The sequence below is a fragment of the Butyrivibrio sp. AE2032 genome (assembly GCF_000702965.1).
The window spans coordinates 1,258,529-1,489,214 of the sequence record NZ_JNLF01000005.1 but is presented as its reverse complement, the minus strand read 5'-3'; the positions used below and the strand labels follow the sequence as shown (position 1 = coordinate 1,489,214).

Annotated in this window: 193 protein-coding genes, 16 tRNA genes and 2 riboswitches (2 of these 211 cut by a window edge); of the genes, 126 read left to right on the top strand and 83 right to left on the bottom strand. The window is 46.9% G+C overall.

Annotated features, from left to right (window positions below):
• Nucleotides 1-652, top strand: partial view of an alpha/beta fold hydrolase gene (locus tag BO18_RS24250; RefSeq protein ID WP_034450256.1) — the 3' portion only. Its footprint begins 110 nt before the window's first position; only the last 652 of its 762 coding nucleotides appear in the window; the start codon falls outside the window, past its left edge; the stop codon is at nucleotides 650-652.
• A 78-nt stretch (nucleotides 653-730) separates the two neighbouring features.
• Nucleotides 731-1,099, top strand: a complete 369-nt coding sequence (locus tag BO18_RS24245) for a metal-dependent transcriptional regulator (RefSeq protein WP_034450255.1) — start codon at nucleotides 731-733, stop codon at nucleotides 1,097-1,099.
• Nucleotides 1,100-1,193: 94 nt separating this feature from the next.
• On the opposite strand, the gene eno is transcribed toward BO18_RS24245, so the two are convergent.
• Nucleotides 1,194-2,495 carry a phosphopyruvate hydratase gene (gene eno / locus BO18_RS24240; protein ID WP_034450254.1) on the bottom strand — a complete coding sequence of 434 codons (1,302 nt, stop codon included), beginning with the start codon at nucleotides 2,493-2,495 and terminating at the stop codon, nucleotides 1,194-1,196.
• A 236-nt stretch (nucleotides 2,496-2,731) separates the two neighbouring features.
• On the opposite strand from eno, the gene BO18_RS24235 reads away from it, so the two are divergent.
• From BO18_RS24235 to BO18_RS24200, 8 genes are all read left to right on the top strand, one after another.
• The gene (locus BO18_RS24235) at nucleotides 2,732-3,274 is read left to right on the top strand and encodes a DUF3793 family protein (RefSeq protein ID WP_051689119.1); all 543 of its coding nucleotides are present in this window, start codon (nucleotides 2,732-2,734) and stop codon (nucleotides 3,272-3,274) included.
• A 32-nt stretch (nucleotides 3,275-3,306) separates the two neighbouring features.
• Nucleotides 3,307-3,729, top strand: a complete 423-nt coding sequence (locus tag BO18_RS24230; protein ID WP_034450252.1) for a flavodoxin — start codon at nucleotides 3,307-3,309, stop codon at nucleotides 3,727-3,729.
• Between the two features lie 261 nt (nucleotides 3,730-3,990).
• A complete protein-coding gene (locus BO18_RS24225) occupies nucleotides 3,991-5,772 on the top strand; it encodes an ABC transporter ATP-binding protein (RefSeq protein WP_034450251.1) in 1,782 nt (593 codons plus the stop codon).
• Nucleotides 5,765-7,501 (top strand): ABC transporter ATP-binding protein, encoded by a 1,737-nt coding sequence (locus BO18_RS24220; RefSeq protein WP_034450250.1) that lies wholly within the window; start codon nucleotides 5,765-5,767, stop codon nucleotides 7,499-7,501. Before BO18_RS24225 ends, BO18_RS24220 begins: the two co-directional genes overlap by 8 nt.
• Nucleotides 7,502-7,516: 15 nt before the next feature.
• Nucleotides 7,517-8,119 carry an MptD family putative ECF transporter S component gene (locus tag BO18_RS24215; RefSeq protein WP_034450249.1) on the top strand — a complete coding sequence of 201 codons (603 nt, stop codon included), beginning with the start codon at nucleotides 7,517-7,519 and terminating at the stop codon, nucleotides 8,117-8,119.
• Entirely contained in the window at nucleotides 8,119-8,814 is a 696-nt protein-coding gene (locus tag BO18_RS24210) for an energy-coupling factor transporter transmembrane component T (protein WP_066738437.1), read from the top strand. The genes BO18_RS24215 and BO18_RS24210 overlap by 1 nt, the downstream gene beginning before the upstream one ends.
• Nucleotides 8,811-10,331 (top strand): ABC transporter ATP-binding protein, encoded by a 1,521-nt coding sequence (locus BO18_RS24205; protein ID WP_034450247.1) that lies wholly within the window; start codon nucleotides 8,811-8,813, stop codon nucleotides 10,329-10,331. Before BO18_RS24210 ends, BO18_RS24205 begins: the two co-directional genes overlap by 4 nt.
• Before the next feature lie 2 nt (nucleotides 10,332-10,333).
• Nucleotides 10,334-11,116, top strand: coding sequence for a ZIP family metal transporter (locus BO18_RS24200; protein WP_034450246.1), 783 nt, complete (start codon nucleotides 10,334-10,336; stop codon nucleotides 11,114-11,116).
• Between the two features lie 178 nt (nucleotides 11,117-11,294).
• On the opposite strand, the gene BO18_RS33460 is transcribed toward BO18_RS24200, so the two are convergent.
• Nucleotides 11,295-11,765 (bottom strand): hypothetical protein, encoded by a 471-nt coding sequence (locus BO18_RS33460; protein ID WP_051689118.1) that lies wholly within the window; start codon nucleotides 11,763-11,765, stop codon nucleotides 11,295-11,297.
• 387 nt (nucleotides 11,766-12,152) lie between these two features.
• Between BO18_RS33460 and BO18_RS24185 the strand changes: the two genes are divergently transcribed.
• Both BO18_RS24185 and BO18_RS24180 read left to right on the top strand, forming a co-directional pair.
• Entirely contained in the window at nucleotides 12,153-13,067 is a 915-nt protein-coding gene (locus BO18_RS24185) for an alpha/beta hydrolase (RefSeq protein ID WP_034450243.1), read from the top strand.
• A gap of 108 nt (nucleotides 13,068-13,175) precedes the next feature.
• Nucleotides 13,176-13,568: a hypothetical protein gene (locus BO18_RS24180; RefSeq protein ID WP_034450242.1), complete on the top strand. Its 393-nt coding sequence runs from the start codon at nucleotides 13,176-13,178 to the stop codon at nucleotides 13,566-13,568.
• A 689-nt stretch (nucleotides 13,569-14,257) separates the two neighbouring features.
• On the opposite strand, the gene BO18_RS24175 is transcribed toward BO18_RS24180, so the two are convergent.
• From BO18_RS24175 to BO18_RS24160, 4 genes are all read right to left on the bottom strand, one after another.
• Nucleotides 14,258-14,464, bottom strand: coding sequence for a hypothetical protein (locus BO18_RS24175; protein WP_034450241.1), 207 nt, complete (start codon nucleotides 14,462-14,464; stop codon nucleotides 14,258-14,260).
• Nucleotides 14,465-14,629: 165 nt separating this feature from the next.
• Complete coding sequence (locus tag BO18_RS24170) at nucleotides 14,630-15,163, bottom strand: hypothetical protein (RefSeq protein ID WP_034450240.1); 534 nt, start codon at nucleotides 15,161-15,163, stop codon at nucleotides 14,630-14,632.
• The gene (locus BO18_RS24165) at nucleotides 15,160-16,314 is read right to left on the bottom strand and encodes a DUF6765 family protein (RefSeq protein ID WP_034450239.1); all 1,155 of its coding nucleotides are present in this window, start codon (nucleotides 16,312-16,314) and stop codon (nucleotides 15,160-15,162) included. The genes BO18_RS24170 and BO18_RS24165 overlap by 4 nt, the downstream gene beginning before the upstream one ends.
• A 1-nt stretch (nucleotide 16,315) precedes the next feature.
• A complete protein-coding gene (locus BO18_RS24160; RefSeq protein WP_034450238.1) occupies nucleotides 16,316-16,906 on the bottom strand; it encodes a hypothetical protein in 591 nt (196 codons plus the stop codon).
• 224 nt (nucleotides 16,907-17,130) lie between these two features.
• On the opposite strand from BO18_RS24160, the gene BO18_RS24155 reads away from it, so the two are divergent.
• The 5 genes from BO18_RS24155 to BO18_RS24135 all read left to right on the top strand — a co-directional run bounded on the left by BO18_RS24155 (nucleotide 17,131) and on the right by BO18_RS24135 (nucleotide 22,865).
• On the top strand, nucleotides 17,131-18,831 hold the full coding sequence (locus BO18_RS24155; protein WP_034450237.1) for a dicarboxylate/amino acid:cation symporter: 1,701 nt from the start codon (nucleotides 17,131-17,133) through the stop codon (nucleotides 18,829-18,831).
• 210 nt (nucleotides 18,832-19,041) lie between these two features.
• Entirely contained in the window at nucleotides 19,042-20,136 is a 1,095-nt protein-coding gene (locus tag BO18_RS24150; RefSeq protein ID WP_034450236.1) for a hypothetical protein, read from the top strand.
• 89 nt (nucleotides 20,137-20,225) lie between these two features.
• Nucleotides 20,226-21,719, top strand: a complete 1,494-nt coding sequence (locus BO18_RS36540; protein ID WP_034450235.1) for a Y-family DNA polymerase — start codon at nucleotides 20,226-20,228, stop codon at nucleotides 21,717-21,719.
• Nucleotides 21,716-22,123, top strand: a complete 408-nt coding sequence (locus tag BO18_RS24140; protein ID WP_034450234.1) for a hypothetical protein — start codon at nucleotides 21,716-21,718, stop codon at nucleotides 22,121-22,123. Before BO18_RS36540 ends, BO18_RS24140 begins: the two co-directional genes overlap by 4 nt.
• Nucleotides 22,124-22,415: 292 nt before the next feature.
• Entirely contained in the window at nucleotides 22,416-22,865 is a 450-nt protein-coding gene (locus BO18_RS24135; RefSeq protein ID WP_034450233.1) for an Hsp20/alpha crystallin family protein, read from the top strand.
• Nucleotides 22,866-22,980: 115 nt separating this feature from the next.
• Here the strand turns inward: BO18_RS24135 and BO18_RS24130 are convergent, their stop codons facing one another.
• The 4 genes from BO18_RS24130 to BO18_RS24115 form a co-directional block, all read right to left on the bottom strand.
• A complete protein-coding gene (locus tag BO18_RS24130) occupies nucleotides 22,981-23,775 on the bottom strand; it encodes an AlkZ-related protein (RefSeq protein ID WP_330379628.1) in 795 nt (264 codons plus the stop codon).
• A gap of 124 nt (nucleotides 23,776-23,899) precedes the next feature.
• Nucleotides 23,900-24,508, bottom strand: coding sequence for a hypothetical protein (locus BO18_RS24125; protein WP_185752567.1), 609 nt, complete (start codon nucleotides 24,506-24,508; stop codon nucleotides 23,900-23,902).
• Between the two features lie 418 nt (nucleotides 24,509-24,926).
• The gene (locus tag BO18_RS24120; protein WP_051689117.1) at nucleotides 24,927-26,255 is read right to left on the bottom strand and encodes an RNA-guided endonuclease InsQ/TnpB family protein; all 1,329 of its coding nucleotides are present in this window, start codon (nucleotides 26,253-26,255) and stop codon (nucleotides 24,927-24,929) included.
• Between the two features lie 18 nt (nucleotides 26,256-26,273).
• A complete protein-coding gene (locus tag BO18_RS24115) occupies nucleotides 26,274-27,149 on the bottom strand; it encodes an IS1595 family transposase (RefSeq protein WP_051689116.1) in 876 nt (291 codons plus the stop codon).
• Between the two features lie 285 nt (nucleotides 27,150-27,434).
• Between BO18_RS24115 and BO18_RS24110 the strand changes: the two genes are divergently transcribed.
• The 4 genes from BO18_RS24110 (at nucleotide 27,435) to BO18_RS24095 (ending at nucleotide 34,220) form a co-directional block, all read left to right on the top strand.
• Nucleotides 27,435-27,716 carry a DUF503 domain-containing protein gene (locus tag BO18_RS24110; RefSeq protein ID WP_034450231.1) on the top strand — a complete coding sequence of 94 codons (282 nt, stop codon included), beginning with the start codon at nucleotides 27,435-27,437 and terminating at the stop codon, nucleotides 27,714-27,716.
• Between the two features lie 490 nt (nucleotides 27,717-28,206).
• Nucleotides 28,207-31,785, top strand: coding sequence for a helicase-related protein (locus tag BO18_RS24105; RefSeq protein WP_081861234.1), 3,579 nt, complete (start codon nucleotides 28,207-28,209; stop codon nucleotides 31,783-31,785).
• Complete coding sequence (locus BO18_RS24100) at nucleotides 31,778-32,896, top strand: ATP-binding protein (RefSeq protein WP_051689115.1); 1,119 nt, start codon at nucleotides 31,778-31,780, stop codon at nucleotides 32,894-32,896. Before BO18_RS24105 ends, BO18_RS24100 begins: the two co-directional genes overlap by 8 nt.
• Nucleotides 32,880-34,220, top strand: a complete 1,341-nt coding sequence (locus BO18_RS24095; protein ID WP_034450230.1) for a vWA domain-containing protein — start codon at nucleotides 32,880-32,882, stop codon at nucleotides 34,218-34,220. Before BO18_RS24100 ends, BO18_RS24095 begins: the two co-directional genes overlap by 17 nt.
• A 56-nt stretch (nucleotides 34,221-34,276) precedes the next feature.
• Here BO18_RS24095 and BO18_RS24090 read toward each other — a convergent pair whose 3' ends face one another.
• Nucleotides 34,277-35,335, bottom strand: a complete 1,059-nt coding sequence (locus BO18_RS24090; protein ID WP_034450229.1) for an ATP-binding protein — start codon at nucleotides 35,333-35,335, stop codon at nucleotides 34,277-34,279.
• A 313-nt stretch (nucleotides 35,336-35,648) separates the two neighbouring features.
• Between BO18_RS24090 and BO18_RS36045 the strand changes: the two genes are divergently transcribed.
• The 10 genes from BO18_RS36045 (at nucleotide 35,649) to BO18_RS24050 (ending at nucleotide 43,940) form a co-directional block, all read left to right on the top strand.
• The gene (locus tag BO18_RS36045) at nucleotides 35,649-35,783 is read left to right on the top strand and encodes a hypothetical protein (RefSeq protein ID WP_255350988.1); all 135 of its coding nucleotides are present in this window, start codon (nucleotides 35,649-35,651) and stop codon (nucleotides 35,781-35,783) included.
• Nucleotides 35,780-36,169, top strand: a complete 390-nt coding sequence (locus BO18_RS24085) for a type II toxin-antitoxin system death-on-curing family toxin (RefSeq protein ID WP_034450228.1) — start codon at nucleotides 35,780-35,782, stop codon at nucleotides 36,167-36,169. Before BO18_RS36045 ends, BO18_RS24085 begins: the two co-directional genes overlap by 4 nt.
• Before the next feature lie 251 nt (nucleotides 36,170-36,420).
• Nucleotides 36,421-37,539: an RNA-splicing ligase RtcB gene (locus BO18_RS24080; protein WP_051689114.1), complete on the top strand. Its 1,119-nt coding sequence runs from the start codon at nucleotides 36,421-36,423 to the stop codon at nucleotides 37,537-37,539.
• A gap of 2 nt (nucleotides 37,540-37,541) precedes the next feature.
• On the top strand, nucleotides 37,542-38,138 hold the full coding sequence (gene prfH, locus BO18_RS24075; RefSeq protein ID WP_034450226.1) for a peptide chain release factor H: 597 nt from the start codon (nucleotides 37,542-37,544) through the stop codon (nucleotides 38,136-38,138).
• Nucleotides 38,139-38,883: 745 nt separating this feature from the next.
• The gene (locus BO18_RS24070) at nucleotides 38,884-39,942 is read left to right on the top strand and encodes an AAA family ATPase (protein WP_051689113.1); all 1,059 of its coding nucleotides are present in this window, start codon (nucleotides 38,884-38,886) and stop codon (nucleotides 39,940-39,942) included.
• 60 nt (nucleotides 39,943-40,002) lie between these two features.
• Nucleotides 40,003-40,161, top strand: a complete 159-nt coding sequence (locus BO18_RS35080) for a hypothetical protein (protein WP_185752566.1) — start codon at nucleotides 40,003-40,005, stop codon at nucleotides 40,159-40,161.
• A 30-nt stretch (nucleotides 40,162-40,191) separates the two neighbouring features.
• Complete coding sequence (locus BO18_RS24065; RefSeq protein ID WP_034450225.1) at nucleotides 40,192-40,677, top strand: SLOG family protein; 486 nt, start codon at nucleotides 40,192-40,194, stop codon at nucleotides 40,675-40,677.
• Between the two features lie 126 nt (nucleotides 40,678-40,803).
• Nucleotides 40,804-43,044, top strand: coding sequence for a WYL domain-containing protein (locus BO18_RS24060; RefSeq protein WP_034450224.1), 2,241 nt, complete (start codon nucleotides 40,804-40,806; stop codon nucleotides 43,042-43,044).
• 15 nt (nucleotides 43,045-43,059) lie between these two features.
• The gene (locus BO18_RS24055) at nucleotides 43,060-43,386 is read left to right on the top strand and encodes a hypothetical protein (protein ID WP_034450223.1); all 327 of its coding nucleotides are present in this window, start codon (nucleotides 43,060-43,062) and stop codon (nucleotides 43,384-43,386) included.
• A 14-nt stretch (nucleotides 43,387-43,400) separates the two neighbouring features.
• On the top strand, nucleotides 43,401-43,940 hold the full coding sequence (locus BO18_RS24050) for a hypothetical protein (RefSeq protein WP_034450222.1): 540 nt from the start codon (nucleotides 43,401-43,403) through the stop codon (nucleotides 43,938-43,940).
• 88 nt (nucleotides 43,941-44,028) lie between these two features.
• On the opposite strand, the gene BO18_RS24045 is transcribed toward BO18_RS24050, so the two are convergent.
• Complete coding sequence (locus tag BO18_RS24045; RefSeq protein WP_034450221.1) at nucleotides 44,029-44,475, bottom strand: NADAR family protein; 447 nt, start codon at nucleotides 44,473-44,475, stop codon at nucleotides 44,029-44,031.
• Between the two features lie 170 nt (nucleotides 44,476-44,645).
• Between BO18_RS24045 and BO18_RS24040 the strand changes: the two genes are divergently transcribed.
• On the top strand, nucleotides 44,646-47,129 hold the full coding sequence (locus BO18_RS24040) for a tetratricopeptide repeat protein (RefSeq protein ID WP_034450220.1): 2,484 nt from the start codon (nucleotides 44,646-44,648) through the stop codon (nucleotides 47,127-47,129).
• A 656-nt stretch (nucleotides 47,130-47,785) separates the two neighbouring features.
• On the opposite strand, the gene BO18_RS24035 is transcribed toward BO18_RS24040, so the two are convergent.
• Nucleotides 47,786-48,814, bottom strand: a complete 1,029-nt coding sequence (locus BO18_RS24035; RefSeq protein WP_034450219.1) for a helix-turn-helix transcriptional regulator — start codon at nucleotides 48,812-48,814, stop codon at nucleotides 47,786-47,788.
• A gap of 662 nt (nucleotides 48,815-49,476) precedes the next feature.
• On the opposite strand from BO18_RS24035, the gene BO18_RS24030 reads away from it, so the two are divergent.
• Entirely contained in the window at nucleotides 49,477-51,060 is a 1,584-nt protein-coding gene (locus tag BO18_RS24030; RefSeq protein WP_034450218.1) for a replicative DNA helicase, read from the top strand.
• Nucleotides 51,061-51,076: 16 nt separating this feature from the next.
• On the opposite strand, the gene BO18_RS24025 is transcribed toward BO18_RS24030, so the two are convergent.
• The 5 genes from BO18_RS24025 to BO18_RS24005 all read right to left on the bottom strand — a co-directional run bounded on the left by BO18_RS24025 (nucleotide 51,077) and on the right by BO18_RS24005 (nucleotide 55,519).
• Nucleotides 51,077-52,072: a DUF2262 domain-containing protein gene (locus BO18_RS24025; protein ID WP_034450217.1), complete on the bottom strand. Its 996-nt coding sequence runs from the start codon at nucleotides 52,070-52,072 to the stop codon at nucleotides 51,077-51,079.
• A 111-nt stretch (nucleotides 52,073-52,183) separates the two neighbouring features.
• Nucleotides 52,184-53,098 (bottom strand): tetratricopeptide repeat protein, encoded by a 915-nt coding sequence (locus BO18_RS33455; protein ID WP_051689112.1) that lies wholly within the window; start codon nucleotides 53,096-53,098, stop codon nucleotides 52,184-52,186.
• A 5-nt stretch (nucleotides 53,099-53,103) separates the two neighbouring features.
• Nucleotides 53,104-53,976: an ADP-ribosylglycohydrolase family protein gene (locus BO18_RS24015; RefSeq protein WP_066738434.1), complete on the bottom strand. Its 873-nt coding sequence runs from the start codon at nucleotides 53,974-53,976 to the stop codon at nucleotides 53,104-53,106.
• Nucleotides 53,977-53,989: 13 nt separating this feature from the next.
• Nucleotides 53,990-54,577 (bottom strand): hypothetical protein, encoded by a 588-nt coding sequence (locus tag BO18_RS24010; protein ID WP_034450215.1) that lies wholly within the window; start codon nucleotides 54,575-54,577, stop codon nucleotides 53,990-53,992.
• A 78-nt stretch (nucleotides 54,578-54,655) separates the two neighbouring features.
• Nucleotides 54,656-54,740, bottom strand: a riboswitch (SAM riboswitch).
• A 65-nt stretch (nucleotides 54,741-54,805) separates the two neighbouring features.
• Nucleotides 54,806-55,519 carry a hypothetical protein gene (locus BO18_RS24005; protein ID WP_034450214.1) on the bottom strand — a complete coding sequence of 238 codons (714 nt, stop codon included), beginning with the start codon at nucleotides 55,517-55,519 and terminating at the stop codon, nucleotides 54,806-54,808.
• 88 nt (nucleotides 55,520-55,607) lie between these two features.
• A riboswitch (SAM riboswitch) is annotated at nucleotides 55,608-55,693 on the bottom strand.
• Nucleotides 55,694-56,029: 336 nt separating this feature from the next.
• Here BO18_RS24005 and BO18_RS36040 point away from each other — a divergent pair.
• Nucleotides 56,030-56,164: a hypothetical protein gene (locus BO18_RS36040; protein ID WP_255350987.1), complete on the top strand. Its 135-nt coding sequence runs from the start codon at nucleotides 56,030-56,032 to the stop codon at nucleotides 56,162-56,164.
• A 210-nt stretch (nucleotides 56,165-56,374) separates the two neighbouring features.
• Nucleotides 56,375-57,088 (top strand): Imm51 family immunity protein, encoded by a 714-nt coding sequence (locus BO18_RS24000; protein WP_034450213.1) that lies wholly within the window; start codon nucleotides 56,375-56,377, stop codon nucleotides 57,086-57,088.
• Nucleotides 57,089-57,110: 22 nt separating this feature from the next.
• Here the strand turns inward: BO18_RS24000 and BO18_RS23995 are convergent, their stop codons facing one another.
• Nucleotides 57,111-57,809, bottom strand: coding sequence for a metallophosphoesterase (locus tag BO18_RS23995; protein WP_034450211.1), 699 nt, complete (start codon nucleotides 57,807-57,809; stop codon nucleotides 57,111-57,113).
• Between the two features lie 171 nt (nucleotides 57,810-57,980).
• Between BO18_RS23995 and BO18_RS23990 the strand changes: the two genes are divergently transcribed.
• The 4 genes from BO18_RS23990 (at nucleotide 57,981) to BO18_RS23975 (ending at nucleotide 62,189) form a co-directional block, all read left to right on the top strand.
• A complete protein-coding gene (locus BO18_RS23990) occupies nucleotides 57,981-59,537 on the top strand; it encodes a hypothetical protein (protein WP_034450210.1) in 1,557 nt (518 codons plus the stop codon).
• 30 nt (nucleotides 59,538-59,567) lie between these two features.
• Nucleotides 59,568-60,128 carry a sce7726 family protein gene (locus tag BO18_RS23985; protein ID WP_034450209.1) on the top strand — a complete coding sequence of 187 codons (561 nt, stop codon included), beginning with the start codon at nucleotides 59,568-59,570 and terminating at the stop codon, nucleotides 60,126-60,128.
• Between the two features lie 204 nt (nucleotides 60,129-60,332).
• Nucleotides 60,333-61,313 (top strand): hypothetical protein, encoded by a 981-nt coding sequence (locus BO18_RS23980; RefSeq protein ID WP_034450207.1) that lies wholly within the window; start codon nucleotides 60,333-60,335, stop codon nucleotides 61,311-61,313.
• Nucleotides 61,314-61,751: 438 nt separating this feature from the next.
• Nucleotides 61,752-62,189, top strand: coding sequence for an SHOCT domain-containing protein (locus BO18_RS23975; RefSeq protein ID WP_034450206.1), 438 nt, complete (start codon nucleotides 61,752-61,754; stop codon nucleotides 62,187-62,189).
• Between the two features lie 310 nt (nucleotides 62,190-62,499).
• Here the strand turns inward: BO18_RS23975 and BO18_RS23970 are convergent, their stop codons facing one another.
• The gene (locus BO18_RS23970; RefSeq protein ID WP_034447655.1) at nucleotides 62,500-63,633 is read right to left on the bottom strand and encodes an IS110 family transposase; all 1,134 of its coding nucleotides are present in this window, start codon (nucleotides 63,631-63,633) and stop codon (nucleotides 62,500-62,502) included.
• 316 nt (nucleotides 63,634-63,949) lie between these two features.
• Between BO18_RS23970 and BO18_RS23965 the strand changes: the two genes are divergently transcribed.
• Both BO18_RS23965 and BO18_RS33450 read left to right on the top strand, forming a co-directional pair.
• A complete protein-coding gene (locus tag BO18_RS23965; RefSeq protein ID WP_185752565.1) occupies nucleotides 63,950-64,423 on the top strand; it encodes a DUF6040 family protein in 474 nt (157 codons plus the stop codon).
• 157 nt (nucleotides 64,424-64,580) lie between these two features.
• Nucleotides 64,581-65,999: a hypothetical protein gene (locus BO18_RS33450; RefSeq protein ID WP_051689111.1), complete on the top strand. Its 1,419-nt coding sequence runs from the start codon at nucleotides 64,581-64,583 to the stop codon at nucleotides 65,997-65,999.
• A 1,147-nt stretch (nucleotides 66,000-67,146) separates the two neighbouring features.
• On the opposite strand, the gene BO18_RS23955 is transcribed toward BO18_RS33450, so the two are convergent.
• Nucleotides 67,147-67,398 (bottom strand): hypothetical protein, encoded by a 252-nt coding sequence (locus BO18_RS23955; RefSeq protein ID WP_034450203.1) that lies wholly within the window; start codon nucleotides 67,396-67,398, stop codon nucleotides 67,147-67,149.
• Nucleotides 67,399-67,549: 151 nt separating this feature from the next.
• Between BO18_RS23955 and BO18_RS23950 the strand changes: the two genes are divergently transcribed.
• Nucleotides 67,550-68,071, top strand: coding sequence for a hypothetical protein (locus tag BO18_RS23950; protein WP_034450199.1), 522 nt, complete (start codon nucleotides 67,550-67,552; stop codon nucleotides 68,069-68,071).
• 61 nt (nucleotides 68,072-68,132) lie between these two features.
• Here BO18_RS23950 and BO18_RS23945 read toward each other — a convergent pair whose 3' ends face one another.
• Together BO18_RS23945 and BO18_RS23940 are read right to left on the bottom strand one after the other, a co-directional pair.
• On the bottom strand, nucleotides 68,133-68,423 hold the full coding sequence (locus BO18_RS23945) for a hypothetical protein (protein ID WP_034450197.1): 291 nt from the start codon (nucleotides 68,421-68,423) through the stop codon (nucleotides 68,133-68,135).
• Nucleotides 68,424-68,503: 80 nt separating this feature from the next.
• On the bottom strand, nucleotides 68,504-69,265 hold the full coding sequence (locus tag BO18_RS23940) for a DUF7663 domain-containing protein (protein ID WP_034450196.1): 762 nt from the start codon (nucleotides 69,263-69,265) through the stop codon (nucleotides 68,504-68,506).
• A gap of 156 nt (nucleotides 69,266-69,421) precedes the next feature.
• Between BO18_RS23940 and BO18_RS23935 the strand changes: the two genes are divergently transcribed.
• The 9 genes from BO18_RS23935 to BO18_RS23895 all read left to right on the top strand — a co-directional run bounded on the left by BO18_RS23935 (nucleotide 69,422) and on the right by BO18_RS23895 (nucleotide 79,750).
• Nucleotides 69,422-69,877, top strand: a complete 456-nt coding sequence (locus BO18_RS23935; RefSeq protein ID WP_034450194.1) for a DIP1984 family protein — start codon at nucleotides 69,422-69,424, stop codon at nucleotides 69,875-69,877.
• A 256-nt stretch (nucleotides 69,878-70,133) separates the two neighbouring features.
• Complete coding sequence (locus tag BO18_RS23930; protein WP_034450192.1) at nucleotides 70,134-70,844, top strand: hypothetical protein; 711 nt, start codon at nucleotides 70,134-70,136, stop codon at nucleotides 70,842-70,844.
• A gap of 64 nt (nucleotides 70,845-70,908) precedes the next feature.
• A complete protein-coding gene (locus BO18_RS23925; RefSeq protein WP_034450190.1) occupies nucleotides 70,909-71,304 on the top strand; it encodes a hypothetical protein in 396 nt (131 codons plus the stop codon).
• A gap of 1 nt (nucleotide 71,305) precedes the next feature.
• Nucleotides 71,306-71,731: a DUF3232 domain-containing protein gene (locus tag BO18_RS23920; RefSeq protein ID WP_034450188.1), complete on the top strand. Its 426-nt coding sequence runs from the start codon at nucleotides 71,306-71,308 to the stop codon at nucleotides 71,729-71,731.
• 171 nt (nucleotides 71,732-71,902) lie between these two features.
• Nucleotides 71,903-73,360, top strand: coding sequence for a hypothetical protein (locus BO18_RS23915; RefSeq protein WP_034450186.1), 1,458 nt, complete (start codon nucleotides 71,903-71,905; stop codon nucleotides 73,358-73,360).
• Nucleotides 73,361-73,400: 40 nt separating this feature from the next.
• Entirely contained in the window at nucleotides 73,401-74,852 is a 1,452-nt protein-coding gene (locus tag BO18_RS23910) for a hypothetical protein (protein WP_034450183.1), read from the top strand.
• 66 nt (nucleotides 74,853-74,918) lie between these two features.
• On the top strand, nucleotides 74,919-76,379 hold the full coding sequence (locus tag BO18_RS23905; RefSeq protein ID WP_034450181.1) for a hypothetical protein: 1,461 nt from the start codon (nucleotides 74,919-74,921) through the stop codon (nucleotides 76,377-76,379).
• Between the two features lie 88 nt (nucleotides 76,380-76,467).
• On the top strand, nucleotides 76,468-77,925 hold the full coding sequence (locus tag BO18_RS23900; RefSeq protein WP_034450178.1) for a hypothetical protein: 1,458 nt from the start codon (nucleotides 76,468-76,470) through the stop codon (nucleotides 77,923-77,925).
• A 73-nt stretch (nucleotides 77,926-77,998) separates the two neighbouring features.
• Complete coding sequence (locus tag BO18_RS23895) at nucleotides 77,999-79,750, top strand: hypothetical protein (RefSeq protein WP_034450175.1); 1,752 nt, start codon at nucleotides 77,999-78,001, stop codon at nucleotides 79,748-79,750.
• 25 nt (nucleotides 79,751-79,775) lie between these two features.
• Here BO18_RS23895 and BO18_RS23890 read toward each other — a convergent pair whose 3' ends face one another.
• The gene (locus BO18_RS23890; protein WP_034450173.1) at nucleotides 79,776-80,570 is read right to left on the bottom strand and encodes a hypothetical protein; all 795 of its coding nucleotides are present in this window, start codon (nucleotides 80,568-80,570) and stop codon (nucleotides 79,776-79,778) included.
• 139 nt (nucleotides 80,571-80,709) lie between these two features.
• On the opposite strand from BO18_RS23890, the gene BO18_RS23885 reads away from it, so the two are divergent.
• The 6 genes from BO18_RS23885 to BO18_RS23860 all read left to right on the top strand — a co-directional run bounded on the left by BO18_RS23885 (nucleotide 80,710) and on the right by BO18_RS23860 (nucleotide 92,364).
• Nucleotides 80,710-82,086: an AAA family ATPase gene (locus tag BO18_RS23885; RefSeq protein ID WP_034450169.1), complete on the top strand. Its 1,377-nt coding sequence runs from the start codon at nucleotides 80,710-80,712 to the stop codon at nucleotides 82,084-82,086.
• 278 nt (nucleotides 82,087-82,364) lie between these two features.
• Nucleotides 82,365-84,407 carry a leucine-rich repeat protein gene (locus BO18_RS33445; protein ID WP_051689110.1) on the top strand — a complete coding sequence of 681 codons (2,043 nt, stop codon included), beginning with the start codon at nucleotides 82,365-82,367 and terminating at the stop codon, nucleotides 84,405-84,407.
• Between the two features lie 49 nt (nucleotides 84,408-84,456).
• Entirely contained in the window at nucleotides 84,457-85,680 is a 1,224-nt protein-coding gene (locus tag BO18_RS23875) for a hypothetical protein (RefSeq protein WP_034450166.1), read from the top strand.
• Nucleotides 85,667-87,586 carry a hypothetical protein gene (locus BO18_RS23870; protein ID WP_034450163.1) on the top strand — a complete coding sequence of 640 codons (1,920 nt, stop codon included), beginning with the start codon at nucleotides 85,667-85,669 and terminating at the stop codon, nucleotides 87,584-87,586. Before BO18_RS23875 ends, BO18_RS23870 begins: the two co-directional genes overlap by 14 nt.
• On the top strand, nucleotides 87,571-90,438 hold the full coding sequence (locus tag BO18_RS23865) for an SNF2-related protein (protein WP_034450162.1): 2,868 nt from the start codon (nucleotides 87,571-87,573) through the stop codon (nucleotides 90,436-90,438). Before BO18_RS23870 ends, BO18_RS23865 begins: the two co-directional genes overlap by 16 nt.
• A gap of 51 nt (nucleotides 90,439-90,489) precedes the next feature.
• Nucleotides 90,490-92,364 carry a hypothetical protein gene (locus BO18_RS23860; RefSeq protein WP_034450159.1) on the top strand — a complete coding sequence of 625 codons (1,875 nt, stop codon included), beginning with the start codon at nucleotides 90,490-90,492 and terminating at the stop codon, nucleotides 92,362-92,364.
• Between the two features lie 200 nt (nucleotides 92,365-92,564).
• On the opposite strand, the gene BO18_RS23855 is transcribed toward BO18_RS23860, so the two are convergent.
• Complete coding sequence (locus tag BO18_RS23855; RefSeq protein ID WP_034450157.1) at nucleotides 92,565-93,386, bottom strand: MspI family type II restriction endonuclease; 822 nt, start codon at nucleotides 93,384-93,386, stop codon at nucleotides 92,565-92,567.
• Between the two features lie 276 nt (nucleotides 93,387-93,662).
• Between BO18_RS23855 and BO18_RS23850 the strand changes: the two genes are divergently transcribed.
• The 9 genes from BO18_RS23850 to BO18_RS23810 all read left to right on the top strand — a co-directional run bounded on the left by BO18_RS23850 (nucleotide 93,663) and on the right by BO18_RS23810 (nucleotide 104,889).
• Nucleotides 93,663-94,103, top strand: a complete 441-nt coding sequence (locus tag BO18_RS23850) for a very short patch repair endonuclease (protein WP_034450154.1) — start codon at nucleotides 93,663-93,665, stop codon at nucleotides 94,101-94,103.
• A 65-nt stretch (nucleotides 94,104-94,168) separates the two neighbouring features.
• Nucleotides 94,169-94,348 (top strand): type II toxin -antitoxin system TacA 1-like antitoxin, encoded by a 180-nt coding sequence (locus BO18_RS23845; protein ID WP_034450151.1) that lies wholly within the window; start codon nucleotides 94,169-94,171, stop codon nucleotides 94,346-94,348.
• Nucleotides 94,341-95,753, top strand: a complete 1,413-nt coding sequence (locus tag BO18_RS23840; protein ID WP_081861230.1) for a DNA cytosine methyltransferase — start codon at nucleotides 94,341-94,343, stop codon at nucleotides 95,751-95,753. The genes BO18_RS23845 and BO18_RS23840 overlap by 8 nt, the downstream gene beginning before the upstream one ends.
• A 12-nt stretch (nucleotides 95,754-95,765) precedes the next feature.
• Nucleotides 95,766-96,935, top strand: a complete 1,170-nt coding sequence (locus BO18_RS23835; protein WP_034450148.1) for an MspI family type II restriction endonuclease — start codon at nucleotides 95,766-95,768, stop codon at nucleotides 96,933-96,935.
• Nucleotides 96,936-97,036: 101 nt separating this feature from the next.
• Complete coding sequence (locus tag BO18_RS23830; protein ID WP_034450147.1) at nucleotides 97,037-98,512, top strand: ATP-binding protein; 1,476 nt, start codon at nucleotides 97,037-97,039, stop codon at nucleotides 98,510-98,512.
• The gene (locus tag BO18_RS23825) at nucleotides 98,502-101,294 is read left to right on the top strand and encodes a Z1 domain-containing protein (protein ID WP_051689109.1); all 2,793 of its coding nucleotides are present in this window, start codon (nucleotides 98,502-98,504) and stop codon (nucleotides 101,292-101,294) included. Before BO18_RS23830 ends, BO18_RS23825 begins: the two co-directional genes overlap by 11 nt.
• Nucleotides 101,291-102,208 carry a PD-(D/E)XK motif protein gene (locus BO18_RS23820; RefSeq protein ID WP_034450144.1) on the top strand — a complete coding sequence of 306 codons (918 nt, stop codon included), beginning with the start codon at nucleotides 101,291-101,293 and terminating at the stop codon, nucleotides 102,206-102,208. Before BO18_RS23825 ends, BO18_RS23820 begins: the two co-directional genes overlap by 4 nt.
• Nucleotides 102,205-104,307, top strand: coding sequence for an AIPR family protein (locus BO18_RS23815; protein ID WP_034450142.1), 2,103 nt, complete (start codon nucleotides 102,205-102,207; stop codon nucleotides 104,305-104,307). Before BO18_RS23820 ends, BO18_RS23815 begins: the two co-directional genes overlap by 4 nt.
• A 75-nt stretch (nucleotides 104,308-104,382) precedes the next feature.
• A complete protein-coding gene (locus BO18_RS23810; protein WP_034450138.1) occupies nucleotides 104,383-104,889 on the top strand; it encodes a hypothetical protein in 507 nt (168 codons plus the stop codon).
• A gap of 48 nt (nucleotides 104,890-104,937) precedes the next feature.
• Here BO18_RS23810 and BO18_RS23805 read toward each other — a convergent pair whose 3' ends face one another.
• From BO18_RS23805 to BO18_RS23780, 7 genes are all read right to left on the bottom strand, one after another.
• Entirely contained in the window at nucleotides 104,938-108,285 is a 3,348-nt protein-coding gene (locus BO18_RS23805; protein ID WP_034450136.1) for a UvrD-helicase domain-containing protein, read from the bottom strand.
• Between the two features lie 2 nt (nucleotides 108,286-108,287).
• Complete coding sequence (locus tag BO18_RS23800; RefSeq protein WP_034450134.1) at nucleotides 108,288-110,888, bottom strand: PD-(D/E)XK nuclease family protein; 2,601 nt, start codon at nucleotides 110,886-110,888, stop codon at nucleotides 108,288-108,290.
• Between the two features lie 108 nt (nucleotides 110,889-110,996).
• Entirely contained in the window at nucleotides 110,997-111,671 is a 675-nt protein-coding gene (locus BO18_RS23795; RefSeq protein WP_034450131.1) for a 3'-5' exonuclease, read from the bottom strand.
• Nucleotides 111,672-111,689: 18 nt separating this feature from the next.
• On the bottom strand, nucleotides 111,690-111,854 hold the full coding sequence (locus BO18_RS36535; protein WP_081861229.1) for a hypothetical protein: 165 nt from the start codon (nucleotides 111,852-111,854) through the stop codon (nucleotides 111,690-111,692).
• Nucleotides 111,855-113,720 (bottom strand): DUF262 domain-containing protein, encoded by a 1,866-nt coding sequence (locus BO18_RS23790; RefSeq protein ID WP_034450126.1) that lies wholly within the window; start codon nucleotides 113,718-113,720, stop codon nucleotides 111,855-111,857.
• 225 nt (nucleotides 113,721-113,945) lie between these two features.
• Nucleotides 113,946-114,335 (bottom strand): ribosomal maturation YjgA family protein, encoded by a 390-nt coding sequence (locus tag BO18_RS23785; protein WP_051689108.1) that lies wholly within the window; start codon nucleotides 114,333-114,335, stop codon nucleotides 113,946-113,948.
• Nucleotides 114,336-114,361: 26 nt separating this feature from the next.
• On the bottom strand, nucleotides 114,362-114,766 hold the full coding sequence (locus tag BO18_RS23780) for a PQQ-binding-like beta-propeller repeat protein (RefSeq protein WP_034450123.1): 405 nt from the start codon (nucleotides 114,764-114,766) through the stop codon (nucleotides 114,362-114,364).
• Nucleotides 114,767-114,868: 102 nt separating this feature from the next.
• Here BO18_RS23780 and BO18_RS23775 point away from each other — a divergent pair, with 102 nt between their 5' ends.
• On the top strand, nucleotides 114,869-115,792 hold the full coding sequence (locus BO18_RS23775) for a hypothetical protein (RefSeq protein WP_034450120.1): 924 nt from the start codon (nucleotides 114,869-114,871) through the stop codon (nucleotides 115,790-115,792).
• A gap of 38 nt (nucleotides 115,793-115,830) precedes the next feature.
• Here BO18_RS23775 and BO18_RS23770 read toward each other — a convergent pair whose 3' ends face one another.
• The 4 genes from BO18_RS23770 to BO18_RS23755 form a co-directional block, all read right to left on the bottom strand.
• Entirely contained in the window at nucleotides 115,831-116,490 is a 660-nt protein-coding gene (locus tag BO18_RS23770; protein WP_051689107.1) for a hypothetical protein, read from the bottom strand.
• 107 nt (nucleotides 116,491-116,597) lie between these two features.
• On the bottom strand, nucleotides 116,598-117,251 hold the full coding sequence (locus BO18_RS23765; protein ID WP_051689106.1) for a hypothetical protein: 654 nt from the start codon (nucleotides 117,249-117,251) through the stop codon (nucleotides 116,598-116,600).
• Nucleotides 117,252-117,298: 47 nt separating this feature from the next.
• Complete coding sequence (locus BO18_RS33440; protein ID WP_051689105.1) at nucleotides 117,299-118,558, bottom strand: YbhB/YbcL family Raf kinase inhibitor-like protein; 1,260 nt, start codon at nucleotides 118,556-118,558, stop codon at nucleotides 117,299-117,301.
• A gap of 103 nt (nucleotides 118,559-118,661) precedes the next feature.
• The gene (locus BO18_RS23755) at nucleotides 118,662-119,567 is read right to left on the bottom strand and encodes a helix-turn-helix transcriptional regulator (protein WP_034450117.1); all 906 of its coding nucleotides are present in this window, start codon (nucleotides 119,565-119,567) and stop codon (nucleotides 118,662-118,664) included.
• Between the two features lie 526 nt (nucleotides 119,568-120,093).
• On the opposite strand from BO18_RS23755, the gene BO18_RS23750 reads away from it, so the two are divergent.
• The 16 genes from BO18_RS23750 (at nucleotide 120,094) to BO18_RS23685 (ending at nucleotide 122,467) form a co-directional block, all read left to right on the top strand.
• Nucleotides 120,094-120,167 (top strand) — tRNA-Asn (locus tag BO18_RS23750).
• Nucleotides 120,168-120,253: 86 nt separating this feature from the next.
• Nucleotides 120,254-120,329 (top strand) — tRNA-Phe (locus tag BO18_RS23745).
• Between the two features lie 405 nt (nucleotides 120,330-120,734).
• Nucleotides 120,735-120,810 (top strand) — tRNA-Arg (locus BO18_RS23740).
• A gap of 354 nt (nucleotides 120,811-121,164) precedes the next feature.
• Nucleotides 121,165-121,242, top strand: a tRNA-Leu gene (locus BO18_RS35075).
• 3 nt (nucleotides 121,243-121,245) lie between these two features.
• A tRNA-Leu gene (locus BO18_RS23735) sits at nucleotides 121,246-121,325 on the top strand.
• 3 nt (nucleotides 121,326-121,328) lie between these two features.
• A tRNA-Leu gene (locus tag BO18_RS23730) sits at nucleotides 121,329-121,405 on the top strand.
• A gap of 4 nt (nucleotides 121,406-121,409) precedes the next feature.
• Nucleotides 121,410-121,485: transfer RNA gene (locus tag BO18_RS23725), tRNA-Arg, on the top strand.
• A gap of 3 nt (nucleotides 121,486-121,488) precedes the next feature.
• Nucleotides 121,489-121,565 (top strand) — tRNA-Leu (locus tag BO18_RS23720).
• A 173-nt stretch (nucleotides 121,566-121,738) separates the two neighbouring features.
• Nucleotides 121,739-121,812 (top strand) — tRNA-Ile (locus tag BO18_RS23715).
• A gap of 74 nt (nucleotides 121,813-121,886) precedes the next feature.
• Nucleotides 121,887-121,961, top strand: a tRNA-Ile gene (locus tag BO18_RS23710).
• Nucleotides 121,962-121,964: 3 nt separating this feature from the next.
• Nucleotides 121,965-122,040, top strand: a tRNA-Cys gene (locus BO18_RS35070).
• A 5-nt stretch (nucleotides 122,041-122,045) separates the two neighbouring features.
• Nucleotides 122,046-122,120 (top strand) — tRNA-Arg (locus BO18_RS23705).
• Between the two features lie 6 nt (nucleotides 122,121-122,126).
• Nucleotides 122,127-122,200, top strand: a tRNA-Gln gene (locus BO18_RS23700).
• A gap of 4 nt (nucleotides 122,201-122,204) precedes the next feature.
• Nucleotides 122,205-122,293: transfer RNA gene (locus BO18_RS23695), tRNA-Ser, on the top strand.
• Between the two features lie 3 nt (nucleotides 122,294-122,296).
• Nucleotides 122,297-122,370 (top strand) — tRNA-Gln (locus BO18_RS23690).
• Nucleotides 122,371-122,373: 3 nt separating this feature from the next.
• Nucleotides 122,374-122,467, top strand: a tRNA-Ser gene (locus BO18_RS23685).
• Nucleotides 122,468-122,880: 413 nt separating this feature from the next.
• Here the strand turns inward: BO18_RS23685 and BO18_RS23680 are convergent.
• Both BO18_RS23680 and BO18_RS35065 read right to left on the bottom strand, forming a co-directional pair.
• The gene (locus BO18_RS23680) at nucleotides 122,881-123,468 is read right to left on the bottom strand and encodes a Fic/DOC family protein (RefSeq protein WP_034450115.1); all 588 of its coding nucleotides are present in this window, start codon (nucleotides 123,466-123,468) and stop codon (nucleotides 122,881-122,883) included.
• The gene (locus BO18_RS35065) at nucleotides 123,468-123,632 is read right to left on the bottom strand and encodes an antitoxin VbhA family protein (RefSeq protein ID WP_185752564.1); all 165 of its coding nucleotides are present in this window, start codon (nucleotides 123,630-123,632) and stop codon (nucleotides 123,468-123,470) included. Before BO18_RS35065 ends, BO18_RS23680 begins: the two co-directional genes overlap by 1 nt.
• 443 nt (nucleotides 123,633-124,075) lie before the next feature.
• On the opposite strand from BO18_RS35065, the gene BO18_RS23675 reads away from it, so the two are divergent.
• Nucleotides 124,076-125,383: an ATP-binding protein gene (locus BO18_RS23675; protein ID WP_034450112.1), complete on the top strand. Its 1,308-nt coding sequence runs from the start codon at nucleotides 124,076-124,078 to the stop codon at nucleotides 125,381-125,383.
• A 125-nt stretch (nucleotides 125,384-125,508) separates the two neighbouring features.
• On the opposite strand, the gene BO18_RS33435 is transcribed toward BO18_RS23675, so the two are convergent.
• The 3 genes from BO18_RS33435 to BO18_RS23660 all read right to left on the bottom strand — a co-directional run bounded on the left by BO18_RS33435 (nucleotide 125,509) and on the right by BO18_RS23660 (nucleotide 128,329).
• Nucleotides 125,509-126,618, bottom strand: a complete 1,110-nt coding sequence (locus BO18_RS33435; protein ID WP_051689104.1) for a DUF6273 domain-containing protein — start codon at nucleotides 126,616-126,618, stop codon at nucleotides 125,509-125,511.
• Between the two features lie 111 nt (nucleotides 126,619-126,729).
• Nucleotides 126,730-126,972 (bottom strand): hypothetical protein, encoded by a 243-nt coding sequence (locus BO18_RS23665; protein ID WP_034450110.1) that lies wholly within the window; start codon nucleotides 126,970-126,972, stop codon nucleotides 126,730-126,732.
• A 211-nt stretch (nucleotides 126,973-127,183) separates the two neighbouring features.
• A complete protein-coding gene (locus BO18_RS23660) occupies nucleotides 127,184-128,329 on the bottom strand; it encodes a zinc ribbon domain-containing protein (RefSeq protein ID WP_034450107.1) in 1,146 nt (381 codons plus the stop codon).
• A 136-nt stretch (nucleotides 128,330-128,465) separates the two neighbouring features.
• Between BO18_RS23660 and BO18_RS23655 the strand changes: the two genes are divergently transcribed.
• From BO18_RS23655 to BO18_RS23640, 4 genes are all read left to right on the top strand, one after another.
• Nucleotides 128,466-129,140, top strand: a complete 675-nt coding sequence (locus tag BO18_RS23655; RefSeq protein WP_034450105.1) for a response regulator transcription factor — start codon at nucleotides 128,466-128,468, stop codon at nucleotides 129,138-129,140.
• Entirely contained in the window at nucleotides 129,118-130,569 is a 1,452-nt protein-coding gene (locus BO18_RS23650) for a sensor histidine kinase (RefSeq protein ID WP_051689103.1), read from the top strand. Before BO18_RS23655 ends, BO18_RS23650 begins: the two co-directional genes overlap by 23 nt.
• A gap of 96 nt (nucleotides 130,570-130,665) precedes the next feature.
• Nucleotides 130,666-131,778 carry a serine hydrolase domain-containing protein gene (locus tag BO18_RS23645; RefSeq protein ID WP_185752563.1) on the top strand — a complete coding sequence of 371 codons (1,113 nt, stop codon included), beginning with the start codon at nucleotides 130,666-130,668 and terminating at the stop codon, nucleotides 131,776-131,778.
• A 71-nt stretch (nucleotides 131,779-131,849) separates the two neighbouring features.
• Entirely contained in the window at nucleotides 131,850-132,653 is an 804-nt protein-coding gene (locus BO18_RS23640) for a DUF6273 domain-containing protein (RefSeq protein ID WP_034450101.1), read from the top strand.
• Nucleotides 132,654-133,071: 418 nt separating this feature from the next.
• Here the strand turns inward: BO18_RS23640 and BO18_RS23630 are convergent, their stop codons facing one another.
• Together BO18_RS23630 and BO18_RS23625 are read right to left on the bottom strand one after the other, a co-directional pair.
• Nucleotides 133,072-134,715 carry a sensor histidine kinase gene (locus tag BO18_RS23630; RefSeq protein WP_034450097.1) on the bottom strand — a complete coding sequence of 548 codons (1,644 nt, stop codon included), beginning with the start codon at nucleotides 134,713-134,715 and terminating at the stop codon, nucleotides 133,072-133,074.
• Between the two features lie 23 nt (nucleotides 134,716-134,738).
• On the bottom strand, nucleotides 134,739-135,407 hold the full coding sequence (locus BO18_RS23625) for a response regulator transcription factor (RefSeq protein ID WP_034450095.1): 669 nt from the start codon (nucleotides 135,405-135,407) through the stop codon (nucleotides 134,739-134,741).
• 293 nt (nucleotides 135,408-135,700) lie between these two features.
• On the opposite strand from BO18_RS23625, the gene BO18_RS35060 reads away from it, so the two are divergent.
• Complete coding sequence (locus BO18_RS35060) at nucleotides 135,701-135,862, top strand: hypothetical protein (RefSeq protein ID WP_185752562.1); 162 nt, start codon at nucleotides 135,701-135,703, stop codon at nucleotides 135,860-135,862.
• A gap of 265 nt (nucleotides 135,863-136,127) precedes the next feature.
• Here the strand turns inward: BO18_RS35060 and BO18_RS23620 are convergent, their stop codons facing one another.
• Nucleotides 136,128-136,877 (bottom strand): hypothetical protein, encoded by a 750-nt coding sequence (locus BO18_RS23620; RefSeq protein ID WP_034450094.1) that lies wholly within the window; start codon nucleotides 136,875-136,877, stop codon nucleotides 136,128-136,130.
• Between the two features lie 128 nt (nucleotides 136,878-137,005).
• Between BO18_RS23620 and BO18_RS23615 the strand changes: the two genes are divergently transcribed.
• The 10 genes from BO18_RS23615 to BO18_RS23575 all read left to right on the top strand — a co-directional run bounded on the left by BO18_RS23615 (nucleotide 137,006) and on the right by BO18_RS23575 (nucleotide 153,477).
• Nucleotides 137,006-138,358: a hypothetical protein gene (locus BO18_RS23615; RefSeq protein WP_034450093.1), complete on the top strand. Its 1,353-nt coding sequence runs from the start codon at nucleotides 137,006-137,008 to the stop codon at nucleotides 138,356-138,358.
• A 957-nt stretch (nucleotides 138,359-139,315) separates the two neighbouring features.
• Nucleotides 139,316-140,923: a hypothetical protein gene (locus BO18_RS23610; RefSeq protein ID WP_034450091.1), complete on the top strand. Its 1,608-nt coding sequence runs from the start codon at nucleotides 139,316-139,318 to the stop codon at nucleotides 140,921-140,923.
• 11 nt (nucleotides 140,924-140,934) lie between these two features.
• Nucleotides 140,935-142,554, top strand: coding sequence for a hypothetical protein (locus BO18_RS23605; protein ID WP_034450089.1), 1,620 nt, complete (start codon nucleotides 140,935-140,937; stop codon nucleotides 142,552-142,554).
• Between the two features lie 1,002 nt (nucleotides 142,555-143,556).
• Nucleotides 143,557-145,176: a hypothetical protein gene (locus BO18_RS23600; protein WP_034450088.1), complete on the top strand. Its 1,620-nt coding sequence runs from the start codon at nucleotides 143,557-143,559 to the stop codon at nucleotides 145,174-145,176.
• Nucleotides 145,177-145,200: 24 nt separating this feature from the next.
• A complete protein-coding gene (locus BO18_RS35055) occupies nucleotides 145,201-145,356 on the top strand; it encodes a hypothetical protein (RefSeq protein ID WP_185752561.1) in 156 nt (51 codons plus the stop codon).
• The gene (locus BO18_RS23595; RefSeq protein ID WP_034450086.1) at nucleotides 145,353-146,984 is read left to right on the top strand and encodes a hypothetical protein; all 1,632 of its coding nucleotides are present in this window, start codon (nucleotides 145,353-145,355) and stop codon (nucleotides 146,982-146,984) included. The genes BO18_RS35055 and BO18_RS23595 overlap by 4 nt, the downstream gene beginning before the upstream one ends.
• A 722-nt stretch (nucleotides 146,985-147,706) precedes the next feature.
• Entirely contained in the window at nucleotides 147,707-149,296 is a 1,590-nt protein-coding gene (locus tag BO18_RS23590) for a hypothetical protein (protein WP_034450084.1), read from the top strand.
• Nucleotides 149,297-149,581: 285 nt separating this feature from the next.
• Nucleotides 149,582-151,177, top strand: coding sequence for a hypothetical protein (locus BO18_RS23585; RefSeq protein WP_034450081.1), 1,596 nt, complete (start codon nucleotides 149,582-149,584; stop codon nucleotides 151,175-151,177).
• Nucleotides 151,178-151,769: 592 nt separating this feature from the next.
• The gene (locus BO18_RS23580) at nucleotides 151,770-152,594 is read left to right on the top strand and encodes a sugar phosphate isomerase/epimerase family protein (RefSeq protein WP_034450080.1); all 825 of its coding nucleotides are present in this window, start codon (nucleotides 151,770-151,772) and stop codon (nucleotides 152,592-152,594) included.
• Complete coding sequence (locus tag BO18_RS23575; RefSeq protein ID WP_034450077.1) at nucleotides 152,581-153,477, top strand: alpha-hydroxy-acid oxidizing protein; 897 nt, start codon at nucleotides 152,581-152,583, stop codon at nucleotides 153,475-153,477. The genes BO18_RS23580 and BO18_RS23575 overlap by 14 nt, the downstream gene beginning before the upstream one ends.
• Nucleotides 153,478-153,695: 218 nt before the next feature.
• On the opposite strand, the gene BO18_RS23570 is transcribed toward BO18_RS23575, so the two are convergent.
• The 5 genes from BO18_RS23570 to BO18_RS23550 form a co-directional block, all read right to left on the bottom strand.
• Nucleotides 153,696-154,109, bottom strand: coding sequence for a GNAT family N-acetyltransferase (locus BO18_RS23570; protein WP_051689102.1), 414 nt, complete (start codon nucleotides 154,107-154,109; stop codon nucleotides 153,696-153,698).
• Between the two features lie 263 nt (nucleotides 154,110-154,372).
• Nucleotides 154,373-155,107 (bottom strand): ABC transporter permease, encoded by a 735-nt coding sequence (locus tag BO18_RS23565; RefSeq protein WP_034450074.1) that lies wholly within the window; start codon nucleotides 155,105-155,107, stop codon nucleotides 154,373-154,375.
• Between the two features lie 2 nt (nucleotides 155,108-155,109).
• Nucleotides 155,110-156,015: an ABC transporter ATP-binding protein gene (locus BO18_RS23560; RefSeq protein ID WP_034450072.1), complete on the bottom strand. Its 906-nt coding sequence runs from the start codon at nucleotides 156,013-156,015 to the stop codon at nucleotides 155,110-155,112.
• 153 nt (nucleotides 156,016-156,168) lie between these two features.
• The gene (locus BO18_RS23555) at nucleotides 156,169-157,383 is read right to left on the bottom strand and encodes an RNA-splicing ligase RtcB (protein ID WP_034450071.1); all 1,215 of its coding nucleotides are present in this window, start codon (nucleotides 157,381-157,383) and stop codon (nucleotides 156,169-156,171) included.
• A gap of 66 nt (nucleotides 157,384-157,449) precedes the next feature.
• A complete protein-coding gene (locus tag BO18_RS23550) occupies nucleotides 157,450-158,925 on the bottom strand; it encodes a DUF2828 family protein (RefSeq protein WP_034450069.1) in 1,476 nt (491 codons plus the stop codon).
• Between the two features lie 398 nt (nucleotides 158,926-159,323).
• Between BO18_RS23550 and BO18_RS23545 the strand changes: the two genes are divergently transcribed.
• Both BO18_RS23545 and BO18_RS23540 read left to right on the top strand, forming a co-directional pair.
• Nucleotides 159,324-160,304, top strand: coding sequence for a WYL domain-containing protein (locus tag BO18_RS23545; protein WP_034451670.1), 981 nt, complete (start codon nucleotides 159,324-159,326; stop codon nucleotides 160,302-160,304).
• A 171-nt stretch (nucleotides 160,305-160,475) separates the two neighbouring features.
• A complete protein-coding gene (locus tag BO18_RS23540; protein ID WP_034450068.1) occupies nucleotides 160,476-161,171 on the top strand; it encodes a hypothetical protein in 696 nt (231 codons plus the stop codon).
• Nucleotides 161,172-161,394: 223 nt separating this feature from the next.
• Here the strand turns inward: BO18_RS23540 and BO18_RS23535 are convergent, their stop codons facing one another.
• The 3 genes from BO18_RS23535 to BO18_RS23525 form a co-directional block, all read right to left on the bottom strand.
• Nucleotides 161,395-161,601: a hypothetical protein gene (locus BO18_RS23535; protein WP_034450065.1), complete on the bottom strand. Its 207-nt coding sequence runs from the start codon at nucleotides 161,599-161,601 to the stop codon at nucleotides 161,395-161,397.
• A gap of 429 nt (nucleotides 161,602-162,030) precedes the next feature.
• A complete protein-coding gene (locus BO18_RS23530) occupies nucleotides 162,031-162,762 on the bottom strand; it encodes a CPBP family intramembrane glutamic endopeptidase (RefSeq protein WP_034450063.1) in 732 nt (243 codons plus the stop codon).
• A gap of 17 nt (nucleotides 162,763-162,779) precedes the next feature.
• Entirely contained in the window at nucleotides 162,780-163,340 is a 561-nt protein-coding gene (locus tag BO18_RS23525; RefSeq protein WP_034450061.1) for an NAD(P)H-dependent oxidoreductase, read from the bottom strand.
• A gap of 117 nt (nucleotides 163,341-163,457) precedes the next feature.
• Here BO18_RS23525 and BO18_RS23520 point away from each other — a divergent pair, with 117 nt between their 5' ends.
• Nucleotides 163,458-164,357 (top strand): hypothetical protein, encoded by a 900-nt coding sequence (locus BO18_RS23520; protein WP_034450059.1) that lies wholly within the window; start codon nucleotides 163,458-163,460, stop codon nucleotides 164,355-164,357.
• A 64-nt stretch (nucleotides 164,358-164,421) separates the two neighbouring features.
• Nucleotides 164,422-166,086, top strand: coding sequence for a hypothetical protein (locus BO18_RS23515; protein ID WP_034450058.1), 1,665 nt, complete (start codon nucleotides 164,422-164,424; stop codon nucleotides 166,084-166,086).
• 98 nt (nucleotides 166,087-166,184) lie between these two features.
• On the opposite strand, the gene BO18_RS23510 is transcribed toward BO18_RS23515, so the two are convergent.
• A complete protein-coding gene (locus tag BO18_RS23510) occupies nucleotides 166,185-167,330 on the bottom strand; it encodes a GGDEF domain-containing protein (RefSeq protein WP_034450057.1) in 1,146 nt (381 codons plus the stop codon).
• A 597-nt stretch (nucleotides 167,331-167,927) separates the two neighbouring features.
• Here BO18_RS23510 and BO18_RS35050 point away from each other — a divergent pair.
• Nucleotides 167,928-168,107 carry a hypothetical protein gene (locus tag BO18_RS35050; protein ID WP_185752560.1) on the top strand — a complete coding sequence of 60 codons (180 nt, stop codon included), beginning with the start codon at nucleotides 167,928-167,930 and terminating at the stop codon, nucleotides 168,105-168,107.
• A gap of 266 nt (nucleotides 168,108-168,373) precedes the next feature.
• Here the strand turns inward: BO18_RS35050 and BO18_RS23505 are convergent, their stop codons facing one another.
• Nucleotides 168,374-168,712 (bottom strand): hypothetical protein, encoded by a 339-nt coding sequence (locus BO18_RS23505; RefSeq protein WP_034450056.1) that lies wholly within the window; start codon nucleotides 168,710-168,712, stop codon nucleotides 168,374-168,376.
• A 166-nt stretch (nucleotides 168,713-168,878) separates the two neighbouring features.
• Here BO18_RS23505 and BO18_RS23500 point away from each other — a divergent pair, with 166 nt between their 5' ends.
• Nucleotides 168,879-169,877, top strand: a complete 999-nt coding sequence (locus BO18_RS23500; protein ID WP_034450055.1) for a DUF4003 family protein — start codon at nucleotides 168,879-168,881, stop codon at nucleotides 169,875-169,877.
• Nucleotides 169,878-169,943: 66 nt separating this feature from the next.
• On the opposite strand, the gene BO18_RS23495 is transcribed toward BO18_RS23500, so the two are convergent.
• The gene (locus tag BO18_RS23495; RefSeq protein ID WP_051689100.1) at nucleotides 169,944-172,334 is read right to left on the bottom strand and encodes an HD-GYP domain-containing protein; all 2,391 of its coding nucleotides are present in this window, start codon (nucleotides 172,332-172,334) and stop codon (nucleotides 169,944-169,946) included.
• A 345-nt stretch (nucleotides 172,335-172,679) separates the two neighbouring features.
• A complete protein-coding gene (locus BO18_RS23490; RefSeq protein ID WP_034450054.1) occupies nucleotides 172,680-174,071 on the bottom strand; it encodes a family 16 glycosylhydrolase in 1,392 nt (463 codons plus the stop codon).
• Between the two features lie 197 nt (nucleotides 174,072-174,268).
• Between BO18_RS23490 and BO18_RS23485 the strand changes: the two genes are divergently transcribed.
• The gene (locus tag BO18_RS23485; RefSeq protein ID WP_034450053.1) at nucleotides 174,269-175,024 is read left to right on the top strand and encodes an AraC family transcriptional regulator; all 756 of its coding nucleotides are present in this window, start codon (nucleotides 174,269-174,271) and stop codon (nucleotides 175,022-175,024) included.
• Nucleotides 175,025-175,077: 53 nt separating this feature from the next.
• On the opposite strand, the gene BO18_RS23480 is transcribed toward BO18_RS23485, so the two are convergent.
• The 3 genes from BO18_RS23480 to BO18_RS23470 all read right to left on the bottom strand — a co-directional run bounded on the left by BO18_RS23480 (nucleotide 175,078) and on the right by BO18_RS23470 (nucleotide 176,912).
• Nucleotides 175,078-175,575, bottom strand: coding sequence for a GNAT family N-acetyltransferase (locus BO18_RS23480; protein WP_034450052.1), 498 nt, complete (start codon nucleotides 175,573-175,575; stop codon nucleotides 175,078-175,080).
• 206 nt (nucleotides 175,576-175,781) lie between these two features.
• Nucleotides 175,782-176,438 carry a CatA-like O-acetyltransferase, family 3 gene (locus BO18_RS23475; RefSeq protein WP_034450051.1) on the bottom strand — a complete coding sequence of 219 codons (657 nt, stop codon included), beginning with the start codon at nucleotides 176,436-176,438 and terminating at the stop codon, nucleotides 175,782-175,784.
• Between the two features lie 6 nt (nucleotides 176,439-176,444).
• The gene (locus BO18_RS23470) at nucleotides 176,445-176,912 is read right to left on the bottom strand and encodes a GNAT family N-acetyltransferase (RefSeq protein WP_034450050.1); all 468 of its coding nucleotides are present in this window, start codon (nucleotides 176,910-176,912) and stop codon (nucleotides 176,445-176,447) included.
• Between the two features lie 95 nt (nucleotides 176,913-177,007).
• Between BO18_RS23470 and BO18_RS23465 the strand changes: the two genes are divergently transcribed.
• Entirely contained in the window at nucleotides 177,008-177,970 is a 963-nt protein-coding gene (locus BO18_RS23465) for a DUF308 domain-containing protein (RefSeq protein ID WP_034450049.1), read from the top strand.
• 56 nt (nucleotides 177,971-178,026) lie between these two features.
• Nucleotides 178,027-179,022, top strand: coding sequence for a hypothetical protein (locus tag BO18_RS23460; protein WP_034450048.1), 996 nt, complete (start codon nucleotides 178,027-178,029; stop codon nucleotides 179,020-179,022).
• A 4-nt stretch (nucleotides 179,023-179,026) separates the two neighbouring features.
• Here BO18_RS23460 and BO18_RS23455 read toward each other — a convergent pair whose 3' ends face one another.
• From BO18_RS23455 to BO18_RS23425, 7 genes are all read right to left on the bottom strand, one after another.
• A complete protein-coding gene (locus BO18_RS23455) occupies nucleotides 179,027-179,482 on the bottom strand; it encodes a GNAT family N-acetyltransferase (protein ID WP_034450047.1) in 456 nt (151 codons plus the stop codon).
• Nucleotides 179,479-180,273, bottom strand: a complete 795-nt coding sequence (locus BO18_RS23450) for a class I SAM-dependent methyltransferase (protein WP_034450046.1) — start codon at nucleotides 180,271-180,273, stop codon at nucleotides 179,479-179,481. Before BO18_RS23450 ends, BO18_RS23455 begins: the two co-directional genes overlap by 4 nt.
• 4 nt (nucleotides 180,274-180,277) lie before the next feature.
• Nucleotides 180,278-181,255: an alpha/beta hydrolase gene (locus BO18_RS23445; RefSeq protein WP_034450045.1), complete on the bottom strand. Its 978-nt coding sequence runs from the start codon at nucleotides 181,253-181,255 to the stop codon at nucleotides 180,278-180,280.
• Nucleotides 181,256-181,387: 132 nt separating this feature from the next.
• Complete coding sequence (locus BO18_RS33430) at nucleotides 181,388-183,520, bottom strand: HD domain-containing phosphohydrolase (protein WP_051689099.1); 2,133 nt, start codon at nucleotides 183,518-183,520, stop codon at nucleotides 181,388-181,390.
• A 122-nt stretch (nucleotides 183,521-183,642) separates the two neighbouring features.
• A complete protein-coding gene (locus BO18_RS23435; protein ID WP_034450044.1) occupies nucleotides 183,643-184,182 on the bottom strand; it encodes a putative ABC transporter permease in 540 nt (179 codons plus the stop codon).
• A gap of 31 nt (nucleotides 184,183-184,213) precedes the next feature.
• Complete coding sequence (locus tag BO18_RS23430; protein ID WP_034450043.1) at nucleotides 184,214-184,738, bottom strand: putative ABC transporter permease; 525 nt, start codon at nucleotides 184,736-184,738, stop codon at nucleotides 184,214-184,216.
• Nucleotides 184,739-184,771: 33 nt separating this feature from the next.
• Nucleotides 184,772-186,310, bottom strand: coding sequence for a sodium-dependent transporter (locus tag BO18_RS23425; protein WP_051689098.1), 1,539 nt, complete (start codon nucleotides 186,308-186,310; stop codon nucleotides 184,772-184,774).
• Between the two features lie 143 nt (nucleotides 186,311-186,453).
• Here BO18_RS23425 and BO18_RS23420 point away from each other — a divergent pair, with 143 nt between their 5' ends.
• Nucleotides 186,454-187,446 (top strand): hypothetical protein, encoded by a 993-nt coding sequence (locus tag BO18_RS23420; RefSeq protein WP_034450042.1) that lies wholly within the window; start codon nucleotides 186,454-186,456, stop codon nucleotides 187,444-187,446.
• Nucleotides 187,447-187,604: 158 nt separating this feature from the next.
• Here BO18_RS23420 and BO18_RS23415 read toward each other — a convergent pair whose 3' ends face one another.
• Genes BO18_RS23415 through BO18_RS23405 form a run of 3 tightly spaced genes read right to left on the bottom strand, consistent with a single transcriptional unit; the run spans nucleotide 187,605 to nucleotide 189,223 of the window.
• On the bottom strand, nucleotides 187,605-187,934 hold the full coding sequence (locus BO18_RS23415; protein WP_034450041.1) for a hypothetical protein: 330 nt from the start codon (nucleotides 187,932-187,934) through the stop codon (nucleotides 187,605-187,607).
• A 12-nt stretch (nucleotides 187,935-187,946) separates the two neighbouring features.
• The gene (locus BO18_RS23410; RefSeq protein ID WP_051689097.1) at nucleotides 187,947-188,492 is read right to left on the bottom strand and encodes a hypothetical protein; all 546 of its coding nucleotides are present in this window, start codon (nucleotides 188,490-188,492) and stop codon (nucleotides 187,947-187,949) included.
• Nucleotides 188,489-189,223, bottom strand: coding sequence for a DUF4417 domain-containing protein (locus BO18_RS23405; RefSeq protein ID WP_051689096.1), 735 nt, complete (start codon nucleotides 189,221-189,223; stop codon nucleotides 188,489-188,491). The genes BO18_RS23410 and BO18_RS23405 overlap by 4 nt, the downstream gene beginning before the upstream one ends.
• Nucleotides 189,224-189,442: 219 nt before the next feature.
• Here BO18_RS23405 and BO18_RS23400 point away from each other — a divergent pair, with 219 nt between their 5' ends.
• The gene (locus BO18_RS23400) at nucleotides 189,443-190,738 is read left to right on the top strand and encodes a hypothetical protein (protein ID WP_034450040.1); all 1,296 of its coding nucleotides are present in this window, start codon (nucleotides 189,443-189,445) and stop codon (nucleotides 190,736-190,738) included.
• Nucleotides 190,739-190,835: 97 nt separating this feature from the next.
• Here the strand turns inward: BO18_RS23400 and BO18_RS33425 are convergent, their stop codons facing one another.
• The 6 genes from BO18_RS33425 to BO18_RS23365 form a co-directional block, all read right to left on the bottom strand.
• A complete protein-coding gene (locus BO18_RS33425; RefSeq protein ID WP_051689095.1) occupies nucleotides 190,836-193,052 on the bottom strand; it encodes a CAP domain-containing protein in 2,217 nt (738 codons plus the stop codon).
• An 86-nt stretch (nucleotides 193,053-193,138) separates the two neighbouring features.
• Nucleotides 193,139-196,102 carry a CAP domain-containing protein gene (locus tag BO18_RS33420; RefSeq protein ID WP_051689094.1) on the bottom strand — a complete coding sequence of 988 codons (2,964 nt, stop codon included), beginning with the start codon at nucleotides 196,100-196,102 and terminating at the stop codon, nucleotides 193,139-193,141.
• Between the two features lie 319 nt (nucleotides 196,103-196,421).
• Nucleotides 196,422-198,110 (bottom strand): hypothetical protein, encoded by a 1,689-nt coding sequence (locus tag BO18_RS23380; protein ID WP_034450039.1) that lies wholly within the window; start codon nucleotides 198,108-198,110, stop codon nucleotides 196,422-196,424.
• Between the two features lie 115 nt (nucleotides 198,111-198,225).
• Nucleotides 198,226-199,263, bottom strand: a complete 1,038-nt coding sequence (locus BO18_RS23375) for an ABC transporter permease (protein ID WP_034450038.1) — start codon at nucleotides 199,261-199,263, stop codon at nucleotides 198,226-198,228.
• Nucleotides 199,260-200,348: an ABC transporter permease gene (locus BO18_RS23370; protein WP_034450037.1), complete on the bottom strand. Its 1,089-nt coding sequence runs from the start codon at nucleotides 200,346-200,348 to the stop codon at nucleotides 199,260-199,262. The genes BO18_RS23375 and BO18_RS23370 overlap by 4 nt, the downstream gene beginning before the upstream one ends.
• Nucleotides 200,341-200,982, bottom strand: coding sequence for an ATP-binding cassette domain-containing protein (locus tag BO18_RS23365; RefSeq protein ID WP_051689093.1), 642 nt, complete (start codon nucleotides 200,980-200,982; stop codon nucleotides 200,341-200,343). The genes BO18_RS23370 and BO18_RS23365 overlap by 8 nt, the downstream gene beginning before the upstream one ends.
• Before the next feature lie 133 nt (nucleotides 200,983-201,115).
• Between BO18_RS23365 and BO18_RS23360 the strand changes: the two genes are divergently transcribed.
• On the top strand, nucleotides 201,116-201,715 hold the full coding sequence (locus tag BO18_RS23360; protein ID WP_034450036.1) for a cytidylate kinase-like family protein: 600 nt from the start codon (nucleotides 201,116-201,118) through the stop codon (nucleotides 201,713-201,715).
• Between the two features lie 15 nt (nucleotides 201,716-201,730).
• Here the strand turns inward: BO18_RS23360 and BO18_RS23355 are convergent, their stop codons facing one another.
• Both BO18_RS23355 and BO18_RS23350 read right to left on the bottom strand, forming a co-directional pair.
• Nucleotides 201,731-203,548: a bifunctional diguanylate cyclase/phosphodiesterase gene (locus BO18_RS23355; RefSeq protein ID WP_034450035.1), complete on the bottom strand. Its 1,818-nt coding sequence runs from the start codon at nucleotides 203,546-203,548 to the stop codon at nucleotides 201,731-201,733.
• A gap of 91 nt (nucleotides 203,549-203,639) precedes the next feature.
• Nucleotides 203,640-204,329 carry a tRNA threonylcarbamoyladenosine dehydratase gene (locus BO18_RS23350; protein WP_034450034.1) on the bottom strand — a complete coding sequence of 230 codons (690 nt, stop codon included), beginning with the start codon at nucleotides 204,327-204,329 and terminating at the stop codon, nucleotides 203,640-203,642.
• Nucleotides 204,330-204,483: 154 nt separating this feature from the next.
• Here BO18_RS23350 and BO18_RS23345 point away from each other — a divergent pair, with 154 nt between their 5' ends.
• From BO18_RS23345 to BO18_RS23335, 3 genes are all read left to right on the top strand, one after another.
• Entirely contained in the window at nucleotides 204,484-205,164 is a 681-nt protein-coding gene (locus BO18_RS23345) for an RNA polymerase sigma factor (protein ID WP_081861222.1), read from the top strand.
• Nucleotides 205,157-206,080 carry a hypothetical protein gene (locus BO18_RS23340; protein ID WP_185752559.1) on the top strand — a complete coding sequence of 308 codons (924 nt, stop codon included), beginning with the start codon at nucleotides 205,157-205,159 and terminating at the stop codon, nucleotides 206,078-206,080. Before BO18_RS23345 ends, BO18_RS23340 begins: the two co-directional genes overlap by 8 nt.
• 225 nt (nucleotides 206,081-206,305) lie before the next feature.
• Nucleotides 206,306-207,196: a zinc ribbon domain-containing protein gene (locus BO18_RS23335; RefSeq protein ID WP_034450032.1), complete on the top strand. Its 891-nt coding sequence runs from the start codon at nucleotides 206,306-206,308 to the stop codon at nucleotides 207,194-207,196.
• Between the two features lie 1,041 nt (nucleotides 207,197-208,237).
• Here the strand turns inward: BO18_RS23335 and BO18_RS23330 are convergent.
• The gene (locus BO18_RS23330; RefSeq protein ID WP_034450031.1) at nucleotides 208,238-210,301 is read right to left on the bottom strand and encodes a C-type lectin domain-containing protein; all 2,064 of its coding nucleotides are present in this window, start codon (nucleotides 210,299-210,301) and stop codon (nucleotides 208,238-208,240) included.
• A gap of 220 nt (nucleotides 210,302-210,521) precedes the next feature.
• On the opposite strand from BO18_RS23330, the gene BO18_RS23325 reads away from it, so the two are divergent.
• The 7 genes from BO18_RS23325 to BO18_RS23300 all read left to right on the top strand — a co-directional run bounded on the left by BO18_RS23325 (nucleotide 210,522) and on the right by BO18_RS23300 (nucleotide 218,552).
• Nucleotides 210,522-211,328: a hypothetical protein gene (locus BO18_RS23325; protein ID WP_034450030.1), complete on the top strand. Its 807-nt coding sequence runs from the start codon at nucleotides 210,522-210,524 to the stop codon at nucleotides 211,326-211,328.
• Nucleotides 211,329-211,369: 41 nt separating this feature from the next.
• Entirely contained in the window at nucleotides 211,370-212,752 is a 1,383-nt protein-coding gene (locus tag BO18_RS23320; protein ID WP_034450029.1) for an SPFH domain-containing protein, read from the top strand.
• 79 nt (nucleotides 212,753-212,831) lie between these two features.
• A complete protein-coding gene (locus BO18_RS36035; RefSeq protein ID WP_255350983.1) occupies nucleotides 212,832-212,966 on the top strand; it encodes a hypothetical protein in 135 nt (44 codons plus the stop codon).
• A 181-nt stretch (nucleotides 212,967-213,147) separates the two neighbouring features.
• Nucleotides 213,148-214,455 carry a serpin family protein gene (locus BO18_RS23315; RefSeq protein WP_034450028.1) on the top strand — a complete coding sequence of 436 codons (1,308 nt, stop codon included), beginning with the start codon at nucleotides 213,148-213,150 and terminating at the stop codon, nucleotides 214,453-214,455.
• Between the two features lie 96 nt (nucleotides 214,456-214,551).
• Nucleotides 214,552-215,862 carry a serpin family protein gene (locus tag BO18_RS23310; protein ID WP_034450027.1) on the top strand — a complete coding sequence of 437 codons (1,311 nt, stop codon included), beginning with the start codon at nucleotides 214,552-214,554 and terminating at the stop codon, nucleotides 215,860-215,862.
• Between the two features lie 153 nt (nucleotides 215,863-216,015).
• Nucleotides 216,016-216,690 carry a hypothetical protein gene (locus tag BO18_RS23305; protein ID WP_051689092.1) on the top strand — a complete coding sequence of 225 codons (675 nt, stop codon included), beginning with the start codon at nucleotides 216,016-216,018 and terminating at the stop codon, nucleotides 216,688-216,690.
• Nucleotides 216,691-216,821: 131 nt separating this feature from the next.
• Entirely contained in the window at nucleotides 216,822-218,552 is a 1,731-nt protein-coding gene (locus BO18_RS23300; RefSeq protein WP_051689091.1) for an ABC transporter substrate-binding protein, read from the top strand.
• Nucleotides 218,553-219,063: 511 nt separating this feature from the next.
• On the opposite strand, the gene BO18_RS23295 is transcribed toward BO18_RS23300, so the two are convergent.
• The 4 genes from BO18_RS23295 to BO18_RS23280 form a co-directional block, all read right to left on the bottom strand.
• Nucleotides 219,064-220,455, bottom strand: a complete 1,392-nt coding sequence (locus BO18_RS23295) for an NAD(P)(+) transhydrogenase (Re/Si-specific) subunit beta (protein WP_034450026.1) — start codon at nucleotides 220,453-220,455, stop codon at nucleotides 219,064-219,066.
• Nucleotides 220,452-220,766, bottom strand: a complete 315-nt coding sequence (locus BO18_RS23290) for an NAD(P) transhydrogenase subunit alpha (protein ID WP_034450025.1) — start codon at nucleotides 220,764-220,766, stop codon at nucleotides 220,452-220,454. The genes BO18_RS23295 and BO18_RS23290 overlap by 4 nt, the downstream gene beginning before the upstream one ends.
• Nucleotides 220,767-220,769: 3 nt before the next feature.
• The gene (locus BO18_RS23285) at nucleotides 220,770-221,897 is read right to left on the bottom strand and encodes an NAD(P) transhydrogenase subunit alpha (protein WP_034450024.1); all 1,128 of its coding nucleotides are present in this window, start codon (nucleotides 221,895-221,897) and stop codon (nucleotides 220,770-220,772) included.
• A gap of 157 nt (nucleotides 221,898-222,054) precedes the next feature.
• The gene (locus tag BO18_RS23280; RefSeq protein ID WP_034450023.1) at nucleotides 222,055-223,563 is read right to left on the bottom strand and encodes a hypothetical protein; all 1,509 of its coding nucleotides are present in this window, start codon (nucleotides 223,561-223,563) and stop codon (nucleotides 222,055-222,057) included.
• 269 nt (nucleotides 223,564-223,832) lie between these two features.
• Here BO18_RS23280 and BO18_RS23275 point away from each other — a divergent pair, with 269 nt between their 5' ends.
• Genes BO18_RS23275 through BO18_RS23265 form a run of 3 tightly spaced genes read left to right on the top strand, consistent with a single transcriptional unit; the run spans nucleotide 223,833 to nucleotide 228,111 of the window.
• Nucleotides 223,833-224,720, top strand: a complete 888-nt coding sequence (locus BO18_RS23275; RefSeq protein WP_185752558.1) for a hypothetical protein — start codon at nucleotides 223,833-223,835, stop codon at nucleotides 224,718-224,720.
• Nucleotides 224,717-226,285, top strand: a complete 1,569-nt coding sequence (locus BO18_RS23270) for an ArnT family glycosyltransferase (RefSeq protein ID WP_034450021.1) — start codon at nucleotides 224,717-224,719, stop codon at nucleotides 226,283-226,285. The genes BO18_RS23275 and BO18_RS23270 overlap by 4 nt, the downstream gene beginning before the upstream one ends.
• Nucleotides 226,282-228,111 carry a phospholipid carrier-dependent glycosyltransferase gene (locus tag BO18_RS23265; RefSeq protein WP_081861220.1) on the top strand — a complete coding sequence of 610 codons (1,830 nt, stop codon included), beginning with the start codon at nucleotides 226,282-226,284 and terminating at the stop codon, nucleotides 228,109-228,111. The genes BO18_RS23270 and BO18_RS23265 overlap by 4 nt, the downstream gene beginning before the upstream one ends.
• A gap of 2 nt (nucleotides 228,112-228,113) precedes the next feature.
• Here BO18_RS23265 and BO18_RS23260 read toward each other — a convergent pair whose 3' ends face one another.
• Nucleotides 228,114-228,746 carry a hypothetical protein gene (locus BO18_RS23260; RefSeq protein WP_034450018.1) on the bottom strand — a complete coding sequence of 211 codons (633 nt, stop codon included), beginning with the start codon at nucleotides 228,744-228,746 and terminating at the stop codon, nucleotides 228,114-228,116.
• A gap of 153 nt (nucleotides 228,747-228,899) precedes the next feature.
• Here BO18_RS23260 and BO18_RS23255 point away from each other — a divergent pair, with 153 nt between their 5' ends.
• Both BO18_RS23255 and BO18_RS23250 read left to right on the top strand, forming a co-directional pair.
• Complete coding sequence (locus BO18_RS23255; RefSeq protein WP_034450016.1) at nucleotides 228,900-230,375, top strand: SseB family protein; 1,476 nt, start codon at nucleotides 228,900-228,902, stop codon at nucleotides 230,373-230,375.
• Between the two features lie 164 nt (nucleotides 230,376-230,539).
• On the top strand, nucleotides 230,540-230,686 hold the 5' end (the start) of the coding sequence (locus BO18_RS23250) for an ABC transporter ATP-binding protein/permease (RefSeq protein WP_034450015.1). Its footprint extends 3,345 nt past the window's final position; the window shows 147 of its 3,492 coding nt (coding positions 1-147); it begins with the start codon at nucleotides 230,540-230,542; its stop codon lies off the right edge, out of view.

Below are 230,686 nucleotides of genomic sequence, written 5' to 3'. Positions count from 1 at the left end.
GAAATATCATCTCATCTGCGTGAATTACGACGGATTTGACGGCGCTGATTCAGTATTCCCTGACATGATCACCGTGACCGGAAAGATCGAGAAATACATTCAGGAAAACCACGGCAGCAGGATCGACGGAGCGCTCGGTTCATCATTGGGGAGCAGTTTTGTGGGTCAGCTCATCATGCGTGAAAATATCCATATGGACCATGGCATTTTCGGAAGTCCTGATCTCGATCAGAGCGGCGTGGTGTCAGCAAAACTCAAGTCTGCACTGGTAACTCCTCTACTTACGGGATTTACAAAGAACGAGAAGAAAAAACAAAAGGCCAAAAAGAAGTTTGTCGAACTTTTCGAGATGGACGAACAAACGGCAGAGATGTTTCTTGAATCATTTACGAGATTCAGTACGGAGTCGATCAAGAACGAGTTTTATACTGACCTGATCACCTGTCTTAAAGAAGACATTCATGTCGAAGGGACGACGGCTCATTTTATCTATGCAAAGAAAATGGGTGAGAAGTATAAGAAGCGTTATCTCAAATATTTCCGCGATCCCGACATAAGGGAATTTGACATGCAGCATGAGCAGTGGCTGTTCGGCGGTCCCAAGTATTCCGATCCTGTACTCAAGGCTGTCGATGAATTCATGGGCATCTGATACCTGTCTTAAGGATAATTTCGCCTTCGTCGGATTAGTATGGTAAAATCGTTCTAATCATTTGAGGAGGTTTTCGCTATGCAGGAATCAGGTGAAATGTATCTTGAGACTATTCTCGTACTTTCCAAGAAGGGGGCACCCGTCCGTTCTTTGGATGTTGCAAAGCATCTGAATGTTTCCAAGCCGAGCGTAAGCCGTGCAATGGGAATCCTTAAGAACGGTGAGTATATCGTTATCGATGAGCAGGGATATATCACACTTACTGCAGAAGGCTTGAAGATCGCAAAGAAGATCTATGAGAGACACGTTGTCATCAGCGAACTTCTGATGGAACTGGGTGTCGACATGAAGACTGCAGAAGAAGACGCATGCCGCATCGAACATGTAATTAGTGACAAGACTTTCAAGGCCTTAAAGAAACACAGGAAAGAGTACGGCGGAAAGTAACCGCATTTCATTTTAAGTATTGACCATTAAAGAACCCGGCCCTCAACGTGAAAAGAGCCGGGTTCTTCATCTATAAAGTCGCGTGTAAGGAGGATTACTTCTTGATGTGGAATGCTTTCATCTGAGGATAGACTGCTGCATCCCCGAGCTGTTCTTCAATGCGGAGGAGCTGATTATACTTGGCAACTCTCTCGCTTCTTGAAGGAGCACCCGTCTTGATCTGGCATGTGTTAAGTGCAACTGCAAGATCTGCGATGGTAGTATCTGCGGTCTCGCCCGAACGGTGGGAAGAGATGGCCGTATATCCTGCAGCGTGAGCCATCTTGATGGCTTCGAGAGTCTCGGATACAGAGCCGATCTGATTGAGCTTGATGAGGATGGAGTTGCCTGCACCGAGCTCGATGCCCTTTGCAAGTCTCTCAGTGTTGGTTACGAAGAGATCGTCACCTACGAGCTGGACTTTATTGCCGATCTTTGCTGTCATCTTCTGCCAGCCTTCCCAGTCTTCCTCGTCAAGACCGTCTTCGATGGAGATGATGGGGTACTTATCGACAAGGGATTCCCAGTGAGCGATGAGCTCGTCTGATGTGAATTCCTTACCTGACTTGGGCTGCTTGTAGAAGCCCTTGCCCTTCTCGCTCTTCCACTCGGAGGATGCCGCATCCATGGCGATCATGAAATCCTTGCCGGGCTCATAGCCTGCTGCCTTGATGGCTTCGAGGATCTTCTCGATGGCTTCCTCGTCGCTCTTGAGGCTGTTGGGAGCAAAGCCGCCCTCGTCGCCTACTGCGGTAACGTCGCCCATTTCCTTGAGGAGTTTCTTTAATGAATGGAATACCTCGGCACACCATCTGAGGCCTTCCTTGAAAGAAGGAGCGCCTACGGGCATGATCATGAATTCCTGTGTGTCGACTGCGCTGTCAGCATGAGCACCGCCGTTTAAGATATTCATCATGGGGACGGGGAGTCTGTTTGCGTTTGCGCCGCCTAAGAATCTGTAGAGCGGGATGTCGAGTGCCTTTGCGGCTGCTCTTGCGGTGGCGATGGATACTGCGAGGATAGCATTTGCACCGAGATTTGACTTATCCTTTGTGCCGTCTGCCTCGATCATTGCCTTGTCTACTGCGTATGTATCGAAAGCGTCCATACCGATGATTGCGTCAGCGATCGTCGTATTAATATTTTCTACTGCTTTTGTAACGCCTTTGCCGAGATATCTGGACTTGTCTCCGTCACGGAGTTCCAGGGCTTCGAATTCGCCTGTGGAGGCGCCGCTCGGTGCGCAGCCAGTCGCAACTGTGCCGTCAATGAGCGTTACTTCCGCTTCAACGGTAGGATTTCCTCTGGAGTCGAGGATCTCTCTTCCGATTACATTTTCGATGATGAGTTCTGTCATATTATTTTTTCCTTTCGGGCATATCATATCCCGCCGGACATGAATGAATAGGAGATTGATCCGGCGGGTCCATGATTTATTCGCGGTTAGCCACCACTAACCGCAGAAACTATAACACACGCTTGAGCCGGTTGTCAATCAAATGAATAACCCTATGAAAAACAGGCTTTTTGAGCGATTGACAATGAGCCTGTATCATGTTACAGTTAGCAACGGCTAACCGAAAGGAGACGAAAATGTCAGAAGACCAGATCGTAAGATTTTGCGCACCTACCTTGGCCGGCATAAAGACCGGAAGTCTGTTTACTCTGCATTTTTCGTCTGACGATTACAGACAGGACATAACTGCTTTTAACAGGTCCATGCGTAAAAAAGGCATCCGCATTATTCCTCTGAAGGTCTGTGACACTCATGCTCTGATCTACCTCTACAGACCCGAAATGCTCGACAGGGATCTTAAGGACCCGAAAGCAGTCAGTATCCTCAAAAGGTTCGGTTATCCCGTCAGTAACTCTGACAAGTGTGTCGTTGATCTCGTGAGGAGGCTCAATACATCTCCTGCATTTCCTCACGAGATCGGACTCTTTCTGGGATACCCGCCTACGGATGTCGACGGCTTCATCAACAATCCGAATGAGGGGTATTGTGCTGTCGGTTACTGGAAAGTCTATTCGGATGCCGATAATGCGAGGCGGAAATTCATCAGGTACAGGAAGTGCACAGAAGAATACAGCCGCATGCTGGAAGAGGGCAGAACGCTCGAGCAACTCGTTGTCTGAGCGCTGTTAATAAAATGTTGTGAGGTTTTTATATGAGTAAAGTAGCTGTTGTATATTGGAGCGGTACGGGAAACACTGAATCTATGGCAAAGGCCGTAGAGGAGGGCATCAAGTCCGCAGGTGCGGAAGCAGTATTGCTGACTTCCGCTGAATTCGACGCAGCAAAGGTCGCTGAATTCGATGCCATCGCATTCGGATGTCCGGCAATGGGTGCCGAGGTTCTCGAGGAATCGGAATTCGATCCCATGTTCACTTCTGTCGAGTCATCCCTTAAGGATAAGAAGATCGCGCTCTTCGGCTCATATGGCTGGGGTGACGGTCAGTGGATGAGAGACTGGGAAGGCAGATGCAAGGCAGCAGGTGCCGTTCTGGCAACGGGATCCGTTATGGCTAATAACGAGCCTGACGACAGCGCTGTTGCAGAATGCAAAGCACTCGGAGCAGCTTTGGTATAAGAAAACATAATCATTATGTCATAAAACTCCTTTTAGCATCGGAGCTGTCTCTGTATAGGGGCAGCTCCGTTACTGTTTCGAAAAACAAGGATTGACAACAACTGTTTATGATGATAATGTTAGCGACGGCTAACCAAATTAAATAGAACTCATTCATAACCCCACATCATGTGGGGTATAAAAATAAATTGATAGTTAGCCAATGCTAACCGATTGTGCAGACATGATCTGCAGTTCAAAACGATCAACGGGGGTGAATATATGAAGAAAAGGGGTGTACTTTCCTGGGTCCTGGAATTCGCGGGACGCAAGAAAAGTTACTATGGCGGAAGCGTCACTCTGGCAATAGTCGGAGTCGCGGCATCTTTTGTGCCGTATCTGATAATAGCGGACATTGTCGGAAATCTCCTGAACGGGAACAGCGATGCAGGCTACTATCTGAAGCAGATCGTAATAATAGCTGTTGTGTGGGTAATAAGGATATTGATGCACAATCTGTCGACCACGCTGTCGCACGTTGCGACGTTTACCGTATTGGGAACAATCAGGGAGGACTTGTGTGCAAAGCTCTCTAAGATCCCTTTGGGCTCTGTACTTGACGACAACAGCGGAAGTTATAAGAACATTATCGTCGAGCGTGTTGATTCAACAGAAACGACGCTCGCGCACATTATTCCGGAATTCACCGCGAATATCCTGCTTCCGATAGTAATGTTTATATATATGCTTACTCTGGACTGGCGCGTAGGTCTCGCAAATCTCATATCAGTAGTCGTAGGTATCACCTGTGCGGCTGTCATGATGGTTAAGAGCCAGGGCGAGTTCGAATATACGGTGCAGAAGACAAAGTATCTCAACGATACTGCGGTCGAATACATAAACGGGATCGAAGTAATCAAAGCCTTCGGAAAGACCGGCAGTTCATACGAGAAATTCGTTAATGCCGCGAGGGAAGGCGCTGACTGCTTCATCAGATGGATGAGAAAATGCATCTGGTGGCAGTCGGGAACCATGTGCTTCACACCCGCCACCTTCCTTGGCGTTCTTCCCGTCGGACTGCTCCTGGTAAAGAACGGAAGTCTTTCTCCGGAGAGATTCATCACATGCATCATACTCTCTGCGGGACTCATCGCACCTCTCATCACCGCATTCTCATACAGCGATGATATTTCGAAGATGAAAACGATCTTCGGCGAGGTAACGGAGATCCTTGAGAGAAAGGAAATGATAAGACCTTCGGAAGTCACCGAAGAACCCGTGGGTTCTGATATTGTGCTCAAAGATGTTCACTTCACATATAAAGACAAGGAAGTTCTCCACGGTATCAATATGGAGATAAAGCAGGGCGAGGTAACTGCGATGGTCGGCCCTTCAGGCACGGGCAAGAGTACGGTCGCAAGACTCATCGATTCGCTCTGGGATGTCGATTCGGGAACGATCACATATGGCGGTGTCGATATAACAAAACTTCCGCTCGATTACTACATGCAGAAGATCGCATATGTCGCACAGGATAACTATCTTTTCGACATGTCCGTAAAAGAAAACATCAGACTCGGAAAACCGGGTGCGACCGATGAAGAAGTCATAGGCGCCGCAATGGCTACGGGATGTCATGAATTCATCCTAGGACTTGAAAACGGTTACGATACTGAGGTCGGTGGAGCGGGCGGACACCTGTCCGGGGGCGAGCGTCAGAGGATATGCATCGCAAGGGCAATGCTCAAGGATGCGCCGGTGATCATAATGGATGAGGCCACGGCTTATACGGATCCGGAGAACGAGGCGCTCGTTCAGGAGAGTGTCGCAAAGCTCGTGCAGGGCAGGACACTTATCGTGATAGCGCACAGGCTTTCGACCATAAAAGACGCAGACAAGATCTATGTAATAAACGACGGCAATGTCGAAGCAGTCGGCACGCACAATGAACTCCTTTCGGACTGCAGTCTCTACAGGAAGATGTGGGAAGCGCACAGCATGGTAAAGGATGAAGCGGAAGATAAGACTGCTTCCGTTTTCGGGAAGGAGAACGCATATGCTTAAGATGCTTAAGAAATTCTTTGATTTCTGCTCGAAAAAGAACAGGGACAAATTCTATCTTTCAGTCTTTCTTGGCGTGCTGGATGCGTTGTTCGGCGCGCTCAAGATCCCGGCTGCTTTCTTTGCCATCACAGCGATCCTGAGTGATAGGATCGAAGCAAAAGATTTCATTCTCGTGATCGGATTTATGCTCGCAAGCACGGTCGGAAAGATGGTCGTAAACCGTTTCTCCCAGATGAAACAGTGCGAGGCAGGTTACGATACTTGCTGCCTTAAGCGTATTGAGATCGGTGAGCATTTAAGATATCTGCCCATGGGCTATTTCAACGATACGAGCCTGGGTCACATCACCTCTGTCACGACCAACACTCTTGAACAGATGAGCGACATCGCCGTAAGAGCTATCATGATGGTCCTTCAGGGAAGCATTACTACAAGTGTAATTGCAGTCGGAATGTTCGTATTTGACTGGAGGATCGGAGTGATATCCCTTATCTGCATCGGCATCTTCCTGATGGTCAATACAGTTACCAACAAAAGGATCGCAGTGGTCGCTGATGAGAAGATACAGGCGGACCGGGAGATGGTGGGCGTCATCCTGGAATTCATTCAGGGTATCGCGGAGATAAGAAATTACAATATCTTCTCGCAGAACTCCTCAAAGGTCGCGAGAAGTGTCGAGAGGAAAAAGAATGCAGACATCACTGCCGAGACCACGGCAATTCCCGCAGTAGGGTTTCAGATGATGATCTGCAAGCTCTCGGGCGTTGTGATCGCAGGCGCTTCTCTTTATTTCTACTTCACGGGAACGATGGAACTTAATTACCTTATCACGATGCTCATGGCTTCGTTCATGATATTTGAGGCACTGGATTCCGCAGGCATCTACACGGCACTCCTGAAGATCATCGGAAGAGGCGTCGACCTTGTAAACGAGATCCTTGCCATTGAGCAGATGGATATTAACGGAGAAGACATCAGACCTGCGAACAGGGACATCCATCTTGAGCATGTAAGCTTCGCATATGAGAACAGAAAGATCATAGATAATGTGACACTCGATATCAGAGAGAAGACGACGACCGCGATCGTCGGTCCTTCGGGCGGCGGCAAGACGACCATCACTTCACTCATCGCAAGGTTCTGGGATGTGGATGAAGGAGAGGTCACGCTTGGCGGAAGAAACGTAAAGGATTACAGCTTTGATTCCCTGATGGAGAACTTCAGTTTTGTGTTCCAGAGAGTCTATCTTTTCGAAGACACCATCGCCAACAACATAAAGTTCGGAAGTCCGGAAGCTTCAATGGATGAGGTTATCGCCGCAGCGAAAAAAGCACGCTGCCACGACTTCATCATGTCACTGCCTGACGGATATGAGACGGTCGTTGCCGAAGGCGGCGCAACGCTCTCAGGCGGTGAGAAGCAGAGGATAGCGATAGCGAGGGCGATCATGAAAGATGCACCGATAATCATTCTCGATGAGGCTACCGCAAATGTTGATCCGGAGAATGAGAAAGAGTTAACCGAAGCCATCGGAAACCTTACCAGGGAAAAGACGATCATCATGATCGCGCACCGTTTAAAGACGGTAAGAAATGCCGATCAGATCGTTGTCATCGACAAGGGCAGGATCGTTCAGCAGGGTAAACACGATGAGCTAATGAGACAGGACGGCATATACAGGAATTTCGTTTCCGGAAGGAAACAGGCCGTAAGCTGGAAGATCGCATAAAAGGAGAATGGAAATATGAGTACGGAAACAGGTTCAAACAAGTTAAAAGCAAAAGACTTCATCACGGTCGGCATCTTCACAGCGATCATATTCGTCGTCGAATTCGCATGCGGAATGCTCGGTTATATCCATCCGTTCATCGTCGCATCATATGTCATTATGATCCCGCTGGTCGGAGCGATCCCCATGATGCTCTTTTACACGAAGGTCCAGAAGTTCGGCATGATCACCATCATGTCGGTACTAATCGCCATCATCATGTTCGTAACGGGAATGGGCTTCCTGGGCGCACCTCTCATCATCGGTGCGGGCGTTGTCGCAGATCTCATCGCAAAGTCAGGAAAATACAAGAGCTTCAAGAAGACAATGTTCAGTTACGGCGTTTTCTGCCTCTGGATCTGCGCAAATTATTTCCCGGTCGTCGTAACAGCGGACTCATACCGCCAGGATCTTATCGACGGCGGATATTCGATGGAATACTGCAATAATCTCTTCCTTGCGATCAACTACAAGACCATAGGTGTCCTGCTCGTCCTCTGCTTCGTATTCGGACTGATCGGAGCCGTGATCGGCAAGGCTGTCGTCAAGAAGCATTTCGAGAAGGCCGGCATAGTCTGATGAAGCTCGATCCGCGGACAAAGCTCTACATGATACTGATCGTCTCGGCGGTCGTCATGATGAGCGCGACGACACCGTTCCTTTGGGGCGTCAGGATCGTAATGACGTTGATACCCATAATCCTTCTGGTCATAGAGAAAAGATACACGAGCGCACTCGGATTCATCTTTCTCTACACGGCGGCGCTAGTGCTGACTTTCGCTTTCCTGTCGGAAGATTCCACGGGCATATTCAAGTCACTTCTGACCGGATACAGCGGTATAGTCGTCCAGTTCATGCCGTGTTTCATCACTGCCTGGTATGTGGTAAGGACCACGAAGATCGACGAGTTCATGTCGGCGATGCAGCGGATGCATCTGCCTGACGGAATCACGATATCCCTGGCCGTTGTCATGAGATTCTTTCCGACGATAAAAGAAGAATACTCGTCGATAAGCGACGCCATGAGGATGCGCGGCATCTCCTTTGGCGGAGGAAACGCTGCGAAGATGATCGAATACCGCATGATCCCGCTCCTGTTCTCGTGCGTGAACATCGGCGATGAACTTTCTGCCGCCGCCATTACCAGAGGACTCGGAGGAAATGTAAAGAGGACCAGTGTGGAGAAACTGAAACTCCGCGTGTGGGACTGGCTTTTGATAACCGCATTCACGGCGGTTGCCGTTGTTTTCGTTGTATTCAAGTACTTCTTATGAATGAGATCATCATCGACATTGAGCATGTGAACTTTAAATACAAGGGTTCTTCCGAAGGGCTCCTGAACGATGCGTCCCTTAAGGTCGAAAAAGGGGAGACGCTGCTCCTCACGGGCGCTTCGGGCTCCGGCAAGACCACGCTGATAAGGCTCATCAACGGCCTCATCCCGCACTACTATCAGGGTGACCTGAATGGCAGCGTCACCGTTGCCGGACGCGATATCGGCAAGACTGAGCTCTATGAACTCGCGGGTGTTGTAGGCACCGTTTTCCAGAATCCGAGAAGCCAGTTCTTTTCTGTCGATACTGACGGTGAGATCGTTTTCGGACCGGAGAACATAGGACTTGACCCCAAGACCATCCTGGAACGCAAGCAGATGGTAGTTGACGAGATGAATATCGGAAAGCTTCTGGGAAGAAGTCTTTTCGAGCTCTCGGGAGGCGAGAAACAGAGCATAGCGTGCGCGTCCGTGTCGGCCCTTTTGCCTGAGATAATACTTTTGGACGAACCCTCGTCCAATCTCGACCAGGGCGCCATCGTCAAGCTTCACGATCAGATCGTGCAGTGGAAGAATCAGGGAAAGACGATCGTCATATCCGAGCACAGGCTCTGGTACCTCAAAGACATCGTCGACCGTGTCATCTACATGGATTCGGGAAAGATCGCCCACGAGTGGAGAGGCTCTGAGTTTTCCTCTTTTGACAGCAGGACGGTCAGTGAGCTGAAGCTGAGGCCCCTTGTTGTTTCCGATATCCTGTCCCCTTCGTGCGACGGTGACTGCGGAATGGAAGATTGTGCGGACGGTTGTGACAGGGTCGATGCACTTCCCGAATCGGAAGACGGCATTGTCCTGAAGGATTTCTTTTTCGCATATCACAGGACCCCGTATCTTTTCTGGAAGAAGAGCTTTTCCGAAAACGATCCTAACCTGAGCCTCAACATTCCGCGCCTTGTACTTCCTAAGGGAGCCGTTATCGGCGTAATAGGGAAGAACGGCACAGGCAAATCCACGTTCCTGAAGTGCGTTTGCGGCCTTGAAAAGGAGTGCAAAGGTACGATCGAGGCAGACGGGAAGACCTATAAAGGCAAAGAGCGCCTGAAATTCAGCTATATGGTCATGCAGGATGTGAACCACCAGCTGTTCACCGACAGCGTCGAGTCGGAAGTCATGCTGTCCATGAAAGAAGAGGATAAGGACCGCTGCAGCCGGATCCTGGAAGATCTCGGCATCCTTGAGTTCAGGGAAAAGCATCCGATGGCCTTGTCCGGCGGACAGAAACAGAGGGTGGCCATAGCTTCGGCGATTGCTGCCGATGCAAAGCTCATGCTTTTCGACGAGCCGACGTCCGGACTTGATTTCTCGCACATGGAAAAGGTCGGCGGGCTCTTGAAAACCCTTTCCCGGTCGGGTAATACTGTACTTGTGGCAACTCATGATCCCGAACTCATCGATCTTTGCTGTGACTATGTATTGTGCATCGAAAACGGCAAACTCGGCTATCTTAAGAGGGTTTAACAATGTTAAAGACAGTAATTACGGGTCTTCTGATACCCTTTATCGGCACTGCGGCAGGTTCCGCGTGCGTATTCTTCCTCAAGAACGATCTGAAGGACGGGATCAAACGCGCCCTGACAGGATTTGCAGCCGGCGTCATGGTCGCGGCATCCATCTGGAGCCTCATCGTTCCCGCCATCGAGCAGTCCTCGGACAAGGGTCGCTTTGCGTTTCTTCCCGCGTTTATCGGATTCTGGCTCGGCATCCTGTTCCTGCTCTTACTGGACCACATCATCCCGCACCTTCATGCCGGGATCAACCAGACAGAGGGTCCGAAAAGCAAACTGACACGCACCGTAATGCTCGTTCTGGCGGTAACGCTCCATAACATACCTGAGGGAATGGCTGTCGGCGTTGTCTATGCGGGCCTCATGAACGGCTCGGCAAACATAACCGCGGGCGCGGCGCTGGCCCTTGCGCTCGGAATCGCCATCCAGAATTTCCCCGAAGGCGCGATAATCTCGATGCCGCTGTTTTCGGAGGGCAAGAGCAAGCCGAAATCCTTTGTCCTGGGCGTCCTGTCAGGCGCCGTCGAACCGGTTTTCGGAGGACTCACGGTGCTCATTGCCGGTCTCGTGGTTCCCGCGATGCCTTATCTTCTCTCATTTGCGGCGGGCGCGATGCTCTATGTCGTCGTCGAGGAACTGATACCCGAGATGAGCCAGGGTAAGCATTCCAATATCGGCGTCGTCTCATTTGCAATCGGCTTCAGCCTCATGATGGCGCTCGACGTGGCGTTGGGGTGACCGCTTTTTGCATCCGGCTATTTGTTTTCCGCTATTTGAATTCCGCGCGGCTGGAAAACACAGAACACGCGTAAATACCAAAAGGCTGCCTCTTTGTTTTCGAGACAGCCTTCCGGAAGATATGGGGAACAGTTAATGGGGGATAATGTGTTATTTAAGGGTTAACATCCGTGTCTTATCAGATCTCGGGTGCCAGTTCGAATCTTGCGGCGTACTTTTCCAGCTGTGCCTGTGTGGCGTTTTCGGCGAAGAGGCAGAAGTTAACGGAATCGTTTGCGGTGCGTACGAACATCAGGCCGCTGTCTGACTCATAGATGATGCCGCCGGAGATTTCCTTCTTGTTTGCTGATCCCTGTGCTGCCTTGAGGTAATCGTCATATGCTTCCTGCTCGAGAACCATGCCGATCGCGACTGCTTCGGTGTTTTCTTCAACTTCCTTGTCGTAGAGGTAGATGGCGCCTCTGGTGAATTCAACGGAATAGCCGTCTGAGAGATCTACTGTTGCTACTGAGACTGTTTCGTCCTGATGGAGATAAGCTGTTGCTGTCGATTTGGTTGTTTCCTTCTTTGCACATCCTGCGAAGCATGCGATTGTGATTATTGCTGTTACGATTGCTGTTGCTGTAGCTGTTGCGATTGTCTTCTTCATTTTTTTGCCCTCCTGAATTGGCGTGTTGTTTTGTTTGATGGCTCAATTATGGCAATCGCAAGGGGCACCAACAATCAGTAATCACGGGGCTTTCTGACGCTTAAGCAACACTCCGGGCAGGGTGTGTTGCTTAAACTGAAAAAAGTTTTGGATTTGAAGCTGATGTTGTGCTTTGCGGCAGGCTTTCCCGTTCGGAGTTGTTGACCTGAGCCATAAAAAGAAGCAAACTGAATGGCAGATGCGGACGACGCATTGTCCGAAAAACTGATGCGGATGACGCATTGTCCGAAAAACTGATGAGCCCATCACGCTCATTGCTCGAAAAACCGATGCGTTCCACCGTGCGCATCCGCAAAGATCCTGAGGACAGGTTACCGGTACAAAGCTTTGAACAAAAACTCGAAATTCAAGATCGCCATTACAACCGTCCTTGCGGCGGCTCTTCTTGCCTCGTGCAGCGACATGCGGAAAACACCGGCGGGCTACCGTGCCAAGATAGAGACTGAAACGACTGTCGAGACCACCATAGAAGAAGAGATAAAGGAAGAATTCCCTCAATTCAAGTATAAGGTATATAAGCCTCAGGTCAGCGAGGCTGAAGGCAGGACCCGCCCCGTGACGTTCTACCGCGACGGAAACCCGTTCTACGGCAAGATCACGGTCCCGGAAGGCGAGGGACCTTTCAAGACCATAATCATTTCGAGCGGCCTGTACGCAAGGCTCGGAAGGTATTCGGGAAAGGCAAGCGATTACAGCGACATGGGTTATGCCGTGATCGAGTTTGAGTGCCAGAACGGCGCGCCGCCGCCGTCCTACGACGATCCCGAGTGGCTCGGCGACTTCATCTACGAGCAGGTCTTAGACCTCTACGCCGTCATGGATTCGATGAGATTCTTCCCCGAAGTCGACCTCTCGAACATCTATCTCTACGGGCACAGCATGGGCGGCCTGGTCACGTCTTTCGCAGGAACAATGCGTCAGGACGAGGTAAAGGGCCTGATCCTGGTCGATCCGAGCTTTTACGCCGCCCAGTTCATGGATTTCGAGTACGAACAGACCATCACGACGGAGATCTATCCCCTGATAACCAAGTGCAACATCCCGGTGGTCATCATCACGGGCACGGCCGGGAGCTTCGGCGAGGACCCGCACTGCTTCGACGAGGCGGTGGAAGCTTTTCCCGACTGTGAGGTCGTCGTGATCGAGGGCGCGAACCACAGGATGGACGGCGATGCCAGCTACAAGGTGGTCTCGCGCTCGGTCAGCGTCATGAAGAAGTGGGATGAAAGAGCCGGAAACTGAGGTATAATGTCATTCGTCTGTCAGCCGGCCGGGGTTATATGGGCATTCGCCGCCGGCTGAGGATTGCCAAGACCGGGTTGTAAAATCATTCAAAGAGGGGATTTACGGATGTTTAAGAGAGTCACTTCATTTATTGCGATACTGATGCTGGGCCTTTTCGTGCTCGCAGGATGCGGCAAGGGCATTGAAGGAACATGGGTCCTGACCAAGGAGATCGATGCTGCCGGTGTGAGCATGTCCGGGGATGAACTGAGCGATGTCGGCGTTGCCGAACAGTATGAGATCACCGGCAACAGTGTTGTTTATACGCTGAATACCACTTACGCGAAACAGCCGATCGTCATAGAGCTCGAGCTTAAAGACCTGGGCGGCGGCCAATATGAGTTCAACCTGCCGAGCGGCGGGTATACTTTCGCGACAGTCACGGTCAAGGGCAACACCATGACCTATGAGGTCGGTGAAGACAGCGACAAGATGACGATGGTGTTCAAGAGGAAGTAGTACCCCGGCCATACATGGCGAAATTATCCCAAACCGTGAAATATTGGTTCCGCGGGATAATTTTCGAAGGTGGAATTATCCCAAAAGTTCAAAAATCCTTCATTTGGGATAATTTCCGGCCCGTTTTTTATCCCAAACTGCAAGAAAATCTCATCTTGGGATAATTTCAATCTCAAAATTTATCCCAAAGTCTCGAAAAATGGCTCAGCGGGATAATTCCGCGCTCTATTTTTATCCCAAAGTCTCGAAAAACTTCCCTATGGGATAATTTCAGCTCTGAGATATTTTTGGGGAAAAGTATTCAAAAACGATACCTTCTGAAGAGCCGAGATATCGTTTTCGGGAAAAAATCTTCATTTACGATATCTTCTGAAGAGCCGAGATATCGTTTTCGGGAAAAAATCTTCATTTACGATATCTTCTGAAGAGCCGAGATATCGTTTTCGGGGAAATAATCTTCATTTACGATACCTTCCGAAGAGCCAAGATATCGTTTTTGGGGAAAAATCTTCATTTACGATATCTTGCGAAAAACAAAGGTATCGAAATCGGGGCAAATCCCTCAATTCCGATACCTCGCCCTTTTAGACGCACCTTTCTGTAGTGAACCCCCGAAGTCTGTCCAACTTCAGGGGTTCACTCCTTTCGGTGGTGCTTACGACTTACAACTCGCTTAATACTCCCAAACCTCAGTTCTCAGCCTTATTGTTTCTGCTCTTGATTATCATATCAACCATTGTGATCACACCTGCAAGTCCTGTGCAGCCCAGACCGATCTGAAGCGGGAGGTTGGAATCGACGTTGCCGAACATTGAGATCAGTATGGATGTAATAGCTGTGATGCCGAGTACTGCGAGTACGATGATCTTGATGATGTTTGATGTTGTGTTTTTCATTTTGAGTTTCTCCTCTCGGGTTTTGTTATGGCCTGATGATAGCCTTGCGGGAGGGTGGGTTAAAGGACACGGACTGTCTCAAAAGCCCTGTTTTCGGGCATGGGACATGGTGTGTCCCATCGAAAAACGGTTATTCTTAAGTTGAAATCGACCGGAAAAAGAGCCTTACTGCACGTACACGATCGCTGTCCGCTTGAACGACGTGATGATCTTCAGGACGGACTGGTAGATGACACCGATACAGTATATGTAGACCGGGATGCCGACATTCTTGATGAACACGAGGCACAGAACGACCTGCGCGAAATTTCCGATGCCCTGGGCGAGGTCGATCTTCCAGCCGGGATTCTTGTCGCGCTTGTTTCCGAACGCGCGGACGAAGTTCAGACCCGCGGCGACCAGGTGTCCGGCCACGACGTATATGATCACGATCGTCTGCGCCTGGTCGTAGAGCACGGTCGCGAAAACGCCCATGTCGAGCATCAGGAGCCCTATCAGCATTATCCTCTTGCCGCCGATCATGTGCTGCGCGTGCGTCAGGTAATAGATGAGGTATTTCAGGCCGTAGTAGGTGAGGTCAAGGCCGACGCCAATGGCGAGGATGATGAAGGCGATCTCGGGCACCATCATCAGGAACAGCGCGCCCTGGATCGCGAAAATCGCATATATTATGTTCCACACGCGTCTCGATTTGCTCATGTCTTCAGCCTCCGGCTTTCCTTGACGAGCTTCATGTAGTCGCGTATGCCCCTGAATCCGTGCTTGTCGTAGTCTATCGAGACTCCGGCGAGAATATTGCCGGAGCTGTATATCTTGTTGGTGATCATGCTCTTCTGAGCCATAGCCGCCACGATGAACTTGCCGAGGAATGACCTGTCGCGCATGTCGGGCGGCATTATCTTGTACTCACCGGTAAATGCGTTCACGTCAAAATCAGGGATCTTTTTCCCGGACAGCTCCTCGCCGAAGGCCTTCCAGTCTTCGGAGGAGTCTTCTTTTCGCGCGGTCAGGATGGACATTATCCTGTCCTTATAGGGCTCAGCGGTCTCCTCGTCGTATATTCCGGTCTCGAAAACCTCTTCCCAGCCTCTCAGGTATTTCATCGCGTAGATCATCTGGCAGAAGGCGTGGTAGTAGTCGGAGGGGTTGTCCTTCAGGCACTCCCTGTAGTTGTCCCAGGCGGGCAGGTACTTGTAGCGCATGAAGCTGTAGTCGGGCAGATGCCCGGCGTGGCCGTGCCCCAGGTTCAGGATGTTCTTTTCGCTTAGGTTGAAGACCGTGCTGTTGAACTGTCCGTTCTCAATGTCGTCGGCAGCGCCCGGGCTGTGCTTGAACGATATCTTCCGGACCGAGCCGTCCGGCATTATCTCGAAAAAGTTGTCGTCGGTGTTGTTTATTACCAGCGAAGGCGTCCCGGCGAAATTCCTGTGCGCCCAGGTGTCCGCCAGAACATGCATCGCGATCCCAACCGCCTGCAGGCTCCTGTCTTTCGCGAGCTCGACGGTTTCCTTGACCAGCGTGCCGTTCGGGCCGCATATAAGCCTGTACTTGTTTCTGTAGTCCCTTGTCGCGCGCGGTGTTTTCGCGTACAGATCCTTCGGCAGGAAGTGGAACGATGCCCAGATCCTCGTGATGTCCTGCAGGCTTACGATGTCCGACCTCATGTCGACGAGCTCTGCCTGTGTCTGCGAAGTGGCGGCATGGACCGTCGCGGAAATGGACTTGAGGAACGTTTTCGTGCAGCAGTCGACCATCTGGTCGCTGTAGCACACCGCGAGCGCCTCCTCGTGTGTGTAGCCTGCCAGATAAGCCGCGCAGTATGTCGCATAGTAGTGAAAATCCGCCTGCAAGCTACTTTCTCCCTTCCTTCATCCTGCGCCTGTATCTTCTGACGCTTATTCCCGCCAGGAGCACTTCGACTGATACGAACAGCGAAGAAAGCTCCATGAGGAGACCTATGTAGTTGTCTATGAAATCCCCTTCAGCGCTCTCAATGCTCTGAAGGACGAAAAATACCGATACCAGCGAGCCCATTATCAGGAGCACATTAAATATCAGATATGCTTTGCTGACCTTAACGCCCCGCCCGTCGCGGCACGCTCTGAGTCCCACGAAAAGCCTTATCAGCACATCGACCGCCATTATGATGACGAGAATTACCATCGAGATCAATATAATGAACGGACCGTACTCTTTTTCAAGATCTTCCGGGAAGATCTTTATGTTCAGCAGCAACTGCATGAGCAGCTTGATGATGCTCCAGAACGCGAACATTATGACGCCGATCCCCAGTATGACCAGGGTATTCGAATCACGCCTGAACTTTATGGATTCAGGATCGTTCTGCAGGATGTCCGTGCCGGCCGGCGCGGGTGATGTTGTGCCGGTGGCATCGACTGAGGCTGCCGGCCCTGCTTTCTTAATGTTCTCTGCATTTTCCACTTTTTCGTGTGTTCTCCACGTTCCGTCCGTTTTCCGTGCCCGCGTCTTCCGCGCGCAGGCTCCTTTCGGTGACAGGTATCCTGTAAATTATACTTCATTGTCGCGAAAGGTGGGCGGGAGGAGTCCGCTGCGGCCCACCCCACCCGACGGATTGAGTCATTCGGCAAATAAAAGCTATAATAAGGCTATAAAAACCAGCGCCGCGGCGCCTAAAGAGGAACGTCATGTCGAAAAAACATTTCATGGACATCAAGAAGAGCTTCGATACCAAAGACCCGAAGGCGGTCTCTCAGTGCACGCAGTTCGTTGAGGAGTGCCTGAAAGCGCTCGGCACCGACAGGAAGCTTGCCATGAAGTGCGTGCTCCTGAGCGAAGAGATGGCGGTGCAGATGATTCTCCACGCCCCGGAAGAGGGAACGTCCCTGGCCGTCCGCGTAAAGAAATCCATCGGCGACGCGGTGATCCGGATAACGTGCGAGGGTGAGTCTTTCGATCCTTTCGCAAACAGCGCGGCAATTCAGGGTGGTTCTGCCAAAGGTGCCGAAAAACAGGGCGCTACCGCCGACACCGACACCGAATCAAGATACGCCATAAGCTCCATCATCATGAAGTCATTGGGCGAGCTGTTCAAGTTCTCGCACAAGGACGGCGTGAACCGTGCGCGCATTGCGACGGGGCAGGAGGGGAAGGCCATGATCATGAGGACCGTGATCGCCCTTCTTGCGGGACTGGCAGCCGGCCTCATATTGAAGTTCCTCGTGCCGGCGGATGTTGCGTCGGGCATTTCGGAATATGCGCTGACGCCCGTGAGAACGATGTTCATGAATGCGCTGAAGATCGTCATCGCGCCAGTCGTTTTCTTCTCGATAGTCACGTGCATCTCGCAGTTCAGGGACCTCTCGGAGCTCGGCAGGATCGGCTCCAAGGTCATGGGTATGTACATCACGACGACGGTTATAGCGGTGCTCCTGGCGTCGGGACTTTCTTTCGCGATATCGCCCGGAAAGTTCGGCCAGTTCATAGGGTTTGCGGCAGAGAAAGACACGATCGCAGAGGCGGACACGTCGATCCTCAACACGATAGTAAACATCGTTCCGTCGAACATCGTGCAGCCTTTCCTTGAGGCTGACACGCTGCAGCTGATATTCCTTGCGGTGCTGACCGGCATTGCCGTTGCGGTGCTGGGCAAATATTCAAAGATGCTGCAGGAGCTTTTCGAGGCTTTGAACTCGCTGTTCCTTACGATCACCACCATGATCACGCGCTTCATTCCGGTGGCGGTCTTCTGCTCAATCGCGCTCATAATCCTTAACACCGACATCAATTCGCTCAAGTCGATACTCGGCATGGCGGGCACATTCTATCTGGGCATCTTCTGCATGCTCGTCTCATACGGCCTGCTCATCCTGATCTTCGGCAGGCTCAATCCGCTGACGTTCTACAGGAAGCAGAAGGAAGGCATGCTTACCAGCATGGCGCTCTCATCGAGCTCTGCCGCGATGCCGACGAACCTCAGGATATGCACGGAAAAGCTCGGAATCTCGCCGAAGGTCTGCAATTTCTCGATCCCTTTGGGCGCGACGGTCAACATGGACGGCTCTTGCATCTTCCTTACGATCGGCACGCTCTTCCTCGCGAAAGGCTACGGGATCAACGTCACGCTCCCGATGCTGCTGTCGCTCCTTCTTACGATCGTGCTGCTCTCGCTCGGCGCTCCGGGCGTTCCCGGTGTCGGCATCGTTTGTCTGGGCATTGCGCTGCAGTCAATCGGTGTACCGATCGAGGCGGTCGGCATTCTCATCGGCATATATCCGTTTTTCGACATGTTCACGACGATGTCCAACACGACAGGTGACGTCGCCGCCGCCCTGATCGTCGCAAGGAACGAAGGGCTCGTCGATCTGGACGTGTATAAGAAGAAGTGAGTTTTTGCCGTTCCCGAAAACCTGATCCGCCGCCATTACGAAAACACGCCCCCTTTTTCACTCCGATTTAAACGGGAAAACCGTCAGAGTTTGTCCCCTGTTTCATTTCGGGCGCGCGTGCTAATCTAAAAATCAGACGGGGATCCGTCAGGCCGCAGCGGCCGCGGGCAGGGGATATAACACGGGATTAAAGCACGGCATACACGTTATATGAAAAAGCGCATACTCTTGATCGTTATCTTATTTGGCATCTGGCTCATTGCCGCAGGAGTGAGCTTTCTGCTGTTCTATGACACGGACTATACCGGATTTAATTACAATCCCGAGTACCGTCATGCGTATATCGATTACCTGTCTATCCGGAATTCCGGTGGTTTATCCGGACATGCGGACGATCTTTTGGAAGTGTACAAGGAAGGCGATAAGTTTTATCTCGTGAGCACCCGTGACGGCAGCGAAAAGCACGAGCTGACCAAGACCGAATACCTCCTCTGCACGGCTTTTGTTTTCGAGTTTCTCGAAGATGATCCCGGTGTTAACGGGAGCGATCTGATCTACCAGACGATCACCTTCCGGCAGGAAGGCGGGGAGGAAGTGACGCTCCCGAAGAAAAGCTACAGCCACATTCCCGGCATGATCAAGTTTTTCGAGCGCATCAAGACGACGCCGGATTACGAGATGACGATGGCCGACGAGATGGCCATAAGGATCGGCGAATACTGCGACTACAATAATCATCCGGACATCCAGTTCATCAGCTGCAAACTTACGGGAGGCGGCCATTTTGATTATTACCTTGAACAGTTCTACGGTCAGGGCACAGGCTTGGACAAGAACGACTTCATGATCGAATGCAAGAATGATATCGAGAACAACGCGAGCAGGATCGCTTCCGTGAGTCCGGACGGCATGATGACCGATAAGTTCAAAGAAGCATTCAAGCCTTACAAGAAGATCCAGGTTGGCTCGCAGACGATGTACTACCGAGTCCAGTCGACCGAAAACGTCCTCCTGATCTCGCTTGTCGATCTCGAAAACAACACCTACTACTGCACCTATTCCGATTTCAAGTTCGGTAATCCCGACAGCAAGCGCTACCATGACAGCGATAACGAGTACAGGCGCGACGGCGACAAGCAGACCCGCATTTACGATATCCTCGGCATCATGACGGGCAAGGACCTCACAAGGAACAAGCTGTGGATCGCGCTGACTGTTGAGACGGCCGCGTGTGCCGCCGCAGTCGTCGTGGTGCTCGTCAGGACGAGAAAGAAGAAGGATGTTTCTAATGTACAAGAAACATAACAGCACTCCCATAGCCAACGATTGTCCCCATAACTGACCCCATATTCTGATAGACTTTAGTCATCAGTTATTACAGGGGCGGGCTCGAAATGGACAAAGTCTACGTTGCGATCGATCTCAAATCATTCTACGCGAGCGTGGAATGCGTCGAACGCCGCCTTGATCCGCTCACCGCAAATCTCGTCGTGGCCGACCCGACACGCACGGACAAGACCATCTGCCTGGCCGTTTCGCCTGCGCTGAAGAGTTATGGTATACCCGGCAGGGCGAGGCTTTTCGAAGTGAACCAGAAAGTCGAGCAGGTGAACAACGACCGCCGCTTCAAGGCGCCGGGCAGGAAGCTCACGGGAAAGAGCTATTGGGATTTCGAGCTTAAAAGACACCCCGAACTTGCAGTCGATTTCATCATCGCGCCGCCGCAGATGGCCAAGTACATGCAGGTCAGCGCGAGGATATACGGCACGTACCTGAAGTATGTCGCGCCGGAAGATATCTTCGCTTACTCGGTCGACGAGGTCTTCATCGACGCGACGGATTACCTTGATCTCTATCACACAAACGCGCACGATTTCGCGAGGATGCTGATAAAGGATGTGTTGCACACCACTGGCATCACGGCGACGGCGGGGATCGGGCCGAACATGTTTCTTTGCAAGATCGCGATGGACATCGTCGCGAAACACATACCCGCCGACAGGGACGGCGTCAGGGTTGCCGAACTAACCGAAGAAAAGTATAAAGAAGAACTTTGGGCGCACACACCGATCACCGATTTCTGGCGCGTCGGCAGAGGTACAGCGGCGAGGATCGAGAAGATCGGTCTTTACACGATGGGCGACATTGCAAGGTGCTCGCTGAGCAGACAGGGCATCGGCCAGCTCTATAAGCTCCTGGGCAAGAATGCCGAGCTCCTGATAGATCACGCGTGGGGCTTAGAGCCGACGACGATCGCCGATGTCAAGGAATACAAGCCCGACAACAACAGCATTTCGACGGGCCAGGTCCTGAAGGAGCCGACCGATTATGAGACAACGAGGCTCATCGTCTGGGAGATGGCAGATGTCCTGTCGCTCGATCTTGTCGAAAAAGGCGTCGTCACTGACCAGCTTGTCCTTACTATAGGGTACGACAGGGAGAGCCTTGCGAGCGGCCGCTACGACGGCGAGACAGTGTACGATTACTACGGCAGGGAAGTTCCCAAGCACGCGCACGGCACGATCAATCTCGACAGGCACACTTCATCGACGAAGCTCATCACTGAAGCTGCCATGAAGATCTTTGACGCCATCGCGGATCCCGACCTTCTGAGCAGACGCATCGGCATCGCGGCATGTAACGTCATAAGCGAAGAGGATGTTCCGCAGCGCGGAAAGTGCGAACAGATGAGCATATTCGATCTTGAGAGCAGCGGTGAAGACCAGGCTGCCGAAGATGAGAAGCTTGCGAAAGAAAGGGCTCTCCAGCAGGCGATGCTCGAGATAAAGCACAAGTACGGCAAGAACGCTGTCGTCAAAGCAAAGAACCTGAGCAAGGGCGGCACGGCGATCGAAAGGAACGACCAGATAGGCGGGCACAAGGCATGAGGAACTACGATGACATAAAACATCTTTCGAGGCCTCAGTATCCGGACCTTCCGCCCATGTCGATCCACGACAGAGCGGCACAGTTCTCGCCGTTTGCTGCGCTCGTCGGATACGGTGATGCGGTCGAGGAAACGGAGCGCCTCACCGACAGCAGAAGAGAGATGCTCGAAGACGAGATCGCCGAACTGAACAGACAGCTCGCGGTGCTTTCGGACAGGCTTCCGGAGCGTCCGAAGATACGCGTCACGTATTTCATTCCCGATGCGAAAAAAGACGGCGGCAGATATGCTTCAAAGGTCGGCAACGCCAGGACGATCGATCAGTACAACAACGCGATAGTTTTTACAGACGGAGAGACAGTCGCGGTGAAGGATATGTACAGCGTGGTGTTTATCGGCGGGTAAGGCCCGCGCTTTTTTGGACAGCGTGCAGCACGGAAGCCAGCATGGAAAAATCCATCAATAAAATGGCGCCAACGAGTTGAGCGCCCCCATCATTCTAGTCCCGTTTTGAAAGACCGGCGGCTTAAAAACTGCACAAATCGGAGGTCTGTTTTTGTTCGATTTTAGATTAGCACTCTCGCCTTGACAGTGCTAACCAAGGGACTATAATGCAGTTGGAACAAAGGAACGAAGATCGATAGATCAGACCTCCGCTCTAATGCTCGGATAACAACGATCAAAGGAGATGATTATTATGTTGATGTCCGGATTATTTGGAGAGGATTTGTTCGACGAGTTTTGGGGCTTACCTACACAGCGTGAACTTGCCAATATCGACAAGCACCTCTATGGAAAGAACGCAAGAAACCTCATGAAGACCGATGTCCACGAGACCGATACTGATTATGAGATGGATGTTGATCTTCCTGGCTTCAAGAAAGACCAGATCAACGTCAAGCTTGAAGACGGCTACATGACCATCAGCGCGACCAAGGATCACGACACCGAGAAGAAAGACCACCACGGCAAGATCATCCGTCAGGAAAGATATGCCGGCAGCATGCAGAGGAGCTTCTATGTCGGCGAAGGCGTTAAGTCCGAAGACGTGAAAGCAAAGTTCGAAGACGGCGTTCTTAAGCTTGCCATACCGAAGAAGGAACTCAAGGAATTGCCCGGCGGCAGCAACATTGCCATCGAGGGCTGATGCATTCAGCTGATGCACCTGTAGGAACAATTACATAAGCACCAGAGGAGTTGCTTTGAAAGTGACGCGATCACTTCGGGCGGCTCCTCTTTTTGTAAGCATAAAAACTAATCTCTCAGATAACTTTCCTGATCTCTTTTTCATCCGCGTCGAAATGCTTCTGCACCTGCTTGACGATCTTTTTGTAAGACTCTTCCGGCGCCTCTTTGTATCTGCCAGTCACGAACTTGTATCCCCACATGTATTCGGGCGGCGTCATTACCGCGACGGCCCAGCCGTATTCGACGCCCTTTTTGTTTTTGCGCGGGCGGAAATCTTTCGCGACGAGATACGACTGCATCTGAAGTTTTGTAAGCACGCCCTCGAAATTCTTTTCGCCGCCTTTGCCGAATCCGCCCTTGTCTTTCATCTCGTGTGTGAAGAGTTCGGAAGCGCATCCGAGCGCATCGAGCTGTGATACTTTAACGTCCCACATGTCGACTTCCAAAGGCACGAAAAGATCCATCAGAAGCTTCTCTCGGTAGCCTGCTTTTCCGTCTTCGTAGAGCGCGTCGAAATCGTATCCGTCGCGGCGGTGATTTGCAAAATACGGGAACCATTTTTTGGAGACGAAGCCTGCACGGTTTCCGTAGAATTTTCCGTAAGCGACTTTCCCGGTGCGTGCGAGCACAGCGCGCCATTCCCACGGATCGACATTTGCATCACCACACCACCAGCGTGAAGGGTCGGTCATGTTCTCGACTGAAAATCCGGGTATGCCGTTTTCAAACAGCGGCAGAAAACCTATCTTCTCGATCACGCCGAGAAGCTCGTCAGCACTGTGGATGCAGCCTTCGTCATCCCAGTCGATACCGCCCATATACCACTGTCCGTTTATCACTTCCATGGCATTTATAGTAACACTAGTCACCGGTTAATTGCACAAGGTAAACAAGTGCAAAAACAGATCAGGATTTCAGTTCTCCATACATAAGCAAAGGGGTCATCATCTTGCGATGACAACCCCTTTTGTGTTTGTCTTTTTTACTGTCTTATCAGAACAGATCTACAGACTTACCGTCAGTATCGAAGATCTTCTTCTCAGCAACAACAACATAAACGTCGCCGCCGAGCTTAGCAGCCTTCTTCTCGATAGCCTTGATGTCAACCTTCTTGCCGTCGATCTCGAAAATGATCTTGCCAAGCTTCTTAACAGGAGCCTTCTTTGCAGCAGCCTTCTTAGCAGGTGCTTTCTTTGCAGCGGGCTTCTTTGCAGCAGCTGCCTTCTTAGCAGGAGCCTTAGCAGCCTTAGCGGGAGCAGCCTTCTTTGCAGGAGCTTTCTTTGCAGCGGGCTTCTTTGCAGCAGCTGCCTTCTTAGCAGGAGCCTTTGCAGCCTTAGCGGGAGCGGCCTTCTTTGCAGGTGCAGCCTTCTTAGCAGCAGGTGCCTTCTTAGCGGCAGGTGCCTTCTTAGCAGCGGGAGCAGCCTTCTTTGCAGCGGGCTTCTTAGCTGCGGGTGCCTTCTTAGCAGCCGGTTTCTTAGCAGCTGTAGCCTTCTTTGCAGCAGGCTTCTTAGCAGCTGTCTTCTTGGGAGCTGCTGCTTTTGTAACGGCCTTAACTGCGTCGTTAACTGCTGCAGCTACATCGATCTTCTTCTCATCTGCCATAAATTATTCCTCCGTGAATTTTAGTTGTGCATTGAGAGTTTTCTAAGTTACATATTTCGATTGTACAAATCTTCTTTTTTTCAGTCAATAAAATAAAGCATAATAAATGATTTGTTTAAACAGAATTCACGTTATTTACAAAGCAGCGGAAAATAATGCGTTTGCGGGTTTATAATCTTCACAATGACATGCGTGTTTTTTGAGTATGTGCGACAAACTGGAAATAAACCGGATATTACCGGCGCAATTATCGATTCGATAGAACAGTCCGGGAAATTTTTTATACTGAATAATCCTGTTGAGATAAACGAAGCGTGGCTATTTACCAGCTTGTGACTGATATTTATAAATCTCCGAAATGAATAGAATCATATTGGCTCTTTAACGGCACTAGCCTTATGCCTCTACCTGATATAATTCAGGCTGCTTTTATCTTGATTATCTGTTCTCCTGTCTTGATGGGAATTGCTCTTGTGTCACCCAGCTTCATCATCTGATATGCCGCATTTATGTCTGCGTTAATGAAGATCCCGCTGTTGCTCTTAAATAATCCTCGTTCTATCCTTCGTGTCTTGTCATAGTAAGTTCTGGTTGGCTTTTCTCCGTCAAGATAACTCGTTCCGCTTGTGTAACTCTCGCGTACGGTTTTTACCTCTATGCCTTCAAGTCTTGCTTTGTACACGATCATGTCCGTAAGTGTCTTATACGGTATGGATACAAAGTTCTGGTTTGTTATGTTTCCCATGTGTACTTTCTGTTTCCATCCGTGATTGGATCCTACCACTATGAGTCCGACACCTGACGAGACGGCCAGGTTAACTATCTTCCTGCTGGCCTTGTGCATGTAGTCTTTTACCTTGCGGTTCCTTTTTGACGTAAGTTTATTCAGCCTTTTGGTCCTGTTCTTTCCGTTATATACTTTTGCCTCCTTCTGCATATGCGCTCTTGCCTTGTTGTAGTACTGGTTTATCGATTTCAGCGGTTTCCCGTTGATTATCACGGGCCTGTCTTCGGAATCCCACGCGGCTGCTATGAGATTGTTTACTCCCAGGTCTATTCCCATGACCTTTGTCCCTCTTGCAGTCTTTTCCTCTTTCTCATACATCAGACTGATAAGGACAGAATCCTTGAACGTCTTTATCCTTATCTGTCTGACTGAACTGTGTCTTGCACGGATGTGTATGCCACTGAGGAATTTAGGCATGGTTACATTACCATTCTCATCCACTTTGAAGTTCTGGCTGGTTATCACAAGAGAACCTCTTCCTGTCTTCGGATCCAGATATCCCGGCACATGTGGATGTTCTTTGAACTTCTTCGGATATTTCCCATATTCTGCTGTCGCCCTGTAGAACGACTTCCACTCTCTGCATTTCTCCTGTATGCATATCTGACTGCATGTCGCATATGGAACGTCCTTATATACTTCCGTTCCTTTCAGATACCAGCTGAGAAAATATGCATCGGCTATATATCCGTTATCGGAATCGATATAGCGTAATCTCTTATTCTCAGAGCGTGATGCGTTGTATTCCGTGATGCCGCTGTTTATCACTCTGATGAGTTCATCTTCCCACTCTTCAAGTGCTTTACCGTTCACGATCTTCTTATGTATGCGGTAACACTGCTTTATCAGGTAGTTGACGCTGTTGGAAAGGTTCTTCACTTTATAGCAGTAACCGTCTATCTCGTGAAGAAGCTTCTTATTGTTATGTCTTTTAATCCTGTGTTCTTCCGAGAGTATCATGTTACATGCCCCTTATCTCTATGTGACGAATGAAAGCGGCGGTCTTGCCGATATATCGCTGTTATGTACTGTCAGCCTTCTGCTCATTATCTGTACGAACATCAGGCTTATGTTTTCCGTCTTGCTTCTTTTGGTGTTTGCTATCAGGTTATTCCAGATGATGTAATGCTCCAGATGTTTGGTCGATACTCCGTGAAACCTGTCGATAAAGCTTTTTAATGAACTGTGGTATGCATTGATGCGTTGGATACCAAGTTTAACCGGTTTTGCGAACGCGATCCCTTCAACATCAACGGAACAGGGGACACACACCTTTTCTGATGACAGACCTTTCCTGTGTATGTCATTTCCTCTCTTATGTGCTTTCCTTGGCATTATGAACTGTCTGCTATTTTTATGGTTACCCTTGTAGGAAACGTTAAAGAATGTCTCATCGGCTTCAACTGTTCCGTCAAGACATACTCTGTCAGTTACTTCCTGCAGAGCATCCAGTATCTTATGCCGCCAGTAAAATGCTGTTGTTACCGATATGGAACATTCTTCAGCAGTTTCCTTAAGCGTCTTTTTATCCGACATACACTTCAGATACTGAGCCCAAACACGCAAATTCTTTCTAGTACCAGAAGTAACGGAGCAGGAACTCGGTATAAATGACTTCTTGCAATCACGGCAGAGGAAACGCTGAATACCGTCTTTACGCTTTCCGTTTTTAACAACATGAGAACCTTCACAATAGATGCATGTATTACCATCGGCAATACGTGTCTCGATAAGGAAGTCCTGGAGGTTATCCTCGTGTACATTTACAGTATTGGAAAGAGTCGTATAGAACACGATACGGTCAGTGAAGGACAATTTCTTATATGCAGCAAAGACTTCTTTCAACTCTGACATCGTACGGGCTCCCTTCAAAAACAAACAAACGTTCTATACATATAATAGAACCAGAACGAATGTTTGTCAACTGCGAAATTGAAAATAGCCAAGATGGTTACTGGGACACAGATGGTTCCGGTGCTTACAGGCAAGACGCTATAATCACCGTTAAGCGTGGCCAGATACTTATTATTGAAGAAGGCACTTTAAGTAAGTCTCAGGATGTAGTTAATTGAAAACCCATATGATATTCTAATGGGCACACTATAAAATCCTTTGCGTAGAAAACGCGAAAAAAGAATCATGAACATAGCAGTAGTCACATTCAGACTTCACGCACCATGGGTGCACAGTCTCAAAGAAAAAAGGATGATCGTCAAAAGTCTCATCGCAAAGCTGCAGAACAAATTTCACGTATCCGCGGCAGAGACAGACGAGCAGGATACTCATCAGATAATAGTCGTCAGTGCGGCCGCGATAGTTCCGCACAACGCGATGGCCGACAGTCTCATGGATGAGATCGCGGCATTCGTGGAAGCAAATTGCGAAGCCGTTATCCTGGATGAGATAAGAGAAGTCAGGTAATTCTTCCGGCAAAAAATATTCGCATTTAGCAGCGGGACGTTGAGGGTTTAAGATCGTCAACACCCGCCGTTACATTCACATGCGCATATTTTGGTACACGAGTTTTTCTATACTGAACCTGTGAGTTCAAAATCCCGGTCAAAACAGCGGCGCTAACCGGGGTTTTAGCCTGCTTTTTGAAGATCTTGAAGCAAACCCCGGTCAAAACCACGGCTATAGCCGGTGTTTTAGCCGTACTTTTCAGAACTTTGTTCCGGAACACCCCGGCTCTCAAAAATTTACGAAATACAAAAACGTCACATAAAGACAGATAAAGACAGATAAAGACATCCGCTTCAATATGCGGCCAAAATCACATCGCGAAAACGGGATATTGTCCCCATAACGGGAAACTGTCCCAAAAAGCGAACTTGACCGGATGTACAATCCGTGAAACAGAAGCAGAAAGAATCAGTATCTTCCGTGATGTGATGACATCAGAGGTGACATCGTGGGCAATTCGAAGAAAGACATTACAGGACAGTTATCGATAGCGGATCTTCTCGCCTCCAAAGACACAGGCGGGATAGGCAGGAATTTTTCTCCCGACCAGATACAGGAGCTGATCAATACGCTCAGCGCCGCCAAGCAGACTGCAAAGCAGCGCGAGCGTAATGAAAGGCTTAAGCGTGAGCGTGAAGAGCGCGCGAGGCTCAAGAGGGAACGCGAGCAAAAAGAAAAAGAAGAACGCGAGGCGCGCGAGCGGAAGGAAAGGGAAGAGCAGGAGCGCAAAGAGAAGCATATCGAGGAAGTAACATGCATGGATCTCCCGCTCGACTGGGAGAATGCATTCATAGGCGACGAGAGGACAAAGGGTGTTCATGTCGACAGCATCCCCGATGCGCTCATAATGAGTCTTACAACGCTCGGAAAGGTCGACATCGAATATATCTCGTCCATTACCGGTGTCGACTACAAGACGGTAATCTGCGCGCTTAAAGGCGCGATATATCAGAACCCGGAAACGTGGGGAGAATGTTTCTTCAAAGGATGGGAGACGGCAGAGGAATATCTGTCCGGAAATCTCATGCGCAAATGGAGGATCGCTTCCGAAGCAAACGAAGAATACAAAGGTTACTTTGCCGACAATCTTGTGGCAATAGAGAAGGTCCTGCCGCCGGCCGTGGCGACGAAGGACATATACATCACGCTCGGTTCCCCGTGGGTGCCGACGGATGTCATTGACGACTTCATCGAGCATCTCTTCGGTGAGCCGCGCCATTACCGCTATCTCACTGATGAGAAGAGGAACAGCTTAAGGACCTGTCACGATGAGATCACCGGCACATGGGAGATCCCCGACAAGAACAGATACTGGCACAGCGTCGCCGTGTCATCGACTTTCGGCACCAACCGCCTTGAGGCGCTCCAGATACTTGAGAACACTCTCAACATGAAGTCCGTGAAGGTCACGGACGAGATGAAGAGTCTGGTAAACAAATCCGGCGTCAGGAGAGTCATAAACAGGAAGGAAACGGTTGCCGCGCTCGAGAAGCAGAAGCAGCTGATAAAGGCATTCCAGGACTGGGTCTGGAAAGATCCGGCGCGCAAGGAGAGGCTCGAGGCGATATTCGAAAGCCGCTTCAGCTGCGTAAGGCGCAGGATGTTTGACGGGTCGTTTCTGACGTTCCCGACGATGTCGAAGGACGTGACGCTATTCCCTTATCAGAAGAACGCGGTGGCGAGGATAATCTTCACGCCGAATACGCTCCTGGCACACGACGTCGGTGCGGGAAAGACTTATGTCATGATCGCCGCCGGACAGGAATTGAGACGCATGGGCCTGTCGAAAAAGAATATGTACGTTGTTCCCAACAACATCGTCGGGCAGTGGAGGAGCATCTTCTATCTCATGTATCCGGATGCGAATCTCCTCTGTATCGAGCCGAGAATGTTCAAGCCGAACAAGCGCGAGGAGATACTTAAGAGAGTGCGGGATGAGGATTTCGACGGCATCATCATCGCGTACAGCTGTTTCGAGCAGATCCCTCTGTCGAAAAAATACTACCTGGATGACCTTAAACGCCAGCAGCGCGAAGTCGCAAAGACCGTGAGTACAAAAGGCAAGGCCACGTCCAAACTGACGAAGAAGGCGGAGAAACTTGCCGAAGCCATACGCGAGCTGAACAACGCATGGGAAGACATGTACGACACCGTTTATTTCGACGAGCTCGGCATCACGAGGCTCTTCGTCGATGAGGCTCACAACTTCAAGAACGTGCCGATCGAGACAAAGGCGACCAACGTTCTGGGCATCTCCGGCGCGAGCTCGAAAAAGTGCAAGGACATGCTCGACAAGGTCCACCTGGTTCAGCGCGAAAACGACGGCAAGGGCGTGGTCCTTGCCACGGGAACGCCCATTACGAATTCGATAACCGACGCTTTCGTAATGCAGATGTATCTGCAGAGCGGCGAGCTCGGACTTCTGGATCTTCAGAGTTTCGACAGCTGGATCGGCATGTTCGCCGAGCGCGTCACCGAATTCGAGATCGACGTCGATACGAGTTCGTACAGACTTGCCACCAGATTTTCAAAATTCCACAACCTCCCGGAGCTCACAGCGATGCTCTCGTCGATCGCGGATTTCCATTCCGTCGACGATCCTTCGGGCATTCCTGTGCACGAAGGATACAACGATGCGCTCATCGGAAAGACACCGGAATTCGCCGATTATCTCAAGCAGATCTCTGACAGGGCGGACCAGGTCAGAAGGGGCACTGTGAGCCGCAGGGATGACAACATGCTCAAGATCACGACAGACGGCAGGAAGGCTGCTCTGGACATGAGGCTCGTGGCACCCAGATCAGCATTCACGCATCAGTCAAAGGTCGCAAGGTGCGCCGAGAACATCGCCGACATCTACGTCAAGACATTTAACGACAGGAGCACGCAGCTTGTGTTCTGCGATACGTCGACGCCCGGTAAAGGCTTCAATATGTATAAGGAACTCAAGTCACGGCTGATGTTCTTCAACATACCCGAAGACCAGATCGCGTTCATCCACGATGCCGACACCGAAGCAAAGAGAAATGCTCTTTTCAGGAAGATGCGTGCGGGTGAGATAAGGGTCCTCATAGGTTCCACGTTCAAGCTCGGTCTGGGTGTCAACATACAGGACAAACTCATTGCACTGCATCACCTTGATGTGCCGTGGAGACCCGCCGACATGGTTCAGCGCGAAGGCCGCATACTGAGACAGGGCAACACGAATAAGAAGGTCTTCATCTTCCGCTACATAACGGAAGGAAGTTTCGATGCTTATTCCTGGCAGCTTTTGGAAACCAAGCAGAGGTTCATCTCGAGCCTGCTTTCGGGTTCCCTTACCGAGAGGAGCGGCGCCGATGTTGACGATACGGTACTTGACTATGCCGAAGTAAAAGCGCTCGCCGTAGGAAACCCGCTGGTCAAGGAACGCGTCGAGGCGGCCAACGAACTGATGCGTTTCATGGTGCTCCAGCATAAGCTCACCGAGTCGCGCATGCAGATGGAAAAGGAACTTTTGGAGCTCCCCGCAAAGATGGACCGCCAGAAGGAACTGATCGATTTGTGCGGTAAAGATGCAGAATACGCTGCGGAATGGAGGGAAGCCCATCCGGCCGTCACCGAGAACAAGCTCAAGAAGGAAGAGGCGGAAAAGCGTAAGGCTCTGAGGGAAGAGATCAGCAACGCCGTAAGAAATAACATCCTTCAGACTTCGGAAAATCCCGTTACGGTCTACCGCGGATTCGCGATCGTCCTGCCGACTAACATGACCGCAGCCAGGCCTTATGTCTGGCTCGTCAGGAGAGGCAGGTATTCCGTTGAATTGGGCGATGCCGACATCGGCAATCTCATAAGGATAGACAATGCCCTTGATACCCTCTCAGACCGCCTGGAGACGCTTAAGAAAGGCCTGGCGGATCTGGAGAAGAGGGAGGAGGACATCCGTGCCGAGCTCGCGAAAGAGGACGGCTTCACGGACGAGATCGAGTTCTACAGGAAGAAGGTCAACGACCTTGATGCGCAGTTGGGAGTGAAGAAAAATGGGTGACGTGAAGTTAACTAACGTACCGTCCATGACGGTCGGAAAACTTATAGATGTGCTGGGCGATTCATACTGCTCGGTCTTAGGCAACGGGCTGCCCGTAAGGACGATGCCTTCGGTGATGCTCTGGGGTCCTCCGGGCGTCGGTAAATCACAGGCCGTCCGCCAGATCGCTTCGAAGATCGAAAACAAGACGGGAAGAAAAGTAAACGTTACCGACGTCAGGCTCCTTCTTTTTAACCCGATAGATCTGCGCGGCATTCCGACAGCCAACGCTGAGAAAACGCTTGCAGTTTGGCTCAGGCCACAGATATTCCAGATGGACGATTCTTCTGATGTGGTGAACATCCTCTTTCTCGACGAGATATCCGCAGCGCCGCAGTCGGTGCAGGCAGCGGCATACCAGATAACGCTGGACAGGACGGTCGGCGAGCACCGCCTTCCCGACAACTGCATCGTAATAGCTGCGGGCAACAGAACGACCGACAAGTCCGTCGCATACAAGATGCCGAAGGCATTAGCAAACCGTCTTCTGCACATAGATGTAGAGGGCAGTTTTGAATCCTGGAAGGAATGGGCGGTAAGGACGGGGATCAATCCGAAGGTGACCGGTTTCCTGTCGTTTAAGAGAAATTACCTCATGGGTTTTGACGCGGGATCCGACGACCTTGCTTTCGCCACGCCGCGTTCGTGGGAGATGGTGAGCAACCTGCTTAACGGCATAGACAGCGACATAAACAAAATGTATCCGCTGATAGCGGGCTTGGTCGGAACGGGTGTCGCAGTCGAATTCAGAACGTGGGACAAGGTCTATAAGGACCTTCCCGGCATCGAAGACATCTTCAAAGGTAAGATGCCCCAAGTGCCTAAGAGTACTGACGCACTTTATGCGCTGACGTCTTCCATGACTGCATACGCAAGGGAGCATAAGGAAGACCTTACAGCCATAGGGAACTCCATAAGATATTCGGAGGCCATGCCGCCGGATTTCGGCATCGTCCTGCTCAAGGATTACATGTACATAGCGCCTGACTACAGGGAGAAGCTGATGCTCGTTCCCGAATTCGTCAAGTGGATGCAGACCAAAGGAAAGTTCTTGAATGGATCTGTCAGATGAGAAAAAGCGCGGATACGTAAAGCGCATACTGCTGTCCAGGATGAGGATACTGTGCAACAATGGCTTTTACGGGCTGTTGCTGATGCACATGGATTTCGCGCTGGATGCGGAATGTAAGACCGCCGCAACGGACGGAAGAAAGATATATTTCGGTCCGTCTTTTCTCGATGACTTAAGCGATGAGGAACTCGATTTCATTATGATGCACGAAGTGATGCACTGCGCCCTGCAGCACTGCCTGCGCACGGGCGACCGTGATCACGAAGCATTCAACATCGCATGCGACATCGTGGTCAACTCTAACATCCTCCGTTCGAACAACGGCAATCTCGGATCGATCACGCTTAAAAAGTACGGCGAGTCGATGCACCTGACGCCGGCAGGTGATGAAGGATGGAACCACACCGCTGAAGAAGTGTATGCCATGCTGCCTTCAGGCGGAGGCAGAAAAGGCTTGAGCGGTTCAGGCGTGGGCGGGAAGTCAGGCTCACCAGGTTCCGGAAATAAAGGTGGTCAGGGCAACGGAAAAGGCGGACCTGGCAGAGGCGGCAAGAGGTCAACGGGCACCGGAACAGGAAGCGGAATTGGCACCGGTTACGGCAGCGGAAACTGGGACGATCACGGACGCTGGAAAACTGCAGAAGAGAGCGGTGATGAGACACTCAGGGATGAGTGGTCAAAGCGTCTGATCGACGCAGCCGAAGCGATCTCCATAAGAGATCCGTCGAAGACGCGCGGCATGCTTCCGCTCTGTGCAGAACGCCTTCTGAAAGAGCTCAAAAAGCCCCAGACAGACTGGCGCACGATACTGAACGATTTCATCCAGGAGGAGATAACCGACTATTCGTTTACGCCTCCCGACAGACGTTTCGATGACAGTCCGTTCTTCCTTCCCGATTACAACGAAAAGGACGATCTAGTCAAAGACATACTGTTCATGATCGATACTTCGGGAAGCATGTCGGATAACGCGATCACCGCCGCTTATTCTGAGATAAAAGGTGCGATCGACCAGTTCAACGGCAAGCTGAAAGGCTGGCTCGGATTTTTCGATGCGAAGGTGGTCGAGCCCAAACCCTTCGAGAGCGAAGAAGAGTTCAGGGTGATAAGGCCCAAAGGCGGCGGAGGTACCAGGTTCGACATAATATTCAGCTATGTTGCGGAGCACATGGAAACGTTGCCCGCGAGCATAATAATAATGACTGACGGATATGCCCCTTTCCCGAAAGAAAAGGCGTCTATGGGGATCCCCGTTCTGTGGCTCCTTGTGACAGATGATGTCGAACCGCCGTGGGGAAAGGTTACGAGGATAAAGGTGGACTGATGGCTTAAGTGATGTTTGATCGGGAACGGAGTTAAGTTTTCACGGCTTCCGGCGAATTAATCCAACACTTTCTTCGCGATATACTCTTTGATGTACGGCAGAGCAAATTCAACTCTGCCATATGAACCATTTGATGAAAAAACTCCACACTTCTCGAGTGTATCACTGTATGTTGAGAACTCATTCGAGCTCATGTCGAGTTTTTCCCGTATGGACTTTACAGTTGCATTTGAAGGCGCCTTGGAAGCAAACCATGCAACACGTTGTTCGTTAGCTGATAATTCCTCCCATATCTTGTCGTAAGAACACTCGCCGAGAGTAAGTCTGTATTCGGTTAAGATTTCGTTTGTTACTTTTGCTTTTCCACTCTCAAAGACTATAAATCCTAAGATTTGAAATGCATAGGAATATCCTTTGGTGTGATTAGCCATTTGTGTTGCATCTTTGTCGCTCAGATTGAAGACTTCCATATATTTCTGTGATATTCGTTCACTATTTAATGGGCCGAGCATGACTTTTGGTGCTCTCTTCAAGAATGTCTGTGACCTGTTGTTCTGCAATGCCCTTATATTCTTGTAAAGACCTGTCATGAGCAGAAAAACAGGGTATTTTTCGCGAATGCAGTGTTGAAAAAAGGAAGTGAATTCACGGACATTTTTTGAGTTAAATACTTCATCTATGGTTATCAGGAGTTTTAGTCCTTTATCTCGCAACTGTTCCAACATATTATCCAGATCTGTATAAACGCTTGAATACTTATCATCGATCTCAGAAGATGTTCCGATAGATGCGATTTTCAGATCTATATTCAGATCGATCTTTAATTTGCTGAAGCGCTTTTTGCTTTTTTGGTACAAGCCTGAAGCAAGGACATTCAACATGTCGCTTTCCGGAGAGATATCTATATGTATCCATTTATCACTTTTTGTCAGTTCTTCGGTTACTGCGCTCATAAGAACAGTCTTTCCGTTTCCTCTTGCCCCCATGATCATGAAGATATGCGTCGTCGGAGAAGTTGCCGAAAACGTATTGATTATCCTGTTCATCTCATCATAACGCGGTATGAAGAGGTTTGGTGTGCCACCGAAATCTAGGCTGAAAGGATTTTCAGACATAAGTTCCCTCCCAAAATATATTACACATTTCAAACTGTCTTATAACTTATTACACTTTCAAAATCATCTTATAACTTATTACATGTTTGGAATTATCTTATAACTTATTACACTTTGTTTCAAGTTTTTCACTGCGTTTTTTAAAATGAAATATGAATTATTTAAGTTGGAGGGAGTGGTGTATCTTAGCATTTTGACTGATGGCTCATTTTTATCCCATGCCCAGTCTCATAATGACCTTAACAGAATTGCCGGTGTGGTAAGATTAAGCAAAATATCACACGTATCATTTTGCGGAAGGTGAGTGAATGCGATGTCTGAAAATGTTGAAAACACAAATGGATCTGCACAGGAGCAGTACAAGACTTTAAACGACAACGACGTTCTTGATGTCACCGTAAAGATGATGGACAGATTTGATGAAGCATTCAAGGAGCTCGCGAAATGATCACTCTCACAAAAGAACAGGTGCTGCTCCTGCATAAAAGCATCTACGAGCGTTACGGCGGTTCATACGGAGTCCGCGAAGACGGCCTTTTGGATTCTGCTCTTGAAGCGCCTTTCCAGACCTTTGGAGGAGAAGATCTTTATCCGGCCGATCTGGAAAAGATCGTCCGTTTTGCTTACGGTCTTATCGGCAATCATCCTTTTCACGACGGAAACAAGCGTATCGGGGCACTTGCTCTTTTAACACTTTTGGAACTGAACGGTTATTCCATAAATGCAACAAACAAAGAGTTTTCAGATATCATCTATGACGTTGCGTCCGGAAGCGAAGGCAAAGACTATGAAGATCTTCTTGCCTGGGTGAGAGAACATACAGGTCAGAATTAATATCGTGAAATAATCAGGTGTTGCATTTTCAAAATCACACGCGTATAATCACCGCTAACATCAAACGGGAGGAGGTCCTGGCAATGCGAAGAACAACTGAATCAAACAACTTACCGATCAACAGCGGGCGTGCAGGATCTGCTGCTGTAGCTTAATTTTCTGATTAATCTATTCCATGCGTGATCCATAACCATGCACCTCATTGAGGTCTGTTTTGCATGCCCTTTTTTCAAAAAAGAAAGGAAACAATTATGGACACTATTATCGGAAACTACGCTGAGGCGGCAGTCTATGCTTCAGGCATGGATGACTACGCCAAAGCACAGATCAAAATGATCTGCGACAACGACATATCACTCGGTTCAAAAGTAAGGATAATGCCGGACTGTCATCCGGGAAAGGTGGGCCCCATCGGCCTCACCATGACCGTCACCAATAAGGTCATCCCGCAGCTCATGGGTATCGACATAGGATGCGGAATGCTGGTCGCGAAGATCAATGTGAGGAACATCGATTTTCGAAAACTCGACAAGGTGATAAGAGAGAATGTTCCTGCGGGATTCGGTGTGCGCAAAGCGCCTCACAACAGGGCTGACATCAGCGCGATATCCGGCCTTAGATGTTTTCGCGCGGTCAATGCGGACAAGGCTTTGAAGAGCTTAGGAACATTGGGCGGCGGGAATCATTTCATCGAAGTCGACAAAGGTGAGGACGGGTATTACATCATCATCCACACAGGCAGCCGTCACTTAGGCGTCGATGTTGCCGACTACTACACAGAGCATGCCAGAAGAAGACTTGTCAACATGGGAAGGGATGTTCCGTATGAGACAGCTTATGTGGAAGGACCGCTTATGGACGACTATCTTTACGATGTAAAGATAACGACCGCATACGCGTCTCTTAACAGGGAGATAATCCTTCACGAGATCCTCAAGGGAATGAAGTGGAAAGACGAAGTGCGTTATGAATCGATCCATAACTACATCGCTACGCTTCCCGACGGCACTGACATTCTTCGAAAAGGAGCCGCATCGGCACTTGCAGGCGAACCCGTGATAATCCCTATAAACATGCGTGACGGAGTGATACTCGGAACGGGTAAAGGAAATCCTGACTGGAATTATTCCGCACCGCACGGATCGGGCCGCAAGATCAAGAGAACGGAAGTACAAAACAGTTATACCGTATCTGCTTTCAAGAAAGACATGCAGGGCATCTACAGCACTTCGATCAGTGCGGAAACACTGGATGAAGCACCCGTGGCATACCGCGGGATAGACGAGATCATGTCGGTCATAGAGGATACGGTCGAAGTAAAGGAAGTTGTAAAGCCCGTATACAACTTCAAGGCAGGAAAAGAGAGGTAATAATGTTAATTCAGTTAAGTTCGGGACAGGGCCCGGTTGAGTGCTCTGTCGGAGTGGAGAAGCTTTGCAAAGCCCTCCTCAAAGAGTTTGATGGTTCACGCATCGTTTCCGTAAACGCAGACTATTCAGGCACGGGATACAAGTCTGCCGTTATGGAATTCGATGGTGATGTATCTTCGCTTGAAGGGACGGTCTTATGGGTCTGGAAGAGCACCATAAGACCGGGCCATCAGCGCAAGAACTGGTATATCGATGTGCACGTGATAAAGGAAGCCGAAGAAGTCGGCGCACTTGATCCCGATGATTGTGAGATAACCACGATGCACTGCGGCGGCAAAGGCGGCCAGCATGTGAACAAGGTGGAGACAGGCGTAAGGATCACGCATAAGCCGACAGGCATAACCGTCACATGCACGGAAGAAAGAAGCCAGGTTCAGAATAAGCAAAAAGCAATGAAACGTCTGGCGGGTATTCTTGCTGCGAAGCAGGAAAACAATAATGCAGATGCATTGAATAATGCGTGGCAGAAACACAATGAGATCGTTAGAGGAAATCCGGTGCGCAAGTACGAAGGGGAGAAGTTCAAGAGGGTAAAATAAAAACCTCACCCGGGACTGCCTTCCCGGAGTGAGGCAAAAACAATCTCTTCGGAAGCAACCGTCTCTGCAGACCGCGCTTTCTTAAAAGGATTGTAGCATCGATTTTTTTGATGTCAATGAAAGCGTTGCAGCAGCCTGCTGATCGGTGCCCTTGCCCTGTTGCTTAAGTTATTTGCGTTTCTGGATACCAGGTATAAGCGCAAATAAAAAACCTCACCCAAGATGGCAGTCTGAGTGAGGTAAACAATTAGTTTTACACTCGGAAGCAACCGTCTCTGCAGACCGTGCTTTCTTAAGGAGATTGTAGCATCGCTTGTATTTGCCGTCAATTAAAACGTCGTAAAGGATGGAAGTATCGTAAATAGATATTTTTCTTCAAAAACGATATCTTTACTTTCTGACAAATATCGTTATTGAAGATTTTTATTAGAAAACGATACTTTCACTTTCTGAATGATATCGTTATTGAAGTATTTTCTCCAAAAAACGATATCTTGGCTTTCCAAAAGATATCGTTATTAAAGATTTTTCTTCAAAAACGATATCTTACTAATTTACAGGTATCGAAATAAACAACGCAAACCATATTCCGATACCTTCACTGAATCCGCATCAATCCGTACTCCACAAAAACAAAACAACAAAAACCAGCCATGCGACATTTTTGCACCATGTCGCTTTCTATAATCGAATCAGGTATAGAGCGGATGGAAAAATCAATAACAAAAATCTGGAGGTATTTACCATGAGAGAATTGGATAAGGTGATCGGATACGAGAACATCAAGAACGAGCTTTACAGGATCATTGACATCATCAGGAACCCCGAAAAATATAAGGTTTTGGGAGTGAAGATCCCTAAGGGAATAATGTTCGAAGGAAAGCCCGGCATCGGAAAGACGCTGATGGCGAAATCATTCATCGAAGAGAGCGGACGCAAGGCGTTCATCATCAGGAAGGACCGTCCTGACGGAGCGTTCGTGGATCACATCCGCGAGACTTTTGCGGAGGCTGCTGAAGAGGCGCCGTCAATAATCCTTCTTGACGATATAGACAAGTTCGCCAACGAGGACGACATGCATTGTGATGCCGAGGAATATGTTACCGTGCAGACATGCATCGATGAATATAAGGATAACGATGTATTCATTGTCGCAACCTGCAACGACTACAGGAGCATGCCGCGTTCACTGGTCAGAAGGGGAAGGTTTGATAAGACTTTCCATATGGATTTCCCGAAGAACGGAGATGCCAAGCTGATCATAGAGTTCTATCTGAAGGATAAGACAGTATCTGATGATATCGATGTTGACGAGATCGTCAGATACAGCGAGGGGCACTCCTGCGCCGATCTTGAGACCGTTGTAAACGAAGCCGGTATCATTGCGGGATATGAGAATAAGGAACGTATCTCACAGGACGATCTGAGAAAAGCGTGCCTGCGGAATTTCTGGGGGATCAAAAAGGATTATTCCAAAGACTGTCCTGCCGGACTGGCGAGAAGAAAGGCTGTGCATGAGGCGGGCCACGCGGTCATCATCGAACACTTCTATCCCGGTGAAGTCAGCTTCATCACGATTGAGCGTGTACACGATGCTCTGGTGTTGAGAAAGCGCGATGAGCGGCATTTCGAGACCTTCAGAGATCACGAGATCGGGATACTGATCGATCTTGCCGGAAAGGCCGCAACGGAGCTGACCCTCGGCGAAATCGACATGGGAACGAATTCCGACCTGCGTGCTGCTTATGACGCAACAGCCTGGCTGCTTGACGGTTTGGCCGCGTACGATTTCCAGTCGTGGTGACACGGCGAGGAAACGGCCGAGCGCGTTTTCGATCACCTGGATGACGTCAAAGGCGCCGAAGTGGCACGTTACTACATGAAGACAAAGCAGATCCTCATGCAGGACCGCGCATTCCTCGAGGCACTGGCTGATGTGGTTGCTGATAAGAAAACCGTTACCTATAAAGACATCGCACCGATCCGTGAAAAGTTTATCGCGGATCAGAAAAACGCGGCGTGAATACACATTCGCATAAAAGGAAATTTATAAATGGATATCGATAATAAACACGCGTGTTCCTTCACGGGACACAGACCGGAAAGGCTCGAAATGAGTCAGGAGAAAGCAATCTCCTGGCTCGAAGAGCAGATAAGGAAAGCGGTGGACGACGGCTATACGGACTTCATTTCAGGCATGCAGAGAGGCGTTGACATCTGGGCTGCCGAGATAGTCTTAAAGCTTAAGCAAGAGGGAAAGAAGATCCACCTTATTTCCGCCTGTGCCTGGAACGGCATGGAAAAGGACTGGGAACCTGACTGGAAGAAAAGATACACAAGGATCCTGATGGGTTCCGACAAGATCGTTTACGTGAGCAAGAAGCCAGGCAGAGCCGCATTCTTTGAACGGAATCACTGGATGGTCGACAACTCTTCAAGGCTTATCGGTGTTTATACCGGTGCGCCAGGCGGAACAAAAGAAACCGTCTGGTACGCAAAGCAGCACGGCCTTGAAGTTATCACCATCAGTAATCGTTAATAACAGTAAAGAACAATAAACGGCACAAATCAGAGATGCGACAAAACTGTCCCATCCCAGAGCTTGTGCCGTGCTATAATCAGATCAGGAAAAAGGGATAACAATAAAGAAACAAGGAGGTTTCCCATGTGTGAGCATAACAAATACCTGCAGCCTGTATACGACATCATCCGCAGATACGCGAGCGAGGAGAAGCCTATCTGCGCTACGGAGATCCGCAAAAGGCTCCTTCAGGTCATCGATGACGATGAATGCGAGCGGAGGACGGTCGAGCGCGCCCTGGACAAGCTGAGGACCAGCTTCGGAAAAAATGAGAACGGCGAGTGGATCAATGACGATATCAAGCTTCATTTTGACACCATAAACAGGAAGTCTTCGCCGATCTATAAGAACTATTGGCTCGAGATAACTTCCAAAGATGAACTCAGTGATGAGGAGCTGATGTATCTCATCGACGCCGTGCAGTATTCCAGGCATATAAGCAATGAAGTTGCCGATACTCTCATCAGAAAGCTTAAGATCATCAGCAACGCGTCGGTCGAAAGGAAGTTCGGCAATTTCAGAACGGCCGGATCTGATTTTCCTACCGTAAATGCCGATTTCTTCAATAATATCGGCAAGATCAACGAGGCGATCACCAATAAGAAGCTGATAACATTCGTCGAGTGTGAATACGGCGTAGACAAAAAACTGCACCCCAAGAACGGCGGAAGCCTGACGGTTGATCCTGCCTGCATCGTTGTTGCCAACGGCAATTACTATCTGTTGTGCACCAAGCCTTCTTCTGCAGCGATGAAGAGCTACCGCATAGATAAGATGAAGAACGTAAATGTATCTGATGAGGATTCACCTGACGACGGACAGGAGAGAAAAGCGATAAAGAATCCGGGTGATTACATATTCGAGCACCGCAATATGAATAACGGCGCGGTTGTTGAAGTCAAGCTGCTTGCAGATGAGAATATACTGGACGACATCATCGATACATTTGGGACCGGTATCAGGATCCTTCCGAACGAGAATGGCGGCGGCCGTTTGGTAATCTGCATCAAGAGCGGAGAACGTGACATCATCGACTGGGCCATACAGTACGGCGGTTCTGCGGAGATAGTATCTCCTGTGTATCTGCGTAATGAGATAGTTAGAAGGATCAATGGACTGTACGATGCATATTCTGACAGCAGTTCGGCAGAGATACAGTATCTGGATGCGATCCGGAATGCGGAAGAAGGCAGAAGCTTATATCTGATCGATATCGACCTGAACAGATTTGATACGTACAGGAACATGACTGATGTTTACTGTATCAATATGCAGCGCAATCACATAACGGACTTCTCGTTCCTTGAAGATTTCAGGAGACTCAGAGACCTTCACATCGCTCATAATTTCATCAGTAATCCTGAGGTGTTATCCGGACTTCACAGCCTGAATACTTTGGAATTGGATAATACGGGCATAACAGACCTGGGTTTTCTAACGGGATTAAGCAATCTGAAGACGCTGGCTCTTCACGAATACACACTCGAAGATGTTGAAGCAATCTATTCGCTGCCTAATCTGAAGGTTCTTGTAGTCAACAGGATGACCGCCGAGCTGATCGATAAGAAGAAGATCAAAAGGATTTACGGCAAAGATTTCAAGTACATGGTAGAAGACTCTTCGAGAACGTGGAGAGTACTTGGCATAAGAGAAGAACTGCCACAGGAACAGCGCATGGATTTTGAGGAGATCGGCAGGTCCTTGTCAGGATATTCAACATTCATGGTTACGGACCGCGCCTTTAAAGAACTTCTGTGTGAAAACATTTATACAGGTGGCCGGCTTTCAGGCGGAAGGCGCGAAAAGATATTCCGTATTACCGAAGGCTCGGGAAGCAACAGCGAGAAAGTCGAACTGTATAAGAACGTTGATCAGTTTGCGGATGAAGAGTATACATGGTACGTAACATATAAGGGCGAACAGCCGGTTTCTGTTTCGGATGTTGATATCAAGTCGGTCTGCCAGATCTCGATTTTCAAGAAAGAACGCGGTCTGAAGCTGGTCGTTACTGCTTCGAAGGCAAGGTTTTTTTCCAAGGACCGTTCCGAATCACGAGAAGCGATGAGGGAAGAATTAGATTCCAGGATCGTGCACATCAGATACCTGATGGACAATAAGATCGGCTGGGCAGAATTGAGCGGCCGGCTTGAGAGCCAGTTCAGAAATGCCTGCTCCATTGACGATGTCGTCAGCCCCAATGAGCTTCTTGACAAGAAGGTGTACAGGATGCTCGAGATCGACAATGACGATTACCACTTCTTCCGCCAGGATGAAGACGGTCTGCACACGGTCAGAAAGATCGTATACGGACACATAGCGGATTAAGAAAAGGAGACTTCCATGGGCGGCGTGTTCTGGATAGTTGAAGATGAGCTGAAGGCCTTTGTCTTTGAAGAAAGTGCGGAGTATGGCGTTGCCAGATCAGGCAAGACCTTTAACCACAGACTCCTTTGGGAACATGTGCGCCCTCCAAAGTGTAGCAGGGATTTTGACTACTATCCGCGCGGAAGGGTCCAGTTCAACGGCAAAGGCAGACCGGTCATCTACATGAGCCCTCATATCGATGAGAAGTATATAGCGCAGATAATGGAAGCTTTTGATCTGTCGGAGGAACCCGTAGTCCACTACGACGGAAGCGACCACTATAAATGTTATCTTGACAGATAAGCCGGATACTCGAAATGAAACACCGCAGGATAAAGAAGTACGCCATCCATATACTCGCCATCCAGGCGATCAAACCCGATCTGTTCGACATTCCGCTGAGCAGATGCGCGATCATCGCCTGCACCGAAAGGGAGAACAGCAATCTCGATCTGTTCCCCGATGCGCAGAAATGCGTCATGCCGTTTGCCGATGTCGAGGTCCCGGATGCCTATATGGCGATCAACGGAGCGCATGCCAGGGCAATAATAAGATTCCTGGACCGGCTGCCTGATGAAGTTACCGATCTTTATATCTGCTGCTCGAAAGGCAGTTCGAGATCACCCGCCGTTGCCGCAGCCGTCCTCAGGATGTCCGGCAGGAGCGACAGAGACGTATGGGACAATCCGTTCTACGTTCCCAACAGTCTCGTCTATCAGACGGTCTGCCGCGAGTTCGGCCTTTTCGCTCCTGACTGGTGCGTAAGATGCCTTGTGGAACGCAACAGGCAGTGCTATCTGGAATCCGTCGAAAAAGGCAGCACCGGCAAATACGAACGCTGGCAGATATTGGAATAACTGCCACACTAAGAGAAAAATAATCATTATAAAAAACCGGATGTTCCATATTTGGGGCATCCGGTAATTTTTTGAGCCGATGTTATCTTTACAGCTCGCTTCTTATCTCCATCAGTATCGTCCCGAGCCTGTTCTGAGCCGTTTTGTTTGAGCATCCGTTACACATACATTTTCCCCAGAGGTTGTCGTGATGCTTATTTCCCTCTATGAGCGTTGCGTCGCCCGTGGCCTTCAGCTTCTCCCTCAATTCGGGTACGGAGAACTTGGCGGTAAGGACTCTTTTCATGATGCCGCAGCTGATCTCATTCCAGTTTGCGGGAAGGTTCGGCTCCTTTTTCCCCATGCGCTTCGCAACGACCGGATTTGTTACGGCCGCATATATGACCTTTCTTTCTTCGGTCGAGCACTTCTGCGCCTGGAATGCAGCCTCGGCGCTGTGATATGTCAGTCCCTCAAACTCGAAATCGCACGCGTAGAAGTTTGAAAGGAAACGGTTTTCTCCCTTGAACTCATTAATTACAGATACCTCATCCATGCTGTTACCTCCTTATTTCCAAAAATGTTATTAAACCTGCCTGTATGTTAACGGGCGACATGGGACAAAAAATGACCATGCCCGCAAAGTACAGCTTCCCTAGAAAAATCGAAAAATGGAACTATACTGATAAGTAATAAAGCAAAACAAATTTTGGCAAGGATTTCAATATGTCTGACGTATTTTCTTATAAAACCCGCGGCAATTCCAGTGCCGATAATAAACCCAGAGTCTGTTTTACCTGCCATCCCGATGATCTTGACAGATATCTGGAAGAAGTCTGCAAAGACATCCTTGATCTGAGCGACTGTGCCATCTTTTATACAGAGGATATGAATGCTCCAATAGATGACAAGAATACGCTTGTTACTCTCGAGCGTATGAGTCTGTTTGTTATCCCCGTTACGTATAAACTTCTTACTAAACCAAACAGAGCGAAAGATTTTGATCTAAACTTCGCAAAGGAAAGGCACATACCCGTACTTCCCTTATTGATGGAATCCGGGATCTATGAGTTCTACAAGAAGCCAGAAAACTTCGGCGATATGCAGTATCTGAAACCTTACGGTGATGATGCGACTAAGATCGACTATAAGGATAAACTCAGGAACTATCTTGAGTCTGTTTTGATCAGCGATGAATTAATCCAAAGGATAAGGAAAGCCTTCGATGCATACATTTTCCTGAGTTACAGAAAGACTGACAGGATATATGCAAATGAACTGATGAAGCTTATTCACAGGAATCCGGAATTTGAAGATATTGCCATCTGGTTCGATGAGTTCCTGACACCCGGAGAAAGCTTCAGGGAAAACATTGAGAAGATATTAAGCGACAGCAAGTTGTTTACACTCCTCGTAACGCCGAGACTTTTGGAGCGCCAGGAGGACGGCTCTCCCAATTTCATTATGAGAGAGGAGTATCCCGCAGCAAAGCAATTAGGCAAGCCCATCCTTCCTGCAGAGATGGAAAAGACAGATGAGGAAGCTCTTAAAAGAGATTATGAAGGTATACCTGCTTGTTCAGATACAAGCGATGAAGAAGCTTTCAAAAAGCGTTTGATTGATACGCTGATGGGAATAGCAGTATCAGGGAACAATAATGATCCGGAACACAACTATCTTATCGGTCTGGCATACCTCAAGGGAATCGATGTGGAAGTTGATACTGATAGAGGTGTGGCGTTGATCACACGTGCTGCCGAATCCGGTTTGCCTGAAGCGGTCGAAAAATTGTATTTGATGTATAAAGACGGAGACCATATAAAGTCTGACGGTGAGAGATCTTTATATTGGGCTAACAGGCTTTATGAGATAAATCTTGAAAAGCATGGTGAAGAACACCAGGAAACACTCCGTGCGCTGAACAATCTGGCGGTCGCACATTATAACCTTAAGAACTATGAGAAAGCTGCCGAACTGCATGAGAAGTGCTATGAGGCCAGCAGGAAAGTTCTTGGCGAGATGTCGGCGACAACGCTCAGTTCACTGAACAATCTTGCACTTGATCTTGATACGCTCGGTGATCACAAAAAAGCCATTGAACTATTGAACGATTGTTATGAGATCAGATCTCAGATCCTGGGCGAAACTCATCCGGATACACTTAATGCGCTTTATAATCTGGCACTTGCCTACAGTTCATCGAGTGCCGATTATGGAAGAGCAACTATTATGTTTTTAAAATGCTTTGTCGAAATGCAAAAAACATTGGGCGATGAACACCCCAGTACTCTCCGTGCCATGAACAATCTGGCGCACTCTTTTTATCTGGAGCAAGATTTCACAAAGTCAGCCGGACTGCATAAGGCGTGCTATAAGTTAAGATGCAAAGTCTTTGGTAACGACCACCCGGAAACGCTTATTTCAATATTGAATCTGGGTAAGGTCTATTATTCTCTCAGAGAATTTAAAAAGGCTCTTGAATACCGTGAAATGGGCTATGAGATCATGTGCAGGGATCTGACCGGGGAACACCCTGATACACTCCGTTCTCTGAATGATCTTGCGATGACATATTATCAACTTGGTGACTATAAAAAGGCTCTGGAATTACATGGGAAATGCTATGAGACCAGATGCAGAGTATTGGGAAAAGAGCACCTTGAAACTTTAGGGTCAATGCAAAATATTGCACTTGTCTACGGTTCACTCGGAGATTATGGTAAAGCTTCTGAATTATATGAGAAGTGCTATGAGCTCATGCGTAATGATCCGGGCGATGATGCTCCTGAAACATTAAATTTGTTAAACAGTATGGCTGTTAACTATTACAGGCTCGGAAACATAGATAAGGCTATAGAACTCAGCGAAAAGTGCTATCAGACCAGACTTAGGATTTTGGGTGAAAACCACATGGATACGATTGATTCACTTAACAATATGGCTGTTTTCTACTATGCAATCGGAGACTATAAGAAAGCCGTTGAAGCGAATAGCAAGTGCTATGTGATCAAGTGCCGCATTCTACCGATATACTATGAAAGCACACTCGGTTCTCTATATCGATTGGCAAAGTCTTACAAAGCGTTGGGAGATAACAAAAAAGCACTTAATTTGGCAAAAGATTGCTACCAAAGAAGCCTTGAAGCCTTTGGTGAAGATCACCAGATCACAAAGCAGGCTTATGAGTTGATAAAAGAGTTGCAAGGTTAAGAAAACTGTCCCATTAATCGAAGGACGAGGTTCTCTTATAAGGCTAAAATATTATTGGCACGGTCTGCTTAATGGGCGGTTGCCTTCCGAGTATTTATTCACATCTTGGATTTCCAAGAGAGTACTAAAGAAAGGAGGGCTGTGGAAGTGACAGACTATGAGATTTTGTCTCTGGTGATAACAATGATCGGCTTGCTGGTCGGCGTCATCTCGCTGTTACTAAAACTATTTGCGTACCTCGATTCTAGGTATAAACGTAAATAAAAACCTCACCCAAAGACTGGCTCTCTGAGGGTGAGGATTCATTTCCCAATACTCGGAAGCAACCGTCTTTGCAGACCGTGCTTTCCTGATGTAATTGTAGCATCGTGTTTATTGTCAGTCAATGGAACGAAGAACTCCAGGTGTTTTTTAAATTTGCCAAACATATGCTTTTACAACATAAAGTAAAAGAAACAGATTGAGTTTTTTATTCCCGGTATAAACGCAAATAAATAACCTCACCCAGGGCCACCTTCCAAAAGTGAGGTTTTAAAACAATCATTTTCGGAAGCAACCGTCTTTACAGGCCGTGCTTTCCTGTTGCGATTTTAGCATCGTGTTTATTGTCAGTCAATGAACTACGCAACACTGATAAAAGAAATATACGATACTAGTTATCCGTAAATCTTCTTCACTTTCTTCGCCCAGTCTTTCATCTCATCGACCATCCTCTGCGGTTCCAATATGACCACGTCGGGAGAGTAGGCTTTGGCGAACTGGAGCATCGCGCCTTCCGTTACCAAAGCGGAGACTGTAACGTAGTCTTTCGTCTCTTCTTCAAACCTGACGTCTTTGCCGAAGATGTCTATTATGTCAGTTACCATTCTCGGAACAATCATGAACCTGACACGGGTATCGCCGGTCGAATACATGTTGATGTGAGTCTTCATGTAGTCGGCAAGGTTGAATCTTTCACCGTTGGAATCCTTGAGTTTCGAAAAAGGTTTGCGCTTCTTGTCTAGGATCTTTATATCCGTGATGCGGTCTATCCTGTAATTGGAGATCTCATCGTAGTCGTCGTAATTGCAGATCAGATAGTACTTGCCGTCTTTGGCTGCCATCTGATACGGGTTGATTATGTAATCCAAAGGTTTGCCGTCTTTGCCGAGCTTGGGGTGCGGCTTTTTGTCGGTCCCGTAATTGACGTAATGGAAGGTCACCTGTTTTTCGTCTGAGATGGCCTCATCAAGGATCTCTATCGTATAGAAGATCTGCTTGTTGTTGATCTCGTTGTCGGGAATCGTCTTGATGTGTTTTACATGTGATTTGAAATGCTCGCTCGAAAGGCTTTCGAGTTTTTCAATAAGCTCCAGGCAGCGCTTGTAGGGAAGATGGTTCGAGAAGAGAAGACCGTCTATGAGAAGTCTGAGTTCGGATTCCGTGAATTCCCTTGCGAGGTAAAAGTCAGTCCATACGGTGGTGCCGTTGCTGCGCGGTGTTTCGGTATATGAGACGGGGATGCCCATATCAACAAGATATTCGATGTTGCGGCGGACGGTCTTGCGGTCGAGAGGCGGATCAAACTCCTGGTTTAGGATATCCAGGATCTCTTTCTGGTCCATGGTATGATTCTCATCCGTGTGCGTGCGGAGGATCTCAAGTATCATCGAGGGGATCATCTTCTTGGGTTGTCTTGTTTCCATGACCGTGACCTTCTTTCTGGCTTAATATCCATATTGTAAGTCTTAAAGATGTCGATGGTGTGAAATTGGTACATGCCACCGGGTAAATTTTGTGTTAATTCCGATAGAATCAGCGGGCTTTAAAAATGTAATATTGATCAGCAATTCTGTCCCATTAATTGAAGGACAACTATCTCTTGCAAGGCTAAAATAGTATTGGCACGATCTGCTTAATGGGCGGTTGCCTTCCGAGTATTTATTCACATCTTGGATTTCCAAGAGAGTACTAAAGAAAGGAGGGCTGTGGAAGTGACAGACTATGAGATTTTATCTCTGGTGATAACTTTGATCGGCTTGCTGATTGGCGTTGTCTCGCTGTTACTTAAACTATTTGCGTACCTGGATTCCAGGTATAAGCGCAAATGAAAACCTCACCCAAGATGGCAGTCTGAGTGAGGTAAAGTAATTGTATTTTACTTGGAAGCAACCGTCTTTGCAGACCGTGCTTTCTTGATGTAATTGTAGCATCGTGTTTATTGTCAGTCAATGAATCACTGCGGCGTGAAAATAACGAAAAAGAACACGGCTTCGCACACAGATTAAGACACGAGCCGATGGCACTAAAAGGGTGCATACACCAGAGTAAACTTGTGCTAACGACAAAAAGGAATTGGGGCATATTTATGGATAACCTCATAGATCAGTATGATGACAGAAACAACGATATCGAAGTCGAGATGGCGTTGCTCTCTTTGTGCATGCGGAAGAGCAGTACCATCCTTGATGCTATTGCGAACAAGATAACGTCGGAAGATTTCTCCGACAGGCGCAACCAGCTGATATTTGGCGTCATCATGGACATGTTTTTTGAGAACGTGCAGATAGACAGGTTTACCGTCTTTTCAGAGCTGGAGACGAGAGGTCTTGCCGACAATGTCGGAGGGCTCAGATACATCTACCGCATAGGTGATATGACGGCCGTGCAGTCAGCCGCAGGCGATTACATCGCGGCGATCAAGGAGAGGAGCAGCAGGGTAAGGATCCTGAGGGTTTTGGAACGCGTCCGGAAAGAACTCGGCAACGGCAGGAGCCGTTCTGATGAGGTCGTGGATTTCGCGATAACCGAAATGTCACGCCTCAAAGGCTCTGAGGAGAGCAGAGGACTTAAGACCATGTCGGACGTTTTGAAGACTACAACTGCCAACCTCATTGCCGGGCTCAAGGATGATGAGGCGGCGGGCAAGGTAAAACTCGGTTTCCCGAAGCTCGATACTATGCTGGGCGGTCTGAGACCGGGCTCTCTAAACGTCCTTGCGGCGCGCCCCGGCGTGGGCAAATCCGCGCTTGCGATGAACATGGCGATGAACGTCGCCGCAAACGGGAAGACCGTGGTCATATTTTCACTTGAGATGAGCGATGACGACATCGGTCAGCGACTTCTGTCATCCGCCATGACAAAGCCCGTGAGCGAGATCGTAAATTCACGCCGCCTGACTGACGAAGACAAGAAACAGATAGACCAGGCGGTTACAAAGCTCGTGGATTATCCAATCCTCCTTGATGACACAGCGGTAATAAATCCCGTTACAATGAAGACGAAGATACAGCAGCTGGTAACGGCAGGCGATCCGCCCGGACTCGTCATCGTCGACTATCTTCAGCTCGTTAAACTGCAGGGTGCCGGATCGAGGAACAGGGCAGAGGAAGTAGCGGATATCTCCAGAAGCCTGAAGCTCCTGGCAAAGGAATTCAAGATACCCGTTATCGCGCTCTCGCAGCTCAACAGAAAAGCTGAGGAGAGGGGTACGCCCCAGATGTCGGATCTCAGGGAATCGGGCGCCATCGAACAGGATGCCGACACCATCATGTTCATCGAGCGTCCGGATGTGAAAGAGGACAACGGAAATAAGCAGGGAACAGAAGAAGAGACATCCATGAACGGGATGAGTTCCAGGGATGTTGCCGAAGCGCAGCCCGCATATATCATTCTGGCAAAGAACCGTCATGGCGGGATAGGCAAGGACACCGTATGGTGGATCCCGAGCAAGACCATGTTCTACGAGTACACGGGAAGGGATCCTATCGAGCCGGGAAGCACGTATAAAAAGACCGTGTCAGGCGATGCCGCCGCACAGGACTATGACTTCGATAAACATGAGGACGAACCGCAGCCTCCCATGACCGAGGAGGATGAGATGCAGCAGGAAGAGGATAAGTTTATGGCTGACCTGAACGAAGGTTATCCGGAAGGATTCCTAGAAGACTAGACGTTGAATCAGAAGATCATTCGTCTCCGCCGTCAGAGTCATCATCTTCATCGTCGTCAGGATATCCGTCTCCTAATGTATCCCAAAAGCCATCGATGTCGTCATACTCGTCGGTTACGTCCTCGAGCAGGACCTCTTCGTATCCGCCTTTGATCGTTCCGCTCGCGGTGAACCTGAAAATGGATTCGGCCAGTTCGATCTCATAAGAGATCTCAAAGCCGCCCTTGCCGTCCACGACGATTATCGCGGCGGGAAGTTCTTTGACGAATGCTTCTGCCGTGAGACCCTTTTCGCCGGACTCTTCGATCAGTTCATCGATGTCTTCTTTGAGCTCCTCCAAAAAAGCGCTCCTGGCTTCTTTATCGTATTTCTTCGAATCCGCAAGTATTTTCTCGAGAGCGTCAAAGGCCGCATCCTCGCCTGATCTGTCGCGTAAGACCTCAACGAACACCTCGACTTCGTCATCGTTAAAGACCGTTTCTCCCTCGAAGATACCGATGTCATCGGAAAATGCCAGCTCATCGCCGTTACTGAGTTCGCGGTATTCCGTATCATCCTCATCATCTTCGCCTTCTTCAGTTTCCGATTCGAAGGTAAGTTGGGTAAAGCCGTCCCTGATCGTTCCCGTCAGTATGTATGCCTTGCCGGAAACCTTGTTGTGCATGGGCTCGAAATGCGCTCTTATGCAGGCTTCGTTCGGCCTGAACAAAGACACATCGGTAAGGAAAACAATTACTATACGTTCGAGCTGCAGTTCAAACGCTTTGATGTCATCGGTGAAAAGACCGAGGCTGTCTGACAGCGCTTCCTGCATTGCGTCGTTCCAGCTCTCCTGATCCTCATACAGAGTCTTGAAAGCGTACTGCAGCGCGCCCACGCTGTTGCTGCTCTCAGGCGGCGCATACATGGCGAACTCAACCTTCTCGCCGCACCAGTCAAATTCGGCATGGAAGCATCCGGCTTCCTCATCAAAAGGCAATTTTGCCCCGTTGCAAAGTTCTAAGTCTGACATAACCGTTACCCCCGTCTTTCCGAGATCTTTGTCATTTCTCATAATAAAATTACGGGGGAGGGAATACAACAGCAGATTTCGGCTAATATGGGCGAAAGGTCCTGGCTGCATTCAGCTTACCTGATACTCAATAAGTTCTCCGAACAGCGCCGTTACAGGCCTTCCGCCTATCTTTGCCTTCTCGAAAAAGTCACTGATGCTTCTGTACCACCTGTTGTTGAACCTTATCACCATCTTGCCGTCTTCTGCTATGCACTCGACTGTGCAGGGGATTCCCCTGTATAAAAACTTCAGACAGCATTCCTTCTCCGACAGCCAGAACAGGTCGTAAAGGTCGGTCAGCCCGTCAGTTGAAGGGGAGAGGCGGTGCATCATAAGAACGACTTTCTCCATCTCTTCGATGTTGCCCCACCAGGACGGGTTCGACCTTAAATATTCGGCAAACCCGGTGCGTGCCTCACCCAGCAGATGCAGCGCCTCGGTGATGTTGCCTTCGGATTCCAAGATCCCCGCCATCCTGTAGTTCAGTGCAGGCCACGGAAGAAACTCGGGCGGTATCAGGCTGAACAGGTCCTCAGGGTGCGAACACTCCTCGTAAAGCCTCTCAATTATCTCCACATACTTTTCCTCGTCCTTCTCAACGAAATACCCGAAGCGGTACATGTCGGCTATCTTATATTCGCAGCCGATCCTTAAGTGATCGTCGCAGGACTCTGCGCCCATGCTGAAGTAACGGAAGGCCTTCTCATAATCGACCGTACCTGTCTGGCCGTAGTACCAGAGATACCCCAGGCTTTCATACGAAGGGCGGTAGCCGTATTCCGCAGCCATCTCCAGATACTTCTGGTACAGCCTGAAATCCTTCTCCTCTGCGTAGAACCACGCCAGGTTATGCATGTCGTTCGGATTGTGGTACTCGTCGATCAGGAACCTGAGCGCCTCCACGAACATGAACTTGTCGTCCTCCGTGTGGCTCTCGGAAAGGTAGTAATCCGTGATCAAACCTCTTGCTTCAGTCTCGTTCATGGTGATCACTCATCATCCTTTTTAGGCTCTCCCCAGATCGGGCAGTCAAAACCCGAACCCCAGTATCTGTCCGGATAGACGCCGCCGTTGAACTTCATGAATCTCAAGACGACGTCGACCATCTCCTGCGGCATGTAGTGATAAGCGTCTATGTCTATTCCGTGCGGGATCCCCCATTTTGCCTCGGCTATGGCACCGGCAATCGCGCACAAAGTATCAGTGTCTCCGCCGATGTACATGACGTTCCTTAACGTGCTCTCATAGCTGTCAGCTTCAAGGAAGCACTCGAATGCCTCAGGCATCGTGTGCATACAGTCTTCGACGTGCTGGTAGTTGGGACGGATATCGTCCAATGTCCTGGACAGGTCGTAACCGAATTCCTTAACGATATAGTCGCGGATCTCATCCAAAGACGCGCCTTTCCTTGCCATGAAGATGGCGGATGCCGTGGACTCTGCTCCCTTTATTCCTTCAGGGTGATTGTGCGTTACCTCGGCCGTCCATCTCGCGACCTCTCTGGTGCGCTCTATGGTGTCGTACAGCCAGCCTGCTGCGGACACTCTCATGCCCGAACCGTTACCCAGGCTTCCGTACGGCTCTGGGTCATCTGAAAGTACCCAGTATATGAAATTCGCGCCGTATCCTGCGTGGGGGTACTTCTGGCCCCACTTCTTCATGGAACGGATAATGTGCTTCTTGACGGTCTTCTCGTCAGCGTCCCTGCCTGCGTCCATAAGCGCCTCGGCAACCGCGACTGTCATTACAGAATCGTCCGTAAAGTCGCTCTCGGAAGTGAACAGCTTAAAATCCCTGCTCTTGTTTCCTCTGTCAAACTCAAATCTGCTTCCAACTATATCTCCTATGATTGCTCCTAACATTGCCGTTACCTCCTTATGCTGCGTGATCTGTTTCGTGACTGCCGGCTGTTTCCTGCGCACCGCTGCCGGCAGACTTCCTTTTCTGATACTTCTGCGTTATGGAACCCATGACGCCGTTCCTGCCCTGCGGAATGGAAGCCTTGAACTTAAGAAGCTTCTCAATGTCCGACTCGTGCCAGCATCTTGTCCTGTGCGCGCCCTTCCTGAAAAAGTCGGGAAGAAGCTTTGCCAGCTCATGCTCCGGGTTCTCTTTCTTGAATCGGTACCAGGAAGATACGGTCGGAACGCTCGAACCGATCCTTACGGCAAGCTCTGCGACCGTCAGTATCTTTTCCGGCGCGGGCTCTGTTCCGGCCTCACCACTAGGCTCACCACCAGCCTCGCCGCCGGCCTCCTCAGCGGAAGCCCCGTCTGCCTTCTCGGCCGCCCTGCGCGCCATATCCTCGCGGATAAGCTTCTTAATGTAGGTAGCCTTGCCGGTGTCCTCCATCTCCTCGAAGAACCCGATAATGTCGGCGTCGTACTTCTTGCTAAGGCGTACGTTCACCTGTGTCGTGTTTGCCTTCTGGTACCTTGTAATGTACTTTACGTCTCCTGCCATGTTATATGACCTCCTTTAAATTATTGATCTCGTCTTTGTTTGATTAAACGACGGGACCTTGAAGAGGTGTATTCTTATGTCCCATCGTTCAAGCATTAGCACCTTGCTTTTGCAGGTTGCTGTACGGTCACCGGGCTTGTCCCTCGCGTACTCTTAATGGTTGTTTCTTGTTATGGCTTCAGTATAACGACTGCGTCATTCCTGTTGGTCGCATGCCGGGCGACATTTTCAGCTTGCTCCCAAGTATGTCTTTCTTATGTAGTCCTTGAATTCTTCAATGTCCGTGAAGCAGGTGAATCCGAACTCTTCTGCTTTCTTAATGCTCTCTTCATCCGGGTTCCAGGCCAGGATGCACAATGGTTTTGTGAATCCTTTCTGAAGTCCGAAAACTCCGAACGGCCAGGAGATGTCCAAAGAACAGACGTAGCGTCCCTTATTGTCTTCAACGCAGTAGTGACGCTGCCCTTCTTCCATGCCGTTATGCCTCATCCAGTCCTTCAGCCCGTCCATGGCATCCTCGAAAGCTTCGCTTCTTTTAAACTCTTCGCTGTCTTCGTCGAACCATTCGTTGGGAAGGTCAAGATCATCTTCTGTTGTTTCCGCGAAGCTGCCGTCTTCTTCAGCGTTATCTTCATCGCTGCCGCCTTCGGTCAATACAGGCAGGATCTCGAAAGAAAAGCCTGACCTGATCTCCAGCGGGTAGTCGATAAGGATCTTCTGATCGTCGTTATCTTCCTCGCCCCAGTCGAAAAACTTCATAAGGTCGGCCAAGGCGGTATCCTCGTTCATGTACTGGAATATGCCGGTATCATATGAAGCCTTAATCCTGTTGTACTGCTTCTTATCAAGCCTGGCGCTCATAACGCCCAGGTTATGTGTGGTGTTTTCCCCTGTGAATCTGATGTTGATCGCTGCTGCTACGCTTACTGTTCTCTTTCCCATTTTTGTTACCTCCGTATTCAATACTTGATCCCGTCTGCTTGAATGACGGGATCAGTACACACACAAAAGGAGGTAGGAAAAACCAATGGTCCCATCATTCAAGCTTTAGCACCTTGCTCCAGGCAGGTTGCTGTACGGTCAACGGGCTTGTCCCTCGCGTACTCTTTATGGTGCTTTAAGTATAGCATGCCTGCTGCGGATTTCAAGGAAAAACAGTCCTATTAAAAGGACATACAAGGGTTGAAAAACGACTGTTGAGGTGCTAATAAAATAATAAAATTGAAGGTGGTTTATAAGGTGCCAAAAATACGATTTGGATGTATCGATATACGCAACTTTTCATTTGTAAACCATTTTAGTTTACAAATGAAATATAGCACCGCAACCTGGGATATTCAACAAGATGTTTTGCTTACTCCGGGTTTGTTATAAAGTGATAGATGCGACAATTTCCGACCATCTGTCTTTTTATCATATAGGCAGATACAGATGATAAGGAGGAGATCCGTCATGAAGAAGAATACCAATAACGTAAGAAACACAGCAGGCAGACCTGCCATGAGCGCATCTCAGAAAAGAGGCTATGCTGCCGCCGGGTACTTTGCCAAGAAGTATGCAAAGGCAATGAAGGTGCTGGCCAGATAACTGGACTCCTAACGAAAACGAGAAATGTTTTGGCGCGGTTTCTAACGAAAACAAGAAATGTTTTAAGGCGATTTCTAACGAAAATCGAAAATGTTTCACTAAACGTTCCGAAAATAGAATAAAATGAAGTTGTGACGGATCATTCTTTTCTTATGGTTTACAATTCCATAATTCCGTAAACATAAGAAATACAAGCTGTGAGGGCCACTTATGGAAAACTATTCTTATTCCTATATCGGTAAAGACTGCATCTCGGTAAATCTTGATCTTACTGATGTAACGATCAGGTCTATCTGCGAGCGCATAATTGAGAGTGTTGGCGTTTATTACGAAGAAGATTTTCTGCATGTGTCCGTTTGGCAGGCATTTCTGAACAGTTATCTCAGAATAAATGCTCCCGAGATATATGAAGTGTTGAAAGTTGTTCCAGCTTCCGAGTGTTCTGAAATGTATTGCGCTTACATAGAAGGTGTCAGTGAAGAAACAAAAGCATTGGCGGAGAAACTGGGTCGGATTCTTGATGATCTCGTCAATGATGAAGAAAAGGCAATTACATTCCTGGAGCAGAATGCCGATGATATCGACTGGGACCGGTGTGCCACTGTAAGATATGCAAAGTTAGAGGCGGTTGCTCCATACAGTATCTGTGACTATGTCTTGTATGGCCTTTACCTTGGGGATCCCAAGAAGTTTGGCATCCGTATGAGCGGAGATTTTCCTACGGGGCCGAGAAGAACCGGTGATAATTCCGGGTATTCCATCGAATTGAATTATAACAACCAGGGTGTTGAGCATCCTCTTATGTTTACGATTACTTCGACTGGTCCTGCAACTGTTTATGTACAGGGAGGCATACCGGGAAAGAAATATATTGAATCGGATATGGATGCCGACAGTGCGATCAAATTATTTCTGTCAATCTGACCCGTAAACTGCCCGAACCAATTCAGCCTGTAAACTCCTTCATGTCATCCAGTCTGAGGAGAACCGGCTGTCTGCCGAACCCCGCACCCACGTCGATGTCGATCCAGGTTTCGGTCTTTATTATCCTGCCGTCATATTCATCACCGTAAGCTATCGTAGGCGTGTGACCTAATATGGTCATGACGTCTTTATAGTAAACAGTCGTAAGGTCTGGCCTTGTCCACACCAGTTCGTCACAGGTATATTCGCTGAACTTCTTATCGGGCGCGAAATTCCCGAGCCCTGAATGCACGAGCAGGAAAACACGTCCGCCGGCACTTACAGCCTCGTATAAAGGACAGTCGCGGAGATAGTCCAGTATATCCTGCTGTGTATCCTTATCAAGCTTATTCATGGCCTTAAGAGTAACGTCGCCGCCGTCGAGCCGGTAGCGCGTGAGTATATCGATCTTCTCATCTGTCCAGGTGTTTATGCTGCTCTCGGTTATCTCGTCGAAAGCGAAAGAACATGCGAGCAGCATCGCCTCATGGTTGCCCAGGATGAGCTGGACATTGAGCCGGTACATGAGCCATTCCAGGATCCCGACTCCGCCGTCGCCGTTGCGGTCGACGACATCGCCAAGTATATAAAGGAAGTCTTTGTTACCGAAACCCGCCTTGTCCAGCAGATCAAGGAGCTTGTCGAGCGGATATCCGTGAAGGTCAGAGATTACATAGATCATAGAGGTCTTCTTTTCATAGAGAGTTTACTGTTGAGAGTTTTCCTAAAAGTTATATTAGCACATGCAAAAATTTCCGCATGATCCTCCCAAGCATATATTAGGCCGCGGGATGAGCGCATTTTGGCACATCGTCCTTTTTATAATGAAAACGGAAGAAGGGAGGGTAGTTTTATGATCACTTATGTTAGCGGTTCCATGATCAGATACTCGCAGTTTCCGGATGGATTCTGGAAGGATATCGAAAAGCTCATGACTGACGGTGATGAGATACTCCTCGGCAATTCGGACTTCGATCACCGCGTATACGGACGCTGCAGGAATAAGCAGTATAAGAATGTAAACGTGATGCGGGACGTTCCGAAAAGAAAGAGGAGCATACCGCTGTCGACGGTTGAGAGGATGTTGCCCGCAGCTTCGGACATGGTCAGGAAGTGCGACCGCATGATCGCCGTTTGGGACGGCGAGAGTCAGGAAGCATTTGTTAATGTCCTCATGCTCCTTGCTTTACATAAGAAATGCAGAATGTACTTTCTTCCGTCAGGCAAATGTATTGAGATAACTTCCGTTGATGATCTCGCCCCCTATGTGGCTGAACGTCAGGGGTGGACTGATAAAGACATGGAAGAGGTGCTCAAGGTATGCGGATTTGAGGAGCAGATGATCTCATATATGCTCAAAGATTCAGGCCTGGATGAGAAATTGCTGACGGAGATCATCGGCAGGGCACCCATATCCATAACGAAAAAGCGGGAACTGATGGAGAACCTCCAAAAGAAGAACAATCTCAATCATGAAGTGTTCTGCAAGGTCGCGGGGCTTATAAAAGACGGTGCGGATCTGAGTCTTGTGAAACAGGAGATCCTGGAAACGTACGGCAGGTTCGGCGCTTGCTTAAGTGACTGCCTCTCGGAAATACACCTGGCGGAGGAAGGCCTGAAATACTGCACATACTATCTCTTTAGTGAGTGGTATGACACGGATGTGTTTATTGAGAAATCGTATCCGGTAGGAATGTTCGATTCCGTCAAAAAGGCGATGGAATACATAAAGCGCAACGAAAAGTATGAACGCGAAGATATCCCTGAGGATGAGATCCTGTATGAGGACTGGTACAGGCTCGAATGCTGGTATTGCGATGCCTTCGGAACGGAATATGAGCAGAAGTACAACTACTATATCTTCAAAGACGAGATCTGCTGGTTTCAAAGTCTCCAGGCAGAAAAACATGAGTATGGCCTTGTGAGCTACACCCCTGCTAACAATGATTTCCTGGGAGATCTGTCTGACTTGGATTTCCCGACACCATTCAAGTGCGGCGATATAGTCAGGATCGATTGCAGGCCGTTCGGGCCGCCGCTTAATGCACTGGTCGTTGAGGGAGTAAAGCAGCACGACTGCTGTTTCCCTACGGTGCTGTTCAGGTATCCGGAGACGGACAGATGGGATATAACGGGACTGAAGCATAAGGGATTATACAAAGATGCCGAATTGACGGTCTACTATCCGCCGTTGTCGCCTTTGTTCAGGCTCAGACTGTCTGCTCCTGATGAACTGACCGAAGAAGATGAGGTCCTGGTAAAGATCAGCAAAGAACTGGCCGGAGATGAGAAAAAAGGCGCTGCCCTGTGGAATGAATTTTACCGCGGGAGCAGCGGGGGAGTGAGTAAGGAAGAAGTGTTGAAAGCGTGGGAGTCGGTAAAGCTGAAAGGGGAAGAGAATCCTGAATGAGATTGCCCGGTAGGATGATCTTCAGACATTATGAAAAGACTTCTTGATAAGGACATAAGAGAACCTCTCTTCACGTATTTTGATCTGAAACTGGGAAAGGTGCGCTTCTTCGAAGAGAAGGATATCGGCAGATCGCGTGCCGATATCATGATGGTAACCGATGACGCGATAACCGGGCTGGAGATCAAGAGCGATGCGGATTCGTTTACGCGCCTGAAAAGGCAGATCAAAGACTACGACAGGTATTTCGACTATAACTATGTCGTCATCGGCAAGAGTCATCTGAAGCATGTTGAAGAGCACATTCCGGGATACTGGGGTGTCATATCGTGTTTCGAAAAAGACGGCGGGATCTGTTTTGATGAGGTCAGGACCGCGACCAGGAATCCAAAGCGCAAGATCGATTTCAAGCTGAGCCTGCTTTGGTATCGTGAGCTTGCAGCCATCAGGGATGAATATCTTAAGTACAAATATTCAAGACTCAGCAAAGCGGGTCTGCGGTCGAAGCTGATCGAAAATATCGATGAGGACAAACTGGATCTTCTCATTTCAAGAGAATTGTTTAACCGCGATTACACGATATTTCAGTGATGGAAGAGATCCAGTTGGAGTAGATGTTCTCGAGAGCATCAATGGATATTTAAATGTGTGCCAAAATCTCTCACGCCAGGAGACTGATCCGTGTGAGATTTTGGCAAAAACACACAGAAATGCCAAATTCTCTCACGCTGAGAGGACATTTCGTGTGAGAATCCGGCACATATTCTTTTAGGCAGCTATATGAGAGGTGAATAGATGAAAACAACAATTAATGATAACGATACGGAAATCATCCTGAAGGGCAGTCAGGATGAAGTGATACGAAAAATGCTTGATAACAGACTTTTTTGTCTGATCAAGATGCCAGCCAAGAAACCTAAGCAGATGATCAGTGAATGTTCGTCCAGTGTCTTTGTCGGCAAAATGAACAGCGGCATGGACAGGACATTCGCCATTAGAAATGCCGGTTCAAAAACCATATACGGTGACTGCGAATACTATCTGTCAATTTACTATCAGAGAGGAACAGATGACAAGAGTAAAGGGTATTTTGAGCACAGATTGGAATATAGGAAACCACATTGTATCTCCATTACTTATCCTTCACTGGATGAACTGATGACTTTCCTTAACGGAAAGGAACTGGTCCTGATCACGAACTGGATGAATTACGGAAATATGGAGGCCTATAAAGTTGAAGATTTTCTGAAAAATCTTTTGTTTATATGGAAAGAGTGTGGATCGAAATATATACGCAAGGATGAGTTCTGTGACGTTAGGGTCTTCCTTACACGAGTTGAAGATGAGAGTTCCTATCCTGAGTATGGGCTCTATTGTGAGGATATCCGCAAGTTTGATATAAGGAATCGGATCGTTGGTCAGTTTTCCAAGAAGAGCAAAGAATTCTTCGGTAAAGAAAAATATTATTCTGCCGAGTTCGAGACGCAGACAGATGATGTTCAGGCGGCTTACTTTTTGACAAGATTTCACAGCAATAGACGTTGGGATGCTGATCCGGTCAACATAGTAAATGTTAGGATCTCTGCATTTATCCTGCCCGGAACAATATCTCCGAAGAAAGCTAAGAAGCTTCCGTTGAAAAAGAAAACCATAAACGAAGTGAGCGGTGCTGAATACATGATCGAATCGATCCACTGTAACTCGGATATCTTTCCTGACTTTGATGAGTTTAAGGAATATGTTGCCAACTATCTGGCTTATTTTGCTTGTGACTAAAGGAACTCGAATAATCGCAAAACGCTGGAAACGCCTGTAAATAGGGCGTTTTACTTTTTAAAGCCACCAAAAAGCCACTAAACTTTGAACTCACACATTATTATGGGCTGATGCTCATTTGTGTTATCAGATCCGAAGCGATGTCTGAAAAATGATATCAGGAGCTTTTTACTACGATGTTATAATATGGGAGACAGAGGGAAATCCTTTGTCGAAAATATTTAAAAATCATTATTTAACCATTCATACAAATATGTAGATTGTAAATGCATCATACTTGTCATTATTATCTTAGAATAGCTTGAATTGTCCGAATAATCGACTTTGGAATACTTCTGGTCCTACCTTGGCAAAACATAAAAATCGTATAGAATAATAGCAAGAGTTACGTATGGTAGTTTCTCGCAGTAATACAAAGCTTTTAGGGAGGTACAGGTCGTGGACAAGTCTTTTGTTGGTAATGGAAAAACGATTGTTTTTAAAGAAGCTGAGAATACGATTTATATTGGCAGATCTGGTGCGATGGGGGCAATTGATCATTCTCCAGAATCAACAATCCCGCTGCATACGTTACAAACAATTGTGTATAGAAGAGGCTCTATCTTTGCAAATGGTATTATTCAGTTTGGTACACTTGGCGGACAAAGTGATATCAATACCGTATTCTTCTTCCCCGGAAAGAACGATGAGGCATTAGAGTTTAAGAATTATGTTGAAAAGAAATTGCGCGAATATCAAGAGCGCCCACAAGGCCAATCAGTTGTTCAGCAAATATCTCAGGCAGATGAACTCAAGAAGTTCAAAGAACTCTTGGATGCTGGCGTAATAACGCAAGAAGAATTCGAAAAAAAGAAGCAGCAAATCTTGGAGTCCTAAATAGACATCAATTGTTGGCAATTTCACGAATATAATTAACTGTTATGAAATGACCTTCGTCAAGTAGTATTATTTCTTCATATCAATACCTTTCATCTAACAACATTTGGAAAGAGCCAATATAACAGTCTCCGACAAGTAGCCACTCTGTTATTCGTGGATTGGTTACCGACAGGCTAATGGTTTCGTCGAGAGCCTTGCTATCTAAGATCGTGGATCACCTGATCAGGTGCGCACATAGTTCGTCCGCAACTGGCTCAACCGTCATGTGTTTTTGGCTCCTTCCAAATATCGTCAGCTATGTTTCTCATTAAGCTACCCTTTCTTCAATGTTATCTGTCATCATTCCCCAAACAAAACAGGCAAGTTCTCTTGCTATGGCTGCTATCGCGACATTTTTCTTCTTTCCATGCCGTATCAACCTATAGTACTTACTGCGCATTCGGTTGTTTGCCCTATCTGCGTACGATATAACTTGAACACTGTTTCCTTGTTGGCGTTTTTTCAAGTCCTTTGATTTGTACCCGATATTACCTTTACATATTCCCCAAGCAGCTTCTACAAGAAGCCTTCGCAGATTACTGTTCCCTGCCTTGGTGATCCCAAGTCGATTTATCTTATCGGAGCTTGAATGTTCACCTGGTGCCAGACCAAGATATGCTGCATAAGCATTACCCTTTGCAAATCTTTTGAAATCTCCAGTCTCAACTATCAGAGATAATGCGACATGTGTTTTAACACCAATAAAACAACCGAGTTTCTTTACCTTATCCGCATACTTTTCCTGTGCAGCTATTTCCTCGATGCGAGTGTCGTATTTTTCTATCTTGTCAGTCAATTCAAAATATGTGGCCATATACTCATCAAGAGTTTCCTGATATAAAGGTGGCAGTTTTATTGCTGATAGCCAGTCCAAATGCATCTGAGTCCATTTACCTTGAGGATAGTAGTATCCGTGACGAAGACAGAATGCGTTTATCTGTTGCTTGATTTTTTTCAGGGCAAGTTTATGGTCATCACGCATTCGCAGGTATTCCTTCACGGAATCGTCATCTTCTGTAGGAATATACACAGGATGGTATCCGCCATACGATAGGCATTGTGCAATCATTAATGCATCTCGTTTATCTGTTTTAGTCCTCTTTCCTTGTTGGGTAAGCATCGTAGTAGGGGCCAAGATTACGCATTTGACACCTGCGGAAGTAAGCTGATTGTACAAGGTATATCCCAAGCATCCCGCTTCGTATCCGCATTCAATGTCATAGGTATCGTAAGGATCAAGTTTCTGTTTCACTTTCTCTATAAACATCAATATGTTCTTATAATCCGGTGCGACCTGAATTTTGGCATAGATCCTATCGTCAGCTCCGAATACAGGTTCCATTGCGCATAAGGTGTAATTTGTGCTGTGGACATCCATTCCTATCTTTAGTATTCTGTTCATAGTGACCTCCTTTGTATGTGGTAAATCCCATAGCTTTAGCATCAACTTTAAGCATATAGGTAAATCCACGATGCTACAAACGTGAGGTCATTTCATATTATCTAAGAAGCCTGCGAAAATGACTCGCAGGCTTCAATAATTTCAGGTTATTTTATAGAGGAAGATCATCAATGCACATGTAATAGACACCGAGCCGCTTGATCCGATCCTTTACATCATGCTTGATGCGAGTCACCTCATAAGGCTTCCTTTTTAGCCTAGCCAGGAGAAGCGCCAGTGTGCCGCCCCAAATAACAGTAATATTATTTTCCATCAGGTGGAATTCACGATAATCCTGTTTTACGGCGTTATCGTAACAACGTTGCAGGTTATCGCCACTCCTAAGTTAATGGAAGGTGCCATACAGTTCATCGCATACTGGTTTCAGGCTCTTGTTAATTTTGATGCGAGTGTGATCGGCTTTAGCCACAAGGTTGCTAATATCAGCAGCCTTATTCCGAACCCTACAGCATCCGGTATCGTTTTTTGGGCGCTGCTGATACTCATATCTGTTATAGTGATCGGAATCGTATATCTGACGATTTATAGCGTCATTATCCTCTATGTGAGATATCTGGAGACGAACCAGTTTGACAGATACACTGTGATAGCCGCTATAACGGCCCTGGCGTTCACCATATTCCTTGCGAATGTGATAAAGAGTATTGCACCTATAAATCTCTTCGCGATTCAAATAGACCTGTTCCTGGCTTATTCAGGGATACGGGCTTTGGTTGCTCGAAATAAATAATGATTATACTGATTTTGTATTTCTTTGGTGGTACACGCTCTGGGGCTTATTGTTTGAATGATACTTTTTAGAAACAGAGATAAAAATATCAGCTTCATTTGATATAATAAACAGGTGTTCTTTGGTTAATAAAATCGTTTTATTTTTGGAGATTACAATGAACCACGTTCAAGCATTTATAGTTAATATGGACATTCCACATGATTTGGATGAGCTTGCATGCAATATATTCATATCAGATTCGATAACAAATTCAATTAATGATATTCGTTCAACAAGTGATTACTATTTGGAAGATGAGAATGATGAAGATAGTTTAGCTGTATATATTATTGGAACAAGCAAACTGGAACAATATTCTGCTCCCAGACATGCTATGGTTGGAGATATATGCTTTTTTATGTGTCAAAGAACAGCCATGCAAACTTACACACGTTTGAGAAAGCAAGTATATGATTTGTGTGAAACAAACTTAAGCTACAGGGAATTCTGTGAGTGGTTTACAGATAAAACAGCATTCTATCCAAAGGAAGGAAAGAAAGAGTTATATCGGCTTTTCATTAGAGAGGAAAACACGTGGGCAGGACTTGAGACAGATGACTACATAATTGTTGAAAGCATGCCAAACGAAGCATTTCATAAAGTCAAAAACGTATATTGTAATGAGCGTGAACTAGGATTCGATCAAACTCATTTTCTTGAGGCATTTCATCTTGTTAAGAGTGGAAACTACAGGTATTTGCGGTTTAAACACAAATTGGCTGGAACCATCATATTTCATTTGCTTAATGTTTATAAAACAATTAATCAGTATTCCGGAAAAATATATGCCGTAGGAGTCGTAAGTACCCCGCCGGAGAATTTTGACTATCATAACACTGAAAGATGGCGATATGGTATCGTAACAGATTTTGAAAAATGCTTTTTACTTGATAATCCTATAGATCTATCAGAATTCAAGGATACCATAAGCTTTAGTCAGAGGGGTTCATTCACAAATGTTCTTGGACCAGCTTTTGAAAATCTAAAAACTATAATTGCAAGTAAAAATGAGGTTCCTGATTACTTTCTGGAAAGTGTTGCGGTACCGATACCCTTGAGTAAAATAGATGATTCTAATTGGCTTGAGGTAACAAATAAGCATAGAAGAGGATTCATTCTTGAGGATCAGTTCAGGGTATTTTATGTAAATAGACTGCTTCCGTTGCTTGGTGATATAAAAAAATACTATATGGAATGCCATTGCTATCACCCATCAAGTCATTTTACTCGCGTAGATAATGTTATTAAGTTTTGTGGAAAATACCTACCTGTAGAAGTTAAGCTGAGCATAGCAATAGAGAAAGATATTCTAGGACAATGTAGTTCTTATTGTGGTTGTACTAGAATTGAAATTGGTGATAAAGCTATTAACGTTAAGGATGCTTGGCAATATGTATTGGTGATCGATCGGGAAGCTGCATACATATATAGTCACAGTTCTAACACTCTAAAAAAGTTGATAGATTTAGATGATATTAGTATTGAACAGGATATAATCAGATTAAGAGAACAGATTAAGTTAGAGTTAATTTGATATAGAAGAGCAAGGCAACTCGCCACTTGGTTTGTGGGTGTGCGTGTTTAGCGGGATTCTCGAATGTCAATAATATTGCCTTATAGAGTAGTTTTGGAACTCTATCTACTAGATTATTCAGTAAGGATTCATGTATTTGACCTACATATAGGTATTAATGTTTGTTACTAGTTTTATATAATTGAGGATAATAGTCGTTGCTTAAAGGTTGCTAAAACCGTTGCAAAAACTCAAAGTGTCCCATTATCCTTTATTTACCTAAAACAAAATAACCTCGCATCTATATTAACGATTAAAGTATTAGTTGACTGATACTCCAGAAATAGTGCATCAGTCAACTGTCATCGAACTCTTCACGAGGATTTATCTTGACCGACGGATAATGTTTCTTTTGATGTTTCATCCACTGTTTTCTGCACTTATAGCTTGTTTTCCAGCATCTGTCCGTATGTCTCTCGTAAAAATATTCATAGCAATGTATACATCCCCAACCATGTAGACTGACCACTTCTTTGAATACAGGATCTTTGAACGGCCGATATTCTTCTTCCTGAATGGAGTTCAAAACCCGGGTGCGTCTGTTATATGGCGGTATTGGTTTCCTGCAACGATACACACCACAGTATGGCACGGGATCATACCTGTAACGATGTGTGATCCCGCAAAAAGTTTGAAGTTTCATGCATTGTAGTCCTCCTTGAATTAAACTAACTACTGCATGTCCAAATACCTCCTAAAATGTATATTGTTTGCCTCAGAATAAATTTAACAAAAAGGATGCGGCAAATCAGCCGCATCGTTTTTCAGAGAATTGGTTGGAATCCTTAGTCTTAATGATTTCTCTCAGATATAAGAATTCCGTTAAGTTACAAGACACATTTCTGTTTTTGTTAGGCCGTTATTACATATATTGCTGTTTGTGTCTTTATTACTTTCGGATCTGATTCTGCCATTGACGCTCTCCCAGACTGAGCTACACACCCGGAAACGGTCCTAATGCTCCGGTGCGGGTGGGTTTTAACCACCGTCCTTCATATGACGCTAACGGATCAGAACTTGTATGAGATGCCCTCTGGAAACTGCTCGAGCATCTCTTGGTTGTAATAATATCAGGTAACATGAGTACATTTATGTACATCTGACTGTGCTAATCTTCTTTATTCACATCAATCTCACCGATAATACTGCCTTCTTCGCGCATCCTGTCCATGTTACCGCTGTCAAAAGTGCGGGCGTCATCACAAATGACGATCTTGCCGACACCAATCTTCATGAAAATATCCCAAAGGCTGTCATCCGGTTTAATATCAAGCCCGTCAGTATCAACTCCGGATTCTGCAAGGCACTTCTTGAATTCATCGGTTTTTTCGTTCTTCGTTTCATTGTTTTCATTATCCATAAGATTCACCTCATTTGCTTTAACTAAACCGTGTGCTCTTTCTATACTTACCCAACCTTATTTTAGGTTGAGCGATGCCCGCATTTTGTCCCATCATTCCAACTACAATGAAGCTGGAAGAAGACCGGTATTTTCCCAAAGGAGATAACTTATGAAACAGTTGATCAGACCTGATATTGATTACACCAGATGTAATGCCTATTCAGCCACGGGATACATGTATGCTGCCATAAGCGTAAATAACAGACCGGTATTTGCCACCATTCATGAAGGTGAAACCAACCAGGAAACTCCTGATGACATGAAGGGTGGTATTATCGTTTTCCCTCAGGAATCGAATTGCATGCTGTTGTCCGCGGACAAATTAACGGATTGGATCAGGCAGAGATTCCCGGCATCTTCTGACAATAATTCCGGTTTGTCTGATGCAGATAAAGATGCTCAGGAACAAACCTCGGCAGGTTGGGCTGTCGGCAAGTTCTTCAAAGGCCGTTATACCGGTATAGAAGGGACAGTATATTCCGAAGACAGTTTATCCTTGGAAATTACAGGTGTCTCTGATGACGAATTGGTAAAGACAGGTGAAGAATTATGCAGAGCGTTTGATCAGGCACCTGTACTGATCAAAACCTATCCTGAACGGAACCGGATCTTTGTTGTCAGTGCAGACTGAGACTTACAAAAACGGGGCATTGAAGAATACCCCGTTATCTGTTCAGTACAAAGCAAATAAATTACGATATCCTTCCGTTCTCCGAATCATCACCGCTGTAAGCCCTGAATCTCTCAAGCTCCGTTCTGTACAAAAGAAGCTGTGCGGCTTCTTCCCCCGTAATGTATCCCATCCTCTCGGCGGCCTTAACAGAAAGGAGCTTGGTCTCATTGTCGGTGTCCCTGTCTGTCAGGATCAAAGCGAGCTTTGCGACCTTGACGATCACGGGATCTTCGATGTAATCCTCATCAGGCTTTCTTGCCGCAGGGATCCTTGTTAATTCTGCTCTTGCCGTGGTGCACCTCCTTTTCATCCTGAATGTGTTATTGTTTTCACCTCAATGATACAAGGAGTGATGCGGCAGAAATGACGCATGCCGACCTCAAGCTACAATCATGTAAGTCTGTACCAGATGACCGGATGGTCCTTTGTCCACTGCTCTCCGTCAATTGAATATATCTCTTCGAAATGCGGTGCCGGTTTATCCGAATGCGTTTCGGATAAATGCTTCCAACCGTAATCCATCCCTATGAGATACCTCGTGCCGAATTCCTTATATTTCTGAAGTATCCAATAAGCCGGATAGTGACCGCCGCCGAAACCTCCGTAAGCCACGATCACCTGGTATTCGGTCCTGATCTTGTTGGGGATGAGAAACTCCTCGGCAAAGAATTCATTAAGTGCCGCCACATATAAAATGGACGTCTCATATACGTTTACTACATCATTTATGCGGGATCTGACTTCAACATTCATCAGCAGCGATGAATTGTAATCCGAAGCTTTCTCAAAAGCGGCATATTCGTGGTCGAAAGGAAGATCCAGATCACGGAGCCTCTCGAAATGCTTCACTACGATCTCCGTCGAACTGTTCTTATACGCAATGCTTATCAGACGGGAATCCGGTTCGCAGAAATCGTTCCTGATCTGATAGTAGGCATCGCCTAAACAATCGGTATCACCAAAACTGTCAAACATTCCGCAAAGGTCCGTGAAGATGAAAAGATCCGGGAATTCCTGACCGTCATCCGTGGGCACAATGTTTTTCCTGTAATACCATTCCGAAATAAACAGCAGCGGCCTGAAATCTTTCCCTGCCGAAGGATACCAGCATATGTGCTTATACTCTCTGACTGCTTCCAATGTCGTTCTCATGATCGCGTCCTCCTTTGGTATTCTTTACGGTCATATTAGCGGGGGCGATGGGACAAAATGCGGCCATAAAATACGTCCGTCTCACATGCGCTAAATCTGGTGCATCCCCGGGTATAGACTCATGTTGTGAACGAAAAACATAAGGGAGGATTGCATATGAAATTGGCATTGGCATTATCAGAAAGAGCGGATCTTCAGGAAAGGATAGGCGATCTGGCGGCAAGACTAAACAAAAACGCAAAAGTTCAGGAAGGCGAAACGCCGACCGAAGATCCTTACGTTTTAATTAAGGAGTTGGATAGTTGTTATGCCCGTCTTGAAGTGCTTATCGCAAAGATCAATCACACAAATAATGTAACGATGTGTGGTGATGTTTCTATGGTCGATCTCTTGGCAAAAAGGGAATGTCTTTTGGGGAAAATCCAGAAGATGAAAAGTTTTCTCTTAAAGTCGAGCGATCTCATTGACCGTTATTATACGAAGTCTGAAGTCAGGATCTATAGTACTGTTCCGGTTGCGGAGATGCAGGAGAGATTGGATGTTCTCTGCAAGGAATACAGGACATTGGACGATAAGATCCAGGAGAAGAATTGGACAACGGAATTGATTTGAATATGTTGGTAGTTAGTCCGGGGTGAACAAGATCTCTTAGCGGATGAGAATGATCCGCTCGTACTGTATGGGCAGTGTTGAGTAGCAGAGGCTAAGGCTTTAGAGAGTCTTTGAGATGGCGAGAAAAAGGGTTCGAGTCCCTACGACAAATCAAGCTGTACGCAACACCTGTTTATCCACTATGATTTATGATTTACCACCAATTGTTAACCGACTGACGAGGGCGGGTTAGGGGAAATATTCAGGAGATAATAAAGTGACCAAATATGCATATCACTTAAGGCAGGACGGGATGTATTTCCCGGTAACTGCACACATTTACTGCAGTGGGGACGGAACCCTTATGGGAGAGGCAGAAGCCGCCGAGTTTATTATTGACTCAAATTCTTCCGGTGAGCATCTTGCAAAACAGGTGCTTGATACCTGGATGGGCGTCAAGGTCAGTAAGTTATGTCCCATGGCTCCTGATAATCTGGAAGTCAGCACATTCATTGTTCCTGCAATCAGCAACAGTCATAATCTTATGGAATACAGGCTCACTGATGAAGAAATGCTGGCGATCCATGAGAAATGTAACAACTACCATACCATGGGTGAGCTTAGAGCATATTTGTGTAATGTGGATATCGGTGCTTTACAGACCAACATCATGACCTTGCTTGATCAGGATTTTTGCCGGGTCCGTTACGGCGGCATCTACGACAGTCATGGTGAGCCTGAGTTATGGATCCGAATCAGTTCCGTCGGGGTTTCTTGGAATGATACGATCCGCTCGTTTGTAAATAAGTACAAGCAAATTCAGAAAGTTGAAAGAATCACCATATGCAGGGATCGGAAAGCTCCTGAAGATCCTAAAGGTAATTATGTCTGTACAGATGAAGGGTTAAAAGTCTATAAGGCAGACGACGGAATGTTGTATCTGCATATGCCTATCGGTGAGTACCTGTCCATGAACAACGACAAATAAGATGCGTTCTAAAACAAATTAGATTTATCGCTATGTTTATTCTTATCTTGCATGAGGCAGAAATATGAAAGTAAGTGTTACTGAAATCAAAAGATTTGAATCCGACATAAAGTTTGTTGATATAGATGTCATTTCCGAAGAAGAGAGATTGTTATCAACATGCCATTATCAAATAAAAGCCAGATATTACATCAGAGGAACTAAAGATAACATCAGTAAGATCAGACGCGAACGTTTTTATGTTGGTGCAGTCCTGACGTTATCCTGTTCGGATCTTCCTGTCGGGACTGAATTCAATGTTCCGTGGCACGGAGGCGTATCTTCCTGGTGTGTCTTAGAAAGAGATAAGGCTGTTGGTTTGATTAGTTTTGATTCCAGCGAGTACACAGAGGACGAAGTAAAACTGAAAAATATGCTTCGTGAATGGGCTGAAAAACACGGAATCAAGTTTGGAGACTAATATGGATATAATTGCCCGTTTAACAGAACTCTTTGAAACTCTGGATAAGTCAGACCTTCCAAATAAGGCAGAGCTTAAAGCCGAGGTTAAATGCTGCATCGATGCGATGATGCATTACTTCTCTGTCGTTTCAAACGAGCAGCTTCATTACCTTGAAAACCCAAAGGATAATCTCAATATGACTTCCATGATGGTCCTGGAAAAGCAGAGGAGCGAAGCCCATGACGCTGCCATCAATGCCTGCAGCAAGATAAATGAAATCTGCAGTGAAGTGAACACAGAAGTCATCTGTGACTTTGATACCAACGACAGAAGGAAAGTGGCGGAATTCTGCGGTATAGTCACTGGCGCACTGTTCTTCTCAAACATCAACAGCATGGTCATGTTTGGTAGATGGCTTCAATTCACTGAAAAAATAAAACCTTAAACAATGAAAAAATTTTTATAGCACCTGCAGCCCCCGCCGTCAACGGACGACGGGCCTGGCCTTACGATCCGGTTCCTCCCTTGATTGTTAATACAAAATTTGCTTTATCATAGTGAAATCTCATTTTTCTTTTACTAAAATCTTATTATCTATATATATGGAGGAAAGAAAATGGGATTTAAGAAGATCATGGCTGCCGCGCTGACTGCAGGATTGATGCTGTCATTTGTACCGGCGGTTTCCATGGCGGATACGACGGGATGGAAAAAAGAAGGTAATTGCTGGAAATACTATACATACGAAGACGGTTATGTATCCAATGCATGGAAGAAGATCGACGGCACATGGTATTACTTCGGACGTTATGGAATCATGGTCGCGGGAGTAAAGAACTATCAGATCGATAACAAGTACTACGATTTCAAGTCCAACGGCGAATGCCTGACTCTTTATGGAAAGAGCAGGCTCGAGCCGGGCTGGAACAAAGTAATAACCTCAGGTGTCGGATACAATTCAAAGACTCAGGAGGCGGCTTATTCATATAGCTGGGTCTATGCCGAAGAGAACGGTGACCTGTGCAGGGGCTGGCGTACCATCGGAGGTAGCAAGTATTACTTCAATAATTACGATGGCGTTATGTATTCCTGCGACACCGGTGGAAGATGGATAGACGGCCATACTTACTGGTTCAAGGAAAGCGGCGAGATGGTTACCGGATGGTACTATGGCGGCGGATATTGGCGCTATGCCGGATCGGACGGGGTAATGTACGAGTATAAGTGGCTGAATGAGGGCGGCAAATCCTATTACTTCGACTGGGCCGGCAGGATGCTCTGCAATGTCTCCAATTACTGCATCAATGAGAAATACTATTCATTTGATTCCAGCGGCAACTGCATTAATCCTGAAGGTTCCGAAAAGCCGTTCACCAAAGGCTGGGTTAAGGAGAACTCTGATGCCGATCAATATTCATGGTATTACATCGGTGAAGACGGTTTGCCCTGCAAAGGCTGGCAGAAGATCGACGGGAAATGGTATTACTTCTCGGCCGATGGGGATATGTATACGGGAAAAAAGAAGATCAACGGTGACTGGTATTGCTTCAGGGAAACCGGTGAGATGGTTACCGGATGGTATAGGTATCAGAAAGGCAATTATGAATACTGGGTCTATGCCGGATTGAACGGGAAGCTGTATTGCAGCAAGTGGCTCAACAGCGGCGGAAAATGGTATTACTTTGATGTGCAGGGGATAATGCTCGAAGATGCAAAGAATTTCAAGATAAACGGCATCTATTACGACTTCGATGCGAGCGGAGCCTGCAAGAATCCTGACGCCAAGGAAAAGAAGATCACCGGCTGGTTCGAAACAGACGTGGAATTCGGAGACCCGGCCGGATATTACGGAAAAGCCGAGTGGTACGGTTTCTGGTATTACTACGACCAGGACGGAAACATGTATACCGACAGGTGGCTCAACAGCGGCGGTAAATGGTATTACTTCAAATCTGACGGCCGTATGGTCAATTACGACGATTACTATATCAAGTCCGAAGGCAAGGTCTATGACTTCGCTTCCAACGGCGTCTGCCGGAATCCGTATAACGGAAGGCCGTTGGCAAAGGGCTGAGCATAAAAAGAGACAAATATTTATTAGGGAGGAAATATTTATGGGCATCAAGAAGATCCTGGCAGCAACAGTTACCGCAGGAATGTTATTGTCATTTACTCCTGCCGTCTCGATGGCGGATTCGACGGGATGGAAAAAAGAAGGTAATTATTGGAAGTACTATTCCTATGAAGACGGATATGTGACCAATAAATGGAAGCAGATCGACGGCAAGTGGTATTACTTCGGACGTCAGAGCATAATGATATCCGGAGTCGAAAACTATGTTTTAGACGGAAAGTATTACGATTTTGCTTCCAGCGGTGAATGCCTGAACCCTGAGGGCAAGTCTTCCCTGAAACCCGGATGGAACAAGGTCTGTACTTTGGACTATTTCAGTGAATTAGTCAAAGACTACTACACTTTTGACTGGGTCTACTACGATAAGAACGGCAACTACTATACGGGATGGCACTTTATCGGAGGCAGTTGGTACTATTTCTTTACATATATTGGAAAGATGGCCAGCTGCAAAGCCGGTGACTATCCTGAAGAGATCGATTCTGAATACTATTGGTTTAAGGAAAGCGGTGAGATGGTCACCGGATGGTACTACGACGGCCAATACTGGCACTATGCCAGATCAAACGGCACTCTTTATGTCAAAGATTGGCTTACCAGCGGCGGTAAGACCTATTACTTCAATCGTGAAGGAAGGATGGTCTGTGATGCTGTCAATTACAATATTGACGGTAAATACTATTCGTTCGATTCAAGCGGTGCATGTTTAAATCCCGATGGAACTTCTGAGACGGTTTCCGGATGGTACAAGGAATATATCAGCGAAGACAATTATGCTTGGTACTACTACGGTGAAGACGGAACGCTTTATACCGGTTGGAATAAGATAGGCGGCAAGTGGTATTACTTCGAAGAAAGCGGAAGGATGTGTGCCAGAACCAAAAAAAGTATCGATGGCGGGCTCTATTATTTCAAGAAAAATGGCGAGATGGTCACCGGTTGGTATAAGCACAAAGAAACCGATGATGAATATTGGGTATATGCCGGATCGAACGGCAAATTGTATGTCGATAGATGGCTTAACAGCGGCGGAAAGTGGTATTACTTCACCAAATGGGGAATGATGATCTCAGATGCCGAGAATTATACGATCGACGGTATAGATTACAGCTTCGATTCCAACGGAGTATGCAAGAATCCGAGTGCAAAATCCGGGAAGATCACAGGTTGGTACAAGAGAGCAGGAGAATACGGAATACATGTCAACGGAAAAATAGGCTGGTACTATTATTGGTATTACTACGACCAGAACGGAAACATGTATACCAACAAGTGGCTCAACAGCGGCGGTAAATGGTATTACTTCGATAAAAATGGTCAAATGGCATGCCGAAAGAATTTCTATATTTCATCTGAAGGCAAGACGTTTGATTTCGATTCCAACGGCGTCTGCCTGAATCCGTATAACGGAAGAGACGCGAAATTCAGCTGATATAAACCTGTTATTAAGTAATTAGAATAAAGACATAGTTAAATCTATTTCCGGGAGGAAATAATCATGGGCATCAAGAAGATCCTGGCAGCAACAGTTACCGCGGGAATGCTGTTGTCATTTACTCCTGCCGTCTCAATGGCGGATTCGGCAGTCTGGATAAAGGACGGTGAATTCTGGAGGTACTACACCTACGAAGACGGATATGTGACCTACGACTGGAAGAAGATCGACGGCAAGTGGTATTTCTTCACATACGAGGGATACATGGTATCCGGAGCAGATAACGTTAAGATCGAGGACAAGTTCTACGATTTCAAATCCAATGGTGAATGCACAAATCCCGAGGGAAAGAGCAAACTGCCTCAGGGCTGGAACAGGATAGTTTACAGTTTTGGATACAGTGTGATAACCCGGAAGTATGAGAAGAACTCAGGCTGGGTCTATGCCGACAAAAACGGGGACTTATACAAGGGCTGGCATTTTATCGGAGGCAGCTGGTATTACTTCGATGAATACAGTGGCATCATGTACTCCTGTTCAGGCCGGTATGCCGGTCCCAAATGGATCGACGGATGCAACTATTGGTTCAAGGAGAGCGGAGAGATGGTTACCGGATGGTACTATGGCGGCGGATACTGGCGCTATGCAGCATCTGACGGAGTACTGTTCGAGTCAAGGTGGCTCAAGGATGACGGAAAATCTTATTACTTTGACTGGGACGGCAGGATGTTGTGCAATGCCGCCAATTACAAGATAAACGGCAAATACTATTCATTTGATTCCAGCGGAGCCTGCATCAATCCTGAAGGTTCAGATGAGATTATCGCCCAGGGCTGGTATAAGAAGGCTTCCGGTTCTAACAGTTATTCATGGTATTACATGGGCGAAGACGGAAAGCACTGTACAGGCTGGCAGAAGATAGACGGCAAGTGGTATTTTTTCCGCGGTGACGGAAGTATGACTACCGGAATTCTGCAGACCGAAAACGGTGATTACTGTTTCAAGGATAATGGCGAGATGGTTACCGGTTGGTATAAGTACCAAAGCTTTGACAGTAAATATTGGATCTATGCCGGATCGAACGGCAAGGTGTATAAAGACAGATGGCTCAACAGCGGCGGTAAGTGGTATTACTTCACCAGCTGGTGGATGATGGTCTCAGATGTCAAGAATTATACGATAGACGGCATTGATTACAACTTTGACTCCAGCGGTGTATGCACGAACCCGAACGCCAAGGCAAAGAAGATCACAGGCTGGTGCGAAAAACCCACCCAATACGGACATGTGACAGGTTCCAATGAACCAAGATGGATTTATTACTGGTATTACTACGACAAAGACGGAAACATGTATACCGACAAGTGGCTCAACAGCGGCGGCAAGTGGTATTATTTTGATGTTGAAGGCCGTATGGCATCCGGCGGCAGTGTCTATATTGAATCCGACAACAAGGTCTATGACTTTGATTCGAACGGCGTCTGCCTGAATCCGTATAACGGAAGAGAACCGAATCTAAGCTAGATCTTTTACATTCTTTTTCAGGGGGGCTGTCTCAGAATTAAAGGGCCTTGAGGCAGCCCCTCTCAGTTTTTAATTGGAGGTCACACTTATGGGTATCAGGAAGATCCTGGCAGCAGCCGTTACCGCAGGAATGCTGTTGTCATTTACTCCCACCGTCTCGATGGCTGATTCGACAGGCTGGATAAAGGACGGCGATTACTGGAGGTACTACACCTACGAAGACGGATATGTGACCAACGACTGGAAGCAGATCGGCGGCAAGTGGTATTACTTCGGACGTCAGAGCGTAATGGTATCCGGAGTTGAGAATTACCGTATTGACGATAAGTTCTATGACTTCGCATCCGGCGGTGAATGCCTGAATCCTGAAGGAAAGACTTCTCTGAAACAGGGATGGAACAAAGTATGTTACCTGGGCTACGGCAATGAAGAAAACGAATGGGCACCGACATATTATTACTCCTGGCTCTACTTTGGTACGGACGGCAAGTACTATAAGGGCTGGCACAAGATCGGAGGCAGCTGGTACTATTTTTATGAAGGCAACGGCACGATGATGACCTGCAAAAAGGGCGAAGCTCCCATAACTGTTGATAAGAATAAGTATTGGCTTAAGGAAAGCGGTGAGATGGTTACAGGCTGGTACTACGACGGGCAATACTGGTTCTATGCCAGATCTAATGGTGCCCTGTATGTCAGCGAATGGTATACCGGCGGCGGAAAGACTTATTACTTTGACTATTACGGCAGGATGGTCTGCAATGCTGTCAATTACAAGATTGGCAAAAAATACTATTCCTTCGATCCAAGTGGCGCATGCATAGATCCTGAAGGCTCATCTGAAATAATCGTTCCCGGATGGTTTAAGGAGACTTTCAGCAGCAAAAGCTACGTATGGTACTACTGCGGAGAAGACGGAAAGCTTTACACCGGCTGGCATAAGATAGGCGGCAAGTGGTATCACTTCGGTGATAACGGAAGAATGGATGTCGGACTGACGAATATCGACGGTGATCTTTACTGTTTCAAAAACAGCGGTGAGATGGTCACTGGATGGTACTGTTTTCAGTATGGCGGACCGGAAGACTGGATCTGGATCTATGCCGGATCGAACGGCAAGGTGTATACAGACAGATGGCTTAACAGCAACGGCAAGTGGTATTACTTCGACAACTATGGAAAGATGATGAAGAACATCGAAAACGTAACGATCGGCGGAATAGATTACAGCTTCGACTCCAACGGTGTATGCAAAAATCCTGATGCCAAAGCGGGGAAGATCACAGGCTGGCATAAGAGGGCAGATGATTACGCGGTGCGCTCTGACGGAACCTTGCTCTGGTACTATCATTGGTATTACTACGATAAGAACGGAACCATGTATGCAGATAAGTGGCTCAGCAGCGGCGGCAAATGGTATTACTTCGATAATGACGGCCATATGGTTGACTACACCGATTACTATGTCGAATCCGAAGGCAAGGTCTATGACTTCGATTCTGACGGTGTCTGCCGGAATCCGTATAACGGAAGAAAACAGAATTAATGCTGGTTTCAGCAGTGTTTTTCATGGGGAGAACGGGAGCCATAGTGTAAAGAAAGCGTGATGAGGTCCGAATATGTACGAAATACCATATTATGACAACTGGAGACCCTCTGAAGAGTATACGATCAGAAAACTTCAGGCGTATATTGAAAACGGTGACAGGATTGAGTTTACGCCCGGAGAAAAGGAAGAGGTGAAAAAGCTCGTTGGTGAGAGAAGGCATGAGCTTTTGGTGGAATTGCTCAGACCTTTTCCCGCGGGACCGAAGATTCACGATGACTTCCGCATATATGGCAATATCTGCGATTATCATGAACTGGAGAACGGCTATATAAGGATCATATTTGAAGCCTCTACTCCGGAAATGTATAGATTCATGCGCCTTGCCGTAAACAACAACCTTGAATTGAGGACCTCTGAGGATAATCCGAACGTGCAGTATTACTATCCCAGGCGTGATAAGCCTGATAATCCTGTAATCAACATCGTGTTTTATCCCTATGAGTACTATTTTGAGATAGATGTAGACTGTGAGATAGCTACAAGAAACAACTGGCTGATCTCAAAAGACAAGTTGAAGTATGTTGAGGATAAGGACGCCGGAACTGTTATCTTTACTGATGATCCTGAAGTAAGGCAGCGCCTTGAGACTGAGAAGGCTGACTATCAGATAAGGTCCGTAAAAGAGATTGAACAATATGGGGGTCCTGAATACAAAGTCTACGAGGAATACTTTGTATCGGGACACAGATTCAAGCTTGAACTGAGAAATCACGGAAAAGAAGCCGAGTATAATCCCAAAGCAATTAATCCCTTGGGAAGACTGTGCTTTGTTGACGATGAAGACGTTCATTCAGCAACAGTGTCAAGTACTTCAGTGAATAATCCCAGTAATCCTCCTCCCAATCAATGCAGAACTGAGAACAATACACCCAACACCAGGGATCTGTGGAATGATTTGTTCAAGGACTATTGGCGTGCGGAAATATATCTGTACAACTCGGGATTTGGCCAGTGTATAGGGATTGAGATTGAGTATTCGCCCAATTCTGGTAAGCACAGGAATCTGCTTATTTTTGACTATGGAAGACACACAGGAACAGGGCACTGGTCAGATGATATACTCGAAACTGCGGTTGAAAATGATCTGATCAAGCGGTGTGAAGCCATGTGGAATTCCGGCGGCAAGGTGTATTTTATGGTTTCTCACAATCATCGTGATCACTGCAACAAATTTGAGGGTTTGCTTGGTGAACTCCAAAATAGAAACCATGCCCGTGAACTAAAAGATTCAGTATTTATATTTCCTCATAATACTGGTCCAAATAGCGGATGTTTTATTCATTTAATGAATTGCACAACTCCATATATTATGGATGAGGAGCTGGGAACGGTCATAAGCGTTGGTGATATAAAGGTTTGTCAGGGCAGGATCAGAAACGGACGCAATACCTCAGGTGAGTATTGGAAAAATGCCTCGTCGATCATGCTTCAGTTAAAGAAAATAATAATGCCTGCGGATTGTTTCTATAGCTGCTGGCCCGATGAATTCGGCAAAGACAGTAATAACCAGGATAAGATTTTTGATAATCTCATTCTTCCTCATCACGGATATCTGTTACCATGTGATGCTGACAGCAGAAGAAGTGAGAACAAGGCTGTCGTTGACAGGGTGTGTGACGGGAATACGCAGCTTTATGTATCCCGTGATGATCCGGGAGATGTGGATGCGGTTCGTAATAAGCTTGGCATTGACCAAAACCCGCTGACAAAAACCTATGCTCTGAGTAACGGGAGTATATATGTAAACATACAGGATAGTTGAGATGGTCTTAAGTTCACAGCGGAAATCAGGAATTATCTGTCTTTTCCACCCTCGTTATAAAATCCAGGTTATCCAGCTTCTTCGTTGCAACGAGGTAATTGATGCTGTCGTCTGACTCTGCCATTTCTTCCGCGTTTTTTGACGCGACGGAATGCTTTATGGTCAGGCATTGTCTGATGCCGTCAATATCCACCTTTATTGAATTCTTCTCTTCCAGATACTTTATTATGGCAAGCAGGGCATAGTGATCTATTTCAGCTTCGGTAACGGGAGCGGGTTTGCCGTAGTTTTCATCGGCAGCCTGCTTTAATGCATCGTCCATTGCCGACTGCTGATAGTCGTAGAGCCTGTGAGGCGAATCAGGCCATTCTTCGTATGTGGGAGCCGAAACGTTCGGGACGTATTTGATCAGGTAATAACAGAAGTCATCATAAGCCCTGCGTTTATCTTCTTCGGATGCGTTTGCATCGTAGAAGTCCTTATGTAATATGCTCAGATACTCCTGCTGCCCGCTGATGTATTTTCTTTCCTCATAATGATGTTCCTTTGATTCCTCAGCGATGTCGGTCTCTGTTTTCTTTTTCCTGCTTTCTTCGGTCCTGTCCATGAAATACTTGCGGACAACTTCGAACTTGAACTTATACCTGTCGAGTTCGGACAGCTTATACCAGTTTTTTACGTCTGACCAGTTGTATTTGGGAAAACACTCACGCAAATGCGTCCTGATATATTTTCGGGCAGCAGTCTTCCGCTTGGCTGTCTCGTATTGAAAGTTATATAAATCGAAGATCTCGATATAGACGGATTTTGTATTTCTCATAGCGACTCCAAAAGTAACCTAAAAGTAACTATAAGGTAGCATAAAATCAAGAAATATCAACTACTCAGGTAACTAAGACCCATGGTTTAATGAAGCCATCTTCGAAGAACGCAAAAAACGAATAAGGAGAATCAGAAAAATGTATAAATTTGAAGACTTTATCTACATAAGAAGGAATTACTTCTTAACCAATCTGTTATTAAAAAACAAGGACGAAGAGTCCTTTGAGGAAAGGCTCGGCAAGTGTTATCAGCTTCAGAGAGTTTTCAGAAGAGGCCTTGAGCTGCTGCCCGAGCACGACAGGAAACTGTTCCTGGAATACATCAATCATCCTAATGTCGGCAGCCCGTTCTTTATCCCGATGTTTGATGGCGAGAAGTGCCAGAACCATGCCCGCATGATCGTCAACAGAGCGATTTACATAATGGATGACTACTTAAAGAAAAACGGCTTTGAGATACACATCCCATGGATCCATCTGACGCATGTGGTGTATGGAGTTCCGACAGATGAGGACGAAGAAGACAGCAACATAGCTGACGACGTAATCATTCTCGACAGTCCTGAGGAGTCACAAAAAGTGAAGACTGCTTCCACGGGCAGTTCAACAACAAAAGCACGTGATATCAATAAGCTGAAGATGACCAAACCTCTTGTATCAGAACTGTCAGAGAAGGAACTCTGCCAGAGAGTAAGGCAGCTCTGTGTCGAGAACGATCTGCCCAGGGAACTGGAATTCTATATCCTGTCGGCAGTAGTGGAATACATAAACGAAAGCACAATAATGCCCATACTCCTTGAAGGTGATCCGGGCATAGGAAAGACATTCTTCGGTAAAGTCTTTGCTGACATCCTTGGCTTGGAATACTATAAGATATCTGCTCCCGGCGCGGCAACAGGAAGAGGTCTTACCGGTGATTCACCCTCATACAAGGAGTCGAGACACGGCGAGATAGTTAATGCGATGCTCACGGCAAATGCAACCAATCCCGTAATCCTGATCGATGAGATAGATAAGTGTGTTCCGGGATCCAATCACTCGATAAGCGACGAACTCTTAAGCTGCCTCGACAGAACAAGAGTCATAAGAGACCAGAATCTTGAGATGGAGATCAGCACTGCCAATATTCCGTTCATTCTTACGGCAAATGAACTCAAGAATGTTCCGCTCTGGCTTAAGGATCGCTGTGTTATCGTTGAGTTTCCAAAGCCTGACGTAGAGAGGATCTTATCCATCGTTACCAAGCAGTTCAACACACTCAGGCAGAACAGTCTGTACCGTGGCAGGATCACAATAGATCAGGAAGATCTGAAGAAGATCGTATCTTCTATGAGATCCAAAGGAACAGTATCACTCCGTCAGTATGTGAGTCTGATTGAAAATGCAGCCAAGGCTGCATACTTTGAGATGCTTGAAGGTGATGCGGATACGGCAGTGATTGACGAACGTATCTTAACCCAAGCATTGGCCCGTTCAGGCGGAGCAGCAAGGGAACACAGGATCGGGTTTGTCTGATAATCAGCAATTTGTCTGCTTTACGCGGTTTTTCTCCTTTTCTGTGATCAGCCCGGCGGGAAGCCGGGCTGGTTACAGAAATGAATAAGGTAATATGATTTTTTTAAGAATGATTTGGTTGGAGTAAATTCAAATGTAACATAAGCAAAATGAAGAACCTTTTTAATTGGATTTGATTGTTAGTGTTTATTTACACATTATATATGATATTGCCATACACAAAAAATATAATGAAAACATGACAATGGATTTTTGTTTGTTGGAGGTGTCTATTATTTATGAAATATACAATTAAAAAGATTGGGAGTGTTCTTTGCTCTTTGATTATTTCTTTAAGTGTTATATTGTTTTTTTACAATGAATCCCTGGCCTATCGGGTAGTTGCTTCCGGAACCTGTGGAGATAATATTACATGGTCTTTGGATGAGGGCGGTACCTTGCTTATTTCTGGTGAAGGTGATATGCCAAAATGGTCAAATACTAGTGAAGTGCCTTGGTGTAATAAAAGATGGTCTGTTGAAGCAATAGTTTTTTCTGGGAATATTACTTCTATAAGTGGAGGTGCGTTTTATAATTGCAAAAACCTAGGGCGAATAGATATTCCTGATAGTATTACCTCAATTGGTGCAAAAGCATTTATGGATTGTGAAATTATATATAGAATTACTTTGCCTGATAGCATAACTTCAATTGGTCAAAGTGCTTTTTCAGGGTGTAAAAATCTAAGTTCTATTAATATTCCGAATAGCATTACGAGAATTGAAAACAATACTTTTGGAAATTGTAAGAATTTAAAAAGTATTGCTATTCCGAATAGCGTAACTTCAATTGGTGAAGGAGCTTTTAGCAGTTGTGAAAAATTGACTAGTATAGATATTCCCGATAAAGTAACTGTTATAGGCGGGACTGCGTTTTATAATTGTAGGAACTTAACAAGTATTGATATTCCAAACAGTGTATCTTCAATTGGTGAAGCTGCATTTAGTGGATGTGAAAATCTCACTTGTGTTAATATTTCAAAGAACATTACATCTGTTAATAAAAATACCTTTTGGGGATGTACAAGCCTTGCAAATGTGGAGATTCCCAATAAAGTAACCTCAATTGGCGAAGGTGCATTTTCTGGTTGCTCAAGCCTTGCTAGTGTTAGTATCTCAGATAGTGTTACTTCAATAGATAATAATGCATTTATGGGTTGTTCAAGTCTAACAAATTTGGTAATTCCCGACAGTGTAACGTCTATTGGCGGAGGTGCTTTTGAAAATTGTCCTAATTTGACTTATGTTTTGCTTAACAAGAAAGCTTATAGTGCTGTTATTTTCCCAGACCTTTCTTCTGATATCTTTCATTACTACTATGACGTTATGTATTATAACGATGGCCATGGGATGGTCAGTGGAAAAACCAGGACATACTGTAATGATTCATTTGAAATAACAGTAACACCTGATAGTTGTTATCAAATTAGCCGAATAGAATGGTCTAATGGCAATGAAGTAAAGATATTATTTCCTGATACAAATGGCAAGTATACTATGCCTGATTCAAATTCGACTGTAACAATTTATGCAGTAAAAACAGCAACACACACTGCCGTAATAGATAAGGCTATTGCACCAGATTGTATTCATCGGGGTTTAACGGAAGGCAGTCATTGCTCTGCTTGCGGTGAAGTAATCAAAAGTCAAAAAATAGTCGATGCAACAGGTCATACAGAGGTTTTTGATAAAGAGGTTGCACCTGATTATACCCATACTGGATTAACGGAAGGCAGTCACTGTTCTGTATGCGGTGAAATATTCAAAAGTCAAGAAGTTGTTCCTATGTTGAAAGGATGGGTAAACAATAAAGGCCTTTGGTGCTTCTACGATGGAAAAGGCGCTAAAGTAACGGGTTGGCAAAAACTTGGTTCTTGGTATTATTTCAATAATAATGGGGTCATGCAGACTAGTTGGGTGAAAGATGGCAACAACTGGTACTACTTGGGTGATGACGGTGCTATGAAGACTGGTTGGCAGAAAGTTAATGGACTTTGGTACTATCTGAATTCTAGTGGTGTTATGGAAACAGGTTGGAGACAAATTAATGGAGTTTGGTATTACTTAAAACCTAATGGAAGTATGGCAGCAAACGAATTCTATGATGGTTACTGGCTCGATTCAGACGGTAAGTGGACATATAAGGCTAAGGCTACTTGGAAGAAAGATTCTCGGGGCTGGTACTATCAAGATACGAAGGGTTGGTACGCTAAGAATAGTACTTGGAAGATTGACGGTAAGAACTACAATTTTGATGCGATAGGTTATTGCACGAATCCTTAATTATTTTTTGAAAAAGTATAAAAATGCGATTTATTAAATAGCTTAAAATATGGATTACAATCAGATTTATTTTACAGAGTATGATGAAAAGATAGTGGGAGAATCTAAAAGAGATCCACTTGGATTACAACCCATATGGTCTTTTTTTGGTAGCAGAGTTATTAAGAATATCACGACTGTAAGCAATGATATTCGTGGCTTTAGAGAGGTTTTGCTGTGTCTTTCAATATGTGGAGAGTATCAGCAAATTCACGGAGGACTGCTCAAGGAATATATTCTCTTGTTTGAACAGTTATTTATCTATTCGATGATAGAAGTGAGAGATTCTGAGGGTATTATTGGCGGAGAAAATGGTGCTCGAAGATATTCAAAATCCAATAATCCTTACATTTCCGGAAATTCAAACGACGAAGTTGGGACGATATTAGCAAGTGAAATATCTCTTGGCTATTATGGCAGATACAAGACACCTTTGATGAATATGGGAATAATTGATCAAAGCAGTCATATAAAACCGTTGTCTGTAGATGTAAGGAGTCTATATGGTGATTATTATACAGAAGTGAGTCAATCGTTCAGTAGATTCGTTAGAAGACAGAATCGCCGTTGGAATCATTTTGATTCAAGCGGGCGTGAGGCATTGAGAAAAGCAGTCTGTGGCACTTTTCGAGAGCACGAGGAAACTTTTTGGCTGAAGAAACTCAAGAATTATGACGAAAGGGGAAGGAAAAAAGATGAACTGATGGAGGAGTGCTATAGACTTCTTCCGAGCAAGTTATCTGAATCAAATTATTCATCTTGGCTTGAATTCTACCGAAATCTTTATGAGACGACAAAGGATTCCAAGGTATTAGATGTTATAAATATTGAATTATACGTTGCTTGTGTTGAAAAAGTATTCTACGACATGCTTAATAGCAGAACAACACAGGATGTTTCGATTGATGATATTCATTATTTTAAAAGTTGTTATGATAATGCAAAAGGAATAACAATGATCAGTTCCCCAGATATGAACCTGCGTTTCCAAGAGCTGCTTAAGCAGTGTAATCCTTATGAAGATATCGTTCTTGGAGTGTATCAGTATCATAAGTATGTTAGCAAGCAGAAGAAAAGTTCTATGTGGCTGGAAATCGGCGAAGCGAATGACATTCATACTTTTACGCCAGATAAATTAGACGATAATTCAAACATGAAGAAAAGGAATTATTATGCTTCTCCGCTACAAAGCATAAAAGAGGGTTTTGTGGAGGCTAAGAATGGGCGATATTAAAACTGCAAATATCCTTAAATGTTTGAAGGAAGTATATGATAGATACTCAGAAGTAGAAAGCTTGGTGTTTACAACCTTTGATTTTGATCCAGATTTTTTTGCTAATCATATAGTTTCATATTTAATGGGGAATGAGCATGAAGGCATTACAAAAATAGGAGAACTAAATGCAGCAAATACATGGATAGAGAAAAACCATGTAAGTGTTTACTATGATATTTCCGGATTAAAGGCAAACGATAATACGATTCTCACGATTCCTGTGTACCCAGTAAAAGTTGTAACAGGCGTTTTTCACCCAAAGGTTATTGCAATTTGTGGCCGTTGTAGAAAGAACTCGAAAAGGATGGCTCACATGTTTGTGTCTTCTGCTAATCTGACGGTTAATGGTTATGGAAGAAATGTGGAGAGTTTTACAGCAATTGAAGTTACAACAAAACTGGTTGCAGAAAGCTTGAGTTCATTCTTAAAGGCACTGCGCAACACAAATAATCATCATGAAGCAAACCAGTTTAAAGAATTCATCAGTTTTTTGGATAATGGTCAGTTTATTGATAGTGATAAAGTTGAATTCTTTTGGAATTTGACTGGAAGGACAAGTAAAAAATTCTGGCTCGAAACTCGCTTGTCCAGTATTCCTGGCTATTGTTGTGAAGTTATTTCACCATATTTTGATGAAAACACTCTTCCGGAAAGAATAGACAACATTAAAACATACCAAACCAATCTATACCTATCTAAGGATAACGGAAGCTATAACATAAAAAAAAGCATTTATCAAAAGCTGCGGCAAAACGATAGGGTGAGATTTTATCAGCTGATTACTGATGAGAAAAGCTCCGAGAGATTTGTGCATGCCAAGTTGATAAAAAAAGGAAACTCTATCATTATTGGTTCTTATAACTTTACTGAAGCAGCACTTCGCGGTAAAAATGCGGAAGCAGCAATAATATTCAATAGAGTTAATTCTTGCTTTTTCCATTGTGATTTTTGTATTGACGAGTCTGCCTTTATTGATGATTCTGATAGTATTAACAATCAGGATACTGCTGTCTCCTCCTCGGGAGTGTTTGTTACTGTAACAGCTGATTGGAGTACTAAAAAGCTTACAGTTAACCTTATATCTGATGATATATCCAGTAAGAATTATGTAATCGCAATAGGCAGAAAAACAATAGATATTTCTAGTTCTATAATTGAGAGAGACATTTATGAAGCAAATATGGAAAATGAGCTGTTGATTAATAAACAGTTTGTTCTATATGAATCAGGAAAACAAATTTATATTGGTCGAATAAATGAATTTGGATGGGTTCAATGCCGACCAGAATTATCTTGTAAAGATCTCTATGAAGCATTGTCAGAGTGGTATCTTGCGAACGGGAAATCTAAAGATGATTTGCCTATTCAGTATGAGGTCCGTTCAATATCAGACGAGAATGATGTATATGCCGCAGCATCGATAAGAATGGATTCAGATAAAGATATCTTTGATAATTACTACTATATGTCTACTGCAATGAGAGGAATGCTTTCAGCGCTTGAAAACGCCAATGACAACCAAGAAAAATACCGGGTATTTTGGACCAGTCCCGGAAGTATGAAACGTCTTCTTAATTTTATAGAAAATGAAATGAACGATGAAACTGCTGAAGAAATCGACTATGCAAATCTTTGGATGATATTGCTCTATTTGGATGCTGCATATATAAAACTCCCAGATGAAATGAAGTCGTTCCCGAATTACCTTGATGAAAAAACACAGTTTCGTGTTCAACTAGATAACTGTATTACGAGATGCAAAAATGCACTGTATCAATTGTCCCAAAAGAAAAGAAAAATTGGGAAATTCCTTAAGTGGATAGAAAGTGAATTTGGTGTGGAGCAACTATGTTTGAAGAAATAAATATAGATAAAGTTAACAGCTTGATTTCTTTTGGAGGAAAAAACCAAGGAAAATTCAAAGGCAATGAGTATATTCCTCTTTTGCAAGTAAGAGGAGTTACTGCTCTATGCAAGATATTATCAACCCGAAAGTTTGCTTATCTTGCTGATGAGGTAGGCATGGGAAAAACATATCAGGCATTAGGTGTTGTATCTACACTATTGTCTGAACGCCCTGGAGCAAGAATCCTGATAATAGCTCCAAGTGAGAATGTTCAAAATAACTGGCGAAAAGAGATAAGCAGATTTAAAGCAAATAACCTGATGACCGATGCTAGTATTAATGAAAAAGCATATCAACGGCCTAAAGATTTCATAGTTGATTGTGTTAATAGAATCAATATAGATTACAATGTTTTCGTTCTCAGACTGACATCATTCTCTTCTGTTGCTGCAAATACCGTATATGGTGGAAGCGATGATGACAATTGCTTTAACCGAAAGTCGTTGAAAGATTCAATAGAATCAGTGACTCAACGGGATTATCCCTATCCACTCGAAAAGTATAAATATGATTCTACTGAAGCTGGGCAGATATGTGCTGAGGCGTTTAATAAGGTTACTCCAAGATTTGATCTGGTTGTAATTGATGAAGCTCAGAATGTCCGAAATTGGAATAATGCTACTGCATTTTTAAATGCTTGGCTTGGATATAGACGTTTTGAAACTAAGTCATCTTCAATAGCAACGAAGACTTTGCTTATGAGTGCTACTCCTGCACATCGAAATGTAGAAACACTAAAAAATCAGCTCAAATATTTTATTGCAGAGGATAAAATCCCGGAAAGACTATCGCATGATTATCTGGAAGAATTCATGATTCGAAGGTTGCGTACATATAAGAGTGAGAATAAGTATGAGTGCCGTTCTAATGTGGCTGATGATGTTGGAAAAGGGATTACAATTGAGCAACGCTTGTTCTTGGCCTTGATACAGAAAAAACTTGCTGACTATAAGATTAACAATAATGCCAATTACAAAATTGGTTTTTTGGAAACTTTTGAGAGTTTCGATCCAACAGAAGATGATCTTGGCGATGAAGATGGTAAAGATTTAAAGAAAATCAAAGAATTTGAAAATGGAAATTCTCATGAAAAAGATGAATATGGGCACGCTGTTGACAAAAAGATAATGCGCGATGTAGCCAAATCATACAGAAATGTTTTTAATGATGAAGATTTTCCTCCTCATCCAAAGCTAAATTATATGGAAAATATAATGGTTACCACATACAAAAGCGGGGAACCGGATGAAGATAATTGCCCGGATAAGTCTATTGTTTTTGTTAGAAGGATTGCGTCTGTCCAAGAGCTTCAGAAAAGATTGATAAAGAAGTATGAAGATCAAGTGGTTAAGTATTGGTCTCGAAAATTTAATATAAAAGATGGCAAGCTAAGGGATATTCAGGCAAGATTTGAACAAGATTACAACAAGACAGTTGGTTTTAAACAACCAGTAGATGATTTGGCGGATGATGCTGAAACCGACGATGAAAGCTATGATGCAGATACGCTAGAGACAAAGAGCCAATTGATTAAATGGCTTGCTCAAAAGAAAAGTGATAGAGGAACAACATTCAGCGCTGTTTCAAGATTTAAAAAATCATTGCAGAGAAATCGTAGCAACTTTGAGTTCTTTGAAGAAAACTACTTAAGGACGTTATTTGAAGCTCAAAGAAAAGCAGGTATAACTACGAGAAGTTTTACGCAGTTCGTAAATCATCTGGTTGATGATCGGATGGTTAACGAAGTTGCAAGATACATTGCTGCCAGGCCCGAATTATATTACCGCAAAGCTCCGGATAACAAAGGAAACAAGTATAGTAGAAGCAATCTGCTTGTGTTATGTTGCTATGTAGCTATCAGAATAATAAATACCAATCTGGCAAGTCAGATTTTCGAATACTATAAGATAAACGAACCAACGCTTGATAGTATTCCAAATCCAATTGTAAAGAAGAAAATGATAAGGGATATTCTTAAAGGTACTTCAGTATGGAATAAGATTATAGAGAACAACGATGTGTTGATTGATGAAGCATTATCTTATGATTTATTCGTCAAACGCGAAATGATGAAAAAATGCATCCAAAAGTATTTGTTATTGAGCGATGCTGTGCTTGAGATTCTTTACAGTTATTGCAGCATTGATCGTAATAGTTCATCGAGTGATGCGATAAGCTTATTTTTCAGAAATAATTGGAATAGAAAGACTGAAATATCCGTCAGAATTAGACAGTTTATCAATAATTACGAGTTAGTTCACTCACAGTTGTTTAGTGATATTACGGATAAGCTGGATATAACATATGACCCGCGCTTTCTAAATGATCAACGATGGGTAGTTGGTGCTATGGGTGGCACAGACAATAGTGCTATCATATCCCGCTTTAACACACCGTTTTTCCCAGATATTATTGTTTGTACAGATGTTATGAAGGAAGGCATTAATCTGCATTTGTTCTGTAATAAGGTTTTCCATTACGGACTAGCATGGACTCCTGGAGATTTGGAACAACGAGTTGGACGTGTTGACAGGTATTTCAGCAAAACATTCAGAGCTCGTTCCGATAATAAGGATATGAAAGTGGAGATTACTTATCCTTATATGGGGAAAACTATAGATGAGCATCAGTTAAAGAAAGTTCTGGGATTTAAGATAGCGGTAGATCCATTGCTGGACTACACAACAACTAAAAACATTGATGTAGATTCGCTTGAGTCAACATCAGTCGAAGAGTTAGCATCTTTTGTTCCGGATGAAAGTTGTATGACAAATACACCGTATTCAGGGAAACGATATTGGGACGGCTAAATTGGTTAATTTGCTTACAATAATAAGAAAAAGTGACAGGAGTAAATGATTATGTCAGGCACGAAACGCAAGCCCAGAAAAACAGATCCTAAGCTCTTAAAGACCTTCTCTGAATATAATACCTTCCAAGGGTATTATAAGATTACTCCTGTCAATAATGAACAAAACCTTGATTGGGTGTTCAATAAATGCGTGTTATATGTCACCGGATGGCTGAAAGACCGAATTAGTCGCAACAGCCAATTTGATAAGTCCGAAACACAGTTTCTTAAGGAATATCCTGATCTGAAAGATCCGGATGCAGATAACTTTGATGTCTTTGCCAAAGAAGACATGCATCTGAACCGTGCCAAGAAGCAATTTGACATCAGTATGCTTGCCATGAAAGAGTTTGGCGAATGGACCATAAGGATAAGAGAACCCAATAACCAGATAGAAACAAAGCATCTGGATCGTCTGTTTACCACAGATGTGGCTTTAAACCTGACAGAGGATTATGTTTATTTGGCCGTAAGGACAAAATGCAAGGAAAGCAATCACTATGGAAAGAAGGCAGCTCCTTTCAGACCGGCATTCTTACCTATGATATTCAAAGATAACAGATTCATAGTTTCCGAAGGTAGTATTGCTTCTCATGATTATCAGATCAATATGAAGAAGATGAGTATAAACAGAAGCGGCAACAGAAGAAAAGACGACTATGAGTTCATCAAGATCATAAACGATCCTGAGAGGCAGATGCCTGTGATATTCTGTCCTGCTTATGTTGATGAGAGTGATGAGAAGAATTCATTCAGAGTCAATAAACTTGCACAGCATATGGCAGGATTGGCTTATGTAGTTACAGATGAACCTCGTAATGGTTACAAAGATCTGTTTGGGGAGAGAATGAGTGATCTGTTAAAGAAGATCCTCATTACTCCCAAAGACTCTCTGGCTACAATAAAGACTAATTATCTGTGTATTAATCCGTTATCTGACACAGGCAAAGCATATGAATGGTTCAAAACCGATCCTGCGGTTGATACATCATCTTCCCGTGAGAAGGTGATTAGGAAAGAAATCGGACAGGTTGAGAAACATGTTGAATCACGTCTTCTTCAAATGAACGATAACGGTTCTGAGCCTGATATCGTTTATGGAGATGTACTGTTCTATTCCAATCTCTGGGATGCCTATATCAATAAAACAGACAGTAAACTACTAGATAAACTTAACAGTCAGCTTGAAGATGCAAAAACCGAGATCAAAAGACTGAAAGAGAATAAGGAAGAAGACTTCGAGCAAAGGCTCGACGAAATTATCGAGGAAGTTCAGGCTAAAGCAAAGAAACAGTTTGAAAAAGAGAAGGAAGCCGATGCTGCACGCTTTAAGGAGCAGATGAGGAAGAAGGATGCCGATATTGCTGAACAAAAAGAAAAGGCAGAACAGTTAGAGAAAGAAAAAGCAAAGCTTGAGGAAAAACTCCGTAAGAGTTACGACTATCAGCTTGATAACCAAGAGCAAAAGTATCTACTAGCATTCTTATCCAAGCCGTACAAAGGAAGAGCTCTTGATCAGTGGGTTCAGGATAACATGAGTAAATACATAGTCATGCATAAGAAGGGAATAGATTCCTATAAGGTTTTCCAATATCCCAAAGAAGATGTTTTAAGAAATGCTTTTATCCTACTATATGCATTTGAGATGAACTTCTGCGGAGAGATGACCGATGAACTGTATTCAAAGATCAAGGCAGACAAATTACTGTCAGGTTTTGACATATCAAGCAGTGGGGAGGATGCCAAGAAACTTCCCGTAGACGGACATACTGCTGACTGGCATGTTGTGTATTCAGAACACAGTTCAGATATGTTCAGGATATACTATTATCGTGACGAGGCTACTGGAAAGGTTACTGTAGTGCATATAGGGAAGCATATATAATTTTCTTTTAAGGAAGCTTTGAAAAAACGTAATATAAAATGCTGGTAAATGTGCTTCCACTCCTAAAACATGTTATTTCGCGGATCCGAATTTGTCGACAATTATCTAAAACTCTGAGTTTTACCAAATCTGTTGATTCAATAACTGTAAGAGAGATTACAAGTGAATTTTACCTGAATGCAGGAGTGTAATTATGCCTATTATCCCTTGAACTGTATTTTTTTGCCCTTCGAATTTGTGGCATACGTCCATGATAATCCTGTGCCAAATCCTCCTTTTTTGCGTTTCCCATTTTTGCTGTACATTATCTTATTTATATATTCTTCAGTTGAAAACAAATAAATATCTTTAATACATTCTTGATTATCAAGTTGATATTTAAGTAGAAAATCAGGATATCTTTCATCTGAAGGAGTCTCTGCTGTAGTTCCTGTTATAACCCAACGAACAAAGTCTCTACTAATTGGAGAAAGATGATCCGATAATTCTTTTTTTTCTTCTGTTGAAAAATTCTTAGCAGAACCTTCTTCCTGATGCTTTTTTAATAGTGTTTCCAATATGCTATCTGTTATGCCAACTTCCTCAACTATAGTTTTAACATCAAATTCTGCCATAGCGACTTTAGTTGCTGAGGTTTGTTTTATGCTTATTGGTACCAGGTAATCAAATTCTTGATTAGAAGAGGTTAAAACAGCAACGGTTACATCTGTTTTAGAGTAACCGCCAGTGTGCCGATGTTTTTTTAGTGTAGAAGCTTTTAGAGAAACAAAATTTGGATTTCTTCCTATTTTACATTCAATTTTCTTAATTACTTCAAAAAATAAATAGAAGACTTGCTCATCTGATTTAGAAGAATCAAGAGTACTATTTTTTGCTTTTTCTAATAGATGTTTGTTATTAAGTATTTCTACAGTATATGCTTCGAACGCATCACCAAGTGCATCGTAGTTTATGCCTTTTTTCAGATTAGTGACACGATATTCATTAAACAATCTGCAAAGCAGTTCTGTATTATGATACATACAAGTTTACCTCGCTAAAAGTGCACAGCTACCCTGCTCCTATATATTAACGATTATATGGAGTAAACTATGATAGTTCAATGATTTAACTGTTTCAGTTCATGAAAAGCATCAGGAACAGTAACTTTACAGTAGAAATAACAGACAATATATGCACGACAATAACGCAATAACAGTCGTTTGTCCCATTATTGTATTGGATAAACTGGTATAATTTACACAAACAGAAATAACAACTAGAGATGTATAGCTTTTATATTTTTGAGGTGATAGTGCTTGTCAGATATTCTTACCCCGGAACAAAGAACAAAGAATATGAGAAGTATTCACAGTAAAGATACTTCTATTGAAATATGCTTGCGAAAAGCTCTGTGGGAAAAGGGATATAGGTATCGAAAGAATTACAAATTAATTCCAGGTTCGCCGGATATTGCTATAACAAAATACAGAATAGCTGTATTTTGTGACAGTGAATTCTTCCATGGGAAAGACTGGGATGAACTAAAGGAACGTTTAGAAAAAAGTGAACGTGGCGAGTATTGGATAAAGAAGATCAGTAAAAATATTGAACGAGATAGACGAGTGGATTTGGAGCTGGCCAGACTTGGCTGGCAAGTTGTCAGGTTTTGGGGTAAGGAAATAAAAACAAATACTGAAAAATGTGTTTCTGTTATAGAAGATGCGATTATAGAATCTATTGTCAATAATATGGAATAAGATTGCCGGACAAATGATTGACAATGCACTGCATTTTGCATACACTTATCGTGGAGGTATTGCATATGAAAAAAACTACATCCATAAGCATACGAGTAAGCGAAGAAGAATTGGATATATTTAAGAGAGCTGCAAGGCTTGAATCTTATGCCACATATACTGAGTTTGTTAGAAGAACAGCTCTTATTGAGGCTTCTAGGATAATAAAAGAATCCGAGGAAGGAAGGGGAATTTCACATGAATGATAGCTTAATCAAGAGAATGAAAGAAGAAAAATTCTCACTTGTGAGCATAGATCTATTTTCTGGCCCGGGTGGATTATGTACTGGTTTTAAGTGGGCAGGAATACTTCCTCTTATTGCTGTTGAGTGGACAGATACAACGGTAGAAACATATTCTGTAAGTCACAATGCTGAAGTTCTGCATTTATCACAATATGCAACTGAACACGGCTTAGATAAGGCTTATCTTAATTCTTTTATGAAAGAGAGTACGAGAACCCTGCTCATTCATGGAGATATCAATTTAGTTGGTAGCGAAATGATAGTTAAGTTGTTGAAGTCGAGGTATGGTATCGACAGCAAGAAAGAAACTGTTGATATTGTGTCTGGCGGAGCACCCTGTGAGAGCTTTAGTTTGGCTGGCACCAGGACTCTTGGCGATGAAAGAGATGATTTGTTCAGTAACATAGTCCGAATAGCAAGAGCTGTTAAAACAAAAGCAATTCTGTTTGAAAATGTTAAAGGCATGTTTTCCAAACGTGATTCAAATGGAAAGAAGGGCGCAATTTTCGAATATATCTGTGATACGTTTGAGGACCCTAAAGCAGAAGTCAGTTATAAACTGGCTTCAAGAAACCAGGATGAAATTCTACTGAAAGCGTGTGATTATGGTGTGCCGCAGGTGAGAGAAAGATTATTTCTGGTCGGAATACGACGTGATTTGAAGGATGTTTATTTTTCTTACCCGGAAAAAAAGTATGGTCCTGACAGACAGTATCCTTATGTAACAGTTGAAGATGCTATTTCCGATCTTCCACAGGTTGATATGGGAGAAGGAGGAGATGTAATCACATATAAAGGCATTAAGAAGTATAAAACAGATAATCAGAAACGGTTTGTATCAATAGTTCGTGGAGAGTATGATGCTGAAGGAATTCATTCGATATTTCCTAAACATTTAATTGACAATAAAGTTGCTTCCAAGGAAACGGTGTCAGTTCATAAGGGCCCAGGACATGTTAAGCGCAAGCAAGAGCTGTTGGCTCTAATTCCTGAAAGAAGCACAATGAGAGACACGTATCAGAAACTTGAAGAAAACGGAGAACTTGATAAGTACCGTTCTTTGTTCCCGAACGTTATTTATGGTAGCCGAAACCGCAGATTGCTTTGGGATGAGCCTAGTTTTACTGTTACATCACACTGTTTGGATGAAATGCTTCATCCTAAGTTAAATAGAGCTATAACCCCAAGAGAAGCAGCGCGTTTGCAGAGTTTCCCGGATTGGTACTATTTTGCAGGACCATATGTCCAGTTCCACGGAGATAAAGAACAAGACAAGTACGAGCAGATAGGCGATGCTATACCGCCGCTACTTGCCAATGCTATGGCCTGTCAATTCGTAAAGTGTTTACCCTCACATCTTAAATAGGAGCAGACTATAATGGATAAAGGCAATGCTGACAAATCTGAACATGGAATGAATGGCATTTCTTCTATGGAACAGATGTTGGATTCTCTGTTGTCAATGGATTATATTATATTCTTTAACAAGGGATACAGAGTTGGAGATCCGAATTATGAAGAAAAGCAGTTTTATTTTCAGTATTTGATTGAGTTTACAAATAATGAACAATGGATTCTACACCATACTACCAGTATTAGAGATAGAATTCTTGAGCAACAGTGGCAAAGTGAACATATTAAACGGCTAAACCATCGTGTTAGTAAAGCGTATGTGGTTGTACCAGATGAAATGAGTGAACGCGAAAAGCGTAATGCCGAGAACTATAATTCTAAGATTGAAACTAAGAAAATATATTCTGCTTTAGATGGTGTATATAATTTTTCTAAGATGTATCAGACTATAGAACATAAAGCGGCAAGTCTTATGGAAAATGGACAAGCAAAGGCGAAAATGGGACTGCATTTTGAAACAAAACTGGTAGATTGCCTTAATAATGTTCAAAATATGGAACGTTGGAATCATACATCTAACACGAAGGTTGGATATTTATATTCGCTTTATTGTAATGTAATGAACAAATTTGGAGTTAGACCCCAAGAGTTACTGAGTGTATCGGCGACCTCTGATATTCCTAAATTACCTTCGGGCGGCAATCCAAAAACTGACGTCTTAGCAACAATAGAAACTACAAATGGCAGTTATGATTTTACTATTAGTTGTAAAAGAAGTACCGCAGATATAGTTACAATCCACGAATATACTGCCTATTCATTTTCCAAAATACTTAATCCTGATGATGCTGAATTGTTAGACCTGTTAATTGAATTTCAGACAGTTGGTGGAGTGAACTCAATGACTAAAGAAAGTTCAGACAGGCTTAGTGAAAAAATGAAAGTGTATAGTGATAGTTTGTGTGAATGGGCATTGGCTGGTGTTGGAGGAGAAGGAGATCCGAAGATACAGTGGGCTACGCATATTATTACTGTAAATGAAGAAAAGAATGAGTACTCAATCAGTACGATTGACGAATATTTATCTAGAATAAAAAAATCAGGAATAAAGGGACAGTTTGAAACGCCGTTTCAATGGACTTATCCTTCAGGCGGTAAGGGTAAGCGGATTCAATTAAAGATGAAGATGATATGATGGCATTTTAAAAATTTAATTAATTATCTTATGCGTTCCGCTATATACGAGAACAAGGGTATATAATATTTTTGGCATCTATCTTTAGGAGGCCTCTTCTAATGTCAAAGGAACGATCTAACCCACCTAAAGCAAATATCCTAATGGAATCTATGCGTTCTATGGGATATACGTTTGAGTCTGCTATAGCTGATGTTATAGATAATAGTATAGGAGCCGGAGCTCACAATGTAACACTGCTGTTTCCTACTGTGCCTGAGAAATGTTTCGTGGCAATTTGCGATGATGGAAGAGGAATGGATTCGGATTCTCTTTTTGAAGCTATGCGTTACGGAAGTGAGGCTCCTTCGAATAGACGTTCGCAAGAAGATTTGGGTAGATTTGGCATTGGATTAAAGTCAGCATCCTTATCTCAATGCCGAAAACTAACTGTAATTAGCAAAAAGGACGGTATCTTATCTGCTTTTGTTTGGGATTTAAAACTAATAACTTGTGATGATTGGAAAATGCTCGAGTTGGATTATAACGAAATTCAAGCAATCGATATTGTTAAATGGCTTAGTGATTATGATAACGGAACAATAGTTTTATGGGAAGATTTTGATGTTATTCAACGAACTACTGGCGATGTGTTTTCAACTTTAGATTCTTACAAATCTTCATGTTCAGAATATCTTTCCTTGATTTTCCACAGATACATAAACGAGAATGAGGTTGTTTTTAAAATAAATGATTATAAATTAAAGGGATTAGATCCTTTCCTTGAAAAACACCCAAAGACAACAATAAGAAAAAGAATAGAATTGCCTATAACCAATTCCCATGGAGAAGAGGTAAAGATTAGCGTAACACCATACATTCTTCCGTTCTACAAAGATATGAGCAAGAAGGATATAGAATTAGTTGGTGGATACGAGAAAATGCGAACTAAACAAGGGTTCTATATATATAGAAATAAGAGGTTGATTATTCATGGAACTTGGTTTGGAAGTGCTCCCAAAAACGAATTAACTAAGAATGCGCGCATTAAAGTTGACATACCTAATTCTGTTGATGATATTTGGAGCATTGATATTCGCAAACAACACGCGGCCATACCAAAGGTAGTAGCAAATCAATTGCGAAAAGCTGTGGATGAAGCTATGGGGATAGCAATAAAGAGTCAAAAGCATCGAGGAAGAATTGAAAATGTAGATGATGATTATACATATATCTGGAATCGGATGGATGTTCGAGGCAAGTATATTTATAGAATAAATCGTGATTCAGCAGCATTTGATTTTCTGAAGGATATCGAAGTTGATAGTGAACTATCAGCACGAATAGATATGATGATAAAACAAATTGAAGATTCCATTCCGTATCAGCAAATCTATATAGACATGTCTTCGAATAACATTGCCCAAGAAGATGAGAAAGAACGGTCAAAAGAAATACTTGCTGACGCTAGATATTTAGTTAGTCTTCAAAAAAGCATCGCTCCAAATAATGTCAAGGCTTTTATTCAACTGTTATTTCAAAAGGAACCATATTGTAAATATATTGAATTAAAGGAGATTGTAGAGAATGAATATTGAACGTGTAACAACTGTAGTTAACATAATAGACTCAATGTATGATTTTAATAAACAAATTAATCCTGATATAGATGAGTCCTTTCTCGATAATTTAATTGAACAGTATATTAACAATCCTAAATTTCCTTTGTCAGAGGAAGAAAAAAAGAGAGTAATAGCAATGGCTAAGTATGATTGCATTGCTAAACATGATGATGGAAAATGTCTGACTGATGATTACGAGCATGAAGAATGGTATACAAAACTACTTGACGAAGATAATTCGTATGATGAATTCTTCTGGAATAGATATAGAGAGTATCTCAAGAGTAATCCAAAATCCGGATTAACCATGCCGGCGATAAACAGACTTGATTTTGGAACATTGCGAGACTTGATGAATCTTTTAGGAAATCCTAGAAGTGAAAATAGTTTTTTCAGAAAGGGTTTAATTATTGGTGATGTTCAGTCAGGTAAAACATCAACATATATTGGTTATATTTGTAAAGCAGCCGATGCGGGATATAAAGTAATCGTATTATTAGCAGGAACCACTGAAAGTTTGAGATGGCAAACTCAAAAAAGAGTTGAAGAAGGTTTTGTTGGCTTTGACATTACTGCTAATGAAAATGGCCATTCTGCAAGAGTTGGTGTTGGATTAGATGGCAAGCCCTTGCAGGTAACTGCAATGACTTCCCGTGATGATGATTTTGTTGGTAACAAGAATAAAATTATGACATCATTAGAGAATAATCGGGTCGTTTTATGTATTGTAAAAAAGAATGCTACGGTATTAGATAAGCTGATAGATTGGCTGAAAACATCCAACATAGATGAGAGTATTGGCAAAATTCCTTTTCCTATGTTATTGATAGATGACGAAGCCGATAACGCTTCTATCAACACTCGGAAGGATGCAGATAATCCGACGAAGATAAATGATTCTATAAGAAAGCTTCTTGATCTGTTCGTACAAAGAACTTATGTTGGTTTCACCGCAACTCCTTTTGCAAATGTCTTTATAGACCCAGATGCAAATGATATTTTCCCGGAGAATTTTATTTATGTTTTGCCGACACCTGATGCATATATTGGTGCTTCAAAGATTTTTTATGATGACGGACAGTATCACTCAGCTCTAAGATATATTACTGATGCTGGAATGGTTGAGAAAGATGGGTTCCCGTTTTATGCAAAACACAAAAGAGATTGGAAAGGCGCATTTCCCAATAGCCTTACGGATGCAATCTATACGTTCTTATTAGCAAATGCAATAAGAGATTTACGCGGTGACAATAAAGAGCCTAGAGGCATGTTGATACACATGTCACGTTTTATTCCTGTGCATAAGTACATTCAGGAATATGTAACACAAGAATTTCAAAAGATTTATAGAAAAATACAGTTTGATTTACCAAGTGATAAGAATACAAGACAGATTTTTGAGATTAAAAAACTTTACCAGATGTGGGAGGAAAACTATTCAGAACTCGAGTTCACTTGGGATCAGGTCTGTGATATTTTGCTCGAATCTATTGAGAATATTCAGATATTAGTTATAAACAGCGATAAAGATGCTGATAAACTTGATTATGACAAGAATAAAGATTTGAGGGCTATTGTTATTGGCGGTCCTGCTATTTCCAGAGGTATAACAATCGAAGGCCTTGTGGTTAGCTATTTCTTTAGAAATACTGCTACATTTGATGTGCTTATGCAAATGGGACGTTGGTTTGGATACAGACCCAATTATGAAGATATTTTTAGGGTTTGGGTTGGTGAGAAAAGCGTTGAATGGTATGTTGAAATAGCCCAGTCGGTTGAAATTCTTAAGCGTGATCTGAATTCTATGATTGAGAATCATAAGTCGCCTAGAGAATTTGGAGTTAGGGTTAAAAATGATAGTGAAGAATTGAAAATCACAGCTTCTAATAAAATGCGGACTGCGGAGATGTATATAGATAACTTCTCTTATTTTGGTAGCTTTTTTGAAACTCACTATTTGTTATCTGATTATGAGAAAAACCAAAAGAATTGGTCATCGGTATTGGATTTGATAAGAGCAAACATAGGCGAACAAAGAAAAATGCCTGACCAAAAAGAATTTGTTCTCAGAAATGTTCCTAAGGCTGAGATTATTAAGTTGATGTCTTCTCTGCAAATTGAACCGAGCAATGACTACTTTAACCCCAAGAATTACCGAGATTTCTTAGAAAGGAGTTCAATTAGTGGCTTAGAAAAATGGAATGTTGTAATAGCTAACGGACAAAAAACAAATCCTGTTATTCCGAATGGGAAAACTGAGTTCGGTGAAGATATATATTCAGTGTTGAGAAGTTCTAGAATAGATGGCGATGACAGAATAGTAGTCGGCAATAACGGTAAGTTAACGGTTCCCTCAGATGGCTTATTGGGACTTGATGAATCTACAGTCTTGCGTGAAGAAATGGATGCAGCAAAAGCAAAGTTTAAAGATGAGTATTTGAAAAAGAAAAAAGCAGAGTTTACAAAAGATAAGGATTCTGATTTCCCAGCAACGGTATGGTACAAGTATATAACAAATAGAGAACCGACATTAATTGTTTATTATCTAAAGATAAATGCTCATAAAAACTGCGGTAATAATGATTTGAAGGCAAGATCTGAGGCCGTGTTTAATGAGCATGAATTAGGGTGGATTGGATTTGCGGTTGGTATTCCCAATTGTGGTTCATCGAGTGAAGAGCATATCTTTTATGTGTCAAAAGATTGGAAAGGTAATAACATTGATGAATATGATGTAGAGGAGAATTACGAAGAATGAAAACTGATTTTACTTCTCGATTTGCAGGGTTTAACAAGCCAGGTTATTTTGTAAAGGCACAACCCGATAATGATGTTGAATGGTATATAGGCATGGACGATGACGGAAATAAATGCCTTAAATACAGGGGGGTATTTGAGCCGGCAAGTGTTCATTCAACCAAATTTGTTAAAGTAAAACAGTATGTGAAAGAGATTAAGACAATTACCTTTTCCCTTTTAGATAATAACTACTGTTATCAGTATTACATTTTTTGTGAAGACATGGTTGAATCAACCATTGGAATACAGAATGAACAAATGCGCTATGATGCAATTGTTTCTGTGTTTTATAAATGGATGAAGATGTTTCAGAAGACTGGTTCGGATATTCTTTCTGAAGAAAAAATCCGTGGCCTTATGGCCGAGATTTATTTCTTAAAGGAATATGTGATTCCAACTTATGGTAAACACGATGCAGTTCAAAGCTGGTCGGGACAAGAACTTACACATAAAGATTTCTCTATTAGAGATACTTGGTATGAAATAAAATCAGTATTAAAGGGTAAACCGAGTGTTCATATATCATCTTTAGAACAATTAGACAGTAATGTTGAGGGGTATTTGGTGGTTTACTATTTTGAAAAAATGAGCACTGCTAGTAACGGTCAAAATTTGAATGAGTTGGTAAAAAGCGTACTTGATGTATTGGATTCGGAACTTGATAAAGATATTTTCTATGAAGAGGTTACAAAGCAGGGTTTTTCTTTCGATGAGCGTTATGAAGAATTCAAATATATAATAAGCAATCGAAATTCTTATATCGTGAGCGGTGATTTTCCTCGATTAACCAGAAGTAATATAGATGTCAATATTGATAAAGTAGAGTATTCGATTAATCTTTTAGGATTGGAGCCTTATAGGAGCGAACTGTGAATATTGACGAGTTCAGAAAAGAGTTTATAGATGAATTAAGAGTTGACGCATCAATTAATCAAACCGATACGGAAGATGCGTTTATTGAAAAATCACTTGGAATCCTTGTTAATTACAACGAAATTCAAGATCTAACACAATACTATTATATTAAGCAACGTAGCAATCGCTCCTATATGGAAATATACGGCTATGGATATGATGAAGCTGACAGTTCTTTGATATTGTTAATAAGTGATTTTAAAGACGATTATAACCCAACAAATCTCGGAAAGAGCCAAATAGATCAGCTTTACAAACGAATGATTAATTTTCTCCAAGAGGTTTATTTTGGAGATATCACAAATTATTGTGATGATTCAGATGAAATTATCAATATAGCAAAAGATATAAGGAAAAAAACAGGAGAAAACATATATTCAAGTAGTATCCTTAAATACAAATTTATTATTATTACGAATGCAAAACTGAGTGGTACGGTTAAGCGACTCAATCAGGAAGACTTTAACGATCGTCCTGCTGAACTATCAATATGGACGATTGAAAGATATTATGAAGCTTTGAATAGTGAAAGGTCTGAAGTAGTCTATATTGATACTAATACATTTAATGTTGATGGAATTCCTTTCCTTAAGGAAGAAACACCGGAAACTCTTGATTATGATGCTTATTTAACTATTGTTCCAGGAAAGTTTTTAGCTGATATTTATATAAAATATGGAAGCCGACTGTTAGAAGGAAATGTAAGAGCATTTTTGAGCGCAAAAGGAAAAGTCAATTCAGGCATTCGAAATTCTATTATTCAAGAACCAACAAAATTTTTTACATATAATAATGGAATTGCTGCAACCGCAAATTCAATTGCTGTTGATGAAAAAGCAAAGAGGATTACAGGTATTGATAATCTTCAGATTATAAATGGTGGCCAAACTACAGCATCTTTAGCAAATGCTGTCATTCGTAAAGATAATGTTGAATTGTCTGGTATTTATGTCGCAATGAAATTGACGGTTATTAAGACTGGCAGAGATACAGAGGAGAAAGAAGAGATTTACAATCAACTAGTTGAACGTATTTCTAAATGTGCCAATTGTCAGAATCCTGTTAAGGAAGCAGATTTCTTCTCTAATAGTCCGTTTCACGTTGCTATGGAAAGAATATCAAAAAAGTGTATAGCACCACCAGTAAATGGCTCTCCATATTCTACTCTTTGGTATTATGAGCGGTCGAGAGGAAAATACGATCAAGAACAGTTTAAAATGAAACCTTCTGAAAAGGAAAAGTTCAAGAATAAATATCCTAAAAATCAGAAAATCACCAAAGAAGATTTAGCTAAATATGTAACGGTATTGGATTGTCAGCCTCATTTAGTTGTTTATGGAGCTTCTAAAATGATGTCTTCCTTTGGAGAGAAGATAGAAAAAGAATACGAAACACATAGAGAAATATTCAATGAACACTATTATCAAAGGGTTGTCTGTGGAGCAATTATTTATAAATCTACTGATAGGCTAGTAAATATACAACCCTGGTATCCCAAAGGTGGTAATAAAGCCCAAATCGTTCCCTATACTATATCAAAGATAATATCTCTTATTCCTTCTGGATTTACTCTGGATTTTAACAGAATTTGGAAGAATCAATCACTCTATCCGTCATTTGTCAGGCAAATTGAAATTGTTTCCAAAATTGCTCACGAGTTTCTTTTAGATAGTAATGGAATAATTGTTAGAGATTATGCCCGGGACTCTAAAACGTGGGAACGTTTTAAGGCTATTAAAATGAAACTGACAGACGAGTTTATTTCAGATTTATATTCTGAAGATCTTGAAAAGGAAATAGAGAAATCTGCTCGCAAAGATCAAAAAGAGACAAATATGATAATGGCTGAAGTTGCAGTAGCTGAATTAGGTTCACCCTATTGGCGCAATTTAATATCTCAAGCGAAGCAAAAGGGACTATTAAGTGCAAAAGATGAGAGTATATTGATGTCTGCAACGAAGATGGATGCTTCATATCCCAAATATCCGACTTCTTCCCAAGCAAAAAACATAATGCAGATTAGAGCAAGGCTCGGAAATGAAGGAATAATTATCTAGCGTGTCTGAATGAGTTAGTTTTATATCCAATTAGTGTATAGTTGGTTGTATCTCATTATATGGAGGATTTGGAATATGTCTAGTGACAATGAATTAATCGGCAATTCATTTACTGAATGTGATGAGAAGAATACAGGGATATCTCAAAGAGATCCATTGGGTCTTCAATCTTTAAAGGATGATGAAGAATTTATCAAACAGCCTAATAGTAAGTTTAAGTTGGTTAAGATGAATATTGATGAGAAAAACTATTCAAAGATGTCTTCTGACAACTATGAAAGACCTGCACAAATTCCAATCAGATATAAAAGATTAGATTATTTGTTAAATGAGTATTCTCCTAAAGATACAGACCGCTGGATAATGTTTAACCATCCGAATCATTTTCTTATCTATGACAGAATTACAAAATTCTGCATATATGATGCTGAATACATTGATTATGAAAGTCAATACAAAGACCCTGAACCAATATGTGCAATAATTGTAAAAATGAAGATAAACAAGGATCCAGATCAGCATCCTAACGACATAAAGAATGATTTTATGACAGTAGCAGATTTGTTGGAAAAAGAACTCTGATTCTGTTGATATTCATTGAATAATATAGATGATAAAGCACCACTGTTCCTACACATCAATATGATAGATCATCGCATCAGCATCAATGCCCTCCGTTGCCAATAAGGCTTCCTTGTACGCGTTAAGCTGTTTCTCGTATGCATAGTCCAGGTCTTTTGCTTCTTCGTTGGTCTTATAATCAATTATGTGCCATTTTCCTTCGGAACAATAAAGAAGGTCTATAATTCCTTTTCTGACTACGGTCTTGCTGTCTTCGGTATATTTGTAACTGAAGGGAACCTCACAGTAGACTTGATCTGCCTTGAATAAAACTGGCAACAGATCCTGCGGAGCGTCGTTTGTCTGGGGATAACCGCCACTCTTCATTGTTTTGGCTACATCCTTCAGCGTGCTGCTCAATGCTGCTGAATAGCATTCGTTGTAAGGTGTTATGAATTCCTTGATTATTCCGTCAACTGTGACGCCAATATCAATGTCGCCTTTGGATAAGACTAATATCTCCAACATTCTGTGGACTGTAGAACCAAGCAGTGTGGGCTCTATGAGCTTCTTGGATTTATTCTCTTTATCTCCTGAAGAATGTGATTTAATTCCCAATTTGCTTGGGTTGATGATCGCATAGGATTCCGCCTCATTATCGCGCTTTGTTCCATCATCCCTGGTGTTGATGACATTGCGCTCTTTGCAGACCTCATATAGTCTTGTCGGATCTTTAACTTTTAGTGGAGGCAATTGTTCCGGTTCTTTGGGCGTGATCGAGCGGAACAGATCCGGTATGCCGAACTCTACCAAAGGTGACCATCTGGAATCTATCTGCAGTCTTTTCCCTTTGTATGCATATCTGTTGCATATTATCAGTGCGTTACGTGCTCTTGTAGCACCGACATAAAGGAGTCTTTGAGTTTCAGCTGCCCGGGATATTCCTTCTTCACGTTCCTTATCTGTGAATATATCCGTTTGGAAACTCGGGGGTGCATTGAAATCGGCATCCTGAGGTTTTTCCCGGAAGATGTAACCTTCCGTGCCATCTACGTTGTGTTCTATCCTGTGGCTTACAGGCGGTCTCCATGTTGAATATGCCGTAAGTATGACGATCGGAGCCTCCAAGCCCTTTACCTTGTGGAGATTTGCCATGTGTACACAGTCGATGTCGCTGCTCAAAGAGAGACACCTTTCCTGTTCCGATTTACCGGAAAGCAATTCTGCGATGAAACCAACACAATCACGGTGGTTTCTGATAAGCCCCGCCTTTTCAGCGTTGCGGAGAAGTTCGGCCGTGTAATACATTATCTCCAAGTTTTCAGTCGACACGTAATTATAGATCTCGAATTCTTCGATTATTCCTGTAAATAATGCGGCAGGGGACATGGTGCGGGATCGTTCATGCCATTTTCTGAGTTTATCTATGGCATTAGCTACTTTTATGGCATTCTCATCTTTGCATTCTGAACGGTCAAATTCATCGCCATATAATGACAGTTTCCCGCCGTTGTTTATGTAATCAATTATGTCAGCGGCTGTTACACCGATTATGCTTCCTGTCAGTGCCCCGTAGAGGGATATCTGATCGTTTGAATCCGTAATTGCTGAATACAGCGTGAATGTCTCCAGCAAAGCTATGTTTTTCTCAAACGGGATCTTGCCTTCGACTCTTGTAGGTATCTCATTAGCTCTTAATTCATCCATTATCGGAGTCAGCGCTCTCTTACTTGATGTAATGACCATGAAGTCACTGTATCTGATAGGGCGCAGTTCTCCTGTCTTCTTGTCTCTTATCTTATATTCTTCCCGGTTTGTAAGCTCCTTGATAATCTTAAGCACCATCAGAGGATCGGTCTTGTCTGAATGTTCCTCAGCGGCTTTGCCGATATAAGCGTTGTAGGTGAATATGCCCTCGAATTCATCTTTTGATTCTTCGCGGGGCGGAATCTCTTCGAACTGGCTTTGATCTTGTGTTGCTTCAGGAAGCATAACAGTAAAGATATTATTGAAGTGACCGATCAGGAACTGTGTCGATCTGAAGTTTCTGCTGAGTTGTAACACTTCACCGACAGGCTGGACGAAGAGACTCTTAACAAAAAGAAAAGATCTGACATCCGCGCCTCTGAACCTGTAAATTGACTGCTTCGGATCACCGACAATAAACAGGGAGCCCGGTCTGGGAATGCACTGATCCCACCGCTGAACAGGGTTTTTAGACGTGAGATAGAAGAATATCTCAGCCTGCATCGGATTCGTGTCCTGGAATTCGTCTATCAGGAAATGGCTGTATCTCTTATAGATATAAGATATCAGTTTTCCTCCGTTTCCTGCGTCCTTACGCAGCATCTCCTTAAGATAGAACAGATAATCGAAGAATGTCAGGCGGCCTCTTTCACGTAAGGCCTGTTCGAATATGGATATGCAGTTTACGAAGAAAGACAGTGTTATGTTGTATTTTAGTCTGTCTAATTCATCCTTGAGGCGTATTACATCTTCCTTGACCTTCAGGAACCCTTGCCGTTCTTCGAACCATTCGCTAATGAGTATCGGATACTCATCAGCAGAATCACTGACGACGCAGATATCAGCCAGACTCTTTAGGGCATAGAGTATGTTTGTGTAATTTGTGCTCCACTGCCTCGACAGGCGTCTTCTCGTCTTCTCGATCCTTTCCCATGCATCACGGCTTTCCTGATTACCTTCGTATTTCAACTCTTGGTGATCACAAAGGAATGTTGCAAGGAAGATAAGATCGTCGCGTATATCTTTATACCGTTTGTCAATATTGAATTCAGTTTCTTCGTGATAATTGAAGTGGACATTGCGGTTGTCCATGAAGAAAGGCATAAATTCGGAGAATACCTCTTCGCTGTCATCGTACAACAGCCTGAATGTGCGGGCCATTGATGCTTTGTCGTCTCCATATTCGCCCTCGCAGATCTTTACATAATACTGGCGGTATAATTCTTTGGCATCTGCATCGGTGATAAGGACAGCATCAGAAGGAATGCCGGCTTCCGAAGGGTGCTCTGAGAGGATCATGTTGCAGAATGAATCGATCGTACCCATAAAGCAGAGGTCGATATTCTTAAGTGCTTCTTCGCATCTTTTCTGAGTCGTAGGAGTTGGCTTTGGCAGTTGTCCCGGCAGGCCTTTATCTTCCCATTTCTCTTCGGGATTACTGCGCTTGATCAGCAATGCCTGAAATCTTTCATAGAACTCGTTTGCAGCTGCTTTGGTGAATGTGATGGCACATATCTTACTTATGTCGACACCGCCCTCGACCATGGCTACCATCCTGCTGACGAGCATGGTGGTCTTCCCCGAACCGGCACCAGCCTCAACGAGGAAGTTGGTATCTATATCATTAACTATTCGTTTTCTGGATAAAGAATCTGTTTCAAGGCTAGTCATCTTTATACCCCCTTACCGCACACGAGACCATACTTACAGTGTTCACACGGATTGAAATCTTTTACATTTGGAATGAAATTGCTGAATGTAGGGAAGTATCCGTTTTCCATATGTTCTTTAAAATCTGTAAGAATGTCATCCAGTTCACTCTTGGTCTCTTCGTTCCATTCACACCTGATCGTCTTTTCCAGACGGACATATCTGTATTCGCAGTGGGACACCTTGTATCCGCTCTGTTCCATCAGATAAGCGTAGATGAGTACCTGAAGACATGATGCCGGGTCGTTCTCTGCATGTCTTTCCTTATGACTTGTCTTGTAATCGACAATGATGCAGGAACCGTCTTCCAGTTTTTCCACGCGGTCAGGATAACCGTATAACCTGATGCCGCATTCGTGGGTCTTATGAATATCCTCTTCCTTGAGAATGATCTCCCTGTGCGGATCGCTCTCATAAGCCTGATCTGCCATTTCCAGAAACTGTGTTCTCTTATCTTTTACATTGTCGGGAATAAGAGGTGTATGTTCAGCTATATATCTGTCAAAGTACTCTTCAGCTGCCTGCATGAACTTATCTTTATCCGTTGCAGGATCGGCGAGCAGTTCCATCAATGAATGCAGCAACACACCTTCCTCGTTAGGTGCAATGACGAGGAAAGGATCGTCCTCATCAGGCTCATGAAGACCGATGATGTATCTGAGCATGAATTTGCGCGGACAGCCAACGTATTTGTCCAATGCCGACGGAGAGAACTCCCGCTCGGTGATGTCCTGGGCGACCTGACGTGGTGCGTTGTTGTGGGTATGAGTCGGAATAAGATTCTTCTTCAGATATGCTTTTCCTATATAACGTCCTATCGATACTTTGGGCTCAAAGTATTCAACGGTCTTGATGTTCTTCATCAACTGCTCGTATGTAATGTCGTTCCCGTGCTCTTCCTTGTAGAGTTCATATATAAGTGATGAAGCATTTTCCTGTTTAAGTTCAGAGACATTAAGTCCGGCATAGGATACCTGAATGTCCGATTCGAGTCCTGATGCAAGTCTCACCAACTCGAGCAGATGGTCTCTGTTGGCCATTATGCGTCCCGCAGATGTAAACCGTTCAGCAGGAGAGCCGAAGGCTCTTAACTCCTCATCTAGAAGCAGATAGTTCTCTTTTGGTGAACCGGGGAATCTTGTTGCGGACATTTCGGCGATATACATATTCTTCCTGACAGAAGCAGCCGCTTTGTCGACTGTGGTTATATGTATCTTACCGGGTTCGCTCTGTTGGGAGAGTTGTCCGGTAGCGAGAATGCTTCGGATTATGTCTTCAAGAGACTGATCTATCTCTGCTTTGCGTATAATTGCCAGTTGGTCGGCAATACCTTTTACGGAAGCCGAGTCCAAAGCCGAAAGCAGGGCTTCTGAATTACTGTTTTTGCTCTTTCTGAGATACGAGTATTTAGTTATGAATTCCTCGGGCAACAAAGATAACTCGTAAGCCATTCTCCTGAGAGATTCCAGACAGAGTTCCTTTTCATGGAATGCTTCTAGCGACTCAGTATCATCTTCGTCGATAAGCGCTCCGTCTTCCATCAGAGCTTTCTTAAACTTGTCGTAACGGGACAGATTGACATTGATGTCGTTGGTATATCTTATCTGACAGAGAAGCTCATAGAATACGTTCCAACTGAATTCTTCATCGGATAACGGCAGATTGCCTCTGTCAAAAGCGTCGCTGGTAAGCATTGCCTTGATAGAAGTAGAACCGAAGAAACCGCTTGTCATCCAGTTATAGTAAAGGACCAGAAGTTTTGCCGGATTGGAATTCATTATCGGAATCCCGCAGCCGAATGTTACGGGAATATCGTACATCAGTGCATAGTCAAGGAACAACTGACCGTAAGTAGCTGGGTCTGTTACCACAACAGTACAGTCATCGGTATTCTTGCCTGAATAGATGTCCGTAATTATCGTCTCTACTTCGTTTGAAGCCCCATAACAATTCTTATAGCTTGATATCTTTATAGGCTTATCTGAGGCGTTATATAGATCATTAATGCTTATTGTATTTGCTTTGCCATCAGATACTTTTTGTATAAGAGCGCTTTCAACGGGATTAAGCGGATATTCCTTCAGGATTTCAAATTCTGCATCGAATGAAGTGCATTCAGCGATTGCTTTCCTTATAAGCGATACGGAATCTATACAAGACTTGTCCTTCAGGATACGCATGTATTCCTTGTATGCTTTGATCAGGGCATCGTTCTTTGTTTTGAACATGCCTTCGGACAAAGTATCTTCGATTACCTTTGTTTCGTCAGGATCTGTAACAAGACTTCTCATCCGCCTTATGGCAGATGTTATATTTGAAAGATCGGAGTATGTGGGTTTATCAAAGTACCTGATACCTTTGATTGCTTTGGATATTATTGTGATCTCTTCGGTGGTATCAATGAATTCTTCTTTAACGGCTATGCCTGAACGGATCAGTGCCATCTGTGCAAGCTCGCTTCCGGTTACGATCCTCAGGTTAAAACACTTTACGTTATAAAGGGCAAGATTCTTGATAAGCTCATTTCCGTTAAGTCCGGGAACAAGTAAGATTCGTTCTCTCATAAGCGGTACTCCGATATCTTATGTTAAAAATGAAATATGAAAGCTGACTATCAGATTTATTTTACACTTAATTAAGATAAATGATTACCGCAATAGGTGGACAATCTGTCACTGTTCACTTACATCGATATCTCGAGTGTATTTGCACTCTGGATAGCTTGCACATCCCCAGAACTCGCCGAATTTGCCGTTGCGTTTCTTCAGGATATTGCCGCAGCGGGGACACACCTTAACATTCTTGGCGGCTTCCGACGGATTCTCTATCTCCTTGGCTAGGTTATCGTAGACCTGTTTAGTGATGTGACAGTCTGCAAGGGCACGGTGTGCTCCTTCGTAGGATATTCCGTAATGGTAAGCTAATGCTTCAAGAGAATGACTACTGAGATCAGGCAAATACCTTCTGGAGAGAATCAGGGTATCGACATAATCATTGGGCAGTGTTTTGCCAAATAAGTCCATACAATCCCTTTGAATGAATTTAAGATCGAAGTTCCTGAGATTATGTCCGACAAGGACGTTGTTTCCTATGAAGGAAATGAAGTCAGTTAGTGCCTGTTCGATATCCGGAGCATTCTGGACCATATCATCAGTAATCCCGTTGATGCTGCTGGCCATATAAGGAATGTGTATAACTGGATTTACAAGGGTAGAGAATTCATCTATTACCTTGCCATCAGATACTTTCAAGGCAGATATCTCAATTATGGCATCCTTTTCAGAAGACAAACCCGTTGTCTCGAGGTCGAAGAGGACGTAGTAGTGGCAATATTCCAATAAGAGCATTTTGTTTGCTGTAAATAATTAGTTCTTAGAGAACAGATTACCTGTGAGGTGTTTAAAATTTTTGCGATATCCGTATCCACAAGAAAAGAGGCGCTTTCTTATAGCTGCCCCTATTCCTGTGTCTTTTTCTTTGATTCTGGACACATTCCAGCTTCTTCGTTCTTTAGTTAATTTGTCACTCAATTATAATTCAAATCGCCTATTGATGGACTCTATATCATCAGGAAAAGCTTCTGTTATTTTTCCCTCAAGTAAAGTTTTTCTTTCATTAAAGAAAGATATAAAAGACTCAAATCCGTATCCTTCCCTAATCGGGATTATATTTCTATCAAACAAAGCGTTTCTTCTGTTTTCATCGCTGTAAAATGAATTAATCCAAGAATCAAAGAATCGGTCTCTTTTTTGTGAGTTTTCATTTCCAGTTAATAATTCAATATTAGGTAAAAAATCAGCGTTGCTCTTAAATATCTGACGCTCGGCTTCGCTAAGATTAGGTGTTGCTTCTCTTAGCCTTCTTATATTTGTTAAGTGTATTCTAGGCCAAATATGATCTTGAGCATAGTCACCACTTGGTATAGATGGTGATAATTCTTTTAATAATGGAATAATTCTATAGTCTGGCCATTTCCAATCAATAATATCTCTAATTTGTTCTTCAGTGATTCTAATAGGTCTCTTAATTGGATTTCTTAAAGTGAGGAATGCATCTAACGGGAAATAAGTAGCAGTTTGCAACGCTTCGTCTATAACTGTTCGCATTCTGAGCAATGATTTTCCGGTGCCTTCATCAAAAATATGATTGATCATTGTTCTAAACAACCACTGACGAATGTAAACACGATCACGAACAGAATCAACAGATTCATAATAGTTTAACCCCCTATCTGTTTTGTAAAAATAATAAGCAATAGGGACAAAGAAATTTGCACTCAATTTACTAACGTCAAAATCAAGTTTGTTGACAAAAATAACAGCAGCCTTAATCTTTTCAATTAACGTATCCCATATATCAACTATATTTTGAACGGAATGTCGCGAATAATTTTCTGGGTTCTTTAGCGATAATGACGGCGCATTAGTAAATAACAAACCGACACTAAGAATAAACTTTTTATCACATTTGAAGGAGTTGGTTGTGCATGCTTTTATTTCTTCTACTGCGCTTGAAGCTTTGTCATAAAAGTTCTCTTCAGCAATATCACCACTGGCGATTGATAGAATCAAGTCGGCATCATCTAATCTTTGTCCGCCGCTATTAACTCGGACAAAGATATCAACAATTTTGTTTAAACTTAAATTGTTAGGTGTTGTATAAACACTAACAACTTCTCTGCTTACTAGAGCATTTCGGAGTGTTGTCATTACATTATTAATAAATAGTCTTTTTTCAACGGTAAAAACATCCCGATTCAGCAACTCCAAATTTGTCACCCACGTAAACAACCCTCCATTGTTTTCATTAAACATCGCATCGTCACTGTAAATATCAGCCACTTTAACCCAATATTCATTTATTGTTGTCTCATTATCTTCTTCATCTCTAACAACATATGCGTTGAGATGGCCAATTTCTTCTTCTGGCAAAAAGCGGAATTGATATTTATCATCGTCATCTATAGGTTTATGGAGAATATTCAAACAAAAATACTTATCAACGAAACTTGTATCTAAATCCCAAGGCATTCCCCTTGTGTGCATTATGCTTTTTCCAAGTATACTAATCGCAAGAGAAGTTATTCTTTGTTGCCCGTCCAAAATAGCACAGTATTCTGTTCTGCCTTCGTCAGCGGGGCGTCCTCTATATTTTTTATCCCTTGATTCTTTAACCTCAGTTAACACTTTGCTAAAAGAATATTCCGCAAAGACTTCTGGCGTAACATCCCAAAACAAGAAAGTACCAATGGGGTATTCTTTGACCAAGCTATCAAACAAATCAATTATTTTATCTTCTGGCCAAACGAAATTTCTCTGAAGAGCAGGAAGAATCAGCTTACCACTAATTATATCTTCCATTGTCCTTTTTATTGTCTGTGGTTGATATGTTGGCATAAGAAACACCCTCCTTTAAAAATATAAAAAAATTATAACATCTTGAACATGAAAAAATAGGCTTTCTTTCATTTGTTTACGTTGCGATAACACACTTTTAATAATCGGGTTATCAGATTATTTCTTATGCGTTTGCATTATTATTGTTGACTTCATTCGATTTTATTGAAAGTCTTTTTAGTGCTACTATTAAACACTATGCCCATAACATATAGATGCTTGTTCTTAAGATGCTTTTATGGGTAAAAGGTATTTCTTCATTACATATTCCCCCACATAGCAAGGCACTACCCCCACCGCATAGCAAACAAGATCCCAGACAGAAAATCCTGTCCCGATAATTATCCTCATCAGCTGATTCGTTATTCCGAACCGGTCGCAGAATCCCCATAACTGAAGGAATTCCACAATGAACGAGAAGATGAGTATTACCGTCGGAAGGATGAACCATTTCTTTGGTCTGTAAGGAGATATGGTCCTTACTATCGTATAGATGAGTATTACCACGAGCACGTCGCCCAGATAAGCCCTTACCCATCTGTGCGCGAACAAGCCTATGAGTATCTCTATCCCCAAAAGGAGGGCGGATAAGATGCCGAATACTAGTCTTCTCAAATCTTTGTACCGATCCCCTTTGCTGTTTACCAGTTATTGAAAGCATCGCATTCGGACTTCCATAAAGGAGTTCCATCCTTTATCTCATCGGCGATGAGTTCGTAGTTCTTCGTGCTGATCTTTCCGTGTTCAGCCATGCATTTGTAGAATTTCTTTATGCTTGTAGCGGTCTTCCCGACGGTATCCGGCGTAGACCACATGCATTTATGGATGAAGAAATCAAAGAAACTTCCCAGTTCATACAGACCTTGGTCAATATGATGCAGACTTCTGAGCATCAGATAATCGTTAATGAAGAATTCCGCGTTTGATACATGGTTTCTGATGGTCTTGGGAGCCAGTCCTGCTGCCTTCAGATCTTCTTCGAATATCTTCAGGTATTCTTCGTTTTCCCTGCGTATCTCCTCGCACTTGATATCATATTCATCCATAAGCTCATCCTCCGTTGGTGTAAGGATATCACAATCGGGATAAAGTTCACTATAATAAGAGCAGTTACTCTTTCACACATGTTCTTAATGAGGTAACCGCATATGGACAGATCTTTGTTTCAGTATATTTCGGAAGCAGTGGACAGCGACGGAAAGCTGCCTTCAGGTTTTAGCCTTCCGCCCATGGAAGACGAAAAGATGGCGATATTTGCCGACGGTGCCATGGACGGCATAAATATCTACCATATGGGATTCTCGCCCATGTCGGAGGAAGAGGAACAGGAGCTTCTTAAGCTTCTTATAACCGCCAATGACGGTGACATAGACAAAGCAACTTCAGGTTTTGCGTCGTTCTGCAAGAAGAACAGGGCAGTCACGATAATTGACGATGTCCAGGATGCGATACTGAATAACCAGGATGATCTGTCGGTGCAGAACATGGTGAGATTTGCATTTCATCTTCTGACGGAGACGTCTGACCGTGAGTGCGTGAAGATAGGTCTGATAATACTTGAACTGGTAGATACCTCAAAAGATCCCGACCTCATGACCGTCATAAGGACCATGGGTCTTTCGGATGAGTTCACGCTCTTTACCGTGTTCATTATGAGGCACTGGTCGGACGGACAGATGGAGATATTAGATCTTGCAAAGAGAGTCCACGGGTGGGGAAGGATACACTGCGTAAGCTTCATAGAACCTGAGAACGATGAGATAAAGAAATGGCTTCTTCTGCACGGAGTGGATAATTCCGTTCTTCCCGATTATTCGGCACTCAAGGTCTTTAACAAAGCGGGTGTTGAAGAACTGCTGGACAGGAAAGATCTGTCCTTGGAAGAGATAAAGGGGATACTGAAGATAATGGATGCGATGCTCGACGAGGGCCCTGTTGCGGGCATATCGGCATTGGATTCACCCGAGCCCGTGCTAGCCAAAGTGATGGCAGTTGCAAATGCCTGTTCAGGTCTTGACGAAGAAGACATGAAGATAGTGAGCAGGATAGAGGAGTATAAACCGGAAGAATAAGTGAGGCTGCCATCTGGCAGCCTCTGCTCTTGTCTTTCTTACTTTGCCGTATAGGCTCCTGATACCCGGCCTACTCCGACTATGTTTCCCGTATTGCCTTCGGCATCGGTATCGAGCGCGTCGATGAAGTCTTTGACCTTGGCATAAATTGAGTTTATGCCGCCCTTCATCCTCTCGACGGGTGCCTTGAGGGCTATTACGTATACGGTATAGTGGTGTGTGCTGCCGCTAGGCGGATAAGGTCCGATGTATTCTGATTTGGGAGCCCAGCCTTCGGGAAGGGTTGTCTCCTTGATGTTTCCGGACTTCCAGTGGATAAAGTATCCGGTATCCATGTCGATCATGTAGATGGCATATTCAGTGGCGCCTTCGACTGGTTCCCAGGAAAGCTCGGGAGATGCGTTCTTTCCGTCCAAAGTATTTGCAGTTATCTCATCCCATTTGCCGTCGTGGAGGCTCTGGGAAGTGACCGCAAATGCGGGATATGCACTTACGAAGATGTCGTCGCTGTTATCAGGTACCGTTGCTTCTGTTTCTGTGGGAGCTTCAGTGGTTGCCTCTGTGGTTGCTTCAGTTGTCGTACCTTCTGTCGGAGCCTCTGACTGAGTGCTCGTGGCGGGTGTAGTCTGACCGCATCCTGCCATAGAGAGAAGTATGGCTCCGCAAAGAATTGCAGGGAGTATCTTATGTTTTTTCATGGTGTAGTCCTCTTTCTTGTTGTGTTTTCCTATTATCGTTTTAAGGATAACATAGAGAATGCTATTTAAAAAAGTTTACCGGGTGATACTGGAATTGTTTACCATACTTATCGCGTATAGGTCCCTGATACCCGGCCTACTGCGACTATGTTTCCCGTATTGCCTTCGGCATCGGTATCCAGTGCATCAATGAAATCTTTCACATTGGCGTAGATGCCGTGTATGCCGCCTTGCATCCCCCTGACGGGAGCCTTGAGGGCTATTACATAAACGTTGTAATTATGTGTGCTGCCGCTCGGCGGATAAGGTCCGTTATATTCGGTGATCACAGGCGCCCAGCCTTCGGGAAGTGTTGTCTCCTTGATGTTTTTGGACTTCCAGTGGATGTTGTAGCCGGTATCCAGGTCGATCATATAGATGGCATATTCCGTGGCGCCTTCTACGGGTTCCCAGGAAAGCTCCGGAGAAGCATTTTCTCCGTCATGTGCCGTTATCTTATCCCACTTGCCGTCGTGGAGGCTCCGGGAAGTGACTGCAAATGCGGGATAGGCGCTTACGAAGATATCGTCACTGTTATCCGGCACCGATGCTTCTGTCGCTGCGGGAGCTTCAGTCTCAGCTTCTGTGGTTGCTTCAGCTGTCGTACCTTCTGCCGGCGCCTCTGCCTGTGTGCTAGTGACGGGTGTCGTCTGACCGCATCCTGCCATCGAGAGCAGTATGGCTCCGCAAAGGATCGCCGGAAGTATCTTATTTGTTCTCATGGTGTTTTCCTCTTTTTGTTTCGAGTTTGTTTGTTCTATCTGAAGATCTAGCGGTAATCGTAGTAGAGCTCGGGTGCAGTATATGGAGCCTTGATCGTGCCGTATGCCAATACGTTGCCGGTTGTACCGTCTGCTGCGGTGTTGAGAGAGTTCATCTTCTGGCTGATCTCACCGCCGGACTGATCCAGAGGAAACTTGATGTCTTTGGGTTCCGCTCTTAATGCGATCACATACAGCTCATATGTGTGCGTTCCCGGAGGATATGGTCCGATATATACCGACTGGTCGGTGTATTCTCCTTCATCAAGGTGGATCTTATCGGTCACCACGTACCAACTGAGCCAGTTGGTTGTCGTCGTGTCTATCAGGAATACCGCATAACATGAGGCACCTTCGACGGGTTCCCAGGTAAGTTCGGGAGACTGATTGCCTTCTTTCAGGCCCGTTATCTGCTTCCATTCGCCGTTCTCCATGCTCGTTGTGGTAACTTCAAAGATGGGCAGCTTATCCATATATACCTTTGAATCCGATACTTCACGGCCTGCCGCCTCATCGTATTCCTGCTCGGATATCTGAACTGCATCCGTCTTCAGGTTAAGCCTTAATTTGCTGCCTTCAGACTCGATGTCGATGAAGAGGTCGCCCGAATCAGTTACCGATCCTCCAGTGATGCTTGCGCCTTTCTCCACTGTGCAGTTATTTCCTGCCCAGGCGAGCTTTGCTCCCGTTCCGACTGTGGTGAAGAACCGCTCTGTCGGCGTGTTCTGTGCGTTGCTGAGGTTGAAGGCAAAGAGTCCGATCTTTTTGGAGAAACGGATGTAGAGGATTCCCGTATCTCCGCTTTGTATTTTTCCGCCGAACAGATCCGATATCTCATCCGAACTGGTTATGTCAGTCTTCCAACTGCTCCATACGAGTGCCGAGTTGTCGACCTCACAGGCTGTCGTGGTCTCATCCGTCATCTCCCATGAGCCGGTCGTGCCGTTCAGGCAGAATTCGAGGTCTTTTGAGACCGTCTGGGACAGTATCCCGCCCATTATGTCAGCCTCATAAGTGACGCTGACGGTGTCTTTGAGCGTATATTGCGTGTTTTCGCCCGATTCTGCCGAATCCCTTGTGTTTATTGAGTTTATAACAATGTTACTTATGCCTTCCGAGGCAAAAGAGGCGGTTATCTCACTGTCAGACAGGGGTGTGATGCCAGTGGTCTCCGTCGTGTTTACGATCTCCGCCGAACACCCTGACATGAGGATGCCAAGGAACGTTATCGCCGTGACCGGATATGCCGCTTTTATTCGTAATGACATCTTTTTTGCCCTCCTTCTGACCCGATTCTACATGGGGGAGGGAAGAGGGTATTAGAAATATCCTCACGGAAAACAGTAATATCTGCACAAAGGAAGAAAATAGTTATTCCTTTCTCTGTGTCTCCCTGTACTTCGAAGGCGTCTTTCCGACCGCATTCTTAAAGATCTTGGCAAAGTAGTTTGCATCGGGATATCCGACCCTGGCGCTGATCTCGCCTATGGGGAGCTCGGTCTTGGTAAGGAGGATCTTTGCAAGGTCCAGCCTTAAATTGAGCAGATAGTTAAGGCACGTCATGGAGGACTGTTCCATGAAGAGGGCATTTAACTTGTTGCGGTTTATGGCGAACTTCTTCGTGAGTGTTTCAAGTGTTATGTGCTCGTCAATGTGTTCGTTCAGGTATTCCGCTATCTTCGAGAATTCTTCCTGTCCTGAGGATTCTTTTTCTTCAGGTGCGACTTCCACGAAGGAATAGACGATGAAGTGCAGCATTTCCATAAGATACGATCTGCTGCGGCAGGGCCAGAAACCGTCTTTCTGTTCCAGGAGTTCCTTCTCGGTCGATAAGTAATATTCCTTAAGGCGCTTGAATCCGTTCACGGTAAGCTGGATGACGTGGTCCGACAGATCCTTTCCGGCGCCGAAGAACCTTATGAGGATATAGTCCTGATAGATTGTCTGGCCGTATGCTTCGGCGAACTCGCCCGCATCGATGCGCTCGAACGTGAACTCGTCTCTTATTGCTGAAGGCTTGAAGAATAAGACCTCTGCTTTTATCTCTTTTACGATGCGGTAATCAAGTTTGTCTCTCTGCGTGAGGCATATGAGCGCGGGAGCTTTTACCTCGAATTTTTTCCTGCCGTCTTTTATTTCGAGCACGCCCTTCTCGAGAAGAACGATCTTGTAGTTCTCTTTGTCGTTTATGTATTCGGGAAGAACAGTGCATACTTCGGGATAGATAGCGACTATCCGGTCCCATCCGTCCCAGTGACATTCGGTGCAAAGATTCATCTGTTTTGTCCTCCCCTTAAACTTCTTAATTATCGTTATTATAGCCTATAGAATATAGTGTAAATATATGTGTTTGCGGTACCCAAAAAGTTTTTTGCAAATCTTCAAAAAACCCCTTGCATAAGGCATTTTGCAGTGCTACAATCTCGCCAGATGAAGGAAGTGCCTGTCCGACATCTGAACCTGAAATATAAGGTTTGGATCGTACAGCACTTCTTTTTTTATGACTTGCGGAAAGGAAAAAGGAACAGCAGATGGCTACTATGTTGAGACAACTTACGATTAACCTCAAAGCGCTCATGAATACGGCGTTAAGCTTGGCATGTTCATTTGTCCAGATATCTTCGGATAACCGCATACGCTTTTACGGCAGCTATAGATTTAACGAACACGGACGGTCGCTATGTGAACTGACTTTTGTTTAGGCACAAGCAAAAAGACTGATTTCATAAGACCGTCCGGAATGAGAATAAAACCGGACGGTCTTTTTATTCTCGCGGACCTTGACAACTTAATCTTTAAACATTCCCTTCTCATTCAAAGGTAGGATGCCTGACTGTTAATCAGATAATGCAGGTTCGATTCCTGCGAAGGGAGCCAATAAGATGTCTTGCAGGGAAACAGGCACTCCATGCAAAACATCCCCGGGGCAATGAGGATCAGTGACCCAATTGTCCCGTATTTTAGGGCGGTAAGCTAATCCGGTGAAAGCAGCGGTTTGAAGCACCGTGTAGGTTGGATCGACACCAACACTGCCCACCAGATACGGCCGGTTTCGGGCCGTTTAAGATAAACCCGGCAACGGGGATAAAGTGACAGCGCTTAGAACTTCCGCGCATCGCGACTGCATCTGATGCAGTTCAACGGAAAACCTGTACGACCGATACCCGGTCTTCTGCTCAAGGCCGACTGGTGAGAGCATGAACGGGCAGGGGCATTGAGAGATGCCCTATACTAACTCAGAAATGGGTGGACGGCCGGCAGCTTACCGACACGAACTCCGTAAGAGACAGTGTTGGTCTGATGTCCATGAAAGGTCTTAAACCGAAAGGCAGGTCTTTCATCTTCAAGTAAGTCGATAACAAGACAAGCATGACTGTGACGGATGGACGGTATCCAAAAGGTACCGGCGTCCAAAGACAAGCCTCGCAGCCAATCTGAAGTTCGGGCTAATTAGCTCAGCGGGTAGAGCATTCGACTCCTAATCGAAGTGTCGCCGGTTCGAATCCGGTATTAACCACCATTACGGCAAAAGTGCTTGTCACGTAAAGACCGACAATGAACTTATCCATCTGTAAGATGATGGCTTACCAGCCCGCAAGGCGAAGTAAGAGACGGTACGAGTAAGTGCAACTCTAACAGTCCGCAAACTGTGAATCCTTTAGCAGGGAAGAATGTGCCCAAAGGATATCTATAAGGCTTTACGTAAGATTTTGCAGGCTTTTACAAAACCTGTGTTCATCGCAGCTACAGCTTAACAGGCTGTGTGACAGCCCGCTTCCAACGGCGGATGATGCTGCGGTAAAACGTCACTGTCTCAGCGTTTTCATTCTTCGATCATTAAAGTCTTGAATCAATAGCGGTGATCGAAGTGCATATCCTCGTGGCCGGAACAGGTATACGCAGGCGTCTCAGAAGCGTCTTTATCCCGGTTCGAATCCGGGCGGGGATACCACATACCTTCGTAGCAGAACCGGCATATGCGCCGGACTAAGAATCCGGGTCTTTTTGTGGGTTCGACTCCCACCGGAGGTACCATAAGCGCTTGTAGTAGAACGGCATATACGGCGGGTTTAAGCCCCGTGTCACTCCCGGTTCGAATCCGGGCTGGCGCACCAACATACTCGCATAGCACAACCGGACAGTGCAGCGGTCTTCTAAACCGCGGATCGGAGTTCGAGTCTTCGTGCGGGTGCCAAATGTCTGAATGGTGCAACTGGCAGACACGGCTGATTCAAGATCAGTATCTTCAGGGTTCGAACCCCTGTTCAGACACCAAAACTGCGGAGAGGAACGGCTTCCGGGCAAGCCTCATAAGTTTGATCTCCCGGGTCCGACTCCCGGCTCCGCAACCAAACATGCCGGTGTATTCCGTTAAAGAGGCGGGGCGGACTGTAAATCCGTCGTCCCAGGACACTAGTGGGAGCGTTACCCTCGACCGGCACCAGTATCGTAGCATCTTTCAAAGGCAGGAACCCCGTCTGATAAGCGGGTAACGGTAGTTCGACTCTATCTGCTACGACCATGTGGGACAGACAGGCATACAACTTCTCATCTGATCCGTGCTGAAGGTTGTCCTGTCTTACACCCACACCCCATCGGAATATAGCGCAACGGTAGAGCAGGCGGCTTATATCCGTCAGGTTCAAGGTTCGAATCCTTGTGTTCCGACCAAATGCCTCTGCCGCCGATCGGCTCGGCATACAGTCTGCAAAACTGTGTCATGCAGGTTCAAGTCCTGTCGGAGGCTCCAATCAGGGTCGCATAGGCTAACGGATAGACCGTTCGGCTACGAACCGGAAAATGGGAGTTCGATCCTCTCTGCGATCACCACATTTAAGTCCCTTGGTGTAAAGGCAGCACAGAGGCCTTTGACGCCTTTGGTGTGCGTTCGAATCGTACAGGGACTGCCAATACGCCGTGTTACCTTAGCGGGGAGGAGGGTCGGTCCTGAAAACCGTTGTGTGTAAAAAGCACTGGGAGTTCGAATCTCTCACACGGCGCCATATAGAGATCTGGTGCAACGGCAGCACAAATGACTCTGAATCATTAGATCAAGGTCCGATTCCTTGGGTCTCTGCCATATGTCGGCATAAGCCTAATCCGGTAAGGCAGCGGTTTGCTAAACCGTGAGTAGCCGCTCAGGCGGTGTCCGGGTTCGAATCCCGGTGCCGACGCCAGAGAGGATTGTTTGTTAAGGAAATCAGAACTATGTGTTCTCGTATCTTTGGTTATCTTCGATTGCAACTTTGCAACGATTTCAAAATCGTTGCAAAAATGACGCGGCAATAGTAAGAAAACATCAGACTGGGGTTGCGACAATTTCCGGAGATTTGTCGTAGCAAAACAAAAATGAAGCCTATCTTGCACGTGGCAAAATGAGCTGAAATGCCTGATTATATTGAGTTTAAAGAACCAAATTGGACGCTGAATAGATAGACTATCGGTCAAGCGGTTTCATAGTCGGGATCGCCCTGAAATACCCTATTATCCTTTCTACACTCATCTACACAAATCTACCCTTACATATATGTAAATTCACGCTGGTTTAACATATCTCTACATAAGTCTAGCCTGTACTTAAGGAACTATTTCAGATAATAGATTCTCTGAACAGATTTCTCAGATAATCAACGATTCCGTTTGCGGATTGAATAGTAGCAATCATTAGTTCGTCCGTATCAATAGTTGAAAAGTTTATATCATGACCACTATGACGAATAAGCTGTGTTAAGAAAACTCTTTGAGTTCTTCCATTTCCCTCTCTAAAAGGGTGAAGCATATTAGTTCTGCAGTAAAAGTCAACGATGGATTCTATATACTGGTTATTATCGTATCCGATATAGCAGTTTTCTTTCTGCAAGCCTGTAAATATTCTATCCGCTAGAGGTTCGATTGATTCCGGCAAAGTGAAAATAGTGCCTTTTTTAGAAATGGAAGCAGTTCTTACTTTTCCTGCCCAATCGTAAAGATCCTCAAAGATATACTTGTGTATAGCTTTATAATGTTCAAATCCAAAATCGCCATCAATAGGATTTACCTCTAACTCCTTGCATTTTGCAGTAGTGATTAGAGTTTCCATTTGCGAGAGCTTTTTCTCATCTTTAATACCGAACTTGTTTATCAAACAAGTCGTACCTTTATAACAATCTGCGGAAATTGGATCAATACTATATCCCATTAGTCTTGCTTATTAACAAGCTCAAGTGCTTTAGTCAGAAATTCATTCCATGTGATTTCATTATTGGAATATTGGCGACACAATTCATAACCTTCATCACTAAGATAAAGGCCTTCCATTTCTACGGACGCGATTGCATTAGCTAGAGCCAAATCGTTTGACATAAGCACCTCCTGATACAGAAATTATATCATACACGGGTTGGTTCTACATTTAGTGTTAAGAAACGAATCATTCAATGATATTTATTGTCTTATCAGCTTTCCAGGCAGCTTGACCTGTATGTCCTTCAGGTTAAGTCTCAAATCGCACATTTGCCGGATAATCCATATTGAGCCAGAATAACGACATCTTTGGTGTGTATTTCACGATGTGTAAATTGGTGTCAGTGGCTCCACTCGGTGATAATATGCAAGGTTTTGTCAAGTGTGCGAATACTTATGACAAGTTAGTGCTTCATTGTTACGCAACGAAAAACGAAAAACGCCCAACAGAAATGCCGAAAAACGCCCAACAGAAATGCCGAAAAACGCCCAACAAAACTTGCGAAAAGTGTTTAACAAGTATAATATAAGGCTGAAAATCAACTGTTTAGAAGGTGGAGACCGTGGAATACAAAAGACGAGTTGTAGATAACGAACTGGATAGAAAATCCAAGGTTTTTAATGCAGTCAATATCGTAGGTCCGAAAGGATGCGGTAAAACCAGAACTGCAAGTGAAAGATGTAAAACCGTTATTGAATTTCAAGACGAAGAAAAAAGAAGCGGATATCTTTCAGTAGCGGAAACTTCACCAAAGCTGTTGCTAAATAATGAGAAGCCGATATTATTCGACGAATGGCAGGATGCGCCTAAGCTTTGGGGAACAATAAGAAAGAATTGCGATGATAACCCCGAATCGACAGGCGAGTTTTATCTTACAGGTTCAAGTAGTAAGAAGATCGATACACCGCATACTGGTACGGGAAGAATAAGCGAGATTAAGATGTATCCGATGACATTGTGGGAATTCGGTGATTCGGTCGGGAATGTATCATTATCCGAAATGATTGATAGGGATGGTTATGAGTTTGAAGGAAATAAATCGGAATTATCATTTGAGGAGTTGATATTTGCAGCTTGTCGCGGAGGATGGCCGAGATGTCTTATTTTCAAAGATAGACAGGAAGCTTTGGAGATAGCTAAGGATTATTATCAGCAGATTTATGAGAAGGATATAAGTGCAATAGACGGTGTAAAACGCAATCCGGAGATTGCAAGAACTATTCTATGGTCTTATGCAAGAAATATAGCGACTACTGCAAAAAAGACAAGTATTTACGCTGATATTAAAGCAAGCAAAGATGTATCGGATAGTACTATAGACACATACATAAACAGATTAGAGGAGTTATTTATATTAAAGGATATAGATGCCTGGACTCCGCAAATAAGATCTAAGACAGCTATTCGTGCTGCTAAGAAACACATTTTCATCGATCCTTCGATTGCGATTGCTGCATTAGGTCTATCTCCTGAGTATTTTAATAATGATTTTGATTTGTTTGGACATGTCTTTGAGAATCTTGTTTTAAGGGATCTAATTGCATATGCAGATGCTCACGGGGCAAAAATATTGCATTATGCAAATAGTGCTGGTCTTGAAGCGGATGCTGTTTATCAAGCAGCCGACGGGAAGTATGGTTTAATAGAAATCAAGTTGGGTGCTCAAAGAATTCCTGAAGCTGAAGAGTCTTTGCTTAGATTCAAGAAGGCAATTGCTGATCATAATGAAAAGGCCCTAATGAATTCAGAACATCCTAAACCGACATACCGAGAACCTTCAGCACTTATTGTTATTTGCGGTAATGCACCTATGGCTTATACGACTGAGAATGGTGTTCATGTAATCCCAATTGGATGTTTGAGAGATTGAAGATACATGAGTATTTCATGTTAGGCTCCTTTCTGTAGATTTTTTCATAAGAACAAGAATAATTAAGCAATAAAAAAGACCCGGATTGTGCCGAGTCTTTGAGTGTTATTGTTAGTTGAATTAGATCAATCAAGTTGTATCCACATAGCGGGGCGAACTCCATAGTCACTACGGTTGACACGTTCGCCATTCGTGCGGACATCGCCATAAATGTCAACTGTAGCTGCTTCAGAAGGACGACTACCAGGTGACCGGAGCCACCAAAAATTATCGTAGGCTCTTGCCTGACTGTTAGCGAATAATTGATTAGCTTCATCTATGCTCAACAAGAAAACCATGTCAGTAGTTGAATCTCCACCCGGAGTATTGTAATAAGGATTCTTGTCATTATTAAGTCTACAAGGTTGGATTCTTGCCTGTTCCGCAGGTGAAAAATAACCTTTAATAAATTCGTTGTTAAGATATTCCCTCAGCGTGCAGTCAGCCCAAGTTATTTTTTTTGCGGGATATTGATAAGGTTTTTCGCAGATAATTTTGCTGCTGATTATTAAAGCCGTATGATCTCTGACACTAAGCACTTTCCACCAGATACGTTGACCATTGTTAGTTCCAAAGTGTATCTCGTCTCCGATCTCGGGATTATTGTTTCTGGCATTAATGGAGTTGATATATCCCTGAAGTTCATTCCTAAGTTCAGGATCGCCGTACTGCATAGCCTTGAGATAATACTGATTATCATCAAACGGAGTCTTCTGATCGGCGAGATTATTTCTCCTTCTGCAACACAACTGAGACATAAGCATATATAAATATACTCTACCGTTCGTAGGATCAGTATCCAGAATGGTGTCACACCTTGACATTGCTCCACTGAAGTCCCCATCGCCAAGCATTATCTCTACTCTTTGGAGAAGGCCATCAGTATTTGTTCCACTAACATTGATTGTTGCGTTTCCAACCTGAATATTACCTCTGACGGTAAGAGTTTTGATAGCATCCTGAACGAGGCACTCTGTACCGCAAGTATCGCATCGAGCTACATTTGAAGTTGTATCAACCTTCATATGTGCATTACAGTTCGGACACATTGCAGGTACAAATGTATGCATTCCGTCAAGATTGATAGTTTCAGATTGGGTGGTTCCTGTTGGAGATACTGCTCCTTGAGGTGTTCCGCAATTCAAACAGAACTTTGCTCCATCAGGCAGTTGTTGTCCACAATTCATACAAAACATATAATTCCTCCGCGAACGAAATAGATGCATTAAATGAAGTATATCAAATTGTGGCGAATACTATTAGTGCAAAAAGGGAGGAACCCGTCATAGGATTCCTCCCCGAATGTCTCAGACTCTTGCGGAGCACTTGCGCGGTGACTCTGCTTCTCGTCTGAGTCGCTTCTCGCGTTCTTCTTCGACCAGGTCATTTATGCTGATGTGTTTAAGAGCCAGGCACCTTGCGACAACATCAATTGCCTCAGGGCCATAAGCCATAACATTTTGCATGTTCAGACCGACAGAATTAAAGTCGGCCAGGAACTGGCTGTTAAAAAGAACGTCCTTAATGTTTTCAGCGGCTTCACCCTTCATTGAAGAGCAAGTATAATACGCGCCGGGATTATCGTTCCGGCGCGTATCATTAAAGAAAAAGAGGTGTTATCTCGTTATCCTTTCAAGAATCGTTGCAGCGATAATGCAACGATTTCAATATCGTTGCAAAACAAAGAAATCCGGACCACTTTCTGATCCGGATTTTTCTCTGTGAAACAACTCTTAATTAATGTATATTTTTTTCGTCTGATCAGAATATCTTCGCGATCTCCCCGATCCTCTCAATTACCTTACGGGCTTCTGCCTCTGCCTCGTTGTATCTCTGCATCTCGTACTGCAGATTTCTCAGCTCTTTTTCCAGATTGTTGAGTTCACCGGTCTCTTTGTTTACATCGGAAGAATGTGACAGATCTTTTTCATACTGCTTGGTGCCGGCTTTCTGGTTGCGCTTGTATCTTACGTCGCTGCATATGCCGAATATCAGTATCAGAGGCAGTATTACGACTACGGATGCCAGGCCGTATTCTTTATGGAAACCGAAGAAACTTATGAGGAATATTACTATTGCCAGTCCGAGCGAGATCCCGAACAGCAGTAAGAGCGATCTCCATCCGCTCGAGTCGGAGTCATGGTAGAAATAATAATCGAGAGGACCGGGACGGTGGCTGCTCTTAAAGTCTTTGGTCTCGTCGTCATGCTTCTTTTTCATGCTGCTTATCTTGCTTTCCTGGGCTTTTATCTTCGATTTGACATTATCGATCTTTGCCTGGACCGCATCTTTGTTGTGTTTGAAGTTCTTCATGTCGCTGATGAAATCCGCTCCGAACTTGTCGAAGGATTTGCGGGCAAAAGAAATGAATCCGTTCCATGCCGCCTCGATCTCATACTTTTCGGCGGGCGGTGCGAACATCAGGCATTTTCTGTAATTCTCCCTGATCTCTGAGATGGAACCTGGGATATCGGAAAGCATGCGGTCGACTTTCTTTACGGTCGACATGCAGAAGTCCGGATTCTCATCCTTTATGGATTTCTGAGTCTGCCACGGTGTGTTTCCGAGCTCGTATCTTTTCATGCCGCATCTTGCAAGTCCCCACCATCCGCGGTGATCCTGGGGCGTCATGTCCCTTACATCGGCATATTTCCATACGGCTGATTCAAGATCACCTATCTTCATGAAAGCCTCTGCAGCCTTGAGCAGACTATCTGTTGATTTCGCGTCGGAGATGTTCACCACATCTGCATGAAGGTGTTCTATGTTCGTGACGGAGTTAAAGTAATTTATCGCGTCCTGTACGACATAAGCCGCGCCGCAGTACGGGCAGTTGGCGGCTTTGAGATCGGACCGGACATTGAGCAGCGCTCCGCAGTTCTCGCATTTTGCCTGAACTAATGGCATGTATCTGTTCCCCTGTTCTTAGTAATTTGAGGTTATGATAGCATAAGTATTTTATTTTTCCTGCGGGACGCACCAAGTGATCTTTCCGTAACCGGTTCTGCACATAAAATCCACAAAAGTATTCTATAATCACAATATGAAAAAGATACTGATCGTTGAGGATGAACCCGAGTTGAGGCAGCTTCTGGCAAGCTACCTGATTAATGACGGGTATTCGGTAGTGGAGGCGGAGGACGGTGTTGCCGCCATCGGCCTTTTCGGCAAGGAGAAGGTCGACCTTGTCATATTGGACATCATGATCCCGAAGATCGACGGTTACGGCGTCTGTGAATTCGTAAAGAAAGAGTCTGACGTTCCGGTCATATTCCTGTCGGCTTTAGATGACGAGAAGTCGATGGTAAAGGGCTACGATTCCATGGCGGACGATTATGTCACCAAACCTTTTTCGATGCCGGTGTTCCTGCGCAAGGTAAAGGCAGTGCTGAGGCGTGACACTCCGTCTTCAGCTGAGGAATACGCAAAGGTCTGTTATAAGGACATAGTCATGATCCCCGACATGGCGAAGGTCATGGTCGGCGGCAAGGAGATCGAGCTTACTTCAAAAGAATACGCCATCCTTCTGACGCTCATAGAGAATCCGGGTCGCGTGTACACGAGGGACCGCCTTCTCGAGATGCTTTGGGATTACAGCGCGATAGTTGACGAGCGCATAGTGGACAGCCATATCAAGAACCTGCGCCACAAGGTTGGCGAAGGAGTTATCGAGACAGTGAGAGGCCGCGGGTACCGTGTCGCGCAAACGGATAACTGACAGATTATCTTTCAAGGTCTTCCTTATCACATTCATCGTGCAGGTGATGTTCGGTGTGCTGATCTACGCGTTTCTCTACAGGGCCACTCCTTTGACCTGGAACATGGTCAGAAGGACCGAACTAGAGACGGCGTTCGAAAAGTTCGCCAAGGAACTCGGCACGGTCAAGTTCAGGGAATGCGGCCAGATGGTGGACGAGTTCATCCTCGCAAACGAATGCCACATAGTCTTCTACAAGGGCGAACATGATGACCCCAACAGGCTTCCCGTTTCCGTACCCGGTTCGGAGTATGCGCTGAGGACGAGGTGGGACGTAAAGCAGCTCACAGGTCCCGACAGTGATGCCGAGATGAACTTCATGATCTCCGAACACGTTTATTTCGCGCAGGAGATAAAGAATGAATATACTGTCGTCTGCCTGTGGTCGCAAAGAGGCGAGAACGTTCTCTGGCAGGCGCTGCAAAAGACACTGCCTCTGATCGTCGCGGCGATCGTGCTCGTCTCGCTCCTGTGTTCGTTTATCTACACTCTTCTTTTTGCAAGACCCGTACAAAAGCTTTCCGCCGTCTCGGGAAAGATCGCGAAGATGGATTTTACCGCGAAGAGCAGACTTAAAAGACGCGACGAGATCGGCGACCTAGGCAGGGATCTCGACATGCTCTCTTCAAATCTGGACGAGACGATAACCAAGCTCAACAACAGGACGGAAGAACTTGAAAGGGAGATGGAGCGCACCAGTGAACTCGAGAAGCAGAAGGATGTGTTCTTTGCCGCTGCCTCGCATGAGCTGAAGACCCCGATCACCATCGCCCAGGGACAGGTCCGCGGCATGATGGACGGAATAGAGCCTTATAATGATCTTGAGACGTATCTTCCGAAGACGTTGTCGAACCTGAAGCGCATGGAATCGCTGATCAATGAGATCCTCACGGCATCCAGGATGCAGGCGGGAAACGAGATCGCGCTCCAGACTGAAGACTTCGGCCTGATATTAAAGAAACGCATTGAAGAGATAAGTGATCTCCTGGACGTAAGAGGGATCGCTCTTGAGACGGCGATAGATGACGGACTTTTCTTTGAAGGCAATAAGGACCTCACTTCGATGGCGGTCGGTTCTTTCCTGTCGAATGCCGTGTTCTACTCATCCGAAGGTTCGAAAGTGACCGTCACTTCAGGAACTTCAGACGGAAAGATAGTAACGAAGATCCGCAATACGGATTCGCACATTGACGAGAAGGATCTGCCGCATCTTTTCGAAGCTTTCTACAGGACGGATAATTCAAGGAGCAGAAGGAACGGCGGTTCAGGTCTGGGACTCTATCTCGGCAAGCTGATAATAGAGCGCCAGAACGGTACGGTCGCCCTCGAGAACGACGGTCAGGATGTAGTCGCTTCGATAATTCTCCCGCTCTCCACGAAAAACACATAAAGTATTCAAGAAGACTCCAACTTGCTTTGCTATATTCATTTCAGGAAGCCTGAAAAAGGGCCTGACTTGATAATAACAGGGAAGGGTGGGATCAACATGAAAGTGCATGGACGAGGATACGTCAACAAGATTACTTCTGCGGTTCTTATCGCATCGATGGTGCTTTCTTTTGCCGGATGCACAAAGGAAGAGGAATCAGAGTATTCGCTTAAGAAGATACAGCTTACGGCAGACGAACGCAGATGGACCAATCCCGAAGAGGAATACGCAGACCTTCTTGCCGCTTACGGCAAAAAGAAATGCAAGGGCAGTCTCGTTGTCGCCACCGATGAGGATGTCATCTACCTGTATGCGGAGGACGCCACAGAGAAGGACGGACAGACCCTCGTGTCCCAGGATACTGTTTTCGACATAGCTTCATGCAGCAAGCTTTATACTGCCGTATGCATCCTCCAGTTACAGGAAAAGGGAAAGCTCGACATCAACGACACGCTCGGCAAATACTTTCCCGAATATGAGACAGGCAAAGACATAACGATATACAATCTCCTTCACATGAATTCCGGCATCCCGGATTATCTCAATGAACCCGAGCTGTTCTGGGGCCTTGAGGGCGAAGCGTTGAACGGCCGCATGCGCGACCTCTATCACGACAATATCTCCGATGAGGAATTCCTGAAGACGATGTATGCCGCGCCTTTGCTTTATGCTCCGGGCACCCTGATGACATACAGCAACACCAATTACAAACTCCTCGCCTACATAATCGAGAAAGTGTCAGGCATGAAGTACTGCGATTATCTGGAGAAGCACATCTTTAAACCTTGCGGCATGAAGAATTCATATTCCATGAGAGTCGACAAATATACATACGTGCCCGTGGACTTTAAGGAACAGCTGGAATTCGGAGCCGTTGATGAACACGGTTATTCGATGTCCCCGAACAGCGAGAGGGGAGACGGCGGTATCTGCACCTGCCTTACCGACTTCCTGGCTTTCGACAGGGCACTGTTCAACGGCAAGCTCCTGAAGGAGGAATCCATGGAGATCCTTCTTAAAAACGACAAAGGATACTGCTGCGGTCTGATGCCCGACAACACCATCGGCTACGGTCATACAGGCGGCGGTTTCACGGCACGGACAAACAACAGCATAATCATGTCGGAGAAATACGGGCATATCTACTTCATCTCAATGGAGCATTGCTGACATGCATCTATGTGTTTTACAGAAGTATCTGATCTTCAATTATGAGTTAATATCTTAAGAGGGAAATCATTATGGAAAAAGAGATCGTTGGTTTACTGGCAGTCCTTCTTTGCTGTGTGATCGTGGCATCCTGTCAGAAAAAAGGTCCGGAAGATACAACGGCATCTTCAGAATCCGAGACTGAGTCAGAGACCTCAGAGGAAGATGACGGCATCTCGGAGGGCGACCACATCCTGTTCGGTACCTATCCGCAAAGTGTCATATCCGGAACGGATACGTTTGAGACCGAACCCATCGAGTGGCGCGTGCTCGAGATACGTGACGGCAAAGCCCTGATCATGTCCGAATATCTGCTCGATGCGGCCATGTACTACTACGACATGGCGGATATTACCTGGGAGAAGAGCTCCATCAGAAAATGGTTAAACGAGAAGTTCTACGATGCTGCTTTCTCAGACAGCGAGAAGAGCCTGATACAGACCGCAACGATAAAGAATGATGACAACCCGTTATACGGAACCCCTGGCGGCAACGACACCGAGGATAAGGTGTTCTGTCTGAGCCTCGAGGAAGCCCAGCTGTATTTTACGGGCACTGAAGACCGCATGTCTGCTCTTACCGATTATGCTGTTTCCCGCGGCGCATCGGTAAATGAAGAAAATAAACCTGAAAGCGGCATGAAAACAGGCTGGTGGTGGCTTCGTACGCCGGCTTCATCTGCCAACAGAGCTGCAGAAGTCGACTGCTTCGGCAACATTGACACCGTTAAAAATGCCGACGGTGTTGACGGCTGCTTAGTCTTTTCCGAGGGGATCTGCGTCCGTCCCGTTGTCTGGATCACGCTCACTGACTCAATTGAAGAATATAAGCCTTAAAAGACCGCTTTCTGTCCGCAAGCAGCCTACAGACCAAAAACAGATCAGACGGAGGCAGTCAAGCCCGGAGCATTCGCCAGAATGTGGCGGAGCCAGGCTTGACGGCCTCAAGGCTGATCTGTAAACCCATGATGGCTGCTTGCGGTCTGAGATCCAAAGGATTACCGTTTTTTAGCTTTTCCGGGCGACAAAGTACGACAAGGATCCGACATGAAAACACTATTGATTCCGTACAAAAACCGACAATACCGACACAATATTACGTAAACCGACAGGCAATCTTACAGACAAACGACAAAAGTCCCTATAAAACCGACACGCAAATAGCATCAGGAAGGTTTATATTTTCTGGAATGACCTTCGGCAAAACCTACATTGCATTGTTGTTTTTGCCGAAGGTGGAGACGGACTTAGCCCGTTAAGCCTTAAACTTCACCGTGGCGGTGAACGTCCTTTTTTCGGACGTCAGCCCGAGCCTGTAACCCAGGATGTTCAGGTTGTTGTCGGCGATCGACAGTCCCAGGCCTGTGCCTTTGCTGCCTCTGGTGTTGTCGCCTTTGACGAAGGGCTGCTTCAGGGATTCCACATCGGCGTAGTTCATGTTAGTGCTGTTTGTTATCGTGAGCGCCTCGGGCGAGATCCCGATAATGACAGTGACGTTCTTATCGCCGTATCTGTCGCAGTTTGAGAAGAGATTGTCTATTGCCTGCTTAAACAGCTTCCTGTCTGTCTTGAGCGTTACGTCATCACCGGTTATCTCCGTCTTCATGTCTGGGAAAGCGGTGAGGCTTTCTTTAATAAGAGCCTGTACACTTACGGGTTCCGCGGTTACAACTGTCTTGCGCGATTCGCTTTTCGAGAGGGAGAGGATGTCCGTGATCATTTGATCCATCGACTCAACCTTGTCCGTTATGTTTTTCGAGTATTCACGGATCTTTGCAGGGTCATCTGCCGAAGCTTCGATGTTCTCGGCATAAGCGCGGATCGCCGCCAGGGGAGTCTTGAGGTCATGCGCCATGGCTTCGGTCGTTTTAGTCCTGTAGAGGAAGATGTTCCAAATGGTCTTTTCCCTCTGATACTTAACGAAAGCGAGTAAGAGCGAGATGGCCAGGGCAAGGAACAGACTGATGTAGATTATCAGGGCCGAAGATATGGGCGCGAGCTCGAAAACGGACTTTTCCACGGGATATGTGTACGTGATCATCCAGGGGAATTTCTGATCCGCAATCTCAGGTTTGACCATGAGTTCATATTCTTCCTGCGTGAAACAGGTATAAGTCATATCCGGGAAGCTGAATATAAGGAGGTCCGAGTTATCTAACGTAAGATCCGGATCCGCCCTGTAAAAGATCTGCAGAGTTCTGTAATCTTCGTAAATGCCGTCCAGTTCGAAAAATTCATATCCCTTTGTGTCCATCGGAGTGCAGTCAACTTTATAGCTTTCGCCTTCATCGTTTCTGACCCTTACGATGCCGGGTATGAATGTGTTTTCTTCGTAATTGATATATATGGTCTGGACTTCATAAGAATATTCATCGCCGACGTATTCAGCCATTCCCGGAGTTGCGGCAAAAAGGGGATCGTAATTGTTTTTGATCATGCGGTCGGATAATTTCTTATAACTGATCTTGCCGTCCATATATTCATCCAGCGGATCCAGATAAGATATGTCCTCGATTGATAAGACGAACGATCTGTTCGTGCCTTCGTCCGGAATGATGACGATCGCAGTATCCCTGTCGGTTGCTATCTTCATGTCACCGATGCATAATTCCGCATAGTTGTCATCGCAGGCCGCATACGCGTGGAAATTGAGAAGAACTGCATACATATACCAGTCGTATTCCATTCTTCCGGGATCAGCAGCGCAATATTTTACGACCGTTTCTTCAATGTGGTTCCTCTGTTCGTTCAGAATGTCCCATCTCTTATTCTGGGTGTAGCTGTCGAGCAGTTTTAACGATATCAATGCAAGGATCGAAAATGCTCCCAGACATACAAGTAACCTGATACCGAATATCTTCAAAAACTTCGGCTTGGTGATGGACTGCTTACTCTTCATACGTCCGCTCCTTTTCCCGCTGATCAGCAGATCTTATAACCTCCGCCGATCACAGTCCTGATCGCTTTCCCGGAATCACCGAGGCTCTTTCTCAGCTTCTTGATGTGGGTGTCCACGACCCTGTCCGAGCCGTCGAACCCCATTCCCCATACCTGATCCAGGAGCCTGTCTCTTCCGAGTACGATCCCTCTGTTCTCCATGAGAACCTTGAGGAGGAAATATTCTTTGGGAGCGAGCGTGACTTTTTGTCCGCTAACCTCAACTTCCATGCGCAAAGGATAGAGCCTGATGTCACCGCATTCGAGCACCGGTTCATTCTGAAGATCCGCATCAGTCCTGTTAAGGAGCGCGAGGCACTTGGCATACAGCACCTTGAGCGAAAAGGGCTTGACCATGTAATCGTCGGCACCCGTCTCATATCCCTTCAGGATATTGCTCTCATTGCCAAGCGCCGTCACGAACACGATGGGACACCTGCTCTTTCCTCTCAGAGCCTTGCAGACTTCAAATCCGTTCGCACCGGGAAGCATGATATCCAGGACCGCGATGTCGTAATCTTTGTTGCCGATAAGCTCGATCGCACTGTTGCCGTCAGCTGCGGCGTCGACCTCAAAAGAACCCTTGCTCCTGAAAAAGTCGGCAACAAGCGTCAAAAGCTCTTCAGAGTCCTCTACGATCAAGATCCTGGCCATCTACTTATTTCCTCCCTGGGGAAATGTTATACCGCGCATGTGTCCTTTGTATGTCCTGTTGCAAGATTCTTCTTGCCTGGGTATATGCTTGCCCGGTTATCGAATGTTTATAAAGATTTTATCGCATAATTTGTAAACAATGGAAACGGGAAGTGCATAAAAATACTTCGGAAACACTTCTTTGCCAATCTGTTGCTTATGCGCCAGAGACGCACCTGATTACTGATTGTTTGTCCTTTTCGCCGTTGTGATAATGATGTCATCAAACGATATTACCCATGGAGGAAACAGAAATGATGACTCACGATTCGATCAATGATAAGGATATGGCACTTATGGAACTGAACCTTGACGAAATGGATACCGTCAGCGGCGGCCTGGACTTTAGACATTCCGTCAACGGCATAGCCGAAGTTGTTAAGGATGTATACGACTGGTTTTCTGACTGGTTCTGATGCTTGTTAAGAAGTAAAGATATCGTTTTTCGGGAAAACTCTTCAATAACGATACTTTTTGAAAAGCAAAGGTATCGTTTTCAGAGAAAACTTTCCAATAACGATATCTTCTGAAAGGTGAAAGTATCGTTTTTGGAAGAAAACCTCCGATTACGATATTTGCTGAGAAAAAAAGGTATCGTTTTTGGAGAAAAATCTCCATTTACGATACCTTTCACTTTTTCGGACCGTTGTCACCCGAAGGCAGACGCTTCAACAACGACTCTTATGTAAAAATGCCGTCCCAGTAATGCTCGGAAACGATCTCGCCGGTCTTGGCGTCGACATCGACCGTGCTGTATTTGTTGACCGTGAATCTGTAAAGAACCCTGCCGTCGGCATCTGCCACGAGATCGTATGTGCCGCTGATCTGTCCTTTTCCTACCTTTAATGCCTTCTCGGACTTGGACGCATTCTCATATACTATGTTGAAAACTTTTTCGGCATCTATCAGACCGATCTTGCTGAAGTCCGTGCGTCTGAACCTGGAGTTGATCTCCCAGTGGCTGCCGGCTCCCTCGTCATACCAGCAGGTCATGTCGGCCGTATCGAAGATTACGCCGTCCTTCATCATCTTGCCGAAGAAACGGAACTCGCCCCTCACCTCGGATTCGCCTATCCCGTACACATAGATGTCATCGTGGATATCCTTGTCGGCTTCCTGGAGCTGTTCGATCATGTGATCCTTGTAATCACGGTCACGGTCGTTTTGATCGAAAAGACCAGCCGGATAGTATGTGTGTTCCCCGACCAGGACAAGCTCGGTTGCCTTAAACATTCCGGCAGCGATGTCCGTGTTATTCCCAACACCCGTGGCATCCGAATCATCCTCAAGCTCCGTGGCCTCAGAGTTTTCCTTGATCACCTCAGTAGTCGGAGCGGTGTTACTGCCGCCTGTTTTCCCGCAGGCTGCGACACCGGCCAGAAGAAGTGCCGTGAGTAAAAGTGTCAGTGACGTTTTCATATATTTTTTCATGGTTATCCCCACCTCCTATACCATATATACAGTAAGTAATATAAGAATGTTGCACTCACGGAGAATTTTCTTTTTCGTTATCCATACAGTACAATCATAATCGTTCGGATAAAGACAGGAGGTGTCCAATGAAGACCCGGATAAATGCGAAATATTTTATTAGTGCAGCTGTCGCTGCTGTTGCTGTGGCTTCGATCGGCTGTATCGCCATGGCTGACGAAGTTCAGACGGAAGACGGATTGTCAGATGAGACGGTTGCCGTTATTTATGAGGTCGAGGAGACCGTTGCCGATGAGGCTTCATATGCCAAAGACGGCTGGTCCAAAGAAGACGGTTACTGGTATTACTACATTGATGGCGAAAAAGCGGTAAGCTGGCAGGAGATCGGCGGCAAGTGGTATTACTTCAGTCAGGCCGGCAGGATGCAGACCGGCTCGATCCATGATTACAAAAATGACGTGTATTACATAACGGGAACGGATGGCGCAATGCTGGCAGACCAGTGGATCCTTTATAGCGGATCGTGGCATTATGCCGGAAAAAACGGAAAGCTTTTCACAGACTGGAAGAAGATGGACGGCAAGTGGTACTACTTCAACAGTGTCGGTGTTCTCATGACCGGCTTTAACAACTTTAAAGGCACATACTACTACTTTGGCAACGACGGCGCCATGCGGACAGGCTGGGTAAAATACAATGACCGCTGGTATTACTTTGATCCGGTTTCCGGTAACGCGGTAAAAGGCTTTCAAGAGCTCGATGGGAAGTGGTATTACTTCGTTGAAGATGATTTTTACGGACCGTATATGAAGACCAATAACAGGGTTTATCTCGACGGCAAGATCTATGGCTTTGACGAAAACGGTGTCATGAGGACTGGCTGGTTCCGTTACAATGAAGGGTGGTTTTATTTCGATCATGCTACGGGAGCAGCCATACGAGGCTGGCATAAGATCGGCGGCATATGGTATTACTTCTATGAGGATCCCTCAAGCCTTCCCTATACACCACACGGACTTACTGAGGTCGATGGCAAGAATTATTATTTTGACCCCGATACCGGCGAAATGGTTACCGGCAAATGGATCAGTCTGTACATCGGTTTTGCGGAGCGCTGGATATATGCGGACAAGAGCGGTGAAGTGGTCACAGGCTGGAACAGGATCGGCGGGAAGTGGTATTACTTCGGCTCGGCTAAATCACCCTATATGTATACCGGTTTCCAGACCTTCGATGGCAGCAGCTACTATTTCACCGATAAAGGTGTTCTCTCATACGGATGGGTCAAATATAACAACAGGTATTACTATGCCGGAAACGACGGTAGCCTCCTGAAGGAGACATGGAAGTTTATCGAAGGTAAGTGGTACTATTTCGACTCGGCCGGCGTAATGAAGACCGGATTATGCAAGATCGACGGCATTTACTATGACTTCGGTCCTGACGGCGCCTGCCGCAATCCATACTCAGATATTAAATAGTAACTTGTCAGATACATAGATAAATACTAAGCGGGCTGTCTCGAAATGCGGATAACATCTTGAGGCAGCCCTTACTTTTGGATTGGCGGAGATGGCAGGTATCGTTTTCGAAGATTTTTTCTCAAAAACGATATCGTTGCTCACCCTCTGATATCGTTATTGAAGATTTTTCCCCGAAAACGATATCGTTGCGCACCCTCTGATATCGTTTTCGAAGATTTTTTCTCAAAAGCGATATCGTTGCGCACCCTCCGATATCGTTATCGAAGATTTTTTCTCAAAAACGATATCTTTGTCTTTCCGAAGGTATCGTTTTCGAGGAGTTTTTCCATAAAACGATACACCGTGCTGAAAGTATCCAGTTTCGAAATATTTATGAGGCTTGGGGATATAACGATATCTTCGGATCAGCTGGAATTATCCCGCCGAGCCATTTTTCGGGACTTTGGGATAAAAATTGAGCTCGAAATTATCCCAAGAAGAGGTTTTCTTGCTGTTTGGGATAAAATCTGAGCCGAAAATTATCCCAAGTAAAGCATTTTTGAACTTTTGGGATAATTCTGCCTCTGAAAATTATCCCTCAGAGGCAATAATTAACAGTTTGGGATAATTTGCCGTCTATGGAGTCAAGTCAACATATGGTTTGCAGTTCCGGGCCGGGTCTGAACTCCACGCATGTGGTAGACGGTTTACGGCTCAGCTGTTATTCGTCAAAGAACGTATTCTCATTTTTATCATTCTTTATCATTTTTATCATCTTTTATCATTCTTTATCATTCGCGCCCTTTGCCCACCCCTTCGCCGGCCCGGATCCTAACACAGCATTACCCGCCCAACACCCGTCAAAACCCATTGTTTTAGGGGAACTTGTATATCTGCGCCCGTCTTTTATTGTAAACATTTCCTATAATTTATTTGATAAAATGAATATTACTTAATTATAAGGAGGATAGAATAATGGGAATTAAGAAAATTCTGGCGTCCGCACTGACCGCGGGAATGATGCTGTCATTCATACCGGCAACGGCCATGGCGGATTCGACGGGATGGAAGGAAGAGAATTACGGCTGGCGTTACTATACTTCCGGTACGGAATATGTAAAGAATGCCTGGAAGGAGATCGGCGGATACTGGTATTACTTCTATGATGACGGATACACCCTCACCAATACCTGGGCCATGATCGACGGTAAGGTCTATCATTTCGACGCGAAGGGCCACATGGAAAAGAACAAGTGGGTCGAGCGCGGATATCTGGGTCTCGGCTACGATGCCAACGGAAAATGGTTAGAGGATGAGACTAAGCCCGGCTGGGGTTACGTCGGTTCCAACGGCGCCGCTTACAGCGGATGGCAGAAGATAAACGGCAGCTGGTATTTCTTCGGAGACAGCAACGATGAAGGCTACTATTCGGAATACGGTGTCATGTATGCCGGAATGCGCTCGTTGAACGACGGTTGTTATTATTTCGGCGAAAACGGCAAGATGAGGAGCAACTTCTGGTATAAGGATGATACCGGACACTGGTTCTATTTTGACTCCAATGGAAAGGCTGTCGAAGGCTGGAAAAAGATAAACAACAAGTGGTATTACTTCGATCCTTTCGGCTACTACGGAAGTACGATGAGCACGGGTGTCAAGCCAGACTACAACAGCGAGGAGTGGTCGGTATGGGCTTTTGAGAACGACGGAACACTTACGACCAGGACCGGATGGTTCTACGATTACGGTGAATGGTACTACGTCAAGGGCGGCGGTGAATGCTGCAGGAGCGAATGGGTCAAGAGCAACGGCAAATGGTACTATTTCGGCGTTCTGGGCAGGATGATGAAAGGGCAGAAGAACGTTGTCATCAACGGCAAGGCTTATGACTTTGATTCGAACGGCGTCTGCACGAATCCCGATTCCGGCAGAACGGTAAAAGGCTGGCTCGAGTCATATAACGACTGGTACGAGGAGAAGGGCTGGGTCTACGCTGATAAGAACGGAAAGCTCTATGAGGATCAGTGGCTCACATACGGCGGATCCAAGTATTATTTCGATTACGACGGATTCATGGTATGCGATATGGAGGAATACCGTGTCGACGGCAGGCTCTATTCCTTCGATAAGGACGGAAAGTCAAAAGATATCACCGGCAACAAGACCGGCTGGAGCAAGATAAACGGCTATGATGTTTATATCGAATCAGACGGAAAGCTGGCCGAGGGCTGGAAGCAGATCAATGGCAAGTGGTATCTGTTCGATGAATATAACGGCGCCGCAGCACGCAACGGGTTCTACTATTGGTGGGGAGATACAGCCTATATCTTCAATGAGAAGTGCGAAATGGTCACAGGCTGGTATCAGTATGAAGATCAGTGGTTCTACGCCGGCAAGGATGGAAATCTTGTAGCCGACAAGTGGATCAAGTCCGGCAGTTCCTGGTATTACTTGTCACCCTGGTGTTCAGCTGCAGATTACGAGCACTATGTCGTTGACGGTTATGTTTATAATTTCGATTCCAACGGCAAGTGCCTGAATCCCGACAATCCGGATAACGTTATTATTCTTTGGCAAGACTGAGGAGGACTTTTATGAGATTTAAGAAGATTATGGCTTCCGCCCTGACTGCGGGCATGATGCTCTCATTCATCCCGGCTGCAACGGCCATGGCGGATACAACAGGATGGAAGGGCGAAGGCGAATACTGGCGCTACTTCATATCTGAGACTGAGTATTACAGGAACACCTGGGAAGAGATCGACGGTCACTGGTATTACTTCATGGACGACGGCAGCATCGTAATAAACTGCTGGGCTCTGATCGACGGCAAGGCCTACCATTTCGACACCAAGGGTCACATGGAAAAGAACAAGTGGGTCCAGCGCGGAAAGCTCCACCTGGGCTATGATTCCGACGGTTACTGGCTGGATGACGAGACCAAACCGGGCTGGGGCTATGTAGGTCCGAACGGTGTGGCATACACGGGCTGGAAGCAGATTAACGGCAGCTGGTATTTCTTCGGCAATGTTAATAACGATAATGAATATGGTCAGTATTGCGCGATGTATGCCGGTATGCGCGAGATAGGCGACACTTACTATTACTTCGGCACGAACGGCAAGATGCAGACCAACTGCTGGTTCGAAGACGATGCCGGAACATATTATTATTTCGGCCCGGACGGAAAGATCGTTGATGGATGGCAGAAGATAAACGGAAAGTGGTATTACTTTAATCCTTATAATTATCCGGGCTATTCCATGTCCACGGGCGCCACGCTCGACTGGTACAGCCCCGATGACTGGTCAGCCTGGGATGTCTGGATCTTTGAAAGCAACGGCGCGCTGACATCCAAGACCGGATGGTACTATGACAGCAAGACTGAATCCTGGTACTACATCAAAGGCGGCGGAAAGTGCCGCCGGAACGAATGGTACAAGGAAGGCGGCAAGTGGTACTACTTCGAAGAAGAAGGCCGCATGGTAGCCAATAAGAAGAACTTCATCATCAACGAAAAGGCTTATGACTTCGATTCCAACGGCGTCTGCAGAAATCCCGATTCAGGCAGAACGGTCAAGGGCTGGTTAAAGACATGGCTCTATTGGCTCGACGGGGAAGCATGGGTATACGGCGGCTCGGACGGCAAGCTTTACAGGGATCAGTGGCTTACTTCAGGCAACACGAAATATTATTTCGATGAAGAAGGTGTCATGGCCTGCGATTTTGCCACTTACACGCTTGGTGACAAGGTCTATTCATTTGACGCTTCCGGAAAATCAACCGACCTGACCGGAAACAAGAAGGGCTGGGTACCTGTCGATGACACTTACGTCTATGTAGGTTCTGACGGCAAGCTATACTCGGGCTGGCAGAAGATTAACGGCAAGTGGTACTACTTTGATGAATACGACTGCCTTGCCATGTGCGATACTTATCTCTGCAATTATGACGGTGACTATATCTTTGATAAGGATTGTGCCCTTCAGACCGGATGGAGCTTCTGTAACAACGACTGGCATTATTCCGATTCGAACGGAAGAGTCGTCAAAGACAAATGGATAAAGACAAACGGCTCCTGGTATTACCTCAACGAATATGGAGATATGGTCACCGGAGAGTACATTGTTCACGGCTTGCGTTATCAGTTCAGTGATGACGGCAAGTGCCTGAATCCCGATACCCCTGAAAGAGTAATATTACTCTGCAGGTAAGGGTTGAGTTAAACGGTTAAACGGCATGAGGGTGTCTCAAAAGTGACAGGGGTTGCTTTTGAGATACCCTTTTCTTTTGTTATGCGCACCCGGACCCGGCAGCAGCACTGCTTTGCCTAAGGTAACTTTATTTTTTGCGGGAAAAGTTATAGTAAAACCTCAACTATTTCGAGAAAAACTATGAATCCTTCAGGTAGAAAAAGGCGGGTGGTGCTTTTCGCCTACTAAATATTGTCTGCACATATGGCACCTTAAGCTATCCGGAGATCGAAAGCAAAAAAAATAAAAACGATTTGATAAAGTGTTCGGCAGGAATAAGGCACTAGCCGCATTATTGCCGAATCTTTTTTGAGACAACTCCTTTTTTATGTTCTTCACTGATCTGCCGCCAAACTGTTTCATTTCTGCATTTTGGCGGTACGGCAATCTTTCTGAATTCAATTGAATACCGCCAATTCATTCTTTTTGATGACTTTGGCGGTCAGATCTTATTCAGATCTTCCCATTGCAAACCGCCATTTACCGCAAATGAAACAAAATGGCGGTTATATGAGGGCATGCACTTTTCAAAGATACCGCCAATTCATATTAATCCGGCCGAATGGCGGTTGCCGGATGATAAGAATCTTGAAAGGTTACCGCCATTTTATTCAAAACGATCATATTGGCGGTTTTTGAGATAACGTACAGGAATGAACAACATCTTGCATTTTACGATGCCGGTCTTTAAACAATCGTCAGATATCGCAACCTGCCTAGCCACCCGACACAGATCAGACGGTGCAGTCAAGCCCGCAGCATTCGTCAGAATGTGCCGCAGGCAGGCTTGACGGCATAAGGCTGATCTGTAAAACAAACATGGCAGGTTGCGATTGGCCTGTCCCGCGGAAAACGCGAAGTCTTTTATTGGAACTTGTATATATGCCGTCCCCTTTTCTTGTAAACACTGTTTTTATATTTCTTGATAAAATAAACTCAACTATTTTTTAGGAGGACTGGATAATGGTAATGAGGAAGCTCCTTGCCGGCGCACTTACAGCGGGAATGATGCTGTCATTAATACCGGCAACGGCGATGGCTGATACTAAGGGATGGGTCGAAGACGATTACGGGTGGTACTACTACACATCCGATACCGAATATCTCAAGGAGACATGGCAGGAGATAGACGGCAGCTGGTATTACTTCCTGGAAAGCGGCGTCATGGCCAGGTCCATGTGGGTATTCATAGAAGGCAGGCTGTATCACTTTGACAAGCGCGGCCACATGGAGAAGAACAAGTGGGTCGACTGCGGCAGGGAGATCGCAGGCTACGATGATGACATGAACCCGATCTACGAAGGTGAATCACAGTGGCGCTATGTGGGCTCCAACGGTGCGGCTTATGCCGGCTGGAAGAAGATAAACGGCAGCTGGTATTATTTCGAGGAAGACGACACAGGTTACAGTTCCAATCACGGACTGATGGCCACGGGCACGAAATGGATAGACAGAGATCTTTATTGCTTCAGTGACAACGGAAAGATGGTATCAGGTACCTGGTTTGAGGAAGACGGAGTGTGGTATTTTCCGGGTTCTGACGGCAGGATAACAAGCGGTTGGAAAAAGATAGGCAGCAAGTGGTACCTGTTTAATGAACAATTTGACAGTATTTACGGCATGTCCTCCGGAGCCACCATTGACTGGAGTGACGATTACAACTTTGAATGCTGGATGCTCGATGACAACGGAGCCCTGACGTCAAAGACCGGCTGGGTACAGAGCAGAAACTCCAGGGATCAGGATGACAGCACCAAATGCTGGTATTACGTCAAGGCCGGCGGTAAGTGCGTATCAAGCGACTGGGTAAAGAGCAACGGCAAATGGTACTATTTCGACATGTTCGGAAGAATGGTGGCCGATAAGACGGGCGTCCTGATCAATGACAAGGCATATGACTTTGCTTCGAGCGGCGCCTGCAAGAACCCCGATTCCGGCAGGAAGGTTACCGGCTGGACCGCAGTCTGGGACGAATGGGACGAAGAATACGACTGGGCATACGGGGACAGGGACGGAAACGTCTATAAGGAGAAGTGGCTCAGTTACGGCGGAAACGATTACTATTTCTATGATGACGGCACCATGTACAGTGATATTCCCCAGATCCTTATCGACGGGAAACCGTATTCATTTGCCGAAGACGGCAAAGCGACCGATCTGGCAGGAAGCAAGACAGGGTGGATCAAGACTGAATCGGGCAGATGCTACATAGGCTCTGACGGCAAGGCCTGCACAGGATGGAAGCAGATCTCGGGCAAGTGGTATTACTTCAGTGAATTTGACGGCAGGGCATATACAGACGGCTGGACAATGGAAGACGGTACATATACGTTCAAAGATGACGGTGAGATGGCCACCGGCTGGTATAAGAGCCGCGGCATCTGGTATTACATGGATAAGAGCGGAAAAAGGTATAGTGACAGATGGCTCAGCTATAGTGGCTCCTGGTATTACTTTGCCGAGTGGGGCGAGATGATAAACGGTTCTGATTACATTATCAACGGCTACGGATACAGATTCGATGAGGACGGCAAGTGTACAAACCCTGACAAGCCGTTCGCCGTAATCGTCTGGTATGACTGAAGCTGAAGAGGAGGTCCGGTAAAGGTGAGGTTTAAAAAAATGTTGGCAGGCGCCCTTACGGCAGGCATGATGTTGTCGTTCATACCGGCGACGGCGATGGCCGGATCAAAGGGCTGGGTCGAAGACGATCAAGGCTGGCGCTATTACGTTTCAGATTCGAAAAGGAGGAGAATAATATGACTTTTAAGAAGATTATGGCTTCCGCCCTGACTGCGGGCATGATGCTCTCATTCATCCCGGCTGCAACGGCCATGGCGGATACAACAGGATGGGAGGGCGAAGGTGAATACTGGCGCTACTATACATCTGAAACAGAATATTACAAGAATACCTGGAAAGAGATCGACGGGTACTGGTATTACTTCACGGATGACGGCAGTATCATCGTAAACTGCTGGGCGATGATCGACGGCAAAGCTTACCATTTCGACACCAAGGGTCACATGGAAAAGAACAAGTGGATCAAGCGCGGAAAGCTTCACCTCGGATACAATTCTGACGGTTACTGGCTGGAAGACGAAACAAAACCCGGCTGGGGCTATGTAGGTTCGAACGGTGTGGCATACACAGGCTGGAAGAAGATGAACGGCAGCTGGTATTTCTTCGGCAATGTTAATAACGATAATGAATATGGTCAGTATTGCGCGATGTATGCCGGAATGCGCGAGATAGGCGGCACTTACTATTATTTTGGGTTTGACGGCAAGATGCGCACCAACACATGGTTTGAGGACGATGCCGGCAACTATTATTATTTCGGCTCGGACGGAAAGGTCGTTGAAGGCTGGAAGAAGATCAATGGAAAGTGGTTTTACTTTGATCCATACGCTTGGCCGAGCAATGTCATGGCCACGGGCGCCTGGATCGATTATTACGATCCCGCTAATGGGGATGAAGGGTCTCCCTGGGTATTTGACAGCAACGGCGCGCTGACATCCAAGACCGGCTGGTACTATGACAGCAAGACTGAATACTGGTACTATATCAAGGGCGGCGGTAAGTGCTGTCAAAACGAATGGCACAAAGAAGGCGGCAAGTGGTACTACTTCGACAATCAAGGACGCATGGTAGCCGGCAAGACTAACTTCATTATCAACGAAAAAGGCTATGATTTCGATTCAAATGGTGTCTGCAAGAATCCTGATTCCGGCAAAACTATCAAGGGATGGACAAAGGCATGTATCAATTGGGTTGAATCAGATGTATGGGTATACGGAGACTCGAACGGAAATCTATACAGGGATAAGTGGCTTACTTCAGGCAGCGCAAAGTATTATTTCGATGTGGATGGCTTCATGGTCAGCAATTATAGTGTTTACGAGGTCGACGGCAAAGTCTATTCTTTCGATGCTTCCGGAAAAGCAACTGACCTTTCGGGAAACAAAAAAGGCTGGATCGAGGTAGCTCTCTCGATACAGAATTCATACGTTTATATCGGTTCCGACGGCAATCTTTATAAGGGCTGGAAGCAGATAAACGGCAAATGGTACTATTTCGATGAGTATAACGGCGTTGCCATGCGCGGGACATACTTATACGATTATGACGGTGATTATATCTTCGATGATAATTGTGTCCTTCAGACCGGATGGAGTTACTGTAACGGCGATTGGCATTATTCAGGTTCAAACGGAAAAGTCGTCAAAGACAAATGGATAAAGACAAACGGCTCCTGGTATTACCTCAACGAATTTGGAAATATGGTCACCGGAGAGTACATTGTTCACGGCTTGCGTTATCAGTTCAGTGATGACGGCAAGTGCTTGAATCCCGATGAACCGGAAAGAGTAGTATTATTGTGCAGGTAAGGGAAATTCTGCTGTAAACCGGCATTGCGATTTGATCTGACAACCGGATGGACCGGTCCGCCTCGTTGTGCGGGCCGGCCCTTTTTTATATTCTTCACTGATCTGCCGCCAAACTGTTTCTTTTCTGTATTTTGGCGGTACTGCCATCTTTCTGAATTCAATTGAATACCGCCAATTCATTCTTTTTGATAACTTTGGCGGTTAGATCTCATTCAGATCTTACAACTGCAAACCGCCATTTACCGCGAATTAAACAAAATGGCGGTTATCTGAGGGTATGCACTTGTTAAAGATACCGCCAATTCATATTAATCCGGCCGAATGGCGGTTGCCGGATGATAAGAATCTTGAAAGGTTACCGCCATTTTATTCAAAACGATCATATTGGAGGTTTTTGAGAAAACGTACAGGAATGAACAACGTCTTGCATTTTACGATGCCGGTCTTTAAGCAATCGTCAGGAATCGCAACCTGCCTAGTCACCCGACACAGATCAGACGATGCAGTCAAGCCCGCAGCATTCGTCAGAATGTGCCGCAGGCAGGCTTGACGGCTTAAGGCTGATCTGTAAAACAAACATGGCAGGTTGCGATTGGCCTGTCCCGCAGAAAACGCGAAGTCTTTTATTGGAACTTGTATATATGCCGTCCCCTTTTCTTGTAAACACTGTTTTAGTATTTCTTGATAAAATAAACTCAACTATTTTTTAGGAGGACTGGATAATGGTAATGAGAAAGCTCCTTGCAGGCGCCCTTACGGCAGGCATGATGCTGTCGTTCATACCGGCGACGGCGATGGCTGCAAACAAGGGCTGGGTCGAAGGCGATTACGGCTGGCGCTACTACACTTCGGATACTGATTATCTGAAGGACACATGGCAAGAGATCGACGGTCACTGGTTCTATTTCTACGAAGACGGATGCATGGCCCGTAATTCCTGGGTCTTTATCGGAGGCAAGCTGTATCACTTCAACGAAAAAGGCCACATGGAGAAGAACAAGTGGGTCGAAGGCGAGAAGTGGGTCGATTATTACGATGAAAACGGAAAGCCTGTCTACTCCAAACCGACATGGCGTTTTGTCGGCTCCGACGGTGCGGCTTATGCCGGCTGGAAGAAGATCGGCGGCAGCTGGTATTATTTCGATAATGAAAACACGGGCTATGGTTCGTTATATGGTACCATGTATTCCGGTCTGAGGTCGGTCGACTGGGATCTCTACTTCTTTGGCGATGACGGAAAGATGAAGACAAAGTGCTGGGCTAAGGACGAAGAAGGCGGCTGGCATTATTTCGGTTCGGACGGAAAGGGCTGTGAAGACTGGCAGCAGATAAACGGCAAGTGGTATCTGTTCAATGGCTTCTCATACTATACCCACTCAATGTGCACCGGTGCCTCAATGGATTGGAGCACGGACAAGCTCAAGGTCTGGGTATTGGAAGATAACGGCGTCCTCACCACTAAAAAGGGATGGTATCAGGACAAGACCAGCAAGGAATGGTATTACATCAGGTCCGGCGGCCAGTGCATAACGAGCGAATGGTTCCAGAGCAGCGGCAAGTGGTACTATTTCGACTGCTACGGAAGAATGGTCGCAGATAAGACGAACTTCCTCATCAATGACAAGGCCTATGACTTCGCCTCGAGCGGCGTCTGCAAGAATCCGGATTCCGGCAGGAAGGTAACAGGCTGGCTCGAAGTCTGGAGCGACTGGAGAGAAGACAAGTACTGGGTCTTGGGAGACAAGAACGGAAAGATCCACAGAGATGAGATAGTCACATACGGCGGCAGCAAATACTATTTCGATTACGACGGCTTTATGCTCACCGGTTACGGTGCGTATCTCATTGACGGCAAGGTCTATTCCATCGCCGAGGACGGAAAAGTGACCGACCTTGCTGGAAGCAAGAAAGGCTGGCTCGAGACCGATGAAGGCAGATGCTACATAGGCTCTGACGGCAAGGCATACACCGGCTGGCAGCAGATCGGCGGCAAGTGGTACCGCTTCAGCACTTTTGACGGAACGGCTTACACGCATGTATGGGATATCGGTGATGAAGGCCTCTATGTTTTCAAGGACAACGGCGAAATGGCCACCGGCTGGTATTTCTGCGATAACAACTGGTACTATGCCAACTCGAACGGACGTCTCAATGTCGGCAAATGGGTCAACATCAGGGGCTCCTGGTACTACTTCAACGCATGGGGCGAGATGATCAGGGACTGCACATATCTCGTTAAGGGCTGCGGTTATGATTTCGATGCCGACGGTAAGTGCCTTAACCCGAACAAACCTCATGTAGTGGTCATCTGATATGATCTCGATGCCGACGGAAAGAGCGTTGATCAGAGCAAACTGTATGCAGTGGTCATCTGACAACTGAACTGATCGGCTAATATTTGAACAATCGAAGGAGGCTGTGCTCAAAAACGGGAGCAGCCTCCTTTTCTTATGCGGCGCGGAACCGTTGTGTTTACGGGCTTTTGCCGTCTGCAATATTGAAAACTGCATATATTTGCGCGGATTTATTGTAAAAACTGCTCTCCGGTTTCCTGTTAAGATTAAACTATCTTTACTTTTATTCAGGAGGTCGGGCAAATGAGTTTAAAGAAGATATTGGCCGGAGCTTTAACTGCAGGCATGATGCTGTCGTTCATCCCTGCAACGGCGATGGCTGCGAACAAAGGCTGGGTCGAAGACGATGAGCGTTGGTATTATTACGTTTCGGATACCGAGTATCTGAAGGACACGTGGAAGGAAATAGACGGCAGCTGGTACTATTTCCTTGATGACGGCGTCATGGCCAAAGACGGGTGGTATTTCATCGATGGCAAGATGTATCACTTCGACAAGCGCGGACACATGGAAAAGAACAAGTGGATCGAAGGCAGGAAGTGGGTCGACCATTACGATGACAACGGAAATCCGGTCTACTCCGAACCGAGATGGCGTTTTGTAGGTTCCGACGGTGCGGCATATTCCGGCTGGAAAAAGATGAGCGGCAGCTGGTACTACTTTGATGAAACGGATACCGACTACGTGAAAGATTACGGAGTCATGGCTTATGGCGTACGTTATATAGGCGGGGCAAGGTATTATTTCGGCGACAACGGGAAGATGAGATACAACTGCTGGGGTCAGGATTCTGAAAACAGATGGTTTTACTTTGGTTCTGACGGCAAAGCGGTCTCAGGCTGGAAGCAGATAAACGGAAATTGGTATCTGTTCCAGGATTATAACTGCGAAATGAGCACCGGTCCTGCGTATTCCTGGGATGAAAAAGATACAGGCTTCTGGATGCTCGAAAGAAACGGCGTTCTGACTTCGAAGACGGGATGGTATAAGTACAAGTTCGAGTATGAGGATGACGAATACTGGTATTACATCAAGTCCGGCGGTCAGTGCTGTTGCGATGAATGGTACAAGATCAACGGCAAATGGTACTATTTTGACTATTACGGAAGAATGGTAGCGGATAAGTCCAATTATCTGATCAAAGACAAGCTCTACGATTTTGCTTCGAGCGGCGTCTGTAAGAATCCGGATTCCGGCAGGAAAGCAACGGGCTGGCAGGAAGTCTGGATCCAGTGGTACGGCTATAAGGTCTGGATATACGGAGACAAGAACGGAAATCTCTACAAAGGTCAGTGGCTCAATTATGGCGGCTCGAAATACTATTTCGATTATGACGCGTGCATGAAATGCAGTGTAGTTTCTGTTATCGACGGAAAGCTCTATTCTTTTGACAAGGACGGCAAGGCAAAGGATGTTGCCGGAAACACAAAGGGATGGCTGGAACTCGATGAAGGCAGAGCTTATATAGGTTCTGACGGCAAGGCATATACGGATTGGCAGAAGATCGACGGCAAGTGGTATTACTTCAGTTGGAATGGTCTGGCAGCAACCGGTCGTTGGATCTTGGACGGAACCCAATACATTTTTAAGGATAACGGCGAGATGGTCACCGGCTGGTACGACGATGGCGACACCTGGTATTATGCCGATTCCAGCGGAAACCTCTATCAAAACAGATGGCTCAACTACAGGGGTTCCTGGTATTACTTCGATAATGGAGGTATCATGGTGCATTATGATTGGGAACCATTCATCATCAAGGGCCGCGGATATAAATTCTCCTCTGACGGCAAGTGTCTTAATCCTGATAAACCCGTGGCAGCAAAAGTCTGGAACTGATACATTTCGCTGATCACAACTGAAATGCATAGGGGGCTGTCTCACTGAATATGTGAGGCGGCCCTCTGTTTTGTCAGCATTCGGTTTTACGATTCGGTAAGGTTCCGGCAAGAGCTTTGTTTTTGCAGGAACAATCCGGTATATAAAAATTCGGCAAAGATTCGGCTATGCCGTATTTTTGCAAGATTTTTCCAAGCTAATGCTGGATAAATCTGAAAAACGGGGCTTTTATCAATATATCTTTTCTTGTGCTGGGGATCAGCTCTTCCGTCACTATTAAAATTGTCCGCGATATCTGCTGTTTTTTAATATTTTTCATCGTCAACTATAAAAATACCCTTGAAATGGCTTGTTTTTTAATAGTGAGTCACCGACCGCTTAGTCCGCCCCGCCTTGCCCGAAATATTTCCCGCCCGAAAACATGTCGCCTTCCAAGATCTCATCGCATCCCGAAAACAACATCTGCACATTCTCCTTATATCTGCAATATAGTCACGCTATCTCACATCCTGCGTCTTCCGCATTTGCTATAATCCGAATCATACGGACACAATAGGAATCAGACTTTACATCACATGCCGGAGGACAGGATATGCGTTTAGGAACATCTAGCCCCTTAAGACATGATTCACCTGAGGAATGGGCGAAAAACCAGACCGGACTGGGATGCGGCGCGGTGGTATTTCCGCTGTCGGCCGACAGTTCTGAAGAAGAGATAGAAGCCTACGCCGGCGCCGCTAAAGCAAGCAGTCTCCTGATAGCCGAAGTCGGCATCTGGAGAAACGCGATGTCAACAGATCCCAATGACAGAAAAGCGCAGAGAGATTACTGCGTAAGACAGCTGCAGCTGGCTGACAGGTTAGGCGCGAGATGCGCCGTAAACGTCGCTGGCGCGATGGGCCCCAGGTGGGACGGTCACTATAAAGAGAACTTCTCAAAAGAGACCAGGGCTGAGATCGTGAAGATGGTGCAGGAGATAATAGACATGGCGGAAGTAAAGAACACTTACTTCACTTTGGAGCCGATGCCGTGGATGGTGCCGACGGGTCCTGAAGATTACGCAAGGCTGATAGAGGAAGTCGGCCGCGACAGATTCGCAGTCCACATGGACATAATTAACATGACCAATTCTCTCGAGAGATACTATGAGGCTGAAGCCTTTATAGACAGGTGCGCGGAGATCCTCGGCAACAGGATAAGGAGCTGCCACATCAAGGACATCCACCTAAAGGGGGAATACACTTTTCAACTTGAGGAATGCGCTCCGGGAAAGGGCGAATATCCGCTCCGTTATTACGTTGAGAAGATGAACTCGATCGACCCGGACATGCCTGTCATACTCGAACACTTAAATACCGACGAAGAATACATTCAGTACATGAATTACCTCAAGGAGGTGCTCTATGGCATACAGTAGGATATCAGACGCAAACGAGATCACCGCGCGCTACATGGACAGCATCCTCATAAAGGAGCGTCTCATTGATTCCGTGGTGGCGGATACTTCCACGGAACTTTTCGGCACCACATTTTCGAGCCCGGTGATGACGCCTGCGTTTTCGCATCTGAAGCAGTTTAACGGAAGAGAACTTACAGGCCTTGAGGAGTATTCGATCGCCGCGAAAAACATGAACATCCTGAACTTCGTCGGCATGATGGAAAACGACATGTTCAAGCGCATCGCTGACACTGACGCGAAAACGGTACGCATCGTTAAGCCTTATGCCGACAATGAAAAGGTGAGAGACCAGATGAAGTTCGCCGAAGACAACGGCGCGTTCGGAATCGGAATGGACATAGACCATATCTTCGGTAATGACGGACTCGACGTCGTAATAGGCGAGCAGATGGCCGTCCAGACTTCGGACATGATAAGCTCCTACATCGCATCGACAAAACTGCCGTTCTTTATCAAGGGCGTGCTGAGCGAGGAGGAAGCGGTCAAATGCGCTGACCTGGGTGCGAAGGCGATAATAGTGAGCCACCATCACGGCAGGCTCCCTTACGCAGTTCCGCCGCTCATGGTGCTTCCTTCGATAAAGAAAGCGCTTGAGGGCAGGGACGTGAAGATAATCGTCGACTGCGGTATCTCTTCGGGCGCTGACGTCTATAAGTGTCTCGCACTTGGCGCAGATGCCGCCGCCGTCGGAAGATCCATGCTGCCTTCTCTGGAAGAGGGCGGAACTGAAGGCATGGAGAAGTTCCTGTCGGACGTTAATGCCGAGCTCAGGTACATCATGAGCTGCACGGGATTTGCGCACATTGAGAATATTGACGACAGGTGTATCGTTAAGACGTAAGGCTGTAGAACGCGTCATTCAGACGTGAAGCTTCAGTAAGTGCCATTCATATGTGAAGATTCAGTAAGCATCATTCAGACGTGAAGCCTTAGTATGCATCATTCGGGCTTTTGATTTTTTTGCCTTTTCTGAGGGGCGAAAAAGCAAAAATTATCTGTTTTTTGATTTTTTTTCTATATTTTTTCAAAGAAAAAAGCAAAACCAGTTCGCCCGGTTACTTACGTAATCTTCTTTATCAGGAAATATTTGCTCAGCTTCGGGTTCTTGTCTTCTCTGACGAACTCGATCTCATAGCCGAGCTTCTTGTAGAACTCAGGTGCCTGGAACCCGAACGTGGTGAGTGCGATCTTCTCGTAGCCTTTGCCCCTGTAGGCGTCTTCGACGGCTTTTACGAGCATGCTGCCGACGCCGCCTCTCCTGCAGTTTCTTCCCACTATTAGATCGCCTATGTGCACTTCATTATAGTATGCGCGGCCCGTGATGGCGCCCATGAGCTCGCCATCCTCCTCGGCCGTGAAGCAGAACTCCTCGTAGTTTAGTTCCACGCCGCTCTGCTCGCCGTACAATGCGAATTCCTCGCCGATGAAATCACCGGTCCTGCTGTCAGTTTCGTCTAGTCTTTTTATTATCATGAGGCTTATCCTTTTGTCTGAACAATGTGTTTTCAAAAACGACGATAACCCACATCCAGACAAAAACAACGGATTTTTGTCTATATCTCGATTTTTAACCCACATCTAGACATAAAATCATGGATTATTTGTCTATATCTCATTTTTTAAACGACATCTAGACAAAAAATCCGCCCCTGTATATAAGTCAAATTATAAGCCGGTCAGCAGAGGGGAGGCGCTGACCGGCTGCGAAAAAGGGATAAAACCCAAACGGAATAAGCTTATTTAAGTTCCTCTTTCCTGAACTTCAGGTAGCACAGACCGAGTGTCAGTGCGATCGCCGCGACGGATACCGCCGAAGCCGTGATAAGGTTGAAGTTGCTTACGTCGAAGAACAGCAGGAAGAGCTGGCCCAGGGGAGTGAATCTCAAGACGTCGAGCACATGGTCCCTGCCGATGAATATCTCTGCAACCGAGTAAATCGTGATGAGCGAGATGAGATTTACGGCGATCGCCGCACCGAGATTCTTTACCAGGAGCGAGATGAGCACGCAGATGTTCGAGAAAGCTGTCTCGACAAGAATGAAGACGAACCCTCTGATTATGACGGCGCGTAAGAAACTCCCGTCCATTTCGCCTGCGCCGCCGACTGCAAATGCGGTTATAGAGGATACCAGGACAGATATAGTGCAGAATGCCGCGACGGAAAAAGAGTAGGACAGTATCTTTGCGAAAAGGATGCTGAGCCTGCTGTTGCCGGCCATTACCGCAGCCTGGATGCGTCTCTCGTCAAACGCTCCGGTGATGTGGATCCCCGCAAATGCCCCTATGAAGAAGAGCAGGAGGGAGTTGAAGTCGTTTAATGTCGAAAGGTACATGTCAAAGCCGGTGTTTCCGCCTTCCGTTATCGGGATCAGGAGAAGCAGGAACGTGCCTATTACGAATGCAGCTCCCAATCCCCAGAAGGCCTTTGACTTAAGAGTGTTTTTCATTTCCCATTTAAGCAGGTCTCTCATCTTCATGCCCTCCCCAGAAGTTCCATATAGTAGTTTTCCAAAGACCTCTCGTGTCTTGCGAGGAGCGTGACGAGTATCCTTGCGTCGAACATCCATGTTGCCACCGTTCTGAGGGAGACGTCATCGTATATCCTTATGATGTTTCCTTCAAAGCCGATGTCGGAGGCGCCGTTGTTCTTTAATACTTCCAGAGCTGCTTCGGTGCGGTCAGTCTCGAGCGTGACATAGGACGCGCATTTCGCATCGAGTTCTTCTTTCGAGATTGTTTCAAGGATCTCGCCGTGCGAGATAATTATGTAGTCCGTTACTAACTGATAAAGTTCTGCGAGGATGTGGCTGGAGATCACGATCGTTATCCCGTCGTCTGCCGCAAGAGACCTTAAGAGCTCTCTTACTTCGACCATGCCGACCGGGTCAAGTCCGTTCACCGGTTCGTCCAGTATGAGAAGTTCGGGATCGTTTATCAGCGATACCGCTATGCCGAGACGCTGCTTCATGCCGAGCGAGAAATCCTTTACTTTCTTGTTCTTCACGTCGCTCAGGCCGACTCTTTCAAGGAGCCTGTCGATCCTGGACGCGTCATCCTGTCCGTAGAGGAGCTGCTGCATCGCGAGGTTATCGTGTGCCGTTTTATTCAATGAGATTATCGGGTGCTCGACAAGGCATCCCATCTTTTTTCTTCCTTCTGAAAGTCCTTTTGCATCCGACTTTCCGAAAAGTTCGACCTGTCCGTCTTCGACAGCCGTAAGTCCCGTGACAGCTCTTATCGTCGTGGTCTTGCCTGCACCGTTCTCGCCGATGAAGCCGTATATCTTTCCTTTTTCGACGCTGAAGGTGACGTTCTTTAAAACCTGTTTCTTTCCATAGGACTTACTGAGTCCGTTTATCTTCAGGATGGTCTCACTCATATAAAAAATCTCCCCTTTGGTTCGTGAATACGTATACGATACTTCGCGAACCTTAAGGGGAGACTCGGTTTATCTTAATGTTGCCTTAACAAAAGCGGGAACGGACGCCGCGCATCCTGAACGCCGCACAGCGCACCGTCGCGGCGCCAAGCGTTACTCTGCTGCCTTGAAGTTATATACCGGCTTTAATACTTCGATCACGTCAACGGATTCTGCGATGACATCTATTATGTCCTCTAAAGACTTGTACGCCATGGGCGCCTCGTCGAGCGTGGATTCGTTTACGGAAGTGGTGAAGACGTCCTTCATGGCTTCCTTGTATTCGTCCATGGAGAGGGTGGACTTCGCCTTCGTTCTGGACATTATCATTCCGGCGCCGTGGGGAGCGGAGAAGTTCCACTCGGGGTTGCCCTTTCCGACTGCCAGGACGGAACCGTCCCTCATGTTGATGGGGATGAGGACCTTCTCGCCCTTGTGTGCCGCAATGGAACCCTTCCTTAAGATCATCTCATCGGTGTCGATGTAGTTGTGGATCGTGTGGAATGCTTCGCCTGCGGTAAGCCCCGTCTTTTCGATCAGGATCTCGGCCATCTTCTCTCTGCTCCTTCTGGCGAACGCCTGGCATATCTCGACGTCGTGGAGGTAGTCCTCAAGATACTTTCCGGAGAGGTAGCACAGGTCTTCGGGTATGGGCGTCTCTCCGCCGAAAACGTTCTTGTGGAGAGCCTTTATCGCTGCCTGTATTTCGCTCTTTCTGCCTTCCTCCTTGTAGGTCCTTATTATCTCTTCCTTCTTTTCGAGATAATCGCCGTAGCCTCTGCTCAGGTTTATGGCGAGCTTCTGGTAGAGCTCCGCGACCTGCTTCCCGAGGTTTCTGGAACCGGAGTGTATTACGAGATATTTCGTGCCGTCTTCAGATACGTCGACTTCTATGAAGTGGTTTCCTCCGCCAAGGGTTCCCAAAGACCTTCCGAGCCTTTTCGTGTCCTTGAGCTCTCTGTAGCATCTGAGTTCAGTTAAGTCGAACTTCTCCTGTCTTCCGGGCCAGACGTTCCTGCCCGAAGGGATGAAGTGCGCAGCAGCGTCAAGGAGCATCAGGTCGATGTCACCCTTTCCGAGACATACCGTGTACATCCCACATCCGATGTCGACACCTACGACGTTGGGAACGGCCTTGTCAGTGATGGTCATGGTCGTTCCGATCGTGCATCCCTTACCGGAGTGGACGTCGGGCATTATCCTTATCCTGGAACCCTCGGTCATGGGGTAGTCGCACATTCTTCTGATCTGTTCTATCGCTTCGTCTTCCACGACCTTCGCATAGCATACGGCCGTGTTTACTTTTCCTTTTATCTCTATGTATTCCATGATCTTTTTCCTTTCGAAATAAAAAATCCCCGGCATCCTGTTAAGGCACCGGGGACTTCTAAAGTTTTAGGCTGCTATCTTCTCATATCTTTCGGACATGAGGACGTCCAGCATGAATCTGTAGGGCTCAAGTGTGCCTTCCTTGAGCATCCTGAATATCTGAGGCGAAGAGCCCGATACGAGCGCGACGCCCTGTTCATTCTTTGTGACAGGCTGCTGACGGTTCCTGCTCTCAACATTCCAGAAGATTATCTGAGGCAGTTTGTAGCCATTTGCCTCGAACAGCTTTTTGGCCTGCTCGAAATTTGTTTCATCAGCTCCTTCAGCGCACCAGTCGAACTCCATGTCGGAGATGATGTATATCTTTGAAGGCATGTCTGCCTGCTTGACTTTGTTCTTTACAGCAGTCTTCAGGATCAGCTCAAAGACCTTCGCGATGTTGGTGTTGCTGCACTCATTAAAGCTCATGCAGTAACGGACCTTTTCTATGATGTCTTTTCCCTTGATCTCGACCAGCTGAGGATTGGTCGAAAAGGTGATGAAGCAGTTCCTGAATGCGCCTGTGTTGCGCTCTGCAAAATAAATGCCGAGCGACTGGGCGACAGCTGCAGCACGGCCATCAGAGCAAAAGTACATGGAGCCGGAGCCGTCTACGACTACGAGTGCATTTTCTGAGCCTGTGAAGTCTTCCTGGGCATTCCATGTTGCATCTATGGCTGCCCTCTCATCCTTGCTGAGCTGACCGCTGAGTTTGCGGTTGCTCTTTACAACAGGTGCAATGATGTCATAAGGAGTGAGTGCTCCTGTGTTTATTACTGAAGGCTCTGATATGGCCTTTGTTATGAATGCGGCATACCTGTCATAGTCATTTCTGATGAAGGCTCTTCTGTACTTGAAGAGAGCTCTGGAAGGCTGCTTTTCATAGTCAAAAGAATAGTCTCTTTCCCTTAAGCTGTTCTCGATTATCCTGATCTCAGCTCTTAAGGCAGACAGAGTCTTTCTGTACTGTGCTTCAGTCATGCCGCAGGCCTTGGCTATCTTCCTGGCTGTCCTGACAGCCTTTTTATTGCTTGTGTTTACTGAAGGGAGCCACTTGGCGAGCAGAGATATCTCTTTACCCTCAGCAAGTGCCTTTGCGTCGGAAGAGAGCTGCCCGCTCAAGTACTCCATGCATTCCTTCTCACAGGGTGTGCCTATGAGAACGAGGATGTCATCATATCTGCCATACTCTGCGATATTCTCTATGTTCTTCAAAACCGTTTCAGGTTCAGCTGAAGCGAGGTATGCCAGTATTACCTTGAAGAAGCGTCTTTCTCCCAAGCCGCCTCTGATGTCTCTGGCAAAAAAGAGTATCTTCATTGCAAGATCCCTGTCTTCGGCGAAAGCCTTTATAAACCTTTCAACTATCTCTTCATTGGATGCATATCTCAATGCGCCTGCAGTTGCAAAGAGGTCAAGGCAGAAAGACTCCGTGCTTGTGTATGTGGAAGCACCATTTTCTGTAAGAGTCCTGTTTGCTTCTTTCTTTAATAATTCCAACATTTTCTTATTCTCCTTTAAAACAAGGTGCCCCCGGACTACCGGGATCTTTGCCGTAAGAGTTTTCTTTCTCTTCGGCCCTCGAGATTTCGTTGCTGTATGCACCTTTACTCACAAGACTTTCAAGACACTGTCCCTTTTGGGGAACAATTCATGATTCGAACATGTCATACCGCCTTAGATTGCTGTATGTGTCTTTGTTCCTGTTGTGGCTTTATGATAGCCTCTGTAGTTGGGGACTTAAAGATGCAGATTGACTTGTGATTATAACCCCAATATAATTGAATAAACGCATTGATTTTGCGTATTTTCGCGAAAAACACAACCCCAAAACGGAGATAACACACCGGCTGCTTTCCCGTTTTTTCTTGAAAATGCTCCTGCAGCAGAAAGGAATTACCGTGACAGAGAAATATAAGATATACCTTTCCGAAGACATCAGATCCAGACTTGTAAACGATGCGGAATTCTTCGAGTTCGTAAGGAAAGACGAGTCCGTGAATCTTAACGGTTTTCTTAAAGAACTGATAGTAAACTATTTCGAGCAATACAGGAGCGACAATGAGGAACTCGTAAACGGGATAATCGGCGACATCACGTCCGTCAGGAACATGAAGCCGGCCGATGCAGCTGCACTTGCAGACAGGCTGATAAGTACATACATAAGGTCCGGTGATACTGATACGGGTAAAAAGACCGCTTTGACTCTTACCGTCAGCGGTGCATCTTACAACGTTATAAAGAAGATAGAGAATAATCTTCTCGGTGACAAATCGCTCTCGGGATACATGAAGGACATGTTCTGCGCATACCTTGCCATTCCCAGGCACAGAAGGGAAGAGATAATATTCCGTGATGTATACGAAGACATAAGGCGTGCGATAGAGGAGGACCATGTCCTTACATTCTCGTCGACAACCAACAGTTACAAGGTGGCAATCGAGCCTTACATCATCGCTATGTCCAAGGAAGAGGAGTGCAACTATCTGCTCTGCCGCGACCATAAGAACGGAAAGACCAGGACATTCAGGATATCGAGGATAAGGAATGCATTCGTGACATCGGATGTTTTCGAGCCTGACGAAGATTGCGCCGAAAAATTACATGCCATTGCGATAAGGAGCCCGCACTCCGCCGCGCCCGACATTCACGCGGCTGTCCGTCTCACCGAAGCCGGAATGAGATACTTCAAGGTAATAGTAAAGAACAGACCGGTCGTGTCCAGGATCGACGGCAACGTTTATCATTTCGACTGGCCGGAGATACAGCTCGAATCCTACTTCAGGAGATTCGGAAAAGATGCCGTCGTGATAAGGCCGAAGACATTAAAGAAAAAGCTCCGGGACTATTACATGCAGGCGCTCGAGGCATACGAAAAATAAGTTGCTGCCTCAATATGAATTAACGGAAACAGCGTCCGTCTGCTTATCCCGTTCCCTCAAATTCACCTCTTTATTGACTGATTCCTGCCACAGGTATCGCCATGTTCTGCCCAAATTAATCTTAAGCCCTCGTATATAGTGAAAGCATACTACCGAAGGGAGGTATGCAAAATGAAACGAAAGAGAATCATGGGGATAATGGCTCTTGCCACAGTTGCTTCGCTTGCGTTCTTATTTACTGCATGCAACACAACGGGCGATACCATCCCTTATACACCGGGTTCTCAGACAGAGACAGAACAGACGGCCGGAGATACTGCCAGCAGGGAAACTACCAAAGGTGATAAAGCCGGCGGAGATACGATCGCAGGAAGTGATCAGCCAGGTGACACTGACACCGGCGAGACGCAGGATGCTCAAGAAAATGTACAGCAGCCATCTGACCAGGATGAAAGTTTTCCTTGTAATGAGGACGAGTCTCTCATCGATGAGGAAGCGGCTGCCGGAGAGGAGTACGGAGCGGAAGACGGGCCTGAAGATATGGTCACACCTGATTACGACCATAAAGTTGACACGGAATATGTGATCGACGAGGACGTGGGATTGGAGGTCCGTGTGGACGAAATGTCGGCAGGGTCCCCTGCGTCCAGACAGCCGTTCGGTGCAAAGATGCCTGACGGTTATCCGCTCAGAGATCCTGACAACACCGATATCGACGGAGAGACTCCGCCCGCGGCTCTCGTGCACGGCGGCATTCCTTACAGAGATCCTGACAACACCGAAGAATTGAAAGACGGTCAGAGACCAGTGCGCGTACCATACGGCACAAGGATGACAGATCACGGTTATACGGAAGGAGAAAGCTGAAAAAAGAAAAGCAAAAACACATCACACTGAAACACTGACAGACTAAGAATAACTTTGTAATCCAAGCAATAAAAATAAAGCGAAAGGAGTAGAAAAAAGAACCGTCTCAAAAGCGTAAGAGCTGACGAGACGGTTCGTTTTTTATGTTATATGATGCAGTGAGGATTACTGTCTTTTGTTTGTCAGGCATTCCGGGGGCTGCACTTCGGTATCTGCAGTTTCTTTATTTTCCGATGGCCGGACCGATCGGGACGATGATGCTGACTGCCGCTCTGATGATCATGCTGCTTTCACTCTTTAAGACCTCTGCGGATGAGATGATCTTTTCAACTGTCTCATTATCCGACCTCAGCACGATGGGTATTACGACTCCGCCGTTTACGTCTTCGAGCATTTCCATATTGAGTTCCCTGATATCTGTGTTCTTCATTTTATTGTCCTCCGTTTGAGTTGTGTTTTGTTTGATGGCTTCATTATCACAGGCAAAGCAGTACCCAACAATCAGTAATGCGGACGCGTTTTGTGGGTTAAGCAACAGAAGGTAAGACGTGTGATGTTTATTTGAAAATTCTCTGAAGTCCGGCATTGTCAGATGCATGAGGCGGGCACCGCCTCTTGCAGACCTTACAGCACCTGCATAAGCCTTGGCAGTCAATGGTGCCTCAGGCAAGGCGGAGCCGTTCCATTGACGGCGAAGGCTGCAGGTGCTAATTGCCGTGTTATGGATAAAATTCTTTTTTATGGTGTTTTAACCATATTTTCCAGCGAATTATATGGATAAAACCGAAAAAACGGACATTTATCCATATCGATTCACTCCTACGGTAACTGTTTTGCAATTGCTGAAGTAATGAATGTTTTATTTCACCAGCATCATGTAGATGTAGCATCCGCCGACAGAGATCACGTTGCTCATGCTGTGCATCAGCATGGGGTAGATGACGCTCTTCGTGCGGAGGAGGGTATAGCCGTATGTCAGACCGAGCACGAATGCGTAGCATACCTGGAACCACGGTATTTCGAATGTGTTGATGTTAATGTGCGCGAGACCGAAAAGGAGCGTTGTCAGTATAACGGCGGCAGCTCGGGTCTTTTTGCAGTCAGGCTTCAGGTAGTGCATGAACGAGGTGATCGGGAGTGACCTGAAGAGGATCTCTTCAGAAGGACCCGCGAGCAGGAGCTGGAAGCCCAAGGTACCCATGACGTTCGTGCGGTTTAGCTCGTAATCGTATGTGCCGATCGTGTGCGTAAAACTTCCGATGATGTAGACGGCGAGGTAGTAGAGTGTCAGCGCACCGCAGAAGATGAGAGTGTAACGGATGCCTTTTCTGTCGAATCTCGGGCGGAGCTTGAAACCTTTGATGCCGCGTGCTTTGTTAAGGAAAAGTATTATCAGAAGGGCGCATGTCATCTGGACTATGTGGTGGATCGCAACGCTTGCGAAAAGCCCGTCGGGATCGATTTTCGAGCAGTCGAAAAAGTTTGCGATGAACCATCCGGCCTTGCTCGACAGGAACTGCGCGATGAACAGCAGCACTGTCAGTACAAAGGCTATGACGGGATTAGCGTTCTGTTTTCTGCGTGTAGGCATAAGAGGGTACGAATGGATCAGATAACTCCGTTCAGTCCGCCTATCGCTTCCTGCATTATCTTTTCGACATTGGCGCCGTCGACGTCGAGGTTCACGGCGCGGATCATGCGGACGTCCTTTATGCCGTAGAAGCCCTCAGCAAGAGCCTTTACGTAGCCGAAGCCGAACTCCTCGGGCACGAAAGCGCCGCCCGCGGTCGTCACGTAGTAGAGGCGTTTTGCATTGCAGAGCGGGATCGGGTAGCCTTCGGGGCTGTATTCGAATGTTATGCCGAGCACGTTGATCTGCTCGAAATACTGCTTAAGGCAGGCGGGGAACGAGAGGTCCCAGTAGGGTGCCGCGATGACGATCGTGTCTGCATCGGCGAACTGCCTTGCAAGGCCGAAGAGCGGATCGTCCCAGGCGCATTCTTCTTCGAGCCTGTCGCGCTTTAAGAGAAACTCCTCGTCGACCACCGGGAATTTGATCTCAGCGACATCCACTTCGAAGTAATCTTCATCGAGTTTATTGAGAAGAGCTTCTGCAAGGCGGTTTGTCCTGGAGTCTTTTCTTACACAGGCATTGATATATAAGAGCATGGGAAGGTCCCCCGTTTCTTTTTTCTCCGATTATAACATCAGCGGGGCAGACAGGGCGTGCGGAGTTTGACACACAAAGCGCACACCGAGATAATTAGTTCATCGGAAGGAGGCGCAATGGATTTTACCGGCGAGAAATATTGGGAGGGGATCCCCACGGAGTTAAGGCTCCTGTGCCAGCTCGAGAAGACGTACAACCGCGTCCGTCACGAGTGCGTGCAGCCGGCCCTGATCTTCCTCTGCGAGCGCAATCCTTACCGCATCGCACCCGGCAGGTGCGTCACCAAAGAGGATTATCTGCGCTGGCTTCAGGCCGCGTTCGACTATTGCCTCATCCCGCTGAACGTTCACGAGGAGGACTGGGTCAGCAACAAGGAGCTGATCATAGGGGCGCTCATGCGCGCGGAGAAAGTCCTGCTCGACCTCATGCCCGACGCTTATGAGACGAGTCTCTTAAAGCCTGTCCAATTAGAGCCCGACAAGTGGGACATCAACGAGTTCGCGCAGAAACTGAATGCGTATTTTTTCTTCTACCACGCGTGCAACGATGAGAATGACGAGATGGTGATAAGACTCAAGATGATGTTCACGGACACGAAGCGCAACGTCTCTTTCCTGCTCGAAAATAAGGAGAAGGCTGATTTCGATAACCTGGACCGGTGGCTCGGATATTATTTCGGCGGGTATCACCCGTACGACACCATGGTCTGGCTCCTGCAGGAAGAGGCGATCTCGATCGAATCTTTCGAGGCGCAGACCGATACTTATGAGCAGTTCGCGTTCTTCCTTTCAGACCTCACAGATAAGCTCCAGGGCCTGTCCAAAGAAAAAGCCAGGAAGGTACAGGGGCTGATCGAAAAGCGCCTGCAGATGCTGTGTGACGGCCTTATAAACATCCTCAAGGAAGCGAAAAAGGAGATCAAGCCGCTGGCTTCCGAATTCGAGGAGAAGATCCGCCGCTACAAAGAGATGAAAAAGGACAGCGTTGAGCGGTTAAAGGAACTGGAGCAGGGTTAGTTGTGTCATGTCCCGTCTTAATGTGCTAGAATTAAAACATCTTTGACAAAGGGGAGGACAGGATATGGTAATCAGAAAATTTCTTGCGGCTGCCCTGACGGCGGGCATGATGTTGTCTTTCGTGCCTTCGTCGGCCATGGCGGATTCCACAGGCTGGCGTGAAGACGACGGATACTGGATGTACTACACATCAGAGAGCGAATACTGCGTCAACACCTGGAAGGAGATAGGCGGCTACTGGTACTATTTCCGCGATAACGGCCATGCTCTTATGGACACCTGGGTATGGATCGACGGTGACATGTATCATTTCGATACCAAAGGCCACATGGAAAAGAACAAGTGGATACCGTGCGGTTATTTCATTACCGGTTATAAATATGAAGACGGACATCCTGTCTACGACAAGAGCCGCACGCAGTGGCGCTATGTAGGTTCCAACGGCAAAGCGTATTCCGGCTGGAAGAAGATAAACGGCAGCTGGTATTTTTTCGGCGATGACAAGTCGGGTCCTTTCTCCGATGATTACGGGATCATGGCTGTAAGGCAGAACTATTTTGTCGAAACCGGTGCGGACTATTATCTTCAGTACTGGTTCGATGACAACGGCAAGATGGTAACAAACAGCTGGCGTCAGGATATAAACGGATTCTGGTTTTATTTCGGTGCCGACGGCCGCGCGTATGAAGGATGGCACAAGATCAACAATAAATGGTATTACTTCGAATACGATTACAAAATGGTCACCGGCGTCTGCGTTGATTACGACGGGGAGGTTCATATTACCGATAACAGCGGTGCCATGATAACAAAGGCCGGCTGGCACTGGGACAGCAAAACGAATGCCTGGTACTATATCAAAGCCGGCGGACAGTGCTGTCAGGCAGAGTGGCTCAGCCTCGGCGGAAAATGGTACTTTTTCGATGTTAACGGGAAAATGATCAGCAACAGGAAAGACGTGATAGTCAATGAAAGACTTTACGACTTTAATTCCAGTGGTGTCTGCACAAATCCCGATTCAGGCAGAAAGATCAGCAAGTGGAAGAAAGTATACAATCCCTATTATTACGGTGATGAAGAGTACGATTGGTGGGTATATGCCGATGCGAACGGAAAACTGTACCGTGAAAGGTGGCTCGAATCCGGAAAAGACAAGTATTATTTCAACGACCTCGGATTCATGATCGACGGCTGGGAGCATTTCAGATCGCCTGACGGAAAACTCGTTTCATTCGAGCCGGGCACCGGCAAGGCAACAGACCTGATCGGCGGCAGGACAGGATGGATAAAGATCAACGATTATAGGTGGACTTATGCCGGTCCGAACGGGGAATACTATTCTGACGAATGGAAAAAGATCGGCGGCGAATGGTACTATTTCGACTATGACGGAGTAGCTCTTTCAAACTGCTTTTTTTCACATAATGATAAATTGTATTTCTTAGATGAAAACGGCAGGATGGTTACCGGCTGGTTCTGGGTTGAAGATGGTTGGGATGACTGCTGGCATTACGCTTACTCCAACGGCGAAGTGATCAGGAACGGATGGCTGTATTACAGGGGCGCCTGGTATTATTTGCGTCAAGAGGGAAGCGCGGGTGCAATGATCACTGACAGAAGCGATGTTCTCATCGACGGCCGCAGCTATGACTTTGGCCCGGACGGAAAGTGCCTGAATCCTGATGATCCGCACATTTATATCGTATATGATTATGTGATCGAAGGATAATGCGTTAAGTTAATTCTTACAATAAAAAGATCCCTGTACTTTTGAGGTATGGGGATCTTTTGGTTCTGCTGATATTCTGCCGTCTGCTGCTAAATGAGTTATCTTTTGTGCCCGCCTTCGCCGTAGAAGGCATCCTTGTCCTTGTACATGAGCGCGTCGATCTGTGCTACGAGGTGGTCGACGTCGGCGCCCGTGGGATCGAAGATCTTGCCGCCTATCGCTGTCGAGAGCTTGTAGGGCTTGCCGGAATTCGCGTTGTATTCGTCGACCTTTTCGGTGATGCGCTTCTTGAAGTCACTCAGGTCGCCGCCCTTGAACTTCGGCATAATGATGATGAACTCGTCGCCCGCGAACCTTACTACAACGCCTTCCGAGCCGACGACTTCAACGAGGATGTTCGCGAAAGCGATAAGCGCGTTGTCGCCCTCTTCGTGGGAATAGTTGTCGTTGATGGATTTGAAGTCGTTGAGGTCGAGCATCAGAGCTGCGATGTTGCCCTTGCGGCGGATGCGGCGCTCGCGGATGATCTTGTCGAGCTCATAGCGGTTGTAAACGCCCGTCAGCTTGTCGACGTAGATACACTCGTTCTGCAGCGAAATCGCGATGGCGGAGAAAGCGACCGCGAAGCTGACAGGAAGGAGCGAGATGCCGTAGAACTTCATCTGCACCAGGTTTCCGATGAGGATCGGCAAAAGGAACTGGATGACAGGGAAATTGCGGAGCGAGGGGTTGCGTAATTTCGAGATGAGATAGTAAGCGTAACCGTAAAGGATCAGCACGAAGCCGATGATGACGAATGCCAGATAAAGCGGTCCTCTGTGATATGTGTTGCGGTCGTCGATCTCGAAAACGATAGGCTGGAAGAAATTTACGATCAGGAGGCCTGCCTCGATGATGCTCAGCATCCAGAAGAAGAACATGTGAAGTCCCGTCGTCTTGTGGTCGATGTGCTTGATGATCATGTAGATGATGCCGACGCCGATGATCATGTTGTAGAAGTACAGATACGTGTTGCCGGACATCAGGATGAAGTAATACTCGGCACCCTGTTTGCCGTCGCATGTGAACACGAAAAGATCGACGATGCAGTTCAGCACCGATGCGCCGATCAGCGCCATCATGATGGTACTCTCGTCCTTACGCGTCGGCAGCTTCCAGCCCTTCGTGAGATAGATGATCACGAGTATCGCAACTCCGACTAAATCGGTGACGTATACAGACTGTAGGTTTATCGCAGATTCCATGTTAAGCCGTTCCAGAATTATTATCCCGCTTGTTACTTAACCTGATTATAGACTCAAGATTATTTTAATAATTATGTTTGGTGTAAACAATTAGAAAACGATGGATAAATGCGGCTCTTCACGATTTTTGCGGGATAGTCCGATCGTAACCTGCCATGTTTATTATGCAGATCAGCCTTAAGCCATCAATCTTAAGTCATCAATGGTACCTTCAGGTAAGACTTGCTGTCCGTTTACGGCGAAGACCGCAGTAGAAGCATGCGACCTGTAAGACTTGCTGTCCGTTTACGGCGAAGACCGCAGGTGCTGTAAGACTTTTTCGACTTATCCTTTGTTAATGAGGATTTAGTCGAAGATAGTTGCGTTCTCGAAACCTGTTTTTTGTGTTTTTTTCGACTGAAGTGAAAAAATGATTAATCAGGTCGAAGAAATCAGGGCAAATCGCTTTGAATCTGAGTGTTAACCAAGTGATCCTAGCTTCTGAACAGGCTTTAAACCCTCTTTTTTTCGACTTGTCTTTTTGAATTTGCACTTTAGTCGAAGATTTCCGTTTTTAATGGCCCGTTTTTCTCTTTGACTTTCGACCTGATTGTCAAAATGGCTGCTGAAGTCGAAAATCCGGGAAAAACCGATATTCTGAAACATCCTTATAGGGCATTTATCGCTTGTTCATCCATGCACGTTATCTCAAAAACCGCCAATATGATCGTTTTGAATAAAATGGCGGTAGTCCTTCAAGATGCTTATCATCCGGCAACCGCCATTTTGCCGGATTAATATGAATTGGCGGTATCTTTAACAAGTGCATGCCCTCATATAACCGCCATTTTGTTTCATTCGCGGTAAGTGACGGTTTGAAACGGGAAGATTTGAATGAGATCTGACCGCCAAAGTCATCAAAAAGAATGAATTGGCGGTATTCAATTGAATTCAGAAAAAATGCCGCACCGCCAAAATGCAAAAATGAAACAGTTTGGCGGCAGATCAGTGAAGACAGAAATGTCCGCTACCGCCAATACTCCTCATTTCAGTATATCTGGCGGTTATCTGTTGTAGTGCTGCATGAGTGCGACGACACCCCATGTGAGAAGGCTGTCTGCGATCGTTGTCAGCGTAATCATGACGATGTTTATGATGGGCCACTTGCTCTTTTTGTTGATGATCTTCGCAACGATGGAGGGTGCAATGCCGCCGAACCCCAGGACGCCGCAGATGATCAGCACGAAGGTCGCGTGCGCGATTTCACGTGAGGAATGCTGGAGCTTCGCGATCAGGTAGAGCCAGTTGCCTAACGGCGCAAGCCCCAAAAACAGCAGCGATATGCCAAGTCCGACACCGCATAAGATCGTGGATATATCCGTTTTCTCGAAATGCATCTTCATATTTATTTCTATCTCCTAATCCGATGTATATTGTATCAGGGTTTGGGGAGATTGAAATATCTGATTGTATTCTGAAGGTTTCCCGAAATAGTGCTAAAATGAACATACAGAGTCCTGATGGAGCACGCAAATGCATGATCACGGCACCCGCAAAGGAGAGAACACTATGAACCCTGAACTGACACGCAAACTTGAACTTTTGGCTTCAAACAAGATCGCAATCGACAAGGCATTTTTCCTTGAGATGGGGATCAGCCAGGTGATCGGCGGACTGCTTTTCGCAAGTGCGGGAAAAGAGGTCGACATCGAGAGACTCAAGGAGTCAAAGAAGATCTTAAGCAAGCGCAAGGGAATCTTCTCTGCATTCAGGGATGTCGCAGAACTTGTCATAACATCCAGGATGACGCTCGAAGCCGATCCGGAACAATATCTCTCCGATCTCGAGGCGGTTTTCGACGTGCTGATGAAGGGCAAGGTCATGGAGGATTCATATATGGTCATTACCGCCATGATAATCGTCGACCGCGGACGCAAGGCTGATGCTGAGGAGATCCGTGACAAGACCAACGAGATCATGCGCAGGATGAGCAAGGAACATCCTCTCCTGACATCGTCGGAGGACCTGGCACTCGCGTCGCTCCTTGCCATGAGCGAACGCGATATTGACACCATCATCGAAGAGATGGAGGAGTGCTACAAATACATCAAGAAGGAGCTCAAGATCAAGGCTGATTCGAATTCAGTTCAGGCTCTGAGCGAGATATTGGCGCTTACGGGCGGCAGCATGAAGGCCAAGTGCGACAAGGTTGCGGAGCTCTTCAACGCATTCAAGGAGCAGGGCTCCAAGTTCGGAACATATCTCGAATTCCCGGCGCTCGGCACACTCATCAACATCGATGTGCCTGCTGAAGACCTCGCGGGAGAGATCATAGAGGCGGCTGATTTCCTCAAGAAGAACAAGGGCTTCGGAGGCCTTTCGATGGACAAGAAGACGCGTCTGATGTTCGCAGCTCTTCTCGTGGGCGAAGTCTATACCGAAGAAAATACTGACGAAAACGTTGTCAACAAGGCTGTGATCACCAATAGCGCGCTGGCCATTGCAATCGCTGAGGAAGTAGCGATCATGGTGGTAATGATGTGCGTCATGACGTCGAACAATAACTGACGGGAGATTTGACAGGGCAGCAGATAAGCAGTGAAGCAGCGCAGCAGATAAGCGCGTGCCTGCGGCTTAGCCCTTTTTGATCCTGATATTCGTAACTGCGCACTGGTCGCCCGAAATGGCCGCGTAGATCTTCTCGACGTCGATGTCGAGGATCGTCGTGTTCTTTATTGAGATGCCGCCGTTTGATGTGGTTACCGTGATGCGGTTGCCGTCCCTTACGACATCGATGCTGCAGTCGTAGCCCTCTTTATTGAACTGTTTCCAGGTCTCCCAGTCCTTGAAGCCGGATGACTTGTCGACAGAAAGTTCGATGGAACTGTCGGGGTCGCCTTCCCAGCATTCGCCGTCCATTCTCATGAGCGAGAATTCCCTGTAGCTTGCGTCGTCGACATTGCCGCTGTCCGAACTGTAGATGCATATGAAAGGGCAATGCCAGACGAGCCTTGCGGTAGGGAGGCTCATCGTGTGGAACGAGATGTTCAGCTTGTCGTCTATGAGAATGCCGTCTGTCGATGCGGTCCTGTAACCGTCGATCTGGATGTTCGGCACGTCGCCTGCGGGAACGTCGATGAAGGTTATCTCTTTCGCGATCCTGGGAATGTAGTCTCCGGGCAGCGTATCGGGAGACTTACTGATGTCGATGTCCGTCATGAGGCAGTGCTCGCCGGTAAGTCCGAGATATACGAATCTCGAGCAGTCGGGGAGGGCGATGACCGTCTCGGCGCACTTGCCGTTGCCTGAGATCCTGACGAGCGCGTGGTCCTTTATCCTGCACGCTTCTATCGTGTACATGCCGTTTTTGCCGGGCTCAGCGTCGGTGATCTTCGTTTCCATCTTGCGCGTGCCGGATACATTATGCTTGCCCGAGAACCATATCTCGCCGTACTCGAAATCCAGCATCGCCTTTTTGTCTTTTTCAATGATGTGGATGTGTCCGTCCAGTGAGTCGAAAAGAAGGGCGGCCGGCTTGGGCGCGGTAGCCGTAATCGCATTGTCGGAGGAGACGCGGACCTTCAGCGTCGTCATGTTGGCATCGAGCAGGATGCCCGGTGACACCATGCTCCTGTGATAGCTTATCGCTATCTGCTTCATGTCGCGGAGCTCCCTGTTTTCGACGCGGTCCTTCATGGCGTACTCGGTATCAAGGTCGATGAGGTGGAGCATGTTCCTGGCAAACTCCGGATCGAACTGGGTGCCGATGCCCTTTACGAATTCCTCTCTTACGATGTGCTGCGGGATGGGATCACGGTAGCTTCTCTGCGAAGTCATGGCGTCGTAGGCGTCCGCACATGCGATGATCCTCGCGATCTCAGGGATCTCCTCACCCTTGAGACCGTTGGGATAGCCCTTGCCGTCGTAGCGCTCGTGGTGGTAATGCGCGCCGACGCTGAGGAATGAGAACTCGTCGATCTGCGACAGGATGAGGTTACCCTTCTCGGGATGCTGCTTGATGACGTCGTATTCTTCGGGCGTGAGCTTGCCGGGTTTGCTGATGATGGAGTCGGGGATGCCGACCTTGCCTACGTCGTGGAGGAGCGCGGTGTAGTAGATCTGCTGGCATTCCTCCTCGCTCTTGCCGGACAGCTCAGCGATCTTGACTGCGTATTCGGCGACGCGCGAAGAGTGGCCGTTCGTGTAAGGATCCTTGGCGTCGACCACCTGTGCATAGGATTCGATGACTTCCTGGAGTATCTTCTGGTCGCGGTCCTTTTGCTCGGTCGCGATAACGTATTCGTAAGCCCGGCGCGCATAGGACGAAACGAGCACGCCGATCAGTGCCACGCCGCCCAGGAAGATGATCGAGATCGCGATGACCCACAATGTGAAGGCGTTCGTGTATTCCTCAATGCCCTGCATCGAGATGTCAGCGCCGACATAGCCTTTGCATTCGCCCAAGTGATCGTAGATCGGTTCGTATTTGGTAAGGAGCCACCCGTAGGTGTCATCGGTCTCTATGACGCGGACCTTCTCACCCGCAAGGAGTGCCGGAACGTAGTATTCCAGGCCCTTCTCGAAAGGGAAGACCGTACCGATCGCCAGTTCGCGCGGCTCCGTTTCCATGTACTTTTCCAGTTCCGCATCGCTCGTCGTCAGGTCGTACACGATGTGGAAACCGTCAGGCTCCACTTTGACCACATACAGGTACTGAAGGAAAGGGGTGTTGTCGAGGATGATCTGGAGATCTTCCTTAGTCGAAAAATATTCCTCATCCGCACCGTTCTCGAGCCATTCGTCGATCTTGTTGAAATCTATCTCCGAGCTTGCGAGCCTAACTACCTTGGTAAGCGTTTCTTCCCTGTAGGTTCTTGCGTATTTCTTGAACATAGTGATGCTCGCAACGATGCCCGCGCCCACCGCGATGACGGCGAGTAGCACGAACAGCATCATGACGCGTTCGTAAGTCTTACCGCGGATGTACTTGTGTGTTGCAGGTTTTTCTGTCTTCTTATCAGCCAATTTCCGTCACCCTTGTCCTTGTGCCGATACGCATCCTTCACCATTATGAATTTATTATATCCGCACCGTTTTTTGAATGGGATAACGGCTCTGTAAACATTTCGAAAACTAAGGCATATCGGTGGGTTTTATGTCGGAAATCCGATTTGAACTTTGAGCGGTTTTTGGCGAGGTGACTATGCGGGAAAACAGTAGCGGTACGTGCGGAATGAACCGTATAAAAATACCGGCCTGACTGCTGCTGCAGATCAAGCCGGTATTTGTGAGAGCTAACCTTGCACGTCACTCTCTATAGGTCACCCGGGGGTCAAGTTCAAAGTAACCTTAGGTGTGTTCTTGTGTGTATCAGACTTCTTCGACTCTGACGTTCGTGATGTGGATCGTGGCGGTGTCGCCGTGCTTGCCCATGTTGAACTCGAGACGTCCGTTGTTGTCATCCTTTTCGGTCATGTCGAAATTGAATTCGAATGTCTGCCACTCGGTCGTGAGGTCGATCGAAGTGTCGGGGAAGTAGCGGATCCAGCCCGCATTCGGAGCGGATACGCAGACGATGCACTTACGGGGTTCGTCTGCCCTGATGTCGAAGGTGATCTTGTAGGAATGGCCCTTGCGCATCGGGAGATCGGGGTGTACGAGCTGGACGGAATACTCTTCCGTACCATACTTCTCGGTCGTGATGATCATCTCGCCGTCCTTGATCTCGGCTGAACCTACGCCCTCGTTGAAGAGGAGGAACTTCCAGTCGACGTCATCGGTCAGGTCTTCCTGCTCGGTGAAGTTTCCGTTGCGGATGAAGTTACCGTCGGGGAGAGCTTCACGGAAAGGCTTTTCGGGCTTTGTGACGTTGGTGTCGTAAGCGTCCTTCTGGTAAACGCGTACGTAGTCGATCTCGAATTCAGCCTTGTCGAAGTCGGTGGTGTCATCAGGATTTCCGGGCCAGTTGCCGCCTACTGCGAGGTTCATCTGAACGAAGAAAGGCTGGTCGAAAGGTGCCGGATAAGGCTTGTCGTCTTCGCCCTGAACTGCGGTGAACCAGTCGTTGCATGTGAGAACGAGCTCGCCGTCAGTATAGAAGCGCATCTCGCCGGGTTCCCACTCAACGGAATATTCGTGGAACTTCGCGGAGAAGCTGTCAGCGCCTTCCTTAGTGATGGTGCCCTGCTGCTCGCCGTGAGGTTCGCCGTAATGGATGGTCGAATAGGAAATTGTTGTGTCATTGCCCAATGACTCCATGATGTCGATCTCGCCGCACTTCGGCCACTGGCCGTAGTATGACTCATCCTTGGGCATCATCCAGATTGCGGGCCAGAGACCCTGTCCTTCGGGCACCTTGGCGGAAACGACGACCTTGCCGTACTGGAAGTCTGTCTTGTTCTGGCCGGTGACCTTGCCGGATGTGTAGTGAACGTTGCCGTCCTTTTCTGTCTTGATGGCCTTCAGTACGAGTTTTCCGTCGCGCACGAAAACATTGTCCGTGGACGTCGTGTACTCCTGAAGCTCGTTGTTCGTCCAGCCCGGTTCATGGGGCTCGTAGTTCCACTTTGTCAGATCCATCTCGCCGCTGCCGTCGAACTCGTCGCTCCAAAGGAGATTGTAGCCTTCGAGCTGCGGTGTCTCCGTTTTCGCTTCCGCGGTCGTTGCAGCCGTCGTAGGCTCCGCCTGGGCGCCTGAGCAGGATGCGAGAGGGAGAAGCATGGAAACAGCCAGGATCGAACTGATTATGGTCTTGCTCTTCATAAAAGCCTCCTCGAAAAAATTTTCTTTGCAATAACCTGATTGCCCTCAAAATAACAATTATCTTGGCGGCATTATTGCCTTTTCATATCTTATTTTTGCGTTTTCATGCTATAATGCCCTCGTAAGCCCTTGTTTCTCACGCATATTTGACACTTCCCGCACTTTACCGGCGGAAGCCGTTTTCAAGGAGGCCCGAAATGCCCGCTCCGCGCAAAAAGATTTCCTACCAGGAGTTCCTTCACAGGGAATATGAGTTTTTCAGAGCGCCCTTAGCGCCCGAAATGGATTTCTACGAGACGATCCGCTCGGGCAATCTCCGCAAGGTCAAGGGCCTTCTTTCCGAGCCGTTCCACGAGAAAAAGGGCCTCGGCATCCTGTCCGACAACCCTCTCCAGAATCTCAAATACCACCTGACCATCACGGTTGCCCTGGTCGCGCGTTTCTGCATCTCGGGCGGCCTGTCGCAGTCGGAGGCGTACAACCTGAGCGACTACTACATCCGCCAGGCCGACGAGGCGCGCACGCCGCAGGAGATCTCAGACATCCACAACGAGATGTGCCTTCACTACACCAGGCAGATGCAGACGCTGCAAAAGAGCGCCATCACGTCGAAGGCCGTGAACACCTGCATCAACTACATTTACGAGAACCTGCACACGCGCATCACGCTCGCGACCCTGGCGTCGGTGACCAACCTCTCGGCGCCTTATCTGTCGCGCCTGTTCAAGAAGGAGACCGGCTATTCGATCAGCGAATACATCCAGACCAAAAAGCTCGAGACGGCCAAGTCCATGCTCGCCTCGTCCGACTATTCGATCGCCGAGATATCGGCCTCTCTGGCGTTTCCGAGCCAGAGCTATTTCACGAACGTGCTGAAGAAGGACTGCGGCATGACGCCAAAGGAATACCGCGCGTCGAATTCAGGGCAGATACTGAGGCGCGCGAAAGGGTAGATTAAGGGACTGTTCCGGGAACTCCCGGATGATCAATGTACCAGTGGTTGCCCTTACAGATACAGCTCCATGTCCGTGCAATCCCACTGGCCGAAAGGCGTGTCGACCGTGTGCGAGCCGTATTCTTTGAAGCCGGCGGATACGTAGCACTTTTTCGCTTTCGGATTGTTCTCGAAAACGCCGAGACTGATCCTCGTTGCCGACAGGTTGTTCCTTACATAATCAATGGCGAGGCGGATGAGCTCGCGGCCGTAACCCTTGCCGCGCATGTCGGGATCGACCACGACAAAGCCGAACCTTACCAAAGAGTCGTCGTTCTCATTCGGATATTTTATGAAGAGGTGCGCGACGGGTTTGCCGCCGTCATCGACGCCTGTGAGCGGGATGAAGCGCCCTGTCTTCAAAGAGGGTGCGTAATGCTCGTCGATGCTGCAGGGGAGGAGCGGGAAGAAACCGAAGTGGCTGGCGGACCACTGGTAGAGCTCGGTCTCGCTGCGTATCCATTTCGCGATGACGGGCGAATCTTCTTTAGTATATGCGCGTAAGATCATGTGACACCTCGTATAAATGCTTTTCTTGGATTTTAACACAGGGCGCGATCATAGGATTTATCCGGCAGAAATGCGGCTATGCCTTAATTTTGCAAGATTTTTCCAAGTTAATGCTCGAAAAATACGGCAAAATATTCGGCACTGCCGCATAGTTGCCGATTTTTTTGAAGTGGTGACTGGCAAATGCGAGTCGATTCAAGTGAATATCAGCACTTACCCTTACTGAACTCCCCAATCTCTTTTTCCAGCAGTCTGTACACGTTGGCGACGAGGAATCCGTCGGCGACCGCGTGATTCAAGCGCACCGTGAGGGGCATCATGAAGCGGCCGTTCTCTTCTCTGTACTTGCCCCAGTTGACGATGGGGAGGAAGTAGAGGTAGCCGTCGGGAAGCTCGATGTCCAGAGAATCGTAGGACAGCCACGAGATGTAGGATGCGTCGAACCAGTTCGGGTGGTTCTGTGCGTCGAGCATGTATTCGCGTGTGTTTTTCGCGCGCTCGACGTCTTCCAACGCATGTTTATAGAATTCGGAATAATCCTCGTAATAGGTCGTGTAGACGGGCGTGCAGGTCTCCGTGTCATCGTGGAAGACGTACTGGATCGGGTTGATAACGTCGTAGCAGACTAGCTCGTCCGACTGCCAGAGATACTGCATCCTGTAGTCGTCGCGCGAATTCAGGACCTTGCTCAGGAGGTACAGGAAGTTGATGTAGAACTTCGTGTCCGTTTCCTTCGAAAACGCGACAAGTGAGGTCACGTCGATGCGCGCGGTCATGGAGACCGAGCACTTGCAGTCTTCGGTGAAATGGCGGTAGACGCCCTTGCGGTAATATGTTTCCCTGTCTATGATCTTGTAGTTCATTTTTATTTATCCCTTCTCGTAAAAGACGATGTCCATCCTGTCGTTGATCTTCTCGGTCTTGCCGGTCCGGTGGTAGCCCATCTTCTCGTAGAGATGGCAGTTGCCCTTTTCCTGCAGGATGGTGTCGAGCGACCAGTTATCGGGTCCGTAGATTTCTTCAACGGCGAGGATCGCCTGCTGTGCATATCCTTTGCCGCGGTATTCCTCCATTATCCAGAGCGGCGAAATGCGTTTCCTCGAGCCGTCCTTCCTGTCGACCACGCGGATGACGCCGACGTTGACGTCCTCAGCGACGATGAAATAGTATACGGTCCACGGCTGTTCGAATCTTGCCAGAACCTTCTCGAAAGGCTCCGCGCCGGGGCTCATGTCGTAATCCTGATATGTCTCAAGAAGCCCCCTGAATGCCTCGATCTGCATCTCCCAGACGGTCTTCATGTCTTCTCTTTTTGCCTGCACAAGTCTGATACTCATATGCCACCTCGCTTCCTCCCATTATATCGCTGTGACGGCGTATGTAGTAAAATCAGCCTTATAAAGCGTCAGCGCGCGAAAAAGAGGTCATCCGGATGCAGAACGATCAGTATGGACAGAATAACCAGTACGGGCAGAACGCTCCTTATCCGCAGGTTCAGTACGGTCCCGCTGTGCAGCCCGCTCCGTATCAGCAAAACGCGCTATATCCGCAGACCGCTCCGTATCAGCAGGTACCTTCTGCCGTCAATTCCGGGAAGTCCAAAAAGACCGCTATGATCTTCTGCATCATATCGAACGTGCTGATGGTTCTTGGCGTACTTGCCATTCCGTTTCTCTTTGTCATGATCCTTGCGATGGGTTTCGGTGCTGTCGGGGATGCGTTTTACACGGCATTTCTCATTGCGGCTGCATGCGCTTTAGGGCCGATCGCGAGCCTTGCTTTCGCGATCGCGGCGAAAGTAAAGAACCGTAAGAGCATCTGGGCAGTGGTGAACATGGTGATCTCAACCATACTGATACTGACTCCTGTCGCACTCGGAATAATCTATGTGAATGACAGGAAAAACAATCCGAAAACACCTGCCGTGAGTTCCTCTTACTATGCATATGAGAACCCGTACTATGAGGAGATGAACGCCTGCCTTGAAGAACATGACTTTGACGTTGTCATGAAGAACGACACGGGCCGAAAGCAGGCGGGCGATTTTCACTTGTACAGTTATACCCTCAGGATATATGTTTCTTCTGAGGCTTCGGAGGAGAAGCGCAGTGAAGTTACCGAGTATCTGAGGCAGATGCGCGACATATGTATCAAGACGGATGAGACGGGTAAATATCCCGGCGGTATGAGGGTGATCCTCGAGTTCTATTATTTCGATCCTGATAATGAGGAGGAATTATATCATCCTTATATAAATCTGTATATTCTTGCGGATACTCCGGATGACGAGATAGATGTCGAAAACTATATCGACATGGCACTCTCGATCGCACCTTCCCGTGGCAGTGTCAGGGATAAACCGGTCCATGAAGACGTGCTTATCGTAGTAAACTGATTCTATTGACGAGAGCAGCATCCGCCGGATATGTTTTCCGGCAAAAGGAGAAAAATATGGGTAGAAAGATAATAACAACAGTAATGAGCATGGTGCTCGTGATGTCCATGTGCATCGCGTTTGCGGGGTGCGGGTCGAAGGCGAAGACCGGGATAATTTCTCTTGACTTCCTGGCTGCGACGGGAAACGCCGATAATCCGAACACGTTCTTTACCTACAACAGCTGGGGCAAATACGAATTCAACAAAGAAAAGGATGAAATGCTGAGAAGCGACAAGGCGATGGAACTCATCGACGTGATAGCCGCGCTTCCCAATGTGCTGGGCAGTGAGGAAGAGCCCCTTGCATACGAAATATATCTCACATATTACGATTCCGAAGGTGTCGAGCGATATTTGAGAAAGAACGGTTACGGCGGGTTTCCCGACAACTGGAAAGAGATCGTAAAGCTCGTTAATGAAGTGACGCTGGACCACAAGAACGTTACGGACAGCACCGAGATCGTGACGATCGATGCCGATTTTTTAAGGCGGAATTTTGATGCCAGCGACAGCATGCTCCCGGAAGGAATGACACTCGAAGAGTACGTGAGCGACACGGGTCTTACTTACAAGGACGTATTCGGCAGTTACTACAATATCGAGATCAAACTCAACGATTATGTCTATGACCGTTTGGAGATCGCATCGCACAGGATATATGAGAACACTGAGGCCGTTCCTTCAGACTATGAGTCTCTCGAAGCATATGCGAAGGAAAACCTCGACAGCATTACGGAAAAAGGTGAAGTCAGCATCAGCGGAAAGTTCATGGACTGCTATTTTGACATCGTCAGGTTCGACTGCATCGACAGCTGGAAAAAAGAGAACGGCATCGACACCGGGATGATCGAACGAGACGGCACGTACGATCTCGGAATGATAAAGGATGCGGGCATGGAGGGCATGACATATACAGAACAGTATAATGTCTACACCGACCCTACAGGAAGATTCCTCATCATCACCAGGTGCGGTGATTACGAAGTGATCTATGCATTCTTTAACAGGTGACAGTTCAGTCTTTTGTCAGCACCATGCACTCTGAAGAAGTCTTAAAACCGAGGCTCTCGTAAAGCGGCCTTCCCATCGTGGTCGCGTCGAGGCTGATCTCAGTCGAACCCCTGTTCCACGCGTCTTCTATCAGCATTAAGACCATCTTTCTCGCGATGCCCTGACGGCGGTATTCATTTCTCGTGTAAACGTTCATGAGATGCGCGCGCTTTCCCGTCGGATGCGAGAAGGTAGGCATTATCCGCATGTAGCTCATCGAAGCGCAGCCGATTACTTCTGCGCCGTCTATGGCGATGACCGTGGTCTGGTCGCCGTTAAGAAAATAGTCGCGGCTCTCGTTAACTATCAGGTCTGGAAAAACATAGTCGTCCGTAAGGTTATTTACTACTTTGAGCATCTCCAGGCGGCTGCTCATTAGAAGTTCTATGTCATCTGCTGTTGCGATGCGGTATTCGATCATAAATCTTTCCTCTTTAAGATTGCCGTTGCGGCATAGTGCAGCACGTCGAATTCATCTGGTGCGTCTGCCAGGAGCGCCCTGTGCTCGGCGTCCCATTTCGCGAGTTCGTCAGGGGAGAGCGAAGCGCCGACGCCTCTGCATGCGAACATGCGTCCGTGCCAGGACTCTTTGGTGAAGTGTACGTTCACGTCGTATTCCTCGTGTTCTTCGAGCTCGAAATAGTCATACATGACATCCGGTATCCAGATGGGATGTCTGGTCTCTCCGCCGCCCGACCACTTGGGGTTGAACTTCCTTACGAGGTCCTCGCTCTTTCCGGCGAGCTCATCTTCGAAGGGGAGCCATGCCATGTAGAGTATCACGAGTTTTCCGTCCTTTTTGAGGATGCGCTGAAACTCGGGTGCGACTTTCGCGTGATCGAAATACCAGAAGCACTGGCATGCCGTTATGACGTCGAATGACTCTGACGGGAAGTCGAGTTTCTCCGCTGAAACAGCTTTGAAATCGATATTCATGCCGGATTTTTCCGCGAGCTTTTTTGCCTGTTCTATCTGCTCGGGAGAGATGTCCGTGCCGGTCCACTCTGCGCCGTACTTATACATGTTGCGCGGCAGAACGCCGGTGCCGGTTCCGAGATCCAGGACCTTCTGTCCTTTTATGCAGAGCCCTCTGTCGGCGATCTTTTTATAGAATATGTCAGGATAGATGTCTCTGTATTTTGCGTATTCTTCGGAGGTCTTTCCCCAGTCGAAAGCCTTTCCGTCGTCGATCCTCTTATCGGTTATATCCATCTTTTCATTCTCCCAAACTCTTTAAAAATCTGTCAGCCATCTCAGGCCATACGCACACATCCGGAAATCCGTGGAAATCCGGATCGTAAGGGAATGGTCCTAAGAATCCCAAAAGGCTTTCCGCACCTTCTTCCGGAGCTTCGATCAGGCCTTCCTTTATGGCCTTGACGAGCGCGAAGCTCTGCTCTGCGGTGTAGGGTTCTCCGTGCCTTCCCTGTGCCCAGTCGTCGTTGGGGACGGACAGTCCGTGGAAGCCGTGCGGGAATGTCTTGTGTTCGTATTTGACGCCCGCTTCTTTCAATGCGTCAGCGTAAAGGTAACTGTTCTTAACGGGCACGAGATTGTCCTCTTCGGTCTGCCAGACGAAGCAGGGAGGATTGTCCGCTCTGACGTGCTTTTCGAGCGAATAGCGGTCCAAAAGATACTTTGCCTCATCGTCTTCGCGGTCGTAGATGTCGGCGCCCAGAAGGAAGCGGAACGAATCCTTATGCGCATATTCGCCAGATGTGATGACGGGGTAAGAGAGGATCGCTGCGTCGGGACGGCAAGAGATGTCCTTATAATCAGGATCCGTATCTTCGATCTCACTCCAGTAATCGCACAGCGAGCCGCAGACGTGACCTGCCGCGGAGAACCCGCAGACATAGAGTTTTGAAGGATCGATCCGGTATTCTGAAGCGTTCTTTCTGACGAAGCGGACAGCCCTTGCGAGGTCTTTCATGGCCTGTTCCATAACGGGTTCGCGCATGAGCTGGTTGGTCGTGTATGTCATGACAAAACAGCTGTAGCCCAGCTCGTTGAATCTTTTTGCGACGAGTTCGCCCTCAGGCGGAACGACGACCGCATATCCGCCGCCCGGAAGCACCAGGATACAGGGATGGGTTTCTCCGTCGTCCAGGAGATAGGGCCTGAGGTTCGGCCTGAAATCAAATGCGAGGGGATAGGTGTATTCTCCGTCTTTCCAAAACTCTATCTTATTCATACGCGCGGGCTCCTATTATTTTTTCCACAAAGTATTTTACCCCACTTTGAGGATTCGTGCTCAGGCGCGTGAATGACGGTCCACCGTGTAATGTGCAGCGCAACTGACTTTTGCAGAATGAAAGTTTATGTATCAGTGGATCTCTGCGGTTACCGCGCGGATCTTGTCTTCCGCGTGTACGAATGCTTCGACTATCTTGGGATCGAAATGCTCGCCGGAACTTTCCTTTATTATTCCCATCGCCTTGTCGAAAGGCATGCCCGGCTTATAAACACGCTCTGCGACCAGCGCGTCGAAAACGTCGGCAACGGCCATTATCCTTGCGGACAGAGGGATCTCCTCGCCCTTGAGACCGTTGGGATAGCCCTTGCCGTTCCACTTCTCGTGGTGGTAGTGGGCCATGTTCTCGGCTTCTCCGAGATAGTCTTCCTTAAGTTCCTTGTTGTCGACGGTCTTCTTGACGGTCCTTATGATCTTCGCACCCTCGGCAGCGTGAGTCTTCATTATCTCGTATTCCTCGTCGTTGAACTTGCCGGGCTTATTGAGGATAGCGTCGGAGATCTTTATCTTGCCGATGTCGTGCATAGGTGCGGAAGCTACGACGTTCGCTTTGTATTCCTCATTGACCACATCGGGATAGATGCCGTCCTCGATCATCTGCTCGCAGATTATCTCGACATAGGCGGAGGTGTTCTTGATGTGCGTGCCGGTAGATTTGTCTCGGCTCTCGACCAGGTCTGCCATGACGCTGATCATGCCGCTCTGGAAGGTCGATATCGCTTCGTTTTTGCGCTGCGATTCGTTGATGTAATCGACGGTGTCGCGCGTCGTTTTCGCCATCGCGTCATAGAGCTGCTCGATCTCGTCACCCGTCTTGATCTCAAGATCCCTGATGCTGTCGAGTGTCTCCTTGCGCGCCTCGTCGTCCGTGTAGGCGAAGTCGCCCGCGAGCTTTGCGAGATTGTTGACCGGAGTGACGATGTAACGTTTCGCCAGATATACGCTCAGGGTGAGGATCGTGATGAAGAATCCCAAAAGGAGCGTCGTGGTCTTGAATGCGAACGTCCTCTCGGTGTCGACGATATTCGGCATCGAGGCGTCAACGCAGACATAGCATACGCACTTGCCGTTTTCGTCATAGAGCGGAACATATGTGGTGAGGAGCCAGCCGTAGGAGTCATCGGATATTATGGGTATATCGATCGGATTGCCGGCGAGGAGTTCGTCCTTATATTCCAGGAATGTCTCGTCGAACGGTATTATCTCTCCGTGCTCGCTGCCCGGGAGATCAGGCGTGTCGGCATCGAAAACGACATGGCAGCCGTCCTCTTCGATCTTATACACATAGAGGTACTGTATTCTGTCCGAGCTCGAAAGGAGCATGTTGATCGTCTTGTCGATCTTGTAATATCCTTCGGCGCCGGGACCTCTTGCTATGTATGAATCGACCCATGCCGGATCGATCAGCGTGGCTACATATTTCGCGACATCGGTGGCATATTCGTATTCCGACGCAATCATGGTGTCCGAGAACTGCCTGTAGCTTACATAGGTGACGACCGCGGCCGCGATGCCGAAGATCAGGGATACGCACAGCACTATCTTTGCACTCAAAGACAGTCCCTTCTTGGCAAGAGCCGCTACGATGTCCATCTTGTTCCTTATCGGCCTTAAATGCTTCGGATATATCTTGTAGATGATGAACGCTGCGGCGGTGCTGATGAGCTTGTCCGGCAGATCCATTACGAGTCCGGCGCACATCTGTGACCAGAATACGTTATGTATATAGTTGTCATTGAGTTGGGTTGCCAGTGCGGATGCAACTTCCTCGCCCATCGAGTCTCCGTAAAGCCCCCATGTTATGGCCGAACCCAAACCGCCGCCCACGAGAACGAAACAGATGATGGGGAATACCATCTTCCAGGTGAGCTTCCTGAGCATTCCTCTCTGTGAGAAAGTGGCTGCGGTTATGGCAATAAGGACGTTGATGACGCTGTAATAGATGTTCGGGTAATAGGATAAGCTGCTGATGAGGTTGGTGAAGAAACCGACGAGCACGGCGGGCATAAAGCCGCCCGTAAGCGCTACCGCTATGGTTCCTATGCTGTCGAGATAGAGGGGAAAGGAGAATTCCTTGGCGACAAGACTTCCGGCAATATTTATCAATATGCCTACGATGACAAGTACAAGTGCTTTTATGTCGTTATATGCATCATCTTCGGCATTAGGCTTTTTCCTGAGTGCCAAATTATCGCCATTCATCATAACGGTGCTCCTTTGTCTGTCCTTAAAACAGCCTGTTTAAGGCAACAAACGCAAAACCCTTTAATTTATTTATAGTATCAAAGGAGCAGGTTATCTTCCATTAACATTATGTAAAATTCTCTTTACACTCCGGCCGCTTTACATATCAGACTGACGATAATGTCGGCCGCAAAGAGCCCCGCGGGGATGAAACAGAGCGCGAGCCATGCCTTTCTGGGGAGCTTTTGCTCGATCTTTTCGAAAAGCGGCACCAGGACGAACCTCAGGAACACGCCTGAAACGCCGAAGAACAGGACAGATCTCGCGCATACGAATCCGCCGATGTTGCCCCAGTTCAGTATCTCCTCGTTGTAGTCCCAGAGCCTTATGCCGAAGACGGTAAGGACCACCCAGCCCGTCGCAAGCTCGAGCACACCGGACGCAACGGTCGCGAGCAGGAAGACCAGGAAGGGATTCTTTCTGACTTTGAATGTAAAGCCCAGTATCAGTAGTCCGCCGAAGCCGTAGATCGGGATCCACGGACCGAACGTCGTGCCGCGTTTTACCCATTCGCCCAGGTCGAAACGGTAGAATATCTCTTCATATATGAAGCCGAAGACGCCGCCGAATGCGAAGATGAGCATCAGCAGCGGGAATCTCTTTTTCAGGTATTCTTTGTTCATGGTTTCTCCTAAAGGCGTCTTTGTCAGGAGCCTATTTTAACGTAAGGCTGAGGATTATGTCGAGCGCGAAGATCGCGAAAGGCACGATTGCCACGACATTAAACACCTTGGGGTGCTTTGCCTGAAGTTTTTCGAGAGGAGGGAGGACGCCGTACATCAGAAGGAGTCCGAAGAGCCCCCATGTAATTACCGACCTTACGCATATATAGCCGTTCAGGTTGCCCCAGTTGAGGATGACTATCGAGTAGTCCCAGAGTCTCATGTGGAAGAAGTGATCGAGAACGTAGCCCGTGGCGAGTTCCAGAAGCCCGCATGAGACAGTACTTACGAGGAACACCAGCCACGGTTTTTTGCGGAATCTGTTTGTCAGGAAAAAGATGAAGAGCGACCCGAAGCCGTATATCGGGATCCAGGGGCCGTATGTCGTGCCGCGCTTGGCGAAAACCCCGTCGTTTATGTAGACGCAGATCTCCTCATAAAAGAACCCTATTATGCCCGCGATGGTGAATATCAGGAGGAGCAGGGGGATCAGCTTCTTTAATGAGGGCCTGTTCAAGTCGGTGTCTCCTTATGCAATGTCAGCACTGTATCAGTTTTCCTTCAGCTCATCCCAGGTTCTGTTGTCTTCTTCAAAACCCTTACCGGACTTGGCTTTGACGATGCCTTTGATGATGAAGCCCGAGCAGAGGATCAGGGTAGCCGTTCCCCAGCCGAAGATTATGTTCGAGACGAGCGTATAGCCGTCTCCGGCGCCATAGATGCCGCCGCCCTTGATGAGGTTAATGAGGTTCCATATGAAGAGTCCCGTGAGGATGATCGGCGAGATGAACTTGATGGAAGGCAGGAACCACCATGAAGGCATCTTGAGCTTGTTGGTGTTGCGGTTCAGTTCGTCGAGGATCTTATAGGTTTTGAAGAACCAGCCTGCGACGATCATTTCGAGAACGCCCGTGATGAGGAGCGTGTAGCTGTTGATGTAATAATCGACGATGTCGAGAACAGCAAGGCCGGCGCCTGTTACGTATATGAGGCTGATGACGCCTTCGACGATGCAGATCGTGAGCGTCGTCTTTTTCTTGTTGAGCTTGAATTTATCGGAAAGTGCGGTCGAGATGCCTTCGATGATGGAGAAGAGCGAGTCGATAGCGAGAGTGATCAGGCAGAAGTAGAAGATGAACGCGAAGATCATGTTGAATACGCCGTTGTCGGAGATCTTGACGATCGCCTGAGGGTAGATGATGAATGCGGTCGCGATGCCTGAAGCGGAGATGTTGTCGAGCATGCCGACGCCTGCCATCGTCGTGAACATAACGATGCCGGCGAGGATGCTGATGAACATGTCGGAGAAAGCGATGATTATCGTGTCGACGACTATGTTGGATTCCTTGTCGAGGAATGAGCCGTAAGCGAACATGATCGCCATCGATGTCGAAAGGGAATAGAAGACCTGACCGATCGAGTCTACCCAGAGATTGGAGTTGCCGAGAGCTGTCCAGTCGGGGATGAAGAGCTTTGCGATGCCGCTCATGGCACCGGGCATCATCATGCCGCGGACTGCCATTATGAGAAGGCAGATGACGGGGAGGGATACGGTGAACTTAACGACCTTGCCGACCGTTGTTGTGCCGTTGCGGATGCAGATGTAGCAGAGCGCCCAGGAAAGGACGAGGCATCCCAATACTGGCCATGAGATGGTAGTAAACCCTGAAGTCGTGCCTGTTGTCTTGATGGTGTCAGCCCAGAGCGAACTTGCGGCTTCCGTGTTGCCCGTCATGCCGGCGAACTTGAAGCTTATGATGAACATCAGGATGACCCAGGCGAAAACTGCGGCGTAGTAGATCGAGATGCCGATACCGTTTGAAACGGCGAGCCAGCCGACGCTTTCCCACTTCTTGTTCATCGCACGGATTGAACCCGGCGCGCCCTGTCTGGTGTACCTTGCCACGGCGATCTCCATCATGAGAAGCGGAATGCCGATTACGAGCATTGCAATAAGATAGACAAAGAGAAATGCACCGCCGCCGTACTTGGCTGCAAGTCCCGGAAATCTCCAGGCGTTGCCCAAGCCTACGGCAGAACCGATCGCTGCCAGGATAAATGCCGATCTTGACGACCATTTTTCGCGCATATAACGAACACCCCCCTCGCGAAATACCATTTCACCGAACAATAATATCACGCAAACTGCGGTTTTTGTTATACCCGCCAAATAGTCAAAGGAATATGAGGTGTGTTAAAATCACTCTATTCCCAAAAGGAGGGTGAAGTATTATGAAAAAGATTAAGGCAATGGCATGTGTACTTACAGCTACTATGCTGGCAGGTATCTTCGCAGGCTGCGCCAAGACTACAAAGATATCTACAGATGCATTCATCAAGGCTTGCGAGAAGCTGAAGTTTGAAGAGTACGATATCGAGGGAAGAGCTCCTGATATCGAAGATCTCGAGGATGGTATCTATACTTATGCTGACGAGGAAAACATCGAGGACGCACCCGAGCAGATGGAGACACTGCTCCGCAACGTCGGTCTTTCCGAAGTAATCGATGCAGATGACGTCGTTTCTTTCGCTCTTGCTGCACAGTGCAAAGGCATTGAGGACGCTCAGGACTTCTTCGAAAATTTCGAGGACCTGGATGATCTCGAGGACATCGCAGATCTTAAGCTCGACGGTGCATTCGCATGCGTCATGCAGCTTTCCGAAGACAGTTATGCTGCGGACGTAATGGAGTTCATCGAAGACACGCTCGACGATACGGCTGACATCAGCACAAAGGACATGACTGCAAAGGAATTCTTCTCATCAAAGAAAGAGGGATTCATCAGATTCCACATCGATATCGCAAAGCTCGGCAAGATGGCTCTTGATAACGACGACATCATGGATGTCGTAGACATGGTATATGACCAGGATGATTTCGAGGATATCGTAAATTCTCTCAAGGGCGACATCTCCATCTCCGTTGAAGTCAACGGTTCCAACATCTTCATCATCGGCGGTCTCTCGCTTAACGAGAAGGGCACTGTCCTCAACACATTCGTTAAGTCTTTCAAGGCTGCAACAAACCCGACAGGCGTTCCCATGAACGATAAGATCGTTGAAGATCTGGTCGATCTCGGCGCTGCTGCTGCAACCACCTTCTCCGGCGAATTAGGCGGCGGTTACGATGATTGGGATGATTACGATGACTGGGACGATTACGACGATTGGGATGACTACGACGACGAGGATGACTACGACGACGAGGATGACGATGTAGGCTGATCCTCCGGTCTGAATAATAATCGGTAAATTACAGGGGCGGTTCAATGATGAGCCGCCCCTGATTTATTTGCTTGCTTTAATAATCTCGAAAATTGTGTCTTGAAAACAATCTATAAAGTTAAGCGTGTCCGATTGCTATGACTTTACAGTAAAGAGGATTATTCCTCGTCTTCATCAATCTCAGAATCTATTTCATCATACATATCATTTAGATTTTTAATCATCTCGATATCACACTCTTCGTCATCGAGTTCATATAAAGTTGGAGTTATTCCAAGTTTTGTTAATCCCTCATAGCATTTTATTATTTTTTTTACACCACTATCGTCTGTATAGTCATAAGACAGAACGTATTCATCATTATTGATGCGGCTGCTGATATCGGATATGGATAATGACGGTTCGATCTTTCTTATTACAGCAACACACTTTGCTATCGGGGTTCCTTTTGGGATTTTGATTCCTACTGTATCACCTGTTTCACACATATTTTTTTCTCCTTATGTTTTTCTTTTTCTTTTAAATGGCACTCCTGGTAGGCTGTTTTTAAAGTTTCCGCCATGCCAATCGTATAGATGCTCTTCAAATGTCACAGGAAATATTACAGATCCTTGGTTGGCTAGATGAGGATATTTTGAAACGCTGTAGGTATGATGTCCTTGATACTTCTTCCCATTTACTCTTGGTATTCTATTATTAAGAATATCTTGACGTTGAGCTGCTGTCCAATTGCGTGTTGTCGGTTCTCCTTTTTTAATACGACGACGTTCTTCTTTCCAAAACTCCCTGACCCCTTTACTACGTCTTTTTGCCAATCTGATTTTAGAATAATATTTCTTCAGTTCATCCTTAGTTGCCGTGCGATTATCGATTTTTTTCTTAATCGCCTTCACGCTTAATGAGCTCTTATATTTGACAGGATGCTCTCTTAAGTCTAACCCTTGGACTCTACCTTTAATTATATCACCTTCGGATTCCAGGTGTTCACCAGGGAACATGCGTTCCCCGGTTGTGCCATGAAAATGGTTACTTATTGATTTACTCATTTGCTGCCCTCCTTCATAAAAGCGAGATTTGTTTTGCTTGGGAAGGCAATGATTTTTATTCCCAGTTCTCGAATCTTGTCGAAAATATCGTAATTGTCTGAACCGTATATAATAATTGTGTGTGGCTTTAGCACTTCAATTGCTTTGTAGAGTCCATCTATGAAATACTTGCGGTTACTGATCTTTTTAATGCCACTTGCAATGACACCAATTGCTATTATTCCATTTATAGGAATGCCATCAAAACAGTATTCCCAGGTTTCAGATGTGCCCCAACGTACATTTGGTATGACTCTTATGCAATTCTTCTGAAGAATATAGTCAAATGCCCTCATCCTATAGATGTTCCAGCGCTTTAAAGAATCAGGAAAATCGGCATAGGTTGAGAAGTCCGGACTGATTACACCAGAATAATGGTGGGCTATATCTATGAACTTTTCCGGATAAAACCAAATACCACTGCGATTTCCATCAAATTTCTGATCGTCTATGTAAGTATGAATATATTTATCTACATGGTAATTCGGATCTTCTCTGAAAAGCTTTTTGTGCAAACTTAATGCATCGTCGTATCCGGTTACCCCAATAGGGATAGTTCCATTACATATATGACAGATTGGCATATCATTGCCTTCTGTGTAAGTAGCACCATCTAGAAGTCGAGCATTCCAAATGTCTTTGCTGCCCGATCTTGGCTTGTTATAATTACAATTAGGTTCATTGCTAAGCATAAGTTTTCCTCCTTTCTTAGCAAAAGTGATTAATAATCCGATAAATAATCACAGGCTAAAGGTTTCATCACCCTCTTCGGATTTCAGTGGCCCACTGACGAGTGGTGATGCCGTAAGATTACGAAAAATCAATTGGTCAAGCCATGACTGAACCTTGACCAGAACTTGACTGGGACTTGACCGAGAAGTCAAAAATGGTGAATTATGAGCAGATTGTGTTTGGGAACTTTCTTAAAATCCGTAAAGTTATGTGCTGTAAAAAGAGGTTTTGTTCAGAAAATAATCTTTCAGGATTTGTTTTCTTCTATAGATTATGACTATGCACCGGATGAATCACTGATTGGACATTTAGTACGCGGCGCAAAAAATCCCTCTCCGGCATTCATCGAAAAAATAAATAATATGGATTCTCAAAAATATTTTGAAATAGCGGGCTGCATGGATATAGTTGCGGACAAAATTGATCCAAATAAAGTGAAGTTATTAGAAAAACTATTAAAGAGAATATTAGATGAAGATGATTCAATAGCTCAGGATACTATCGTTGACCTTATAAATGGAACTGCAAAACAAGATTTTCCTGGGAAATATGAAACGCTGTCTTCATTGTTGGCAGGTGTATTTCTCTATGTAATCAAGAATACTGATAACAAGAATCAAACGGACAGTGTTAAAGAAATAGACGACAACTTCATTGCAGAGATTATATCGGAAACAATAGTTGTTAATACTTCTTCTACTGAAAAGAATGATACAAACGATTTTTGCGAGAACGAAGAATTACAAGCTAGAAGATTCATGATCAGATACGAGAATAAGAAAGAGCTTATTCCCTTATGCCAGATAGCATATGTTTATAATCCGACTCATAACTACGAGCGCACCATGTATACAGAATACAATTTGTTTTCTGAGAATGTACGAGAATATATTCTTAATCGATGTGATGCTTCGATTTCGATTAACATCAATGAACTACATTGGGAAGAAGGTTTATCCTTGTTATGTGATGACCTGGAGAAATATGAACTATCTTCACATCAGTATATTTATTTGTTTCGACAGTACTTTCCGAAGTTTCAATACTATTCTTCTTTAAAAATATCGAATTATGAAATATACACATTTAAACGGATAATTACTTCTAAGAAAGCTGCTGTTCATTTAGGACTCGCTCTTTGCAGTCTGGATGCTTATATTGACGATTATTTATGGCTAAAAGAAAACAATCAAGAATGTAATTATCCTAAACCTATGGATTGCCTTTTTGTCAGCAAAAGTTTCAGCAATTGTCCTGAAGAAGATGTTATATTCTGGCTATGCCGTTTTGTTATAGATGCTTGTAACAATTTGAGCAGTCGTATTATTGGAAAACCAACTCATGTGGATTGTTTTGACGAAAATGCCGAAACAATCGAGGACTTGTCTTTAAGCGCGTTACTTGCGCTTTATAGACATTATGCAATTCATCAAAATAATTATGATGAATTACATATAATATGCGATGAAGAATAACAAAGAAGTGAATTGATTAGCCGAATTATCAAAAAAATTGAAAGGGGTATTTAAACCTGAATTCAAATACCCCTAGATAATTTATTTGGCAGCTTTCTTACGGGTTCGTGCACACGCCCTCGGAATCGAAGTTGTAAGTCTTGCCGCCGATCACAAGGCTCGTGGACTGTGCCATGATGCCGTTCGTTCCCAGGTAATACCATTTGCCGTTAAGGCCCAGCCAGCGTGTCTTCATGGCGCCATCGGCATCGAAATAGTACCAGTCGCCGTCTATCTTCTTCCAGCCGGTCTGCATCTGGCCGTCGCTGTTGAACCAGTACCATTTTCCGTTAACGCTCTTCCAGCCGGTTACCATCTCGCCGGAGTCTTTGAAGTAATACCACTTTCCGCCGACCTGTTTCCAGCCTGTAGCCATGTCGCCGTCCTTGTTGAAGTAATACCAGATGCCGCCGGAGAGCTTCCAGCCGGTGATCATGACGCCCTCGTCGTTGAAGTAGTACCACTTTCCGCCGATCTGTTTCCAGACCTTTGCCATGACGCCGTCGGTATTGAACCAGTACCATTTTCCGCCGATATCCTGCCAGCCTGTCTGCATTACGCCGCTGGCATTGAGATAGTAGGTGGATCCCTTAATGGTGACAAAGCCTGTATACATACGGCCGGTGTTGTCGTAAAGGTACCACTTGCCGCCGCTGCTCTTCCATGTGTAGACGGGTTCGACGATGGAGAAGTTTACAGTCTTTGTTCCCTTGTAGTTGCCCTTGCCGGTGATGGTGATGACGGCTTTGCCGATCTCCGTGTTGTTGGAATAGGAGACGGTGTAATCCGTTCCCGAAGTCATCGTTTTCGTACCGTCCTTGACAGTGACGGAAGGCTTGATCTCGGAACCCGTATAAGTCTGATCGTTTATGGAAGAAACAGTGACATCGCTGACGGGCTTGGGAGTGATCTTGAAGGTCTTTGTGACGGAGCCCTCGAACTTGCCGGTGCCGGCGATGGTGACGGACGCAGTTCCCGCAGCTGTGTTATTTGAATAAGTCACGGTGTAGTGAGTACCCTTGGTAAGAGCCGAGCCGTTCTGCTTTACGGTAACGTCGGGCTTTATCTGGCTGCCCGTATAGACCGTGTCGGATATGGAAGCGACCGTGCAGTCTGCAATGTCGGCCTTTACTATCGAGAACTGGATGTATTTCGAGCCGGAGTAACTTCCCATGCCGGTAACCTGGACATAACCGTTCTCGGTTATCAGGGTGTTGTTCATGTAGCTTGTTATGGTGTAGTCCGTACCTTCCTTGAGAGTGGTCGAACCGTACTTGATGGTGGGCTTGGGCGTGACGCCGTTTATGTCATATGTGCAGGTGGGCACGGAGCAGGTGATAGCTTCGTTCGAGAGGTATATCTTCGGGACAGAGACGCTCAGGCTGAATGTATAGGATTTGCCGTCGTATGTTGCGGTGGCGGTGAGCGTGCAGCTTCCGGCGCCGACAGCCTTTACGGAGGTGTTGTTTACCACCTTGAGAACGGAGGTGTTGCTCGATGTCCAGGTGACTCCCGTGATGTCTTTGGAAGGAACCTTGAGACCTTTTGTGCCCCAGGTCTTGGCAGTCTTATATCCGCCGACTATTTCGGGCAGAGTCTGTGTGTCACCGAGTTTAACCTGTGAGAAGGAGGATGAAGGCGAGATGGAGAATGTGGCGGTCGACGTATCTATCGTTACCGAACCGGTCTTTGTTCCTTTCAGCGCCGTGGTCTTTGCCGCGCCGCTGTTGGTATAACCGAATTCGCCGACCCAGAAATCTTTTCCGTCCAATACCACGTGTGCGAAGCCTACTGCCTTGTAATTGTAGCCCTCAGCTCCGAGCATTATCCTTCTGTGGCCCTGGCCGCTGTAATCCTTGTCTTCCTCCTGCCATGCCTCGAAAGCTTTGTCGGCAGTCGTGCGTCCCGCGACAAGGATTTCGCCGTACGATCTGGTGCCGATGTAGTAGCAGGTCCAGCAGTCCGTGTTGTCGGGCCTTGCGTGAGCGAAGCTTACCGCGATCTCATAAGCGCGCTGCAAAGCGACCTGCTCGAGGTTATAGTCGTAGGACAGCGCGTCGAGTTTGCCGCATGAGACCTTTGTGCCGGATGAATTGTAGTACCAGGTCTCGCCGCTCTGTCTCCATTCGTTGAGCATTGGGAAAATGTTCCTGGCAACTTCGTTGTCGACGCTGTAAGTCATTGAAAAAGTCTTGGTCGTTGCCGCGGAGACGCTGCCTGCGAAAAGGAAAACCACCAGTAAAGTAACGAGAGAATAGCGAAGCTTACGCAACATAAAGAACACCTCCAAATTTATCAGAAGTCTATAATCAGATTATTACGCCTTGCGGTCTGTTTATCCAACAAACAATATGTAAACCTTTATGGGTTCAGACATATTCCTTCGGTATCGAATTCATAAGTCTTTCCGCCTATCACGAGGCTCGTTGAATGAACCATGATGCCGTTCGTGCCGAGGTAGTACCACTTGCCGCCCGTGTAGAGCCAGCGTGTCTTCATGGCACCCGAGGACTCGAAATAGTACCATTCGCCGTCGATCTTCTTCCAGCCGGTAACCATGTCGCCGTCTTTGTTGAAGTAGTACCATACGCCGCCGATGCTCTTCCAGCCTGATACCATGCTGCCGTCGGTGTTGAAGTAATACCATTTATTCTTGATCGACTTCCAGCCCGCGACCATACTGCCGTCAGTGTTGAAGTAGTACCATTTGCCGTTGACCGACTTCCAGCCTGTGACCATGGCGCCGTCGTTGAAGTAATACCACTTGCCGTCTATCTCGTTCCAGCCCGTCATCATGGTGCCGGAGGCGGTGAAGCAGTACCACTTTCCGCCGATGCCCTTCCATCCCGTTGCCATGCTGCCGTCGGTATTGAAGTAATACCAGGAGCTGTCGATCTTCTGCCAGCCGGTTACCATTGCACCGGTACTGTCCATGTAGTATGTCTTGCCGTCCATCTTGGCAAAACCTGTCTTCTTGACTCCGTTGGAATACAAGAGATACCACTTTCCGTTTTCGCTCTTCCAGGTGAGTACGGGAAGGATCTCGAACGTCACGGTTGTGCAGTCGGAGTAGTTGCCCTTGCCGTTTATGGTGATCTTTGCATTGGTGGTCACATATGTATTGTTTGTGTGGACGAGAGTATAATCAACATCCTTTACCAGGGTCTTTGTCCCGTCCTTTATCGTGACATCCGGTGTGATCGGAGATCCCGTATATTTCTGATCCGGAACGGGTTCGATCGTAAGGCCGAGGATGCTCTTTGACTTTATAGTGAATGTATCCGATTTGGAGCCCTCGAGATTGCCGTTGATGCCTTTTACGGTAACCGTGCAGATGCCGGCGTTAATGTTGTCCGAATAAGATACTGAATAATCCGTGCCCTCTATATAAGTATGGTCGCCGTAAGTGACGGAGAGAGCCGGCTTGATCGCAGATCCGGTGTATTCGACTATGTCTTTTGCGAGAACGAACTTTGCTTCGGACATCTTTACGGTGCCGTAATCGAATTTCACGATGTTGAAATTTACCGTGAGCGTGCCCGTATAGTACGGTCCCTTACCCGTGATGGTGGCGGTGGCCGTGCCGGGATTTACGTTGTTCTTATAGCTTACCGTGTAATCCTGTCCCTCTGTCAGGAGCGTTTGGGAATATCTTACTTCGAGCTTCGGAGTAACGGCTGATCCGGTGTAATCCGCGTTGGCCACGGAGCAGACGGCATCAGCAATGTTTCTTGCCGATATCTTGAAGTTAATTGTCTTTGTGCCATTGTAGTTGCCTTTGCCTTTGACCGTTATCGAAGCGGTACCGGGCTCGGTGTTGTTCGAATAAGTGACGGTATAATCCGTGTCTTTGGCGAGAGTTTTCGTGCCGTTCTTAACGGTGACGGAAGGGGTGATTGCAGAGCCGGTATAAACATGATCACTTACGCTCGAGAATGTCAGGTTTGCGACAGACTGAGGCTTGATCTTGAAGTTCATGACCTTCTCGCCGAAGTAGGAACCGGTTCCCTTGACAGTAACGGTCGCGGTGCCGGCATTCGTATTGTTTGCATAGGTTATGGTATAGTCGGTGCCTGATCTTAAGTCGGTTCCGTTCTGTTTCACGGTTACGGCGGGTTTGATCGCGCTGCCCGTATACGAGGTGTCGGCAACTGATGAGACCGTCACGTCATTGATGTCGACCGGCTTAATCTTGAAATGGATATTCAGGAATCCCGTGAAGCGGTTATTTCCCACTATCTGGACATAAGCATTGTCATTTGCTTTATTGTTTCCGGAATAAGCCCTGATCGTGTAATCGGTTCCTTCGACGAGCGTGGTCCCCTTATACTTGACGGTCGGCTTCGGTGTCACGCCGTTTATGTCGAAATAAACGTCCGGAACGGAAGCCGTTATGTCAGCCGAACTCTCGATATTGACCGAAGCGCCGCGTGAATTGATCGAGCATGTGTAGGTCTGGCCTTCAAAGACACCTGTGGCTGTGAGAGTGCAGCTGCCGGCGCCCACTGCCGTTACCGTTTTGTTATTGTTTATCCGCAGTATGGACGGATCGCTCGAAGTCCAGGTAACGTTTGTGATCGATGTGGGAGGGATATAGAATCCGTTGCCGTAGGTATCGTCGCAATAGTAAAAGCCGGCGACGAACGGGAGGTCGACGGTGTCTTCGTAATCGACTTTGCTGAGCGTTCCGGAGAAGAAATAAAACTCCATGGCCGAAGTGTCTATTGCCACGGTTCCGTACTGCTCGCCCGTGACTGCCGCTGTGGCCTGCGCGCCGCTGTTCGTCATGCCGAATTCCTGTACCCAGAAATCGTAGCCGTTTACTTTAACATGCGCGATGCCGATTGCCCTGAAGGTTACGTCAGCGCCCAGCATGTTCCTTCTGTGACCCTGGAAGTTGTAGTTGCAGTTTTCTTCCTTCCACTGATCGAAAGCATCGGCAGCGGTCTTTGATCCCATGGCGATATTCTCGCCCCATGATCTTGTCCCGTTGTATTTGCAGGTGAAGCAGTCTGTGCCGTCAGGTCTGTCGTGACTGAAGCATAAAGCGATCTCATACGCTCTCTGAAGAGCTATCTGCTCCAGGTTGTAGTCGTATGTCAGGGCAGAGAGGACGCCGCACTGGACCTTTTGACCCTGAATGTTGTAGTACCACGCGTCACCGCCTGTCCTCCAGTCGTTGATCATGGAGAGCATGGACCTGGCCGATTCCTGGTCAACGTCATAGAGCATGCTGTATGACTTGACGGTGCCTGCAGAGACACTGCCTGCGAAAATGAAAACGACCAGCAGGGCAATAAAGGAAAAACGCAGTTTGCGGAGCATGGAAATACCTCCCGGAGATCTTATGTCTTATAGTTTTTATTATGGAACGCTTTTGTGATTTGTCTACGCTTCGAGGTAAAAAAAATGAATCAGAAATGTTTTCGAAAACCTCGGCTAAAAACACGGTTACAGCCGGGTTTTTAACCGTGCTTTTGCCGGATTTTCCGAAAAACCCGGCTAAAAATACGGCGCACGCCCGGTTTTCAGCCCGGTTTTTGAGTCAATGGTTCTAATTGTCAATCAACAGGGGCTGCCTCATTTTATTCAGTGAGACAGCCCCATCATTTCAGTCAGTTAATGGGACAAGTTCCGGCAGATATCATTTCTCTATCCAGTAGCCTGATGCGTCGAAAGCATAATCCGTGCCATCGATCTTTCTGGTCTCGTTCTTTGCGTACCAGCCTTTGTTATCGCCGTACCACCAGCCCCTGGAGTCGTGTCTCCAGCTTGCCTTTTCCTTGTAGGTCCACTTGCCGCTCGCGTCGAGCCTGTAGCCGCCGATGTATTCATTTGAAGCCATTGCGCCGCTCGGCTTGAAATAGTAGTAGAAGCCGCCGATCTCTTTCCAGCCGGTCACCATCGCGCCGGACTTTTCGAAATAGTACCAGACCTTGCCGATCTCTTTCCATCCAGTTGCCATGTCGCCGCCGGCGTTGAAGTAATACCACTTGCCGCCTATGGACTTCCATCCTGTTACCATATCGCCGGAGGTTGTGAAGTAATACCATCTCTTGCCGATCTCTTTCCATCCGGTGACCATGGAGCCGTTATTGACGAAGTAATACCATTTGCCTTCGATCTGTTTCCAGCCGGTGACCATTGCGCCTGTTTCGGGATCAAAATAGTACCAGACTCCTTCGACCTTATACCAACCGGTTACTACTCTGTCGTCCACGAAGTAGTACCATTCACCGTCGTACTCCTCCCAGCCGGTGAAGTATTCTTCGACGGGACCTGCGATCCTGAAAGGATAGATGTCAGGATCTGCCTTCCAGTCATTCTGGCCGGTGTACTCATCGATCTTTTCCTCATCGGCTGCGTAGTCGAGGTGGCTCTTCTGGACATCGGTAAGCTCAGCCAGGGCTTCTGCAGCTGAAGGATCGAAGCCGAAATATCCGCCCTCGATGTCGATGTGACCATACATGCCTTCGTTGTTGCACATCGTGTCTTCGTCCATGGTGATCCTCATCATGCGGATCGTTGCTTCTTCTGTAATGGAAATATACGATTCACCGCATTCATTATTCGACCCGTAGAAATCGAACATCGCTTCGACTATCTGTGTATCTCCCGTGATGCTGACCATGGGAGCGCCCATGTTGTTCAGGACACCGATACAGTCGATCTTGCCGCCGGTTATTACCGCTCCTCCTCCGTCTATGCAGAGTGTCATGATCTCACCGCCGGTTACGGACAGAATGCCGTCGAACAGCTGCGCATATTGGACTTCGCCGCCGGATATGCAGATGATGCCGTCACTGATCATAAAACAGGGTATGAACGCACCTTCGTTGACATTAACTAAGCCGTCATCGCAGATAAAGTAATCTATTTTTCCGCCGGTAACGTTAACGAGCAGATCGCTTGAGCATATATACAGAAACGGCTCGACATGGCCCTTGATCTCCACGATGCCTGAAGAACCTTCCGAAGTATCGGCGAACATGTCGATGCCGTAATCATCGCCTAAGATCTCCGCATCTTCTGCTACCGTAAATGTGTATCCGTTAACGAAAATATTTAGGTCTTCGGTCAGTGTCAGCTCACCTTTCACTTCAGTGTCTTCCAGGAGTCTGACGCCGGCGTAAGCACCTGCATCGTTTGCGGCTGCCACGGCATCCTCAAATGTCTCGTAACTGCCTAACTTGGTCTGCTGGTCGGGAGACCATACTTCCGCCGCGTATCCGTCAGCAAATGAAGTCATGGCAAGTCCGGGCAGGATGCCGGCTGTGAGTGCGGCTGATAATATGCCGCTTGTTATCTTGTATCCGGTCTTCTTTTCTGTCATGAAGTTCACCTCCTCACAAAGAATGGGTTTTGTTTCTAATAAGAGCATTATAAGAAACCCTTCTTTGCGAGTGGTTACATAACTTTGAATATTCATTAAAGATATTTTATTGTCCTCAGAACATCGACGGAGGGAACAGCGTCGACAAGGTGCGGAGAGCCGTACCGAAGTTGGTGAGGTCCATCAGGATGCCTGAGAACAGGAAAGACAGTATCAGATAGACCGGCAGCACGGCGGAGAATATCTTCGAACGCGCGGTGCGGATGGGGAGGACTGTCATTACGGTACCCAGGGCGAAAGCGATGAAGGTGACCAGAAGCGTGTAGATGATAACGTGCAGAGGGTCGAATTCCGTCCTTGAGATAAGGAAGCAGAAGACCGATACGATCAGCGCGGGGAACGTGAATACCGCAACCTGGATGAGGCCCAGGTAGATACGCTCGGCGAGCCTGAACCTCAGATAGATGCGGTTGTCCTGGTCGTTCAGGAATGCAAGCGCACCGAGGAGAGCTGCGGTGAAGATGAAGAAGCCCGCGAATTTATAGAGCGGGATCGGGACCTTTTCCGAACGCGTGATGGCGTTGTAAACCGTGCCCTCGACGCTCTCGAGCGCGAAAAGTGTCTGGTCGTCTATGTACTTGCCGAAAAGCCTTTCGAGCTCGGGGTCTTGAAGGTCGACTTCATAGCCGTATCCTGCAAGCGTGTCGACGATTATCTGTTTGCAGCTGTACGAATAGAAGTGTCCGAAAACCTCTTCTCTCGAGAGGAACGGGAAGCTCGAAGCCGGTGTCTTGACCTGCTTGACGTCGTATTTTCTTCCGCTTTCGGTGAGATGTTCGGTGAAGTGTTTGGGGAAGATGTAGGCGGTGTTTGCCTTGCCTGAAGCCAGGTCTTTGTAGAGCTCCTCCTCGTCATCGACTTCATAGAAGTGGAAGATAGAATTCATTTCGCACAGTTCGCTGACAATGTCTTCTGTCTCTTCGGAGTTGTCTTCGTTAAGGACGGCGACGGGGATGTAGACCGAAGTCTCTTTCTCGGGCACGAAGATCACGAGCAGCGCCATCAGGAGTATTACTCCGCTCATGACGTACATCGCCGGGTTTATGAAGCTCCTTTTCGAGAGGACCGATAATCTGTTTAAGAATAACTTCATAAGAACATCGACCTCATAAAGAACTGGATGAGATAGTAGAGCGGGTTGAATAACGCGGCGTTCTGGAAGAAACGCGGCATGTAGTCCAGAGGGATCAGGCCGCCGGCAAGATACATCAGGCTCGTGCCTGCGCCGAAGGTGATATAGGATACGGCGGTCGGGCTCTTAACGATATAGCAAAGGCCCGTGCCGGCGAGCGCAACGATGATTATTACCGGAAGGACCGTCACGAGCGAGAAGATCTTCATGGAATCAAAGATGAAGGATGCGCAGACGAATATCAGGATGTAGAGAAGGTACATCATGAAGGCGGCGCACAGGGATTCGAGAAGGAATATCTTCCATGTGCCGATGCCGGAGAGCTTTGCCCTCGCTCTGAAGATGCTGCTGTTGCCCTTGTAGAAGAATGATATGACGAAGACCGACATCATTATTATGTACAGCGTGTAAGATGCGGTGAGGCGCTCCCTTACGGCGTATTTCGCGACCAGATCGTCGACGTTTACCCCGTGGAACAGCGTCTTTCTGTCCATGACATAGTTAAACAGGTTATTGGAAGTCGTGCGTTCCACGTCGTAGGCTTCGGAAGGATCCATGCCGAGTTCCTCCGCCAGGTCGCCCGCGGTGAGGATGGTGCACTGCGTGGTGCCCAGAAGGTCGCTCATGGCATAGAGAAGATCGTTTACGATATGCTCTTCGAAGGTGTCGGCATCCCTGTAGATGACCTGCACCTGTTTGGAATCGGGGGTTCCCATCGTCTCGATGAATCCGTCCGGAACGATTATGCCGGCTATCGCGTCGCCGCTCTCGACCTTGCGGACGACGTCTTTTTTGTGCTTGACCTGATCGATGTCTATCGTGTGCTTGACGCTGTCCATCTGCTGGACGAGGCCGATCCCCAGACGGCTGTAAGCCTCTTCGTCAGGAACGTAGCATGCGACGGATACTATGCTGTCCGTGTTGTCCTCGAAAAGAAACTCCGACGCGTACATCACGAGCGCGAGCAGCGCAAGGCCGAGTGCCAGGAAATAGCACATTACGAAAGGAAGAAAAAGCAATACTCTCTTGCAGTACGCTTTAATCATTAAGCGCCTCCGCAGGAGATGTTCCCTCAGGGAGCAGCGTGCAGACTCCTTTTTTGAGAAGATATATCTTTGAGCAGTGTCTGAAGACATCCTCGCTGTGGCTTGCGATGAAGATCGTTCCGCCTCTGCTCCTGAATGAATCCATGAAGTTGATGATGTCGTTCTTTGCAGGGATGTCGAGTGCGGCCAGGGGCTCGTCCATCAGAAGGATGTCGGGCTTTGCCAGAAGGACAGAAGCTATTGCCAGACGCTTTTTCATGCCGCCCGACATGCGCTTAACTTTGAGGTCAATGAAGTCCGACACCTTGAGGATCGAGAGCTCGGTCTCGGTCAGTTCCTTTAAGATATCCGCCTTGCTCAGGGGAGTCCACATCTTGAGATTGTCCATGGCCGTAAGCTCGTCTATCAGGGCGTTCTCCTGGGTGACGAAGCCGGCTTTGCCGTTGACCTTTATCACGCCCGTTGCGGGTTTTCGGAGGCCCGCGATGGCGGACAGGAGCGTCGATTTGCCTGAGCCGTTGAGGCCTAAGAGACCTACGGTCTCGCCTTTGCCGGCGCTTATTGAAACATCGGTAAGTACCGTCTTTTTATATCTGAGCGAAATGTTTTCGATGGTAACGATCGGGTCGGACATGGTTTTCGGGCTCCTTTTACAATAGGGTGATTATAGCATAGAAGTACTATCGTTATATTAAATACAGATATCCCGTCAGGCCGTGTCTGTGGTATTCTTTTCTTAAGTTAATCCGCGAACGGAGGTGTTTTCTATGCCCGCTAAGACAACAAAGATAATTACCATCGGAAGGTCGTTCGGAGCAGGAGGCATGGAAGTCGGAAAGATAATTGCCGACAAGCTTGAGATCCCATACTACGATATGGGCATCCTGAAGGAGACCGCCGAGAAGAGCGGACTTGCAGAGAAATATCTGGAGTCTATAGACGAGAAAGAGATCAACGATGCAGCTCTTTATCTCTCCGTGGGTTTCATGACCCCCGCATACACATCAGTAAGACAGATCGCCGCAAATGCGCAGAGGGAAGTAATAGAGCAGATCGCGTCTGAGGGACCGTGTGTCATTGTCGGACGCCGTGCCGACGAGATACTGAAAGATAAGTATAAACTCCTGAGGGTATTCATCTCCGCAGAACCCGAAGACAGGATAAAGAGGATAATGGCGCGTGACGGCATGGATGAAAAGGCGGCACGCAAGAAGATGATTAGGGCAGACAAGGAAAGAGCAGCTTACTATAACCAGTTTGGCGGTGAGGGCTGGGGACTCGCGTCCAATTACGATATCTGCCTGAATACGAGCTTCATGAGCTTTGAGAAAGCGGCTCAGATAGTAATAGATCTGGCGAAAAACTGATCAGCTAAACCCCAATCAAAGACCGGCATTCTTTACGAAAGACTCGAGATCGTCTGCTGCGATCGCGGGTCCCATGAACAGGCCCTGGAATCTGTCGCAGCCGCTGCCGACCAGGATGTCGAACTGGTCTTCCTGACCGACGCCCGTGGCAGTTACCGTGATGTCGATGTCATGCATCAGCGAGATCGCAGAACGCGTAAGGATCCTGACCGTGGCGTCTGTTGCGAGGCTCGAAGTGAAGTGGCCGTCGAGCTTTAAGATCGAGACGGGGAGGAGAGGGATCGCGTTGAAGGACGAGTAGCCTCTTCCGAAATTATCCAGTGCCATCTTGACGCCTGTCGTCGCGAGTTCCTCAATGGTCATCCTGATATCGGCAAGGCTCGTGATAAGGCTCTCTTCCTGGAGATCCAGGATGAGGTTCTCGACATTGCAGTCGGTGCCCGAGACGATGTTGGAGAACGACTGTATGAAGTCGGGTTCCCTGAGCTGTAAGCTCGAGATGTTGATGTTCATGGTGAGCGAGGGATCGATCTTATTTATCTTTGCGAGCGCATCGAGGGAATTCTCCATCGAATAACCGCCGATCCTGCGCATGTATCCGGCATTCTCTGCGGCTGCGAGGAATACCTGCGGCGGGATGATGCCGCCGTCTCTCTCAAATCTTAGGAAAGCCTCAAATCCCGTAAGCTCGTGACTTGCCGTGAAACAGGGCTGATATACCATGTGTAGGCTGCCGTCGGCGATCGCGCGCTCGAAGAAAGCAACGATCTCATCTTTTGTTTTGTTCTTAAAGAGTTCTCCGCCTTCGTCGGAAGAAGTGTTCTGCTCTTCGGTGATCCCTGCGGAAGCTTTGCTCATGCGCTCTTCGGCCATGGCGATCAGTTCGCCTGCGTGACGGGAATCCGAAGGGTAGTGGGCGGTGCCGTAATTGATGCTCGCGTTCATGGAGTCAATGCCGGCAGCGAAAGCTCTTGATGCTTCTTTCGCGAGCTTGTCGGCATACTTGGCTTCAGCTTCGGGTGTCAGTGCTCTTCTGAAGAGGATGACGAAGTCGGCATCATCGATCCTTGCGACTATGTCGGTCGGATCTGCCGCTTCACGGAGACGGTGAGCCATATTCTGGATGAAGAGATCCATCGACTTGTGCCCGATGGCTCTTGTTATGTTGTCGAAATGATCGAGCGCGAGATATACGACCGTGAACGGACGGCATGCCGAATCGGGAGTCTCGCTCTCCTGCATGTTCGCGATGTCTTCTCTGATGAGCTTGTCGGCGCGCTCGGTGATCATGTCACGGCCGGGGAGCGTCGTAAGTGCATCTATCGAAGTGCGGCCAAGTGCCTCGCTCAGGTTCTGATGGCTTCCCATTACCTCGTGGTTTACGATGAGGCTCGTACGGGAGAACATCTCGTCTTCAAGTTCTTTCCTTATCGCCTTGCCGCGCTCATTGCGCTTTGCTGACTCGATGCCCTGGATCTTGGCTGCCACCTTTATGATGTAGTACTGCAGGAGCATGTCGATCAGCATTATCACGAATGTCATGGCCAGAAGGATCGGAGCCGATTCGGCCTTCATGACGATGTATTCGTAAGTGTAGATCATGAACTGGACGAAGTTTAATGCGAACGAGATGTAGAATCCGAACTTGCCTTCGAAGACGTTCATTACGAAAGACAGCAATAGAAGGGAGACGCCGAAGAAGATCCTTGCCTGCGTTACTCCCGAGAATATCTGGGCCGCGAGCAGGAATATGAAGAATATTACGCTCGCGAAAACGACGGCGACATAAGCCGCGTCGTTCTTAATGAATAGTCTGCTGTCATTTTTTCTCATATGCCCTATTATCCTATTTTTCTGATGTGTATTGTGTTACACGCATTTTAATTTAGTATTAAATTCTCGGGGTTATTAAGGAGAGAATGTGTCATTCCGCGGCCAAAAGGTCGTTTATAACAGCGCCGGCCAGAGTGATGCCTGCAGCGGCGGGTACGAAGGAAATGGTGCCGGGACGGCGGCCTTCCTTCGGAGGAATGGGGCTCTCGGGCGAATAGACGACCTTGAGGTGCGTGATGCCCTGTTTTTTGAGTTCCCTTCTCATTACCTTCGCGAGAGGGCAGTATGAAGTCTTGGAAATGTCGGCTACCGTAAACTTTGCCGGATCGAGCTTTCCGGCGGCGCCCATCGCGCTTATCACCGGGGTGCCCGCCTGCTTTGCGCGGCAGATGATGTCCACCTTGGCAGCCACCGTGTCGATGCAGTCGGCGATGTAATCGTATGCGCTGAAATTAAATTCACCGCTCATCTCTGGAAGATAGAATATGTTCTTCGTGATGACCTCGGCTTCGGGATTGATGTCGAGGAGCCTCTCTTTGCAGACGTCGACCTTGTATCTTCCTATGGTCGAATCCAGAGCAAGGATCTGGCGGTTGATGTTCGTGATGTCGACTTTGTCGGCGTCGACTATGGTGATGTGGCCAACGCCTGCTCTCGCAAGACACTCGGCAGTATAACCGCCTACGCCGCCCACTCCGAAGAGCAGGACTCTGGCATCAGACAGGCGCGTCAGCTTTTCGCGCCCTATAAGAAGCTCTTCTCTCTCAAATCTGGAATCCATTTTCCTTATGCCCCCGCATATTTTTCGAACATATTTTAATATATTGAAGGACAATTTGCTTTGATTTATTCGCATGAGTATAATTTGAGTGCAACATTTTCTCCGCCTAGTCTGTATTTAGGGTGAAAGCGGAGAGGAAGCTTACAGGGAATCAATGGAATTAACTTACGAAGCCAATCTGCCGCTTTTAAGAAAGCTCGCCATACTGCTGGCCGTTACGGGTCCGGGCGAACGCGCAAGGTTAACGCGCGAAAAGCCCGTGAACGCAACAGCGGAGCCTTCTGGTGATGAACCTTCCGAAGAGGAGCTCACCATAAGGACCGGCCGGAAGTCTGACGCGCAGATAGAAAAGGAAGCGGAAGAGATACTTGACCTTCATGGCAACGCCATCCTGCGTCTTGCGCTCTCTTACCTTCACAACAAGGAGGACGCGGAGGACATTCTGCAGGAGACGATGATCAAGTTCGTAACGGTCAGACCGGAATTCGAAAATGAAGCACACCGGAAAGCCTGGCTCATGCGTGTTGCATCCAATCTTGCGAAGAACCGCATTGATTACAACAAAGTCCGCGACACCAGCGAACTCAACGAGGAGATCGCGGGTGAGGTGCAGGAGGACTTAGATAACGGCGAGGAATACAAAGCCATCTGGGATGCCGTAAGAAGTCTGCCAGTGCACCAACGTGAAGCCATCCACCTTTTCTATCAGGAAGGATATTCGACCTCAGAGATCGCCGTAATAACCGGCAGACGAGAGGCCACCGTACGCTCGGATCTGAAGCGTGCACGTGACAAACTGAGGGAATTGCTGAAGGAGGCGGATGATTTTGAATAAGTATAATGAAATCATGAATCGCGTAACCGTGGATCCTGCAATGAAGAGCAGGGTCATGGGTGCTGTCTCCTCCGCGATCAAAGAACAGGCAAAGGAGAGGTCGGAAGGCAAGGCCGTCGTAACCGGCATACCTAAGTCCGAGACGACCGAACAGCCTGTCAGAAGAAAGAAAGCATCCAAGGTTCCGGTAGTTGTAATCTCCACTATCGCAGCTGCAGTCGTTGTCGGCCTGGGCATAATGTTCTTCGGATCATATCTTGGCAAGGCTAAGAGCGCGAGCGCGGAAGTACATTCACACAACGCATACTCCACAACGGTCAACGGTGAGATAAATTCTTACCTCGGAGGCGATTCCGCAGCCGAGACTGTGGCTAATGCCGAAGAGTGGGAATGTGAAGAGACGACTACCAGGGCAGATACCAAGGACACCGGTTCACGTGATAACGAACTGAGTGTGGATGGCCATCAGAATTACGCCATATCGAACGGCGGTGATACTGCAGGCGAGTTAAAAGTCGATGAGGACCGTGTCATTGGCGACGACCGTGTCGAACTGATAAGCAGTGTCCTTCCGTTCGACGTCATGGGCAGCGGCAAAGGTTCTCTCGGCGATTCGATCGACGGTGAAGTATACCTGGGCGTGAACGGTGAGAAGTTACTGGTCTTCTCCGCACCCGAAGGCACCGACATCATCAAGGCTTTCGACCGCTCGTACAAGGGCATTGCGACCGGCGGTACATCACCTGACGGCACGGCTCTGAATCTCCATCACATTCCGTTCGGCAACGTCGTCGAAACCGAGACGCCTTCCGACTGGAACGCGGCACTCTTCAACAAGAACGGTCAGACATACCTGATCATATTCTCCGACGTACAGAGTGTCGAACTGATCGGTGCGGTGGCTGACGTAGTATAAGTTTTCTGTTTGGTTTAAGTGTTTTAGTGAGGACCGTCTCAACCGGTGTTGGGGCGGTTCTTTTTTCGGGAGAACAGTATCAGTAAGGACACCCTTTTTGTAAGGGGACCGCATTAACTCCGGGCGGTTCTTTTTCTCAAATAGTTGCTATATTAATAAATACGTGTGATACAATGAGCATATCATGTTTTATCGGGTTTTCATGCCCGAGGAAAGGGTACCACTATGTTTTGTCCTAATTGCGGAAAAGAAAACCCTGATGGTGTAGCTTTTTGCGGCGGTTGCGGAATGTCTTTCGGCGCGGCAGCTCAGCCCGCACCTGCAGCACAGCCTGTCGCACAGCCGGTAGCTCAGCCCGTTGCAGCAGCTCCCGTTGCAGCAGCTCCTGTAGCAGCAGCTCAGCCCGCACCTGCAGCTCAGCCTTACGCACAGCCGGTAGCTCAGCCCGCTGCAGCACCTGTCGCAGCAGCTCAGCCTGCACCTGCAGCACAGCCTCAGCCTCAGGCACAGCCTAGACCTCAGGCTCAGCCCAAGCAGCCTTCTGACAAGATTCCTTTCGGCCAGCATTTCAAGAATATCTTCCAGGCTGCCATCCATCCTGTCACAGGTCCTGCCGAGATCGCAAAGAAGTACGATAATATCGGCAATGCGCTCTTCCTCGCAGGAATCGTAGTTGTCGTTCTCTGGATGGTCGACTTCACGACATCCATGTCTGTCGTTCACTGGAAGTATCTGTATGGCAGCGAGATCGTTTCAACGATCCTCAAGGCATTCTTCCTCGATTTCTTCTACTATGCAGTCCGCACATTTGGCTGCGCAGGTCTGTTCATGCTCGCAGGACTCATCCTCAAGGAAAAGTGGTCCTTCCCGAGACTCCTTGCGATCGCTTCTCTTTCAGTTGCTCCCGCATACCTCGTATCAAACCTTGTCGGAACATATCTCGGACTCATTCCTGTAGTAAGATTCGGTTCGCTCGTCAGCACAGCAGCTTACATCTACTACATCGTAATGCTCTATGAGGGCATGAGCGCAGAGACAAAGCTCACAGGCAACAAGAAGGGCTTTGTACTTGTAATCTGCATGGCTCTCACGGGTATCATCGCAAACTACTTCTGATCTGGTTTTGAACTTAACTTAACTTAACTTAACGGACTGCCTCAGGCTGATAACCTGGGGCAGTTTTTTGTTTGTTGTCATGACTTCGTTGAGCACGCGAGGTCCGAAGAGCGCGAAAAAGACAGATATCGGAAACGGGAAGTTTTTCCTTAAAACGATACCTTGATTGATCCGCTGATATCGTTATTGAAGATTTTTCACAGAAAACGATATCATGATTGATCCGCCGATATCGTTATTGAAGATGTTTTACAGAAAACGATACCTTGATTGATCTGCCGATATCGTTATTGAGGATTTTTCACAGAAAACGATATCTTGATTGATCCGTTGATATCGTTATTGAAGATTTTTCACAGAAAACGATATCATGATTGATCCGTTGATATCGTTATTGAAGATTTTTTACAGAAAACGATATCTTGATTGATCTGCTGATATCGTTATAGAAGATTTTTAACAAAAAACGATATCTTGCAAAGTCGGCTGATATCGTTTTTGAAGACTTTTTCCCGAAACGATACCTTGCAATGGCGATTTTATCCCAAACCGTGAATTATTTCCTCCGTGGGATAATTTTCAGAGGTGAATTTATCCCGAGATAACAAAAATGCTTCACTTGGGATAATTTCCGGCCCGTATTTTATCCCAAACTGCAAGAAAACCTCATCTTGGGATAATTTCGAGCTCAATTTTTATCCCAAAGTCCCGAAAAATGGCTCGGCGGGATAATTCCAGCTGATCCGAAGATATCGTTATAGAAGATTTTTCACAAAAAACGATATCTTGCTTCAAAGTCCGCCTTCGAAAAACGAAAGCCTTTCACTAGACGAAAAGATTCACCAGATGAAAAACAACGCTAGATGAAAAAAGATTCACCAGATGAAAAACAACGCTAGATGAAAAAGCATCACTAGATGAAAAAACAACGCTAGATGAAAAAGCATCACTAGATGAAATGCCTCACTAGATGAAAAAGCCTCACTAGATGAACCCGCATCAGCCGCACCCGCAGACAGTCTGAAACTGCCCGTTATCAGGTCATGTCACTTTGACTGCAACGTGTGTGACGGTATTGGAAGCGTTGCGCGTGACGGCGATGGTGGTGCCGTCTTCCAAAGTGACGGAGACCGTCTTTGAATCGACACGCTTTGCGCTGACTGCTCCTGAAGCGATCATCCTTGAGACGCCGTCCTTCCAGTTCATGCCGGGAGCGATGCCGTAGAGAGAGTACTTGCCGTTTCCTCTGACCTGGATGTATTTGATGTCTCCGGACTCGTTTCCTTTGGTCGTGCTTATGAACATGTCGTCATTCTGGAAGTCGACGGATTCTTCCGAATCGACTTCTTCGAGTCCGCCGATCTTGTCTGCGGAATCGCGGATGTCTTTACGCATGTAACTCTTGAGGTCGGTAGCTGATGAAGCGTCTGACGATCCCTGATCCAGATAATCCCATGCGGAATAATCGGATACTTCGACTGCGAGCGCATCTTCACAGGAAGACGAAGCGTACTTGATCGAGCTTGTTATTCCTGTCGAAAGGTCGGTGTAGAAGCAAAGGTATTCGCCGTTCGTAAAAGTGCAGTTGAAGAGGCAGATGCCGTTGTCGTTTCCGGCGAATTCCCAGGTGAAGTCAACGCCTTCGGAGATGTTTTCTGAATACAACAGATCAGCCAGGTGATTCGTGAATGCGGTTTTTGCCTGTTCGTCTGTCAGTTCCGTATCGCCGGCACTGTTCTTTATGTCGGAGTCCCATTCGCAGATATAGCTGACTGCGGTGTTTTCCTTGTGTGCCTTGAATTCATAGTCGTTCCACTTGCCGTTGTTATTACTGAAGGCGAATTCGGCGAAGTTCTCGTCTTCCGTAAAACCGTCAGGCTGGCCCTCGGCCCAGTTCGTATAGGTGAACGGTTCGCCGGTTACCCATTTCCAGGTGCCTTCCTCTTCGGAATCAGACAGGCCGATGAAAACGCTCTCGTATCCTGAGTTTCTGGCAAAAGCCCATACGGCGTCATTTTCTTCTTTCGAGTTTATCGTGACCAGATGACCGCCTAAAGATTCGCAGTATTTCTCGGCGTCTTCCCATGAGTCCGCGTTCGAAAAGAGCGCATATGAATGTCCTTTGAATGAGAATGAGGAGGGATTGAGCACGATCACTGCAGGTGCCGAGAAAGTCTTGTCGGCATTGATGAAAGGCTTCGGAGCCTGTGTTTTGTTTCCGGCTCTTACTGCAGCCGGAATTAGAATGGCAATGGCAATTGTCTCTGCGAGTACCACGCCGCCAAGGATCTTTACCCACAACGGAGCGCTGACGACAGTGCCTATCAGACCGCCTTTGGAGTTTGCGTTGGCTGAGTTAACCTGAACCGCCGTATCAGATCTCCCGTATGACGTGTTTTCGGGTCTTGCCTGAACGGTGTCGGCCTTCTTGAAGACAACCTTCTCGGGCTCGCGTTCTGCCGCACTGTTATTGACTGCCGTATCTCCGGCAGGGCGGAAGACCTGGGGCTGAGGCTGTTGCTCGGGCTGATTCTGAATCTGCTCCTGAGGTTGCTCCTGAACCGGCTCCTGCGGCTGTTCCTGCGGCTGTTCCTGAGGCTGTGCAGGACGGAAGACTTCCGGCTGGGGCTGCGGTTGCTGCTGGGCCTGGAAATCATTCGCGAAATATTTGTCCGATTCGGAATATTCCATGATCATGTAAGCGGTGTTGTTTTCGGCTATGCAGTCGAACAACCTTGGAGTGCTGCCCGCGCTGTCCAGGCGCTTAGCCTCTTCGATGAATGCCAGGAAACCCTTGTCGAATGCGGCGCTTCCTGCCTCGTCGCGTGCAAACAGTTCATTGGAATCGTCGGCTCTTACCACATACTCGATGGGAAGGAACTCGGTGATCTTGACCCTGACGCTGTAAGAACTGTCCCAACCGATGTAGGTTGTGTAGTTATCGTCGTAACTCAGTACTTTTCCTATCCTGTAGGTTCCCGACAAAACGGTTCCCGGTGCAAGGTGCAGGGGATCGGTCTTGGCCTTGGATTCATTGTATCCGCAGTAGGGACAAACTTCGATAAGATCATCTATCTGTTTGAAACAACCGTAGCAGCGTCGCATTTGAGGTCTCCATAAGTAAAATGCTTTTTATATTATAGCACGGTTGAAAACTGTATTCTGCAGCCGGGCGTTATCTGACCGGCAGGCCTCAGGTTAACGTGTTTTTCGAAAACCGAACAGAACGGTTATATATCGCGGACAGAAAAAATATTTGATATAATTGCATTCGGGCGGCGTGAACGGAATACACGCGTTTCAATATTTCGCCAGGGGATAGAAGATGACAGTATTGAATGCGACACCTATATCTTTAAAGTGCAAAGTATGCGGCGGTGATATCATCAACGATTATCTCGCAGGTATTTCCGCGTGCGCAAACTGCGGCAACAGATGGTCGATCACCGATGTCATTCCCGACTACGGAAAGTATTCGCGCATAATAGCGAATATCACCAAAGCCAATGACATGGTCGAGAGCAGCAACAAGGCAGGTTCCGCCAATGAGGCGAGACTCCTGTTCAAGACGGCCATAATGGACTGCGTGAAGTTCAATGACCCGGTCTCCGCGGATCTCGTAAGGATCTGCGAGGAAGGCCAAAAGAGAGCTGAACTCCATGCGATCTACATCAAGGGAAAGACATATTACGAGAAGAAATCCTACAGCAGCGCGATCCATGAGCTTACAAGGGTAAAGGGCTACAGGGATGCAGATGCGATGGTCGAGATCTGTAAAGAGGAGCTCGAAAAGCAGCGCAAGAAGCAGCTGCCGTGGGCGATAATATTCAGCTTTATCCTTCCGGCGATCGTCAGCCTTTTCTTCAGAGAAAAGTGCGGATGGCCGTGGGCGGTCTGCATCATACTGTTCCTGGCAGGTTCGGCAGGACTTGGATACATCTTATACAGAGGCGGGATCCCGTCGATAATAATCAAGATAGTGTCGTTCCTGTGTGCGGCACCCCTGATCACATACGCAGTGCTCGCATACATATTCCACGTGCCGGTCGTAATGGCCGTGATAATAGCGATAGGCGCGCCGATCGCACTTTTCGTGCTGATCGCGGTACTGTCCGAGAGAAAAGACAAATAGAATTCTGAATATACAGTTTAAGAGAAAGGAAAGTTTAAGAAATGGTTGAAGCTATTAGTGTTATCAAGTACGAAGGCAGTAATGAAGTCCTCGCGCACAAGCACGAAAAAGAAGATTTTACGATCGGCTCGCAGCTGATCGTCCATGAGACCCAGGAAGCTTTATTCTTCCGCGACGGTAAGATCTTCGATCAGTTCAAGGCCGGCAGGCACACGCTCGTTACGAACAACATTCCTAAGGTCCGTGACTACATGAAGCTCGGTACCGGCGGCATCAATGTTTTCCACTGCGAAGTCTACTTCATCAACATGGTCACCCAGATGGGTATCAGGTGGGGTACTGACAGCAAGGTAAGACTTTTCGATCCCGCATCCGGACTCCACATTGAGATCGGCGCATCCGGTAACTTCAATATGAGAGTTACTGACCCTGCCAAGCTTATCTTAAAGCTCGTCGGAACAACCGACGGACTTCTCCAGAGTGACGTCTCAGGTGAGGGCAAGTCCTACGGAACAGGCATGTTCAGGGCTTTGATCATCAACAAGGTCAAGGCAAACCTCGCGCGCATCATCAAGGAACAGAACCTCAACATCCTTGAGATCGACGCTTATCTTGATGTCCTTTCTTCGGCCCTCATGGTCGATATCAACACCACACTTGAAGAATACGGTCTCACGATGCCGGAGTTCTACGTAACTTCCATCGCCACCCCCGACGACGATCCGAACTTCATCCGTCTCAAGCAGCAGTTCGCCGACAAGACGCTGAAGGTCCGTGAAGAGGAAGTCAAGAAGGCTGAGGCAGAGGCTGCACAGCAGAGAAAGATCGTCGAGGCACAGACTGAAGCACAGCTCAAGGCCGTAAGTGCACAGGGTGAGGCAGAAGCTCTCCGCATCAAGGCTCAGGCAGAGGCCGACGCATACAAGATGCAGGCAGAGGCTGAGGCTCAGGAAATGCAGATGAAGGGTTACACATACCGCGACGAGACAGCACGTCAGGTAGGCCTCGAAGCAATGCAGAACGGCATTACCGGCGGCTCGGGCGGCGGCGCAGGCGGAGCGATCGGAGATGTCGCAAGCCTCGGTGTTACTCTTGGCGCAATGGGCGGTGTCATCAACATGACAAAGGATGCCATGGCTCCGATCATGGGCGAGTCCCAGCAGGTCGGTCAGGGCTTCGGCAATGTGGTCGCAGGAGCTGCGGCCGGAAGCGCTGCGGCAGCAGTAGCCGGCGCATGGAATTGCCCTTCCTGCGGAAAGACGCTCACTTCAAAGTTCTGTCCCGACTGCGGCACCACAGCACCCGCACCGGCACCCGCTGCACCTGCAGCTCCTGCTGACGGATCATGGACATGTCCTTCATGCGGAAAGCAGCTGACATCGGGATTCTGTCCTGACTGCGGAACAGCGCGTCCGACAGAGTGATCTGAACGTTTCTGAAAAGAAATAATAACGGCGGAGGGATCGCAAGTCCTTCCGCCGTTTCTGATATAAGGAGATATCCATGACACGCATAGCAGTTGTAAACGACCATAAGAATATCGTCCCTTATTCACGTGCTGCGCATGTTACCGTTTTCGTAAATGAGGACGGTGAGTTAAGAGTCTTAAGCGGCAACCGCACCTATTGCGGCGGATAAACGGCTGCAGAGAAATCCGCGCTGCGGCATAACAGGGAACGCGGAGTTCAAGCAACTGTGGCAAAACTAAGGAAAACAGGCTTTTTTGGTTTTTGCCGTTTTCGCGGTGCAACATTTTCGTGAGCAGGTCTGTATATAGGGCATAAAGCAAATTTGAAATGGAATTCGGAGGTACAGAAAAATGAAGATTTGCACAACGAAAGATATAAAGATAATGACAGGGATAATGGCTGCAACGATGTTCATGGGCGGCTGCTCGGTAACAGGCAAGGTAAACACAAACACCAATGTCGTCAAGAACGCACCCGAAGTAAAGACCGAGATCAATCTCAAGGAAGTTTCCAATACTGAATTCAACCAGGATCAGATGGATCAGGAATACAGAAGATACTGCTTCGACATCTTCAGCCAGACGATCAGGGATTACGGCACGGAGAACAACATAATGATCTCGCCCGCATCCATCATGATGGCTCTCGACATGGTTGCGGCAGGTGCTAAGGGAGATTCATTGAAGCAGCTGACGGACCTTTTCGCAGCAGGACAGGGACCTCTCACTCAGCAGGCATACGCTTCGGCTCTCATGGATAAGATCAACGGCGCCAAAGAAGTTGAGTTCTCCTGCGCCAATGCCGTATGGAGCAACAAGGCGATCCTGGGCGATTCGGTAAATCTCGAATACATCGACTATATCGAAGATACGTTCAAGGCTGAGTACAGGGTTTCAGAATTCAATGAAAAGACTCCCGTTGAGATCAACGACTGGGTATACGACCACACCGACCACATGATCGAAAAGGTTATCGATTCGCTGGATCCCAGCACGGTCATGGTACTCGTCAACGCAATCTCTTTCGACGGCAAGTGGGCCGAGCCTTATGAGGAACACCAGGTCAATGACGGCGAGTTCACAAAGTACGACGGCAGCAAGGAGACGGTAAAGTTCCTGAGCGAGACCGGTTCCAACTATTTCGAGACGGAGAAGGCAACCGGATTCATGAAGTATTACGAGGGCGGAGAGTATGCGTTCGTCGCTATCCTGCCCACGGATGAGAGCATCAGTGCCAACGAGTTCATCAAGGGCTTCAGCTCTGACGATTATGAGAAGTTCATTAACAGCGTTTCATACGACTATATCGTAACCACGAAGATGCCCGAGTTCGAGTCCGACTTCAGTTTCCTTCTTAACGACACACTCGAGAATCTCGGCGTAAAGGACATTTTCCACAGCGAGCTTTCCGATCTTTCCGGCATCGCAGGCGAAAAGGGAGACCTCTATGCATCAAAGGTCATCCACAAGACACACATCGAAGTAAGCGCGGCAGGAACAAGGGCGGCTGCAGTTACAGCAGTAACGCTTGATTGTGCAGGTGCAATGCTCATGGAGCAGGAATTCCGCGAAGTAATGTGCGACAGGCCTTTCGCTTATGCTATCGTTGACGCAGAGACAATGGCTCCCGTTTTCATCGGCACGGTAAACGAGGTCTGATAAGAACAATAGTCTGAACTAAATGATGGAATAAATACCCGCAGTGTGGCAGGATAACAGAAATAAAGATTAAGTTTTGAAACGGAGGATATGAGAATGAAGATCTGTTCAAAGAAAGATATCAGGGTCGTGACGGGAATACTGGCAGCGTCTGTGATACTCGGAGGATGCGCATCGGCAGCTCCTCAGGAGACGGCAGGGAAACCCGGGAAGGACGATACCCAGGTAAAGACCGAGATCGATCTCAAGAAGATCGCCGGGACTGAATTCGACAGCGGAAAGCTGGACGGTGAATACAGAAAATACTGCTTTGAGATCTTCAGCCAGACCGTAGGCGATCACGGCGGAAAAGATGAGAATGTCATGATATCGCCCGCATCGGTCATGCTCGCCCTGGACATGCTGGCGGCAGGCTCAAAGGGGGATTCCTTAAAGCAGCTGACGGATCTTTTCGCAGACGGAGCCGATCCTATGGAACAGCAGGCTTATGCGGCCGCTCTGATGAAAAAGATAAACGATTCAAAGAAGGTGGATTTCTCCTGCGCGAATGCGGTCTGGAGCAATTCGGGTATCCTGGGCGACACGGTGAATACCGAGTATGTCGATTACATAAAGGATACGTTCCGCGCGGAATATTCAGCGGAACCCTTTAACGCCAAGACTCCCGACGAGATCAACGGATGGGTCGACGAACACACGGACCACATGATACAAAAGGTCATAGACGAGCTCGATCCGATGGATGTCATGGTGCTTGTAAATGCGATCTCCTTTGACGCCAAGTGGGATGCGCCTTATATGGATGACCAGCTCGGTTCCGGTGACTTCACGGCATCTGACGGAAGCGTCCTGGAGGCAAACTACCTGAACGGAAAATCACCTCTTTACTATGAGACCGAAAAGGCAACGGGCTTCATCAAGGAATATGAAGGCGGAGAATACGCGTTCATCGCGATCCTGCCTGCTGATGATTCCGTCAGCGCAAATGAGTTTGCAAAGAACTTTACGGCTGATGACTACGAAGAATTCGTAAACAGTGCGACTGATGAATATGACGTATATACAAAGATGCCCGCGTTCTCGTCCGATTTCGAGGCATCGCTCACCGGGACTCTCTCAAGGCTCGGAGCACCTGATATTTTCGACGGAAGCAAGGCTGACCTGTCAGGCATTGCAGGAAACCAGGGAGACCTCTTTGTTTCCGACGTCATCCACAAGACTCACATCGAAGTTGACAGCGAAGGCACCAGGGCGGCAGCCGTAACGGCAGTCACCGTAAGGGCAAACGGCATTGAGTTCTCCGAGAAGGAATCACGCACCGTTATCTGCGACAGACCGTTCGTCTATGCTATAGTCGACACGGAGACAATGGCTCCCGTCTTTATCGGCACTGTCAATGCGGTTTAATGCAAAACCCATAGACGGCGCATGGAGCCGGATATAAAAACTGTATCAAAAGTCAATCAATTTCCGTCCTTCCACGGGTTATAATATGCGGAGTGTCCGGGGGTTCCCATTTGTCCCCGGGCGCTCCGCAATTAATTTCGAGGAAGTTTCATTTTGGAAAACACCGAAGACAAGAGTCTCATAAAGAAGATACTGTATGTCATCGTGACGCTGCTCCCGATGGCCATTTACATGGTCGTTTACATGCCCACGTTCTTCTGGGTCGAGAGCCTGGATCACGGCGGGAACTTCCACATCATCCACACGGCTGTGGATGACATGATCCCCGTCATCGAAGTGTTCATCATCCCTTATGCGCTCTGGCTTCCTTATCTCTGTGCCGGCATGATCGCAATAGCCATCAGGACGCGCACCGTTTCACGCAAGACATCCTACATGCTAATGGCGGGAATGACGCTGTTCATCATCATTTCGCTCGTATATCCGAACATGCTCGAGCTCAGGGCGGCGATCCCCGACCGTCAGAACATATTCATAGACATGATCTCTTATCTTCATTCAATCGACACGCCTACGGACGTGCTGCCGAGTCTTCACGTTTACGATGCCATCGTGGTGGCTTCCGGCCTTCATCTGGCTTTCCCCGAGAAGAAGGGCATGCTCGCCGCAAGCGACCTGCTGACGCTCCTCATCGTGCTTTCCACGATGTTCATCAAGCAGCACTCGATAATCGACGTCATCTCCGCTATCGTGATGTTCATCCCCGTATTCATCATCATCTGCTTTGTGATAAAGCCTTTGAAGAGACCTGTGCCGGCCGTAGCCTGAAATCCCCCGTCTTTTTGCCCGGAATACAGACCGCAGGCTTTTCCGCACACGGGAAAAAGCCTTATCCCTCCGTGGTATAATATACGGGTTTAAGACCTGCACGGTGTCTTCATGCTCAGGGGGATAATTCTATGAAAAAGAGTCCGAAGGACGGCGAGACTGAAAAGAAGATCAGTGTTGCTGCTGTCACCGGATTTGTGTTATCGGCAGTATTTCTGATCGTTTCCGTTATCGCATGGATGAACATATACTCTTTTTCGGATGCGGAAGACAGCGCTTCCGTATGGATGAACCTGTTCAGGATATCGCTGGCAGGCACTGTGGCTGCGCTCATAGCATCGGCAGCCGGCGTTGTTATCTCCAAAGTCAAGGACAGGAACGGCAAAGAGATCGGCGTGACGGGAATAATAACCTCAGCCGTGGGGATCGCCGCCAACATTGCGGCTTATGCCATCTTCCTAAATATGGTTGCCGGCAGTGTTGCCGTGGGGAATCCTCAGGACAACACCGGACCGGAAGAGACGGAACCGACATCAGGACGCAATTATTTCATGGAGACCACTATACCTGATGACATAACTCCCGAGATAATGACATGCATCTACGGTTACGGTCCTGAACACATCACTCTCTGGTCTTATATGGATGAAGTCCCGTCGATGGTGGAGATGTACGTGGGACTCCATCCGGAATTTGCGGAGAAATATTCGGTGGAATGTACGATCCTGACCACGGATTATAACTACCAGAAAGCCCTTGATAATGCTCTTACGGGCGGCGGTGACGAGGCTCCCGACATCTATGTGGTTGAAGCATCTTATGCCACGAAATACACGAAGGGCTCAATGTCTGAATATGCGGCAGCCTATGAAGATCTCGGCATCGATGTCGAGACAAAGATAATGGAAGCTGATATAGCTTCTTTCATAGTGGATGTGGGATCGCGCAACGGTGAAGTGGTCGGCCTGAGCTATGCAGCTAACAGCGGTGCCATGATCTACAGGGCATCCATTGCCAGGGAAGTATTCGGCACGGATGATCCGGTTGATATCGAGCGGCTCCTGGGCGGAGGCTCAGGCAGCTGGGATAAGTTTTGGATCGCGGCAGAAATGCTGAAAAGTTACGGGTATCCCATCGTTACCGGCAGTGAAGAGGTCTGGATGGTAATGGAGGGAAATGCTGAAAGCGGTTGGATCACGGAAGACGGCGCGCTCTTTGTCGATCCCCGGCGTGAGGAATTCCTCGATTATGCAAAGGATATAAGGACAAACAACTGGTCCAACAATGCAAGGGTATGGTCTGACCAGTGGTACACGGACATGTGCGGCGAAAACGGCTGCTTCTGCTTTTTCGGGCCTTATTGGATGATCCAATACATCATGTCAGGCTGGAGTACCACAGGTAAGGGCGCGGGAACCTTCGGCGACTGGAGAGTATGCACTCCTCCGGAAGGCTTTTTCTGGGGAGGCTCGTGGCTCCTTGCAAACAGGGATACTGATAACAAAGAGGGAGTGGCAGAACTTCTCGAATGGTTCACGCTGGATTTCTCCGATACAGGACTGCAGTACTATCTTGCAAACGGCGTGCTCGGTGACGGTTACAAGGATACCGTTGCTTCAAATACCGTAATGCGCATGTGCGACGGAAGTGATCCGTTCTGCGGCGGTCAGGACGTATTTCCGGTATTTGCCGAGTGTAATTATTTTGCATCGGGCATGGTCTTTTCCGAATACGATGAGCTGATAGGTGCGATCTGGGTGTATGAAGCCTATGAATATGCCGAAGGGCACATAAAGAGGAATGATGTCATTGATGTCTTCACTAATGATGTGTACAGTGAACTGAAGCTGGGGCAGGGGTGAGGAATCTCAGGATTTGCTTCGCTTAACCGCCAATTCGGATAAAAGGATGAAGAATGGCGGTATCGGAAAATTCACTCTTTGCTGTTCAACCGCCAATCTGTTAATAATCAGCATATTGGCGGTGCGTCTGGTTTTCCTGATTAGAGTGAATACCGTCATTCCGTTCAGTATTGAGTCTTTGGCGGTTGGATCTCATTATGATCTTCCCGTTGCATACCGCCATCTTTCGAAAATGAATTGAAATGGCGGTTTTTAGTATACAAACATCTTGTAAGAGTACCGCCAGTTCATATGAATCCGGCAGAATGGCGGTTTCTGGAAAATACACTTTTGGATAATACACCGCCAGTTTAAAGAAAATGAGCAGAATGGCGGTTGACGGCTGACAAGCTTATGAAACAACCAATGCTTGAAAAGGTGTCTCCCGCTCCTGCTAAAGAGCCGCACAATAAAAGGGGCCGCTTCCTGCACGGAAACAGCCCCTTTGATGTTTTTAATCCAGATTTGCTTATCAGTTCTCGAACTCGACAACGAGCTGTGATACTGTCTGCTTTGCGTCGCCGTAGATCATTACGGTGTTGTCCATCGTGAAGAGCGGGTTCTCGATGCCGGAGAAGCCCGTACCCTGACCACGCTTGAGAACGAATACCGTACGTGCCTCGTAAGCGTTTACGATAGGCATACCGTAGATAGGTGAGGATTCGTCGTTGATGGCTGCAGGGTTGACAACGTCGTTGGCGCCGATGACGATCGCGATGTCCGTGTTGGGCATCTGGGGATTCATCTCGTCTGCCGTCTTGAGCTGCTCGTAAGGAACGTTAGCTTCAGCAAGGAGAACGTTCATGTGACCGGGCATACGTCCTGCAACGGGGTGGATGGCGAAGTTGACTTCGCAGCCGTTCTCTTCGAGGACGTCGCAGAGCTCCTTAACGGCGTGCTGAGCCTGAGCAACAGCCATGCCGTAACCGGGTACGAATACTACGCTCTTAGCAGCCTCGAGGATGAGGAATGCATCCTCAACGGACATTGATTTGGGTTCCTTGTGCTCGCCTTCTGCGGAAGCAGCCTTCTTCTTTGTTGTCTTGAAGAGGAGAGCTGCGAATGTCTTGTTCATGGCCTTGCACATGATGAGTGTGAGGATGACGCCGGAAGCACCTACGAGGCAGCCGGATACGATAAGGACCGTATTGCCGATAGGGAAGCCCGCGAATGCTGCGGCAAGACCTGAGAGGGCATTGAGGAAAGAGATGATGACCGGCATGTCGCCGCCGCCGATGGTGATAACCATCGTTACGCCGAGTACCAGTGATGAGATCGTTGTGATGATGACGCCTGCAACGCCGAGACCACCGTCAGGTGAGATGCAGAGGAAGAGGATTCCGAGGACTGCAACAGCGAGGATGCCTGCGTTGATGAAGTTCTTGCCCGGGATGGAGATGTTCTTCTTGAACATCTTGAGTCCTGCGAGCTTGCCCCATGCGATGAGCGAACCTGTGAAAGCTACTGCACCGATGAGGATCGTGAGACCGAGTGTGAGTGCCGTGAAAGCATCCTCGGTTACGCCTGCGATGTACTGTGAGATCGCAACGAGCATTGAGGACAGACCGCCGAAGCCGTTAAAGAGGGCAACGAGCTGGGGCATGCCGGTCATTTCGACCTTCTTGGACCAGATGAAGCCTACAACGCTTCCGCCTGCAATGGCTAAGACGATGAGAATGTAACTTACGAGACCTCCGTCGATAACGTCCTGTGAGATGAGGACGGATACGACAGCGATCAGCATACCGACTGAAGAGTAGAGGTTACCCTTACGTGCGGTATCGGCTTTTCCGAGTTTCTTGATGCCCATGATGAAAAGGACACAGGACACCATGTAAAGTACTATGCAAATATAATCGCTCATTTTTTAGGTGTCTCCTTTTTCTTAAACATTGCGAGCATTCTGTCGGTTACGAAATATCCGCCGATAACGTTGATGGTCGCGAAAAATATGGCGATGGCGCCGATGATGAGTCCGAGGATGTGATTACCGGATGAGTTGATCGCGGTAGCTGCGATGGCACCGACGATCGTGATGCCGGAGATGGCATTCGTACCGCTCATGAGAGGGGTATGAAGCTGTGAAGGGACCTTCGAGATGAGCTCGACGCCAAGGTAGGCGGCGATGATGAAGACGAAGATCAGGAGCATGATCGTATCAGTCGTGATTTCCATATATTAACCCTCCTTAAATCTCTCGTGGATGATGGCTCCGCCCTGTGTGAGCAGGCACCCCTTCATGATCTCATCGGACAGGTTGACTTCGAATTCCTTGGACTCCTTGTTGTAGAAGTGGGTGAGGAAAGCGGAGATGTTGCCGGAGAGCATCTTGGATGCATCCCAAGGTACCTGACGCTGGAGTTCGTCACCGGGCATGATGATTACGCCGTTGTCCGTGACAACTTCCTTTGTGGGATCGGATCCTTCGACGTTACCGCCTGTGGAAACCGCCATATCCACGATGATCGAACCGGGCTGCATTCTCTCGATAACGTCCTTCTTGATAAGGACGGGAGCCTTGCGGCCGAATACCTTGGCGGTTGTGATAACTATATTTGCCTTCTCGCAGACTTTAGCCTGAGCTTCCTGCTGCTTGGCGATCTGCTCGGGAGTGAGCTCTTTTGCGTAGCCCTGAGCTGTCTGGCCCATCTCGCCAAGGTCGATCTTGACGAAGTTTGCGCCCAAGGACTTAACCTGCTCTTCGACTACCGGTCTTGTATCGAATGCGTCTACACGTGCACCGAGTCTCTTTGCGGTCGCGATAGCCTGAAGGCCTGCAACGCCAACGCCGATAACGAATACTCTTGCAGGATTGATCGTTCCTGCAGGCGTAACCATCATCGGGAGGATCTTGGGCATATGTGCTGCTGCGTTGAGCACTGCGACATAGCCTGCGAGAGATGTCTGTGAAGACTGAACGTCCATCTTCTGAGCGAGAGTCGTTCTGGGGATCATCTCGAGGGAAACTGCCTGGATGTTGTTCTTGGCGAATCCGTTAAGAAGATCTTTCTCGTTGAAGGGATCTAAGAAGCTGATGTGAACCGTATCGGGGTTCATTCCGTCAGCTGAATCGGGCTTAAGGATCCTGACAACAATCTCGGCATCGCTAAGTCCGTCTTTTTCTGTCTTGACGATCTTGGCGCCGGCCTGTTCGTAATCCGCATCTTCAAAGCCGCTCTTGAGACCGGCACCGCTTACGACCGTGAACTCAAAGCCCATGCCTGTGAGCTTCTTGATGTCATCGGGAATAAGGGCAACGCGCGTCTCGGCAGGCAGACTTTCCTTGCATACCAGAACTTTCTTCATTTGCACACCTCTTCTGACTTGGATTGTGTGGACATGGAAATCTACACGCTAACTTTCAAAGTATAAAACAAAGCCCCACCGATTTAAAGGGCGGGGCTTTAGTTAATTAAATTAAATTTACGGTCCGGAATATCACTAATTGTCGAAATATCCGTCCTTATTTGCCGAAATATTCGTCCTTGAGTTCTCCGACACCTTCCACTATATCCTCCACGAGATGCTTGAATTCACGCTTGTCCATCTTGGTGACATCAGTGAAGTTTCCGGGAACGTTCGGCATAGGATCGTGCCTGTCGATAGTGATGGTCAGCTCGAGAGCCTTGACGCCGGCGACAGCTTCATCGTCGCCCCTTAAGTTCGTGAGCAGGAAGATATACTTGTCACCCTTCTGTATGAGGTTGCCCTTGACGGAATAGTCGGAATACTTGTCCTTATATCTGATTGAGAAATCGCCGGCTCTTCTGTCCCATTCGATCTTCAAAGCGTTCCCGGTGGTCTCGAGTTCCTGGTCGTAATCCCGGTTGTCACCGTAATCGGCATATACGCGCCTGAGCTGTGTCTCCGTAGTCTTTATGACTGCCTCGTATGCGCTTGAAGTGTTCGTCTCGACGGAATATGTGATCGAGAAGCCTTCGCCTGTTCTCTTGTCCTCACCGGCAAGGCTCATCTCTTTGGACTTTGTTACGTTCTTGCCGAGAGCCAGAGTAAGCTCGTAGTCATCCTTGCCATATTCCAATTCGGCTTCGAACTGTGCGAGTCTTCTGCCTGACTTCGTTACGTAGAAAACGAGCTGGAGCTCAAGGTCATCGATCTCTTCAAGCTCGTCTTCGATATCGTCGAGATAATCGTAGAAACGGTCAACGTAATCGTCGGGTTCCTCTCTAAGAGAACCGTTTGAAGCGATGCGGTAGAGGAACTTCTCGAGCTCCTTGTCGTTGTTTGCGTATTCGATAAGATCTGCGCCTGCCTGAGCCAGAGCTTCTTCGTCAATGGTGAGCGTGACAGCGGTGCAGGGGATCTTCTCATCGCCTACCGTGATCGTCTTGCTTGAAGTTCCGACATCGGAATACTTGACGAGGAGCTCGATCGCGCGGGTCCTGTATTTTGTGTTCATGTTGGACATGTCGCGCTGGAGATTCTTATCGTTCTTGACGGTATCCCTCAGGTTCATGAAATAGTCGTACTGTTCGTCCGTGAGGGAGTAGTCGGTCTCTTCATCGGGATCGAAAATGGAGCCCGGAAGGTTCTTTTCGAGATTCTTGATGTTGACGCCGTATGAGCCGTCAAACAACTCGGGGCACGTCATGGCCATCCTGTCTGAGTTGCAGAGGATCCTGGGCTGGAAAACGACCTCGTCGTCATCCTTGAGAGTCAGCTCGTAAGCGCTCTTCATGTCCTTGGCGTCAAGGTATATCTTGCCCTGTACTGCAAGGTCGTTCTTGAGGACCTTGTCCAGATCGGCCGAAACAGAAATGGAACCGCCGTTTATGACGTCATCCGCAACATCAAAGACTTCAAGCTTTTTCGCATCAGAGATCGTGTTGGCGAAAGCCCTTACGATCAAGGCGCTGGGCCTGTTGGCAACCGCGATGGAAGTCACTACCAGAGCAACGAGCGCCGCTGCTCCGATCGAACCGCCTATGATCAGCCCCTTCTTCTTATCCATAACCAGTCCCTCCTGTTTCCAAACGTAAAAAAAGTATAACACATAAACAGCAATATGACTCGCCGTGCCTAGCCGCCGGTTGTACCGGCATCCGTCTGTTTGCTCGCAATTTACACGCATACACCTGCAAAATCTCACGGCATATGAGGGAGTTTGTCAGGTTGAAAACGGCTTTTTCCAATATTATTATTAAAGAATGAGGTAAAGCGTCTCCTGCCGTGAGGGAAAGCTTCCGGGCTTGTTGGCGGAGACATGGGGGGATGGTTGTTATGACCAAGGAAAAACGGAGGGCTGTATTTAAGTCCGGTTATAAGTTCCTGATCGGGGGGATCCTGGCGGTCCTCCTGTGCGTATCTGTGTTTTTGGCTGTCGGGCTGAGCAATTACATAGCGCTTGGGACGAAGACAGGAGAGATGGGCTGGACCGTCTCTTCCGATGAGGATGCGGCAGGCATCGGCGTAGGTGTCATCGAGTCATATTCGACCGAGACGGAGCCGTCTGAGACCGAGGCTGTCGTAATGGTTCCGACGCTGAGCGAGCACGACGACATAAAGATATTCACCACCACAGTTGCAGGCGACAATTACTATTCCGCCAAGAACGAGAAACTCGAACTCTATATCGTGCCCAAGGAGAGGGAAGGCTACAAGCCCTGGATACTGGAGGGCATCGGTTTTGAGGTGCTCGGCTTTTCGAGGGACGGATGGGCCGCCATTGATTTCCGCGGCAACAGGTATTACGTCAAGAGTTCTGACATAATCAAGGCGGAAGCGCCTGAGGATGCTCTCGAAAAACATGTCGATCCCGTGGATTCACAGTCTGTCAGGTTCTTTACCCCCGTTGATGGAGACATGGAATATGTGGTAAGTCTCAATACCAGGGGCTACAGTCTTCCCGATGTCATGAGCAGCGGCAACAAGATCGATCTCAAAGAAGGGGAGAGGGCAGTGGTCGTCGCCACATGCGGCGAATGGTACAAGATAATCTACATGAACGCCGAGTACTATGTCCTCAGCTATCTTGAGCCCAGAGACACATATCTCGAAAAGCATCCCGATGCCGAGATAACGGACAACACCGGATATGAACCCGTGGCCGTGGGGGCGGAGGATGCTTCCAGGATCCTTGAGTTTTCAGAGAAGGAGTCTGAAGATTGACCATTAAGCAGGACAAAGTAACCGGAGTACTGGCGAAGCACCCGTTCGTAATAACGGCGCTTCTCGTTCTCGTCGTGCTGATCGCGACCGGAATGCAGTTGTCCGGAAATGCCGCCTGCTGCGCTCTGATGGTCTGCGGATACCTTCTTGTGGCAGGTTACGGCTTCTATCTCAAAAAGGCGAAAATGCTTACGGACGAGGCGCTTGTAACATTGTTATTCGCTCTCGGATTCGTCATGAGACTGGGTTATACGCTCTATACGGGACTCTACACGAGGCAGTGCGATCTCGGTGAGTTCGAGGAGGGTGTGTACAACACATGGCACTCGGGTTATATCATTTTCGTCAAGGAAAACTGGACCATCCCTAACTTCGATGTCAGGAACATGGGCGAGTTCTATCATCCGCCTTTCCATTACTTTGTCAGCGCCCTGTTCCTGAAGATCTGCGAACTGTTCATGCCGAAGGGAACTCATAATTACGAGGTGCTCCAGGCGCTGTCGTTCCTCTGGACCCAGTATGCGCTGATAATGATATACAAGGTCGTAAAGCTGATCGGGATAAAGAAGGAGAGCCGTGTCACGGCTGCGTTCGTGATCTCCGCTTTCCCGGCATTCACGCTGATGTCAGCATCAATCAACAACGACATATTGTCGATCCTCCTGTTCTTCACGGGGTTCTATTTCGGGCTCAAATGGTATCAGGAAGGATCTTGGAAAAACATCATCCCCGCCGCTCTGAGCATCGGATTCGGCATGATGACTAAGCTCTCTATTGGCATGATCGCGTTCCCTCTGGGATTCCTTTTCGTGGTGAAGCTCATCAGGGACCTGATGAACCGGAGCGAAAAGAAGGCCGGGCTCACATCGTTCCTTCAGCTTGTAGTTTTCGCCGTTATCTGCGCGCCTCTGGGACTCTGGTACCAGGTCAGGAATTACCTGAAGTTCGGCGTGCCATTCACTTATGTCCTGAGGTCAGACAACATCTATCAGGACCTGAGCAGATATTCGCCGGTGCAGAGGATCTTCGGTTTTTACGGGTTCCCGATCGAGGATTACTACATGAATCTCGGTTCGGACGGCGAGCAGGATTACAACATCTTCATCGCGCAGATCAAGACGGCGCTCTTCGGAGGCGAGAACTGCAGGGATGATTTCACCATGAGCATGGCGGGTTATGCGCTCCTGCTCGTATTCCTCGCGCTGATCGTCATCTCGCTGATCGGCATGGTATACACGGTCATAACATTGAAGAAGAGAAAGAGCCTGTGGGAGGATCTTTCCCTGATCGTGCTCGCAATCGCGCAGACGGTGTCGGTCGTATCATTCTCTTTAAGTTATCCGCACATCTGCTCTCAGGATTTCAGGTACAGCACTCCGTTCCTGCTCTGCGGCACGGTATTCCTGCTTAGGGCGGGCGAGATAAAGATACCGGGCACCAAGGAGGATTCGGCTGCCAAATTCATTAAGGTGCTGTCGCTTGTATTCTTCGCTCTTGCTATACTCTTCTATACGATCCTCTGGACTTACGTCAAAGGGGAGGTTCTGGTGGTGGATCCCGTATGATGAGCGAAATAAAGAACACAAAAGATTTCCGCGATACCGCAAAGGGCTTCGGCGTGTGCACCATAGCTGTTCTGATCCTGTATGCCCTTACGGGAATGAACGCCGTAAACATGCGCGAGCTGCACATCTCGGTGCTTATGGCAGTCTTCACCGCATGCTGTGCATTCTACGTCACGTCAGCCTTTGTCACTTCGAATAAAAGGTTCTGGTCGGCAGCATCTGTCCTGCCCGCGTTTGGCCTCTACATGCTCATTTTCAGACTGTCATTTGATGCTGCTCAGAGAATGACCATCGTCTGCCTGTCGATAATGGAAAACGTCATGATGTGGGCGGGCCTCGGCACGGTCGCCATATCGGTTCTCATCCTGATACTGGGACACAAGCTGAAAGAAAAGGACATCTTCACCGCAATACTTGCGGCGGGCTTTGTCATGAGAGCCGTAATGGTGCTCCTGACGCCTCTCAATTTTTTTCAGCACGACGTGTCGAATTTCGAGAGCGACGGAACGTGCTTTCACGACGACTACATACTCTATATCGCCAATAATTTTGCGCTGCCGTCGGGAGATGTAAGGGACTACGGAATGTTCTACCATCCGCCGCTTCATTACATGATCAGCGCGATGTTCTTCAGGCTTCAGAACGTCCTGCCCGTAAGGTTTGCAGGCGACATAAACGGTCTGAAGATGCTGCCGATGCTCTGGACGTCTTATCTCATACTTTTCGCGGAGAAGACGCTCGACGTGTTCGGCCTCAAGGGCAGGGCAAAGGCTTTTGCCCTCGTGATGACGGTATTCTGCCCGCAGATGATCTTCCTGTCTATCCAGGTAAACAACGACGCACTGGCGCTCATGCTGTTCGTCGCATCTTTCTATATCGCGCTCAAGTGGTATTCGAAGCCCGAGCTTACGACCATCCTGTTCCTGGCCATCACCATCGGCTGCGCCATGATGACCAAGCTCTCGATGGGCTTCATCGCTTTCCCGGTCGCATTCCTCTTCCTCGTGAAACTCGTTAAGACATACAGGGAAGCAAAGGCGTCAGCAAGGTCGAAGGACAAGTCCGCAAAGAGGCTTTTAAAGGATCTGATAAAGCAGTTCGCCGCGTTTGCCGTCGTGGTATTCCCTCTCGGAATGTGGTTCCCTTTGCGCAACCTCATCTCGTATGGCACGCCGATCACCTATGTTTTCGCGATCGATGAATCCGCAAATCAGGATGTGTGGATGTTTTCTCCCGTACAGAGGCTTTTCGTGCCCTCGAAGGAGATACTTGAGATCCCGTTCCTTCTTGCCGGCGGAACGCTCAGCGATTACAACATCTTCCTGTCGCTTTTAAAGACAGGGCTTTTCGACGAGAGAAAGTCGATGGATGTCTACCTCACGCGCGTTGCACAGATTATGCTCGTTGTGGCTTTCATATATGTTCTCGTGATCATCGTCTGCTCAGTTGCAGGCGCGGTAAAGAGGCTCTCTGCAGGCGGGAAGAAGCTTTCCTTAAAGCCCGAAAATATTGCCCTTTGGATCTTAGCGGCGGTCCTTGTTGTCCCCGAGATCGTGTTCTGTTTCCAGCATCCCGTCGTCTGCACGCAGTCGTTCAGATATATCGCGCCGGTCCTTATCCCGGCTGCCGTTTGGAGCGGAAGCTTCATTCAGATGAGTGAAGAAGGGAAATCAGGCGCAGTCAAAGCAGGCGCCGCGGTCAAGACCGGTGCCTGGGCTCTTATGGTTATGACTGTCGTTTTCGTACTGATGGTGCTCTTATTCTACGGACCGTTCCCGCAGTATTCGATGCCGTGGGAATTCATGATCTTCAAGAGCACGGGCTGATATCAGCCGTTGCCCTCGCCGGATCCCAGCTTATTGTCGGAAAGCAGATATCTCCAGTGCTTTCCTTCGAGCTCGAAGATCATCTTGACTCCGGCGGACATCTCGTCATCAGTGCCTTCCAGGTCAACAAAAGCAAGGGAACCCGCGATCTTTATCATGTCCTGCTCGATGGATTTGAGGAAATCGCCCGGAGTGGTCTCGACATTGCCGTACTTGCTGTATGAGACGTCCACTGTGGTCAGCGGCACTATGAAGCTTCTGCACTGATCGTCCAGGATACCGGGGAGGATCTCGATAAGCTTATCCTTCAGTTCCTGCGGCAGGTCTGCGACCTCTTCCCAGGTGAGATCTACCTGGCCGTCGGAGTCGCCTCTTATGAAATCGAGCAGATCGCCGTGTGTGGTGAATGCCTTGATGAATTCCTGTTCAAGCGGATCGAAATTGCCGTCCGCACATGCCACGCTCAGGAGAACGCCCTGAAGTATCGTGTCGAACTGCGCGATCGTAAGCGCGGAATCGTAATCTGCGCCCGTGACCTTCTTGAATATCCCGTCCATTGCATAGATCGTGGATATTGCGTGTTCATAGGCTGTTGCAGCCATGTCCAACATGTCCTGTCTGGTCAAATCTCCCATAAGTAATTCCTCACAAAAATCGTTATAAGCGGACTTTAATTCCGCGGTTGGTATAATTCTAGCCCTGACCGGTGCCAAGGTAAAGGCACAAGAGCCTCAGGATGTGATATAATCCCCTTCTGGAAATAAATAATAAAAGGGAGCCACTACAAAATGGGTTTATTCGGAAAGAAAAAGAAGCCTGAGATCCAGAATGAGGAATCTTCAGCAGAGAATACAACAAGCAGCATCTCCGACGAGATGAAGGTCATCCTTGAAGCGCGCGAGGAAGCGCAGCAGGAAAAGGAAGCAAAGGCCATAGAGAGACAGCAGGCCCAGGAAGAGGCCGGCAAGGCTCTGGACCAGAAGGAAAAGGATGCCGGCACTGCGGCCGCAAACATCCTTGAAGGCCACATCACTCCTGAGGGAATGACATTCTTCATGGTCAGCGACGAAGTCCCCATGACTTCCGCACCCGAGATCGAAGGCGACATCATCATCCGCGGCAATGTCAGAGGAACGATAAAGGCAGGCACCGAAGTTTTCCTCTATCAGGGCAGGGGCGACAGATATACTGTCAAGGTCGAGAAGATCAGGAACGAGAGCAGGGAATTCGTCGACGAGGCCTCCAATGAGAGATGCGAGATCGAGATCTCCAGGGGCGATATCCCTGAAGCTGCAAATCCCGATGAGGGTGCTTCCACGCCCGTACAGAGATTCGCGGTCCTTACGGATGCAAAGGGTATCGAAGACATGAGCGATCCGGCATGCAAGGGCATGGCTGTCGCAGGCAACCCCAGAACGATCGCGATGCTGACAGAGTACGGCAGATTCGGCTCCGAGGAGCCTGTTTATTTCGGAACCACGATGGACTGTATCATGACATCGGAGTTCGTAACACTCGCAAAGGTATCACCCGTCAAGAACGGCAAGGGACAGGTCGGTTTCTCCTCCATCAAGACGAAGAAGGATCCCGACAAGAATTACCTTCCCGTATTTACCGACACCAAGATTGCTGCCATCGCGCAGAAGTCGGCTTTCGGCAAGCAGGGAGGCACAACGCAGTTCTTTATGCTGAGCTTCGCACAGCTCGCTGCGATCGCCAGAGACAACCACTACGGCGGATTCATCATCAATCCTTTCGGACCTCTCACCATGACCATAGACAAGGATCTCATCGACAAGATGGTCGGTACACACCTCTTTGCCGAGAGATTCGGTGCAGGCGCTGCGGACAATGCTTCGCTCGCACTCGGCGGAACGGGCAATAAGAGCCTCGACAACTTTATGGCAAACGGCGGTCCGAACATGCCCGGCATGCAGAGGATCGTATTCAGAAATCCCGTCAACACGCCGGAATTCCTGGCACTTGAGAAGGCCATCAAGACTCACTGCGGAACACGTCCGCACATCGTAAAGCTCCTGATCCTTCTCGCAAATCCCGAGAACGATCCCAAGGATGTATCCTATCTGTTCGTCATCGACTGCAAAGAGGAATTTTTCGACGCAGAGGTCAAGGGCATCCTTCCGGTCATAAAGCCGTTCGGAAAGAGCATAAAGAAGGCTCAGTTCCAGCTGTTTGAGAAGATGCCGAGACCCGAGGGCGTCAACGCTAATTTCAAGTGGCTGTACTCGAAGCTCCCCATGTGAGAAGGGTAAGACAATAGAATCTTTAAGGCATCTCGAAAATAAGGAATAAGGGTTTTCGCGCCGGCTGATAAGACAAGAAACCTGTTGAATTGCTCGGATTTTTCCGATAATTCACAGATATCGTAAAGATTGTTAACTGTGCGCATGTTAGAATTTGCGGGACTATGCTACAGATTAAAGACATACATAAGGAATATAAGACCGGGAGCCTCGTTCAGAAGGCCCTGGACGGAGTGTCCCTGAATCTCAGGGATAATGAGTTCGTTGCGATCCTGGGACCTTCGGGTTCTGGCAAGACTACGCTCCTTAAC

What these genes read in the sequence shown, in the direction of transcription:
- BO18_RS24245 (WP_034450255.1), top strand. Translation starts at nt 731, where the DNA reads ATGCAGGAATCAGGTGAAATGTATCTTGAGACTATTCTCGTACTTTCC.
- eno (WP_034450254.1), bottom strand. Translation starts at nt 2,495, where the DNA reads ATGACAGAACTCATCATCGAAAATGTAATCGGAAGAGAGATCCTCGAC.
- BO18_RS24235 (WP_051689119.1), top strand. Translation starts at nt 2,732, where the DNA reads ATGTCAGAAGACCAGATCGTAAGATTTTGCGCACCTACCTTGGCCGGC.
- BO18_RS24230 (WP_034450252.1), top strand. Translation starts at nt 3,307, where the DNA reads ATGAGTAAAGTAGCTGTTGTATATTGGAGCGGTACGGGAAACACTGAA.
- BO18_RS24225 (WP_034450251.1), top strand. Translation starts at nt 3,991, where the DNA reads ATGAAGAAAAGGGGTGTACTTTCCTGGGTCCTGGAATTCGCGGGACGC.
- BO18_RS24220 (WP_034450250.1), top strand. Translation starts at nt 5,765, where the DNA reads ATGCTTAAGATGCTTAAGAAATTCTTTGATTTCTGCTCGAAAAAGAAC.
- BO18_RS24215 (WP_034450249.1), top strand. Translation starts at nt 7,517, where the DNA reads ATGAGTACGGAAACAGGTTCAAACAAGTTAAAAGCAAAAGACTTCATC.
- BO18_RS24210 (WP_066738437.1), top strand. Translation starts at nt 8,119, where the DNA reads ATGAAGCTCGATCCGCGGACAAAGCTCTACATGATACTGATCGTCTCG.
- BO18_RS24205 (WP_034450247.1), top strand. Translation starts at nt 8,811, where the DNA reads ATGAATGAGATCATCATCGACATTGAGCATGTGAACTTTAAATACAAG.
- BO18_RS24200 (WP_034450246.1), top strand. Translation starts at nt 10,334, where the DNA reads ATGTTAAAGACAGTAATTACGGGTCTTCTGATACCCTTTATCGGCACT.
- BO18_RS33460 (WP_051689118.1), bottom strand. Translation starts at nt 11,765, where the DNA reads ATGAAGAAGACAATCGCAACAGCTACAGCAACAGCAATCGTAACAGCA.
- BO18_RS24180 (WP_034450242.1), top strand. Translation starts at nt 13,176, where the DNA reads ATGTTTAAGAGAGTCACTTCATTTATTGCGATACTGATGCTGGGCCTT.
- BO18_RS24175 (WP_034450241.1), bottom strand. Translation starts at nt 14,464, where the DNA reads ATGAAAAACACAACATCAAACATCATCAAGATCATCGTACTCGCAGTA.
- BO18_RS24170 (WP_034450240.1), bottom strand. Translation starts at nt 15,163, where the DNA reads ATGAGCAAATCGAGACGCGTGTGGAACATAATATATGCGATTTTCGCG.
- BO18_RS24155 (WP_034450237.1), top strand. Translation starts at nt 17,131, where the DNA reads ATGTCGAAAAAACATTTCATGGACATCAAGAAGAGCTTCGATACCAAA.
- BO18_RS24150 (WP_034450236.1), top strand. Translation starts at nt 19,042, where the DNA reads ATGAAAAAGCGCATACTCTTGATCGTTATCTTATTTGGCATCTGGCTC.
- BO18_RS36540 (WP_034450235.1), top strand. Translation starts at nt 20,226, where the DNA reads ATGGACAAAGTCTACGTTGCGATCGATCTCAAATCATTCTACGCGAGC.
- BO18_RS24140 (WP_034450234.1), top strand. Translation starts at nt 21,716, where the DNA reads ATGAGGAACTACGATGACATAAAACATCTTTCGAGGCCTCAGTATCCG.
- BO18_RS24135 (WP_034450233.1), top strand. Translation starts at nt 22,416, where the DNA reads ATGTTGATGTCCGGATTATTTGGAGAGGATTTGTTCGACGAGTTTTGG.
- BO18_RS24125 (WP_185752567.1), bottom strand. Translation starts at nt 24,508, where the DNA reads ATGGCAGATGAGAAGAAGATCGATGTAGCTGCAGCAGTTAACGACGCA.
- BO18_RS24120 (WP_051689117.1), bottom strand. Translation starts at nt 26,255, where the DNA reads ATGATACTCTCGGAAGAACACAGGATTAAAAGACATAACAATAAGAAG.
- BO18_RS24115 (WP_051689116.1), bottom strand. Translation starts at nt 27,149, where the DNA reads ATGTCAGAGTTGAAAGAAGTCTTTGCTGCATATAAGAAATTGTCCTTC.
- BO18_RS24110 (WP_034450231.1), top strand. Translation starts at nt 27,435, where the DNA reads ATGAACATAGCAGTAGTCACATTCAGACTTCACGCACCATGGGTGCAC.
- BO18_RS24100 (WP_051689115.1), top strand. Translation starts at nt 31,778, where the DNA reads ATGGGTGACGTGAAGTTAACTAACGTACCGTCCATGACGGTCGGAAAA.
- BO18_RS24095 (WP_034450230.1), top strand. Translation starts at nt 32,880, where the DNA reads ATGGATCTGTCAGATGAGAAAAAGCGCGGATACGTAAAGCGCATACTG.
- BO18_RS24090 (WP_034450229.1), bottom strand. Translation starts at nt 35,335, where the DNA reads ATGTCTGAAAATCCTTTCAGCCTAGATTTCGGTGGCACACCAAACCTC.
- BO18_RS36045 (WP_255350988.1), top strand. Translation starts at nt 35,649, where the DNA reads ATGTCTGAAAATGTTGAAAACACAAATGGATCTGCACAGGAGCAGTAC.
- BO18_RS24085 (WP_034450228.1), top strand. Translation starts at nt 35,780, where the DNA reads ATGATCACTCTCACAAAAGAACAGGTGCTGCTCCTGCATAAAAGCATC.
- BO18_RS24080 (WP_051689114.1), top strand. Translation starts at nt 36,421, where the DNA reads ATGGACACTATTATCGGAAACTACGCTGAGGCGGCAGTCTATGCTTCA.
- prfH (WP_034450226.1), top strand. Translation starts at nt 37,542, where the DNA reads ATGTTAATTCAGTTAAGTTCGGGACAGGGCCCGGTTGAGTGCTCTGTC.
- BO18_RS24070 (WP_051689113.1), top strand. Translation starts at nt 38,884, where the DNA reads ATGAGAGAATTGGATAAGGTGATCGGATACGAGAACATCAAGAACGAG.
- BO18_RS24065 (WP_034450225.1), top strand. Translation starts at nt 40,192, where the DNA reads ATGGATATCGATAATAAACACGCGTGTTCCTTCACGGGACACAGACCG.
- BO18_RS24060 (WP_034450224.1), top strand. Translation starts at nt 40,804, where the DNA reads ATGTGTGAGCATAACAAATACCTGCAGCCTGTATACGACATCATCCGC.
- BO18_RS24055 (WP_034450223.1), top strand. Translation starts at nt 43,060, where the DNA reads ATGGGCGGCGTGTTCTGGATAGTTGAAGATGAGCTGAAGGCCTTTGTC.
- BO18_RS24050 (WP_034450222.1), top strand. Translation starts at nt 43,401, where the DNA reads ATGAAACACCGCAGGATAAAGAAGTACGCCATCCATATACTCGCCATC.
- BO18_RS24045 (WP_034450221.1), bottom strand. Translation starts at nt 44,475, where the DNA reads ATGGATGAGGTATCTGTAATTAATGAGTTCAAGGGAGAAAACCGTTTC.
- BO18_RS24040 (WP_034450220.1), top strand. Translation starts at nt 44,646, where the DNA reads ATGTCTGACGTATTTTCTTATAAAACCCGCGGCAATTCCAGTGCCGAT.
- BO18_RS24035 (WP_034450219.1), bottom strand. Translation starts at nt 48,814, where the DNA reads ATGGAAACAAGACAACCCAAGAAGATGATCCCCTCGATGATACTTGAG.
- BO18_RS24030 (WP_034450218.1), top strand. Translation starts at nt 49,477, where the DNA reads ATGGATAACCTCATAGATCAGTATGATGACAGAAACAACGATATCGAA.
- BO18_RS24025 (WP_034450217.1), bottom strand. Translation starts at nt 52,072, where the DNA reads ATGTCAGACTTAGAACTTTGCAACGGGGCAAAATTGCCTTTTGATGAG.
- BO18_RS33455 (WP_051689112.1), bottom strand. Translation starts at nt 53,098, where the DNA reads ATGAACGAGACTGAAGCAAGAGGTTTGATCACGGATTACTACCTTTCC.
- BO18_RS24015 (WP_066738434.1), bottom strand. Translation starts at nt 53,976, where the DNA reads ATGTTAGGAGCAATCATAGGAGATATAGTTGGAAGCAGATTTGAGTTT.
- BO18_RS24010 (WP_034450215.1), bottom strand. Translation starts at nt 54,577, where the DNA reads ATGGCAGGAGACGTAAAGTACATTACAAGGTACCAGAAGGCAAACACG.
- BO18_RS24005 (WP_034450214.1), bottom strand. Translation starts at nt 55,519, where the DNA reads ATGGGAAAGAGAACAGTAAGCGTAGCAGCAGCGATCAACATCAGATTC.
- BO18_RS36040 (WP_255350987.1), top strand. Translation starts at nt 56,030, where the DNA reads ATGAAGAAGAATACCAATAACGTAAGAAACACAGCAGGCAGACCTGCC.
- BO18_RS24000 (WP_034450213.1), top strand. Translation starts at nt 56,375, where the DNA reads ATGGAAAACTATTCTTATTCCTATATCGGTAAAGACTGCATCTCGGTA.
- BO18_RS23995 (WP_034450211.1), bottom strand. Translation starts at nt 57,809, where the DNA reads ATGATCTATGTAATCTCTGACCTTCACGGATATCCGCTCGACAAGCTC.
- BO18_RS23990 (WP_034450210.1), top strand. Translation starts at nt 57,981, where the DNA reads ATGATCACTTATGTTAGCGGTTCCATGATCAGATACTCGCAGTTTCCG.
- BO18_RS23985 (WP_034450209.1), top strand. Translation starts at nt 59,568, where the DNA reads ATGAAAAGACTTCTTGATAAGGACATAAGAGAACCTCTCTTCACGTAT.
- BO18_RS23980 (WP_034450207.1), top strand. Translation starts at nt 60,333, where the DNA reads ATGAAAACAACAATTAATGATAACGATACGGAAATCATCCTGAAGGGC.
- BO18_RS23970 (WP_034447655.1), bottom strand. Translation starts at nt 63,633, where the DNA reads ATGAACAGAATACTAAAGATAGGAATGGATGTCCACAGCACAAATTAC.
- BO18_RS33450 (WP_051689111.1), top strand. Translation starts at nt 64,581, where the DNA reads ATGAACCACGTTCAAGCATTTATAGTTAATATGGACATTCCACATGAT.
- BO18_RS23955 (WP_034450203.1), bottom strand. Translation starts at nt 67,398, where the DNA reads ATGGATAATGAAAACAATGAAACGAAGAACGAAAAAACCGATGAATTC.
- BO18_RS23950 (WP_034450199.1), top strand. Translation starts at nt 67,550, where the DNA reads ATGAAACAGTTGATCAGACCTGATATTGATTACACCAGATGTAATGCC.
- BO18_RS23945 (WP_034450197.1), bottom strand. Translation starts at nt 68,423, where the DNA reads ATGAAAAGGAGGTGCACCACGGCAAGAGCAGAATTAACAAGGATCCCT.
- BO18_RS23940 (WP_034450196.1), bottom strand. Translation starts at nt 69,265, where the DNA reads ATGAGAACGACATTGGAAGCAGTCAGAGAGTATAAGCACATATGCTGG.
- BO18_RS23935 (WP_034450194.1), top strand. Translation starts at nt 69,422, where the DNA reads ATGAAATTGGCATTGGCATTATCAGAAAGAGCGGATCTTCAGGAAAGG.
- BO18_RS23925 (WP_034450190.1), top strand. Translation starts at nt 70,909, where the DNA reads ATGAAAGTAAGTGTTACTGAAATCAAAAGATTTGAATCCGACATAAAG.
- BO18_RS23920 (WP_034450188.1), top strand. Translation starts at nt 71,306, where the DNA reads ATGGATATAATTGCCCGTTTAACAGAACTCTTTGAAACTCTGGATAAG.
- BO18_RS23915 (WP_034450186.1), top strand. Translation starts at nt 71,903, where the DNA reads ATGGGATTTAAGAAGATCATGGCTGCCGCGCTGACTGCAGGATTGATG.
- BO18_RS23910 (WP_034450183.1), top strand. Translation starts at nt 73,401, where the DNA reads ATGGGCATCAAGAAGATCCTGGCAGCAACAGTTACCGCAGGAATGTTA.
- BO18_RS23905 (WP_034450181.1), top strand. Translation starts at nt 74,919, where the DNA reads ATGGGCATCAAGAAGATCCTGGCAGCAACAGTTACCGCGGGAATGCTG.
- BO18_RS23900 (WP_034450178.1), top strand. Translation starts at nt 76,468, where the DNA reads ATGGGTATCAGGAAGATCCTGGCAGCAGCCGTTACCGCAGGAATGCTG.
- BO18_RS23895 (WP_034450175.1), top strand. Translation starts at nt 77,999, where the DNA reads ATGTACGAAATACCATATTATGACAACTGGAGACCCTCTGAAGAGTAT.
- BO18_RS23890 (WP_034450173.1), bottom strand. Translation starts at nt 80,570, where the DNA reads ATGAGAAATACAAAATCCGTCTATATCGAGATCTTCGATTTATATAAC.
- BO18_RS23885 (WP_034450169.1), top strand. Translation starts at nt 80,710, where the DNA reads ATGTATAAATTTGAAGACTTTATCTACATAAGAAGGAATTACTTCTTA.
- BO18_RS33445 (WP_051689110.1), top strand. Translation starts at nt 82,365, where the DNA reads ATGAAATATACAATTAAAAAGATTGGGAGTGTTCTTTGCTCTTTGATT.
- BO18_RS23875 (WP_034450166.1), top strand. Translation starts at nt 84,457, where the DNA reads ATGGATTACAATCAGATTTATTTTACAGAGTATGATGAAAAGATAGTG.
- BO18_RS23870 (WP_034450163.1), top strand. Translation starts at nt 85,667, where the DNA reads ATGGGCGATATTAAAACTGCAAATATCCTTAAATGTTTGAAGGAAGTA.
- BO18_RS23865 (WP_034450162.1), top strand. Translation starts at nt 87,571, where the DNA reads ATGTTTGAAGAAATAAATATAGATAAAGTTAACAGCTTGATTTCTTTT.
- BO18_RS23860 (WP_034450159.1), top strand. Translation starts at nt 90,490, where the DNA reads ATGTCAGGCACGAAACGCAAGCCCAGAAAAACAGATCCTAAGCTCTTA.
- BO18_RS23855 (WP_034450157.1), bottom strand. Translation starts at nt 93,386, where the DNA reads ATGTATCATAATACAGAACTGCTTTGCAGATTGTTTAATGAATATCGT.
- BO18_RS23845 (WP_034450151.1), top strand. Translation starts at nt 94,169, where the DNA reads ATGAAAAAAACTACATCCATAAGCATACGAGTAAGCGAAGAAGAATTG.
- BO18_RS23840 (WP_081861230.1), top strand. Translation starts at nt 94,341, where the DNA reads ATGAATGATAGCTTAATCAAGAGAATGAAAGAAGAAAAATTCTCACTT.
- BO18_RS23835 (WP_034450148.1), top strand. Translation starts at nt 95,766, where the DNA reads ATGGATAAAGGCAATGCTGACAAATCTGAACATGGAATGAATGGCATT.
- BO18_RS23830 (WP_034450147.1), top strand. Translation starts at nt 97,037, where the DNA reads ATGTCAAAGGAACGATCTAACCCACCTAAAGCAAATATCCTAATGGAA.
- BO18_RS23825 (WP_051689109.1), top strand. Translation starts at nt 98,502, where the DNA reads ATGAATATTGAACGTGTAACAACTGTAGTTAACATAATAGACTCAATG.
- BO18_RS23820 (WP_034450144.1), top strand. Translation starts at nt 101,291, where the DNA reads ATGAAAACTGATTTTACTTCTCGATTTGCAGGGTTTAACAAGCCAGGT.
- BO18_RS23810 (WP_034450138.1), top strand. Translation starts at nt 104,383, where the DNA reads ATGTCTAGTGACAATGAATTAATCGGCAATTCATTTACTGAATGTGAT.
- BO18_RS23805 (WP_034450136.1), bottom strand. Translation starts at nt 108,285, where the DNA reads ATGACTAGCCTTGAAACAGATTCTTTATCCAGAAAACGAATAGTTAAT.
- BO18_RS23800 (WP_034450134.1), bottom strand. Translation starts at nt 110,888, where the DNA reads ATGAGAGAACGAATCTTACTTGTTCCCGGACTTAACGGAAATGAGCTT.
- BO18_RS23795 (WP_034450131.1), bottom strand. Translation starts at nt 111,671, where the DNA reads ATGCTCTTATTGGAATATTGCCACTACTACGTCCTCTTCGACCTCGAG.
- BO18_RS23790 (WP_034450126.1), bottom strand. Translation starts at nt 113,720, where the DNA reads ATGCCAACATATCAACCACAGACAATAAAAAGGACAATGGAAGATATA.
- BO18_RS23780 (WP_034450123.1), bottom strand. Translation starts at nt 114,766, where the DNA reads ATGGATGAATATGATATCAAGTGCGAGGAGATACGCAGGGAAAACGAA.
- BO18_RS23775 (WP_034450120.1), top strand. Translation starts at nt 114,869, where the DNA reads ATGGACAGATCTTTGTTTCAGTATATTTCGGAAGCAGTGGACAGCGAC.
- BO18_RS23770 (WP_051689107.1), bottom strand. Translation starts at nt 116,490, where the DNA reads ATGAAAAAACATAAGATACTCCCTGCAATTCTTTGCGGAGCCATACTT.
- BO18_RS23765 (WP_051689106.1), bottom strand. Translation starts at nt 117,251, where the DNA reads ATGAGAACAAATAAGATACTTCCGGCGATCCTTTGCGGAGCCATACTG.
- BO18_RS33440 (WP_051689105.1), bottom strand. Translation starts at nt 118,558, where the DNA reads ATGTCATTACGAATAAAAGCGGCATATCCGGTCACGGCGATAACGTTC.
- BO18_RS23755 (WP_034450117.1), bottom strand. Translation starts at nt 119,567, where the DNA reads ATGAATCTTTGCACCGAATGTCACTGGGACGGATGGGACCGGATAGTC.
- BO18_RS23680 (WP_034450115.1), bottom strand. Translation starts at nt 123,468, where the DNA reads ATGGGATATAGTATTGATCCAATTTCCGCAGATTGTTATAAAGGTACG.
- BO18_RS35065 (WP_185752564.1), bottom strand. Translation starts at nt 123,632, where the DNA reads ATGTCAAACGATTTGGCTCTAGCTAATGCAATCGCGTCCGTAGAAATG.
- BO18_RS33435 (WP_051689104.1), bottom strand. Translation starts at nt 126,618, where the DNA reads ATGTTTTGTATGAATTGTGGACAACAACTGCCTGATGGAGCAAAGTTC.
- BO18_RS23665 (WP_034450110.1), bottom strand. Translation starts at nt 126,972, where the DNA reads ATGAAGGGTGAAGCCGCTGAAAACATTAAGGACGTTCTTTTTAACAGC.
- BO18_RS23660 (WP_034450107.1), bottom strand. Translation starts at nt 128,329, where the DNA reads ATGCCATTAGTTCAGGCAAAATGCGAGAACTGCGGAGCGCTGCTCAAT.
- BO18_RS23655 (WP_034450105.1), top strand. Translation starts at nt 128,466, where the DNA reads ATGAAAAAGATACTGATCGTTGAGGATGAACCCGAGTTGAGGCAGCTT.
- BO18_RS23645 (WP_185752563.1), top strand. Translation starts at nt 130,666, where the DNA reads ATGAAAGTGCATGGACGAGGATACGTCAACAAGATTACTTCTGCGGTT.
- BO18_RS23640 (WP_034450101.1), top strand. Translation starts at nt 131,850, where the DNA reads ATGGAAAAAGAGATCGTTGGTTTACTGGCAGTCCTTCTTTGCTGTGTG.
- BO18_RS23630 (WP_034450097.1), bottom strand. Translation starts at nt 134,715, where the DNA reads ATGAAGAGTAAGCAGTCCATCACCAAGCCGAAGTTTTTGAAGATATTC.
- BO18_RS23625 (WP_034450095.1), bottom strand. Translation starts at nt 135,407, where the DNA reads ATGGCCAGGATCTTGATCGTAGAGGACTCTGAAGAGCTTTTGACGCTT.
- BO18_RS35060 (WP_185752562.1), top strand. Translation starts at nt 135,701, where the DNA reads ATGATGACTCACGATTCGATCAATGATAAGGATATGGCACTTATGGAA.
- BO18_RS23620 (WP_034450094.1), bottom strand. Translation starts at nt 136,877, where the DNA reads ATGAAAAAATATATGAAAACGTCACTGACACTTTTACTCACGGCACTT.
- BO18_RS23615 (WP_034450093.1), top strand. Translation starts at nt 137,006, where the DNA reads ATGAAGACCCGGATAAATGCGAAATATTTTATTAGTGCAGCTGTCGCT.
- BO18_RS23610 (WP_034450091.1), top strand. Translation starts at nt 139,316, where the DNA reads ATGGGAATTAAGAAAATTCTGGCGTCCGCACTGACCGCGGGAATGATG.
- BO18_RS23605 (WP_034450089.1), top strand. Translation starts at nt 140,935, where the DNA reads ATGAGATTTAAGAAGATTATGGCTTCCGCCCTGACTGCGGGCATGATG.
- BO18_RS23600 (WP_034450088.1), top strand. Translation starts at nt 143,557, where the DNA reads ATGGTAATGAGGAAGCTCCTTGCCGGCGCACTTACAGCGGGAATGATG.
- BO18_RS23595 (WP_034450086.1), top strand. Translation starts at nt 145,353, where the DNA reads ATGACTTTTAAGAAGATTATGGCTTCCGCCCTGACTGCGGGCATGATG.
- BO18_RS23590 (WP_034450084.1), top strand. Translation starts at nt 147,707, where the DNA reads ATGGTAATGAGAAAGCTCCTTGCAGGCGCCCTTACGGCAGGCATGATG.
- BO18_RS23585 (WP_034450081.1), top strand. Translation starts at nt 149,582, where the DNA reads ATGAGTTTAAAGAAGATATTGGCCGGAGCTTTAACTGCAGGCATGATG.
- BO18_RS23580 (WP_034450080.1), top strand. Translation starts at nt 151,770, where the DNA reads ATGCGTTTAGGAACATCTAGCCCCTTAAGACATGATTCACCTGAGGAA.
- BO18_RS23575 (WP_034450077.1), top strand. Translation starts at nt 152,581, where the DNA reads ATGGCATACAGTAGGATATCAGACGCAAACGAGATCACCGCGCGCTAC.
- BO18_RS23570 (WP_051689102.1), bottom strand. Translation starts at nt 154,109, where the DNA reads ATGATAATAAAAAGACTAGACGAAACTGACAGCAGGACCGGTGATTTC.
- BO18_RS23565 (WP_034450074.1), bottom strand. Translation starts at nt 155,107, where the DNA reads ATGAGAGACCTGCTTAAATGGGAAATGAAAAACACTCTTAAGTCAAAG.
- BO18_RS23560 (WP_034450072.1), bottom strand. Translation starts at nt 156,015, where the DNA reads ATGAGTGAGACCATCCTGAAGATAAACGGACTCAGTAAGTCCTATGGA.
- BO18_RS23555 (WP_034450071.1), bottom strand. Translation starts at nt 157,383, where the DNA reads ATGGAATACATAGAGATAAAAGGAAAAGTAAACACGGCCGTATGCTAT.
- BO18_RS23550 (WP_034450069.1), bottom strand. Translation starts at nt 158,925, where the DNA reads ATGTTGGAATTATTAAAGAAAGAAGCAAACAGGACTCTTACAGAAAAT.
- BO18_RS23540 (WP_034450068.1), top strand. Translation starts at nt 160,476, where the DNA reads ATGAAACGAAAGAGAATCATGGGGATAATGGCTCTTGCCACAGTTGCT.
- BO18_RS23535 (WP_034450065.1), bottom strand. Translation starts at nt 161,601, where the DNA reads ATGAAGAACACAGATATCAGGGAACTCAATATGGAAATGCTCGAAGAC.
- BO18_RS23530 (WP_034450063.1), bottom strand. Translation starts at nt 162,762, where the DNA reads ATGCCTACACGCAGAAAACAGAACGCTAATCCCGTCATAGCCTTTGTA.
- BO18_RS23525 (WP_034450061.1), bottom strand. Translation starts at nt 163,340, where the DNA reads ATGCTCTTATATATCAATGCCTGTGTAAGAAAAGACTCCAGGACAAAC.
- BO18_RS23520 (WP_034450059.1), top strand. Translation starts at nt 163,458, where the DNA reads ATGGATTTTACCGGCGAGAAATATTGGGAGGGGATCCCCACGGAGTTA.
- BO18_RS23515 (WP_034450058.1), top strand. Translation starts at nt 164,422, where the DNA reads ATGGTAATCAGAAAATTTCTTGCGGCTGCCCTGACGGCGGGCATGATG.
- BO18_RS23510 (WP_034450057.1), bottom strand. Translation starts at nt 167,330, where the DNA reads ATGGAATCTGCGATAAACCTACAGTCTGTATACGTCACCGATTTAGTC.
- BO18_RS35050 (WP_185752560.1), top strand. Translation starts at nt 167,928, where the DNA reads ATGGCTGCTGAAGTCGAAAATCCGGGAAAAACCGATATTCTGAAACAT.
- BO18_RS23505 (WP_034450056.1), bottom strand. Translation starts at nt 168,712, where the DNA reads ATGAAGATGCATTTCGAGAAAACGGATATATCCACGATCTTATGCGGT.
- BO18_RS23500 (WP_034450055.1), top strand. Translation starts at nt 168,879, where the DNA reads ATGAACCCTGAACTGACACGCAAACTTGAACTTTTGGCTTCAAACAAG.
- BO18_RS23490 (WP_034450054.1), bottom strand. Translation starts at nt 174,071, where the DNA reads ATGAAGAGCAAGACCATAATCAGTTCGATCCTGGCTGTTTCCATGCTT.
- BO18_RS23485 (WP_034450053.1), top strand. Translation starts at nt 174,269, where the DNA reads ATGCCCGCTCCGCGCAAAAAGATTTCCTACCAGGAGTTCCTTCACAGG.
- BO18_RS23480 (WP_034450052.1), bottom strand. Translation starts at nt 175,575, where the DNA reads ATGATCTTACGCGCATATACTAAAGAAGATTCGCCCGTCATCGCGAAA.
- BO18_RS23475 (WP_034450051.1), bottom strand. Translation starts at nt 176,438, where the DNA reads ATGAACTACAAGATCATAGACAGGGAAACATATTACCGCAAGGGCGTC.
- BO18_RS23470 (WP_034450050.1), bottom strand. Translation starts at nt 176,912, where the DNA reads ATGAGTATCAGACTTGTGCAGGCAAAAAGAGAAGACATGAAGACCGTC.
- BO18_RS23465 (WP_034450049.1), top strand. Translation starts at nt 177,008, where the DNA reads ATGCAGAACGATCAGTATGGACAGAATAACCAGTACGGGCAGAACGCT.
- BO18_RS23460 (WP_034450048.1), top strand. Translation starts at nt 178,027, where the DNA reads ATGGGTAGAAAGATAATAACAACAGTAATGAGCATGGTGCTCGTGATG.
- BO18_RS23455 (WP_034450047.1), bottom strand. Translation starts at nt 179,482, where the DNA reads ATGATCGAATACCGCATCGCAACAGCAGATGACATAGAACTTCTAATG.
- BO18_RS23450 (WP_034450046.1), bottom strand. Translation starts at nt 180,273, where the DNA reads ATGGATATAACCGATAAGAGGATCGACGACGGAAAGGCTTTCGACTGG.
- BO18_RS23445 (WP_034450045.1), bottom strand. Translation starts at nt 181,255, where the DNA reads ATGAATAAGATAGAGTTTTGGAAAGACGGAGAATACACCTATCCCCTC.
- BO18_RS33430 (WP_051689099.1), bottom strand. Translation starts at nt 183,520, where the DNA reads ATGATGAATGGCGATAATTTGGCACTCAGGAAAAAGCCTAATGCCGAA.
- BO18_RS23435 (WP_034450044.1), bottom strand. Translation starts at nt 184,182, where the DNA reads ATGAACAAAGAATACCTGAAAAAGAGATTCCCGCTGCTGATGCTCATC.
- BO18_RS23425 (WP_051689098.1), bottom strand. Translation starts at nt 186,310, where the DNA reads ATGCGCGAAAAATGGTCGTCAAGATCGGCATTTATCCTGGCAGCGATC.
- BO18_RS23420 (WP_034450042.1), top strand. Translation starts at nt 186,454, where the DNA reads ATGAAAAAGATTAAGGCAATGGCATGTGTACTTACAGCTACTATGCTG.
- BO18_RS23415 (WP_034450041.1), bottom strand. Translation starts at nt 187,934, where the DNA reads ATGTGTGAAACAGGTGATACAGTAGGAATCAAAATCCCAAAAGGAACC.
- BO18_RS23410 (WP_051689097.1), bottom strand. Translation starts at nt 188,492, where the DNA reads ATGAGTAAATCAATAAGTAACCATTTTCATGGCACAACCGGGGAACGC.
- BO18_RS23405 (WP_051689096.1), bottom strand. Translation starts at nt 189,223, where the DNA reads ATGCTTAGCAATGAACCTAATTGTAATTATAACAAGCCAAGATCGGGC.
- BO18_RS33425 (WP_051689095.1), bottom strand. Translation starts at nt 193,052, where the DNA reads ATGTTGCGTAAGCTTCGCTATTCTCTCGTTACTTTACTGGTGGTTTTC.
- BO18_RS33420 (WP_051689094.1), bottom strand. Translation starts at nt 196,102, where the DNA reads ATGCTCCGCAAACTGCGTTTTTCCTTTATTGCCCTGCTGGTCGTTTTC.
- BO18_RS23380 (WP_034450039.1), bottom strand. Translation starts at nt 198,110, where the DNA reads ATGACAGAAAAGAAGACCGGATACAAGATAACAAGCGGCATATTATCA.
- BO18_RS23375 (WP_034450038.1), bottom strand. Translation starts at nt 199,263, where the DNA reads ATGAAGTTATTCTTAAACAGATTATCGGTCCTCTCGAAAAGGAGCTTC.
- BO18_RS23370 (WP_034450037.1), bottom strand. Translation starts at nt 200,348, where the DNA reads ATGATTAAAGCGTACTGCAAGAGAGTATTGCTTTTTCTTCCTTTCGTA.
- BO18_RS23365 (WP_051689093.1), bottom strand. Translation starts at nt 200,982, where the DNA reads ATGTCCGACCCGATCGTTACCATCGAAAACATTTCGCTCAGATATAAA.
- BO18_RS23360 (WP_034450036.1), top strand. Translation starts at nt 201,116, where the DNA reads ATGCCCGCTAAGACAACAAAGATAATTACCATCGGAAGGTCGTTCGGA.
- BO18_RS23355 (WP_034450035.1), bottom strand. Translation starts at nt 203,548, where the DNA reads ATGAGAAAAAATGACAGCAGACTATTCATTAAGAACGACGCGGCTTAT.
- BO18_RS23350 (WP_034450034.1), bottom strand. Translation starts at nt 204,329, where the DNA reads ATGGATTCCAGATTTGAGAGAGAAGAGCTTCTTATAGGGCGCGAAAAG.
- BO18_RS23345 (WP_081861222.1), top strand. Translation starts at nt 204,484, where the DNA reads ATGGAATTAACTTACGAAGCCAATCTGCCGCTTTTAAGAAAGCTCGCC.
- BO18_RS23335 (WP_034450032.1), top strand. Translation starts at nt 206,306, where the DNA reads ATGTTTTGTCCTAATTGCGGAAAAGAAAACCCTGATGGTGTAGCTTTT.
- BO18_RS23330 (WP_034450031.1), bottom strand. Translation starts at nt 210,301, where the DNA reads ATGCGACGCTGCTACGGTTGTTTCAAACAGATAGATGATCTTATCGAA.
- BO18_RS23325 (WP_034450030.1), top strand. Translation starts at nt 210,522, where the DNA reads ATGACAGTATTGAATGCGACACCTATATCTTTAAAGTGCAAAGTATGC.
- BO18_RS23320 (WP_034450029.1), top strand. Translation starts at nt 211,370, where the DNA reads ATGGTTGAAGCTATTAGTGTTATCAAGTACGAAGGCAGTAATGAAGTC.
- BO18_RS36035 (WP_255350983.1), top strand. Translation starts at nt 212,832, where the DNA reads ATGACACGCATAGCAGTTGTAAACGACCATAAGAATATCGTCCCTTAT.
- BO18_RS23315 (WP_034450028.1), top strand. Translation starts at nt 213,148, where the DNA reads ATGAAGATTTGCACAACGAAAGATATAAAGATAATGACAGGGATAATG.
- BO18_RS23310 (WP_034450027.1), top strand. Translation starts at nt 214,552, where the DNA reads ATGAAGATCTGTTCAAAGAAAGATATCAGGGTCGTGACGGGAATACTG.
- BO18_RS23300 (WP_051689091.1), top strand. Translation starts at nt 216,822, where the DNA reads ATGAAAAAGAGTCCGAAGGACGGCGAGACTGAAAAGAAGATCAGTGTT.
- BO18_RS23295 (WP_034450026.1), bottom strand. Translation starts at nt 220,455, where the DNA reads ATGAGCGATTATATTTGCATAGTACTTTACATGGTGTCCTGTGTCCTT.
- BO18_RS23290 (WP_034450025.1), bottom strand. Translation starts at nt 220,766, where the DNA reads ATGGAAATCACGACTGATACGATCATGCTCCTGATCTTCGTCTTCATC.
- BO18_RS23285 (WP_034450024.1), bottom strand. Translation starts at nt 221,897, where the DNA reads ATGAAGAAAGTTCTGGTATGCAAGGAAAGTCTGCCTGCCGAGACGCGC.
- BO18_RS23280 (WP_034450023.1), bottom strand. Translation starts at nt 223,563, where the DNA reads ATGGATAAGAAGAAGGGGCTGATCATAGGCGGTTCGATCGGAGCAGCG.
- BO18_RS23275 (WP_185752558.1), top strand. Translation starts at nt 223,833, where the DNA reads ATGACCAAGGAAAAACGGAGGGCTGTATTTAAGTCCGGTTATAAGTTC.
- BO18_RS23265 (WP_081861220.1), top strand. Translation starts at nt 226,282, where the DNA reads ATGATGAGCGAAATAAAGAACACAAAAGATTTCCGCGATACCGCAAAG.
- BO18_RS23260 (WP_034450018.1), bottom strand. Translation starts at nt 228,746, where the DNA reads ATGGGAGATTTGACCAGACAGGACATGTTGGACATGGCTGCAACAGCC.
- BO18_RS23255 (WP_034450016.1), top strand. Translation starts at nt 228,900, where the DNA reads ATGGGTTTATTCGGAAAGAAAAAGAAGCCTGAGATCCAGAATGAGGAA.